Origin of the sequence: Streptomyces lancefieldiae, assembly GCF_031845825.1 — a bacterium.
Lineage (GTDB): Bacteria > Actinomycetota > Actinomycetes > Streptomycetales > Streptomycetaceae > Streptomyces > Streptomyces lancefieldiae.
The window spans coordinates 1-228,614 of record NZ_JAVRFH010000004.1; the positions used below are offsets into that span (position 1 = coordinate 1).

Here is a 228,614-nt window from a genome sequence, read left to right on the forward strand (position 1 = left end):
CCCCAAACCCGCCACCCCCGCGGCGCGAATCCGCAGTCGCGCCCCCGGCCTCACCACCGCCTACAAGGCCGCCGCCACCGCCCTCAAGAAGCACCACCTCACCGGCACCCGCGCCAAGGTCCACCTCGTCCTCGACCGCTCCGCCTCCATGCGCCCGTACTACAAGGACGGCTCCGCCCAGGCCCTCGCCGAGCAGACCCTCGCCCTCGCCGCGCACCTCGACCCGGAGGCCAAGGTCCACGTCACGTTCTTCTCCACGGAAGTGGACGGCACCGGCGAGCTCACCCTCACCGACCACGAGAACAAGATCGACGAGCTGCACAGCACGCTCGGCCGCATGGGCCGTACCAGCTACCACGCCGCCGTCGAGACAGTCCTCGCCCGCCACGAGGAGGTCGCCGGACCGGGCACCCCCGCCCTGGTGGTCTTCCAGACCGACGGCGCCCCGGACGCCAAGACCCCCGCCACCCAGTCCCTCACCGACGCGGCGGCGAACCACCCGAACGTCCACTTCGCCTTCGTCGCCTTCGGCGACCCGGAGAACAAGGCCTTCGACTACCTCCGCAAGCTCAAGGCGGACAACGCGTCCCACTTCCTCGCCGGCGAGACCCCCAGGGAGCTCACCGACAAGGAGCTCTACGAGGGCGTACTGGCCACCTGGCGCCCGTAGCGGACCCTCAGGGCACCACAGGACACCCGCAGGACACCCGCAGGACAAAGAGCGCAACGCATCGGATCCACCCGCCGGGGGGCGGACAGGGAGCTTCACCCCTGTCCGCCCCCCGAAACGCGTGTGAGCCGATCTCCGTCGGGCCAGTAGGATTTCGACCATGGCGGCCACTGGAACCGAGAAGCAGGGTGGCAAGGCGTTCTACGTCAGCACCCCCATCTACTACGTCAACGACGCTCCTCACCTGGGCCACGCCTATACGACCGTCGCAGGCGACGTGCTCACCCGCTGGCACCGCCAGCGCGGCGAGAAGGTGTGGTACCTCACCGGCACGGACGAGCACGGTCAGAAGATCATGCGCACGGCCGAGGCCAACGGGGTCACCCCCCAGGCCTGGGCCGACAAGCTCGTCACCGAGGCCTGGAAGCCCCTGTGGGAGCACCTGGAGATCGCGAACGACGACTTCATCCGCACCACGCAGAAGCGGCACACCGACCGCGTCCAGGAGTTCGTGCAGGACCTGTACGACAAGGGCGAGATCTACAAGGGCGGCTACGAGGGCCCGTACTGCGTGGGCTGCGAGGAGTACAAGCTCCCCGGCGAGCTGCTCGACGGCGAGGGCGAGTACGCGGGTCAGAAGCTGTGCCCGATCCACAAGAAGCCGGTCGAGATCCTCAGTGAGGAGAACTACTTCTTCAAGCTGAGCGCGTACAGCGAGAAGCTGCTCGCCCACTACGAGGCCAACCCGGGCTTCATCCAGCCCGAGTCCGCGCGCAACGAGGTCGTGAACTTCGTCCGCCAGGGCCTGCAGGACCTCTCCATCTCCCGCTCGACGTTCGACTGGGGCATCCCGATCCCGTGGGACGAGAAGCACGTCATCTACGTGTGGGTCGACGCCCTGCTGAACTACGCGACGGCGGTCGGCTACAACGAGAACCCGGAGAAGTTCGAGGACACCTTCCCCGCCGACGTCCACCTGGTCGGCAAGGACATCCTCCGCTTCCACGCGATCATCTGGCCGGCGATGCTGATGGCGCAGGGTCTCCCGCTGCCCGGAAAGGTCGCCGCGAACGGCTGGCTGATGGTCGGCGGCGAGAAGATGAGCAAGTCCAACCTGACCGGCATCAAGCCGCAGGACCTGACCTCGCACTTCGGTGTGGACGCGTACCGCTGGTACTTCCTGCGGGCCATCGCCTTCGGCCAGGACGGCTCCTTCTCCTGGGAGGACTTCTCCGCCCGCTACACCAGCGAGCTCGCCAACGACTACGGCAATCTCGCCTCCCGCGTCGCCGCCATGGTCGGCAAGTACTTCGGCGGCGCGCTGCCGGCCTCGACGGCCGACGGGGACGCCGAGAAGGCGATCCACGACGGTCTGGCCAAGGCCGTCGCGGAGGCCGACCGGAAGATCGGCGAGGAGCTGGACTTCCAGGGCGGCATCCTGGCGGTGTTCGACTTCGTGAAGCAGGTCAACGGCTACATCACCGAGCAGGAACCCTGGAAGGTCGCCAAGGACGATTCGCCGGAGGGCAAGGCCCGCCTGGCGACGATCCTCTACACGGCCGCGGAGTCCCTCCGCGCCGTGGCGGTCCTGCTGAACCCGGTCATGCCGGACACCTCCCAGAAGCTCTGGGACTCCCTCGGTGCCGAGGCCTCCCTCGGCGCGCTCGCCGAGCAGCGGGTCCAGGACGCGGCCGACTGGGGCCGGCTGCCCGCCGGTGCGACGGTCACCAAGGGCGCGGTGCTCTTCCCGCGTCTCGAGGAGAAGCCGACCGCGTAACACGCCGGCTACAGCAGGGGCCCGGGGAAGGCGAGACCTTCTCCCGGGCCCCTGCTTTTGCGAAGATCGGATTCGTGCGGCCGTACGGTCGCCGTAGCTCACGTGGGGGGTTCAACCATGGCACTGTTCGGCAACGCGCACAGCATCGACCCGGCCCAGGCGCAGCAGGAGTACGCGCGTCTGCTCGGTCACGGCGAGCAGGTCCACGCCGCGTACCTGCTGATCCGCGACACCATCCTGTTCACCGACCGGCGCCTGATCCTGGTCGACAAGCAGGGCATCACCGGCAAGAAGACCGAGTACCACTCGATCCCGTACCGCAGCATCACCCACTTCGCGGTGGAGACGGCCGGCACCTTCGACCTCGACGCCGAGCTGAAGATCTGGCTCTCCGGCAGCGCGGCCCCGATCCAGAAGACCTTCACCAAGGGCGTCGACATCTACGAGGTCCAGGCGATCCTGACCCAGTTCGTGGCGCGCTGACCAGGACACGGGCCGGAGCAAGCGTTTCTCCCTCACTGGAACGGGTGAACACCTCGGCATATGCCAGCCGGTCATGCCGTGAGTCCGCTTGATTACTCCTCATGGTCACATCGACACACGAGGCCTCCCACCGGCTGTTCCAGGAGCATCCGGAGGCCCTCGCACCCGTCTTCGAGGCACTGGGGCTTCCGCCACCCTCGAAACAGGACTTCGACGAGCTCTCCCCCGACGCCACCGAGATCCGGCCCATGGAACGCCGCGTGGACTCGGTGTTCAGGTACGCACCCGACATGGGGGAGAACTTCCTGCTGGCCGTCGAGTCACAGACCAAGAAAGACCCCGACAAAGCAAGAAGCTGGGCGTACTACGTCGCGTACCTGTGTGCGAAGCACGACCTGCCGGTCGTCCTGGTGGCGGTGTGCCGGGACCGTGCCACGGCAAAGTGGGCCGTGGGCCCCTTCGAATGCGCCGTGGCCTCCTGGCCGACCCAGACCACCCGGCCGATCGTCCTGGGACCCCAGACCGTCCCCGCGGTGACCGACGAGGCGACCGTGGCCCGGCGCCCCGCCCTGGCGGTGCTCTCCGCAATCGTCCACAGCGAGAACCGCCGCGCACCCGACATACTGGAAGTCATTGCCCGCGGGCTGTTGTCCTTCGAACCGGACATCACGAAGTACTGGTTCGAGATGGTGGAAATCGGTCTGGAATCCACTCCGACCAGGGAGAACTGGAGAAAGCTGATGCAGGACGTCGTCACCCACTCCCCGCGGCACCGGACGCTGTTCGAGGAGAAGTATCTCGAGGGAAAGGCCGAAGGCAAGGCCGAAGGCGAGGCCCGCGGTGAGGCCAAGGGCGTGCTGCGGGTGCTGGAGGTGCGAGGCTTCGTGATCACCGACGCCGTACGCGAGCGCATCACCACGTGCACCGACCTCGCCCTCCTCAACGACTGGCTCGACCGCGCCGGGACGGTGGAGCGGGCGGAGGATCTGTTCGCCCCGGGCACGGGTCCGGCGGAACTCTCGGAAGAAGCTCCGTGAACCGAGAACCATCGGACCGCCGACCACGACAAAGGGGCCCGGAAACCGATCACATCGGTTCCCGGGCCCCTCGCGTGCGGACGCTTACTCCGGCTGCGGCTTGCGCACCGTCAGGTGCAGTTCCCTCAGCCGGGTCTCGTCCAGCTCGGTCGGCGCGCCCATCATCAGGTCCTGCGCGTTGCCGTTGAGCGGGAAGGCGATCGTCTCGCGGATGTTGGGCTCGTCGGCCAGCAGCATCACGATGCGGTCGACGCCGGGGGCGATGCCGCCGTGCGGCGGGGCGCCGAAACGGAAGGCGCGCAGCATGCCGGCGAACTCGCGCTCGACGGTCTCGGCGTCGTAGCCGGCGATCTCGAAGGCCTTGAGCATGATGTCCGGCTCGTGGTTCCGGATCGCGCCGGAGGACAGCTCCACACCGTTGCAGACGATGTCGTACTGCCAGGCCAGGATGTCCAGCGGGTCCTGGTTCTCCAGGGCCTCCATGCCGCCCTGCGGCATCGAGAAGGGGTTGTGGGAGAAGTCGATCTTCCCCGTGTCCTCGTCCTTCTCATACATCGGGAAGTCGACGATCCAGCAGAACCGGAAGACGTTCTCCTCGAAGTGCCCGGCGCGCCGGGCGGCCTCGACCCGCACCGCGCCCATGATCTTCGAGACCTCGTCGAACTCACCCGCGCCGAAGAAGACCGCGTGGCCGGGGGCCAGCGAGAGGCGCTTGGTCAGCTCCGCGACGTTCTCCTCGGTGAGGAACTTCGCGATCGGCCCGGTCAGCGAGCCGTCCTCACCGACGCGGACCCAGGCCAGGCCCTTGGCGCCCTGCGAGACGGCGTAGTCACCGAGCTGGTCGAAGAACTTCCGGGGCTGGGACGAGACGTCCGGGACGGGCAGCGCGCGCACGTGCTTGCCGGCGAAGGCCTTGAACTCCGAGCCCTCGAAGATGTCGGTGATGTCGACGAGCTCCAGCTTGGCCCGCAGGTCCGGCTTGTCGGAGCCGTACTTCAGCATCGCCTCGCGGAACGGGATGCGCGGGAAGGGCGAGGTCACGTGGCGGCCGTTGCCGAACTCCTCGAACAGCTCGGTCATCAGCTGCTCGATCGGGCGGAAGACGTCCTCCTGCTCGACGAAGCTCATCTCGACGTCGAGCTGGTAGAACTCGCCCGGCGAGCGGTCGGCGCGGGCGTCCTCGTCGCGGAAACAGGGCGCGATCTGGAAGTACCGGTCGAAGCCGGAGATCATCAGCAGCTGCTTGAACTGCTGCGGCGCCTGCGGGAGGGCGTAGAACCGGCCCGCGTGCAGGCGGGAGGGCACGACGAAGTCGCGGGCGCCCTCCGGGGAGGTGGCCGTGAGGATGGGCGTCGCCATCTCGTTGAAGCCGAGGGCCACCATCTTGCTGCGGATCGAGGAGATGACCGCCGTGCGCAGCATGATGTTGCGGTGCATGCGCTCGCGGCGCAGGTCCAGGAAGCGGTACTCCAGGCGCCGCTCCTCGTTGACCCCGTCCTCGGTGTTGATGGTGAAGGGCAGCGGCTGGGCGGCGCCGAGCAGCTCGACCTCGCCCACCTCGACCTCGACCTCACCGGTGGGCAGGTCGGGGTTGATGTTCTCGGCGCCCCGGGAGACGACCCGGCCGTCGACACGGACCGTCGACTCCTTGGTCAGCTTGTCCAGCGCCTCGTAGGCCTCGGTGCCCGGACGGGCGACGAGCTGCGTGATGCCGTAGTGATCGCGCAGATCGATGAAGAGGATGCCGCCCAGGTCGCGCCGATTGTGCAGCCAGCCACTCAGCCGGACGTCGGTGCCGACGTCAGAGGAGCGGAGCTCGCCGCAGGTGTGGGACCTGTACCGATGCATCGTCGTTCATCCAGCCTTCGCGGATCGGGGATGGCGTTTCGCGTTTCACGTGAAACAACCCCAGCGTACCGGGCACCCACAGCTGCATCCTCCCCATTGACGGGCGGGCGGCGCGAGGGCGAGCGGTGGCAGCGTGCGATCACCTCTTCCTACAGTGGAGAAATGCGCACCGATGAGCCCCTGCCGGAGGTGGGGGACATCCTTGCCGCTCTCGCGACCGGCTTGTGGCACTGGGACACCGCCACCGGAGAGGTCGCGGTCGATGCGGAGGCCGCCCGCCTGCTCGGGCTGCCCGCACGGGAGGCGAACCTCACCGAGGCGCAGGTCCGGTCCCGGCTGCATCCGGTGGACTGGAACGAGATCGCCGGGGTGGTCCGGCTCGCCGCCGCCGAGGGCACGCTCGCCGAGGTGCGGATCCGGGTCATGGACGAGCGGGGTCACATCGTCCGGGTCGTGCGCAGCCGTTCCAAGCCGTCGTTCGACCCCGTGCACAAGACGTACGAGCTGGTCGGCACCCTCCAGGAGGTCACCGACCCGTCGCCCGGTACGCCGGCCGGGCGCAGCACGGTCACCGGCGACTGGCGCCGCTCGCGGGAGGCGTTCCTGCTGGACGCGGGCCGGGCACTGGCCGAGGCGCGGTCCACCGAGGAGGTGATGCGGGTCGCGGCGGGGCTGTCGATGCCGGGGTTCTCCCCGGACGCACTCGCGGTGTTCGGGGTCTCGGGCGACCGCCTGACGGTCGTCGGCCATCGCGGGCAGCCGCAGAACGAGGCGAACCCGTTCGTGGACATGCCCCTGGACGCCGACTATCCGGCCGCCGAGGTGATCCGCACGGGCCGTGCCGTCTACCTCTCCTCCCCCGAGGAGTACCGGTCCCGCTTTCCCACGACCTGGCCGCTCGCCGAACGCTTCCATCGCCGTTCCTGGGCCTTCCTGCCGCTGATCGCCGGGGGTCGCACCATGGGCACGTGGCTCGCGGCCTTCACCCACCCGGTCGCCTTCACCCCGGACGAGCGGTCCGTGCTGACCACGGTGGCGCGGATGCTGGCCCAGGCCCTGTCCCGGGCGGGCGCCGCCGAGACCCAACGGGAGCTGACCGACGGGCTCCAGCGCTCCATGCTGCCCGTGCTCGGCCCGGAGATACCCGGCATGGGCATCGCCGCCCGCTACGTACCCACCGGCGGCGGCCTCCAGGTGGGCGGCGACTGGTACGACATGATCCCGCTGCCCGGGGGCCGCTTCGCCCTGGTCATCGGCGACGTCCAGGGTCACGACGTACGGGCGGCCGGGCTGATGGGCCAGCTGCGCATCGCCTTGCGCGCGTACGCGGCGGAGGGCCACCGCCCCGACGCGGTGCTCGCCCGCGCCTCCCACTTCTTCCACAGCCTCAGCCAGTCCGACGACGACCCCGGTGACCTTCGCTTCGCGACCTGCTACTACGCCGAGGTCGATCCAACGACCGGCACCGTGGAGAGCGCCCGCGCCGGACATCTGGACCCGGTCGTGCGCATGGCGGACGGGACCGCGCTGATCCTCGCCACGGCGGGCGGACTGCCCCTCGGCATCGACCCGGACACCGACTACCCGACCACGCGGTTCGCGCTGGAGCGCGGGGACACCCTGATGCTGTGCACGGACGGTCTGGTCGAGACCGGCGGCCACGACCTGCAGACCGGCTGGCACCGCCTCCGCGTGGTCCTGGAGGAGCACGCGGGCGGCCTGGAGGAGCTGGCCGACGCGCTGGTCCAGGCCGTGCACGGGCCCTCCTCGCACTACACCGTCGGCCCGCTGGCCGACCGGCGGGAGGACGACATCGCGCTGTTGCTGCTGTGCCGGCAGAGCGAGGAGTGCGGCTGCGGCGAGAGCACGGTGGCCCAGCCCCCGGTGCGCCGCACGATGCTGACGGTCGCGCAGTGCGAGCCCGCGCGGATCGCAGCCGCCCGCAGGCATCTGCGTGACCTGCTGCACGACTGGCCCAGCGAGGAACAGCAGGACGCGGCGGTGCTCCTGCTCTCCGAGATGCTGACGAACGTCCTGGTGCACACGGACACCGATGCCCTGCTGGTCGCCGAGGTCAGCGGGGAGCCGGGCGAGCGACGGATCCGGGTGGAGGTCACCGACAACGGCGACGACCTTCCGCACCGGCGCCGACCGGGGGAGATGGCGTCCTCCGGTCGCGGCCTGATGCTGATCGAGCTGCTGGCGGACGCGTGGGGCGTCGCCCCGCGTGGTGAGGGCAAGAGCATCTGGTACGAACTCTACGAGTACCCGGATCCCGGGGACGGCCCCGCGGACGGCGGCCGTCCGGGCGGCCCGGTGGACGGCTCACCGGCCGCGTAGCGCCCCTGGAGCTCGTGCACGATCCCGAACGCGGCGGCGGTGAGCGGAACGGCGAGCAGCATCCCCAGGATGCCCGCCACCGAAGCCCCCGCGGTGAGCGCCAGCAGCACGACCGCCGGATGCATCTGCACGGTCCGGCTCTGGACCATCGGCTGGAGCACGTGCCCCTCCAGCACCTGCACGGCCAGGACGACCCCGAGGGCCCACAGCGCGATGACGAACCCGCGGTCGGCGAGCGCGACCAGCACCGCGACGGCTCCGGAGATGAAGGCGCCGAGGTAGGGGATGTACGCGCCGACGAAGACCAGCGCGCCGAGCCCGACCGCGCCGGGGACGCGCAGGACGAGCAGACCGACGGTGATGCAGACCGCGTCGATGAGGGCGATGAGGGTGGTGCCCCGCATGAAGCCCTCGACGGCCTTGAAGGCCCGCCGGGCCATCGCCTCCACCATGTCGGCGCCGCCGGGCGGGGCGATCGCGCGCACCGTGCCGACGGCCCGGTCGGAGTCGCGCAGGAAGAAGAAGACGAGCAGCAGGGCGAGCACGGCCATGGCCAGCATCTCGCCGACCACACTCACCCCGGCGATCACCCCGGAGGCGGCCGTCCCGCCGAACTTGCCGAGCAGCTCGCGCGCGTTCGAGGCGACGTCGTCCAGCGAGGTACCGGCCGCCCCGAAGTGGTCGGCGACCCCCTGTGCCGCGTCCCGGAGCGAGGCGATGATCTGGTCGCCGGTGTCGATGAGCGCGGCGACCACGATGTACACGGCCCCGCCCACCACGGCCACGACGGCGACACAGGTGAGCCCGGCGGCCAGCGACCGCTGCACACGGGCCCGCACCAGCCGCCGGAACAGCGGCCTGAGCAGGGCGGTGCCGAGCAGCGCGAGCAGCGCCGGCGTGACCGCGGTGCGGAACTCGACGCAGAGCCGGATCGCGACATAGACGACCCCGCTGGCGAGCAGGATGACGGCACACCAGGCGGCGAAACGGCGGACCGGGCCGGGAAGCAGCTGCACGGTCCCAGCCGATCACGCCCCGGGCGGGCTGTCCTGCGCGCACAGCCCACCCGGGTGACACGGCGTCAGCGTGACGCGGCGTCAGGCGGCACCGCCCTCAGGCGTCCGGCCCCGCCGACGACATGCCGTGCACCGCAGGGACGGTGCCGAGCCGGCCCTTCTGGAAGTCCTCGAAGGCCTGCTGGAGCTCGTCGCGGGTGTTCATCACGAACGGGCCGTAGTGGGCCATCGGCTCGCGGATGGGCTGCCCGCCGAGCAGGACGACCTCCAGGTCGGGGGTGTGCGAGTCCTGCTTCTCGTCCGCGCGCACGGTCAGCGAGCCACCGGCGCCGAAGACCGCCGTCTGGCCCAGGTGGACCGGACGGCGCTCGGCACCGACCGAGCCCTTGCCCGCCAGCACGTACGCCAGGCCGTTGAAATCCTCGCGCCAGGGCAGGGTGACCTCCGCGCCCGGCGCGAGCGTCGCGTGGACCATCGTGATCGGCGTGTGCGTGATGCCGGGACCCTCGTGGCCGTCCAGCTCACCGGCGATGACGCGCAGCAGCGCGCCGCCGTCGGGGGAGGTGAGCAGCTGGACGGAGCGGCTGCGGATGTCCTGGTAGCGCGGGGCCATCATCTTGTCCTTGGCCGGGAGGTTCACCCACAGCTGGAGCCCGTGGAAGAGGCCGCCGGACATGACCAGCTGCTCCGGCGGCGCCTCGATGTGCAGCAGACCGGAGCCCGCCGTCATCCACTGGGTGTCGCCGTTGGTGATCGTGCCGCCACCCCCGTTGGAGTCCTGGTGGTCGAAGATCCCGTCGATGATGTACGTGACGGTCTCGAAGCCGCGGTGCGGGTGCCAGGGCGTCCCCTTCGGCTCCCCTGGCTGGTACTCCACCTCGCCCATCTGGTCCATCATGATGAACGGGTCGAGGTAGCGGTAGTTGATCCCGGCGAACGCGCGGCGAACCGGGAAGCCCTCGCCCTCGAAACCGCTGGGTGCGGTCGTGACGGTGAGCACGGGACGTGCGACGGCGTCGGCGGGTGCGGATACGCGGGGCAGCGTCAACGGGTTCTCGACGGTCACTGCAGGCATGTCGGTACCTCCTCGGGTACGCCCACTTTAGTTGAGCGTTGAACTTCTTGCCACCTCAAACGAAAAGGGTCCGGAGGGCATTCCCTCCGGACCCGAGGCGACGACAACCGGTCGGCCACCCGTGAAGCGACGACGTCTGGCCGTACGCCTAGCCGTACATGCGACGCATCGCGAAATCGACCATCTGTTCGACAGCCTTCGCGTCGAACACCATTCGGTGATCACCTTCCATGTCCAGCACGAAGCCGTAGCCGGTCGGCAGGAGGTCGATCACCTCCGCGCCGGTGATCACGAAGTACTTGGACTCCTTGCCCGCGTACCGGCGCAGTTCCTTGAGGGAGGTGAACATCGGGATCACCGGCTGCTGGGTGTTGTGCAGGGCGAGGAAGCCGGGGTTGTCGCCACGGGGGCAGTAGACCTTCGAGGTCGCGAAGATCTGCTGGAAGTCCTCGGCGGACATCTGCCCGGAGGTGAAGGCGCGCACCGCGTCCGCGAGCGAGGGCGGGGACGGCTCGGGGTACAGCGGCGGCTGCTGCTGCCCGTAGCCGCCCTGCATCTGCTGCTGCGGCGGGACGTAGCCCTGCTGTGCCCCTACGTTCTGGTCGTAGCCGTACATGCCGCAAAGACTACTGACCCCTCACGAGGGGTGGGTCACAGATGTCCCGATCGGGGTTGCTTCTTATTACCGACGGGTAGCATCATCGTAGCTACTTGTTGGTACGTGAACTAGCGCGAGGAGTCAGTGCCTCGCCGATCTCTCTCTACGGAGCCGTCGCCATGGGGCACTACAAGCCGAATCTCCGGGACATCGAGTTCAACCTCTTCGAGGTGCTCGGCCGTGACAAGGTGTACGGCACGGGCCCGTTCGCGGAGATGGACACCGACACCGCCAAGAGCGTCCTGGAAGAGCTGACCCGCCTCTCCGAGAACGAGCTGGCCGAGTCCTTCACCGACGCCGACCGCAACCCGCCGGTCTTCGACCCGGAGACCAGCACCGCACCGGTCCCCGCGTCCTTCAAGAAGAGCTACCAGGCCTTCATGGACTCCGAGTACTGGCGCCTCGGCCTGCCCGAGGAGATCGGCGGCACCACCTCGCCCCGCTCCCTGATCTGGGCCTACGCGGAGCTGATCCTCGGCGCCAACCCGGCCGTGTGGATGTACTCCTCGGGCCCGGCGTTCGCCGGCATCCTCTTCGAGGAGGGCAACGAGGTCCAGAAGCACATCGCGAAGATCGCCGTCGAGAAGCAGTGGGGCTCCACCATGGTCCTCACCGAGCCGGACGCCGGCTCGGACGTCGGCGCCGGCCGCACCAAGGCGGTCCAGCAGGAGGACGGCTCCTGGCACATCGAGGGCGTCAAGCGCTTCATCACGTCCGGCGAGCACGACATGTCGGAGAACATCCTCCACTACGTCCTCGCCCGCCCCGAGGGCGCCGGCCCCGGCACCAAGGGCCTGTCCCTCTTCCTCGTCCCGAAGTACGAGTTCGACTTCGAGACCGGCGAGCTGGGCGAGCGCAACGGCGTCTACGCCACCAACGTCGAGCACAAGATGGGCCTGAAGGCCTCCAACACCTGCGAGATGACCTTCGGCGACCGCCACCCCGCCAAGGGCTGGCTGATCGGCGACAAGCACGACGGCATCCGCCAGATGTTCCGCATCATCGAGTTCGCCCGCATGATGGTCGGCACGAAGGCGATCTCCACCCTCTCCACGGGCTACCTCAACGCCCTGGAGTACGCCAAGGAGCGCGTCCAGGGCCCCGACCTGGCCAACTTCATGGACAAGACGGCCCCCAAGGTCACCATCACGCACCATCCGGACGTGCGCCGCTCCCTGATGACGCAGAAGGCGTACGCCGAGGGCATGCGCGCGCTGGTGATGTACACGGCCTCCGTCCAGGACGAGATCCAGGTCAAGGAGGCGAACGGCGAGGACGCCGCCACCGAGCACGCCCTCAACGACCTCCTCCTGCCGATCGTCAAGGGCTACGGCTCGGAGAAGGCCTACGAGCAGCTCGCCCAGTCGCTCCAGACCTTCGGCGGCTCCGGGTTCCTCCAGGAGTACCCGATCGAGCAGTACATCCGCGACGCCAAGATCGACACCCTGTACGAGGGCACCACGGCGATCCAGGGCCAGGACTACTTCTTCCGGAAGATCGTACGCAACCAGGGCGCCGCGCTGAACTCGCTCGCCGAGGACATCAAGAAGTTCCTGGCGCTCGGCACCGGCGGCGAGGAGCTGTCCGGCGCCCGCGAGCACCTCGCCAAGGCCGCCGTCGAGCTGGAGGCCATCGTCGGCGTCATGCTCACCGACCTCGCCGCCACCGAGCAGGACGTCAAGAACATCTACAAGGTGGGCCTGAACACCACCCGCCTGCTGCTCGCCTCCGGCGACGTCATCGTCGGCTACCTGCTCCTCAAGGGCGCCGCGATCGCCGCCGAGAAGCTGCCGACCGCGTCCGCCAAGGACAAGCCGTTCTACACCGGCAAGATCGCCGCCGCGAAGTTCTTCGCCGCCAACGTCCTGCCGGGCGTCACCCTGGCCCGCAAGGTCGCCCAGGGCGTCGAGCTGGACCTGATGGAGCTGGACGAGGCGGCGTTCTAGTCCGGTCTCCACACTCCCCACACACCCTCACGAGGGCCCGCTCCCGGCAGACGGGAAGCGGGCCCTCGCACGTCGTTAAGGTGAACTCATGAGCGCACCCCTCCGCTTCGACCGCGGCCACACCGACGACCTGATGACCTTCCTGGCGGCGAGCCCGACGCCGTACCACGCCGTGGCGAACGCCGCCGAGCGGCTGGAGAAGGCGGGCTTCCGGCAGGTCTCGGAGACGGACGCCTGGGAGGGGACGAGCGGCGGCAAGTACGTGCTGCGCGGCGGCGCGATCGTGGCCTGGTACGTCCCCGAGGGCGCCGATCCGCACACCCCCTTCCGCATCGTCGGCGCCCACACCGACTCCCCCAACCTGCGGGTGAAGCCGCGCCCCGACACCGGGGCGCACGGCTGGCGCCAGGTCGCCGTGGAGATCTACGGCGGCCCGCTGATGAACTCCTGGCTGGACCGCGACCTGGGCCTGGCCGGCCGCCTCTCGCTGCGCGACGGCTCGACCCGCCTGGTGAACGTCGACCGCCCGCTGCTCCGCGTCCCGCAGCTCGCCATCCACATGGACCGCAACGTGTCCGCGGAGGGCCTCAAGCTCGACAAGCAGCGCCACCTCCAGCCCGTCTGGGGCCTGGCGGACACCGTGCGCGACGGCGACCTGATCGCCTTCCTGGAGGAGGAGGCGGGTCTCGGCCGCGGCGAGGTCACCGGCTGGGACCTGATGACCCACTCCGTGGAGCCCCCGGCGTACCTGGGCCGCGACAAGGAACTCGTGGCCGGCCCGCGCATGGACAACCTCCTGTCCGTGCACGCCGGCGTGGCCGCCCTGGCCGCGGTCGCGACCTCCGGCGCGGACCTTCCGTACCTCCCCGTCCTGGCCGCCTTCGACCACGAGGAGACCGGCTCCCAGTCGGACACGGGCGCCGACGGCCCGCTCCTCGGCAGCGTGCTGGAACGCTCGGTGTTCGCGCGCGGCGGCTCGTACGAGGACCGGGCCAGGGCGTTCGCCGGCACGGTGTGCCTGTCGTCGGACACGGGCCACGCCGTCCACCCCAACTACGCCGAGCGGCACGACCCGACGCACCACCCGCGCGTCAACGGCGGACCGCTCCTCAAGGTCAACGTCAACAACCGCTACGCCACGGACGGTTCGGGGCGGGCGGTGTTCGCCGCCGCCTGCGAGAAGGCGAACGTCCCCTTCCAGACCTTCGTCTCCAACAACTCCATGCCCTGCGGCACCACCATCGGCCCCATCACCGCGGCCCGGCACGGCATCAGCACCGTCGACATCGGCGCGGCCATCCTGTCGATGCACAGCGCCCGGGAGTTGTGCGGCGCCGACGACCCGCACCTGCTGGCGAACGCGCTGGTGGCGTTCCTGGGGGGTTAGAACGACCCGCCGCAGCATGGGGGTTGACACCCGGGGTACCCGCACGGAACCGGATCGGCCGGAAACCCGGAACCGACCGGCTCTGACAGGGAGGCAACACTCATGGGCCTCGGCGGGTGCATCATCCTCATCGCCGTGGGAGCCATCCTCACGTTCGCCACCGACTGGGACATGCAGGGCGTCAACCTCGACCTGGTCGGTGTCATCTTCATGATCGTCGGCCTGATCGGTGTCGCGACCTTCAGCAGCATCGCCCGGCGCCGGCGCGTCGTGATGCCGCCGACCACCCCGGTCGTCGAGGAACGGCCCCACCACCACACGCGGGACGGGTACAGCGACGGCTACGGCGCCTGACGGCTGAACCCGCCTGCTGTCAGGTGGGTTCAGCCGTTTCCCATACAACTCGCCTACTAACTCAGTAATCTACTGAGTTATGGACTTCACAATTATCAAGCACGCCGTCGAAGTCGACCACGGCATCAAGCGGCTGTCCATGCGCTTCATCAAAAAGCACGCCGCGCCGGAACGTGCCCGACTGAGCACGGAGTTGTGTGCGGAGATCGGCGAGGAGTTCGAGCGCATCGGGCTCACCACTCTGCCGCGGACGCTCCCGACGTCCGAGAACGAGTTCGTCTGGGTCATACAGCGCGACAGCGCCCTCGGCGAGGTCGCCGCCGTCGCGGCGGCGCTGGCCGACCTGGAGAAGCTGAAGATGAACCCATTGCCTCAGGTCTTCACCAACTACCCCCTTGCCCAGCGGTACTTGACCTAGATCGCCTACGGCATCCGGCGTACCTGAATTGGCAGGCACCCCCTGGGCTAAAAGTGGTGCGGTGGGCCATGGCGCGTGCGTAGCGTTGATCCCAACAGAGGGCGACCGTCTCAGGACTGACAGTCGCCACCTCGGCATCAACGGCAACCGCACCGTCCAGGAGCCCCCATGAGCAGCGCCGAAGAGATACCCGCCCCACACGATGACCCCCTCTTCGTCATCGGCGCCTCGGGGCGATTGCCGGTTCGCGCGATCAGCGCACTGGAACTGAGACGCACGGAGGTCCAGGGACATCTGCACAAGTGGCGAGCCCTGCTTGGCGATCGGCTGCACACCACCAAAAAGGGGCTGTTACCACACCCCAGCAGACTCGTCAAGGGTGAATATGACGCTCGCATGGCGACCACCAGTGCGGCGACCGCACGCGCCCTGGGCCACCGGTGCGGCAGACGGCTGGCCGAGTCGCTCGCCGAGTCCCCCAGACTGCACGTCTCCCGCCTGACCAAGCGGCACGCTCGGCAGGCCGAACGGGACATTCTCGAGTGGCTGTGCACGCTCCTTGACGGACGGCCCTCCGGCCTCGCCCTCATCCACACCAGCCGCGGAGTTCTCTGGTACCGCCTCACCGCGGAGGGTCCGGACCTCGAACCCCTTGCACCGGACTCTGCCGTCCGGCAGGCCCTTTCCGCCAGTCCGGCCGAGATCGAGCTGCTCCTGACCCCCGCAAAACTCGCTGCCTACGCTGCTTACCAGCACTGGTGCTACCCGGACCCTCACTGCAGGCCCGCCTGGCTCCCGTCGGAGCTGCCTTGGGCAGACAAGTACCTCACCCTCGACATCACCGCATAACGCTCCGCCCGGGCGGCGAGTTCACCGACTCGCCGCCCTTCAGGCGTTTCGCTCCAGACCACCTCAGGAGGCTCACACCCATGACCACCGGCACACCCGCCGCCCTTTCCCTCGACGTCGAGTGGGGGAAGGACTCCCTCCGGGTCACCAACATCTCGGCCCAGCTGCCCCCGGATCCCACGGACAGCCAGATCGCCACAGTCGTGGAAGCGGGCCGGGCCAACCCGAGCACCTGGCTGCCGGACCCGTCCTGGGAGGCCATCGCGCGGGCCACACCTCGCCCCGAACCACTGGCGGTTCAGCTTCACCCGACTGCGGACGACCCTTCGGGTCTCCTGATGGTCGAGAACGTCGAAGGCGCGACCCTGCGTTCCGTCGTCACCCGGATCCTGCTGAGCGAGCTGTTCCCGGGCCCTCAGCCGCGTACGGGCATGGAAGTGTCCGAGGTGGCCGACCCACACGTACTCGGTATCACGCACGAGGGCCGTCCCGCCGCGCTCGTGGAGTACCGCTACGAGAACCTCGCTCACCTGCGCAACCACGTGTGGCAGACCATCTACGCGACCCTCTCGCTCAACAGCTATGCCACCTCCATCCTCACGCGTTCCGTCACCAGGAACCTGATCACCCACCCCGTGAGGATCGGCTTCGAGGACGGCACCGAGCCGCTCCACGTGCTCGTCGTCCGCGACGGCATCACCCGGCTCGCCAGCGCCTGGGCGGTCCAGGCCGGTCACGGCGCCGACCCCGCGGAGGTCGCCGAACTGGCGACGGACGCACTGCTCGGCAGGGCCACCGCGATGACGGCCGCGGGTCCCGGTCTCGGGCCTCGGCTGGCAGCCGCCCGGGCGCGGTGGCGGCAGGGGCTGCGTGAGGAGTTCGACCAGGAGATGAAGGGCGCGGCACCGGGACTCCGAGCCGCCCAGATCGCCCAGTCCTATGTCGTCCCGGCCCAGATCGCCATCGGCGTCGAGAGCCACGACGGCCGGGTGCTGTCCGCCGAGGACGTCTTCGACGACGCCATCCGGTCCGTACTGGCCTCCGTGCACGTCGAGTTCAAGCAGTGGGACGCAGCCGCCCAGAACGTGGAGGTCATCACCCGAGCCCTGAAGCGGATCATCCAGCAGGGCGATCCGCGCTGGAACACGGCCGAACTCCAGGCGGTGTACGGCCTCGCCGTCGGCCGGATCCCCGTGGCCGACCTTCCGCAGGTCTTCGGAGGCAACCCGGCTCCGCCCGGCACCGCGCTGTGGCGCGCCGTCTACCTGGTCAGCGCCATGACCCAGCCGGACCTCCTGGAGCTGCTCAAGGACCAGGCCAAGGCCATCAAGGGCGGCAAGCGGATGAGCATGAAGGGGTTCGGCGAGTTGCTGGGCCCGATCATCGACCTGCCCTGGCGTGCGCAGAAGAAGCTCGTGACCAAGCAGGCCCGCAACGCGTGGAACAACGGCGGTGTGCTGTCCAACGACGTCGCCAGGGACTGGACACCAGTGCCCACCGACGACTTCACGACGCTGATCGAACCGGCGATGGAGGGCGACTATGACGCCCGCCGCACCCTGGCCGTGGCCGGCGGGGTGGCACTGATCGCCGACAAGCTTCTGACCAGGAACGTCGGCTCCTCCCTCGGCGTAAAGCGGGAGAAGGGCGGGGTGCCTTTCCGGTCCGACGTCAACAAGGTCGTCGAGGGACTTTCCCGCCAGACGAACGAACTCGGGCTGTGGACGCTCGCGCTGGCCGCCAACAGCTTCCGCAGCGACGACCTGCCGCAGAACTCCGTGCCGAAGCAGAGCCTCACCGGCAAGGGGACGACCACATCCGACGAGCGGCCCTACGTCTACTTCAAGGTGGACCTCGCCGCCGAGGACCGCATCGCCCGGGACGCCGCGGGCGTGCCCGTGCCGCTGTACGAGTGGGATGTCGTGGCGGCCTCGGACCCGGGCCGGGCGACACCGCTCGTGGTGCCGTCGTCGCCCGCCTCCCCGGCGTCGGCCCACGTGCCGCCGCCGACCGCGGTGGGCGGCGAGCCGGAGCCGGCTGAGGGGGACGAGCCCACCGACGCCGCGCCCGGCGCCCCGGCCCCCGGGGCGGACCCCGTGACCGCCCTGTTCCATTACGGCGTCGTACCCGACCCCCGGAGCCAGGACCCATCGGTTCCGCCCAGCCGGCGTGCCGCCGCTCATCGCAAGGCCCTCCACCTCGGCGTACTGGGGGCCAGGGACGCCCTTGACCATCTGCACGTCCTGGACCCCGAGGTCGGGGGGCACACCCCGATCGTCCCTGTGGAACAGCTTGACGAGTTGCACGACCTCCTGGTCGGCATCCTGACGGACGTGGAGAACCTTCGGCGCAGGACCGGGGCTGACCATGCGGACCATGCACCGGAGGACGGTGACCCGGAGCCGGAGGAAGTCCTGGAACTCGCCCAGGACGGATGACTCTCGGCCTTCTCCGGGGGCGGTCTCGTCCATCCCGGCCAGGACGAGCGGAAGGCGGTCCGCCCCGCCCTCGGTGAGGCCGAGGCGGGGAAGGATGAGCGCCCCGGCTAGCGTCGCGGTGTCTCCAGCCCCAGCACCCGGTCCTTCAGGGCCGGGAACTGCTCGCGGGTCCGTGCCACCTTCGCCGGGTCGAACTCCACCGTGAGGACCTCCTCGTCCGCGCCGGCCTCCGCCAGCACCTCCCCCCAGGGATCGACCACGATCGAGTGACCGGCCTGCGGAACTCCGGCGTGCGTCCCGGCCGTTCCACACGCGAGGACGAACGCCTGGTTCTCCACCGCACGGGCCTGTGCCAGGAGCGTCCAGTGGGACCGGCGGCGCTCCGGCCAGCCCGCCGGGACGACGAGGGTCTCGGCGCCGGCGTCGACGAGAGAGCGGAAGAGTTCGGGGAAACGGAGGTCGTAGCAGGTCGCCACACCCAGGGTCGTCCCGGGCAGACGGACCGTCACCAGTTCGTGCCCGGCGCCCATCAGCACGGCCTCGCCCTTGTCGAAGCCGAAGCGGTGGATCTTGCGGTAGGCGGCGGCCAGATCGCCGGAGGGGGAGAAGACGAGGGAGGTGTTGTAGAGCTGTCCGTCAGCGGCCCGTTCCGGGATCGATCCCGCGTGCAGCCACACGCCCGCGTCGCCCGCCGCCTTCGCCATCGCCTCGTATGTCGGGCCTTCCAGCGGCTCGGCCCCGTCGCCGAACGCCTCGAAGGCGAACGCGCCCGTGGTCCACAGCTCCGGCAGCACGACGAGATCGGCGCCCGCCTGTTCCCGCACCAGGGACGCCGCTCGCAGGCGGCGCGCTTCGGTCGTTTCGCCCTCATCCACGGCGATTTGGATCAAAGAGGCGCGCACACTACCACCGTCCTGGCATTCGGGCCGTCCACACGGGCCTACGATCGTCACACGAAAGCACTGCCGGGGTGCCGCACAGCAGCGTAACTTAGCGTCCCAAGACGCCCGCCGACCGCAGCCACCTCCCACTGGCACCGCCGTCACAACCCGCCCGTGTACCGACCGCCGAGGGGTCCCGTTCCGTGAGTCTGCATCCCACCCTCCAGCCCTACGCCGACGCCTGGACTCACTCCATCGAGGCGATATCCGAGCTGGTCCAGCCGCTTGTGGAAGCAGAGTGGAACCGCCGCACCCCCTGCCCGGCCTGGTCGGTGCGCGACATCGTCTCCCACGTGATGGGCCTGGACTCCGAGATGCTGGGCGACCCGCGCCCCATCCACACCCTCCCGCGCGACCTGTTCCACGTCACCACCGACCACCAGCGCTACATGGAGATGCAGGTCGACGTCCGCCGCCACCACACGGCGCCGGAGATGACGTCCGAGCTGGAGTACATGATCATCCGGCGCAACCGCCAGCTGCGGAACGAGTCGCGGGACCCCGGCACGAAGGTGCGCGGCCCGCTCGGGACCGAGCTGACCCTGGAGGAGGCCATGCGCCGGCACGCCTTCGACGTGTGGGCGCACGAGCAGGACCTGCGCACGGCCCTCGGCCGCCCCGGCAACCTCGACTCCCCCGGCGCCCATGTCGCCCGTGACGTGCTCCTCGCCGAGCTGCCGGGTGTCGTCGCCGAGCGCGCGGACGCGCCGCGCAGCTCGGCCGTCGTCTTCGACGTCCACGGCCCGGTGGAGTTCCTGCGCACCATCCGCGTCGACATCCAGGGCCGCGGCACCCTGGAAACGGCCCCCGCCCTCGGACCCGCCGCCACCCTCGCCCTCGACTGGGAGACGTACGTCCGCCTGGCCTGCGGCCGCGTGTCCCCGGATGCGGCGGCGGACCGGATCAAGGCGGAGGGTGACCCGGACCTGACAGCGGCGATCCTCCGGAACTTCACGGTGACGCAGTAGCGCCGGGGACCATCAGCCCGTCCTGGGGGCATTCCCTCCGGGGGGAGTGCGAGGATGAGGCCGTTCAGGCCGAAGCGGGGCCCTGGGGGCGGCAGCCCCCAGCACGGCCCGCACCCACGCCGGGTGCTTACACAGGTACGTGCACCGTCTCCACCCGACTGGCGACCAAACGCTCCCGCTCCCTGCGTGCCGCCCGCTTGCGCAACCGCAGAATCTGCGTCACCCCGAGCGCCTGCAGAACGAACACCGACGAGAAGGCCACCCCGTAGTCGTCCCCGGTCGCGTCCAGCAGCACCCCGACCGCGAACAGCGTGGTCATCGACGCGACGAAGCCACCCATGTTCGTGATCCCGGACGCCGTCCCCTGCCGCTCCGGCGGATTCGCCGGCCGCGCGAAGTCGAAGCCGATCATCGACGCCGGCCCGCACGCACCGAGCACCGCGCACAGCACGACCAGCAGCCACATCGGCGCGTGATCGGCCGGATAGGCCAGCGTCGCCGCCCACAGGGTCGCCGTCGCGCCCACGGTGCCGAGCGCCAGCGGCAGCCGCGCCGCGTGGTGCCGGGCGATGATCTGGCCGTAGACCAGGCCGACCGTCATGTTGGACAGCACGACCAGGGTGAGCAGTCCGCCGGCCGTGCCCCGGGTCAGCCCCTGCGCCTCCACCAGGAACGGCATACCCCACAGCAGCAGGAACACCATCGCCGGGAACTGGGTGGTGAAGTGCACCCACAGTCCGAGCCGCGTCCCGGGCTCCCGCCAGGAGGTGGCGATCTGCCGCCGTACGTACGCGGCTCCCTGGTGCGGCAGCGGCTCCGGTTCGTGCCCCTCGGGGTGGTCCTTGAGGAACAGCAGCAGCAGGACGAAGACGACCACACCCGCCAGCGCGCTGCCCGCGAACGCCGCCGTCCAGCCGATGCCGTGCAGCAACCGGGCCAGGACCAGGGTGGAGACCAGGTTGCCCGCCATGCCGACCAGTCCGGCGAGCTGGGCGACCATCGGCCCGCGCCGGGCCGGGAACCAGCGGGTGCCGAGCCGCAGCACGCTGATGAACGTCATCGCGTCACCGCAGCCGAGCAGCGCCCGCGAGGCGAGCGCCGTGCCGTACGACGGCGAGAAGGCGAAGCCGAGTTGCCCCACCGTGAACAGGACGACGCCGATCCCCAGCACCTTCTTCGTGCCGAGCCGGTCGACCAGCAGGCCGACGGGTATCTGCATGCCGGCGTAGACCAGCAGCTGGAGGATGGAGAACGTGGACAGGGCCGAGGCGCCCACATGGAAGCGGTCGGCGGCGTCGAGGCCGGCCACCCCCAGGGACGTACGGAAGATGACGGCGACGAAGTAGACGGCGACGCCGATGCCCCAGACGGCGACCGCGCGCCGGCCGCCCGGCGGATCACCGGGCAGGGTGTTCTTTCCCGGCGTGGCCGGACTCATCGGACCTCCCCCCGGGCCAGGTGCGAGAACCAGCCCACGTGCCGGTGGACCACGCCGACGGCCGCCTCCGCGTCCCCGGCACGCAGCGCGTCCAGGATCTCCTCGTGCTCGGCGAGGGTCTTGGCGATCCGGTCGGGGTGGGAGTGCATGACGGCGACGCCCATACGGAGCTGGCGGTCGCGGAGCTGGTCGTAGAGGCGGGAGAGGATCTCGTTGCCGCCACTGCGGACGATCTCGGCGTGGAAGCAGCGGTCGGTGACGGAGGCGGCGGCGAAGTCGCCGGCGGCGGCCTGCTCCTTCTGCCGGGCGAGCAGCTCCGTGAGCCGCTCCACGAGGACGGGCGGGGCGGGTACGGCCTTGCGCGCCGCGTGCTCCTCGACCAGCAGCCGGGTCTCCACCACGTCCGCGATCTCCTGCGCGGAGACGGGCAGGACCAGGGCGCCCTTCTTCGGGTAGAGCCGGATCAGTCCTTCGACCTCCAGCCGGAGCAGCGCCTCGCGCACCGGTGTGCGCGACACGCCCACGGCCTCGGCGAGCTCTCCCTCGGTGAGCAGGGTCCCGCCCTCGTAACGGCGCTCCAGGACACCTTGCTTGACGTGGGTGTAGACGCGGTCCGCCGCGGGGGGTTGCTTCACTGCCGTGGTCATGTCGACAGGATAGATACAACAGGGACACAAGAAGAGCCCGGTCCACCATACGGACGCCTGGCCACTCGTCGGAGGGATCCGACGAGTGGCTCCGACCGCCGCGCAACCACCCGTGCTATGCACGTGTCGCACAGGCGCGACCCCCACCGCACTGACCGCAACCGGGCCGCGCTCCAGGGGAATTCTTCACCATCGGGGTACTCGACTTGATAAACAGCATTCAGGGCATCCGCCTTCGCGGAGCCGTCGCCGTCGCCCTGACCAGCGGCGCCGTACTCGCGACCGGAGCCCTCTCCACCGCGCCCGCGCAGGCCTCCGCCGCGCCCGCGCGGACCGCCACGTCCGTGAAGGCGGCCGCGCCCGCCCCGCCCGCCGCGGCCCCGAGGGCCGCCACCGTGCCCTCGATCGTCGCCAAGGGCGGCTTCGTGATGAACGACGCGACCGGCAGGGTGCTCTACACCAAGGCCGCGGACACCAGACGCTCCACCGGCTCCACGACCAAGATCATGACCGCCGGGGTCGTGCTCTCGCAGCCCAAGCTGAACCTGGACGCCAAGGTCACCATCCAGATGGCGTACAGCGACTACATCGTGTCGAAGAACGCCTCCTCCGCACGCCTGATCGTGGGCGACAAGGTGACGGTCCGGCAGTTGCTGTACGGGCTGATGCTGCCGTCCGGCTGCGACGCCGCGTACGCGCTCGCCGACACGTTCGGTACCGGCAGGACGCGGGCGGCCCGGGTGAAGTCGTTCATCGGCAAGATGAACTCCACCGCCAAGAGCCTCGGCCTGAAGAACACGCACTTCGACTCGTTCGACGGCATCGGCAACGGCAAGAACTACTCCACGCCGCGCGACCTGACGAAACTCGCGAGCAGCGCGATGAAGAACTCGACCTTCCGCACGATCGTCAAGACGAAGAAGTACACGGCGAGGACGACGACCAAGAAGGGCGGCACCCGCACGATGGCGCCCTGGACCAACACCAACACGCTGCTCGGCACTTACAGCGGCGCGATCGGTGTGAAGACCGGGTCGGGCCCGGAGGCCAAGTACTGCCTGGTCTTCGCCGCGACCCGCAAGGGCAGGACCGTCATCGGCACCGTGCTGGCCTCCTCGTCGTCCTCGCAGCGCGCCACGGACGCCACGAAGCTCATGAACCACGGCTTCACCAAGTAGGGCCGACGCCCGCCGCGAACGACGGAGCCGCGCGCCCCGGGACGGGAAGCGCGGCTCCGTTCCCTGTCCGCGCCGGCTGGGCGGACGTGGGGCGGGGATCAGTCGCTGTCGAGGCCGTCGATCAGGCGATTGAGGAAACGGTTGAAGGTGGCCTCGGGGGCGAGGGGGCGTCCGGGGGCGGAGAGGGCTTCGGCGAGTTCGGGATGGTGGCCGTCCGTGGCGACGGCGGCGAGATAGCGGGCTTCGGCTGCGGCTCGGTCGGGGGACCGGGAGGCCGTGGCCTGGGTCAGCTCGTGGGCTACGTGTCCGGCCACGAACGCCGTGAGCTGGGCGAAGATCTCCAGCTTGGCGGCACCGTCCAGTCCGGCGGGCCGCAGGGCGACGAGCACGTGCTCCAGGAAGGCCAGGGTGCGGGGGCCGGGGACGCGGTGCGTGGACAGAGCGGCCGGCAGCCAGGGGTGCCGCAGCATCTGGGCGCGCTGGAGGTGGGCGATGGCCTTCAGGTCGCCGCGCCAGTCGCCGGTGGGCGTGTTCCCCGTCGGCAGTTCGCCGCTGACGTGGTCGACCATCAGGTGCAGCAGCGTCTCCTTGTCGGGGGCGTAGCTGTAGAGCGACATGACGCCGGCTCCGACCTGTGCGGCCACTCTCCGCATGGTGACCGCTTCGAGCCCCTCCGCGTCCGCCAGTTCGACGGCCGCCGCGGTGATCACCTCACGGCTGTAGGCGGGCTTGCGACCGCGGCGGGGCCGGTCGGGGCGCAGCCAGAGCTCCTGGGGGTCGACGCCCGGGGCACCGGCCTCTCCGTCACGGGGCATGCTTCCCCTCCTTCCCCGGAACGCGGTGGCACTTGCGGGTACCAGTCAAGCACCCCCTATTCTCGTACACTGTACGGGAAACAAGGAGGGGAACGATGACGTCACGCGTGCACGACCCTGCACCGAAGCCGACCTGGGCACCGCCTTCCGGGAAGCCGCCACTGACCTCACGGATGATGAGGGCGACGTGGCGACGCCTCCCGGCCCCACTGCACGAGGTCGGATGGGAACCGGGGCTGACGGTGCCCGCCGCCGACGGCAGTCCGCTGGTCACGGACCACTACTTCCCGCGCGCGGAGGGCGACTTCCCCACGCTCCTGGTGCGCTCGCCCTACGGCAGGGGCCTGCCGTGGTCGCCCCAGTACGGCCTGCTCTTCGCCGAGCAGGGGTTCCACGTGGTGCTGCAGAGCTGCCGCGGCACCGGCGGTTCGGGGGGCACGTTCGATCTGTGGCGCCACGAGGCCGCCGACGGTCTGGCCACGGTGTCCTGGCTGCGTCAGCAACCCTGGTTCGAGGGAACCCTGGGCACCGTCGGCCCCAGCTACCTGGGCTACGTGCAATGGGCCCTGGCCCTGGACCCGCCGCCGGAACTGAAGGCGATGGTGGTGCAGGTGGGGCTGCACGACCCCCACGCCCTGTTCCACTCGGGCGGTGCGCCGCGCCTGGAGAACGCCCTCGCCGTCGGCATGGGTATGACCTACCAGCACCAGGGCATGGGGCCGTTCCTGAGAGCGACGCTGCGCCTGCAGCGCCGCCTGCGCGAGGTCATCACCGCACGGCCACTGCGCGCGGCGTACGCGTCGGCGCTGGGGGGCGAGGTGCCCTGGCTGGACGACGTGATGACACACCCGGACGCCGAGGACCCGTACTGGCGCGGCGCGTCGGCGGCAGGGGCCGCGGAGCGGCTCGGTGTGCCCACGAGCCTGATCACCGGATGGCACGACGCGCTGGTCGACCAGACGTTCGAACAGTACGACCGGCTGCGTCGGGCCGAGTGCGAGACCGCACTGCTCGTCGGCCCGTGGACCCACACGTCCGCCCTGCAACAGGGATGGCCCGAGGTGTTCGCCGAGAGCCTCGCCTGGCTGCGCGCCCACCTCCTCGGCGATCGCTCCGGCCTCCGTCCCACCAGGGTGCGCGTGCACGTCGGCGGCGAGAACGCCTGGCGGGACCTCGACGACTGGCCGCCGGCCACGGCCGTCGGCCCATGGTTTCCCACCGCGCAAGGGCATCTCACCCAGCAGGCTCCCACGGGCTCCGCGCCGTTGACGTCCTTCTGCTACGACCCCGAGGACCCCACCCCGTCCCTCGGCGGCCCGCTGCTCTCCCGTACCGCCGGCCCTCGCGACAACAGCGGTCTGGAGGCGCGGGAAGACGTACTGACGTTCACCGGTCCCCCGCTGACCGAGCCCGTGGACGTCCTCGGGCCGGTATCGGCCCGGTTGAACGTCTCCACGGACACCGGCCATGCCGACGTCTTCACCCGCCTGTGCGACGTGGACGCACAGGGCCGCTCCGTCAACATCTGCGACGGGCTGGGCAGGCTGCAGACGGACGGGCGGGAGCCGTCGCGGATCACCGTGCCGATGAGCTCCACCGCCCACCGCTTCGCCGTCGGTCACCGCATCCGCTGGCAGATCAGTGGAGGCGCCCATCCGCGTTACGCCCGCAATCCCGGCACCGGGGAGTCGTCGCTGGACGCCACCACCTTCACACCGGTGCGCGTCACGCTCCACACGGACTCGGCGTTGACACTTGCGACGCCGGCCGACGGTCCCGGGCTGGGCCCGGCGGGGAACGGCTGACCGGCGGGACCGCCGGCCGGTTCGCTCCCGACCGCCGAAGCCGGTGGGGACGAGGGCGAGTTCCGGAAACGGGGAGCCGCGCGCCCCGGGACGGGACGCGCGGCTCTGTTTCCGGCGTCTAGGCCCAGGTGAGCAGGCGCTTGGGCTGTTCCAGGATCGCCGCCACGTCGGCGAGGACCTTGGAGCCCAGTTCGCCGTCGACCAGGCGGTGGTCGAAGCTCAGCGCCAGGGTGGTCACCTGACGCGGCTTCACCTTGCCCTTGTGCACCCACGGCTGGAGCTTGATCGCGCCGACCGCGAGGATCGCGGACTCGCCCGGGTTGAGGATCGGCGTACCGGTGTCGACGCCGAAGACCCCGACGTTGGTGATGGTCACCGTGCCGCCCTGCATCGCGCCGGGGGACGTCCTGCCCTCCCGCGCCGTGGACACCAGCTCGCCGAGCGACTCCGCCAGCCCCGGCAGCGTCTTGGCGTGGGCGTCCTTGATGTTCGGGACGATCAGGCCCCGCGGGGTCGCGGCGGCGATGCCCAGGTTGACGTAGTGCTTGACCACGATCTCCTGGTTCGCCTCGTCCCAGGAGGCGTTGATGTCCGGATTGCGCTTGATCGCGACCAGCAGGGCCTTGGCGATCAGCAGGAGCGGGTTCACCCGCAGGCCCGTGAACTCCTTGTCCTGCTTGAGCTCCTCGACCAGCTTCATCGTGCGCGTCACGTCGACCGTCACGAACTCGGTGACGTGCGGCGCCGTGAACGCCGAGCCGACCATCGCCGCCGCGGTCGCCTTGCGGACGCCCTTGACGGGGATGCGGGTCTCCCGCGCCGTGTCGTACGGCACCGACGCCGGCGCCGGGACGGGGGCGACGGGGGCCGGGGCGGTCGGCGCCGCCTCCGGCTCCGGGGCCCGCGCGGGCGCCACCGCCGCGTGCACGTCCTCGCGCGTGATGACGCCGTCCGGGCCGGTCGGGGTGATCGTGGCCAGGTCCACACCGAGGTCCTTGGCCAGCTTGCGCACCGGGGGCTTGGCCAACGGCCGGTCCCTCAGGGCCACCGGGCCGGTGCCGTGCCCGTTCATCTCCGCCTGGATCGCGGCCGAGGCGGCCGACACCTCCGGGGCCGGTGCCTGCGCGGCCGGTGCCTGCGGAGCCGGGGTCGGCGGGCCCTTGCGGGGGCGGCGGCGGGTCGAGGAGGTGGCTACGCCGTAGCCGACCAGGACCGGCTGGCGGCCCTCCGGCTTCGGCTCCTCCGCCTCGGCCGGGGCCGGCGCGCCCGCCGTGTCCTCGGCGGGCGCCTGCGCCGCTTCCCGCGCGGGCGCCGGTGCCGCCGCCGCGTCACCGACGGCCACCGCGATGATCGACGTGCCCACGTCGACCGTGGCGCCCTCGGGGAAGTGCAGCTCGCGGACCACGCCGTCGTAGGGGATGGGCAGCTCGACGGCGGCCTTCGCCGTCTCGACCTCGCACACCACCTGGCCGTCGGTGACCGTGTCACCGGGCTGGACGTACCACTTGAGGATCTCGGCCTCGGTGAGTCCCTCGCCCACGTCGGGCATCTTGAACTCGCGTACGGACCCTTCGGTCATCGTCGTCACGACCCTCTCCTCAGTACGCCAGCGAGCGGTCGACGGCATCCAGCACCCGGTCCAGGTCGGGCAGGTACTCCTCCTCCAGACGCGCCGGCGGGTACGGGGCGTGGTAGCCGCCGACCCGGAGCACCGGGGCCTCCAGGTGGTAGAAGCAGCGCTCCGTGATCCGGGCGGCGATCTCCGCGCCCGAGCCCAGGAACACCGGCGCCTCGTGGACCACGACCAGGCGGCGGGTCTTCTCCACCGACGCCTGGATCGTGTCGAAGTCGACCGGCGAGATCGAGCGCAGGTCGACGACCTCCAGGGAGCGGCCCTCCTCGGCCGCCGCGTCGGCGACCTCCTGGCAGAGCTTCACCATCGGACCGTAGGCGACCAGCGTGAGGTCGGTGCCCTCGCGCGCCACACGCGCGGTGTGCAGCGGGCCCGGGATCGCCTCCGTGTTCACCTCGCCCTTGTCCCAGTAGCGTCGCTTGGGCTCGAAGTAGATCACCGGGTCGTCGCTCTGGGTGGCCTGCTGCATCATCCAGTACGCGTCCGCCGAATTCGACGGGGAGACCACCTTCAGGCCCGCCACGTGGGCGAACAACGCCTCCGGGGACTCGGAGTGGTGCTCGACCGCGCCGATGCCGCCGCCGTAGGGGATGCGGATGACCACCGGCATCTTGACCTTGCCCAGCGAGCGGGCGTGCATCTTCGCCAGCTGGGTGACGATCTGGTCGTAGGCCGGGAAGACGAAACCGTCGAACTGGATCTCCACCACCGGGCGGTAGCCGCGCAGGGCCAGGCCGATGGCGGTGCCGACGATGCCGGACTCGGCCAGCGGGGTGTCGATCACCCGGTCCTCGCCGAAGTCCTTCTGCAGACCGTCGGTGACCCGGAAGACGCCGCCGAGCTTGCCGACGTCCTCGCCCATGATCAGGACCTTGGGATCCGCATCCAGCGCGCGGCGCAGCGACTCGTTGATCGCCTTGGCCAGCGCCATCTTCTCCGCTGCCATCTCAGACCCCCTCCGCATCCGAGAACGACGCCTGGTAGGCGGCGAACTGGGCTCGCTCCTCGTCGACGAGCGCGTGCCCGTCCGCGTACACGTGCTCGAAGATGGCGAACCGGTCCGGGTCCGGCATGGCACGGACCACTTCGCGCACTCGCCTGCCCAACGCCTCGCTCTCCGCCTCCAGTTCCCCGAAGAATCCCTCGTCCGCGTGGTTTGCGGACTCCAGCAACCGGCGAAGGCGCAGGATCGGATCCTTCGCCTCCCAGGCGGCGCGCTCGTCGTCGTGCCGGTAGCGGGAAGGGTCGTCGGAGGTGGTGTGGGCGCCCATGCGGTACGTGTACGCCTCGATCAGCGCCGGGCCCTCACCGCGCCGCGCCCGCTCCAGGGCCCACCGGGTGACCGCGAGGACGGCCAGCGCGTCGTTGCCGTCGACGCGGACGCCGGGGAAGCCGAAGCCCTGGGCGCGCTGGTAGAGCGGCACGCGGGTCTGCTTCTCGTTGGACTCGGAGATCGCCCACTGGTTGTTCTGGCAGAAGAACACCACGGGGGCGTTGTAGACGGCGGCGAAGTTGAACGCCTCGTTCACGTCGCCCTGGCTGGAGGCGCCGTCTCCGAAGTAGGCGATCACGGCGGAGTCCGCGCCGTCCTTGGCGACACCCATCGCGTAGCCCGTGGCGTGCAGCGCCTGGGAGCCGATGACGATGGTGTAGAGGTGGAAGTTGTTGCTGTTGGGGTCCCAGCCGCCGTTGTTCACGCCGCGGAACATGCCGAGCAGGTTGGTCGGGTCCACCCCGCGGCACCAGGCGACGCCGTGCTCGCGGTAGGTCGGGAAGACGTAGTCGTCCTCGCGGGTGGCCCTGCCGGAGCCGATCTGGGCGGCCTCCTGGCCCAGCAGCGACGCCCACAGGCCCAGCTCCCCCTGCCGCTGCAGGGCGGTGGCCTCGGCGTCGAAGCGCCGGGTGAGCACCATGTCGCGGTACAGGCCGCGCAGCTCGTCGGGGGTGATGCCGGCGACGAACTCCGCGTACTCGGCGTATGCGGGGTCCTCGACGCGCTCGCCCTCCGGCGTCAGGAGCTGCACGAGCTCCGTCTCGGAGCCTTTCTTGGCGGTACGGGTGGTGCGCCTCGGGCCGGTGCCGGCACCGCTACCGGTGCTCCCGGCCTTCTTGGTGCCGGTGGTGCCGGCCGCCTTGCTTCCGGCGCTGCGTCGCGGCTTGCGCGCGGCAGTGCTCTCGGTCACGTGTGCTCCTCCGTCGGTCCGGCCCCCGGGTTCGCCGGAAGCCAGTGCGGCTCACCTGCGGCCCGAGGGACGCACAGGGTGGGTGCGCCGCGATCGGGACCAGGCGTGACAGGTGCCCCGGCGAGCGCCCTGCGAACAGCACGTTACCCAGTGCTCCACATTTCTGTGAAACCCCTCCTGACCTGCGTTTTTACTCGGATTTCCAAGTAAATCGGCAAAGTCGGGAAGTTCTCCTGGTCACAGCCTTGCAGGGGGCCGGAACAACGGCACGTTATCCCGGCCACCTCGGGCACGGGAAGAGCCGGTGTGTGACACTGACCGCGTGCGCGAAGAGGGAAAAATCCGGGTATTCCTCCTTGACGACCATGAGGTCGTCCGCCGGGGAGTGCACGACCTGCTGGCGGGCGAGCCCGACATCGAGGTGGTGGGCGAGGCCGGCACGGCGGCCGACGCGCTGGCCCGTGTCCCGGCCACCCGTCCGGACGTCGCGGTGCTGGACGTCCGGCTCCCGGACGGCAGCGGCGTCGAGGTGTGCCGCGAGCTCCGCTCCCGCGACGAGTCCGTACGGTGCCTCATGCTGACCTCCTTCGCCGACGACGAGGCCCTCTTCGACGCGATCATGGCGGGCGCCTCCGGCTACGTCCTCAAGGACATCCGGGGCGCCGAGCTGCTGAACGCCGTACGGGACGTGGCCGGCGGGCGGTCCCTGCTCGATCCGGCGGCCACCGCGCGCGTGCTGGAGCGGCTGCGCGCCGGCGCGCCGAAGGCCGACGACCGGCTCGCCCGGCTGACCGAGCAGGAGCGCCGGATCCTGGAGCTGATCGGCGAGGGCCTGACCAACCGCGCGATCGGCGAGCGGCTGCACCTGGCGGAGAAGACGATCAAGAACTACGTGTCGAGTCTGCTGGCCAAACTCGGCATGCAGCGGCGTTCGCAGGCGGCCGCCTTCGTGGCACGGACGCAGGCCGAGAACCGTTGAGGGACGGCGGGGAGCAGGCATCAAGGGGGAGCGGGCTCATTCGGGACCTACGTCCCCTCCTGCCGGGGCGGGCGACTCTGTCACCGCTCTCTTCCCTCCCGCACAGTGAGTCCATGCCCTCCGACGAACAGCTCGCCGTCGGCCTGCTCGGCCGCACCGCCCACGGCCGGGCGGCCACCAGCATGCGTGCCCTGCCCTTCCTCGCCTTCGCCCGGCACATCGTGGCCGACGGCCGGGTCCTGCTGCGCATGCCCAGGAGCTGCGGGTACCACCGGGTGTGCGCCGGGAGCGTCGTGGCGTACGGCGCCGACAACCTGGGCTCCGCACGGCCCGGCGAGAGCCTGTGGACCGTGCAGGTCGTGGGCCGGTGCGAGGATCATGAGCCGAGCGCCGCCGAGCTCGAGCGGTTCGGTCCCGCGCCCCGCCTGGTGGACGGTGAGCCGTTCGACCCGGTCTACCTGCGGATCGAGCCGCGGTTCGGCACGGTGCACTTCACGGACGGGGCCGCCGGCTCGCTGTGACGTCCGTGAACGCGACGCGCGCGTGGAGCCCGTTTCCGGGTCGCACGCGCGCGTGGGGAGGGTGTTCGACTCAGCCTTCGTCGCCCGGGTCGCCGCCCGGGGCGCCGGTCTCGCCGCCACCGGCGCCGCCCGTCGGGCCTCCGGTCGGGCCGCCGGTCGCGCCGCCGTCGGTGTCGCCCGTCGGGTCACCGCTCGGACCGCCCGTCGGGTCACCGGTCGGGTCGCCCGTCGGGTCACCCGTGGGGTCGCCGCTCGGCTCCTGGGTCGCGCTCTGCGAGGGCGAGTACGAGGGCGAGTACGACTGCGACCAGCCCCCGTCTCCCCAGCCTCCATTGCCGTTGTCCTGGTCCGTGTCCGGGCTGGTGGTCTCCTCCGTCGCCTCGTCGCTGGGCGACGGGCTGGGCGACTCGGGCCCGGTGCTCTGCGAGGTGGTCGCCGACGGGCTCTTGTCCGTCTCACCGCCGCCCTTGCCGCCACCGTCGTTGTTCAGGGCCAGCGCGACGCCCGCGGCGATGGCGATCACCGCGAGGACGGCCAGGATCCACAGCTTGCCCCGGCCGTTGCCCCTGTTGCCGCCGCCCTCGAAGCCGCCGTCGTCGCCTCCGCGGTAGCTGTTCGGCAGGATCGGCTGCGGGATCTGCTGGGTGCCCGACGCGCCGTAGTCCGCCTGCGGCAGCACCGTCGTGCCCGCCATCCCGGCCGCCGGAGTGTGCCGGCCGTCGTGCGCGGCGACCGGGCCGGTGTTCCAGGTGCCGGTGTGGCCGCCCTGCTCGTACAGCATCTGCAGCCCGTACTGCACCAGGCCGCGCATCTCCTCGGCGGTCTGGAAGCGGTCGTCGGGCTCCTTGGCCAGCGAGCGCATGACGAGGCCGTCCAGTTCCGGCGGGACCGCGTCGGAGACCTCGGACGGGGGCGTCGGGATGTCCTGGACGTGCTGGTAGACCACCGACAGCGGGGTCTCGCCGGTGAACGGCGGACGCAGCGCGAGCAGTTCGTAGAGCAGGCAGCCCGTCGCGTACAGGTCGGAACGGTGGTCGACGGCCTTGCCGAGGGCCTGCTCCGGGGAGAGGTACTGCGGGGTGCCCATGACCATGCCGGTCTGCGTCATCGTCGTGGACGCACCGTGCAGGGCGCGGGCGATGCCGAAGTCCATCACCTTCACGGCGCCGTTGTGCGTGATGATGACGTTGGCCGGCTTGATGTCACGGTGCACGATGCCGTGCTGGTGCGAGTAGGCGAGCGCCTCCAGGACACCGGAGACGATGATCAGGGCCTGCTCGGGGCCGGGCGCCTCCGCGTTGAGGAGGAGGTCGCGGATGGTGCGGCCCTCGACGATCTCCATCACGATGTACGGCACGGACTGACCGCCGACGAAGTCCTCGCCGGAGTCGTACACGGCCACGATGGCATGGTGGTTGAGGCCGGCCACCGACTGCGCCTCGCGCGTGAAGCGGGCCTTGGAGACCGGGTCCTCGGCGAGATCGGCGCGCAGCAGCTTCACCGCCACGGTGCGTCCGAGGCGGACGTCCTCGGCGGCGAACACCTCGGCCATGCCGCCCCGCCCGAGCCTGCGGGTCAGCCGGTACCGGCCGTCGCCGACCAGCCCGCCGTTCCCCCAGGTCTCCGGCGCGTCAGCCATACCGCCGCCAGTCGCCTCGGGTTCGGACGGGCCCTGGGCGCGCTGCTGCTGTGCCATCAGTCCTCGCCGTCGTTTCTGCCCGCGGTGCGCGCGGTGTTGTTACGGTCTCCGTCGGCCACGCTACAGCCTTCGCGGGGGCCTCCGGTCCGAGATGGGCGCCGGGACCGGCAACAGACGGACCGGTCATGAAACCCTGGTTCCGTCCTGTCGTGCAAATTCTGTGCACCGGGCGTACGTCCCCTGTAACGCTTCCGCGACGCTTCCTTCGCGTACGGTCACGGAACGGGCACCGCGCTTGACGTGTCAGTGCCCTCGGGCAGACTTGGCCGGGAATAGCACTTCGATCACGATCACAAACGCGAGCGCGCGTGCCGCTGCCACCGGCGCCGCGGCGCCTACGGGGGACGCAGAGACATGAGCCAGGACGCCGGACAGGGCCGGTACGCGGGGCGGGCGCTCGCCGGCGGCCGCTACCAGCTGCGTGACTTGCTCGGCGAGGGCGGCATGGCCTCGGTGCACCTGGCGTACGACTCGGTGCTGGACCGCCAGGTCGCGATCAAGACACTGCACACCGAGTTGGGCCGGGAGCAGGCCTTCCGTGAGCGCTTCCGCCGTGAGGCCCAGGCGGTGGCCAAGCTCTCGCACACCAACATCGTCTCGGTCTTCGACACCGGCGAGGACACGCTGGGGGACGGCATGCCGACCCCGTACATCGTCATGGAGTACGTCGAGGGCCGGCCGCTCGGCTCGGTGCTCGACGAGGACGTCCGGCAGCAGGGCGCGATGCCCGCCGACAAGGCGCTGAAGGTCACCGCGGACGTGCTGGCGGCCCTGGAGATCAGCCACGAGATGGGCCTGGTCCACCGGGACATCAAGCCGGGCAACGTGATGATGACCAAGCGCGGCGTGGTCAAGGTGATGGACTTCGGCATCGCCCGCGCCATGCAGTCCGGCGTGACGTCGATGACGCAGACCGGCATGGTCGTCGGCACCCCGCAGTACCTCTCGCCGGAGCAGGCCCTCGGGCGCGGTGTGGACGCCCGCTCCGACCTGTACTCGGTCGGCATCATGCTCTTCCAGCTGGTCACCGGACGGCTGCCGTTCGACGCGGACTCGCCGCTGGCCATCGCGTACGCGCACGTGCAGGAGGAGCCGGTCGCGCCGTCGAGCGTCAACCGTTCCCTGCCGCCGGCCGTGGACGCGCTGGTGGCCCGCGCGCTGAAGAAGAACCCGAACGAGCGCTTCCCGAGCGCCGAGGCCATGCGGGACGAGTGCCTGCGCGTGGCGGCCTCCTTCCACGCCGCCCCGCCGAGCATCGTGCCCGGCGCGAACACGCCGAGCGGCGCGGGCGTCGGCTCCGCGGTGTTCCCGCCGGTCGACCAGGCCGCCCCAGGACCCACGGGCCCGGTCCAGACGCCGTACCAGCCGACGCCGGCCCCGGGCCCGAACCCCTACGGCACCCCGGCGCCCGCCGCACCCTCCCCCGCGTACGGCTATCCGCACCAGGGCGGCTACCAGACACCGGCCGCGTACGCCCCGCAGAACCCGTCGACCCCGCCGCCGTACAACCTCACGCCGGCGGCCCCGGCGTCCGGTTCCTCGGGCGGCGGCAGGTCCAGCAAGCCGGTGATCATCGGTGCGATCGCGGTCGCCGTCGTGGTGATCGGCGGCCTGATCGGCGCGCTGACGCTGAACGACGGCGGTGACGACGAGGCCAAGGGCGGGGACAGCACCGCCTCCGCGTCGGCGTCCAAGGCGGAGGGCTACCGCGGACCGGACACGACGAAGACGATCGAGAAGGACAAGTGCACCGAGCCGCAGGAGTCGTACAACGACCCTGACAAGATCCAGGTGCCGGACTTCACGTTCAAGTACATCGGCTCGGTCAAGGAGTGCTTCAACGCCGCCGGCTGGACGATGAAGGTCGTCCCGGTCGACGAGAACACCTACGGCGAGGGCTCGATCCGGGAGCAGTTCCCCACGGCCGGTACGGACGTCGACCCCGAGAACATGCCGCAGATCCAGCTCAAGGTCTCGACGGGCAATCCCGCCTCGTCCTGACCCGCGCACCGAGGGACGACGAGGGCCCGGCAGCCGGTGCTGCCGGGCCCTCGGCCACGTCGGAGGGGGAGTGCCCCGTTCCTACAGGTAGGGGCCGCCCGTACGGGGGCCCGGGTGCGGCTCCTCGCCGTCCTGGCCGACGCCCGGCGGCAGGGCGCGGCGCATCTGCTCCAGCTGCGCCCGCGCGGCCATCTGCTGCGCGAACAGCGTGGTCTGGATGCCGTGGAACAGGCCCTCCAGCCAGCCCACCAGCTGGGCCTGGGCGATCCGCAGTTCGGCGTCGGTCGGCGTCACGTCGTCCGTGAAGGGCAGGGAGAGCCGCTCCAGCTCCTCGACCAGCTCCGGGGCCAGCCCGTCCTCCAGCTCCTTCACCGAGCTGGCGTGGATCTCCTTCAGCCGGGCGCGGCTCGCCTCGTCCAGGGGCGCGACACGCACCTCCTCCAGCAGCTGCTTGATCATGCTGCCGATCCGCATGACCTTGGCAGGCTGCTCCACCTGCTCGGTCACCGGGGTTTCGCGGGAGTCGTCGTCTCCGCCGCCGCTGAGCGCCATTCCGTCCTGGCCGACGACCAGGATCTGGGGGTTCTCCGGCGACCTGTCGTTCCTCGGCATCTCCATGCCGACCATTCTCTCGTACCGCTGTGCCCCGCCGGGGTGGCGCCCCCGAAGAAAGGCCGTCCACCCCGTACGGCCGAGTCCGGAATGCCCGGATCGCCAGCGGATGTGAGGCTTGTTCCGTCGATTTCGGCGGCTGGTTATCACCGGGAGGGGGTCACGGGCGTGACTCCATGGCTGCGCGCACTGCGAGCGACGGGAGTGGTGGGGGTTCTGGGCGCGGGCGCGCTGGGGGTGCCGTGCGCGGTGGGGGTGGCGCACGGTGCCGGTTCCGCGTCGGCCGGGGCCGTGGTGTCCCCTTCTCCTCCGGTGTCGGCTTCCTCTCCGGTGTCGGCCACGGCCCCCGGGCGAGGAAGGGCCTCCGCCCCGGCCGGCCACACCGGCGGCGACCGGCCGAACGGTCATGAGCGGCCCCCTGGACACGCCGGCCACGCCGACAGTCACGACGGCCCTGGCGTCGGCCCCACCGACCGGTCCACGGCGAAAGCCGGCCCGCCCCGGCGGCCGGCCCGGCGGCCGACGCCGGCCCCGGCGGGCAGCGCGCCGCGCGGCGCCGCGACGCCCACATCGCCCGCCCCCTCGGCGTCCGGCTCCTTCGCGAGGGGCCCGAGGCCCTCCCGCGGCGCGGATCCGGCGGCCTCCCGGCCGGGAAGCAGGCCGGACGAGGGGCGGCCGCGGCACGGGCGGCCCGCGGCACGGGATCGGTACGAGCAGGGCCCGGCGGAGAAACCCGGTCACGCGGCGGTCGGCGACGGCGGCGCGCGCCTCCTGGACGGCTCGGGCACCGCCGTACCGCTCGAGGAGGCCGCTCCGGTGCCCTCCGCGCTCCCGTCCGACACCCGGCCGCAGGTCGGCTCCCACGCCGAGGGGTCCGCCGGGCCCTTGCTGCGCATCCTGCCGCTCGGCAGCGGCCTGGTCCTCGTCGGTCTCGGCCTGGCCCTGGCCTTCGTCGGCCTCCGGCTGCGGCGGGGCTGACGCAGACCCGCCGCAGCCGGAGGCCGGGCTGAACCAGACCCACCGCAGCCGAAGGCCGGGCTGAACCAGACCCACCAACGGCGGCCCGGACTGAAGCAGCCCTACGCCTGGGCGATCAGCAGCACCTTCCCGATGTGACCGCTCTCCTCCACGATCCGGTGCGCGGCGGGCGCCTCGCTCATCGGCAGTTCGCGGTCGACGATCGGGCGGACGTGGCCCCCGGCGAGCAGCGGCCAGACGTGCTCGCGTACGGCCGCCACGATCGCCGCCTTCTCCGCCGGCGGGCGGGCGCGCAGCGAGGTCGCGCTGACCGCGGCGCGCTTGGCGAGGAGCATGCCGATGTTCAGCTCGCCCTTCCGGCCGCCCTGCATGCCGATGATCGCGAGCCGGCCGTTGACGGCGAGGGCCTGGACGTTGCGGTCCAGGTACTGGGCGCCCATGTTGTCGAGGATGACGTCGGCGCCCGCGCCGTCCGTCGCCTCCTTCACCTCGGCGACGAAGTCCTGCTCCCGGTAGTTGATCAGGATGTCGGCGCCCAGCTCGGCGCAACGCTCCAGCTTCTCCTTGGTGCCCGCCGTCACGGCCACCTTCGCGCCGACGGCCTTGGCGAGCTGGATCGCCATGGTGCCGATGCCGCTGGAGCCGCCGTGCACGAGCAGCGTCTCGCCGGGGCGCAGGTGGGCGACCATGAAGACGTTCGACCAGACCGTGCAGACCACTTCGGGCAGCGCCGCCGCCTGCTTCAGGTCGACGCCCTCGGGCACCGGCAGCAGCTGCCCGGCCGGTACGGCGACCTTGTCGGCGTAGCCGCCGCCCGCGAGCAGCGCGCACACCTCGTCGCCGACGGACCAGCCGGACACGCCCGCTCCGATCGCGGTGACGCGCCCGGAGCACTCCAGGCCGGGGTAGGGGGAGGCGCCGGGCGGGGGATCGTAGAAGCCCTGGCGCTGCATGATGTCGGCGCGGTTGACGGCGCTGGCCGTCACCTCGACCAGGACCTCGCCCTCGCCGGGCACGGGGTCGGGGACCTCGGCCCGGACCAGCGCCTCGGGGCCTCCGGGTTCGGGAATCGTGATCGCATGCATGGAGGCGACGCTACTCCTTGGCCCCCGGTCGGGCCCCTCGACCCGGGTCCCGGGTCGGAGGGCCCTCCGACTCAGGGACCGCCCGCCGGGAAATCCCTGTGCGCCACCGATGAGTTTGCGCGACGGTAAAGGTCTTCCCATGCGTACGCCATGAACGCGGAAGGACCACAGCATGAGCATGCACTCGTCCGGACTCGCGATCGAGACCGCGGGGCTGGTGAAGACGTTCGGCGAGACCCGGGCCGTGGACGGCGTGGACCTCGCGGTGCCCGCCGGCACGGTCTACGGCGTCCTCGGCCCGAACGGCGCCGGCAAGACCACCACGGTGAAGATGCTCGCCACCCTGCTGCGGCCGGACGGCGGCCAGGCCCACGTCTTCGGCCACGACGTCGTGCGCGAGGCCGACGAGGTGCGCGGCCGGGTGAGCCTCACCGGGCAGTACGCCTCCGTGGACGAGGACCTCACCGGCAGCGAGAACCTGATCCTGCTGGGCCGGCTCCTCGGACACGGCAAGAGGGCCGCCCGGGAGCGGGGTGCACAGCTGCTGGAGGCCTTCGGGCTGACGGAGGCCTCGGAGAAACAGGTCAAGCACTACTCCGGCGGCATGCGGCGGCGCATCGACATCGCCGCGTCCATCCTCAACACCCCCGACCTGCTCTTCCTCGACGAGCCGACCACCGGCCTCGACCCGCGCAGCCGCAACCAGGTGTGGGACATCGTGCGCGCGGTCGTCGCCCAGGGCACGACCGTGCTGCTGACCACGCAGTACCTGGACGAGGCCGACCAGCTGGCGTCCCGGATCGCCGTCATCGACAGGGGCAGGGTGATCGCCGAGGGCACGAAGGGCGAGCTGAAGGCGTCCGTCGGGGCCGGCTCCGTCCACCTGCGGCTGCGGGACGCCGACCAGCGGCCACAGGCCGAGCGGGTGCTTCGGGACCTGCTCGTCGCCGAGGTGCAGCTGGAGCCCGACCCGGTGGCGCTGACCGCCCGCCTGCGAGCTGCGGCGAGCGACACGGCCGCCGACCAGGCCGCCAAGGCGCTCGGCGAGCTGTCCCGGGCCGGCATCACCGTCGACAACTTCTCCCTCGGACAGCCCAGCCTCGACGAGGTCTTCCTGGCGCTGACCGGGCACGACACCGGCCAGGGCACCGGCAACACCGGCACTGACACGAAGGGCGAGGTGGCGGCATGAGCACGGCCACGGGCACCGAGAACAAGGAACTCTCCGCGGTCAGCACCGAGTCGCTGGCGGCCCTGCTGGTCACCAGGGAGCGCCCGCCGCGGCCCAGCTCCCTGTCCACGTCGCTGACCTTCGGGTGGCGCGCGATCCTCAAGATCAAGCACGTGCCCGAGCAGCTCTTCGACGTCACCGCTTTCCCGATCATGAACCTGCTGATGTTCACGTACCTCTTCGGCGGTGCGCTGGCGGGTTCGCCCAGCGACTACATCCAGTTCGTACTGCCGGGCATCCTCGTGATGTCGGTCGTGATGATCACGATGTACACCGGGGTCTCGGTGAACATCGACATCGAGAAGGGCGTCTTCGACCGCTTCCGCTCGCTGCCGATCTGGCGCCCGTCGGCGATGGTCGGCTATCTGCTCGGCGACGCGCTGCGCTACACGATCGCGTCGGTCGTGATGCTCGCCGTGGGTCTGCTGCTCGGCTACCGGCCCGACGGAGGGTTCGGCGGTGTGGTCGCCGGGATCGTGCTACTGCTGGTGTTCTCGTTCGCCTTCTCGTGGATCTGGACGATGTTCGGGCTGATGCTGCGCACCGAGAAGTCGGTGATGAGCGTCAGCATGATGGTGATCTTCCCGCTCACCTTCCTGTCCAACGTCTTCGTCGACCCGAGGACCATGCCGGGCTGGCTGCAGGCCTTCGTCAACAACAGTCCGATCACGCATCTGGCGTCCGCGGTGCGCGGACTGATGGCGGGCGACTGGCCCGGCGCCGAGATCGCCTGGACGCTGGGCTGGGCGGCCCTGTTCCTGCTGGTCTTCGGACCGGTCACGATGCGGCTGTACAGCCGCAAGTAGCCCGCGCGACACGGAACCGGCGGCGGCGTCAGTCGCGGGGCAGCGGGCGGGCGTCGGGTGCCACGTGAGTGGCCGGCGTCGCCCGCACGATCGTGATCAGTCGGTCCGTCAGCTCCAGCCCGCCGACAGTCGGATCGTCGTAGCCGAGCACCCGGTGCCCGCGCACCACGCTCACCACCAGGTCGTCCGTCTCGCGCGGCGTCTTGCCCACCTCGGCCTTTATGACCGGCCGCTCGACGATGTCGAGGCCGCTGCCCTGGCTGATGAGGTCCTCCATGACCATGCCGGCGGCCGGGCTGAGCACGGACAGGCCGAGCAGACGGCCCGCGGCGCTGGCGCTGGTGATCACGGCGTCGGCGCCGGACTGCTTCAGCAGCGGCGCGTTCTCCTCCTCGCGGACCGCGACCACGATCTTCGCGCCGCGGTTGAGCTGCCGGGCCGTCAGCGTCACCAGCACGGCCGTGTCGTCGCGCTGGGTGGCGATGATGATCTGCTTCGCCCGGAACACCTCGGCCCGGTTCAGCACGTCACTGCGCGTCGCGTCACCCACCACCCCCGCGTAACCGTGGGCGGTCGCGGCCTCGATGGCCTTGCCACTGGGGTCGACCACGACCACCTGTTCCTTCCGCAGCCCGGTCGCGCAGACGGTCTGGACCGCCGAGCGCCCTTTCGTACCGAAGCCGACGACGACGGTGTGATCGCGCAAGGCGGACCTCCAGCGGTTCAGGCGCCACTCCTCCCGAGTGCGCTCGGTGAGGGCTTCCAGCGTGGTGCCGACCAGGATGATCAGGAACAGCACGCGCAGGGGCGTGATGACGAAGATGTTGGTCAGCCGGGCGGCGTCACTGACGGGCGTGATGTCGCCGTAGCCGGTGGTGGAGAGGGTGACGGTGGCGTAGTAGAAGGCGTCGAGGAGGTCGACGGAGCCGTCGGAGTTGTCGTTGTACCCGTCGTGGTCGGCATAGACGATGAAGGCGGTCGCCAGAAGGACCACCAGGGCCATCGAGAGCCGTTTGCCGACCTGACGGATCGGGTGTTCCACCAGCTTCCTCGGAAGTTTCACCCGATGGGTCACGAGGTGTTCGTCCGCCTGGCGGGCGATCGCGTCCTGGCCCGGAAGTTTCACGTGAAACACACTCCGATTCCGCCGGTGGCCCACGGCAGGTCGAGCAGTTCGGCCTCCTGGCCCGATCGTGCGCCGCCCGGTGGAACGACGGCCAGGGCGTCGGCCGCCGCGACCCCGCGCAGCATGGCCGGACCGTTGTAGTGCAGCGGTACGGCGGTGTCGCCGCGCAGGACCACGGGAACGAGCCGGGTGTCGTGCGGGTGCCCGTGCACCGCGTCCCGCAGCGGCATGGTGTACGGCTCCGGCGCCGGGCGGGCGGCGAGGGTGCGCAGCAGCGGCTCGGCGAGGGTGAGCAGGCCGGAGACGGCGGCGAGGGGATTGCCGGGCAGGCCGACGAGGTGCTGGTCGTCCTTGAGGCGGGCCAGCAGCATGGGGTGGCCCGGGCGTACCTGGACGCCGTCCACGAGGAGTTCGGCGCCGATGCGGTCCAGGATCGGGTGGACGTGGTCGACGGGGCCCGCGGCGGTGCCGCCGGTCGTCACGATCAGGTCGGCGTCACAGGAGGTGACGGCGCGGTGCAGGGCCTCGGCGTCGTCGCCGATCCGGCGGACCGCGCGGACCTCTGCGCCCAGGGCCCGCAGCCAGGGCGGCAGCATCGGGCCGAGCGCGTCCCGGATCAGGCCGTCGTGCGGGAGGCCCTCGGTGAGCAGTTCGTCGCCGAGGACGAGGACGTCGACGCGGGGGCGGGGGACCGCGGTGAGCGTGTCGTACCCGGCGGCTGCCGCGAGGCCCAGGACGGCCGGGGTGACGAGGGTGCCGACGGGCAGCAGTTGGTCGCCGCTGCGGCACTCCTGGCCGCGCGGGCGGATGTCCTGACCGTGGACGACGTCACGGGTGGGGTGCAGGCGGTCCTTGCCGTCGGTGCGACCGTGCTCGGTGCGCAGTACCGCGGTGGTGTCCAGGGGAATGCGGGCGCCGGTGGCGATGCGGGCGGCCTCGCCGTCGGTGAGGCGCGCGGGCTCCGCGTGTCCGGCCAGGACGCCCTTGTCGCGCACGGTCCAGGGGCCCGGCCCGGCGACGGCCCAGCCGTCCATCGCGGAGGTGTCGAAGGAGGGCAGGTCCGTGAGGGCGGGCAGCGGCACGGCCAGCGTGAGGCCGAGGGCCCTCTCGAGGGGGACGGAGACCGGGGGGCGGCGGGTGCCACGGACGGCGGACCGTGCGGCGCGCCCGGCGATCGCCCGTGCTTGTGGCCAGGGGGTGGCGCGGTGGTGGAGCTCCGCCGTCCGGGTCGGGGCGCCGCGGTCACCGTGGTGCGGGGCGGACACGGGCGCCGGCGCGTGCTCGTGGCGGCCGTGCGCAGGGCCGGGGTTCTCGTTCACGAGCGCGAGCGCCTCCTCGACGTCGAGGTCCTCCGCTTCCTCGCCGGCCCGGATGCCGGGGGAGGTCATCAGGCGTCCGGGCGGGTGTCGGGAGTGGCGTCGGGGGCCATGTCGGGCTTGCCCCTGGCGGGGGTCCCGGTCTCGGCGGCCTCCTCCGCCCAGCGCTGGGCGAGGGCGGCGGCCTTGCGGGCGGCCTCGGCGACGGCCTCGGGGCCTCCCCCGGCCCGCCCGGCCGCGTAGCCGACGAGGAAGGTGGTCAGGGGCGCCGCGGGCCTGGCCACACCGTGGGCGGCGTCACGGGCGAGGTCGAGCAGGAGGCCGGTGTCGACGTCGAGGTCGATGCCCAACTCGTCCTTGGCTGCGGAAATCCATTCATCCAACACGTGACCATGCTCCCTGATGCGTGCCCTAGCGGTGGCGATGTCGTCCCAGGTGTCGCAGTCGAAGGACGCGACGGCGTCGGTGACGCGAGTGAGCTGGAGGGCGCCGGTCAGTCGGCGCAGGGGCAGACCGGCGAGGCCGGCCCGGTCCTCGGTGAGCGTCGCCAGCCCGCGGCGGAGGGCGGATGCGCGGTACGCGGCGACGAGGGGCTGGTCGCGGCCGTCGGCGTCGCTGAGCAGCACGCCGTCGGCGTCGCTCGCGGCGAGGGCCGACAGCAGTGCGCCGACGGTCCGCCCGGCGAGGAACGGCAGGTCGGCCGAGAGCACGACGACGTGCTCCGCCGTGGTCTGCCTCAGTCCGGCGGCGAGGGCGGCGAGCGGTCCCCCGCCGGGCGGATCCTCCCGCGCCCAGGTCACCGTGCGTACGGTGGGCCGGTGGTCGGCGACGACGACGGTGGTCCGCGCTCCGGCGCAGGCGGCGAGCACCCGGTCCAGCAGCGCGCGCCCGCCCACGCGCACACCGGGCTTGTCCGCGCCGCCGAGCCGTCGGGCGGCCCCGCCGGCGAGCACGACGGCGTCGTACGCGGCGGGGGCCGCACCCGGCGCGGGGACGGTGCCGGCGCCGGGGTCACCGAGGGGCTCGTACGCGGTCACCCCCTGAGTATGCGTCCCTGCGCGATCACAGGGAACGCGGGGAGCCCACACGATCGGAGTGCGCGGGCGTGCACTCTCGTCACAGGGTGCGCAGCAGCACCGCCGGCTGTTCCACACAGTCCGCCACGTACCGCAGGAAACCGCCCGCCGTGCCGCCGTCGCACACCCGGTGGTCGAAGGTGAGCGACAGCTGGACGACCTGCCGCACCGCCAACTCGCCCTCGTGAACCCATGGTTTGGGGACGATGCGGCCGACGCCGAGCATGGCCGCCTCGGGGTGGTTGATGATCGGCGTGGAGCCGTCGACACCGAACACGCCGTAGTTGTTCAACGTGAAGGTGCCTCCGGTCAGTTCGCCGGGGGTCAGCCGTCCCGCCCGGGCGGCCTCGGTCAGCCGGGCGAACTGGGCGGTGAGCCCTTCGGCGTCCCGGGCGTGGGCGTCCCGGACGACTGGCACGACCAGTCCCCGGTCGGTCTGGGCGGCGAAACCGAGGTGGACCCGGTCGAGTTGGACGACCTCCCGGGCCTCGGTGTCGACCGTGGAGTTCAGCTCCGGGAAACGGGCCAGTGCGGCGGTGCAGATCCGGGCCAGCAGGGCGAGCAGCGAGATCCTGGGCCCGGCGGCGGCGTTCATGGCGGTGCGGGCCCGCATCAGCTCGGTCGCGTCGGCGTCCACCCAGCAGGTCGCGTCCGGGATCTCGCGCCGGCTCCGGGAGAGCTTGTCGGCGACGGCGCCGCGGACGCCCTTGAGGGGGGTGCGGAGACCGCCGGACGTCCGTCCCGCGGGCGCGGCCGGTGCCTGGGCCGCGACCGCCTGCGGTTCCGGCGCGGGGCCCGCCGTGCGAGCGCCCTGCGCGGCGGTGGCACGCAGGGCGTACTCCACGTCCGCCCGCAGGATCAGCCCGTCCGGGCCGGAGCCGGTCAGCTCGCGCAGGTCCAGGTCGTTCTGCCGGGCCAGCCTGCGCACCAGCGGGGAGATGACGGGGACGGGCCCGTCGGCCGCGTCGGCGTCGCGCGCCCGGCCGTTCGCCCACCCGGACGGCGCGGCGGCGGACGCCGACTGCGCCGGCCGCACCCTGCGCCGCCGCGCGGGCGCCTCGGAGGTGCCGTACCCGACCAGGACGTTGCCCGAACCCCCGGCCTTCGTCTCCCCGGCCTTCGTCTCCCCGGACTTGGTCTCCCCGGCCTTCGTCTCCTCGACCGGTGTGCTCCCGGCCGCCGCCCCGCCGGTGCCCGAGTCCCGCGCCGGGCGGTCGGCGGCGCTCTCGCCCACCGCCACCGTCAGCAGCGGGGCCCCGACGGGCAGCTCCGTGCCCTCCGCGCCGAAGCGCGCGGTGACCACGCCGCCGTACGGGCAGGGCACCTCGACCATCGCCTTGGCCGTCTCGACCTCGACGACCGGCTGGTCGACGGCGACCACGTCACCGACCTCGACCATCCAGCGCACGATCTCCGCCTCGGTGAGCCCTTCACCGAGGTCGGGGAGCTTGAACTCCAGGCTGCGCCCATCAGAAGCATGTGCCATCAGCTTTCGGCCTCCCACTGCAGGCGCCCCACGGCGTCCAGGATCCGGTCCACACCGGGCAGGTGGTGGCGCTCCAGCATCGGTGGCGGATACGGGACGTCGAACCCGGCCACACGCAACACCGGCGCCTCCAGGTGGTGGAAGCAGCGCTCCGTGACCCGGGCCGCGATCTCCCCGCCCGGGCCCCCGAAGGAACCCGACTCGTGGACGACCACCGCGCGCCCCGTCCGCCGCACCGAGGCGCACACCGTCTCGTCGTCGAACGGCACCAGGGAGCGCAGATCGACGACTTCGAGGTCCCAGCCCTCGGCCCGGGCCGCCTCGGCCGCCTCCATGCAGGCGACCAGCGACGGCCCGTACGTGATGAGTGTGGCGCTCCGGCCGGGGCGCCGCACCACCGCGCGGCCTGTCGGTTCAACGGGCGTGGGCTCCTCGGGGTTCCAGGTGTCCCTCGACCAGTACAGCCGCTTGGGTTCGAGGAAGACCACCGGGTCGTCGGAGGCGATGGCCTGGCGCAGCAGCCCGTAGGCGTCGGCGACGGTCGCGGGCGTGACGACATGGAGCCCCGGAGTCGCCATGTAGTACGCCTCGGACGAGTCGCTGTGGTGCTCGACGCCACCGATGCCGCCGCCGTAGGGGACACGGATCGTCAGGGGCAGGGGCATCCTCCCGCGCGTGCGGTTGCGCATCTTGGCGACATGGCTGACGACCTGCTCGAACGCCGGGTAGGCGAAGGCGTCGAACTGCATCTCCACGACCGGGCGCAGCCCGTACATCGCCATGCCGACGGCCGTGCCGAGGATGCCCGCCTCGGCGAGCGGGGTGTCCGTGCAGCGGTCCTCGCCGAACTCCTTGGCGAGTCCGTCGGTGACCCTGAAGACGCCGCCGAGGGTGCCCACGTCCTCGCCCATGACGTGCACGCTCGGGTCGGCGGCCATGGCGTCGCGCAGCGCGCGCGTGAGGGCCTGCGCCATGGTGGCCGGCTTGACGGCGACAGTGGTCATCGGTGCGTCCCTTCCACCCCGGCCGCGGCCTCCGCCTCCAGCTCCGCGCGCAGCTGGGCCCGCTGCTCGCGCAGCTGCGGCGTGGGCTCGGCGTAGACGTGGGCGAACAGGTCCATGGGGTCGAGCTCCGGATCCTGGTTCATGCGCGCGCGCAGGTCGGCGGCCATGGTCTCGGCGTCCTCGCGGGCGGCCCGGACGCCGTCCTCGTCGAGCAGGCCGCGCTCGGTCAGCTCCCGTTCCAGCAGGTCGATCGGATCGTGCCGGCGCCACGCCTCGACCTCGGCGTCGCCCCGGTAGCGGGTCGCGTCGTCGGCGTTGGTGTGGGCCTCGACGCGGTACGTCACCGCCTCCACCAGCGTGGGACCGCCGCCCGCGCGGGCGTGCCGTACGGCGTCGGTCAGGACCTCGTGCACGGCGGCGGCGTCGTTGCCGTCGACCAGGCGGCCGGGCATCCCGTAGCCGATGGCCTTGTGGGCCAGCGACGGGGCGGCGGTCTGCTTGGCGAGCGGGACGGAGATCGCGAAGCCGTTGTTCTGCACGAGGAAGACGACCGGCGCCCGCCAGACGGCGGCGAAGTTCAGCGCCTCGTGGAAGTCGCCCTCGCTGGTGCCGCCGTCGCCGACCATCGCCAGTGCGACCACGTCGTCGCCCTTGAGCCGGGCGGCGTGCGCGAGACCGACGGCGTGCGGCAACTGGGTGGCAAGCGGCGTGGACAGGGGGGCGACCCGGTGCTCGTAGGGGTCGTAACCGGTGTGCCAGTCGCCGCGCAGCAGGGTGAGCGCCTGCACGGGGTCTACTCCGCGGGCGACGACGGCGAGCGTGTCGCGGTAGCTGGGGAAGAGCCAGTCCCGCTCCTGAAGGGCCAGTGCGGCGGCGATCTCGCACGCCTCCTGGCCGGTGCTGGACGGGTAGACGGCCAGCCGTCCCTGCTTGGTCAGCGCCGTGGCCTGCGCGTTGTAGCGCCTGCCGTGCACCAGGCGGGTGTACAGCGTGCGCAGCAACTCGGGGTCGGCCTGCTCGGCTGCCTTGGTGCCGAGCACGCGGTACGGCTCCGCGTCGGGCAGCGGCGGCGCGGGGTCGGTACGGGGCTGCCAGGCGGGCGGCGGTGTGGGCCGGTACGCGCCCCGCTGCTCCATGACCGTCATGACGGCACCTCCTCGTGGGAGCGGCTTTGGGCTCGCCACGAGTGTGACGGGCCTCACCTACCGATTGTTCGGTCGTCGGCACATTTTGGCTACAGGCGGCCCCAGGCTGTGGACAAACGGTTCTCCACAGCCTGAGATGGACGCAGTACGTCCATGACGGGAAGGCGGGGGGACATGGCATCTGAACAAATGGCCGAACGCCCGGCGGAGGCCAGTGTCCCGGAGGAAGCCGGCGCCCCGCCGCCCCCGCGCCCGCTGGACGCCATCGACCAGGACATCCTGCGCATGCTCCAGGCGGACGGCCGTGCCTCGATACGGTCGGTCGCCGACCGGGTGCACGTCTCGCGTGCGAACGCCTACGCGCGTATCAACCGGCTCGTCGAGGACGGCGTCATCCGCGGCTTCGGCGCCCGCGTCGACCACGAGCGCGCCGGGCACGGCACGTCGGCGTACATCACCCTGAAGATCGTCCAGAACTCCTGGCGCACGGTCCGCGCGCAGCTCCGCCGGCTCCCCGGCGCCTCGCACATCGCCCTGGTGGGAGGCGACTTCGACGTCCTGCTCCTGGTGCACACCCCCGACAACCGGGCCCTGCGCGAACTGGTGCTCACCCGTCTCCAGGCCATCCCGGAGGTGCTGAGCACGCGCACCCTGCTGGTGTTCGAGACCGAGGACCTCGAACCGCAGAGCTGACCCGCAGGGCCGACCGCCGACCGGCCGACCACCGGCGGACCGTCGCGCGGCTCAGGAGGCCCGGCGCAGCCCCCCGAACACCAGCCGCGCCACCGCGTCGACCACTTCGCGCTCGCCCGCGCCGCCCCGGCCGTCGGGACCGTCGGGGCGATACCACTCGACGATCGAGTTGATCATGCCGAAGACCAGCCGGGTCGCGAGCCGCACCTCCACGTCCGTGCGCACGTCCCCCTCGGCCGCCGCGGCCTTCAGCAACTCGGCGACCCGGTGGTCGAACTCGCGCCGCCGCTCCAGCGCCCACCGCTCGGTGCCGGTGTTGCCCCGCACCCGCAGCAGCAGCGTCACGTAGGGCAGTTCGGCCATGAGCACCTCGACCATCCGCCGCACGACGTATTCCAGCCGTTCGGCGGCGGGCCCCACGCGCGCGTGCTCCTCGTCGAGGATCCCGAAGAGCTCGTCCAGGGCCCGGCTCACGGCCCGGCGCAGCAGCTCCTCCTTGCCGGTGACGTGGTGGTATATGGACGACTTGGAGATCCCGGCCGCCTTGGACAGGTGCTCCATGGACGTGCCGTCGTAGCCGCGCTCGATGAACACCTGCACGGCGACGGACAGCAGCGTCTCCGGGGTGTACGTGTCGCGCCTGGCGGTGGTCATGAGGGGGTGCCCTCCCCTGCGTCGGAGACGTGCGCATGGTGGTGGAGCGCGAGGGACGGTGCGTAGCGTCCCGTGGGTTCGCGCAGGTGCAGCTCGCCCAGCAGGTGGTACACCCGGTCGAGGCCCAGCGCGCGGCCCCACTCGAAGGGGCCGAGCGGGTAGTTCACACCGAGGCGCATCGCGGTGTCGATGTCGTCCTCGGAGGCCACGCCCCTGGCGGCCGCGTCGTACGCCAGGTCGACGATCCGCGCGACCGTACGCGCCACGATCATGCCGGGCACGTCACCGACGACGCTGACCTTCTTGCCGAGCGCCTGGAAGAGGCCGGTGGCCTCGGTGAGGGTGCGGGGCGAGGCGGTCACCGAGGGGGCGAGGGCGATGCGTGCGGCCCGCCGGTAGTCGAGGGCGAGGTCGAAGTGGACGACGTCACCGAGTTCGGCCGAGGTCTGGCCGCCGGTGAGCAGGAGCCGGCCGCCTCCGGGCAGCACGAGCGCCCCGTGGCCGTCGTCCTCCTCGCGGACCTCGATGCCCGCCTCGCGTATCAGCTCGACCAGTTCGGCGGCCGGGCCCAGGTCGCCCTCGACGACGACGTACGCGGGCCGGTCGGCCGGTTCGGCGGTGTGCGGCTCGGGGCGCTCGGCGTCACCCCGGTGGTCGTACCAGCCGTGCCCGCTCTTGCGGCCGAGCCGGCCGGACTCGACCAGGCGGCGCTGGGCGAGCGACGGCGTGAAACGCACGTCCTGGAAGAACGCCTGCCACACGGAGTGCGTGACGGCCTCGTTGACGTCCTGCCCGATGAGGTCGGTCAGCTCGAAGGCGCCCATCCGGAAGCCGCCCGACTCGCGCAGCACGGCGTCGATGGTGGCCGGGTCGGCGCCCCGCGCCTCGTACACCGCGAACGCCTCGGCGTAGAAGGGCCGGGCGACCCGGTTGACGACGAAGCCCGGGGTGTCGGCGCAGGCCACCGGGGTCTTGCCCCAGGCGCGGGCCGTCTCGTACGCGCGCGTCGCCGACGCCGGGTCGGTCGCGAACCCGGAGACCACCTCCACCAGCGGCAGCAGCGGCGCGGGGTTGAAGAAGTGCAGGCCGACGAAGCGGCCGGGGGCACGGAGCGCGCCGCCGATGGCGGTGACGGACAGGGAGGAGGTGTTCGTGGCGAGCAGGCAGGCGTCGCCGACGACGTCCTCCAGTGCGCGGAACAGCTCCTGCTTGACCTCCAGCCGCTCCAGGACCGCCTCGACGACCAGCGCGCTGTCGGCGAGGTCGGCGAGGGACTCGGCGGGTTCCAACCGGGCCCGGGCCGCGTCCCGTTCGGCGCCGGTGAGCCGTTCCTTCTCGACGAGCCGGTCGAGTCGGGCGCCGATCGCGTCGGCCGCTTCCCGGGCCCGCCCGGGGGCGGCGTCGTACAGGCGTACGGGGTGGCCCGCGACCAGCGCCACCTGGGCGATGCCCTGGCCCATGGTGCCGGTGCCGACGACGGCCACGGGGCTGCTGAGGTCGAGTGCTGTCATGTGCGCGATCCTCCCGCACGGGGTTGTCCACAGATGCGGCGGTCCCCCTTGTCCCGACCGATCGTTCGGTTACTCTAGCCGTGTCCGCCTGTTTCTGCCCAGGTTCCCCCCAGGTCACGACTCGACGGAGAGTTCGTGAGACGAGGAGTTGGTCCCCCATGGCCGCCGAACTCACCGCGCAGCAGCTGATCGCCCAGCACCGGCCGACCCTGGACCTCGCGCTGGAGACGATCCGCACGCGCGCGTACTGGTCCCCCCACCCCGAGCACCCCAAGGCCTACGGAGACAACGGCAGCCTGGACACGGCGGCGGGCAAGGCCGCCTTCGACGCCCTGCTCGGCACCCGCCTCGACCTCGGCCAGCCCGGCACCGACGACTGGGTCGGCGGCGAGGTCTCCCCGTACGGCGTCGAGCTGGGCGTGACCTATCCGCACGCTGACCTCGACGTGCTGCTGCCCGCCATGAAGGCCGGCCAGAAGGCGTGGCGGGACGCGGGCGCGGAGCTGCGCGCGATGGTCTGCCTGGAGATCCTGGGACGGATCGCCGACCGGACGATGGAGTTCGCCCAGGCGGTCATGCACACCTCCGGGCAGGCCTTCATGATGGCCTTCCAGGCGGGCGGCCCGCACGCACAGGACCGCGGCATGGAAGCGGTGGCGTACGCCTACGCGGAACAGGCCCGCACCCCCGACACGGCGGAGTGGACCAAGCCCCAGGGCAAGCGCGACCCACTGGCGCTGACCAAGCGGTTCACGCCCGTCCCGCGCGGCATCGGCCTCGTCATCGGCTGCAACACGTTCCCGACGTGGAACGGCTACCCGGGCCTGTTCGCCTCCCTCGCCACCGGCAACGCGGTCCTGGTCAAGCCCCACCCGCGCGCGGTGCTGCCGCTCGCGCTCACCGTGCAGGCGGCCCGGGGCGTCCTGGCCGAGGCCGGCTTCGACCCGAACCTGGTCGCGCTGGCCGCCGAGCGCCCCGGCGAGGGCATCGCCAAGACCCTGGCGACCCGCCCCGAGATCCGGATCATCGACTACACCGGGTCCACCGCCTTCGGCGACTGGCTGGAGGCGAACGCCCGCCAGGCCCAGGTCTTCACCGAGAAGGCCGGCGTCAACACGGTGCTCGTGGAATCGACCGACGACTACCAGGGCATGCTGGCCAACCTGGCCTTCTCCCTGTCCCTCTACAGCGGCCAGATGTGCACCACCCCGCAGAACCTGCTGATCCCCCGCGACGGCATCCGCACCGACCAGGGCGCCAAGTCCTACGACGAGGTGACCGCCGACCTGGCGCGCGCCGTCGACGGACTCCTCGGCGACGACGCGCGCGCCAACGCCCTGCTCGGCGCGATCGTCAACCCGGACGTCAAGGCCCGCCTGGAGGCCGCCGCAGGACTCGGCGAGGTCGCCCTGGCCTCCCGCGAGGTGACCAACCCGGACTTCCCGGACGCGGTCGTGCGCACACCGGTGATCGTCAAGCTGGACGGCGCCAAGCCCGACGACGAGGCCGCCTGGACCAGCGAGTGCTTCGGCCCCGTCTCCTTCGCCGTCGCCGTCGACTCCGCCGGCCACGCCATGGACCTGCTGCGCCGCAGCATCCGGGAGAAGGGCGCGATGACCGTCGGCGCGTACACGACCGACACGGAGGTCGAGCAGGCCGTGCAGGAGGTCTGCCTGGAGGAGGCGGCCCAGCTCTCCCTCAACCTCACCGGCGGGGTGTACGTCAACCAGACGGCCGCCTTCTCCGACTTCCACGGCTCCGGTGGCAACCCGGCGGCCAACGCCGCCCTGTGCGACGGGGCGTTCGTCGCCAACCGCTTCCGGGTCGTGGAGGTGCGCCGGCCGTCCTAGGCGACGTGGCCGACGCCCCCGGTGGCGCTCCAGTGGTACAGCGTCATGGCCACACTGGTCGCGAGGTTGTAGCTGGAGACCTGGGGGCGCATCGGCAGCGCCACCAGGTGGTCGGCCCGCGCGCGCAGCTCACGCGAGAGCCCACTGCGCTCCGAGCCGAACGCGAGCAGCGCGTCGTCCGGCAGCTCCAGAGCGCGGATGTCCTCGCCCTCCGGGTCCAGGGCGAACACCGGCCCCGGCGGCAGCTCCCCGACGTCCAGCCGCTCCACGGCGGTCGCGAAGTGCAGCCCCGCCCCACCACGCACCACCGTGGGATGCCACGGGTCCAGCGTGCCCGTGGTGACCACGCCGGTCGCCCCGAAGCCGGCGGCCAGCCGGATCACCGCGCCCGCGTTGCCGAGGTTGCGCGGCTGGTCGAGGACCACGACGGGCGTACGCCGGGGCGTCCGGGCCAGCGCCCTCAGGTTGGCCGTGCGTGAAGGCCGTACGGCCAGGGCGGCCACCGCGGTGGGATGCGGCCGCGCGACGAGGGACGCGTACGTCCCGTGCGGCACCTGGTCCAGCAGACCGTCCAGGACGCCCCGCACGTCCGGCGCCAGCTCGTCGGCGAGGGCCAGGGCGCCCGCGCGGTCACTGGTGACGGCCACCGGGACCTCGGCGCCGAAACGCAGCGCGTGCTTGAGGGCGTGGAAGCCGTCGAGCAGCACGCACGGGCCGACGTGCGCACGCCAGACGGCCAGGGCCGCGGCGGCCGTGGCCGCGGCGGCGGCCACGTCCGGTTCGCCGGTGCGGCCCGGGCCGGATACGCCGGGGCCGGGGCCGCCCGGGCCGGATGCGTCGGGGCCGAGGTCGGTCATGCCCTGAAGCCTACGTGCGTACGCGCGGAGTCCCCCTCGCCCTCCCCGTGGGCCTTGCCCGCCTTGCCCTCGGGGGCGCGGGGCCCGGGCACCGTCGCCGTACCGCCGCCGTCCCCACGACCGGTCCGCGGTCGCGCCGGCAGCCCGGCCGTCAGCCGGCCACGCGCGCGTGCCACCCGGTTCCCCAGGCGGCGCAGGAACGAGGTCGGCAGGAACACCGCGTCGGCGGCGATCATCGCCAGCGAGAAGAACGGCAGCCCGAGCGACACGGCGATCACCGCGTGCTCGGTCATCATGGCGGCCAGCAGCACGTTCTTGACCCGCCGGTTGAACAGCGTGAACGGGAACGCGACCTGCACGGCGACCGTGCCGTAGGTGATGAGCATGACCATCGTGCCGCTGGCGGTCAACGCCTCGGAGAGCGCGGGCCAGGGCGAGAAGTACTCCAGGTGCAGCGGGTAGTAGGCGGCGGTGCCGTCCTGCCAGCGCGAGCCCTGGATCTTGTACCAACCGGCGGTCGCGTAGATCAGACAGGCCTCGGCCATGATCACGACCAGCGCGCCGTTGTGCACGATGTTGGTGACCACGTCGAGCAGCAGGCGCGGCTCGCCGCTCCCGGCGACTCGCCCCACGACCCACCACACGCCCTGCGCGACCCACACCGACCACAGCAGCGCCGGGACGAACCAGTCGCCGTCCAGCCCGCCCGCCAGCGTCACCGTGAACAGCCCGAAGCCCAGCAGGCACCACAGCACCGGCCCGACCCGGTCCACGACACGCTCTCCACGCGCGCGTGCCTCGTCCGCACGCCGCGCCCGGCGCGCGTCCAGCGACCAGACCTGGCCGCAGCGTGTGAGGACCAGGTAGATGCTCATCAGGTGCAGGACGTTGTCGCCACCGTCCCCCATGAAGACGCTTCGGTTCTGCAGCGAGAGCACGCCGACCATGAAGAGCACGGACATGGTCCGGGTGCGCCACCCCAGCAGGAGCAGCACGCTGCTCAGGACGGCCAGCGCGTAGACGATCTCGAACCAGGCCCGCCCGTCCGACCACATCAGCACCGTGAAGGCGCCGTTGTCCGCGATCAGCTGCTCGGCGAGGTCGTGGCTCCAGGGTCCGTCAGGGCCGTACAGCTCGTGCCGGTGGGGCAGCTCGCGCAACAGGAAGAGCAGCCAGGTGGCGCTGAAGCCGATGCGGATCACAGCGGTCTGGTACGGGCCGAGCGCGGCGCCGGTGACGCGGGCGAGACCGCGGGAGACCGAGCGGGCGAGGCCGTTCACGCGGCACCCCCTTCCGACTCACGGGCGGACACCGGCCACCAGGGCAGCTCACGGTAGGTCGGCCGGTCGGAGACCTTCTCGCCGCTCCAGGAGGGCGGCTTCACGTTGGTGGTGCGGGACCGGTACTGGACGCGCTCGACGACACCACCCGGTCCGGCGGCCTCGTTCCGGTCCAGGCGCAGGACCGCGACACGCCGCAGATAGGTCTCGGCCAGCGTGCCCCGCAGGCCCACCGCGCGGTGGTCGGAGTCGTGGGTGGCGAGGAAGAAGTCCCAGGCCCGGCGGAGTTCGTTCTGCTGGGTGTGGCTCGGCAGCGGATTGCCGTCGATGGCCCGGCCGTCCTCGGCGGACAGGTCGTACCAGCCGGTCGTCCGGATCCCGCCGTCCGCCGTGCTCACCTCGGCGCGGACCTGGACGGAGATGTTCTGCTGGAGCGGATTGGGCGCGAAGAGCTTCCAGTTCTGTTCGAACTCCGGGAAGACCCACTCGCTCACCGCGTCGCCGTGCTGCTTGGTAAGGGTGTTCGACGGGGCCACGTGCAGGAACACCAGGCCTATGTGCGCGCAGACGGCGACCGCGACGACCATGAGGGCGGCCACGGCACCCACCTGATAGCGCGTCGAGAGCGCGGCGACACCGGTACGGGGCTCGGCGGACGCCCCACCGCTCGCCGTACGGGGCTCGGCGGACGCCCCACCGCTCGCCGTACGGGGCTCGGCGGTGGCCGTACGCCCGCCGGTGCCGCCCTCCGTACCCGGCCCGGCCCCCACCTCGACGGGGGCGTCGGCCTTCTCCGGAGCCCCCGGTCCAGCAGTGCCCTCCGCCCGAGACGACCGATCCCGCCGGTCCGGCGCGTCCGGCCCATCCGGCGCGCCCGGGCTCTCCGGCCCGTCCGGCGCATCCGGCGCGCCCGGGCCCTCCCGCCCGTCCCGCCCCTTCCAGGCGTCCGAGCCTGTGTCGTACGCGTCCATTCCGCCCCGTTCCGGTCACGCTCCGCCGTTCCGTCCGCCCCGCCCCGGGACGCGTGCGCACCACCCGTGCGGCCGCTCGGCAGCGCTCGAACGCGAACGGTACTCAGAACCGTCCGCCCGCACAGCCCCGGTGTACCGAGAGACGGCCCGGAGACGGCCTAGAGGACGTGTCCCGGCTCGCCCTTCTCGTCCACCACGGGCCGGCCGGCCGCGGCCCACACCTGCATGCCGCCGTCGACGTTCACGGCGTCGATGCCCTGCTGGGCCAGGTACATGGTGACCTGGGCCGAACGACCGCCGGAACGGCAGATCACGTGGATCCGCCCGTCCTGCGGCGCGGCCTCGGTCAGCTCACCGTACCGGGCCACGAACTCGCTCAGGGGAATGTGCAGCGCCCCGGCGGCATGACCCGCCTGCCACTCGTCGTCCTCGCGGACGTCCAGCAGGAAGTCGCCGTCCTTGAGGTCCGTGACCTCCACCGTGGGCACACCAGCTCCGAAACTCATGCCCCAGACGCTACCGGAGCCACCGCCCGGCTCAGTCCCGCCCGAGCGCCTCCGCCAGTTCCGCCTCCCGCTCCCGCACCTGGGTCGCCAGCTGCTCGGCGATCTCCTCCAGGAGACGGTCGGGATCGTCCGGCGCCAGCCGGAGCATGGCGCCGATCGCGCTGTCCTCCAGCTCCTTGGCGAGCAGCGTGAGCATCTCCTTGCGCCGGTCTAGCCACTCGAGGCGGGCGTACAGCTCCTCGCCGCGGCTCGGGCGCCGCTCGGGCGCGGGTCCGGCGGCCCACTCCTCGGCCAGCTCCCGCAGCTCCGCCTCGTCGCCGCGGGCGTAGGCGGCGTTGACCCGGGTGATGAACTCCTCACGCCGGACCCGCTCGTCCTCCTCCTGCGCCAGGTCGGGGTGGGCCTTACGGGCCAGCTCGCGGTAGAGCCGACGGGCCTCCTCGCCGGGCCGCACCCGCTGCGGGGGCCGCACCGCCTGGCCCGTGAGCATCGCCGTGGCCTCGGGGAACAGCCCGTCCCCGTCCATCCAGCCGTGCAGCAGCTCCTCCACGCCGGGGATCGGCATCAGCCGGGCCCGCGCCTCGTCGGCCCGGCGCAGATCCTCGGCGTCACCGGTGCGGGCCGCCCTGGCCTCCAGGATCTGCGCCTCCAGCTCCTCGAGCCGCGCGTACACCGGGCCCAGTCGCTGCTCGTGCAGCCGCGAGAAGTTCTCGACCTCCACGCGGAAGGTCTCCAACGCGATCTCGTACTCGATGAGTGCCTGTTCGGCGGCCCGTACGGCCTGCTCCAGCCGCTCCTCGGGCCGCGGCGCACCACCCTGCTCGGGCTCAGCTTCCGGCGTCGTCACCCGACCAGCCTAGGCCACGACGGCCCCTCCCCCTCCGGCATGCCCGGCGGGCCGCGGGAGCGCCCTCACACCCCCAGTTCCGCCGCGACCCGCCCCGCCCGCACCGCGGCGACCAGCTCGGCGTGGTCGGCCTCCGTACGGTCGGCGTAGGCCACGGAGAAGGCGGCCACCGCCTCGTCCAGTTCGCCGTTCTTGCCGCAGTAGCCGGCGATGAGGCGCGGATCGGCGCTGTGCGCGTGGGCACGGGCCAGCAGCGCGCCGGTCATACGGCCGTAGTCGTCCATCTGGTCGGCGGCCAGGGCGGCGGGATCGACGCTGCCCTTGCGGTTGCGGAACTGCCGCACCTGGTACGGCCGCCCGTCGACCGAGGTCCAGCCCAGCAGGATGTCGCTGACCACCTGCATCCGCTTCTGCCCCATGACCACCCGGCGGCCCTCGTGCCCGGCCTCGGGGGCGTCGAACCCGGCGGTCGCCAGGTGGGGCAGCAGCGCGGAGGGGCGGGCCTCCTTCACCTGGAGCACGAGCGGTTCGCCGCGGTGGTCCAGGAGCAGCACGACGTAGGACCGCGTGCCCACGCTGCCGGTGCCCACGACGCGGAAGGCGACGTCGTGCACCGCGTACCGGGCCAGCAGGGGCAGCCGGTCCTCGGAGAGCGTGGCCAGGTACGGCTCGAGGGAGGCCGCGACCGCCGCCGCCTCCCCGGCCGGGACGCGCCGCAGCACCGGCGGGGCGTCGACGAAGCGCCGCCCGCCGTCCCCGGTGGCCTCGGTCGACCTGGCCGCGAAACGCCCGCTGGTGTTGGCCCGCGCCTTCTCACCCACTCGCTCCAGCGTGCCGAGCAGATCGTGGGCGTCGGTGTGGGAGACGAGCTCCTCGTCCGCGATGGCGTTCCAGGCGTCCAGCGCGGGGAGCCCGGCCAGCAGCCGCATGGTGCGCCGGTAGGCGCCCACCGCGTCGTGGGCGGCCTCGCGGCAGGTGTCCTCGTCGGCGCCGGCCTCCCGGCCCGCGAGGACGAGCGAGGCGGCGAGCCGCTTGAGGTCCCACTCCCAGGGCCCGTGGACCGTCTCGTCGAAGTCGTTGAGGTCGATGACCAGACCGCCGCGGGCGTCACCGTAGAGCCCGAAGTTGGCGGCGTGCGCGTCACCGCAGACCTGGGCGCCGATCCCCGTCGTCGGCGTGCGCGCCAGGTCGTACGCCATCAGACCCGCCGACCCGCGCAGGAAGGCGAACGGCGTGGCCGCCATCCGCCCGACCCGTATCGGGGTGAGCCCCGGTATCCGGCCCCGGTTGGACTCCTCGACCGCGCTCACCGCGCCCGGCCGGGAGCCGTCCGGGACGAGAGCGGCGTGCGCGGACCGCGGAACGCGCGTGCGCAGCGCCTTGCCCTCCGCCTTCGGCGAGCCGCCGACGGGCCACCGCGCGAACCCCGGCACGTGCGGCACCCGCACACCCCCCTCCGCGCCCACCGCCGAACGCGCCGCCCCGTCCGCACCCGCGCCCACCGCCGTACCCGCCTTCACGTCCGTACCCCCACCCGTCCCCGCCCCCGGCCCCGTCGTCGCCTCGGTCATACCGGCAGCCCTCCCCGCTCTCGTACCTGAGCCGTGCCCGCGCCCGCACCGGCCCGTCCGCCGGCGCCGGCGCGCCACGACCGTACCCCCGGGCGAACGCCCCGTACACGGCCCACCACCCCCTGCCCACGCCCACTGCCCACCGCCCCCCATAACGCCGGGAAGAGGGCGGAACAGGAGGTGCCCGTAACCCCGTCGGCCCGCTTACGGTTTCCAGCGATCACCACGGAGCGCGCCCGCCGAAGCAACGACAGCAGCCTGCCCCGCGCCGGCGGGCGCGCCCCCTGTCCGTCCCCCACGTCCCGGATGTCGCACGTCCCGTCCACCTTCCCCGGGGCCCGCCCCCACCCAGGAGACCGAGGAACCGCCATGACCTCCGACGCCCCCACCACCCCCGACGAACCCGGCACCGGTGCCGGGACCGACCGCGACGGCGACCGCGGCATCAGCCGCAAGACCCTGCTCAGGGCCGCCGTCGCCGCCGGCGCCGCCGTCCCGCTGCTCGCCACCGGAGGGATCGCGCTCGCCCGGGACGCCGCCCGCTCCACCCCGGACCGGTCGCTGCCGCCGACGCCCTTCTGCGACGACGGCGACGACCCCACGCCCGACCAGATGGAAGGCCCGTACTTCAAGCCGAACTCCCCGCTGCGCACCGACCTGGTGACCCCCGGCACCGCCGGCACCCGGCTGACCGTCAGCGGCTACGTCTTCGGCCGGAACTGCGTCCCGTTGCCCGGCGTGCTCCTCGACTTCTGGCAGGCGGACAACGCGGGCGCCTACGACATGGCCGGGTACACCTTCCGGGGCCACCAGTTCACCGACGCCGCCGGCGCGTTCACCCTGCGCACGATCGTCCCCGGCCTCTATCCGGGCCGTACCCGGCACATCCACGTCAAGGCCCAGGCCCCCGGCGAGCCCGTGCTGACCACCCAGCTGTACTTCCCCGGCGAGCCCCGCAACAGCACGGACACCCTCTTCGACCCGGCGCTGCTGATGAACGTCCGCGCCGTCGGCGGCGGCAAGGAGGGCACCTTCGACTTCGTCCTGAACGTGGACGGCGGCCCGGGCCCGGACCCCACCGACCCGCCGACCGAACCGCCGGGCGGCACCTGGGCGGCCGGCCGCTCCTACTCGGCCGGCGACCGGGTGACGTACGGCGGCGGCACCTACCGCTGCCTCCAGGCGCACACCTCGATGACGGGCTGGGAGCCGCCCCACGTGCCCGCCCTGTGGCGGCAGGAGTCCTGAGACCTTCCTCACAGCGCACCGCAGCCCCGGTCCGCGCCCGAGCATGCGAAAGCCCCCCAGGTCCGGGACCTGGGGGGCTTTCGGCTGGTGCGCGAGGGGGGAGTTGAACCCCCACGCCCTTGCGGGCACTGGAACCTGAATCCAGCGCGTCTGCCTATTCCGCCACCCGCGCATTGGGTGTGTCCTCGGGCTCCGTTCCTTGCGGCCCGGCGCCTTCCGACACGAGAACATTAGCACGCTGGAACGGGTGGATTCACATCCCTTTCCAGGCGGGGGAGGGCGGGGAGACCGGGGGAACCGGTCCGTCCACCCGCCGTCGGGCACTCGTCCGGACGCCCATCCGTTCACGTATCAACCTCGTACCGGTCCGGCCCGTCTCTCCAGGAGCCGGTACGGGCCCACAGTCCGGTGCGGGACACTGGTCTGCGGCCGCCTCTACGATCCTGGGCAGGATGTGGACACGGGAGCGCGCCCCGAAGAGCCCGCGGAGTTCGAAGGGGAGCTCCAGCGGGAACTCCGAGAGGCGTCGACACCCGTCGACCGGGCCGACAGGGGGAACCAGCCGATCGACCGGCGCGTGGATACGATCAGTAAGCAGTACCAGGTAAGCAGTGCACGGGCGGGCAGCGCCCGACCAAGCGGTGGGCAAGGCAGCAGTACGCACGGCAGCAGTACGCACGGCAGTGGACAGGACGGCAGCGACGGAGGAGGTGCCCCATGGGAGTCCTGAAGAAGTTCGAGCAGCGTCTCGAAGGTCTGGTCAACGGCACCTTCGCGAAGGTGTTCAAGTCCGAGGTGCAGCCCGTGGAGATCGCGGGAGCGCTCCAGCGCGAATGCGACAACAACGCGACCATCTGGAACCGCGACCGCACCGTCGTACCCAATGACTTCATCGTGGAGCTGAGCACGCCCGACTTCGAGCGCCTCAGCCCCTACTCCGGCCAGCTCGGCGACGAGCTCGCCGGCATGGTCCGCGACTACGCCAAGCAGCAGCGCTACACCTTCATGGGACCGATCAAGGTCCACCTGGAGAAGGCGGACGACCTCGACACCGGCCTGTACCGGGTACGCAGCCGTACGCTCGCCTCCTCCAGCAGCCACCAGGCAGGCCCCGCCGCACCCCCCGCCCCCACCGGGCGGCCCGGCGCACCCGGCGCCCCGGGCGGCGGTCACGGCTACCCGCCGGCCGCCCCTCCCGCCGGCGCCCCGCCCATGCCGGCCGCACCACCACCCGGCGGCCGCCCCGGCGGTTACGGCTACCCGCAGCCCGCGGGCGGCCAGCACCCCCCGGCCACACCCGCGGCCGGCGCACGCACCCGCCACTGGATCGAGATCAACGGCACCCGCCATCAGATCTCCCGCGCGACCCTCGTGCTCGGACGCAGCACCGAGGCCGACGTGCGGATCGACGACCCCGGCGTCTCCCGCCGGCACTGCGAGATCCGGACCGGAACGCCCTCGACGATCCAGGATCTCGGGTCCACCAACGGCATCGTGGTGGACGGGCAGCACACCACCCGCGCTACGCTCCGCGACGGCTCGCGGATCGTCGTGGGCAGCACCACCGTTATCTACAGGCAAGCCGAAGGGTGATCCGGGGGCAATGTCAGAGCTGACCCTCACGGTCATGCGGCTGGGTTTTCTCGCCGTACTGTGGCTGTTCGTGATCGTGGCCGTGCAGGTCATCCGCAGCGACCTGTTCGGTACGCGGGTCACCCAGCGCGGATCGCGGCGCGACGCCGCACGACCACAACAGGCCACGCGCCAGGGCCAGGCGCCCCCACCACAGCGCCAGCAGCCCAGCGGCGGCCGGGGCCGCCGAGGCGCCCCCACCAAACTGGTCGTCACGGAGGGCACCCTCACCGGCACCACCGTTGCCCTCCAGGGCCAGACCATCACGCTCGGCCGGGCACACGACAGCACCATCGTGCTGGACGACGACTACGCCTCCAGCCGCCATGCCAGGATCTACCCGGACCAGAACGGCCAGTGGATCGTCGAGGACCTGGGCTCCACCAACGGCACGTACCTGGACCGGTCCCGGCTGACGACCCCCACACCGATTGGCCCGGGCACGCCGATCCGCATCGGCAAGACCGTCATCGAGCTGCGGAAGTAGTGCTACACCAATGAATGAGCGCGAGCGGAGTGAGCACGCAGCGGCGGCCGGCACCCCGGGCCCCGGCGCGCTCCCGACCGGAGGGTGGGCAGTGTGGCTCGACACGACCGGCTGCAGGCGGAGCCGACGGGCGAGGTGCGCATGAGTCTGTCACTGCGCTTCGCCGCCGGATCGCACAAGGGCATGATCCGCGAGGGCAACGAGGACTCCGGTTACGCCGGTCCCCGCCTGCTCGCCATCGCCGACGGCATGGGCGGCCAGGCGGCCGGCGAGGTCGCCTCCTCCGAGGTGATCTCCACCATCGTCGCCCTCGACGACGACGTACCCGGCTCCGACATCCTCACCTCCCTCGGCACCGCCGTGCAGCGCGCCAACGACCAACTGCGGCAGATGGTCGAGGAGGACCCCGCCCTCGAAGGCATGGGCACCACCCTCACCGCCCTGCTGTGGACCGGCCAGCGCCTCGGCCTCGTCCACGTCGGCGACTCCCGCGCCTACCTCCTGCGCGACGGCGTCCTGACCCAGATCACGCAGGACCACACCTGGGTGCAGCGCCTCGTCGACGAGGGACGCATCACCGAGGAGGAGGCGGGCACCCACCCGCAGCGCTCCCTGCTGATGCGCGCCCTCGGCAGCGGCGACCACGTCGAACCCGACCTCTCCATCCGCGAGGTCCGGGCCGGCGACCGCTACCTGATCTGCTCCGACGGACTCTCCGGCGTCGTCTCCCACCAGACGATGGAGGACACCCTCGCCAGCTACCAGGGCCCCCAGGAGACCGTCCAGGAGCTGATCCAGCTCGCCCTGCGCGGCGGCGGCCCCGACAACATCACCGTCATCGTCGCCGACGTCCTCGACCTCGACACCGGCGACACCCTCGCCGGACAGCTCTCCGACACGCCCGTCGTCGTCGGCGCCGTCGCCGAGAACCAGGCCCAGTTCGGCGACAACGGCATCATGCAGACCCCGGCCGGCCGCGCCGCCGGCCTCGGCCGCCGGAGCGGCGGCGGCGAGTTCGGTCCACCCGGCAGCGGCGACACCACCGGCTACATCCCGGCCGACGGCTTCGGCGACTACGGCGACGACGACTTCGCCAAACCCCGCAAGAACCGCAAGTGGCTGAAGAGATCCCTCTACACCGCCCTCGCCCTCGCCGTCATCGGCGGCGGCACGTACGGCGGCTGGCGCTGGACCCAGACCCAGTACTACGTCGGCACCAAGGACGACCACCTCGCGCTGTACCGGGGCATCAGCCAGGACCTCGCCTGGGTCTCCCTCTCGAAGATCCAGAAGGACCACCCCGAGATCGAACTCAAGTACCTGCCGCCCTACCAGCAGAAACTGGTCGAAGCCACCATCCCCGAAGGCGACCTGAACGACGCCCGGGCGAAGATCGAGGAACTGGCGGTCCAGGCCTCCGCCTGCCAGAAGCAGGCCGAACGGCGCACCGCGGAGACCGAGAAGAACGCGAAGACGGGCGAGGGCGAAGCCGGAGGCACCACGGGAACCACCCCCGCCTCCTTCACGTCCAAGGCCTCACCGACCCCGAGCGCATCGGGATCACCGCAGGCACCCGAAACGTCCGAGTCCCCGTCCACGACCGCACCCGCTCCCGGCTCCGGACCGACCCTCTCGGAGGAAGAGCAGAAGGTCGTCTCGCTGTGCGGTAAGCAGTAGGCAAGCCGTGAGAGGCCCAGTCACACGATGAGCAGTACTTCCAACTCGCCGACGCACCACACGTCCACGATCGGCGCCATCGGTGCGCCGAGCCGGCGCAACACCGAACTGGCACTGCTCGTGTTCGCCGTCCTCATCCCGGTCTTCGCCTACGCCAACGTGGGACTGGCCATCAACGACGAGGTCCCCGCCGGCCTGCTGAGCTACGGCCTCGGCCTCGGCCTCCTGGCCGGCGTCGGCCACCTCGTCGTCCGCAAGTTCGCCCCGTACGCGGACCCGCTGCTGCTGCCCCTGGCCACCCTGCTCAACGGACTCGGACTCGTCGCCATCTGGCGCCTCGACCAGTCCGAACTCCTCCAGACCATCAAACAGGCCGGCACCGCCGCGCCCCGCCAGCTGATGTACACCGCGATGGGCATCGCCCTGTTCGTCGCCGTGATGATCTTCCTCAAGGACCACCGCGTCCTGCAGCGCTACACCTACATCTCCATGGTCGGCGCGCTGTTCCTGCTGCTGCTCCCCCTAGTGCCGGGCCTCGGCAAGAACATCTACGGCGCCAAGATCTGGATCCAGGTCGGCTCCTTCTCCATCCAGCCCGGAGAGTTCGCCAAGATCGTCCTCGCGATCTTCTTCGCCGGCTACCTGATGGTCAAACGCGACGCCCTCGCCCTCGCCAGCCGCCGCTTCATGGGCCTCTACCTGCCCCGCGGCCGCGACCTCGGCCCCATCCTCGTCGTCTGGATGGTCTCGATCCTCATCCTGATCTTCGAGACCGACCTCGGCACCTCGCTGCTCTTCTTCGGCATGTTCGTGATCATGCTGTACGTCGCCACCGAACGGACCAGCTGGATCGTCTTCGGCCTGATGATGTCCGCCGTCGGCGCCGTCGGCGTGGCCAGCTTCGAACCCCACATCCAGCAGCGCGTCGACGCCTGGCTCGACCCCATGGGCGAGTTCATGCTCTCCCGCGCCAACCAGATCGGCCACTCCGAGCAGGCCATGCAGGCCCTGTGGGCCTTCGGCTCCGGCGGCACCCTCGGCACCGGCTGGGGCCAGGGACACTCCGAGCTGATCCGCTTCGCCTCCAACTCCGACTTCATCCTCGCCACCTTCGGCGAGGAACTCGGCCTGGCCGGCCTCATGGCACTGCTCCTGCTCTACGGCCTCATCGTCGAGCGCGGCATCCGCACCGCCCTCGCCGCCCGCGACCCCTTCGGCAAGCTCCTCGCCATCGGCCTCTCCGGCGCCTTCGCCCTCCAGGTCTTCGTCGTCGCCGGCGGTGTCATGGGCCTCATCCCGCTCACCGGTATGACCATGCCCTTCCTGGCCTACGGGGGCTCCTCCGTCATCGCCAACTGGGCCCTGATCGGCATCCTGCTGCGCATCAGCGACACGGCACGCAGGCCCGCACCCGCCGCCCCCGCCAGCCCCGACGCCGAGATGACCCAGGTGGTCCGGCCGTGAACAAGCCACTGCGCCGCATCGCGGTCTTCTGCGGCCTGCTCGTCCTCACCCTGCTGATCCGCGACAACTGGCTTCAGTACGTCCAGGCCGACGAGCTCAAGGAGGACGAGCACAACCGCCGCGTCGCCATCGAGCGCTACGCCAGCCCACGCGGCGACATCATCGTCGACGGCAAGGCCATCACCGGCCACACCACCACCAACGGCGACTTCAAGTACAAGCGCACCTACAAGGACGGCGCCATGTGGGCGCCCGTCACCGGCTACGTCTCCCAGGCCTACGGCGCCACCCAGCTCGAAGCCATCGACGACGGCATCCTCACCGGCAACGACGACCGGCTCTTCTTCCGCAACACCCTCGACATGATCACGGGCAAGAAGCGGGAAGGCGGCAACGTCGTCACCACCCTCAACAGCGCCGCCCAGAAGGCCGCCTACGACGGCCTGAAGAAGCAGGGCGCCAAGGGCGCCGTCGTCGCGCTCGAGCCGTCCACCGGCAAGATCCTCTCGATGGCCTCCTACCCCTCCTACGACCCCTCCACGATCGCCGGCAGCGGCGACGCCGACGGCGAGGCCTGGAACAGGCTCCAGAAGAAGAACGACCCCGACGACCCGATGCTCAACCGCGCCCTGCGCGAGGTCTACCCGCCCGGCTCCACCTTCAAGGTGGTCACCGCGGCCGCGGCCCTGGAGAACGGGATGTACACCTCGGCGGACGAGAAGACCGAGTCCCCGCTGCCGTGGACCATGCCCGGCACCACGACCCCGCTCAACAACGAGGGCGACCTCCCCTGCGAGAACGCCACGCTCCGCGAGGCGCTGCGGGTCTCCTGCAACACCGTCTTCGGCAAGATCGGCTCCGACCTCGGCAACGAGAAGATGCTGGAGCAGGCCAAGAAGTTCGGCTTCACCGAGGAGCAGTTCGTCCCCGTCCGCTCCAGCGCCTCCGTCTTCTCCGACGACATGGCGCCCTCGGAGGTCGCGCTCTCCTCCATCGGCCAGTTCAACACCGCCGCGTCCCCCCTCCAGATGGCCATGGTCACCTCCGCCATCGCCAACAACGGCACCCTGATGAAGCCGTACATGGTCGACGAACTCCAGGCCCCCAGCCTCGACACCATCGAGAAGACGGACCCCGAGGAGATGAGCAGGCCGCTCTCCGCGGACAACGCCCAGACCCTCCAGGCCATGATGGAGACCGTCGTCGAGGACGGCACGGGAACCAACGCGCAGATCGACGGCGTCACCGTAGGCGGCAAGACCGGCACCGCGCAGCACGGAGTGGACAACAAGGAGAACCCCTACGCCTGGTTCATCTCGTACGCCAAGGGCGAGGACGGCAGCTCGCCCGTCGCCGTGGCCGTGGTGATCGAGGACGAGAACGCCGTCCGCGACGACATCTCCGGCGGCGGCCTCGCGGCGCCGATCGCGAAGAACGTGATGGAGGCCGTTCTGGAGAGCAAGAAGTGACCGCGGGTCGAACAGGACGTGACTCCGGTCACATCCCCTTCACATAGGCGCACGTTGCGAATACCGGTCCTGTATCGGCTACCGGGCTTGGCCAGGTCACACAGAGCGAGCCGGGTACCGTAGGCCGGACGGCAGCCTCCGACCGTACAAGCATGCCGGTCGGGACCGACGGAGAGGGCTGGTAGGTAGCTATGGAAGAGCCGCGTCGCCTAGGCGGCCGGTACGAGCTGGGCCCGGTGCTCGGCCGTGGTGGCATGGCGGAGGTTTACCACGCGCATGACACCCGGCTCGGACGCCAGGTGGCGGTGAAGACGCTGCGCGCGGACCTCGCGCGCGACCCGTCCTTCCAGGCCCGGTTCCGCCGGGAGGCCCAGTCGGCCGCCTCGCTCAACCATCCCGCGATCGTGGCGGTCTACGACACGGGCGAGGACTACATCGACGGGGTCTCCATCCCGTACATCGTCATGGAGTACGTCGACGGTTCCACCCTGCGTGAACTGCTCCACTCCGGCCGCAAACTGCTGCCGGAGCGCACGCTGGAGATGACCATCGGCATCCTCCAGGCCCTGGAGTACTCCCACCGCGCCGGCATCGTCCACCGCGACATCAAGCCCGCCAACGTCATGCTGACGCGAGGCGGCCAGGTCAAGGTCATGGACTTCGGCATCGCCCGCGCCATGGGCGACTCCGGCATGACGATGACCCAGACCTCCGCGGTCATCGGAACCGCCCAGTACCTCTCCCCGGAGCAGGCCAAGGGCGAGCAGGTCGACGCCCGCTCCGACCTGTACTCCACGGGCTGCCTGCTCTACGAGCTGCTGACCGTGCGTCCGCCCTTCGTCGGCGACTCCCCGGTCGCCGTCGCCTACCAGCACGTACGCGAGGAACCGCAGGCGCCGAGCGTCTTCGACCCCGAGATCACGCCCGAGATGGACGCGATCGTGCTGAAGGCCCTGGTCAAGGACCCCGACTACCGCTACCAGTCGGCCGACGAGATGCGCGCCGACATCGAGGCCTGCCTCGACGGCCAGCCCGTCGCCGCCACCGCCGCGATGGGCGCCATGGCCGCCGGCGGCTACGGCGCCTACCCCGACGACCAGCCGACCACGGCCCTGCGCTCCGACCCGGGCGCGGGCGCCACGACCATGCTGCCGCCCGTCAACCCGGACGACGGCGGCTACGGCTACGACAACCGCCCCGACCGGCGCCGCCAGCAGCCCCGCAAGAAGAACACCTCCACGATCTTCCTGGTCCTGGCCGGCATCCTCGTCCTCGTCGGCGCGATCCTGATCGGCAAGTACACGTTCAGCGGCGACGGCGGGCCGAGCAACGACAAGGTCCCCGTGCCCGGCTTCGTCGGCCTGAGCAAGGCGGACGCCCAGCAACAGGCCACCAACGCCGACCTGGAACTCGCCTTCACGGAGAAGCCCTGCGAGGACCAGAAGAAGGGCAACATCTGCGACCAGGACCCCAAGCAGGGCACCGAGGTCAAGAAGCAGACCACCGTCAACCTGACCGTCTCGACCGGCGCGCCCAAGGTCGCCGTGCCGAACGTCATCGACAAGAACATCGAAGAGGCCAGGCAGCAGCTCGAGGGCAAGGGCTTCGTGGTCGAGGAGAAGCCGACCGAGTCGTCCCAGGCCGAGGGCACGGTCCTCGACCAGGACCCCGACCCGGGCAGCGAGCTGGAGAAGGGCTCGACGGTGACCCTGGAGGTCGCCAAGGCCGAGGAGAAGGCCACGGTGCCCGACGTCGTCGGCCGCAGCTGCGACGAGGCCAAGGCCCAGGTGGAAAGCAGCGGTGATTTGGTAGCCACCTGCACCGACCAGCCGACGAACGACCCGAACCAGGTGGACAAGGTCATCTCCACCACGCCGCAGGGCGGACAGCAGGTCGACAAGGGCTCGAAGGTGACGATCTTCATCGGCAAGGCCGTGCAGAAGACGAAGGTGCCGGACATCAAGATCGGCACCCCCCTGGGGCAGGCCAAGCAGACCCTCCAGCAGGCCGGCTTCACGAACGTCCAGGTCGCGCCCAACGCGCCCGGTGACGACAACGCGACGGTCATCGCCATGACCCCCCAGGCCGGCACCGAGGTCGACGACCCGGCCGCCACGCAGATCACCCTCACCACCGTCGGCGGCAACGGCGGCGGCAACGGCAACAACGGCGGCGGCTTCATCGGCGGCCTGAACGGCCGCGGCGACGACTGACGCGTCCGCGGACACCCGAACGGCAAGAGCCCCGGCCCCCCTCCGCGGAGGGGGGCCGGGGCTCTGTCGTACACACTGCCGCGAAGCGATCGTGTCTTCATATGTCATGACTCGTTAACTCTTGGTGACCGCACCACCCAAGGGGAGGAATGACAATGATCAACGAGACGGCACTGCTGGAATCACCGACCCTGCGCAGCAGCGTCCTCGAACGCACGGACGTACTCGACCGGGTGAAAGCCCTGTCCCTGCTGCCGGACGGCATGCACGTGACGACGGCGATGGTGGCGACGTACTTCGAGGTGGCAGAAACGGTCATCAACAACCTGCTCAGTCGCCACCGACAGGAGCTCGAGTCCAACGGGCTCCGCGTGCTGCGCGGTCCTGGGCTTCGCGAGTTCAAGAAACTCAACTTGAGTTCCTATCGCAGTGGTCATCCACAGCCGCGCTCCAGCCTGGCCATCTGGTCGCGCCGAGCCGTCCTCAACGTTGCCATGCTCCTTCGGGACAGCGAAGTCGCACGTCAGGTGCGTACCTATCTCCTGGACATGGAGTACCTGGCACGCGCACAGCCTGTGGAAAACCCAGCCCCCACGGCAGCCGCCGCACTCGACGAGCACATCGACCAGCGCATCACCCACATCCTCGGCAAGACGGTCGTACCGATGTTCAACGCCCTGATCGCCACGTCCGGCGAACACCGCCGCGAGCTCATCGAACTCCGCGAGGACATCGAGAACGTCGAACGCAGACTGTGCTGGCACCACAGGCGCCTCGCCGTCCTGGAAGGGGAGACCCCCGCGGACAACGTCAGGGCCACGCTCAAGGCCATGACCTGGAAGGCCTTCGAGCACCACGTCGCCGACCTGCTGCGACGGGACGGCTGCACCGACGTCGTCGTACGGCAGGCCCGTACCGACCGCGGCATCGACATCACCGGCCGCACCGCCGACGGACGTACCGTGGCCGTCCAGTGCAAGAACCGGGCCGGCCGCTGGACCGTACCCAGCGCCGACATGCAGAAGTTCGCAGGCGCGGCACGCGCCATCGACCACGTGGACGTCGCCCTCTTCGTCGCCACCTGCAACTTCAGCCACGAATCGGAGGCGATCGCCAAACTCACCGGCGTCGTCACCGTGAACCGCGACGAGCTGGAAGCCTGGAGCGCCGGAGTGCGCCTCAAGGCACTGCGGTAGCACAAGGCAAGAGGCCCGAAGTCGCAAGATGAAGTTGCGGCTTCGGGCCTCCGTCATGTTACGGGACCGAGGCCCCCTTGGGGCCCCGGTCACCTCACCGCAACTCCACCGGCGGCGTCCGCTCGCCGTCCACCTTCTCCGTACGGACCAGCTCCCCCCACACCACGTACCGGTGCCGGCTCGTGTACACCGGCGTGCACGTCGTCAGCGTGATGTAGTGGCCGGCCTTCTTCTTGCCGGACTCCTCGGGGACGGCGTCCAGGACCCTGACGTTGAACTTCGAGGTCTCGGGAAGGACGGCGTAGGTCTTGTAGACGTACCACGTGTCCTTCGTCTCGAAGACGATCGAGTCGCCCTTCCCGATCTTGTCGATGTCGTGGAACTTCGCGCCGTGGCCGTCCCGGTGGGCCGCCAGTGAGAAGTTGCCCTTCTTGTCCGAGGTCGGCAGCGTCGCCTTGACCGGGTCGGTGTAGTAACCGGCCACGCCGTCGTTGAGGACCTTCATCGACGTGCCCTTCTCCACCAGGATGTCGTCCTCGCCCATCGCCGGTACGTGCAGGAAGCCGATGCCCGCCTTGGTGTCCAGCACCCCCGGACCGCCCGAACCGACCCTGTCCTGCGCCCAGCCGTCGCGGACCTTGTCGGCCTGCTTGTCGGCCGCGCGATCGGCGATCACGTTCGTCCACCACAGGGAGTAGACGACGAAGAGGCCGAGCACCAGGCCCGCCGTGATGAGGAGTTCACCGAGAACGCTGACCGCCTGCGCGACGATCCGCCCGGGGCCCCGCCCACGGCGGCGTGCCCCCGGCCCGGGCGGGCCCTCCTCGCCGGCGTGCTCCTCGTGCTCCGTGTCGGTGGTCGCTGCCACTGGTCATCCGCCCTTAACTGACGAGCGCATCCGGCTTGCCCTTGCTGCGCGGCCGTTCCTCGACCATCTTGCCCCAGACGATCAACCGGTACTTGCTCGTGAACTCCGGCGTGCAGGTGGTGAGGGTGATGTACCGGCCGGGGCCCGTGAACCCCGACTGCCTGGGCACCGGATCGAGCACGCTCACGTTGCTCGGCGACGTCACCGGCAGGACCGACGCCATCTTGTACACGAAGTACTCGTCCTGCGTCTCCACGACGATCGGATCGCCCGGCTCCAGCTTGTTGATGTACCGGAAGGGCTCACCGTGCGTGTTGCGGTGCCCCGCCAGCCCGAAGTTGCCCGTCTTCGCGTCCGGCATCGCCGTCTTCAGCGCGCCCTCCGCATAGTGCCCGACCATGCCGCGGTCCAGCACCTTCTTGCTGTTGATGCCCTCGGCGATCGGCACCACGACATCCAGCTTGGGAATGTGCAGCAGCGCGAAGCCCTGCCCCGGCTCGAAACTGCCCGGATTGCGCTTGCCGCTCGCCCAGTCGTCCTGCAGGTTGCTCGCCGCCTTGTCCGCCTGCGCCTGCGCACGCACGTTCGTCCACCACAACTGGTACGTCACGAACAGCAGCATCAGCACACCGGCCGTGATGAACACCTCGCCGATCGCCCGGCTCGCGATCACCGCCGCGCCCGGCTTGCGCGCACGGGCCTGCCGACGCGCCTCGACGCGCGACAGAGGGGCGTTCGGGCCCTCACCCGACTCCGACATCGACGACGATCCCCGGGAGGCCCCACGGCGCCCGTGACGCCCCTTCGCGGCCTTCCTGCGGGCCGCGCGCCCGCCCGCCACGGAAGCGCCCGCAGAAGAAGCGGGAGCCACCCGATCCGGTGACGGCGACGGCTCCGGAACCCGCAGCGCCACCGTCTCGTCATCGACGGACGCGGAGTCCTCGTACCCACCGTCCCCAAGCGGACCGGAACCCCCGTACGGCCACCCGTACGAGCCCCCCTGGTCACCGGCCGCGCCGGATTCGCGCTCGGGACGCAGCGCGGTCACGCCGTGGACCTGCCCACCACCGGGGCGAGCCCCGCCGACCTCGCCACCGCGTCCTGGTCGCCGCACTCCACCAGCCAGTTGGCCAGCATCCGGTGTCCGTGCTCGGTCAGCACCGACTCCGGATGGAACTGCACCCCCTCCACGGGCAGTTCACGGTGGCGCAGCCCCATCACTATCCCGTCCCGCGTACGAGCCGTCACCTCCAGCTCCGCCGGCACCGTGGCCGGCTCCGCCGCCAGCGAGTGGTACCGCGTCGCCGTGAAGGGGGAGGGCAGACCCGCGAAGACGCCCTTCCCCGCATGCTCCACCGGCGAGGTCTTGCCGTGCAGCAGCTCCGGCGCCCGGCCCACCACACCGCCGTACGCCACCTGCATCGACTGCATGCCGAGACAGACCCCGAAGACCGGCACGCCGGTCGCCGCGCAGTGCCGCACCATCTCGACGCACACCCCCGCCTGCTCCGGCGTACCCGGACCGGGGGAGAGCAGTACGCCGTCGAAGCCGTCCTGGGCGTGCGCCGTCGACACCTCGTCGTTGCGCAGCACCTCGCACTCGGCACCCAGCTGGTACAGGTACTGGACCAGGTTGAAGACGAAGCTGTCGTAGTTGTCGACGACGAGGATGCGCGCACTCACTGGTTGTCCACCGTCACATCGTTGAAGGGAAGCAGCGGTTCGGCCCATGGGAAGACGTACTGGAACAGGACGTAGACCACGGCCACGACCAGCACGAGCGAGAGCAACGCCCTCACCCACGCGTTCCCCGGCAGATGCCGCCAGATCCAGCCGTACATGCCGTCCCTTCCGTCGTACCACGGCACCAGACTCACGCCGTACCGCACCAGACTAGCGGCGCGGGGCCCTCCGGAACGGCGTCAATCCACAGGCTGTGCGTACTGCAGGTCCGCGGTGCCCGTGTAGCCCGGCAGCGTCACCGTCCCCTCGTCCTCGACCTTCCAGCCGAGCCCGTAGACGTTGACGTACACCATGTAGTTCTGGATCGCCGGCGACGCGGCCAGCGCCTTCTTCAGCCGCTCCGGGTCACCGACCGCCTGGATCCTGTACGGCGGCGAGTAGACGCGGCCCTGAAGGATCAGGGTGTTGCCCACGCAACGCACCGCGCTCGTGGAGATCAGCCGCTGGTCCATGACCTTGATGCCCTCGGCGCCGCCCTGCCACAGCGCGTTCACCACCGCCTGCAGGTCCTGCTGGTGGATGACCAGGTAGTCGGGCTGCGGCTCCGGATACCCGGGAAGCTTGGCGGTGGCGTCCGGCGGGGCGTCGTTGAGCGTGACCGAGATCGCCTCGCCCTTCAGCTTCTGCGTGCCCGCCTTCTCCTCAAGGCCCGCGAGCTTGTCGTCCTCCGCCTTCGTGCTCCCGTCATCCCGCTCGGCGAACGATTCGATGTCCTCGCGCAGTGCCGCGTTGGACTCCTCGCGCTCACCGTTCTCCCGGCTGCGCTCGTGGATGAGATCGGACAACTTGAGCAAAGAGGTGTCCGTGCGGATATTGGTGCCCTTTGCGGTATCGAAGCTCGTGAAGAAAATGAGCCCCGCCAGAGCGAAGACGGCCGCCGTGAGCACCCGCACGGGCCGGAAACGGCGCGTACGGGCGGGACTGGATCCCGTCCTGGGGGAGTCGGCAGAATTGCTCAACGTACCCTTATCTCCTTCGGAGCCACGGAAGCACTACGCTAACGGACGCCCGGGGAGTGCTCGGGTCCCCTCGTCCCGCAGTACGCAGCCCCCAGCCCGACCCCGTTCCCTGCGCGGCCACGCAGCGCATCGACAGGAGAGACCCTCGTGCCGAAGTCACGTATCCGCAAGAAGGCCGATTACACGCCGCCGCCCTCGAAGCAGGCGACCAGCATCAAACTGACCAGCCGCGGCTGGGTGGCGCCGGTCATGCTGGCCATGTTCGTCATCGGTCTCGCCTGGATCGTCGTCTTCTATGTCACCGACGGTTCACTTCCCGTCGACTCGCTGGGCAACTGGAACATCGTGGTGGGCTTTGGTTTCATCGCCGCCGGATTCGGTGTCTCCACGCAGTGGAAGTAGCCGGGCAGTAGCTCTGCCCAGGGCTATCCACCGAGTTATCCACAGGCTGTCCACACGGTGGGGAAAAGAAAAGACGATCTGTGGATAACCCCCTGGGCATTGACGCCCGTGTGACGGAAGTACCGGCAATCGAAAACACGTTCGCCCCCTGCCTGACCTGCGGAAACACAAGTCAGTGACAGGGGGCACACCTGTTCTCGCACGCTGTGCACAAGATCCGCCACGAGCTGTGGACAACGGGCGCTCAGGTGAGCTGCGACGTCCTCAACAGGGTCAACCCGACGACGGCCACCAGGACGAGCGCACAGGTGCCGTACTGCACGAGCGTCCGCCGGTCGCGCGGGGCGTGGAGCATGGCGTAGCCGATCGCGGCGCCGGCGACGAGGCCGCCGATGTGGGCCTGCCAGGCGATGTTGGCCCAGGTGAAGGTGAACACCAGGTTGATCGCCAGCAGGATGACGACGGGTCGCATGTCCGCGTTGAGCCGGCGGACGAGCGCGGCGGTGGCGCCGAAGAGGCCGAAGATCGCGCCGGAGGCGCCCAGCGAAGGCTGGTTGGGGGCGGCGATCAGATAGGTGAGGGCGCTGCCGGCCAGCCCGGAGCAGAAGTAGAGGGCGAGGTACCGGCCGCGGCCGAGGGCGCCCTCCAGCGGGCCGCCGAGCCACCAGAGGCTGAGCATGTTGAACAGGATGTGCACGGTGCTGCCGTGCAGGAACATCGCGGTCAGCAGCCGGTACCACTGGCCCTCCGCGACTCCCTCGACGGAGCCGAGGAGCGGGACGTAGGCCTCGCCGATCATCTCGAAGCGGTTGGTGAAGCGGTCGCCGACGGAGAGCTGGACCAGGAAGAGGACCAGGTTGGCGCCGATGAGCAGTTTGGTGACGAGCCGCGGGTCGGCGGCGATGGTGCCCCCGGCCAGCGTGCGGGGCCGCGAGGCGGCAGGGGCGGGCCCGTTGCCGGTGCGGCCTGTGGCGCAGTCGGGGCAGTGGAAGCCGACGGAGGCGTTGACCATGCAGTCCGGGCAGATGGGGCGTTCGCAGCGGGTGCAGCGGATGCCGGTCTCGCGGTCCGGGTGGCGGTAGCAGCCGGGCAGGCTCTGGGCGGCCTGTGAGTTGCCTGCCGGGTGGTCCATGGCTTCCCCTCGGTCGTCCTGTGAGCGGTGTGCGCCAATGCGCCGCCCCGCCCATCTTTACGGATGAGCGGGGCGTTTGGTTCCTGCCCTGGGGGGCGGGGGGTCAGCCCTTGCGGGTCTCGATGACGACCGACTCGATGACGACGTCGTTGACCGGGCGGTCGGTGCGGGGGTTGGTCTGTGTGGCGGCGATGGTGTCGACGGTCTTCTGGCTGGCCGCGTCGGTGACCTCGCCGAAGATCGTGTGCTTGCGGTTCAGCCAGGTCGTCGGGGAGACGGTGATGAAGAACTGCGAGCCGTTGGTGCCGGGGCCGGCGTTGGCCATGGCGAGCAGGTAGGGCTTGTCGAAGGCGAGGTCGGGGTGGAACTCGTCCTCGAACTGGTAGCCGGGGTCGCCGGTGCCGTCGCCGAGCGGGTCGCCGCCCTGGATCATGAAGCCGCTGATGACCCGGTGGAAGACCGTGCCGTCGTAGAGCTTGTCCGTGCTCTTCGCTCCGGTGGCGGGGTGGGTCCACTCCCGCTCGCCCTGGGCGAGCTCGACGAAGTTCTTGACCGTCTTGGGTGCGTGGTTCGGCAGCAGCCGGACCTCGATGTCGCCGTGGTTGGTCTTCAGGGTGGCGTAGAGCTGCTCGGCCACGATGTGCCTTCCGTCGTCCTGTGGTGCGCACCGATCCTCGCACGGCCGGGGGTGCGTACGTCGTCCTGCGGCGGTTTGCTGCTCCGATCCGGCGGAGTCGCTTGCGGAAATCGGTGTCGGATGCTCCCGGGTCGCGAGCGCGGGGCGCCGATCCGTGGCATTGTCGTCGACAGGCTCCCTTTGCCCAGTTTTCATCCGTTATTGAGGTTGATAGACCTTGTCAGCAACTTCGTCACTACTTACCCAGAAGGCCCGTAGGCATCGTCTGTGACCCGGATGCCCGCCCTCACATGCCTGGCGGCGCGTCCGCAGGCATGATCCGTAAAAGGGTGGAAAGTCGAATTACCGTACGCCACCGAGGAGGAGGAACCCGTGACCCGCATCGACAGCGTGCGCGCCGCGACCGGTTCGGCGAAGGACAGCGTGCTGCACGCCGCGGAAGTGGTGGCGCCCTACGCCGACTCGGCCATGGACAGGGCCGCTCACTACGCACAGGAGGCGCGCGTACGGCTGGCGCCCAGGGTGTCGCAGGCCGCAGACCAGGCCCGCCTCCAGTACGGCGTGCGTGTCGCGCCGCGGCTGGAGCAGGCCCGTACGCATGTGCCGCCGAAGATGGACGCGGCCGCTCAGGAGGCTGCCTGCCGTGCGCGCCTGGCCGCCCGGCAGGCGGCCGTCTATTCCCGGCCGAGGATCGAGCAGGCGGTGGCTGCGGCCGGGCCCGTCAGGGACGAGGCCGCCGCGCGGGGTGCCGCCGCGTTGGCCGCGCTCCGGGGTCAGGTCACGGCCAAGGAGATCCAGAGGCTGACGCGTAGGCATCGGCGACGGGCGAAGGCCGGGCGTTTCGCCAAGGTGGTACTGGTGGCGGGTGTGGTCGCCGGTGGTGTGTTCGCCGCTTGGAAGTGGTGGGACAAGCAGGCCAACCCGGACTGGCTGGTGGAGCCGCCCGAGGCGACGGAGGTTTCCGAGTCGGGGCGTCTGACGTCGGTGGACGGCACCGGTGAGGCGCTGCTGGACCCCGAGGTGCAGGCCAAGCAGGCGCGGGAGGAGGCGGAGGGCGACGAGCCCCGCTGATCTTCACCGGGCGAGCTTCACATCGTCGCGGGGCGGGAGGCTTCAGGGTCTCCGGTCCCGCGGCGGTGTTTCACGTGAAACTGTTGCTCAGCGGCCGTAGCGGCGTTCACGCAGGGAGTAGGAGCGCAGGGCGCGCAGGAAGTCGATCTCGCGGAAGTCCGGCCAGTAGGTCTCGCAGAAGTGGACCTCGGCATAGGCGGACTGCCAGAGGAGGAATCCGGAGAGCCGCTGTTCGCCGGAGGTGCGGATGATGAGGTCGGACTCGGACCGCGTCTTGGAGTACAGGTGCTTGGAGATGTGCTCCATGGTGAAGGTTTCGATGAACTCGTCGATGTCCCCGCCCTGGGAGCTGTGCTCGGTCAGGGCCGACCGTACGGCGTCGACGATCTCCCGTCGGCCGCCGTAGCCCACCGCGACGTCGACCTTGGTTCCGCCCTTGCGGCCCTGGGTGGCGGCGGTGGCGGTCTTGAGGCGGCTCGCGGATTCGGCCGGCAGCAGGTCCAGGGCGCCGACCACTTCGACGGTCCAGGGGTTGCCCGGGGCGGCGAGCCGTTCCACGACCTCGGCGATGATGTCGATGAGCGGGTTCAGCTGCTCTTCGGGTCGGTGGAGGTTGTCGTCGGAGAGCATGAACAGGGTGACGTGCTCGATCTGCGCGGAGTCGCACCAGCGCAGGAAGTCCAGGACCTTCGCCCCGCCGGCCCGGTATCCCTCACGGGGGTCGTCGATGCCCGACATCTTGGCCCACCGGCGGTTGCCGTCGAGCATGATGCCGATGTGCTGGGGGCGTGGGCGGCCCTCCAACTCCCTGACCAGGCGCTTCATATAGAGCGCGTCGAGAGCGGCCCGTACCTTCGCCCGCATGGTCTACCCCTTCCACCTCGTCGGAAGCGAACGGACGGCTCCGACGGCGATGAGCCACGTGGCACCGCCCCGCAGGGGTGTGGCGCTGGTGCCCTGTGGGGTGACGATATCAAGAGCAGACAGCGCCGCCCCGGTGCCGAGTGGGGCCGTCCGTGGCCCGCTTTCCGTTGTGTCTCGTGGGCCGGGCGGTGGTCTCTGAGGGCCAACTGGCCTTTCCCGCCCGGTCGTTGATCAGCGTTCACGATGAGTGACGGCGTGGACGCGAAGAGCCCGTCAGGCCTGGCGTTTCCGCAGGTCGGACGGGCTCTTCAGATGTGGAGCCTAGGGGAGTCGAACCCCTGACATCTGCCATGCAAAGACAGCGCTCTACCAACTGAGCTAAGGCCCCTTGGAAGGAGGCGTCCGGCCGGGGTACCGCGTGCCGACGGGCGCCGCAGACAAGAGTACCGGGTCGTCCCCCGTATCTCACAAATGATTGGGGCTCCCGGGGAACAACCACGCTCCGTAAGATGCTCGGCGTGGTTCGCTGGAGCGAACTGCGGTTTTTGGGGAAGCGATGGGGAGACGCAATGGACGCCGCACAGCAGGAAGCCACCGCAAGAGCGCGGGAACTGCAGCGGAACTGGTACGGGGAGCCGTTGGGGGCGCTCTTCCGTAGGCTTATCGACGATCTCGGTCTCAATCAGGCGCGTCTGGCGGGGGTGCTGGGGCTGTCCGCGCCGATGCTGTCGCAGCTGATGAGCGGCCAGCGGGCGAAGATCGGCAATCCCGCGGTGGTCCAGCGGGTGCAGCTGTTGCAGGACCTGGCGGGGCAGGTCGCGGACGGCAGCGTGAGCGCGGCCGAGGCGACCGAGCGCATGGACGAGATCAAGAGGTCGCAGGGGGGCTCGGTGCTCAGCAACACCACGCACACGACGAACAGTTCGGGAGCTCCCACGGTCAAGCGGGTGGTCCGTGAGATCCAGTCGCTGCTGCGTTCGGTGGCGGCCGCTGGGGACATCATCGACGCGGCGGACGCCCTCTCCCCGTCCCACCCGGAGCTGGCCGAGTTCCTCCGGGTGTACGGCGCGGGCCGCACTTCGGACGCGGTCGCGCATTACCAGTCCCACCAGAACTGATCCACCGGGTCCGGTCGCCGAAGGGTTCGGCGACCGGGCGCGAGGGGGAGGAGCGGCACACAGCCATGGGTGAGGTCTTCGCCGGTCGGTACGAGCTGGTCGATCCGATCGGCCGTGGAGGGGCCGGTGCCGTATGGCGTGCCTGGGATCACCGCCGGCGGCGCTATGTGGCCGCCAAGGTGTTGCAGCAGAGGGACGCGCACGCGCTGCTGCGCTTCGTCCGTGAGCAGGCGCTGCGGATCGACCATCCCCATGTCCTCGCGCCCGCCAGCTGGGCCGCCGACGACGACAAGGTCCTGTTCACCATGGACCTCGTCACGGGCGGCTCGCTCGTGCACCTGGTCGGGGACTACGGCCCCCTGCCGCCCGCCTTCGTGTGCACGCTGCTCGACCAGTTGCTGTCGGGCCTGGCGGCGGTGCACGCGGAGGGCGTGGTCCATCGCGACATCAAGCCCGCCAATCTGCTGCTCGAGGCGACCGGGACGGGCCGGCTCCGGTTACGGCTGTCCGATTTCGGCATCGCGATGCGGCTGGGCGAGCCCCGGCTGACCGAGACCAACCTCGTGGTGGGGACGCCCGGTTATCTCGCCCCGGAGCAGTTGCTGGGCTCGGAGCCGGACTTTCCGGCGGACCTGTTCGCCGTGGGCCTGGTCGCCCTGTATCTGCTGGAGGGTGCCAAGCCGGACGCCAAGGCTCTCGTGCAGTACTTCGCCGACCATGGGACGCCGCCCGCGCCGCAGGGGATTCCCGAGCCGTTGTGGCAGGTCGTGGCGACGCTGGTGCAGCCGGACCCGTCGGCGAGGTTCCGTACCGCCACGGGGGTGCGCAAGGCGCTGGCCGCGGCCAGGGAGCTGTTGCCGGAGCCCGGGCCGGACGGCGAGCTGATCGAGATCTTCGACCAAGTGGGGCCGCTGCCCCCGGGGTTCGGCCCCGACGGGCCGCTCAGGCGGGCACCGGGGGTGGACGACGTTCCGACGGACCCGCGGCGGCCGTCGAGCCCGGGCGCGTCCCGGGGCGGTACGCCGCCGCCCGAGGACCGAACCCCGCCGCCCCCGGGCGGCACGCCGCCGATCCCGGACCGATTCCCGTCCGCCCCGACCGGCACGCCGCATACCCCGAACCCCGCCCCGTTATCCCCGGGCCCCGCCCCGTCCACTCCCGCCGGCACACCGCCGACCGACTCGGACCGATTCCCGTCCGCCCCGAACGGCACGCCGCATACCCCGAACCCCGCCCCGTTATCCCCGGGCCCCGCCCCGTCCACTCCCGCCGGCACACCGCCGACCGACTCGGACCGATTCCCGGCCGCCCCGAACGGCATGCCGCGCACTCCGAACCCCATCCCGTCCACTCCCACCGGCACACCGCCGACCAACCCGGACCGATTCCCGGCCGCCCCGAACGGCGCACCGCCCGCCCAGGAACCCGCCCCGTCACCCCCGGGCCCCGCCCCGTCCGCCCCGGCGAGCACACCGCCGGTCCCGGACGGGACCCCGTCCACCGCGGTCGGCATGCCTCCGGCCTCGGTCCGGACCCCGTCCATTCCGGGCCCGCCCCCCCTCGGCACGCCGTCGGTGTCGTCGTACGGGGTGGGGCGGCCGTCCGTCATGTCGGAGACCGGCGGTTTCCCTCTGCCGCCCCCGCAGACGGTCGTCAACTCCCCGTCCACGCCCGGTCCGCAGCCGTACGCCCAGCCACCGTCCCCTCCGGGCATCCCGCGGTACCAGCCGCCGTACACGTCTCCGTCCCCGCGGCAGCCCGCCGACGTCCCCACCGCCTCGTACACCACGCCAACCCCGCAGGCCCCCGCGCCGGCCCAGGCGCGTCCGCAGCACCGCGGGGCACGGCGGCGTCGGCGCCCGGGTCCTCCGGCCCGGGTGGCGGTACCGCTCCTGCTCCTCGCCCTGGTCTGCTACGCCGTGGGCTTCTGGGCCCTGACCCGGATCTGAGTCCGGACGTCCACGGGGGAACCAGGACTAGAAGGCCCTGTCGCCCCTGCGCCGGGCCACCGCCGTCCACACGCCCAGGCCCACGAGCAGCAGGCTGCCGGTGCCGATCCCGCCCACGGCGACCGCCTTCATGGCGAGGTCGCCGCCGGCTGCTTCCCCCTGCGGCGCGGTCGCCCGGTCCGGTGCCGAGACCTCGAAGAGGCCCTTGGGCACGGACTCCCCCGCGTACTCCGGGCCGGCCTCGGCCGCTCCGGTGAGCCGCACGCGCAGCGTCAGTGCGAAGGGGCCCTCACCGAAGGCGTCGGCCACCTGTGCCGCGAGATGCACGACGAGGTAGTGGTCACCGGCGAACCGCATCCCGCTGACCTGCGTGTCGGCGGTGTACCGGTTGCGATGGGCCACCGGCGGCAGGGGAGCGAGGCCGACCGTGGTCCGGCGGCCGGTGTAGCCCTTGGCGGCGGCGTCGACCTCGCCGCGCACGGGGTTGTGGAGCGCGATGCGCAGGGCGCCGGTGGCGTAGCCGGAGGCGGCGCCGGAGCCGTCGAGTTCGGCGGTCGCGTGCAGTCGGCGGCCCCAGTCGACGGGGACCTTGTAGAAGAGGGTCTGTCCCGGCCGGATGTCTCCGCGCCAGGCTCCTTGGCCGACGGCGGTGGCGTCGGCGAATCCGCTGCCGCCGGGGCGGTGCTCCGGTTCGCCGGTGAGGGGTTCGGGTGAGGCCGAGTCCCATGACTCGGGTGCGGTGGTCGCGCCGGTCTCTCGCGGGTGCGGCTCGGTGGCGGTGGTGAGTTCCAGGTCCCAGGGCCGCGGCGGGGAGTCCTGGGGCCGGGACCGCTCGACGGTGACGTAGTAGGTGCCGGGCTCCTGGCAGCGTTTTCTGCCGGAAGCGGTCTCGTGCTGGACCCAGGCGGTGAGCGGGCGGGGGCTGTGCGCGGCGCCGAAGGCCGCGCTGTCCAGGGAGCAGGTTCCGCCGTCGTCGTCCCGCAGGCTCACCCGGATGCCGTCGACCGCGGTGACCTCGCCGTCCGTGCCGGGTACGGCGGTGACGGAGACGTAGGTGTCGGAGGCGGCGTCGAGTTCCATGCGGTAGTGGACGGTGCCGCTCCGGGGCAGGGAGCTGCGGTAGGTGGTGCCGGGTTTCAGCGGTGCGGCGCCCGCGGTGCCGTTCGCGCCCTCGATCCGCTGGGCGCCCTCGGCGAAGGTGTAGCCCCCGGCCGGCCCGGCCGCGAGGGCCGCACCGCCGGGAACGGCGGCGGTCGAGATCAGTACGGCGGTCACGACGGCCAGTCGCAGTGACGTCCCGCGCACGGGCGTGGGCCGTACGGGCGTCGGCACCGACGCCCGTGGGCGGTCACCCCCTGATCCGGCACGCCGTCGAGCCGTACACCACCGTCCCATCACCCGCCACCCCTCGCGCTCGCGCTCACCGGCGCTGTCGCCACCGTCGACACGTGGCCGACGCGTCGCCGGCCCCGTCACCCGGCCGGACCGTGGCCCATCCTGCCGCGCAGGTCCGTGCTCTCGCGCCCCCCCGGCACGGGATCCGGGCAACACAAAACCCCGACCGTATGACGGTCGGGGTCTGCTCAGGACCGGTTGTCGGTCGTCCTCACGAACCCGTGGGCACGGAGTCGGTCGCCTCCGTCCACAGATCCTGCTCGGCGCGATCCGCCTGGATCTGGCGGTACACGAGGAGCCCGCCGATGGCGGCCAGTGCGACCAGGAGAAGCTTCTTCACCGCGCGACCTCGTCTTTCCTTGACGTAGGGGACCTCTGGCGCCCGACTATACACACCGGCCGATATCGATCGGTGACCTGCGTCGGCGGCCAACTGCCGGTCCTCGGAGCCCACTCGAAGTGGACCGAGCTGTTCCGATCGGAGGGTGATCACACCTCCACGGACGGTGACTTTGTCCACCTCCCTCCCGTCTGCGCACCTTTTCGCCCCCCTTGCCGCCATCCGGGTGGTGTTCATCTGAACAACGACGCGCCACGGGCGTCGGTCCACCACTTCGCGGCCCTCATACACATCATGAGGAAAGTACGCAAATCGCCCAACCCGAAAGTGAGGGGCCATGGCCCGGAACAAGGTCCTCAGCCTGTGGACCACCATCGTCACCGCCTTCTTCGCGCTGTGCGCGGCGCTCGGACTCGTCTCGGCGACCGCCTCCGCGGCCGTTCCGCAGACCGAGACGCCCAGCAGCACGGAGTGCGCCACCCAGGAAGCGTCGCCCGCGACGGCCTCCTGGTCCTGGTCACGTTCCGGTTCACTGCCCCCCACGATGAAACAGCGCATCCACGCCGAGGCCCACGGCACGGCTCCCAGTTGCCGCCTGTGCCCGGTCGCCGACCCCGCCGCCGCGACATCCGAACCCCCGTGCGACGACACCACCGAGCCCCCGGACCAGCACTCCACCCCTCTCCAGCGCTGAGCGGACCCGGCGTCCGGCCACCACCAGCCGCGCCTGCCGCCCGACCCCGACGTCACGGCGATCCGCGTACCGCACCACACGCCAGAAACAGCCCGGCCGCTCGACAGAGCAGCCGGGCTGCCGCCGTGCAGGACCGCAGGGCCCACTCCACAAGACCTCTTTTGGAGTTGTAGGCTCTAATCGGATCCACCACCCCCACGACGGCCCGGAAACCGGTGAGTGCCAGTGCCGAAGGCATACGAAGTGATCGCGGACGACCTTCGCCGCTCGATCCGCGAGGGTGAGCGCAAGCCCGGCGACCGATTGCCGTCGGAAGCGGAACTCGCCCACCACTACGGGCGCAGCGTGCCGACGGTTCAGAACGCGCTGCGGCTGCTGAGCGACGAGGGCCTGATCGACAAGCAGCACGGCCGCGGCAACTTCGTGCGGCGCCCCCGCACACCCGCGGTCCGGGACAACAGCCGGCACCAGTGGGAGAAGGACCGGGCGCGCCGGCCGCACGCCACGCGGGCCGAGACCGGCGCCACCGAGCACGACACCGGCCTCCACGTCGACGACCTGGTCTTCCACGCGACGTACCGCGAGATCGGGGCGCCCCCCGAGCTGGCGGAGGCCCTCGGCGTCCCCGAGGGCACCACGCTCCTCCAACGCGACTACCGGACGCGGTACTCGGCCGAGGCCGCCCCCTTCAACCTCGTGACCTCCTATCTCGTCCGAGACATGATCGCCGCGAACCCGGATCTCCTGGACGAGACCAAGGAACCGTGGCCGGGCGGCACGCAGAACCAGCTCTACACCGTGGGAATCGAGCTGGACCGCGTAGAGGAACGGTTCACCGCTCGCCCGCCGACACCCGAGGAAGCCGCGGCGCTGGACCTGCCGCCGGGCACGTCGGTGATCCTGCTGCGCAAGACCTCGTACGACGTCGACGACCGCGTGGTGGACGTCTCCGACGTCACGCTTCCCGGCGACCGCACGGAGCTCCGCTTCACCACGCGTCTGGAAAGGTGGTGAGTGCCGCCGTGAACCGGCGCATCGTCATCGTCACGGCCGTCCACGGCCCCTCGGCCCCCTTGCTGCCGGAGGCCTACGCGTCCTTGTGCGAGCAGGAGTTGCCCGACGGCTGGGAGTGGCGCTGGGTGATCCAGGAGGACGGGCGGACCGACGACGTCCGGCCGTACGTGCCCGACGACCGGCGCGTCGTCTTCCGGCAGGGACGGCACGGACGGCAGGGCGGCCCCGGCGTGGCCCGCACGATCGCCCTGGCCCACGCGGACGGCGCGTACGTGAAGGTCCTGGACGCCGACGACAGGCTCCCGCCGGGAGCCCTGGCCCGCGACCTGGCCGCCCTCGAGGCCGACCCGACGATCGGGTGGGCGACGTCACGGGTCCTGGACCTGCTGCCCGACGGCTCGACGGCGGGCTTCCCGGGCGATCCGGATCACGGGCCGATCGAGCGCGGGGAAGTGCTCGCCTTCTGGAAGGCGAACGGCTTCCGTGCCCAGGTGCACCCGGCGACCCTCCTGGTGCGGCGCGATCTGCTGCTCGCCCTCGGCGGCTGGATGGCCCTGCCGGCCTCCGAGGACACCGGCCTGCTGCTGGCCCTCAACGCCGTGAGCCGGGGGTGGTTCTCCGAAGAGGTGGGCCTCCTCTACCGCAAGTGGGAGGGCCAGGTGACCGGCCAGGCCGCCCATGTGGACCCCGCCGAACGGGATGCCCGGATGGCGGTGGTGGAGGCCAGGGCGCGTGCGCTGGCGACCTCCGGATGGCACTGGCCGACCGACGCCGCCGCCGGCACAGGTCGACGCCCGTGAACCGGCCGGACCGACACCGGGGCCGGTGACCAGGCCGACCTTGGGCGGGCTCACCCGAGGTCGTCCGCCCCGACCAGAACGTACCGACGGGCCTCGACGACGGCGGTCGAGCGGGGGCCCTGCAACACGGGCGGGCCACGCGCGAGCCCGGGACACACGGGCGGCCACGCACGGGCCCTGGTCAAACGACTGGCGACCACGCGCGGGCCCTGGGCAGACGACGGCGGCCGTGCAGAGGCTCTGAAACACACGACGGCGGTCACACTGGGCCCTGCAACACGGGCGGACGCGCGCGGGCCGGGGACACACACGGGTCGGCCACGCGCAGGCCCGGCACACACACGGGCAGCCACGCGCAGGCCCGGCACACACACGGGCAGCCACGCGCAGGCCCTGGGCAGACGACGGCGGCCGTGCAGAGGCTCTGAACAGGCGCCGGCGGTCGCGCGGGCCCGGGACACCCGGGCAGTCGTCCGCGCGTCGCCCACGCCAGTCGCCCCGGCCAGTGCATCGCCCCGGGCGTGAACCGCACGGTCCAGGGGCAGCTCCTCAGCCCGTCCTCGGCATCCCCGGACGTGGCGTCCTGCCCGCGTCCGGGCCCGTACCGCGAGCTGCCCGGCGCCGCGGTGCCGGGTCCGGCCGGGACCCGCGGCCCTCCTCGCCGTAGGCCCGCGCCACGTCAGGGGAGCGTCTCCGCATCCACCCGGGAGAAGATCAGGTCGCACTCCTCGACCACGGCCTCCCGCCACCGGACCGGCACGCCGGGCTCACCGCGCAGCGCCCGCGGATAGCTGCCGGGCGCGTAGTCGTTGGGCAGCCGGTAGACGTGGAACCCGGCGTCGCGCATCACCGTCAGCAGATCGTCGACGCGGTCCCCGAGCCGCGCCATGCGCTCGGGCGCCACCTCGACACTGATCTCCGCGTCCGGCCGCAGGCTGCCCAGCATCGGCGCCATCCCCCGGACGACACTCCCTTCCGCCCCCTCGACATCGATCTTGATCACCCGGGCGTTGGCGATCTCCGCCGGCTCGAGCAGCTCCGGCAGCGGCCGGGCCTCGATGTCGAAAGTGGCTTCCGCCGGGCCGTCGTACGGGACGATGCTGTTCGCGCCCGTGTTGTGGGAGCTGGCGAGCACGAAGGTCAGGGTCTTGTGGCCGTCGGACACGGCGGCGTTGAGCGCGCGGATGTTGCGGCGGGCGTTGAGCCGTCCGTTGCCCACCAGGCGGCGATGGACGTCGGGCGAGGCCTCGATCGCCACGACCCGGCCCGCGTCACCGACGAGCTGCGAGGCGAGGACGCTGAGAACTCCGATGTTGGCCCCGACGTCCACGAAGCCGTCCCCCGGGCGCAGCCTGCGCCGCAGCCACCCGGACAGGTGCGGCTCCCACGCCCCGAACAGGTACAGGTACCGCTGGATGAGGTCCCGCGTGTCCACGGCGAACAGTCCGCCGAAGCGGGCCCGGACGACTCTGCGACGCGGGTGCTCACGCAGGTGGGGGTTGAGCCAGCGCTCGGCGAGCACCGCCTTCCCGAACGTGCCGGGGCCTCCTCGGACGTACCGGCTGCCGAGTGTGACCAGTGTTTCCCGCACGGGCGTGCTCATCCGATCCCTTCCAGCCTTCCACCGGCTCCCGCGCAACGGGGGCCTCAGTCCTCGTCCCTGACGGTGATCGCTGCGGAGGGGCACCCCTCGACCGCCTCGCGCACCCGCGGGGCGTCGACATCGTTCTCCCGGCCGGGTATCACGGCACCGAACCCGTCCACCACGGTGAAGACGGACGGGGCCCGGTGGACGCAGTCGCCGGATCCGTAGCACTGCTCGGGGTCGACGGAGATCCTCATGTGCGCACTCCCGCGTGGATGAGCACCGGCCCGCGAGCCGGTGAGCGGTCGGTGGAGGTGTGGGAACCACCACGACGTCCCTGCCCGCGGATCGACGCGCTGAATCCGCCCTGCGCGCTTGCCCGTTGACCTGGTGCTCGTAAGATCGTCCCGCATCTTCGGAAGTGGGGACTGGGGGACGGTTTTGGGCACCGGCGAGCAACTCGTGACCATCGCGGCCGTGCTGCTCGGCGCACTGACCACGCACGCCACGAACCACCTGATGGAGCGGAGCAGGAACCGCAACCAGTTGCTGACGCGGTGGGACGACAAGAAGGTCGACGCGTACGGGGAGTACGTGGACGCCGCGAAGATGAGGATCGCGTCCTCCGTCCGGCTGTACGAGGCCAGAGAGGGCCTGCGTGAGGACCACAGGCCCGAGGAGGACCTCCGCGAAGACCTGGCGGAGGCCGGCCGTCGCTGGGGTTCGGCCTTCGAGCGGGTCATGCTGCTCGGCGGTGACGACGCCGTCGAGGCCGGGCACGAACTGAACGTGCTGCTCGCCGAGATCGACTGGCAGGCGACCGGCCGCATCACCGGCAGCCTGGAGGAGTGGCGCGAGCGGCACCGGGCCGCGTTCCGGGCCATCAACACGTTCCACGAGGCCGCCCGGGCCGACCTCGGCATCCGGGGCAGCGTCACCGGCGAGAAGCACCCCGCGCGCGATCTGCTGGTCCCGCCCGCCCGTCGGCCCACCGCGAACGACTGACCGCCCCGGTCACCGCCGCCCACGCACGCACGCCGGCATGGTCCGCAGTGCCGGACAGGGTCGCGGAATGGCGGGGTCCGTGGCCGACGCGACGCGGCCGCCGCCACCGCTCGTGACACCATCGAAAGCTGACCGAGAACCTGCGGGCTCGTGGGCGGGTGGCAGGTCGCCGAGCCGCTGACCTGTCCAGGTGCCGGGCGGCCGACTCGCCTCTGTGTCGTGATCCTGCCATCCAGGACCGCCGAGGAGGAGGTTCCGGCGTCCGGACAAGGGCGTAGCCGCAGGTCAGGCATATAGAGTGAGTTTTCCGGTCCGGACGTCCAGGTGCGGGGGAAGCAAAGGAGTGGAGACCTTGAGTTTCGACTCAGGGGCACGCACGGCCTTCGCCGAACGTCTCGCGCTGCTGTACAAGGAGGCCGGCAACCCTCCCCTCAAACGGGTGTCCGAGGCCGTCGTCCGGCTGCAGCGGGTCGACGAACGGGAGCGGCCCGTACGGGTCTCCGCCCAGCGGATCAGCGACTGGCGCCGGGCCAAGAACGTACCCGCCCAGTTCCCCGCCCTCGCGGCGGTGCTGCACGTCCTGATCCCCCAGGCCCGGCGCGCGCGACCGGTACCCGTCTCCCCGGGCCTGTACGACATGGCGCAGTGGCAGCGCCTGTGGGAGCGGGCCGTCGCCGACCCGACCGGCGAGCGCCCCGCGCCACCCACCGCGGACGAACAGGGTCCTGCGACCGGGGCCCCGGCCACACCCGGCGGCATCTGCCCCTACCGCGGGCTGGCCGCCTACCGCCGGCAGGACGCCGACTGGTTCTTCGGGCGGGAACGGAGCACCGGCGCCCTCGTCGCCCAGCTCCGCGCGGCGCAGGACACGGGCGGGCTGGTCATGCTCGTGGGCGCCTCGGGAGCGGGGAAGTCGTCCCTGCTGAACGCCGGCCTGGTGCCCGTACTGCGCAAGGGCGCGCTGGACGAGGGGCCCGGCGCGCCGAGGGAGATAGTCCAGCTCGTACCGGGCAGCGATCCGCTCGCGGAGCTGATCCGCCGGATTCCCGAACTCACCCCCGCCGTCCGTGCCGCGAGGCGCCCGGCGGCGCAGGAGGCGGCCGGTGCCCCGGGCGTCACGCGGGCGGCCAGGGAGGCCGTCGGGAAGTGGGCCCGCGGCACGGTGTCGTCGCCCGCCCGTCCGGTCGTCATCGTGGACCAGTTCGAGGAACTCTTCACCCTCTGTTCCGACGAGGCGGACCGACACGCGTTCATCCAGCTCCTCCAGGCGGCCTGCACGCCCGGCGGCCCCGAGGAGCCGGCACCCGTGCTCGTGACGCTCGGCGTACGCGCCGACTTCTACGAGCAGTGCCTGCGGTATCCCGAACTGGCCGACGCGCTGCAGCACCGGCACATGGTGCTCGGGCCGCTGACCACCGCGGAGCTGCGTGAGGCGGTGACCGGCCCGGCGAAGGCCGTGGGCATGGAGCTCGAGCCGGGGCTGGCGGAGCTGATCGTCCGGGAGGTGGGCTCCGACGGCCCGCGGGGGGCGCACGACGCGGGTGTGCTGCCGCTTCTCTCCCACGCCCTGCTCGCCACCTGGCAGCGGCGCAAGGCCGGCCGGCTGACGCTGGCCGGCTACCGCGCGGCCGGCGGCATCCAGGGAGCGGTGGCGGCGACCGCCGAGCGCGCCTGGTCGGACCTCGACCCGGCGGCACGCACGGCCGCGCGGCTGCTCCTGCTCAGACTGGTCCGGCTGGGCGAGGACACCCGGGCCACCCGCAGGCGGGGCACGCGGCGCCGGCTGGCCGAGGAGTCGAGGGACCCCGACAAGACGGAGGAGTCACTCGAAGCGCTGGTCCGCGCCCGGCTGGTGACACTCGACGCGGACACCGTGGAGATCACCCACGAAGCGCTGCTGCACGCCTGGCCACGCCTGCGCGACTGGATCGACGAGGACCGGGGCGACCACCTGCTGCGCCAGCGGCTGGAGGAGGACGGCAGGGCCTGGGAGGAGTCGGACCGCGACTCCTCGCTCCTCTACCGGGGTTCCCGTCTGCAGCAGGCCCACAGCTGGGCGAAGTCGGCCGACGACACCTTCCTGACCCGCAGCGCGGTGGAGTTCCTGGCCGCCGCGGTCAGGCTGCGCAAGCGCACCGTCCTGATCAGTCGCGCCGCGGTGTCCGCGCTGCTGGTCCTGGCGATCGTGGCGGTCGGTTCGGCGGTGATCGCGTGGCAGCAGCGCAACGACGCGGTGTTCGAGCAGGTGGTCGCCGAGGCGGACCGCGTCCAGCCCACGGACCCCTCGCTGTCGGCCCAGCTCGACCTGGTGGCACACCGCCTGCGGCCGGACGACGAGGACGTGAGGAACCGGCTGATCTCCATCGTGAACGCTCCGCTGGCCACCCCGCTCCTCGGACACACGGGCGCCGTCTACCTCACCTCCTTCAGCCCGGACGGGCGGACCCTGGCGACGGCCAGCTACGACCGCACCGTCCGGCTGTGGGACGTGTCGGACCCGGCCCATCCAGAACCGCTCGGCAAGCCACTCACCGGTCACACGAGCTGGGTGAGCACCGCGGTGTTCAGCCCGGACGGCCGCACCCTGGCCAGCGCCTCGGACGACGGCACGATCCGGCTGTGGGACGTGAGCGACCCCGGCCGCCCGCGCCCGCTCGGTGCCCCGCTGCCCGGCCGCGGCGGCACGATCTACCTGCTCGCGTTCGCACCGGACGGACGCACCCTGGCCTCCGCCCACGACGACCACGCCGTCCGGCTGTGGAACGTGGCCGACCCGCAGCGGCCCGAGGCGCTCAGCACGCTCACGGGTGCCGGCGCCGCGGTGCGCTCGGTGGCGTTCGCCCCCGACGGACGGACCCTGGCGGCCGGCGGCGACGACGACACGATCAGACTGTGGAACGTGGCCGACCCGCACCGTCCCGAGCCGGTCGGCACGCCGCTGACCGGCCACACCGGCCTGGTGCACTCCGTGGCCTTCAGTCCCGACGGCCGCACCCTCGCCAGCGGCGGCGCGGACGACACCGTCCGGCTCTGGGACGTCGGCGACCCCCGCCACGCGACGCGGATCGGCTCACCGCTCACCGGCCACACCGGCCCCGTCTGGTCCGTGACCTTCAGCCCCGACGGAGACATGATCGCCGCGAGCAGCGCGGACAGCACGGCGAGCCTCTGGAACGTCAGCGACCCGGCCTACCCGTCGCAGGTCGGCGTCCCCCTCGCCGGGAGCAGCGGGGAGATGTACGCCCTCGGCTTCAGCCCGGACGGCCGCACCCTCGCCACCGGCAGCGGCGACAGCAAGGTACGTCTGTGGTCGATACCGACGTCGGACATGATCGGCCGCATCGGGGTGTTCAGCCCGGACGGGCACGTCCTGGCCACGGCGGCCCGCGACGGCAGGGTCCGGCTGTGGAACGTGACGGACCCCGCCCGGCCCGCGTCGCTGGGCGCACCGTTCCGGCCGGGACAGGGCGACGTGCGGTCAGTGGTGTTCTCCCCGGACGGCGACACGCTCGCGGTCCTGACGGGAAGCCGCGCGGTACAGCTGTGGGACGTCACCGACCCGACCCGGCCCGCCGCCCACGGCCCGCCCGTGGCGCTGCGGACGCGCTACGCGGGCCCCGGCGCACTGGCGTACAGCCCGGACGGGCACACGCTGGCCACGGCCCTCGACGACCGCACCATCCAACTGTGGAACACCGACGACCCCTCCCGCCTGCGTCCGCTCGGCGAACCGCTCACCGGGCACAGGGGATACGTCAACACCCTGGCCTTCAGCCCCGACGGCCGCACACTGGCCAGCGGCGGCGCGGACGACACCGTCCGGCTCTGGGACATCACCGACCCCCACCACGCCACCCCGCTCGGCGGGCCCCGCGAGGGCCACCTCGGGCCCGTCAACGCGCTGGCCTACAGCCCGGACGGCCACACGCTGGCCAGCGGCAGCGACGACGGGACGGTACGGCTCTGGGACGTCACCGGCGGGCACGGACCGGCCGAGCAGGTGCCCACCCTCGCCGGCCACACCGATTCGGTGGTGTCGCTGACGTTCAGCCACGACGGCGCCACCCTGGCGAGCGGCGCCAACGACAACACGGTGCGGCTCTGGGACGTCACCACCCCCGCCGAGGCCGCTCCCATCGGTCAGTCGATGAGCCCCAACGCCAAGACGGGCAACTTCCTGTCCTTCAGCCCCATCAGTCACATGCTCGGGGTGTCGAGCGGCACGGACACGGTCCGGCTGTGGAACCTGGACGTGGCCGACGCCATCGACCGTATCTGCTCGACCACCCGGGGCGTCCTGACCCGGGAGAAGTGGCACGAATACCTGTCGCGCCTCTCCTACGAGCCGCCGTGCGATCAGTGACCGCGCCCCTCCCGGCCGGGTGATACCGGTCACAGCCCGGGGGTGCGGTCGGCCGGTCGGCTCCCGCGAGGCGCGCGACCTTGTTAGCCTTGGCCACAGCCCGACCGCTGGCGCATCCCCCGTCGCCAGCGGTCGGGCGTTCTCGTCCGGTGCCGCCCGCGGACGCGGCCGTCGCAGACGTCCAAGGCCCGTCGCAGACGGCAAAGACCCCCAGTCGAATCCGACTGGGGGTCTTCTCGCTGGTGGGGCTAACAGGATTTGAACCTGTGGCCTCATCCTTATCAGGGATGCGCTCTAACCAACTGAGCTATAGCCCCGCCGCGCTGTGCGGTGTGTGTCCCGCGCGCTGACTCCTGAAGATTAGCGCACGAGAGGGGCAGTCCCAAAATCGGTGGGCACAGAGCGGCCGGAGCGCTCACTCGTCCTCGGCGAGCGTCAGCTCGACGCCGCCGACGAAGCCGGCGGAGAGGTTGTAGATGAACGCGCCGAGCGTGGCCAGGGCCGTCGCGAGGACGACGTCGATGACCGCGATGATCGTCGTGAACATCAGCACGTTGGGCAGCGACAGGAACGACTGCAGGTCGAAGCCGTTGGACTCGTTCGAACCGGTCGCCTCGGAGATCGTGCCGCCGACCGTCGAGAAGACGCCCATGGCGTCCATGACCATCCACAGCACGGCGGACGCGACGATCGTGCAGATGCCGAGCGCGATGGAGAGCAGGAAGCTGACCTTCATCACCGACCACGGGTCGGCCTTCGACACGCGCAGGCGTGCCTTGCGCACGCGGGGCGTGGTGCGCGCGCCGGTGCGCGGGCGGCGCACGGCGGCGGAGGCGTTGCCGCCCTTGGTCTGGTAGGCCTGCGGCGGGTGGTACGGCCCGCCGGGCTGCTGGGGCTGCCGTTCTCCCGGCAGCGGCGAGGCCGACTGCTGAGTCTGCTGGCCTCGGGTGTCCGTCACAGTTCCCCCCTGGGATCCATGCGTCTTGGACGAAGTCGCCGCGTGCGAATCGGCCGTGTCGTCGTCGATCCTGCGGAGTTGAGTCGTGTGCGAGTCCTTCGCACGCGCGGCGGAGCCACGGCCGCCGCCGTCCGTTTCCGTACCCGTGGAGGTACCGGCCGATCCGGCGCCCGTGGCTCCGCTCACGATGACTCTCTCCTCGTGCTACTCGGCCGAGGGCGCCTCGCCCTCGTCCGTGCCGGTGGTCGCGGCATCGTCGGCGGTCTCGTCGACGACCACATCGCCGTCGACCTCCTCCGCCTCGCGTCCCGCCTCGGCGTTGCGTGCGATGCCCACAACGGCATCGCGCTTGCCCAGATTGATCAGTTGGACGCCCATGGTGTCACGGCCCGTCTCCCTGACCTCGCTGACTCGCGTACGAATCACACCGCCCGAGAGCGTGATGGCGAGGATCTCGTCATGCTCCTCGACCACCAGCGCGCCCACGAGCGATCCCCGGTCCTCGACAATCTTGGCAGCCTTGATGCCGAGGCCGCCGCGGCCCTGGACGCGGTACTCGTCGACAGAGGTCCGCTTCGCGTACCCGCCGTCGGTGGCAGTGAACACGAACGTACCGGCTCGAACAACATTCATCGAGAGCAGCTGGTCCCCTTCGCGGAAACTCATGCCCTTGACGCCCGAGGTGGCACGGCCCATCGGCCGCAAGGTGTCGTCCGAGGCGGTGAACCTGATCGACTGTGCCTTCTTGCTGATCAACAGCAGATCGTCCTCGGCCGAGACGAGTTCGGCTCCGATCAGCTCGTCGTCGGAACCGTCCTCCTGCTCCCGCAGGTTGATGGCGATCACGCCGCCCGAGCGCGGGGAGTCGTAGTCCTTCAGCGGCGTCTTCTTCACCAGGCCGGCCTTGGTCGCCAGGACCAGGTAGGGCATCGCCTCGTAGTCGCGGATCGCGCGGATCTGGGCGATCGTCTCGTCCGGCTGGAAGGCCAGCAGGTTCGCCACGTGCTGACCGCGCGCATCCCGGCCGGCGTCCGGCAGCTCGTACGCCTTCGCCCGGTACACCCGCCCCTTGTTGGTGAAGAACAGCAGCCAGTGGTGCGTCGTGGACACGAAGAAGTGGTTGACGATGTCGTCTTCCTTGAGCTTCGTGCCGCGCACCCCCTTGCCGCCGCGCTTCTGGGCCCGGTAGTCGTCGGTCTTGGTGCGCTTGATGTAGCCGCCCCGAGTGACCGTGACGACGATGTCCTCCTCGGCGATCAGGTCCTCGATGGACATGTCGCCCTCGTACGGGATCAGCTTCGTCTTGCGGTCGTCGCCGTACTTCTCGACGAGTGCCGCGAGCTCCGAGCTGACGATCCCGCGCTGACGGACCGGCGAGGCGAGGATCTCGTTGTACTCGTTGATTTTCGCCTGGAGTTCGTCGTGCTCCTGGACGATCTTCTGGCGTTCCAGGGCCGCCAGGCGGCGCAGCTGCATCTCCAGGATCGCGTTGGCCTGGATCTCGTCGATCACCAGCAGGTCCATCAGGCCCCCGCGCGCGATCTCCACGGTGTCACTGCGCCGGATCAGCGCGATGACCTCGTCGATGGCGTCCAGGGCCTTGAGCAGGCCGCGCAGGATGTGGGCGCGCTCCTCGGCCTTGCGCAGGCGGAACTTCGTGCGCCGGACGATGACCTCGATCTGGTGGTTCACCCAGTGCCGGATGAACGCGTCCAGGGACAGGGTGCGCGGCACGCCGTCGACCAGGGCCAGCATGTTGGCGCCGAAGTTGGTCTGCAGGTCGGTGTGCTTGTAGAGGTTGTTCAGCACGACCTTGGCGACCGCGTCCCGCTTGAGCACGATGACCAGCCGCTGGCCGGTACGGGACGACGTCTCGTCACGGACGTCCGCGATGCCGCCGATCTTGCCGTCCTTCACCAGGTCGGCGATCTTCTGCGCGAGGTTGTCGGGGTTGGTCTGGTACGGCAGCTCCGTGACCACCAGGCACTGGCGGTTCTGGATCTCCTCGACCTCGACGACCGCGCGCATGGTGATCGAGCCGCGCCCGGTGCGGTAGGCCTCCTCGATGCCCCTGCGGCCCACCACCAGCGCGCCGGTCGGGAAGTCGGGGCCCTTGATGCGCTCGATGAGCGCGTCGAGCAGTTCCTCGTGCGAGGCCTCGTAGTTGTCCAGGTACCACTGGGCGCCGGCCGCGACCTCGCGCAGGTTGTGCGGCGGGATGTTGGTCGCCATGCCGACCGCGATACCGGCCGATCCGTTGATCAGCAGGTTCGGGAAGCGGGCGGGCAGGACGGTCGGCTCCTGGGAGCGGCCGTCGTAGTTGTCCGTGAAGTCGACGGTCTCCTCGTCGATGTCACGGACCATCTCCATCGACAGCGGCGCCATCTTGCACTCGGTGTACCGCATGGCCGCCGCCGGGTCGTTGCCCGGCGAGCCGAAGTTGCCGTTGGAGTCGACGAGCGGCATCCGCATCGACCACGGCTGGGCGAGGCGCACCAGGGCGTCGTAGATGGAGGAGTCGCCGTGCGGGTGGTAGTTGCCCATGACGTCGCCGACGACGCGGGCGCACTTGTAGAAGCCGCGCTCGGGGCGGTAGCCGCCGTCGTACATGGCGTACAGCACCCGGCGGTGGACGGGCTTGAGGCCGTCACGCACGTCGGGCAGCGCACGCGAGACGATGACGGACATCGCGTAGTCGAGGTACGAACGCTGCATCTCCGTCTCGAGCCCGACGGGCTCGACACGCATCGCCAGGGCTTCACCCTCGGGCGTCGTCACAGGAGTGTTCTCGTCGGTCATTGCTGGTGAAGGTCCTTCCTGGTGCGGTCAGCTGAGACCGACTCAGATGTCGAGGAAGCGGACGTCCTTGGCGTTGCGCTGGATGAACGCGCGCCGGGCCTCGACGTCCTCGCCCATCAGCACCGAGAACAGGTCGTCGGCCTGCGCGGCGTCGTCGAGCGTGACCTGGCCGAGCACGCGGTGCTCCTGGTCCATGGTCGTGATGCGCAACTCCTCGGCGTTCATCTCACCGAGACCCTTGAAGCGCTGCACGGAGTCCTCGCGGATGCGCTTGCCCGCGTTGCGGCCCATCTCGATCAGCGCGTCGCGCTCACGGTCGGAGTACGCGTACTCGAAGTCGTCCCGGCCCCACTTGATCTTGTAGAGCGGCGGACGGGAGAGGTACACGTGCCCGGCCTCGACCAGCGGCCGCATGAAACGGAACAGGAAGGTCAGCAGCAGGGTGTTGATGTGCTGGCCGTCGACGTCGGCGTCCGCCATCAGGATGATCTTGTGATAGCGGAGCTTCTCGATGTCGAAGTCCTCGTGCACACCCGTACCGAACGCGGAGATCATCGCCTGGATCTCCTGGTTCTGCAGGATCCGGTCGATGCGCGCCTTCTCGACGTTGAGGATCTTGCCGCGGATCGGGAGGATCGCCTGGTACTGCGGGTTCCGGCCGGACTTGGCCGAGCCGCCGGCGGAGTCGCCCTCGACGATGAAGATCTCGCACTTGATGGGGTCGTTCGACTGGCAGTCGGACAGCTTGCCCGGCAGCGACGCCGACTCCAGCAGACCCTTACGACGGGTCAGGTCGCGGGCCTTGCGGGCCGCCACGCGCGCGGTGGCCGCCTGGATGCCCTTGCGGATGATGTCCGCGGCCTCGTTCGGGTTGCGGTCGAGCCAGTCGGTCAGGTGCTCGTAGACGACCTTCTGGACGAAGGTCTTCACCTCGGTGTTGCCCAGCTTCGTCTTGGTCTGACCCTCGAACTGGGGCTCGCTCAGCTTCACCGAGATGATCGCGGTCAGACCCTCGCGGATGTCGTCACCCGTGAGGTTGTCGTCCTTCTCCCGCAGCAGCTTCTTGTCGCGCGCGTACTTGTTGATCAACGAGGTGAGCGCCGCGCGGAAGCCCTCTTCGTGCGTACCGCCCTCGTGCGTGTGGATGATGTTGGCGAAGGAGTACACGCCCTCGGTGTAGCCGCCGTTCCACTGCATCGCGACCTCGAGGGACAGGCTCTTGTCCTTGTCCTCGGCCTCGAGGTCGATCACCGTGGGGTGCACCAGGTCTCCCTTGCGGGAGTTGAGGTACTTCACGAAGTCGACGATGCCGCCCTCGTAGTGATACGAGACGGTCTTGACCTCGTGCTTCTCGTCCTCGCCCGCCTCGTCCGCGCCGGCCGTGGCCTTCGCCGACTCACGCTCGTCGGTGAGGTTGATCTTCAGGCCCTTGTTGAGGAAGGCCATCTCCTGGAAGCGCCGGGAGAGCGTCTCGAAGGAGTAGTCGGTGGTCTCGAAGATGTCACCGTCGGCCCAGAAGGTGACCGACGTACCGGTCTCCTCGGTGGCCTCGTGCCGGGCCAGCGGCGCAGTGGGGACGCCCAGCTTGTACTCCTGCGTCCAGCGGTAACCGTCGGTCCTGACCTCGACGGCGACCCGCGTGGAAAGGGCGTTGACCACGGAGACACCCACACCGTGCAGACCACCGGAGACCGCGTAGCCTCCGCCGCCGAACTTGCCGCCCGCGTGCAGCACGGTCAGCACGACCTCGACGGCGGGCTTGCCCTCGGAGGGGACGATGCCCACCGGGATGCCACGGCCGTTGTCCACGACCTGGACACCGCCGTCGGCGAGGATCGTGACGTCGATCGTGTCCGCGTGGCCGGCCAGCGCCTCGTCGACGGAGTTGTCCACGACCTCCTGCACCAGGTGGTGCAGACCGCGTTCACCGGTCGAGCCGATGTACATACCGGGTCGCTTGCGGACCGCGTCCAGACCCTCGAGGACGGTGATGGCACTGGCGTCGTACGAGGCGGGCGCCTCGCCGGTCGAGGTGCTCACCGCGTCGTTCACGCCGGTGTCGGTGGACGGGTTGTTCTCGTTGGGGTTGCCGGAATCGGCCACGAAGCGCCCTTTCTGGCACAGCACGAGCCGGGCTCGTCGGCGGGTTGCCGGAGCGGCTGCGGCATGTTGCGTTGGTAAGCCTTGATCAGCGTTGCTCAGCTTGTCCCGGACGGTCCCCACGTTCGGGGCGGGATTGTCTTCCATTCTACCGGTAGCACTGACACTGATGGGGGTTTGCCGGTACCTGAGTCCGCATGTGCCGCCCTGAACCAGGCTCGTCCGACTCCCGATATGCGGATGGGGGCCTCAAGAGGCTCACGACGGCACTCAGCGCTTCGGGGCGTCAACCCTTGGCTACTTGGGAGTCAGAACACGATTCGCAACCGTGTGCGGTGGTACGACGAAGAGGGCGCCACCGGTTCACACCGCCCCTCGACGCCCACACATGTGAGGTACATCACCCAGCCCTGACGGGGCGACAGATCACCCGTAAGTGTCGCCCGGACCCCGGCTGCCAGGAGCGCGCAACGGCCCGTAGCGACGGCCCGGACCACCCGGACCACCAGGCCCCTGCACCTTGATCACCCGCACCGAACCGTGCCCGAGATCCTCGTTGAGCCGCGCCACCAGCGTCGGCGCGAGCAACCGCAGATTCGTCGCCCAGGCCGTCGAGTCACAGCGCACCACCAGCACCCGCTCGTCCTCGTCGTAGCGCTCCGGCACACAGTGCTTGGCCACGTCCTCACCGACGATCTGCGGCCAACGCCCCATCACCCCGCCCACCGCGGCCGGCGTCTCCCAGCCACGCTCGGTGATCAACCGGTTGATCGCCGAACCGAGCGCCATGGGATCACGGCCATCGGCACGCGCACCCGAGCGCAGACCACCACGCCGCGCCTGCTTCCTCTGCTGCACCGCGTCCCCACGCGCCCGTGCCGCCTCCCGCGCCGCCCTGAGCGCCACCCGCGCGAGATCGACACCCGACGGCTCGGGCGCCTCGCCGCCGCGGCCCTCCCGACCCAGCTCACCGGAAGGCCTCTCGGGGACCGGCCCGTCCGCGCTCATGCGCGCTCCACCGTTCCCCCAGCCACCGCGTACCGCGCCCCGGCCAGCACAGGCGGAACATCGTCGTCGACCGCAGCCGTCACCAGCACCTGCTCACCGGGAGCCACCAACTCGGCCAACCGCTCCCGCCGACGCGCGTCCAGCTCGGCGAAGACGTCGTCAAGGACGAGCACGGGCTCGTTGCCCTCCGCCCTGAGAAGATCGAACGACGCCAGCCGCAACGCGAGCGCGTACGACCACGACTCACCGTGCGAGGCGTACCCCTTGGCGGGCAGCTGACCGAGTTTGAGAAGCAGATCGTCCCGGTGGGGCCCCACCAGGGTGACGCCCCGCTCGATCTCCTGCTTGCGCGCCTCGGCGAGCGCGGCCATCAGCTGCTCGTAGAGATCCTCACGCGTGTGCGCCTCACCGGGCGCCGACGACTTGTACTCCAGAGCGACCGGACCACCCCCCGGCGCCAGCTGCTCGTACGCCTTGTCGGCCAGCGGCTGCACCGCCCCGATCAGATCCAGCCGCTGAGCGAGCAGCTCGGCACCCGCACGCGCCAGATGCTGGTCCCAGACATCGAGCGTGGACAGGTCCATCGTGCGGCCCCCGTGCCGACGGGCGAGCGCCGCCGACTTCAACAGCGTGTTGCGCTGCCGGAGCACCCGGTCGTAGTCGGACCGCACCCCCGCCATGCGCGGCGAACGCGCGGTGATCAGCTCGTCCAGGAAACGACGCCGCTCACCAGGGTCGCCCTTGACCAGCGCCAGATCCTCGGGCGCGAACAGGACAGTGCGCACGATGCCGAGCACGTCACGCGGTCTGACCTGCGAGGACCTGTTGATACGGGCGCGGTTGGCGCGCCCCGGGTTCAGCTCCAGCTCAACCAGCTGCTGCCGCTCCCCCTGCCTGACCTGCGCCCGGATCACCGCACGCTCGGCGCCCATACGAACCAGGGGCGCGTCGGAGGAGACCCGGTGGCTGCCGAGGGTGGCGAGGTAACCGACCGCCTCGACGAGATTCGTCTTCCCCTGCCCGTTCGGACCGACGAAGGCGGTGACGCCCGGGTCCAGCGGAACCTCGACCCGGGCGTACGAGCGGAAGTCGGCCAGCGACAGATGCGTGACGTGCATGGTCGTGCGCCGACCTCCCAACCTTCAGGGTGTTGCTTACTTCTTCTCGACCGCGTGGCCACCGAACTGGTTGCGCAGCGCGGCGATCATCTTCATCTGCGGCGAGTCGTCCTGCCGGGACGCGAACCGCGCGAACAGCGACGCCGTGATCGCCGGCAGCGGCACCGCGTTGTCGATCGCGGCCTCCACAGTCCAGCGTCCCTCACCGGAGTCCTGTGCGTAACCGCGCAGCTCGTCCAGGTGCTCGTCCTCGTCGAGCGCGTTGACGGCCAGGTCCAGCAGCCAGGAGCGGATGACCGTGCCCTCCTGCCAGGACCGGAAGACCTCGCGGACGTTCTCCACGGAGTCGACCTTCTCCAGCAGCTCCCAGCCCTCGGCGTAGGCCTGCATCATCGCGTACTCGATGCCGTTGTGGACCATCTTCGCGAAGTGACCCGCGCCCACCTTGCCGGCGTGCACGGCACCGAAGTCGCCCTCCGGCTTGAGGGCGTCGAAGACCGGCTGCACCTTGGCGACGTTCTCCGCGTCACCGCCGTACATCAGCGCATAGCCGTTCTCCAGGCCCCACACGCCACCGGAGACGCCGCAGTCGACGAACCCTATGCCCTTGGCGGCCAGCTCCTCGGCGTGCTTCTCGTCGTCCGTCCAGCGGGAGTTCCCGCCGTCCACGACGACGTCACCGGGCTCCAGCAGCTCGCCGAGCCGGTCGACGGTGGCCTGGGTGGCCTCACCGGCCGGGACCATGACCCAGACCACGCGCGGGGCGCTGAGCTTGCCCACAAGCTCTTCCAGGCTGTGGACATCGGCGAGGTCCGGATTGCGGTCGTATCCGACGACGGTGTGGCCCGCGCGGCGGATCCGCTCGCGCATGTTGCCGCCCATCTTGCCGAGGCCGACGAGACCGAGCTCCATCAGTTGCGTTCCTTAGGTGTGCGAGGGGGCGGGACGGCACCTCCGTACCCGCCGGATGCGTGCCGCGGCACTTTCGTACCCACGCCGAGCCTAAACCCGGACGGCCGTGCACAGCTGTGGGCATACGCGCTCAGACGTACGCCCTCACCTGCGGGTTTGCCCTCACCCTGTGGACAACCGACGACGGAGCCGACAGCTCAGCCGCTCAGCCGCACCGGCATGATCAGGTACTTGTAGGCCTCGTCGGCCTCGGCGTCCACCGCGGGCCTGCCGCTGAGCAGCGCCGGCTTCGTGGACGTCGTGAAAGACAGCTGGGCCACCGGCGAGTCGATCGCGCTCAGGCCGTCCAGCAGGAACGTCGGGTTGAAGGCGATCGAGATGTCGTCGCCCTCCAACTGCGCGTCCACCCTTTCCACAGCCTGTGCGTCGTCGCTGGAACCGGCCTCCAGGATCAGCACACCCTGCTCGAAGCTGAGCCGCACCGGGGTGTTGCGCTCGGCGACCAGGGCCACGCGCTTGACGGCCTCCACGAAGGGGGCGGTCTCGATCACGGCGACGCTGTTGAACTCCGTCGGGAACAGCGTCTTGTACTTCGGAAGGTCACCTTCCAGCAGACGCGTCGTCGTCCGGCGGCCCGCCCCCTCGAAGCCGATCAGGCCCTCGCCCGCACCCGAGCCGGACAGCGCCAGGATCACCTGGTCGCCGCTGGTCAGCGCCTTGGCGGTGTCCTGGAGCGTCTTCGCGGGCACCAGGGCGACCGCGGAGACCTCCGGGTTCTCCGGCTTCCACAGGAACTCGCGGACCGCGAAGCGGTAGCGGTCGGTGGAGGCCAGCGTCACCGAGTCGCCCTCGATCTCGATGCGCACACCGGTGAGGACGGGCAGCGTGTCGTCGCGGCCCGCGGCGATGGCGACCTGCTGAACGGCCGCGGCGAAGACCTCGCCCGGGACCGTGCCCGTCGCCTCCGGCATCTGCGGCAGGGCCGGGTACTCCTCCACCGGCAGGGTGTGGAGGGTGAACCGCGAGGAGCCGCAGACCACCGTCGCCCGTACACCGTCTGTGGAAATCTCCACCGGCCGGTTGGGGAGGGCGCGGGAGATGTCGGCGAGCAGACGGCCGGAGACGAGGACCGTGCCCTCCTCCTCGACCTCCGCCTCGACCGACACCCGTGCGGAGACCTCGTAGTCGAAGCTGGACAGGCTCAGCTGCCCCTCCTCGGCCTTCAGCAGCAGGCCCGCGAGGACCGGCGCCGGCGGACGGGCCGGAAGGCTGCGAGCCGCCCAGGCCACTGCCTCCGCGAGTACGTCGCGTTCCACCCGGATCTTCACTGTTGCCGCCTCCTGCTGTTGCCGGCGCTTCTCGCCCTGCCTGGCCTTCGTCGTCTGAGTCGGTGTCGTCGGTCCCCGTGAGGGGCAGAACACCGGGGACCAGTCTGACGCACCCCACTGACAGTAGGTGCCGTTCGGGGTCAAGTCGCGACGAGGGGCGGTCGGGCTCGAGAGGGCGAGTTGTGCACAGGACCCGCTTCGAAACGGATTCCGCACTCTCTCTAGTCGGGAGTAGTAGTAGGGCCTGTGGATACCGTGGATAACCGCGTTTGCCCAGGTCAGCGCAGGAATTTTGTCCACGGGGCCTGTGGGCGGAGCCGGTGGACAACCCGGCCCTTCTGTGGAGAACAGAAAGTTCTGCACACTCCGTGCACAGGGAGAGGCGACTTCTCCCCAGAGCCGTCCCCAGGTTTACCCATGTTTCCCACAGGCCAACCAGGCACCTCGATGTGACGCCTTTCACTCGAGGCGGTGAGCAGCCGCGTCGTGTTGCCGAACAGTGGACAGACATGTGGAGAAGCGGGGGATCACTGGGGACAACCGGCTCCAGCCTGTGGGTTACCCGTGGACAACTCGGTGCACAGTCTGCGGAGCACCTGGTTGTCCACAGGCTGTGGAGAACGTTCGTCCACGAATCCACAAGGGGCTGACCTGCCTTGATGGTTCCTCGACACTCTGGCCTGTGGACAGGATTGGGACAACTTCCCAGTCCCCAAGGTGTGGAAGGAAAAAAGTCGCCGAATCTGTGGAGAGTGGCCGTAACCCGGCAGGTATTCGAACAGCAGGTGACCGGGCGGGGGCGGGGCGAGGACCGGGCAGGGAAGTCCCCCCGGCGCCGAGGAGGCGGCCCCAGGGGCGCGGTGGGATGCCCGGGGGTGAGGGGAAGACGCCCCCCCCCGGGGGCGCAGGAAGACGTCTTCCGGGCGCGGGGAGACGTCCTCTGGGCGCGCGGAGCGGAGGGTCCCCAGGGCACGGAAAAGGCGCCCCGGGTCTCTCCGGGGCGCCTCGTGCGGTGGCTGTCGGCGGTCGTCGTCAGCCGTTCTTGATGCGGTTGGTCAGCTCGGTCACCTGGTTGTAGATGGAGCGCCGCTCGGCCATCAGGTTGCGGATCTTGCGGTCGGCGTGCATCACCGTGGTGTGGTCGCGGCCACCGAACAGCGCGCCGATCTTCGGCAGGGAGAGGTCGGTCAGCTCGCGGCACAGGTACATGGCGATCTGCCGGGCGGTGACGAGCTGCCGACCGCGTGAGCTGCCGCACAGGTCCTCGACCGTGAGGCCGAAGTAGTCGGCGGTCGCGCCCATGATGGCCGTCGAGGTGATCTCCGGCGTCGAGTCCTCCCCGCCGGGGATCAGGTCCTTCAGGACGATCTCCGTCAGGCCCAGGTCGACCGGCTGCCGGTTGAGGGACGCGAACGCCGTCACCCGGATCAGCGCGCCCTCCAGCTCACGGATGTTGCGCGAGATGCGGGAGGCGATGAACTCCAGCACCTCCGGCGGGGCGTTGAGCTGCTCCTGTACGGCCTTCTTGCGCAGGATGGCGATGCGGGTCTCCAGCTCGGGGGGCTGGACGTCGGTGATCAGGCCCCACTCGAAACGGTTCCGCAGCCGGTCCTCCAGCGTGACCAGCTGCTTGGGCGGCCGGTCGGAGGAGAGGACGATCTGCTTGTTGGCGTTGTGGAGGGTGTTGAAGGTGTGGAAGAACTCCTCCTGCGTCGACTCCTTGTCCGCCAGGAACTGGATGTCGTCGACGAGCAGGATGTCCATCTCGCGGTAGCGCTTGCGGAAGCTGTCGCCCTTGCCGTCGCGGATGGAGTTGATGAACTCGTTGGTGAACTCCTCCGAGCTCACGTACCGCACGCGCGTGCCGGGGTAGAGGCTGCGGGCGTAGTGCCCGATGGCGTGCAGGAGGTGCGTCTTGCCGAGTCCCGACTCCCCGTAGATGAAGAGCGGGTTGTAGGCCTTGGCGGGTGCTTCGGCGACGGCGACGGCCGCCGCGTGGGCGAAGCGGTTGGAGGCGCCGATGACGAAGGTGTCGAAGAGGTACTTGGGGTTCAGGCGTGCGGTCGGCTCGCCCGGTCCGGGGGCCGGTGCGGGCTGTGCGGCCAGGGGGCCGGGTGCGCCGGTGGCGGGGCCGGGGCCGACGGGGCCGCCGCGGTGGACGTGTCCGGAGCCGGAGGGCGGCTCGGGCAGGTCGCGGCGGGGGGTGCGCTGGTCGTAGTCGTTGCGGGACTGGTCGTAGTCCCCGCGCGGCTGGTCGTAGTCGGCGCGCTGGGAGTCGTAGGGCGGGCGCTCCGGTGACTGCGGCCGGTAGTCCTGCGGGTACGCGTCCTGGGAGGGCGGGCCGTACGAGTCCTGGGGCGGGGACGCGTAGGGGTCCCGTTCGGGGAAGCCGAGGCGCTGCTGCTGCCAGCCGTAGTCGTCCTGCTGCGCCGGGCGGGGCCAGGAGCCCGGCTCGGGGCGCTGGTACTCCTGCGGGTAGGCGGGGCGTGCGGTGGGGAACTGGTCGGCGCGGTGGCGGCCGTATCCCTCGTAGTCGTCGCGGCCGCCCTGGCCCTGGCCCTGGCCGGGGGCGGGGAGCTCGGGCTCCTCGTAGCGGGGCTGGGGCCGGGAGGGGGGTGCCGGGGCGGTGGGTTCGCCGGCGGTGTCGTCGACGGTGATCGCGATACGGATCGGGCGGCCGCATTCGCGGCTCAGCGTCTCGCTGACGACCGGGGCGAGGCGGCCCTCCAGTACGTTCTTCGCGAATTCGTTCGGTACGGCGAGCAGGGCCGTGTCGGCGACCAGCGCGAGGGGCTGGCAGCGGCGGATCCAGTGCTCGTCCTTCGACTCGACGCCCTGCCCACGGCCTTCTCCGAGCAGTTGCTCCAGTACGCGTGGCCACACTGCGGCAAGATCGGCAGGTACGTCAGCCACAGGGCACGCTCTCTCACGAGTCCCTCGAATGTGTGATTCGGGGACGGGTCGGGGTGAAACTCGGGTGGGGCAGGGATAAGGGAACGAATCGAGTCAAGCCACGGTAGTCAGCGCGACCGGTAGGGTTCAAGTCGTTGTCCCCAGCCTGTGGACAAGTGTCTCCCGGTCACCGCTGGTTTGACCGAATGGCGCAGTCCCACGTACCGTAACCAGGTCGAGTTGTCGATGGCTGCTGCCGCCTGCCTCCGATGGGCACAGGTCACGTCCAAGGTGATCGAAAAAGCGGTGCACTCGGGCGTAACGCGAGCTACTCGTGGGCGCACGGTGACAGCCAAGACGGCACCCCGCCAACCCCGATTCTTTCTGGAGCCCCCGAGTGAGCAAGCGCACCTTCCAGCCGAACAACCGTCGTCGCGCGAAGACCCACGGCTTCCGGCTGCGTATGCGCACCCGTGCCGGCCGCGCGATTCTCGCGTCCCGCCGCAGCAAGGGTCGCGCCCGTCTGTCCGCCTGATCACGGTCAGGTCATGACATCGTGCTGCCCACCGAGAACCGGCTGAGGCGGCGCGAGGATTTCGCGACCGCGGTACGACGAGGCCGCCGGGCCGGCCGCCCGGCCCTCGTCGTCCACCTTCGAAGCGGTGCCACGGACCCGCACGCGCCTGGGGAGAGCGCTCCCCCGACACGTGCGGGTTTCGTCGTGAGCAAAGCCGTGGGTGGTGCGGTGGTGCGCACCAAGGTGAAGCGCAGGCTTCGCCATCTGATGCGCGACCGGATCGACCTGTTTCCCCCCGGTAGCCTGGTAGTCGTACGAGCGCTGGCCGGTGCGGGTGACGCCGACCATGCACAGCTGGCCCGAGACCTGGACGCCGCTCTTGAGCGGCTGCTGGGAGGGGGTGCGCGATGAAGTACCCGCTGCTGGCTCTGATCAAGTTGTACCAGTGGACGATCAGTCCTTTGCTGGGGCCGGTGTGCAAGTACTACCCGTCGTGTTCCCACTACGGGTACACGGCCATCGACCGGCACGGTGCCCTCAAGGGCACGGCGCTCACCGCCTGGCGCATCCTGCGGTGCAATCCGTGGTCGCTGGGCGGTGTGGACCATGTTCCGCCGCGCAAGCGTCCGCGGTGGCACGAAATGCTGCGTGACGCCTGGCGTGCACGCAAGGGCGGGCCCTCCGCCGCCGAACCGGCCACCGAGCGACAGGCTTCTCCCACGAGTCCGTCCCGTCCCTCGAGCCCGGCCGCAGAGACCCCGCCCCATGCCCAAGGAGCATGATTAGTGGACACGATTGCCAGCCTCTTCAGCTTCATCACCTGGCCCGTCTCCTGGGTCATCGTCCAGTTCCACACGGTGTACGGGGCGATCTTCGGGCCTGACACCGGATGGGCCTGGGGCCTGTCCATCGTGTCCCTGGTGATCCTGATCCGTATCTGCCTGATCCCGCTCTTCGTGAAGCAGATCAAGGCGACGCGTGGGATGCAGACGCTCCAGCCGGAGATGAAGAAGATCCAGGAGCGCTACAAGAACGACAAACAGCGCCAGTCCGAAGAGATGATGAAGCTGTACAAGGAGACGGGTACCAACCCGCTCTCCTCGTGCCTTCCCATCCTGGCGCAGTCCCCGTTCTTCTTCGCCCTGTACCACGTCCTCAACGCCATCGCGTCGGGGGACACCATCGGCAAGATCAACAACGATCTGCTGGCGAGTGCGCAGAAGGCTCACATCTTCGGTGCCCCGCTGGCCGCGAAGTTCACCGACAGCGCCTCCAAGGTGGAATCCCTCGGCGCCTCGCTGACGGACGTCCGGGTCATCACCGCGATCATGATCGTGCTGATGTCGGCCTCGCAGTTCTTCACCCAGCGCCAGCTGATGACCAAGAACGTCGACACGACGGTCAAGACGCCGTTCATGCAGCAGCAGAAGATGCTGATGTACGTCTTCCCGGTCATGTTCGCCGTCTTCGGTATCAACTTCCCCGTCGGTGTCCTCGTCTACTGGCTGACCACCAACGTGTGGACCATGGGCCAGCAGATGTACGTCATCCGCAACAACCCGACGCCGGGTTCCAAGGCGCAGGCCGCCTACCTGGAGCGGCTGCACAAGAGCGTCACCCAGCACGGCAAGACGCGTGGTCGTGGTGAGAGGGCCATCGTGAAGGCCATCGTCGCCAAGGGACGGGACCGCAACGAGTTCGAGCGGAAGTTCATCAACGGTCTGAACAAGGCCGGGCTGGCCGCGCAGGCCGACGGCACCGTGGAGAAGAGCGACGCCGCTGTCACGGCCCAGTCCGAGGACGGCGCCACCGTGACCGCCACGCCCAAGCGCCAGCAGCCCAAGCGGCAGAGCAAGTCCCAGCGCCAGGCCGCCAAGGTGGCCGGCGAGTCCGAGCCGAAGACCTCGCTGACCAAGTCGGACGAGCCGCAGGACGGCGAGCAGGACACGAAACCTGCCGCCGCCAAGAAGCCGGCTCAGAAGTCCGGCGGCGGTGGCCGTAGCAAGGCCCAGTCCGGACAGCGCAAGGGCCCGCAGCGGCCCAAGTCCCCGTCGAAGAAGTAAGAAGGAGTCCATCCCGTGACGGAAGGCACCACCTCCGCCGCTGCCGAGGGCGCAGACACCCTGACTCGTCTCGAGCAGGAGGGCGAGATCGCCGCGGACTACCTGGAGGGTCTGCTCGACATCGCCGACCTCGACGGCGACATCGACATGGACGTCGAGGCCGACCGTGCCTCTGTCTCGATCATCAGCGACGCCCACAGCCGGGACCTGCAGAAGCTGGTCGGCCGGGACGGTGAGGTGCTCGAGGCCCTGCAGGAGCTCACGCGCCTGGCCGTGCACCGGGAGACCGGCGACCGCAGCCGGCTGATGCTCGACATCGCGGAGTACCGGGCCACGAAGCGTGCCGAGCTCTCCGAGCTGGGTGCCAAGGCCGCGGCCGAGGTCAGGAGCAGCGGCGAGTCCGTGCGGCTGAAGCCGATGACTCCGTTCGAGCGCAAGGTCGTGCACGACGCGGTCAAGGCCGCGGGGCTGCGCAGCGAGTCCGAGGGCGAGGAGCCGGAGCGCTTCGTCGTCGTCCTGCCCGCCTGATCGGTTCTCACGTTCCCGGCCCCGTCTGTTGCGCAGACGGGGCCGCATTTTGTCAGCCTGATAGTTCTGGTGGTTCTGGCAGCGGCGCCTGGCGCGCCGGTGCGGTACGGAAGGACGGTCCCCCCCGTGACGGAGGCAGCGGAGCTCCCCCCTGTGCCCGAGCAGGCACGCGAGGTGTTCGGCGATCGGTACGCGGACGCGGTCCGCTACGCGGAGCTGCTCGCCGAGGCGGGGGTGAAGCGTGGTCTGATCGGTCCGCGTGAAGTTCCCCGCCTGTGGGAACGGCATCTGCTGAACTGCGCGGTGCTCTCGGAGGTCGTGCCCGAGGGCGTGACGGTGTGCGATGTCGGTTCGGGGGCCGGCCTGCCCGGAATTCCGCTGGCCCTGGTCAGGGACGACCTGAAGATCACGCTTCTTGAGCCGCTGCTGAGGCGCACGAATTTCCTCACCGAGGTCGTGGAGCTGCTGGGGCTGGACCATGTGACCGTCGTGCGTGGCCGGGCCGAGGAGGTCATGGGCAAGATTCCGCCGGTGCATGTGGTGACGGCCCGTGCCGTTGCTCCGCTGGACCGGCTGGCCACGTGGGGGATCCCGTTGCTGCGTCCTTACGGTGAGATGCTCGCTCTCAAGGGCGACACGGCCGAGGAGGAGCTGAAGGCGGCAGCCACGGCGCTCAGCAAGCTGGGTGCGGTCGAGACATCCATCCTGCATGTCGGTGAGGGGGTTGTGGATCCCATGTCCACCGTGGTGCGGGTCGAGGTCGGGGAAAGCCCCGGTGGGGTGCGTTTTGCCGCCAAGCGGGCCAAGGCGGCCCGGACGGGGCGGACGCGTCGACGTCGCGGGTAGGCGTGCCGGTGGTTGCGGAGCGGGCACGTTGCGTAGGCGATGGGTGCGCGGGCCGCTGGGAGGGCGTCGGTAGCGCTGATCCCTCCTGATGGCCGACCGTACTCCACACAAGCTGCCCAACCTGTGCATGCCGGAGTGTCGCGACATTTCGGCACCGGCTGCTGTGCATCGTGTTTCACGTGAAACGTCGCTCACTGCTGCACGGCATCATCAGTCGGGGCCGCGCCGCGGCCGAACCCCGCGACCGGAAGCCTCTCGGGTCGCTCGGAGAGGGCATGGAGTTGTCCACAGAGGTGGATTTCTCCACAGAAGACCAGGCCTCACTGGTTCATGACCCCGAAGGCATGGGAGGCTCTGTTCATTGCGAGCCTGAAGTCGAGGAGAGTGAATCCTTGCGGTCCGACGCCAACATCGCGGGACCGATGACCGATCCGGTCCCCGGTCCCCGTACCGAGTCGACGGGGGCGGATGTTTCACGTGAAACACCGCCTCCGATGGACGACACTCCGATCGGTCGAGCTGCCCAACTGGCGGTGGAGGCGCTGGGGCGTGCCGGTGAGGCACTGCCGCGGCCCGAGCAGACCCGGGTCATGGTGGTCGCCAACCAGAAGGGTGGTGTGGGCAAGACGACGTCGACCGTCAATCTTGCCGCGTCGCTCGCGCTGCACGGTGCCCGTGTGCTGGTCGTCGACCTCGATCCTCAAGGCAATGCGTCCACCGCGCTGGGTATCGATCATCACGCCGAGGTCCCGTCCATCTATGACGTACTGGTCGAGAGCAGGCCGCTCTCGGAGGTCGTCCAGCCGGTCCCCGACGTCGAGGGCCTCTTCTGTGCGCCGGCCACGATCGATCTGGCCGGCGCCGAGATCGAGCTGGTCTCGCTGGTGGCACGGGAGAGCCGGCTTCAGCGGGCGATCCAGGCGTACGAGCAGCCGCTGGACTACATCCTCATCGACTGCCCGCCCTCCCTCGGTCTGCTGACGGTCAACGCGCTCGTCGCGGGCCAGGAGGTGCTGATCCCCATCCAGTGCGAGTATTACGCGCTGGAAGGGCTGGGGCAGCTGTTGCGCAACGTCGACCTGGTCCGGGGACACCTCAACCCCACCCTGCACGTGTCGACGATTCTGCTCACCATGTACGACGGCCGGACGCGGCTGGCGTCCCAGGTCGCGGACGAGGTACGCAGCCACTTCGGCGACGAGGTGCTGCGGACGAGCATTCCCCGATCGGTCCGTATCTCCGAGGCTCCGAGCTACGGGCAGACGGTACTGACCTACGATCCAGGATCGAGCGGTGCCCTCTCCTATCTGGAGGCGGCACGCGAAATCGCGCTGAAGGGCGTGGGCGTCAGCTACGACGCGGCCCACGCTCATATCGGCGCTCAGAATGACCCGAACATGGTGGAGGGGATCCAGTGAGTGAGCGACGGAGGGGGCTGGGCCGTGGGCTGGGCGCGCTGATCCCCAATGCCCCGACGGAGAAGTCGGTGGCTTCGGCGGCACTGGGAAATGCGGCGTCCGTGTCTCCCACAGCCATGCCGATGGTGCCGAACGACCGGGGAGTGGCTGCCGCGAAGGTGGCCACGCTGCCTTCGGCTCCTCGTGAAACGGAGGATCCGGCGGCGTTCGGCGGGACGGACATGCTCAGGTCTCCCTTGGGGGCGCATTTCGCGGAGATCCCCCTCGACGCCATCACGCCGAACCCGAAGCAACCGCGTAAGGACTTCGACGGCGACGCACTGGCCGAGCTGGTCATCTCCATCAGGGAGGTCGGTCTTCTCCAGCCGGTCGTCGTACGGCCGACGGGCCCCGGGCGCTATGAGCTCATCATGGGTGAGCGCCGCCTCCGGGCCTGCCGAGAGCTGGAACTGGACGTCATTCCGGCGATCGTGCGGGCCACGGAGGACGAGAAGCTCCTCCTGGACGCGCTGCTGGAGAACCTGCACCGCGCTCAGCTGAACCCGCTGGAGGAGGCCTTCGCCTACGACCAGCTGCTGAAGGACTTCGACTGCACGCACGACCAGCTGGCGGACCGCATCGGTCGCTCCCGTCCGCAGGTCTCCAACACGCTGCGTCTGCTGAAGCTGTCGCCGAAGGTGCAGACCCGGGTGGCCGCCGGGGTGCTCTCCGCCGGGCACGCGCGGGCGTTGCTCTCCGTCGAGGACCCGGAGGAGCAGGACCGGCTGGCCCATCGCATCGTGGCCGAGGGCCTCTCGGTGCGGTCGGTCGAGGAGATCGTGACCCTGATGGGCTCCCGACCGCAGAAGCCTCAGCGAGCCAAGGGCCCGCGGGCAGGCTCCCTGGTCTCCCCGGCGCTTTCGGACCTGGCGACGCGACTCTCGGACCGCTTCGAGACGAGGGTGAAGGTCGATCTGGGCCAGAAGAAGGGAAAGATCACCGTGGAGTTCGCCTCCATGGAAGATCTCGAACGGATCCTTGGCAGCCTCGCTCCCGGTGAAGGGCCCGTGCTGCAGAAGGGCCTTCTGGACGGGGAAGGCGAAGAGCTCGACTCCTGATGCTCGGGCGGGTGAAGCACGGGAACGGTGCTCCACCTGCCACCCGGGGCGGGTCGTTGCCGGTGTGTACCGGGACACGGCCCGCCCTTTGCTTTTCGTCAGTGTCGAGGTCAGCGCATCGTGGATACGATGCGTTCGAGATGGCGAAATCACCTGGCAGGACCTCTTGAGAGGGAGGCAGGGGCCATGCGAACGATGAGCCGCACCGGACTGGTGAGCGCGGGCTTGGGGCTGGGCGCGATGGGCGGATTCATCGGCAGCCTGCTCAGGGAACGGAGCGCTCTGACAGCTGCCCGCGATGCGGCGGGCGAAGGAAGCGAGGAACAGCCTTCATGGGGCGCCGGGTCGTACCGCTCACGCTGGACAACCTTCAGGACCTTCCCCGGCGCTGTCGCTCGTGCGTCTTCTGGGAACTGGACCCGGTCAGTGGCGAAGCCGCGGTAAAGGCCGGCACATCGGCCCTGGAGAAGGAATCCTGGATCTCGGCCGTCCTGCTGGACTGGGGATCGTGCGGCCGCGTGGTCTACGTCGACGACGTATCGGTGGGCTTCGTGCTCTACGCCCCTCCCGCCTACGTCCCTCGCTCGGCGGCCTTTCCCACCAGTCCTCTCTCGCCCGACGCGGTGCAGTTGATGACCGCCTTCGTGGTGCCGGGCTACCAGGGCCAGGGACTGGGTCGCGTCATGGTCCAGACGGTCGCGAAGGATCTCCTACGCCGGGGCTTCAAGGCCATCGAGGCGTTCGGTGATGCGCGCTGGAAGGAGCCCGCGTGCATCCTGCCGGCGGACCACCTGCTGGCTGTGGGATTCAAGACGGTCAGGGCCCATCCCAGCCACCCGCGGCTGCGGCTGGATCTCCGGTCCACGCTGTCCTGGAAAGAAGACGTGGAGATGGCGCTGGACCGTCTGCTGGGGGCGGTCCAGAAGGAGCCCGCGCTACGGCCGTTGTAGCGGAGGCGTGGTTCCAGGAAGCCCTGTCATGCGAATGGGCCGACCCGTCCGGGTCGGCCCATTCGTGTTTCACGTGAAACATCAGTCAGCGATGAAGTCCTCGAGGTCGCGAACGATCGCGGCCTTGGGCTTGGCACCGACGATGGTCTTGGCGACCTCGCCACCCTGGTAGACGTTCAGGGTCGGGATGGACATGACGCCGTACTTGGCCGCCGTACCCGGGTTCTCGTCGATGTTCAGCTTGACGACCTCGATCTTGTCGCCGTACTCGGCGGCGATCGCCTCGAGGGACGGCGCGATCTGGCGGCACGGACCGCACCAGGCGGCCCAGAAGTCCACCAGGACGGGCTTGTCGCTCTTGAGGACGTCCTCATCGAAGGAGGCGTCGGTCACCTTCTTCAGGGTTTCGGCCACAGCGGGCTCCTTAACTGGTGTGTGCGTGGGGTGGATGGAGGTCAGACAGTGGTCTTCTCGGGCTCGGCCTTGTCCTCGTCGGTGAGCGCGGCGAGGTAGCGCTCGGCGTCGAGGGCGGCGGAGCAACCGGTGCCGGCGGCGGTGATCGCCTGGCGGTAGGTGTGGTCGACCACGTCACCGGCGCCGAAGACACCGGTGAGGTTGGTGCGGGTCGACGGAGCGTCGACCTTCAGGTAGCCCTCCGGGTCCAGGTCGAGCTGGCCCTTGAAGAGCTCGGTGCGCGGGTCGTGGCCGATGGCGATGAACAGGCCGGTGACCGCCAGGTCCGAGAGCTCGCCGGTCTTGACGTTGCGCAGCTTCAGGCCCGACAGCTTCTGGTCGCCCTGGACCTCGGCGACCTCGCTGTCCCAGACGAACGTGATCTTCGGGTCGGCGAAGGCGCGCTCCTGCATCGCCTTGGAGGCGCGCAGGGTGTCCCGGCGGTGGACGATCGTCACGGACTTGGCGAAGCGGGAGAGGAACGTGGCCTCCTCCATCGCGGTGTCGCCGCCGCCGATCACGGCGATGTCCTGGTCCTTGAAGAAGAAGCCGTCACAGGTCGCGCACCAGGAGACGCCGCGGCCGGACAGAGCATCCTCGTTCGGCAGACCGAGCTTGCGGTGCTGGGAGCCGGTGGTGACGATGACGGCCTTGGCCCGGTGGACCGTGCCCGCAGTGTCGGTGACGGTCTTGATCTCACCCGTCAGGTCGACGGCGACGACATCGTCGGGGATCAGCTCGGCACCGAAGCGCTCCGCCTGTGCACGCATGTTGTCCATGAGCTCGGGGCCCATGATGCCGTCCTGGAAACCAGGGAAGTTCTCCACCTCGGTGGTGTTCATCAGCGCACCACCCGCGGTGACGGCGCCCTCGAACACCAGCGGCTTCAGCGACGCGCGCGCGGTGTAGAGCGCCGCCGTGTAGCCGGCGGGCCCGGAGCCGATGATGATCACGTTTCGGACGTCGCTCACGGCTTCATTCCTCGTCTCTGGACTGCGTCTTCAGGGCCGGGTGGAGCTTTTCTTCGGACTCTCACCCCACCCAACGGATCCTACGGGGCGCGCATTCCCGCTGTGTCCGGGCACACGGCGGGTGAGGAGACGCGTGGGTTCAGGGACGCGCGTAGGACTGCTTCAGCAGGACCTTGGCTTCACCGACGGCGGGGTGGTGTACGCAGGTCGATTCGACGATGTAGGCGGTGACCCGGGAGTCGTTGCGGGTGTCGGGCAGCACCACGAGCAGTGCTTCCTTGCCCTTGTAGACGCCTTCCTGCGCGGCGAGCGCCGGGTCGTCGCGCCCGATGGCGTTCTGGACGCATTCCGGAACCGTCGGCTGGGTGAAGACGCGGTTCTCGGTCCTGTTCTCGGACTCCATGCCAAAACTGCGTGGCGTGCGCGAGCCGCTCCCTCCCTGTCCGTCGGCGACGAGCTCGACCACCTGCTTCTTCAGCTGTCCCTCGGAGAAGGTGTCCACGGGTGCGGACCGCTGCCCTTGCGCTGTTTCGTCGGATGGCCCGTCGCCGGTCAAGGACGCCACGATCACGGAGCCGATCCCCAGGGCGGCCGCCGCGGCGACGGCGCCCAGGACAGCGACCCTGCGCCGCCCGTTTCGCCTGCGGTCCTTGCGGCCCGGACCCGTGGTGGAGGAGCGGGCGTGTCCGGAGGGACGATCTGCCGACACTGTTGTTTCACGTGAAACAGGCGGGCCGTCATGGCTCGCGTCCTCGACGGCTTCGGGCGCTTTCGCGTTCAGAAGGGCCTCGGCGGCGAGGGCGGCGTCGATACGGGTAGCCACGTCGTCCGGCATCCGCTGTGGTTCCGGCAGCGTTCCGAGAAGTCCCTGGATCTCCACCAGCGACGCGTAGACGTCCGAGCAGGGTGCGCAGGTCTCCAGGTGACCTCGAAGGTCCGTGGTCCGCGAGGGTGGGAGCAGGCCTTCGGTGAGGTCGGAGATCTCCGCGACATCCGGGTGCCCGGCCGTCTCTGTCGTTGACGACGTCACGCTCGTCCACCTCCGCCCTTCACTGCGGCTGAATCGCTCTGGCCCGCGTCCGATGGTCCGGCCCGGTGCGGCCCTGCTGCGGGTGGGACGGATGTCCCCTGCGTCCGGTTCCGCTTCTCGTCCTCACCGCTGCCGTCCGGGCGCAGGTGGGTGAGCAGCGGCAGGAGTCTGGCTCTGCCACGGGCACAGCGACTCTTGATCGTGCCGGTCGGCACGTCGAGGATCCGGGCGGCTTCGGCGACGGGGTAGCCCTGCATGTCGACGAGGACGAGGGCTGCACGCTGGTCGGTCGGCAGGGTGCCCAGGGCTTTCAGTAGCTGGCGATGCAGGTCGTTGCGCTCGGCGGGAGCCGAAGCCGACTCATGCGGTTCCAGGAGCTGTTCCAGGCGCTCGGTGTCGTCGACGGGAGCCGTCTTCCGGGAGGCGGCCTTGCGGGCGCGATCCAGGCAGGCGTTGACCGTGATCCGGTGCAGCCACGTCGTGACGGCTGCCTGGCCGCGGAAGGTGTGTGCGGCCCGGTAGGCGGAGACGAGGGCGTCCTGGACCGCGTCAGCGGCCTCCTCGCGGTCCCCCAGCGTCCGCAGGGCCACCGCCCAGAGACGGTCACGGTGGCGGCGGACGAGCTCGCCGAAGGCGTCGGGGTCGCCTTCGACGTGGCGGGCAAGGAGGTCCCGGTCACTGACAGCGCTGTTGGCGGCCCTGTCCAAAGGTCCCTCCCTCCGACCATCTCTCCGCGACGCCCGTACCCGGCGGTCGTCCTCAGACTGCCAGGAGGATGATCCCTTTATGATCCGTAGATCTTGATTTCCGAGATGCCGCCCCGGTAGTTGTTCGGTGAGGTGTCCGTTGGCAGGTCGGTGATCCGCACCAGAACGAACCGCGTCTTGACGGGTTTCTTGAGCTTCTCCGTCAGGCTGTTACCTGTGACCTTCAGGTTCGTGAGCCGTTCGGGGTAATCACCCAGGTCCGAAGTCCCGGAGCCGTCTTCTCCGCCGGCGAGGACCTCGACGGTCTGACCGCTGCGGTAGAGATCGATTCCGATCCGGGTGACCGTGCGCACCTCACCCAGGTCAATGACGATGCCGCTGCCCTCCTTACGGGGGGCAAGGTTCCCGAAGTTCGAGTAATTCTGGTACTGGGGCGTGATCCAGGCCGTCCCGGGTTTGCCGTCCACGGCGAGCGAGACCTGGTCCTCCTGTATGCCGGAACCACTGGGCGCGAACTCCGTGGCCGCCTCGATCCCGAGCAGCTTTCCCTCCGGCACCCCTGCCTTGGCACCGCCCTTGTCGTTCTCCTCCGTCGTCTGCGTCTGGTTCTGGTCGTCGGCCTTGCCGCCCCGCTCCACGAGCGCGTCCGCCAGCTGCCAGCTGCCGAGGCCGAGTGCGGCGATCAGCAGGGCGGAGACGGTCCACTTCAGAGCCTTGCCGGTACGGCTCTGCAGCGGGGGCGGTGGGGGCGGCACCGGCTGGGTGACGCCGGGGTGCGGTGCCGGGCGGCCGTACGTGCCCTTCTGGTACGACGTGCGCTGGTACGCGGGCGGTGCGGTGTACGCCGGTTCCGGCGGGCGGATGCGGGGCATCTCTCCGATCGCCTTGACCAGTTCCTCCGGCGTGGTGCACGGGGACTCGTGGCGGGATGCGGTGGCGCCGTCGTTGGCGAGTGCCCGCATGGCGAGCTCGGACAGGCCGCGGTGGACGCCCGCGCGCACCTGGTCCGGCGGGATCAGACCGAGGTCCTTGGGGAGACCGGCCAGACCGTGGGCGTCGCTCTCGTACGGCCAGCGCTGGGTGAGCGTGGCGTACAGCAGGGCGCCGATGGCCTCGGTGTCGGCACGCTGCGGAGTGTCGGAACTGATGCCGCGCAGCGCGGCGTTGACGGCGAGCCCGCGGATCCGCCACTGGCCCGTCGACGTACGCAGCACCGCGTTGGGGTTCAGGCGCAGATGGGAAAGGCCTTCGCGGTGAGCGGCGGCCATCGCGGAGGCGACCTGACTGACCATCTGGTAGGCGTCGTACACCTCCAGGGGGCCGTTGGCGAGGAGTGCGGTCAGCTCGGTGGCGTCGGGGAGCCATTCGTGCACGACGTAGACGAGGTCCTCGTCCTCGACGGCGTCGAGTACCTGGACGAAGCGGGGGTCGCCGAGAAGCGCGGAGGAACGTGCCGCGGCCAGCACGGAACGCGCCCGTGCGTGGTCCGCGGGAAGGAGGTGCACCCCGACAGCTCGGCGCAGCTTCTCGTCGACGGCCCGCCAACTGCTGAAGCCGTCCAGACGGGTGACGCACTCCTCGAGGCGGTAGCGTCTGGCGAGCTTGTGCCCGCTGTGCAGTTCGGGAGGCGAGGCCTTGTCGCTTTCCTCGCCCGTGGGGTTCCCCTGTGCCTCGTCGCTGTCCGTGTCCCGCTCCCGGTTGTTGGCCACCCCGTCGGCCGTGGACTGGTCCGCCTGTGCGGTCAGCGACTCGTCGCCGCTGTTGTCTGCCACGTCGACGGCAGCTGTGCTCCGTTCCGCCACCGTCGTCCCTGCCTCCCCTTCGATGCAAGCCGGCCGACTCCCGCTGCGCGCAGTCCGACGCCGAACCCAATTGTGCCCACAGTCCGCCGCTATGCACGACACACGGCGGCGGATGATGGTTGTGCGCCTACCCCCGGCCTCAGCGTCCCAGGCGTCCGCGCACCATGCCGACCAATGAGTTGACTTCTTCGATGCGCATCCGGCGGGCGGCGACGAAGAAGACACCGAGCAGCAGCGCCCCGCCGGCCAACAGTGCGGCGAACGACCCGATGACGCCCTGGCCGAGCGTGTGGCTGATCCCGTAGCAGGCCGCCCCGCTGAGCAGGGCGGCAGGGACGGACGCGATGCACAGTCGGGCGTATGTCCGCAGCACCCGGGCACCGTCCAGGTCCCCGCCGAGCCGCTTGCGCAGCCTGCGCCAGGCGACGCCCACGCCGATCACGTAGGCCAGGCCGTAGGAGGCGGCCATACCGACGACGGCCCAGCGGGCCGGGAGCAGGAAATAGCAGAGCCCCGAGGCGGCGGCGTTGACCACGGCCACGATGACGGTGTTGTAGAACGGCGTCCGGGTGTCCTCGTAGGCGTAGAAGGCGCGGAGGACGACGTACTGCACGGAGTACGGGATGAGACCGAGGCCGAAGGCCATCAGCATGTAGCCCATGTTGGTGGCCGCGCCGGTACCCGAGGAGCCGAAGATCAGCGTGCACATCGGGATGCCGAGCGCGACGAAGCCGAAGGAGACCGGCACGATCGCGACGGCCGTCGTGCGCAGGCCCTGCGAGATGTCGTCGCGGACCGCGCCCCCGTCCTCCTCGGCTGCCGAGCGGGAGATGCGGGGCAGCAGAGCAGCCATCAGGGAGACGGTGATGATGGCCTGCGGCAGGCCCCAGATCAGCTGGGCGTTGGCGTAGGCGCTGTACCCGGTGCCGGGAAGGTCGGTGTCCGTGACCGACGCGGTGGCCAGCTGGATGACGACGAGTGCGCCCGCCTGGTTGGCGAGGACGAACAGGATCGTCCACTTGGCGAGCATCGCGGCCTTGCCGAGGCCGTGGCCCTTCCAGTCGAACCGCAGGCGCAGCCTGAACCCCGTCTCGCGCAGGTAGGGGATCATCGCGAGGGCCTGGACCACGAGGCCGAGGAGGATTCCGACACCGAGGAGACGCACGCCCTCCGGCGGGATGCTCTGGACCGTCATACCGGAGTCGGCGGCGGTGCCGTAGACCCAGAGGAACATGCCGAGCGTGACGATGATGACGATGTTGTTCAGGACCGGGGTCCACATCATCGCGCCGAACCGGCCGCGGGCGTTGAGGACCTGCCCCATCACCACATGGACACCCATGAAGAAGATGGACGGCAGGAAGTACCGGGTGAAGGTGATGGCCGTCTCGTTGGCCGCGGGGTCCGAGGCGACGGGGTTCGACAGCGCGCGGACCAGCAGTGGAGCCGCGAGCATGCCGAGTGCGGTGAGGGCGCCGAGGGCCACCATGACCAGGGTCAGAAGCCGGTTGGCGTACGCTTCGCCGCCGTCCTGGTCCTCCTTCATGGCACGGACGAGCTGCGGCACGAACACCGAGTTGAGGCCGCCGCCGACCGTCAGGATGTAGATCATCGTCGGTAGTTGATAGGCGATCTGGAAGGACTCACCCAGCAGTGCGAGCCCCAGTGCCGAGACGATCATCGCGGAACGGATGAACCCGGTCAGCCGGGAGACCATCGTGCCCGCCGCCATCACGGCGCTCGACTTCAGCAGGCCTCCCGCACGCCCGCCCTTCTTGGACGCGGCGGCCGGTGCGGCCGCGGGAGCGGGCTCGGGCTCCTGGAGGGGGGCCTCGGCCGCTTCAGGGGTGGGCGCGACCGCGTACTGGCCGGGTGCGGGTGCCGCGTACTGGCCGGGCGTCGGAGCGGGTCCGCCGCCGTACTGGCCGGGCGCCGGAGCGTTGCCGTACGGGGCGGGTCCCTGCATGTCGCCGTACTGGCCGGGCCCTGGGGTCCCGCCGTACTGGCCGGGTGCCGGCGTCCCGCCGTACTGGCCGGACCCTGGGGTCCCGCCGTACTGCCCCGGCCCCGGTGTCCCGCCGTACTGCCCCGGTGACGGGGTGGGGGCGGGTACGGACACGTGGTCGTCGTACGAGGGGTGGCCGCCGCCCTGCTGCTGGTCCCGGAACAGGTGGGCGAAGGCGTCAGGTTCGTAGCGCTGCTCACCGGCCTGGGTGACCAGATCGTCCACGCCGACGAACTGGGTCGTCCGCGGATCGTCGCCGTACGGCAGGTACTGGGTCGGGCCCTCCGGTTCGGGCGCCGGGGGCTGGGCCCAGAGGCGCGGGTCGGGGGCGTAGGGAGACTGGGGCGGCTGGGAGTACAGCGGCTGCTGCGGCGGGTACGTGCCCGGCGGGGGCGGGGGGTGCGCGGCGCGGTCGTAGAGAGCCTCGGAGACCGGGTCCTGGGCGGAGAGGTCCTGCGCCCGGTAGGGGTCCTGGTCGTAGGCGTCCTGGAGGTACATGTCCGCGGGCGGCTCCGGCGGCGTCCGGTTGGCGTCGGGCGGCGGACCCTCGGGGTGGCCCGAGCCGTCCACGGCCTGACCGCGGTCACCGTCGTACGGCGCGTTCATGGTTACCCCACCTCATCGTCCCGGGCCGACCGGCCACGACATCTCAACGGTCCACTCTCTCACCCGTGCCGGACGGGTCGCCGTTTTCCGCTGCGGTGTCCGGCGCCGGGTCACTCGGCTGCTCCGGGTCGCCTGCCCGGGGGCGTGCCTCGGACTCCTCCTCGAGACGTTCCTCGGAACCTTCGGGGTTCTCCGGGCCGTCCTCGGGGTTTTCGGCCTCCCGAGCCTCGCCGGGCTCGCTCTTCTCGGCCTCGCGGCCGGCGGCCCGCTTGCGCTGCGTGTACATCCGGAAGCCGGCGAGCACGAGAAGCAGGACACCGCCGCCGATGACGAGCATCACGGTGGCTGTGATCTCGGTGACCTTCACGTCGAAGGTGACGGGATCGCCGTACTTCCGTCCGTCCATCGTGTACAGCTGGGCGATCACCGTCGCCCGGCCGTTGGCGTTGGCAGACGTGGTGAACTTCACCGACTGGCTGTGGCCGCCGGAGACGGAGACCGGCTGCTCCTGGTAGGCGGCGCCACCGATCTCGAGACGTGTCGGGTTGGTCGAGGTGAGCCGCAGGACCAGGGGGCCGACATCCTGCACCAGGTTGTTCTGCACCGTCACGGGAATCGTGGCGCTGCGGCCGGAGAGCTTCGTCTCCGACTTGTCGATCAGTCCGACCCGGCCGGTCAGCCCGTCGAGGTACGTCTTCACGTCGGCGCGGAACGACTCCGCTTCGGCGGCCCGGCCCCGCCACGACGCGGACATCTCGCGGTTCAGGGCGCGTCCGAAGGGGGTCACGACCCGGGACGGGTTCGACAGGACGACCTGGAACTTGGCGAGCTTGTCCTGTGTCCGCGTGGTCTGCACGAACGCCGACCGGGGCAGTTCCTTCTTGCGCAGGGCCGAGGGGTAGGAGGAGGTGCCCGGCACCTTCGTGGTGGCGTCGGGGTCCGGCTTGGCGGCGGCGGCGGCCGCCAGCTTCTGGGACTCCGACCAGGTGCCGCCTTGGAGCGCCCTCAGCGCCTCGGCCATGGCTCGTGCCTGGCTGCCGGAGGGTGTGCGTTGCGGGGCGACGACGATGCTGCGCTGCTTGCCGGTCTGCTGGCCGAGGGCCAGGCTCTGGGCGAGGAACCGCTGCACCGCGAGTGTGGACGCGGAGGCTTTCGTCAGGTCGCCCTCGAACGCCGTGGACAGCCGGGCGTCGGCGACGACGGCCGTCGTGCCGCCTCCGATGGGGCGGGCCGCGGAGGGCGTGTACGGCAGACCGTGGGTCTCCTTGAGGCTGTCGCTGCGGGCGATCACCTTGTCGGCACCGGCAGAGGTGGCGACCTTGACGATCGACCGGTCGACGGCACCGTTCACCGGCCAGGCGAAGTCGGTGCTCGGTTTCACGTGGAGGATCGGCTCGACCGTGTTGGTGATGACGTCCGTGGCGTCCTTCAGCTGGCTCAGCGAGCCGGTGACGTCCCTGCCGTTGTGGGCGAGGGACGCCAGGTCCGGGTCGGCGAAGGGAAGGGCGACGACCTCCTTGTCGGCCACCGCGTCCTGCAGTTCGGCGAGCCATTCCTTGGCGATGTCCTGGTGGGTGCCGGCGGTGGTCGTGTCCCCGTCCCGGACGCGGTAGCTGCCCGTCATCGCGTCGACGGACGCCAGGAGGTCCGGGTCGACCACCCAGGTGACGTCGAGGTCCTTGCCCAGCGTCACCATCTGGTTCAGACGGCCCCCAGGGGAGATCTCCTTGGCCAGGTCGTCGTTGAGGAAGACCGGTGTCTGCTCCTCGTTCGGTCCCGTCTCGGCGGCCATGTGCGTGGTCGAGACGAGTGGCCACAGAGCCGTGGTCTTCGTCCTGGGGTCGGCCGCCTCGGGCTGCCAGGGCAGGAAGGTGCGCTGGATGCCGAGGATCTGCTCCCACGGCTGTGCCGAGGTCTGTCCGGAGAGCGAGACGGCGAATTCGTAGACACCGTCCTCACCGAGGTCCAGGTCGTCGACCGGGACGGAGATGTTGAAGTGCTCGGCGACGCCGGGGGTGAGCTTCGAGAACTTCTCGGTGTACTTGTCGTCGATCTCCGGGGCGATGGCCTCCTGGAGATCGTCGCTGTCCTTGGCGATCTGGTCGACGGCCGAGCGGGTGTTGACCTCGGCGCCCAGGCGCAGGCCCACGTGGGCGTCGGTGACCGTGCGCTTGCCGTTGTTGGTCACGGTGCCGGACACGGTCACCGTGTCCCCGTCCGTGGGGACGGAGGGGGTGAGCGAGTCGACGGCGACGGCGACCGAGCCCGAGTCGGAGTCGGTCTTGGCGGAGGACTGCCCGTCGGCGTGTGCCGGGCCCGCCGGCAGCTGGACCAGGCCGGCCAGGAGAGGCGCCCCGGCGATCAGCGCCGTGGTGCGCCGTAGCCACCGGCGGGCAGGTGAGGGACTGGTCCCCTGGAAGTCTGCCGCCTCGGCCACGCGCTCGCCCGTCCCTCGTCGTCGTCAGTGGTCGTCGGAATGTGCGTCCACGCATGGTAACGATGCGCGCCGAGGGGAAGTGCCGCGGCGTACGCCACAAGATCCGGTGGTGAACGGCGCTGTCCCGTATGTGCCCCTATAAGGGGGCGTGGGAAAAGGAAGAGACCCGGTGCGCGATCAATGAGGGCGCCGGTGTCCGCGCGGGCCACGTACCCTGTTCTGTTGTGCCGAACGCCAACGAAGTCAACCCCAGTGCCCCGAGTCAGGCGCAGCACCGTGCGGTGAGTGAACCGCTGCGGGTGGCCCCTGTCGCCGACGACCTCGCCCGCCGCTTCCAGGAGGCCGGGTTCTCTCTTGCCCTGGTCGGCGGCTCGGTCCGGGACGCGTTGCTCGGCCGGCTCGGCAACGACCTGGACTTCACGACCGACGCCCGCCCGCAGGACGTCCTGAAGATCGTGCGGCCGTGGGCGGACGCCGTCTGGGAGGTCGGCATCGCCTTCGGCACGGTCGGGGCCCAGAAGGACGGCTACCAGATCGAGGTGACCACCTACCGGTCGGAGGCCTACGACCGCACCTCGCGTAAGCCCGAGGTCTCCTACGGCGACTCCATCGAGGAGGATCTCGTCCGGAGGGACTTCACCGTGAACGCCATGGCCGTCGCGTTGCCGGAGAAGGAGTTCATCGATCCGCACGGAGGGCTCGACGACCTCGCTGCCCGGCTGCTGCGTACTCCGGGGACTCCGGAGGAGTCCTTCTCGGACGATCCGCTCCGGATGATGCGGGCCGCTCGGTTCGCCGCGCAGCTCGACTTCGAGGTGGCTCCCGAGGTCGTCGCCGCGATGAAGGACATGGCCGGGCGGATCGACATCGTCTCGGCCGAGCGAGTCCGGGACGAGCTGAACAAGCTCATCCTCTCCGCGCACCCGCGCAAGGGGCTGACCCTGCTGGTGGACACCGGCCTCGCCGAGCGGGTTCTGCCCGAACTGCCGGCCCTGCGGCTGGAGCGTGACGAGCACCACCGGCACAAGGACGTCTACGACCACACGCTCATCGTCCTGGAGCAGGCGATGGCCCTGGAGAGCGAGGGGCCCGACCTGACCCTCCGCCTGGCTGCTCTGCTGCACGACATCGGTAAGCCGCGCACGCGTCGCTTCGAGAAGGACGGGCGGGTCTCGTTCCACCACCACGAAGTGGTCGGGGCCAAGATGACGAGGAAGCGCATGACCGCGCTGAAGTACTCCAACGACCTGGTGAAGGACGTCTCGCGCCTGGTCGAACTGCACCTGCGCTTCCACGGTTACGGCACGGGTGAGTGGACGGACTCCGCGGTCCGTCGCTACGTCCGGGACGCCGGTCCGCAGCTCGACCGGCTCCACAAGCTGACCCGCTCGGACTGCACGACCCGTAACAAGCGCAAGGCCGCGGCCCTTTCGCGGGCCTACGACGGGTTGGAGGAGCGGATCGCGCAGCTGCAGGAGCAGGAGGAGCTGGACGCGATCCGCCCGGACCTGGACGGCAACCAGATCATGGAGATCCTCGGCATTGGCCCCGGACCGGCCGTCGGCCAGGCCTACAAGCAGATGCTGGAGCTCCGTTTGGAGAACGGGCCGATGGAGTACGACGCGGCGGTGGCGGCCCTCAAGGAGTGGTGGGAGCAGCACGCAGGGGCGGCGTAGGGATGAGTGGCGTGCGGCACCCGGGTCCGCTGCCGGAACGACCTGCTGTGCTCCGCGACTCACCTTCCCCCGTCATGGCGGCGACAGCGAGGCTGCCTTCGGCCGGGATGTTTCACGTGAAACATGTCCGGGAGGGAGAGGTCGGTCGGCTCAGGCGTCGCCGAGGCAGAGCAGGAACTCTTCTCCGTCCCCGGTTTCCGCGTAGAACCCAGTGGCTCCGTCGACCTTGCGGCACTCGGTCTCGGCGGTGAGCTGCGAGTAGTGTCCCTTCACCTTCTTGAGCACCTTGCCCTCGGCCTCCGAGGAGGAGCAGTCCACGACCTCCATGCGGTCCGAGGACGATGACGCGGACTTGAGGCAGTCGCCCACGCCGGCCTGGTCGGCGTCGTCCCGGCTGGCGATGTAACCGCCGACGGCCACACCGACGACGACCACGGCGATGACGATGTTCTTGATCGTCTTGAAGCTAGGCTTGCGGCGGGCCGGCTGCGGCGGAACCGGGGCGTACGGCGCACCCTGCTGGGGGAACCCGGGCTGACCGGGCTGCTGCGGGAAGCCCGGCTGGCCCTGAGCGAAGGGGTTCTGCCCCTGTGGCTGTTGCGGAGCCTGCGGCTGGCCCTGCGCGAACGGATTGCCCTGGGGCGGCGGAGTAGTCACTGGGGGTCCCCCTCAAACATAGGTGCGTGTCGCGAACATGACGCGAGTAAGACGCACGTAAGCTATCGGGCCTCGCTGGCAACTCTGTAGTCCAGTGGGGCTCTGTGGCATTGATGTGACACTTACTGGCCCTCAAACCGGGCCATAGTCGCCGCAACTACTGCGTAGCCCACTGACATCGTTACGATCAGCGCCACGGATCGGCCGTCCGGTGGCAGCATCAGCGCGGCCACCCCGGCGGCGCCGACGAAGGCGACGTTGAAGAGCACGTCATAGACGGAAAAGATCCGGCCACGGAAGGCATCGTCGACCGTGGACTGCACGACCGTGTCGGTCGCGATCTTCGCACCCTGTGTCGTCAGGCCCAGGACGAACGCCGCGAAGAGCAGCGGCACGGTGGCGAACGGCAGGCCGAGAGCCGGCACCAGGACCGCGGCGGCCCCCGCGCACACGGCCATCCACCGGCCGGGCCCGAGCCGTCCCGCCGCCCAGGGAGTGACCACCGCAGCCGTGAAGAAGCCTGCTCCGGAGACACCCAGCGCCAGCCCCAGCAGGGCCAGCCCCTCGTCCGTGTCCGAGGTCAGGGCGTACCGGCACAGCATCAGCAGCATGACCAGCAGAGCGCCGTAGCAGAACCGCATCAGCGCCATGCCCGCGAGCGACCACGCCGCTTCCCGGCGTGCCGGGGCGGCGAGATGGCGTACTCCCGCGGCCAGGTCGCGGGCGGTGCCGGCCAGAGCCGAGGCCAGCCGGGGCGGTACGAGCGACCGGTCGGGACCCAGCAGTTCCACGGCGATGCGCAGCGACGCCAGCGCACCGCACAGATACAGGGCGGCTCCGAGCAGCACCACGGCGGCATCGGAGTCCGCGATCACGAGGCGTACGGCGAGGGCGAGGCCGCCGCCCGCCGTCGCGGCCAGGGTGCCGGCGGTCGGGGAGAGCGAGTTGGCGATCACCAGTCGCTCGGTGTCGACCACGCGCGGCAGCGCTGCGGACAGGCCCGCGAGCACGAAGCGGTTGACGGCGGTGACACAGAGAGCGGAGACGTAGAAGAGCCAGTCCGGGACGGAGGCGACCATCAGCACGGCCGTCACCGAGGCCAGCGCGGCGCGCAGCAGGTTGCCGTACAGAAAGACCTGGCGGCGGCGCCAGCGGTCCAGCAGGACGCCGGCGAAGGGCCCCACCAAGGAGTAGGGAAGCAGCAGAACCGCCATGGCCGAGGCGATCGCGGCGGGCGAGGTCTGTTTCTCCGGGGAGAAGACGACGTAGGTGGCGAGCGCGACCTGGTAGACGCCGTCGGCGCCCTGGGAGAGCAGGCGCACGGTGAGCAGGCGTCGAAACCCCTTCAGGCGCAGCAGGATGCGCAGGTCACGGACGACGGCCATGGGGCACAGCCTCACATACGGGAAAGGTCCCCGGGTCATCGACCCGGGGACCTCCGGCGGACCGAAGTCCGCGTTCGTCAGCGCTCGACCTCGCCGGCGATGAACTTCTCGACGTTGGTACGGGCCTCGTCGTCGAAGTACTGGACCGGCGGGGACTTCATGAAGTAGCTCGACGCCGACAGGATCGGACCGCCGATGCCCCGGTCCTTGGCGATCTTCGCGGCGCGCAGGGCGTCGATGATGACACCCGCGGAGTTCGGGGAGTCCCAGACCTCGAGCTTGTACTCCAGGTTCAGCGGGACGTCACCGAACGCACGGCCCTCGAGGCGGACGTAGGCCCACTTGCGGTCGTCCAGCCAGGCGACGTAGTCGGACGGGCCGATGTGGACGTTCTTCTCGCCGAGGTCCCGGTCGGGGATCTGGGAGGTGACGGCCTGCGTCTTGGAGATCTTCTTGGACTCGAGGCGGTCGCGCTCGAGCATGTTCTTGAAGTCCATGTTGCCGCCGACGTTCAGCTGCATCGTGCGGTCCAGGACGACGCCCCGGTCCTCGAACAGCTTCGCCATGACGCGGTGCGTGATGGTGGCGCCGACCTGCGACTTGATGTCGTCACCGACGATCGGCACGCCCGCCTCGGTGAACTTGTCCGCCCACTCCTTGGTGCCGGCGATGAAGACCGGGAGGGCGTTGACGAAGGCGACCTTGGCGTCGATGGCGCACTGGGCGTAGTACTTCGCCGCGTCCTCGGAACCGACGGGCAGGTAGCAGACGAGGACGTCGACCTGCTTGTCCTTGAGGATCTGGACGATGTCCACCGGCTCCTCGGCGGACTCCTCGATGGTCTCGCGGTAGTACTTGCCGAGACCGTCGAGCGTGTGGCCACGCTGGACCTGGACGCCGCTGTTCGGCACGTCGCAGATCTTGATGGTGTTGTTCTCGGAGGCGCCGATGGCGTCCGCGAGGTCCAGGCCGACCTTCTTGGCGTCCACGTCGAAGGCGGCGACGAACTCGATGTCACGGACGTGGTAGTCGCCGAACTGGACGTGCATCAGGCCCGGGACCTTGGACGCCGGGTCGGCGTCCTTGTAGTACTCGACGCCCTGCACCAGCGATGCGGCGCAGTTGCCCACACCGACGATGGCTACGCGAACCGAACCCATTCCGGTTGCTCCCTGTGTGTACGAGTGAGGCCCTGACTGGGCGCTCACGTGGCGGTGTCGCCGGGCGTATCCGGCCGGGGGTCTCCCCCGGACCGGGGCAGGCCGCCCGTCGTTCCAGATGTCGTGTCCTGTTGAGCGGTCCCCTCCGCAGCGGAACCCCGCAGGTCCCGCCCCGCCCGCTCGCTCTCGATGAGCTCGTTCAGCCAGCGCACTTCGCGCTCCACGGACTCCATTCCATGGCGCTGGAGCTCAAGCGTGTAGTCGTCGAGTCGCTCCCGGGTGCGGGCCAGAGAGGCACGCATCTTCTCCAGGCGCTCCTCCAGCCGGCTGCGCCGGCCCTCGAGTACGCGCATGCGTACGTCACGCGACGTCTGCCCGAAGAACGCGAAGCGAGCGGCGAAGGTCTCGTCCTCGTACGCGTCCGGTCCCGTCTGTGAGAGGAGCTGCTCGAAGTGTTCCTTACCGTCGGCCGTCAACCGGTAGACGATCTTGGCGCGGCGTCCCGTGAGGGATGCGGCGGCCTCGCCGACGTTCCCCGGTTCCTCGATCAACCAGCCGTTGGCGACCAGCGTCTTGAGGCAGGGGTAGAGCGTCCCGTAGCTGAACGCCCGGAACACACCCAGTGACGTGTTGAGCCGTTTGCGCAGCTCATAGCCGTGCATCGGGGATTCGCGGAGCAGGCCGAGTACGGCGAACTCGAGGATGCCGGAACGTCGGCTCATCGTCGCCTCCTCTCGTCCTTATGCCGCGCTGATGTATCGACTCGATACATCACGACGATAGAACGACCTTCCGCGTGCGACAAGAGGGGTGTGGGTGAACGGGGTCACATCGGGGTTTCATCGCGAGCAAGTTGCCTGATTTGAGGTGAACTTCGGAGCTCGGGGGTTTTTCCGGTGCGTAGTCTGTGCGCCATGCAGACCACCGGGAACCGAGTGACGCGTGGGGGCGTCCCTCTCCCCGGTGCAGTACGGGTGAATGCGGAAGGGGCCGCATCCGTACTTCGGGGGGACCGAGAACCAGCCGCCTTTTCCAGGCGCGCAAAGGTGCGCCTGCCCGAGGAGTAGTCGTTCGATGAGCGAGCACCGTCGCAAACCGCCGCCGCCGCAGGGCGGCGGACGTGTCGCGGCCCGACGCGGCCAGTCCGGCTCGTCCTCCGGCCGCCGCGCGGCACAGCGAGGCGCCACAGGGTCTCCGTCCGGCTCGTACGGTCCGGAGGACGAGGAGCGTTCGTACGGGAGCCGCGCCGAAGCACGGCGCGCGGCACAGCGGAGCGGAGGCGGTCGCCGCAGAGCGGCGGAGCCGGGCCGCGGAGGCCGGCGGGCCGCTCCCGGCGGTCCGGCAGGCGCCGGACGGGGCCGCGCGGCACCGCCCGGCAAGAAGCGGGTGATCGACTACCCGCGCCGCGACAAGGACGGGTGGCACCGCTGGGTGCCCTCGTGGAAACTCGTCTCGGGATCGTGCGTCGCCTTCTTCGGCGCCATGGTGGCCGCCGCGGGCATCGCCTACGCCATGGTGAGCGTCCCCGTCGTCAGCGAGACCGCCACGGCGCAGAACAACGTCTACTACTGGGCCGACGGCAGCCAGATGGTGGCCACGGGCGGTGAGCGCAACCGGCAGAGCGTCAATCTCGCGCAGATTCCCAAGGCGATGCGCAATGCCGTCATCTCGCAGGAGAACAAGACCTTCTACGACGACAACGGCATCGACCCCAAGGGCATCGCCCGCGCCGTGTTCAACATGGCCAGGGGCGGCGATACACAGGGTGGCTCCACCATCACCCAGCAGTACGTGAAGAACGCGATGCTGAACGACCAGTCGCAGACGATCTCCCGCAAGGTCAAGGAGATCTTCGTCTCGGTCAAGGTCGGTGCCGAGGAGCCGAAGGACAAGATCCTCGAGGGCTACCTGAACTCCGCGTACTACGGCCGCGGCGCCTACGGGATCCAGGCGGCCTCGCGGGCGTACTTCAACGTGGACGCCGTCGATCTCAACGCCGGCCAGTGTGCCTTCCTCTCGGCGATGCTCAAGGGCGCCACGTACTACGACCCGGCGGGCGCGACCTCGATCGACCCGGCGGCGACCCCGAAGGCCAACAGCGAGCGTGCCAAGAGGCAGATGCAGGACACGCTCGACAAGATGGTGGAGTACGGGCACCTCAGCCAGGAGGAACGGGCCAAGTACACCGATCTCCCCAAGTGGGAGAACCCGCGGTCGAACACCCAGCTGGGCGGCCAGATCGGCTATCTCGTGGACCTGGCCAAGGCTTCCGTGATCAAGACCGGCAAGGTCACGCAGAAGCAGCTGGAGCAGGGCGGGTACTCGATCTACACGACCTTCGAGAAGAAGAAGGTCGATGAGCTCGAAGCCGCGGTCAACAAGGTCTACAAGAAGAACATCGACCCCGAGAAGCGTCCCAAGACGGACACCCATGTGCAGTTCGGCGGGGCGTCGGTGGACCCCGAGACGGGTGCCATCAAGGCCATCTACGGTGGGCAGGACGCGACCAAGCACTTCACCAACAACGCCGACGTGACCGGTGCCCAGGTCGGTTCGACCTTCAAGCCGTTCGTGCTCGCGGCGGCGATGAAGTGGGGTGTGCGCGACCCCGAGGGCGGTGAGGTCCAGGGTCAGGACGAACGCACCATCGTCTCCCCGAAGAGCATCTACAGCGGCGAGAACGACCTCAAGATCAAGGAATACGACGGGACGATCTGGCAGAACGAGAAGGGTGAGCAGTGGCGCCAGGAGAACGACGGTGAGAAGTCGGTAGGTAAGGCGCCGGACTTCAAGATCGACCTCCGCGAGGCCATGCGGGAGTCCGTGAACTCCGCCTTCGTACAGCTCGGCATGGATGTCGGCCTGGACAAGGTGAAGGAGGCCGCCGTCGACGCGGGGCTTCTGGAAGGCAGCCTGGCGGGCTCGGGTTACCCGTCGTTCTCCATCGGCGTCTCGGACCCGAGTGCCATCCGCATGGCGGGCACGTACGCCACCTTCGCGGAGAGCGGCAAGCAGCGCGATCCGTACTCCGTCACCAAGGTGTCCAACAAGGACGGCACGGTCTACACGCACACGGTCAAGACCAAGCAGGCGTTCACCGCGAAGGTCGCGGACAACGTCACGGACGTCCTGAAGACCGTCGTCGAGGAGGGAACGGGTACCAACGCCCAGCTTCCCGGCCGTGAGGTGGCCGGTAAGACCGGTACCACGGACGGCAACAAGTCCGCCTGGTTCGTCGGCTACACCCCGCAGCTGTCGACCGCGATCAGCATGTTCCGCTACCCGGACGACGAGACCATCAAGAACCGCACGTTCCTGGAGATGTACGGAACGGGCGGCGAGAGAGAGATCCATGGTGCGTCCTTCCCGTCCCATATCTGGCGGGACTACATGGAAGACGCGCTGAAGGGCACGAAGCCGGAGACGTTCCCGAAGCCGGATCCCATCGGCGAGGTCATCAACGACACCCCGCCGCCGAGCCCGTCTCCCTCGCCCTCCAAGTCGAAGGAGGAGGAGAAGACGAGTCCGTCTCCGTCTCCGTCGCCCAGTCACAGCGAGACCGCTCCCTCACCGTCGGCGAGCAACACCTGCGGCGTCTTCGGCTGGAACTGCGAGGGCGGGCAGGAAAACGGCGGCAACGACACCGCCGGCAACGAGTCCGGTGGTTGGGAGGGCAGCCCCTCACCTTCGACGTCGCCCAGTGGGACAGGGGAAGAGGACGACGGCAAAGGCAACCAGCACGGAGGTGGCGGCTTCATCGCAGGCCCGAACGGTTAGCCGTCACAGAGTCCGACATGCGCGCGTTTCACGTGAAACACTCACAAGTTTCACGTGAAACAGGGGCCGCCGCACCCAGCGAGGGTGCGGCGGCCCCGGCTTATTCCCAGACCCGTACGGCAGGATGTGCCCCATGCCCAGTGCAGAATCGACGCCAGCAACCGTGCACGAGCCGGACCCGGTGCAGCCGACCAGGGAGGACACGGTCGCTGCGGCCGGCAGCGAGCTGATCGGCGGCCCTCTCGGCCGGCATGCCCTGCTCGGCACGTCCTGGTGGACCCCCGTGCGGGTGATCGCGCTCGTGGCGATCGGCATCTTCGCCCTCGGCCTGGTCCAGAAGGCGCCCTGCTACAACGGGGCCTGGTTCTTCGGCGCCAGTTCCCAGTACACGCATGCCTGCTACTCGGACATTCCGCACCTCTACCAGGCGCGCGGGTTCGCCGACGAGCTAGTGCCGTACTTCGACAGACTCCCCGGTGACATGGAGTACCTCGAGTACCCGGTGCTGACCGGCGTGTTCATGGAGGTCGCGTCCTGGCTCACCCCGGGCAGCGGCACGCTCCAGGACCAGGAGCAGTGGTACTGGATGGTCAACGCCGGGATGCTCATGGTGTGCGCGGCCGTCATCGCCGTCTGCGTGACCCGCACGCACACCCGGCGGCCCTGGGACGGCCTGTTGGTCGCGCTCGCGCCCGCCTTCGCGCTGACCGCCACCGTCAACTGGGACCTGCTGGCGGTGGCCCTGACGTCCGCCGCGATCCTGATGTGGTCGCGGGGACGTTCGCTGGCGTTCGGTGTTCTGCTGGGCCTGGCCACGGCCGCCAAGCTCTACCCCTTCCTGATCCTCGGTCCGCTGCTCGTGCTGTGCTGGCGTGCGGGCAAATGGCGGGAGTTCGGTAAGGCTCTGGGGGGTGCGGCCGTCGCCTGGCTCGTGGTGAACCTGCCGGTCATGCTCTTCGCCTTCGACGGATGGTCGAAGTTCTACACGTTCAGTCAGGAACGGGGCGTCGATTTCGGGTCCTTCTGGCTGATCCTGGTCCGCAACACCGACAACCCGCCCAGCACCGAGACCGTCAACACACTCGCCACGCTGCTGATGGTGCTGTGCTGCGGCGCCGTCGCGGCGCTCACGCTGACCGCGCCCCGGCGTCCGCGGTTCGCTCAGCTCGCCTTCCTGATCGTCGCGGCGTTCATCCTCACCAACAAGGTCTACTCACCGCAGTACGTGCTGTGGCTGGTGCCGCTGGCCGCACTGGCCCGGCCGAAGTGGCGGGACTTCCTGATCTGGCAGGCGTGCGAGGTGGTCTACTTCCTGGGTATCTGGATGTATCTCGCCTATACGACCAGCGGTGACGCCCACAAGGGCCTGCCGGTGGACGGTTACCACTGGGCCATCGGCGCGCACTTGGTGGGAACGCTGTTCCTGTGCGGCATGGTCGTGCGCGACATCCTGATGCCGGACCGGGACCCGGTGCGGCGGGCGGGCGACGACGACCCGTCGGGTGGTGTGCTCGATGGGTCGCAGGACGTCTTCGCCCTGGGCCCCGCGGCCCGGACCGAGCGGCCCGCGGCCCACTTCGAGGGGCCACAGGTGGAGTGGGGCACGAAAAAGCAGACAGGCGGTTCGCTCTGAGCGAACGGGCGAAGAGTCGGGGCCGTACACGGAGACATCGTGTACGGCCTTCTCGCTAGCGGTCGAGGATCCGGTCGAACTGCGTGGTGGTGTGCCGCAGATGGGCCACCAGCTCGTCACCCACCGTCGGCTCCGGCGCATCCGAGGGCACGAACAGGATCGACACCTGCATGTGCGGCGGCTCCGCGAACCAGCGCTGCTTGCCGCCCCACACGAACGGCGAGAGGTTGCGGTTGACCGTGGCGAGGCCGGCCCGGGCGACGCCCTTGGCGCGCGGCATGACGCCGTGCAACGCCTTGGGGGCCTCCAGGCCCACGCCGTGCGACGTGCCGCCCGCCACGACCACCAGGTAACCGTCGGAGGCCGCCTTCTGCTGCCGGTAGCCGAAGCGCTCGCCCTTGCTCACGCGCGTGACGTCCAGAACCGCGCCGCGGTACTCGGTGGCGTCGTGGTCCCCCAGCCACAGACGCGTTCCGATCCGGGCCCGGAAACGGGTCTGCGGGAACTGCTGCTGCAGCCGGGCCAGTTCGTCGGCCTTGAGATGACTGACGAACATCGTGTGCAGCGGCAGCCGGGCCGCGCGCAGTCGGTCCATCCAGCCGATGACCTCCTCGACGGCGTCCGAACCGTCGGTGCGGTCCAGCGGCAGATGGATGGCGAAGCCCTCCAGCCGGACGTTCTCTATGGCGGCGTGCAGCTGCGGCAGGTCCTGCTCGCTGATGCCGTGCCGCTTCATCGAGGACATCACCTCGATGACCACCCGCGCGCCCACGAGGCCGTACACGCCGTCGACGGACGACACCGAGCGCACGACCCGGTCGGGCAGCGGCACGGGCTCCTCGCCGCGCCGGTACGGAGTCAGCACCAGCAGGTCGCCGCCGAAGAAGTCCTTGATCCGGGCGGCCTCGTACGTCGTGCCGACGGCCAGCACGTCCGAGCCCAGGCGCGTGGCCTCCTCCGCCAGCCGCTCGTGGCCGAAGCCGTAGCCGTTGCCCTTGCAGACCGGGACCAGCCCGGGGAACTGCTCCTGCACGTGCTTGTGGTGCGCCCGCCAGCGCGCGGTGTCGACGTAGAGCGTGAGCGCCATGGCCGGACCTGGGACCTTTCTCGTGGCTGCGGTGTGTCAGAGGGGGAAGAGACGGTCGGAGCTGCGATGCCGCTACCGACGCTACTGGAGCCGGGGACGGGAATCAGCGGCGCGACATGTAGATGTCGAGCGCCTTGTGGAGGAGCTTGTTCAGCGGGAAGTCCCACTCACCGAGGTACTCGGCCGCCTGCCCGCCCGTGCCGACCTTGAACTGGATCAGACCGAAGAGGTGGTCGCTCTCGTCCAGGGAGTCGGAGATGCCGCGCAGGTCGTAGACGGTGGCGCCCAGGGCATAGGCATCGCGCAGCATGGCCCACTGCATCGCGTTCGAGGGGCGGACCTCGCGACCGATGTTGTCGGAGGCACCGTACGAGTACCAGACGTGTCCGCCGACCACCAGCATGGTCGCCGCCGAAAGGTTCACCCCGTTGTGCCGGGCGAAGTACAGCCGCATGCGGTTGGGGTCCTCGTTGTTGAGCGCGGCCCACATGCGCTGGAAGTACGACAGCGGACGCGGCCGGAAGCGATCGCGCACGGCCGTGATCTCGTACAGGCGCTGCCACTCCTCGAGGTCGTAGTAGCCGCCCTGGACGACCTCGACACCGGCCTTCTCGGCCTTCTTGATGTTGCGGCGCCACAGCTGGTTGAAGTTCTTGTGCACCTCTTCCAGGGAGCGGTTGGCCAGCGGAACCTGGAAGACGTAGCGAGGCTGTACGTCACCGAAGCCGGCGCCGCCGTCCTCGCCCTGCTGCCAACCCATGCGGCGCAGCTTGTCGGCCACCTCGAAGGCACGCGGCTCGATGTGGTCGGCCTCTATGTCACGCAGGCGCTTGACGTCGGGGTCCTGGATGCCCTTTTTGATGGACGCGGCATCCCAGCGCCGGATGATCACCGGCGGGCCCATCTTCACCGAGAAGGCGCCCTGCTGCTTGAGGTGCGCCAGCATCGGCTCCATCCAGTCCTGGAGATTCGGCGCGAACCAGTTGATGACCGGGCCCTCGGGGAGGTAGGCGAGGTAGCGCTTGATCTTGGGCAGCTGCCGGTAGAGCACGAGGCCCGCACCGACCAGCTCACCGGTCCGGTCGTCGAACCAGCCGAGGTTCTCCGAGCGCCATTCCGCCTTCACGTCCGCCCAGGCCGGGACCTGCATGTGACTCGCCGCCGGCAGGCTCTGGATGTAGGCCAGATGCTGCTCGCGACTGATGGTCCTCAGGGTCAGGGTCATTCGGGGCGCTCCTCGGGCTGGTGTGTCCCCATGGGTACAGGGGCTCCGGCTCTCGCGCGAAGCCTACTGCGCCCTGTGAGCGCCCCGTCCGGCGTACGGGTGGGGGGAGGACGGCGGCCGGGGCTCAGCCGAACAGCCCGCCGTGGTAGATGCCGAAGTACAGGCCGAGCGCGGAGGCTCCGAGACCCAGCACCAGGCCGAAGCGCTGACGCGTCGTCTCGGAGATGAACTGACCGTATCCGCCGGCCAGGACTCCCAGCAGCCCGGCCCACGAGGTCAGGATGTGGAGCCCTCCGAAACCGGCGGTGACGAGGGCGAGCACTCCGAGCACCAGCGACACGGCGAGCAGCGTGTCCTGGACGGGGTGCGGCTTTCCGTCGGTGGCCAGCAAGCCGGTCCTGGGCTTGGCGGGTCGCATGATCTGCGCCATGGGGAACCTCCTGCCGAAGGCAGTGCGTCTTGGCCCTTCACATCCGCTGAGTACCGATTGTGTCCCCTCACCGGCGGATTTCAACCGCAAGGGGCCAGGCGGGTACTCTGTACCTTCTGCACTGGTGTCTGCTGCCTCCACGGCCGGGCCACCTCCTCGGAGGCCCGATTGTCAGTGGGGCCTGGTTTACTCACAGATGCCGGTGCCAACGCATCGCAACCCTCCTGCCACGGAACGACCGTGGCCGCTGAGTCCAAAGGAGGTGGGTTCCACATGCGTCACTACGAGGTGATGGTCATCCTCGACCCCGATCTCGAGGAGCGCGCTGTCTCCCCGCTGATCGAGAACTTCCTCTCCGTCGTCCGTGATGGCGGCGGGAAGGTCGAGAAGGTCGACACCTGGGGCCGTCGTCGTCTCTCGTACGAGATCAAGAAGAAGCCCGAGGGCATCTACTCGGTCATCGACCTGCAGGCCGAGCCTGCGGTCGTCAAGGAGCTCGACCGCCAGATGAACCTGAACGAGTCGGTCCTCCGGACCAAGGTCCTCCGTCCCGAGACCCACTGAGCTCTTCCGCTCAGCTGATCTCGGGATTCGAGTAGCAGCACAAGCAGCCAGCAGCAAACCCGCCGAGAGGTTCCCCCATGGCAGGCGAGACCGTCATCACGGTCATCGGCAATCTTGTCGACGACCCCGAGCTGCGCTTCACCCCGTCCGGTGCGGCCGTCGCGAAGTTCCGTGTCGCGTCCACTCCCCGCACCTTCGACCGCCAGACGAACGAGTGGAAGGACGGCGAAAGCCTCTTCCTGACCTGCTCGGTCTGGCGCCAGGCGGCGGAGAACGTCGCCGAGTCGCTCCAGCGAGGCATGCGCGTCATCGTGCAGGGCCGGCTGAAGCAGCGGTCCTACGAGGACCGTGAGGGCGTCAAGCGCACGGTCTACGAGCTGGACGTCGACGAGGTCGGCGCCAGCCTGCGCAGTGCCACGGCCAAGGTCACCAAGACCTCGGGCCAGGGCCGCGGTGGCCAGGGCGGTTACGGCAGTGGCGGCGGCCAGGGTGGCGGCGGCTGGGGCGGCGGCCCCGGCGGCGGCCAGCAGGGCGGCGGCGCTCCGGCCGACGACCCCTGGGCGACCGGCGCTCCCGCCGGTGGCAACCAGGGCGGTGGCGGCCAGGGTGGCGGCGGCTGGGGCGGTGGCTCCGGCAGCGGCGGCGGCTACTCGGACGAGCCCCCCTTCTAGGCGGGCCGTACCCACACTTCTTGATCACACAGGAGAAACATCATGGCGAAGCCGCCTGTGCGCAAGCCGAAGAAGAAGGTCTGCGCATTCTGCAAGGACAAGGTCACGTACGTGGACTACAAGGACACGAACATGCTGCGGAAGTTCATTTCCGACCGCGGCAAGATCCGTGCCCGCCGCGTGACCGGCAACTGCACGCAGCACCAGCGTGACGTCGCCACGGCCGTGAAGAACAGCCGTGAGATGGCGCTGCTGCCCTACACCTCCACCGCGCGATAAGGGAAGGGTGACCGAAACATGAAGATCATCCTCACCCACGAGGTCTCCGGCCTCGGTGCCGCGGGCGACGTCGTCGATGTCAAGGACGGCTACGCTCGTAACTACCTGATCCCGCGGAAGTTCGCGATCCGCTGGACCAAGGGCGGCGAGAAGGACGTCGAGCAGATCCGTCGTGCTCGCAAGATCCACGAGATCCAGACCATCGAGCAGGCCAACCAGGTGAAGGCCCAGCTCGAGGGTGTGAAGGTCCGCCTGGCCGTCCGCTCGGGCGACGCCGGTCGTCTCTTCGGCTCCGTCACCCCGGCCGACATCGCTTCGGCGATCAAGGCTGCCGGTGGCCCCGAGGTCGACAAGCGCCGTATCGAGCTCGGTTCGCCGATCAAGACCCTGGGCGCCCACGAGACGTCCGTGCGACTGCACCCCGAGGTTGACGCCAAGGTCAGCATCGAGGTCGTCGCGGCCTGAGCCTTGCTCTCGCCGAAGCGCTGAGAGGGGGCCGCACCTTCCGACGGGGAGGTGCGGCCCCCTCTTTGTGGGCTTTTTCGGAGCCTCGTTTCCACGTGGTGCTCGCGTTTCACGTGAAACGGTCAGCGTGTCGCGCCCGTGACGATCCAGCGCCCCGATCGAGTACGCAGCCACAGGGTCGCCATGCGCATCGCCATCATCAGTGTCATGGCCGCCCACAGGGCGGTGAGTCCACCGCCGAGCGTAGGGACCAGTAGCGCCGCGGGAGTGAAGACCGCCAGGGTGAGCAGCATCGCCCAGGCGAGATACGGACCGTCGCCCGCACCCATGAGGACGCCGTCCAGGACGAAGACCACTCCGCAGATCGGCTGTGACACGGCCACGATCATTAGGGCGGGCAGAGCGGCGTCCTTGACCGTGGCGTCGCCGGTGAACAGGGGCAGAAACGCCGGGCGGGACAGCACCACGAGCAGACCGAGTACGACACCGACCGCGATGCCCCACTCCACCATTCTGCGGCAGGCATCGCGGGCGCCCTGCGCGTCACCGGCTCCGAGGTAGCGCCCGATGATGGCTTGCCCCGCGATGGCGATGGCATCGAGGGCGAAGGCAAGCAGACTCCACAGAGACAGAATGATCTGGTGGGCCGCGATGTCGGCGTCACCGAGTCGAGCGGCCACGGCCGTGGCGATCATGAGGATCGCCCGGAGTGACAGAGTGCGCACCAGCAGTGGCACCCCGGCCTGAGCGGAAGCCCTGATCCCGGCGATGTCGGGACGCAGGGAAGCACGGTGTCGTCGAGCTCCGCGGACAACCACCCAGAGGTACACCGCGGCCATGCCGCACTGGGCGATGACCGTGCCCCAGGCGGAGCCCGCGATACCGAGGTCGGCGCCGTAGACGAGACCGACATTGAGGACGGCGTTGGCGACGAAGCCGGCGATGGCCACGTAGAGCGGGGTCCGGGTGTTCTGCAGCCCGCGCAGTACACCGGTGGAGGCGAGCACAACGAGCATGGCAGGGATACCGAGCGAGGAGATCCGCAGATACGTGACGGCGTAGGGGGCCGCGGTGTCGGAGGCGCCGAAGAGATCCACGAGGGACGGGGCCGTCGGGAGGACAAGGGCTATGACGGCGGCGCCGAGCAGGAGCGCCAGCCAGATGCCGTCCATGCCCTGTCGGATGGCGGACGGCAGATCGCCCGCCCCGACACGTCGTGCGACGGCCGCCGTGGTGGCGTAGGCGAGGAAGACGAAGACGCTGACGGCCGTGGTGAGCAGGGCCGACGCGATGCCGAGGCCGGCGAGTTGTGCGGTGCCGAGATGCCCGACGATCGCACTGTCGGCCATGACGAAGAGTGGCTCGGCGACGAGCGCGCCGAAGGCCGGGACGGCCAGCGCGATGATCTCTCGGTCGTGCTGGCGCCGGACGGTCCGGGAGCGCGCGGGGGCCTGTGTCATGGGCACCAATCTAATCGTCCACAGGTAAGTGATGCAATGCTCAGCTGACCCTTACCTGTCGTCCTGACGCGTGCAGTTTCGGGTCCGGTTCGAAGCGATCTTGGTCCGCCGGGGAAAGTTTTTCTTCTGCACAGCCGGTGGATGGTAAAGGTGCAGCTCACAGAGGTTTCTCTGAGTGTGACGAGGGCTTGTTCACAGGGCTGTCCACCGGGTCGTGCACAGGTTTCGAGGAGTTCTCCACAGCATCTGGCCGGTCGTCCACATGGCCTGTGGATAACCAGATTGGCTGACGGTGCCCGCGGGCCTACGGTGGTCCGGCGCCTGCTCCGTACGTCGGCATGTGAACCCTTACAAAACCGACGCGTCAGAACCGGAGTTGGGCGTCTTATTTGTCAGTGCCGTGCCGTAGAAATGACGAGCACGGCGAGGTCCGCTCGGCGGACGGGAGGAGGTGGCTCGGTGAGCATTTCCGAGCCCTTGGACGACCCGTGGGCCGACAGCGGTCCCAGTGATCGTCTCCCTGCTTCCCGCCGCCGTGGTGACGTGGGCCGCAGCCGCGACGAGCAGCACGAGCGCGGCCCGGACACCGGTGCGTGGGACGGTGGCGGACCGTCGTTCGAGCGGGTGCCGCCACAGGACCTGGATGCCGAGCAGTCCGTTCTCGGCGGCATGCTCCTGTCCAAGGACGCCATCGCCGACGTCGTCGAGATCCTCAAGGGACACGACTTCTACAAGCCGGCCCACGAGACCGTCTACCAGGCCATCCTCGACGTCTACGCCAAGGGTGAGCCGGCCGACCCCATCACGATCGCCGCCGAGCTCACCAAGCGCGGCGAGATCAACAAGATCGGCGGGGCCTCGTATCTGCACACCCTCGTCCAGACCGTGCCGACGGCCGCGAACGCCGCCTACTACGCGGAGATCGTGCACGAGCGTGCCGTCCTGCGCCGCCTGGTGGAGGCGGGCACGCGGATCACGCAGATGGGATACGCGGCCGACGACGACGTCGACGAGATCGTCAACCGCGCCCAGGCCGAGATCTACGCCGTCACCGAGCAGCGCACCAGTGAGGACTATCTGCCGCTCGGCGACATCATGGAGGGCGCGCTCGACGAGATCGAAGCGATCGGGTCGCGCAGCGGCGAGATGACCGGTGTCCCCACGGGGTTCACGGACTTCGACTCGCTGACCAACGGGCTGCACCCCGGCCAGATGATCGTCATCGCCGCGCGTCCCGCCATGGGCAAGTCGACGCTCGCGCTGGACTTCGCGCGGGCCGCCTCGATCAAGAACAACCTGCCGAGCGTCATCTTCTCGCTCGAAATGGGGCGCAACGAGATCGCGATGCGCCTGTTGTCCGCCGAGGCCCGCGTCGCGCTGCACCACATGCGGTCCGGCACGATGACGGACGACGACTGGACCCGTCTGGCCCGCCGGATGCCGGACGTCTCGGCTGCCCCGCTCTACATCGACGACTCCCCGAACCTGTCGATGATGGAGATCCGCGCCAAGTGCCGACGGCTCAAGCAGCGCAACGACCTCAAGCTGGTCGTCATCGACTACCTTCAGCTGATGCAGTCCGGCGGCTCCAAACGGGCCGAGAGCCGTCAGCAGGAGGTCTCGGACATGTCCCGCAACCTCAAGCTCCTGGCCAAGGAACTGGAGATCCCGGTCATCGCGCTCTCCCAGCTGAACCGTGGCCCCGAGCAGCGCACCGACAAGAAACCGATGGTGTCCGACCTGCGTGAGTCCGGATCGATCGAGCAGGACGCCGACATGGTCATCCTGCTGCACCGCGAGGACGCCTACGAGAAGGAGTCGCCGCGCGCGGGCGAGGCCGACCTGATCGTGGCCAAGCACCGTAACGGCCCGACGGCGACGATCACCGTCGCCTTCCAGGGCCACTACTCACGATTCGTGGACATGGCGCAGACCTGACCGGACCTGACCCGGCACCTGCGAAATCGGCTCGACGCGGGACGCCCGGCCCGGTGGACTGGGGGCATGACGACACCTCAGGAAGAGCTGCTCCCCGCCACCCGCCGAGCGCTGCTGCACCGGATCGCCGTGGCCCAGGCCGAAGGGCGTACGCCGTCGCTCGTCGCCGCGGTCGTCCGGGACGGGCGGACCGTGTGGCACGGTGCGCGGACCTCGGTCGATGGTCATGGCCCCGACGAGAACGTGCAGTACCGGATCGGCTCGATCACCAAGACGTTCACCGCCGTCCTTGTCCTGCGGCTGCGCGACGAGGGCGTGCTCGACCTCGGGGACCCGCTGGAGAAGCACCTGCCGGGTACTGGGGCGGGGGAGGCCACTATCGCCGAGCTGCTGGCACACTCGGGCGGACTGGCCGCCGAGTCGCCGGCGCCGTGGTGGGAGCGGACACCGGGCTCCCTGCGGCCCGAGCTCGCCGATGTGCTGGGCGAGCAGCCCCTTCTGCACCCGGTGGGCCGTCGGCACCACTACTCGAACCCCGGTTACACCCTGCTCGGCGCGCTGGTCGAGAAGCTGCGCGGCGCTCCGTGGGAGGACGTGCTGCGGCGGGAGGTGCTCGAACCGCTGGGTCTGGACCGCACGACCACGCGACCGCGGGCGCCCCACGCCGGGGGCTGGGCGGTTCATCCATGGGCCGATGTGATGCTGGCCGAGCCCGCCGAAGACCTGGGACGCATGGCCCCGGCCGGCCAGCTCTGGTCCACCACGGGAGATCTGGCGCGGTTCGCTGTCTTCCTGGTGAGGGGCGACGACAAGGTACTGAGTGCGGAGAGCGTGCGGGAGATGCGGGCACCCGCGGCGCCGGTGGAGGCCTCGGATGTCGTGGACGGTGCGGCGTACGGCCTCGGCCTGCAGATCCAGCACCGGGACGGGCGACTGCTGGTGGGGCACTCCGGCTCCCTGCCGGGATTCCTGGCCAACCTCACCATCAGTGTCGAGGACGACGTGGCCGCGGTGGCTCTGACCAATTGCACCTCTGGCCCGCTGTTGGCCGGGGTGGGCGCCGATCTCGTCCGCATCGTGGCCGAGGCGGAACCGCGGATCCCGGAACCGTGGCGTCCGCTGTCGGCAGTCGACCCCTCCGTGCTGGAGTTGGCCGGGCAGTGGTACTGGGGGACACATGCCTTTGCCCTGCGGCTGACGTCCGACGGGGGCGTCTCGCTGGAACCGTTGTCGGGCCCTGGCCGCCGTTCCTGCTTCCGGGCGAATGGAGACGGTACCTGGACGGGGATGGAGGGCTACTACGCCGGGGAGCTGCTGCGTGCCGTGCGGCGACCGGAGGGGAACGTGAGCCACTTGGACCTCGGGTCGTTCGTGTTCACACGCCAGCCGTACGACGAAGGTGCCCCTGTGCCGGGTGGAGTGGACCCGAAGGGGTGGCGAGGGATCGGCTGAGTGTCGTCCAGCGCCGCATGCTGTCCCGTTTCACGTGAAACGGGACAGCATGCGGAGGGGGCCTTCACGGCCGGAAACGGCGTCAGAGCTGAAGCTTGAACCCTGTGTGCGAGGCCGAGAAGCCGAGGCGCTCGTAGAAGCGGTGGGCGTCGGTGCGGGTCTTGTCCGAGGTGAGCTGCACCAGCTGACATCCCTGCCGCCGGGATTCGTCGATCGCCCACTCGATCAGCTGTGTGCCCAGTCCGCTGCCGCGTTCGTCGGCGTGGACGCGTACCCCTTCGATGATCGACCGGGTGGAACCGCGCCGGGACAGGCCGGGGACGATCGTCAGCTGGAGTGTGCCGACGACACGGTCGTCGCGGACGGCGACGACCAGGTGCTGGTTCGGATCGGCAGTGAGCCGTTCGAACGCGGTCAGGTAGGGGCTCATGTCGTCCGGTGACTCGCGCTGGGCGCCCAGCGGGTCGTCGGCGAGCATGGCGACGAGCGCGGGGATGTCGTCCTCGGCACTGGGTCGTATTGCAAGATCTCCCATGACCCGCACCCTACGCAGGGCGATCGTCGTGAGGACGGGCCTCGACGGGACCGGCCTCAGGCGGGCACCGGTGTCTTGAGCGTCTCGACGACCCTGACCAGCGGGGCCAGTTCCGGGTTCCGGGCCGCCTCGTCGAGAGCCTCCCGCAGAGCGGCGTCATTGGTGGGCCGTGCCTGGTCCAGCAAGGTCAGGCCGGCCGCGGTGACGTTGGTGTAGATGCCGCGACGGTCCGTGGGGCACAGGTAGCGCTCGAGCAGTCCCCGGTCCTCGAGCCGGCTGACCAGGCGTGTGGTGGCGCTCTGGCTGAGGACGACGGCGTCGGCGACCTGCTTCATCTGCAGATGCCCCCCGTCGCCGTCGTGCTGTCGGCTGAGCACGTCGAGCAGGGAGTACTCGCGCACGCTCAGATCATGGCCGGCCTGAAGGGCGCGCTCGATGTGGGCCTCGATCCTCCCGTGCAACAGGGAGAGGGCGCACCAGCCCTGGGAGAGAGCGGTGAGCGCGGGGTCCGTCGCTGTCATGTCTTTCCTCCGTCCCGGAGTGGCTGAGACCAGGGTAGACCACTGCCGCAATTGCCTGCGGTTGCACATAGCCCGCGTCTGCAACTATTGTGTACGCACGCAAAGCGCTCCTGCAATCGTCTGGAAGGTGTATCCCTCATGCCTCTCGCGCTTCTGGCCCTCGCGATCGGGGCCTTCGGAATCGGGACGACCGAGTTCGTGATCATGGGTCTGCTGCCCGAGGTCGCGAGTGACTACGGGGTCTCCATCCCCACCGCCGGCTTGCTGGTGACCGGTTACGCGCTCGGCGTGATGTTCGGTGCCCCGCTGATGACCGTGCTCGGCTCAAAGATCCGGCGCAAGCGGATGCTGATGCTGCTGATGGTCCTGTTCATCGCGGGCAATCTGCTCTCCGCCCTCGCTCCGACCTTCTCCGTCATGCTGATCGGCCGTGTGGTCGCCTCACTCGCCCACGGTGCCTTCTTCGGTATCGGGTCGGTCGTCGCGGCCGACCTGGTCAGCCCTGACAAGAAGGCCGGCGCGATCGCGATGATGTTCACCGGACTGACCGTCGCCAACGTCGTCGGCGTCCCGCTCGGAACGCTCATCGGGCAGTCCGCCGGCTGGCGCGTCACCTTCGCCGTCGTCGCCGCGCTCGGTGTCGTCGGCCTGGCCGGTGTCGCCAAGCTGGTCCCCGACGTGCCCAGGGCTGAAGGCGTGCGACTGCGCCAGGAACTGGCGGCGTTCAAGAATGTCCAGGTCCTGCTCGCGATGGCCATGACGGTCCTCGGTTTCGGTGGCGTTTTCGCGGCCATCACCTACATCGCGCCGATGATGACCCATGTCGCGGGCTTCGCGAACGGTTCGGTCACCTGGCTGCTGGTCCTCTTCGGCCTTGGCATGGTCGGCGGCAACCTGATCGGTGGCAGGTCTGCCGACCGCGCCCTGATGCCCATGCTGTACGTCTCGCTGGGTGCCCTGGCCGTCGTGCTCGCCCTCTTCACGCTCACTGCGCACAACAAGATCGCGGCTGCCGTGACCATCGTCCTGATCGGCGCCCTGGGCTTCGCCACCGTCCCGCCGCTGCAGAAGCGCGTCCTGGACCACGCGCACGGCGCCCCGACGCTGGCCTCGGCCGTCAACATCGGCGCCTTCAACCTCGGAAACGCGCTCTCCGCCTGGCTGGGAGGCGTCGTCATCGCCGCCGGGCTCGGTTACACCGCCCCGAACTGGGTTGGTGCCGCGCTGGCCGCCGCCGCCCTGGTCCTCGCCGTCCTCTCGGCCGCCATCGAACGGCGGGACGGTGTTCCCAGCTCGGTCGTCGCGGGTTCCGTGCCCGCCGAGCAGCGGGCCGCCGTCCACCACTGAACGACCCCGACCGCAGGGGTGCGGGGCCAGGGCCGTCCCCGCACCGCGGCGGCTCAACCCGCCTCAGGAGCACCGAGGCACCGCATCACTCGACACCCACCAAGGAGAACCCGCCCCATGAGCACCACCGCTGTCGCCCCGCTGACCATCCAGGACGCCGAAGCCCTCGTCACCGTGGCCCACCGTGCCGCCGAGGCGGCCCAGGTCACCGTCAGCGTCACCGTTCTCGATGCCGGTGGTCACCTGCTCGCATTTCGGCGTGACGACCGGGCCGTACTGATCTCCGGAGAGACCAGTACGCGCAAGGCCTACACCGCGCTTCAGCTCGAAACCCCCACCGCCGACCTCGTCGAGGCCGTTCAGCCCGGAGGCCTCTTCCACACCCTGCCCACCGCGCTCGACCGGCCGCTGCTGTTCATCGCCGGCGGTGTGCCGGTGCACCGCGACGGCCGACTGATCGGAGCGGTCGGTGTCGGCGGCGGAGCGCCGGAGCAGGACCACGCGTTCGCCACGGCCGCGGTGGAGGCCCTCGCCTGAAGGCAGCCACCGTCCGTACGAAGCCGGTTCCCGGCACACCATCGGGAACCGGCTTCGTCGTACCGGACGCCGGGGAACCGCGAGGGTCAGCCGGCCGCCACCGTCAGCGGGGCGAAACGCCGGTTCCAGTCCCCGGGCAGCTCCGTGATGCCGTACGTCATGACGGCGTTGTGGGAGACGGACGCGAGACCGTGTTCCTTCACCCAGGCCAGCAGCTCTTCGTGCCGGACGTCGATGTCGGTGCGCAGCGGTCGGTCGGTGCGGGCGGCGAGGGAGGCGATCAGCGCCTGGGCAGTCTCGGTGTCGCGGGAGATGAGGGGGCCCACGACGTGGGTGTCCATGTTGGGCCAGGCCGCGGCGTACCCGATGAGCCGGCCGTTCTCCTCGGCGACGCGCAGCTGATCGGTGAATGCGGGCAGCCGGGTGATGACGTGGGTGCGGTCGGCGCCGAACACCTCCTCGTCCAGCCGGAGGATCGCGGCGAGGTCCTCGGCCGTGGCCGCACGCGTGGCGATCCGGGGCTCGGGCCCGCCCGGAGTGAAGCGCCCGCGCACCATCTCGGCCCGGCCGGTGGTCTTGAACCCCAGCTCCTCGTAGAGCGGCCGACCGTACGGGGTCGCGTGCAGGGTCAGGGGCGTGGTCCCCAGCGCCGAGACGATGTGCCGCATCAGCCGGCGTCCGACGCCCTGGCGTGCATACCGCTCGGCGACCAGCACCATGCCGATGGCGGCGAGGGCGGGACGGTCGTGCGGTCCGTACTCGGTGATGGTGCAGGCACTGACCAGGCCACCGTCGGCGGCATCGATGCCGTACCCCTTCCCGGCTGTGAGGAGGAACCCCCACTTGTGCTCCTCGCGTGGCCACCCCCGGTCCTCGGACAGGTCGGCGCAGGCGGTGAGGTCACGGAGCGTCAGACGGCGGATCGGCAGTGAGGCTGGGGAAGGTGTCGGCACGCAGGTCAGGCTGTCCGACAGTAGCCGTCCGCGTCCACCTCTTTCCGGTGGAACACGCGAGCTTTTGGCCATGTTGTGTCCGAGTGCACAGCGGCCGGACATCTACTGGCCGCCACATCGACCGACCGGCCGGGCCGGTGCCGTCGGTGTCAGCCGAGGTCGGGGGCGTGCATGGCCCGCACACCCTCGATGTTGCCGTCCAGATAGTGCCGCAGCGACAGCGGTACGAGGTGGACGGAGGCGATCCCGACCCGGGTGAACGGTACCCGGACGATCTCGTACTCGCCGGCGGGCTCCTCGACCTCGGGACCGTGGCGCAGGGCCGGGTCCATGGACTCCAGGCGGCAGACGAAGAAGTGCTGCACCTTCACGCCGGTCGCGCCGCCGTCCTCACCGATGTGTTCCACGGTGTCCACGAAGCAGGGGACCACGTCGGTGATCTTTGCGCCGAGTTCCTCGTGCACCTCGCGGTGCAGGGCGTCCACGACGGTGGCGTCGCCGGGCTCGACCCCGCCTCCGGGAGTGACCCAGTAGGGATCGACGCCGGGTCTGGTGCGCTTGATCAGGATCAGGTGGTCGCCGTCCAGGAGGACGGCGCGGGCGGTGCGCTTGACCACGGGTCGGACGGTCATGGGAGAAATGTGGCCCGGCTGGTTCCACGTGAAACCTCGCGGAGCGCCCACCGCGCGAGCCCGTCGGCTCAGTTCCAGTCGGCGGCCGCCCTCAGCAGCCACTCATGGGCCCGGGCGATGTGCGGCATCGCCAACGTGCCGGTACGGACCACCAGGAAGTACGTCCGCAGCGGAGGGACCGCCGGATCATGCAGGGCGACGACGTCACCGCGTTCCAGCGCCTCGGCGCACAGATAGCGGGGCAGCACGGCGAGCCCCGCGCCCGCGACCGCGCAGGCGAGTACCGCACGCAGGTCGGGGACGACGACCGCACCCGGAGCGGCCGGGCAGGTGTCGAAGACCGAGGCCCAGTAACGGGCGACAAAGGGCAGCGACTCGTGCACCTCGACCACGGGGACGTGCTCCAGTGCGGGTGCAGTGGTGCGGCGGAGTGCGCCGGTACCGGTGCGCACGGCCCAGCGAGGCGCGGCGATCAGGACGTGCTCCTCGTCGCAGAGCGCAGTCGCCGTGAGCAGCGCGCCGCGCGGGCGGGCCGTGCCGATGGCCAGGTCGTGGTGACCGGCGGCCAGCCCCTCCAGGGTCTCCTCGGCGTTTCCGAACGAGGCGCGCAGCGCGAAGCCCTGTCCGTCCTCGCCGGTGAGCTCGGTGAGCGCGGGCAGCGCCCGCTCGGCGGTGAACTCGGGCGGTCCGGCGAGGTGCAGTGTCCGCAGCGAGGAGTCGTCGTCCAGCCCGGCCTCGGTGATCTCCACCAGGGCGTCGAGGTGGGGTGCGGCCTTGTGGGCGAGCTCGTCGCCGATGGTGGTGGGGGTTACGCCACGGGCCTGCCTCAGGAACAGGGGTCGGCCGAGCTGGCGCTCCAGTGTGCGTATCTGGGAGGTGACCGCGGGTTGGGAGAGGCCGAGCAGGGCTGCCGCGCGAGTGAAGGAACCGGCCCGGTGCACAGTCACGAAGGTGCGCAGCAAGGCCAGATCCACAGGAATCCCTTCCCCCTCTTCTGTTCTGCTTCAGCCTCCGGCCGCGGCCAACTATAAATATGTCGATAGGTCGCTGTCGCTACTGTGATTGGACACTGACGTAGAGTCAACTAGCCTTAACCACGCGGTTCTTCGCGCGCAGGAACCGGAGGACGGTCCGAGCCACGAGGGGGGAGGCTCGGACCGTCCGTCGTACCTGGCCCGGAAACGTCCGACGGCCGTGCGGCGGTGCTCAGTCCGCCGATTCCTCCAGTGCGCGCAGCAGATCCGCCACCAGGTCCTCCGGATCCTCCGCGCCGACCGAGAGCCTGATGAAGCCCTCCGGCACCGCGTCACCGCCCCAGCGCCCGCGCCGCTCGGCCGTGGACCGCACCCCGCCGAAGCTCGTCGCGTCGTCCACGAGCCGCAGGGCGTCGAGAAAACGATCGGCACGTGCGCGCGTGGGCAGCGTGAACGAGACGACACACCCGAAGCGCAGCATCTGCTGCGAGGCGATCCTGTACGAGGGGTCGTCGGGCAGCCCCGGGTACCGCAGTCCGGTGACCTCGGGTCGCGCAGAGAGGGCCTCGGCGACCTTGAGCGCGGTGGCGTTCTGCCGGTCCACCCGCAGCTGGAGGGTGGCGATCGAACGGTGGGCGAGCCAGGCCTCCATGGGCCCGGGGATCGCGCCGACGATCTTGCGCCAGCGCCGTACGGCGGTCATGGCCCCGGTGTCGCGGCCGGCCACGTAGCCCAGGAGGATGTCGCCGTGGCCGGTGAGCTGCTTGGTGCCGCTGGCCACCGAGAAGTCGGCGCCGAGCTCCAGCGGGCGCTGCCCCAGTGGGGTGGCGAGCGTGTTGTCCACGGCGACCAGGGCGCCCCGCGCGTGTGCCGCGTCGACGAGTCGCCGGACGTCGCACACGTCGAGCCCGGGGTTGGAGGGCGTCTCGATCCACAGCAGCTTCGCCCCGTCCAGGACGTCGAGCTGGGAGTCCCCGCCGGTCGGCGCGGTGCGCACCTCGATGCCGTACGCCTCCAGCTGGGCGCGGACCAGCGGCAGCACCTGATAGCCGTCGTCGGGCAGGACGGCCGTGTCACCGGCGCGCAGCTGCGAGAAGAGCACCGACGAGATCGCGGCCATCCCTGACGCGAACACGAGCGTCTCGACGTCGTCCCGCGCCGGGGCCTCCAGCTCGCCGATGGCGCGCTCGAGATGGGTCCAGGTCGGGTTCTCGTCCCGGCCGTAGGTGTACGGTCCGGTGGGCTCACCCGGCAGATGGAAGTGCGCGGCGAACACCGGGCCGGGCAGGGTCGGCTCGTGCTTGACGGGCTCGGGAAGCCCTGCCCGCACGGCGCGGGTGCCGTCACCGGTGCCGACAGGCGACCCCTCCGCGCCCGTACCGTCCGCGTTGTTCCTAGCGGAATCGTTCATGCCGCCCGTCCTTCCACCTGCTCGCGTACCGCGGCGAGCAGTCCGTCGCTCGCCGCCTCCACCATCTCAAGGCACTCCTCGAAGCCGTCCACGCCCCCGTAATAGGGGTCCGGCACGTCGAGGTCGCCGCTGTCCGCGGCGGGGTCGTACGACCGCAGCAGCCGCACCTTGGCCGCGTCCTGCTCCGTCGGAGCGAGACGGCGCAGCGCACGGAGGTGGCCGGCGTCGAGGGCGACGACGAGGTCGAGGCGGGAAAACCAGGACGGCTCGAACCTGCGGGCCGTGTGGTCGAGGCCGTAGCCGTTCTTCTCCAGGACGGCCAGGGAGCGCGGGTCGGCGCCCTCGCCCTCGTGCCAGCCGTCCGTGCCGGCGCTGTCGGTCTCGACCAGGCCGTCCAGCCCGGCGTCTTCCACGCGCGCGTGGAAGACGGCCTCGGCCATGGGGGAGCGGCAGATGTTGCCCGTGCACACGAAGCAGACGCGGTAGGTCATCGTTTTTCAGTCCTTGTCGGGCAGGAACGCGTTGAGGGCCCAGGAGACGATCGAAATGATCAGACCGCCCAGGACCGCGGTCCAGAACCCGTCGACGTGGAAGCTCAGATCGAGCTTGTCGGCCAGCCATGACGTGAGCAACAGCATGAGCGCGTTGACCACCAGCGTGAAGAGGCCGAGGGTCAGGATGAACAGCGGGAAGGTCAGCACCTTCACGATCGGTTTCACCAGCAGGTTCACCAGACCGAAAACCAGGGCGACGACAATCAGCGTGCCGGCCTTCTCGCCGGTGCTTCCCCCGGTCAGGGTGATCTTGTCGAGCAGCCACACGGCGACTGCCAGGGCGCCCGCGTTGGCGATCGTCTTGACTAGGAAATTCTTCATGTGTCTGATCGTGACAGACGCGATCGGAAACGAACGGTGAGGCAGGGGCGGACGAGGCGATGAAGGCATTCCGGCTGGACGAACTGGAGGCGGAGCGCGCCGCCAACGACGGGGCCTACCTGCAGTTCCTGCGTGAGCGGAACATGTCGGTGGGGCTTTACGCCCTGGACGCGGGAACGGCCGACCCGCAGAAGCCGCACGCGCAGGACGAGGTGTACTTCGTGGTGAGCGGGCGGGCCGCGATCACCGTGGGCATGGAGACCACCCAGGTCGCCCGCGGCAGCGTGGTGTACGTGCCGGCCGGGGTCGCCCACAAGTTCCACCACATCAGCGAGGATCTCCGGGTCCTTGTCGTGTTCTCTCCGCCCGAGAGCTGAGCCGCGGCCCCAGGGTTCCCTAGGGGATCGGTCAGGGGGAGACGGGGGTGCGGAGGGCCCTGCCGGGGCCCTCGCGGCCCTAGCATCGAGTGCAGGACATCAGGAGATCCCCAGAGGGATCCGGGACCACCGCGGGACCCGGCATTCGAGGGCGGAAGGTAAGGACGAGGGCGATGCGAGAGATCTTCACGGGACTGCCGTGGTGGGTGAAGTGGGTCGCGGTGCCGGTCATCGCCCTGGTCGTGTTCGGCGGGCTGATCGCCAGCGTGGTCGGATTCGTGATCGGACTGCTGTTCAAGCTGCTGGTCTTCGTCGCGCTCGTCGGCGGACTGATCTACGTCGTACGCAAGTTCATGTCCAGCTCGTCGTCGCGCAGCGACTGGTGAGAGCAGTGGGACATCGGTGGCGGTAACAGAAATCACCGGGTCCCTCGCGCGGGGGAAGTTTTCCGGACGGGCCGTCGGCTGGCGGTGACAGACGGTTAGAGTCCGGAAATCCACGCGGGGGCGACCCCGCGAGCGGCGTACGTCCCCACCCGTGTTTCCCGCACGGACTGCCTCCTCGCGTTACGGAAGTGACCCTTGGCCACGGCTGACACCGCATTCGTACCGCTGCACGCACTGCCCGTGCAGCCCCACTCGACGCCTCGGACACCCCCCACGGCTCCCTCCGCCGAGACGCCCGGCGTGACTCTCATCGGCTCCGTGCAGCGGGCGATGCGCCTCCTGGAATGCGTCGCCGAGCACGAGTACGGAGCCCCCGCCAAGCAACTGGCACGTGAGACCCGGCTTGCCCTGCCCACGGCCTACCACCTGCTGCGCACTCTTGTGCACGAGGGTTATCTGCGCCGCGAGAAGGGTCTGTTCTTCCTCAGTGAGGCCGCCGAGCGGCTGAGCAGCAGCGGGGCCGAGCAGAAACGTCGCAGCACGGTGGTCGACGCGCTCGCGCGCTGGCGCGACGCGATCGGCGTTCCCGTGTACTACGCCATGTACCGCGACGGCGAGATCGAGATCATGTGCGTCTCCGACTCGCCCAGCACTCCCGCCGTCGAGGAGTGGGCGGACTTCCGCGAGACAGGGCACGCGCACGCCATCGGGCAGTGCCTGTTGTCGCAGCTGGACGAGGACGCCCGCCGCGACCATCTGGACCGATACCCGGTACAGCCCGTCACGCCGTACACGGTGCGTGACGACAGCAGTCTGCTGAAACGACTGGAACGGATGCGGCGGATGACGCCGGTGACCGAGCGCCAGGAGTACGCCCTGGGGACGGTCTGTGCGGCGGTCCCGATCACCGTCGGCACCACGGCCGTGACATTGGCCCTTTCTCTGCCCTCCCATCAGGCCGACCGGTTGTTGCCCGCGGCGCAGCGTTTGCAGGACGAGGTGGGACGCCTTCTGGGGTCACTCGCGATCTCTATCAGTATCTGAAAACTCACTCCTTGTGATCTGGTGTGTACGTTGAGCAAGATGCCACCAGTGTAAGAGGTTTGATTCCCGGCCAGTCGACGGCGAATGACGGGGTAGGCGATGGGCGAGTCCGTGCAGGCAGAGGTCTTGATGAGTTTTCTCGTGTCCGAGGAGCTCTCCTTCCGCATTCCGGTGGAGCTGCGCTACGAAACCTGTGATCCCTATGCCGTGCGACTGACCTTCCATCTGCCCGGAGACGCCCCGGTGACCTGGGCGTTCGGCCGCGAGTTGCTGGTCGACGGGGTGGGCCGACCGTGCGGTGACGGTGATGTGCGCATCGCCCCCGTCGACCCCGAGCCGCTGGCAGAGGTGCTGATCCGCCTCCAGGTCGGCAGTGACCAGGCACTGTTCCGTTCGTCGGCGGCGCCTCTCCTCGCCTTTCTCGACCGGACCGACAAGCTGGTGCCGCTGGGGCAGGAGGGTGCACTCGCCGACTTCGATGCCCACCTCGACGACGCCCTGGACCGCATTCTGGCGGAGGAGCCGAGCGCGGGCTGAACCGTTACGGCAGTCATACGGCGGCGGCGTAACGCTTCGCCGCGGCTGCCGGGCACCTGCGGAGGGCTCTGTCGGCCGGCCCTGCGGACGAAGGGGACAGGTGTGTCAGCGCTTACGGCGACGGCCCCGCCCGCCGCGTACCAGAGCCGCACCGGCACCCGGCACCGCTCCGGCGGCCTGCGTCGCCGGCCGGTCGGCCGATACGACGAGGGCCGCGAGTGCCGTGGTGACCGGCACCGACGCCACCAGGCCGATCGAGCCGACCAGCGTGCGCACGATCTCCTCCGCGACCAGTTCGCTGTTGGCGACCGTCCCCACACTGCTCTGAGCGATCGAGAACAGCAGCAGCAGCGGCAGCGCGGCGCCCGCGTAGGCGAGGACGAGCGTGTTGACGACCGAGGCGATGTGGTCGCGGCCGATACGGATGCCCGCGCGATACAGCCCGCGCCAGCCCATCGACGGGTTGGCCTCGTGGAGTTCCCACACCGCGGACGTCTGCGTGACCGTCACGTCGTCGAGGACGCCGAGCGAACCGATGATGACACCGGCGAGCAGCAGACCGCTCATGTCGATCGACGGATAAAGGCCGTGGATCAGGCCGGTGTTGTCGTCCGTGTTGCCGGTGAGCGCGGCCCAGCCGATGAACAGCGATCCGAGGACACCGATCAGCAGCAACGAGATCAGGGTGCCGAGTACCGCCACGGAAGTGCGGGCGGACAGGCCGTGACACAGATACAGCGCGATCAGCATGATCGCGCTCGACCCGATCACCGCAACGACCAGCGGGTTCGAGCCCTGCAGGATCGCGGGCAGGACGAAGAAGTTCAGCACCAGGAAGCTGATGGCCAGCGAGACCAGCGCCATCAGACCCCGCAGCCGACCGACCACCACCACGGCGAGCGCGAAGATGCCGGCGAGCAGAGCCAACGGGAGCCGGCGGTTGATGTCGGTCACCGAGTACTGCAGGTCCTTCGGCGCGGAGGGCTCGTAGGCGACCACGACCTCCTGGCCCTCGTGCAACTGCCGTGTCTGATCCGGCTGCACGATCTCGGAGAACGTACGCCCCTTGTCCTTTCCGGTGTCGACGCGGATCGTCGCCCGCTTGCAGTCGCCCGTCGCCTGCTGCACCGCGGCGGATCCCTCGGCGGTGGACGTGTCGCCGGTCGGGGTGCCCCCCGAGGCGTTGACGGACTGGCAGCTCAGCTCGACCACCTTGGTGACGGTGGCCTGCTGCGTCTGCCGGTCGAAACCGACTCCGGTGCGTTCGTGCGACGGCGCACCGCCCGGCCAGAGCACCGCGAGCCCGACCAACACCGCGGCGGTGAAAGGAATGAGGATCGCGGCGATGACCTTCCGCAGGTGCCGGGACACGGGCGCCGCCGGCCCGTGACTGTGCACGTGGGAGTGCCCGTGGCCGCCACCGTGTTCGCTTGAGCCGCCGTGGCCGCCCACGCCGCCCGCGCCACCCGGGCTGCCAGGCCCGTCGGTGCCGTGATGCCCGTCTCCGCGGCCGGTGCCGTCTTCGGCGTCCGGTTCACGGCGGGAATCGTGTGGCGGGAAGGGGGGATGCTGCGGTGTCGTCACCGACCGATCATCGCAAGAAGCACGGGGGCCCTCTGTTCACCGCGCCCGAATTGACGCTAGCGTGGGGGCACCTTTGTACACGCGGGAGCTCGGAGCACCGGGCTGAGAGGGCGCTGACCTCCGTCCCAGCGATGTTTCACGGGAAACGTCACCGAAGCCGAGTGATGTTTCCCACGGAGCGTCGGCAGACGGAAGCCGCTGCGTCGACCGCCGAACCTGTTACCGGGTAATGCCGGCGTAGGGAGTAGGTCTCATGACCATCAAGGACGCACGCACGCCTGCCGTCACGCAGAACTCCGCCGACGAGGAGACCTCCGTGGCGGCCGGGAAGTCCATCGGCTGGCACAAGGCGTACATCGAGGGCTCACGCCCCGATCTGCGGGTGCCGGTCCGTCAGGTGCACCTCACCAACGGCCAGTCGGTCACCCTCTACGACACCTCGGGCCCGTACACCGATCCACTCGTCGACACCGACGTCCGCCGAGGACTGCCGCCACTGCGGGTGAATTGGATCACCGCTCGGGGCGACACCGAAGAGTACGCGGGTCGTCCCGTTCGTCCCGAGGACGACGGAATCAAGCACACCGCTCCGCGTGGCGGACTGCGGAACCTCGACGCGGTCTTCCCCGGGCGGCCGCGCCAGCCGCGCCGGGGCCGGGACTCCAAGGCGGTGACGCAGCTCGCGTATGCGCGACGGGGCGAGATCACCCCGGAGATGGAGTACGTGGCCCTCCGGGAGAACATCTCGCCGGAAGTGGTCCGTGAGGAGATCGCGGCGGGCCGTGCCGTGCTGCCCGCCAACGTCAATCACCCGGAGATCGAGCCGATGATCATCGGCAAGCGGTTCCTGGTGAAGGTCAACGCCAATATCGGCAACTCGGCGGTGACGTCCTCCATCGAGGAGGAGGTCGAGAAGATGACCTGGGCGACCCGCTGGGGCGCCGACACGGTCATGGACCTGTCCACCGGGCGCAACATCCACACCACCCGGGAATGGGTCCTGCGCAACTCCCCCGTCCCCATCGGGACGGTGCCGCTCTACCAGGCTCTGGAGAAGGTCGATGGCCGGGCCGAGGAGCTGACCTGGGAGATCTACAAGGACACGGTCATCGAGCAGGCCGAGCAGGGCGTGGACTACATGACGGTCCACGCCGGTGTGCGCCTGGCGTACGTGCCGCTCACCGCGAACCGCAAGACCGGCATCGTCTCGCGCGGTGGTTCGATCATGGCGGCGTGGTGCCTGGCGCACCACAAGGAGTCGTTCCTGTACGAGAACTTCGAGGAACTCTGCGAGATCCTCGCCGCCTATGACGTCACGTACTCCCTCGGCGACGGTCTGCGGCCGGGGTCGATCGCGGACGCCAATGACGCCGCCCAGTTCGCGGAGTTGCGCACGCTCGGGGAACTCAACTCGATCGCGAAGCGTTTCAACGTACAGACCATGATCGAGGGCCCGGGGCATGTCCCGATGCACAAGATCAAGGAGAACATCGACCTTCAGCAGGAGATCTGCGATGAAGCTCCGTTCTATACGCTCGGTCCGCTGACGACGGACGTCGCGCCCGCGTACGACCACATCACCTCCGGCATCGGTGCCGCGATGATCGCCTGGTGGGGCACGGCCATGCTCTGCTATGTCACGCCCAAGGAGCATCTGGGCCTGCCCAACCGTGACGATGTCAAGACCGGCGTCATTACCTACAAGATCGCCGCCCATGCCGCCGACCTCGCCAAGGGGCACCCAGGTGCGCAGGAGTGGGACGACGCGCTGTCGGACGCCCGCTTCGAGTTCCGGTGGGAGGACCAGTTCAATCTGGCTCTCGACCCGGACACGGCACGGGAGTTCCACGACGAGACGCTGCCGGCCGAGCCCGCGAAGACGGCGCACTTCTGCTCGATGTGCGGGCCGAAGTTCTGCTCGATGAAGATCAGCCACAGCATCACGGAACGGTTCGGTGGTGCGGCCGCCGAGGGGGCGTCTGCCGAGGAGGTCGCCGAGGGAATGCTGCAGAAGTCCAAGGAGTTCGCCGCCGGCGGGAACCGGGTGTATCTCCCGCTGGCCGACTGAGTCCCCCGCTCCCGACGTCACGCTGAGCCCCGCCCCGCAGCCGGTTGGGGGTGCTCGGCGTGCGTCGGGGCGCGATGCCGGTTCTGAAGGGGATGACGCCACTCCGAACGGGTTGTCGATCACATAACGCCAGTATCCGGCCGGTCCACGGCGGGCCACGTCCGTCGCGGTGCCCTCGATGCGGACGGGTCAAGCCCTGTGCAGCGATTCCGTCGATGACGAAGTCGACGATCAGGAGAGCCGGGTCACGGACGACATCGGTGTGCCGTGGTGTCCCTCGGATCGGGACGCGCAGGCTGAGGAAGTCGTCGTTGGCCCGGAACCGGCCGGACCTGGTGACCCATGGGCCGGGGGTGGGCACGAAGCCGGCGTCAGGCTCATGGACCCGGTCGGGACGCGCGGCATCGGGCTTGGGCGATCCGACTACAGGGCGTTGGAGCGTTTCGCCACCCTGCCGGGCCGCCGCGTCGACAACATCGGGACCTTCGCCGTGGACGACGTCAGCACCGTCCCGGACTCGGAGTTGTACGACCGGCTGCCGGTTGGGGTTCTCGTCCTGGATCACTGCCGTCGGCCGGGCGGGCATCCTCTGATCCGTTGCCCGCCCAGGCCGGTGACTATTCGGGGCGGTGTTCCGGGCCACCGAAGTCCGGGCTGCTGTAGTCCGGGCTCGAGTAGCTCGGGCGGGACCCGGCGTTCGGGCCCTCGCCGGGGCTCGTGAACCCCGGGCGGGCGTAACCGAGGTGCGGCATCCGGCTGCTCGGCGCCGCCGGCTTCGACGGATGCAGGGCGGCCGTCGTGCCAGGGTCCGCGAGTGCCTCCCGCAGGAAGGGCATGATCCCGCGTTCCAGCAGGGCCTCGTGCCAGGCGTCCCTGGCCCGGGCCACCTCCTCGCCGAGGTCGCCGTAGCGGCCGGACTCGGCGGAGGGGCGGTTGCGCAGCGCGGTGAGCAGCAGCCCCACGGCGGCGACGAGGATCGCCACCGCGGTCACGGCGCCGAACATCCAGCCGGTGGTGAGCATGGTCTGCGCGAACGTCTGCCCCGGGTCCAGCACCTTCAGGATGTAACCGACGAGCAGGAAGATCGCCGCGGCCGTGCCGGCCAGGACGGGTGCCAGGACAGCGACGACGGCGACGGCGCCCGCGCCGGTCGCCTCGGCGACCTCCCCCACCGTGGCGGCGAGCCGTACCGTGCCCGTGCCCGGTTGCTCGGAGTCGGTATCGGGCGGGGTGGACGCTGCCGGGTGGCGCAGTTCCTCGCGCACCTTCACGTAGTGCTGGTACTCGTTCGTGGCCGCCGCCGTGATGAGGGCGGTGGCGTTGAGTGCCATGGTGCGCAGTTGTTCGGCGTTCAGCCGCTCTCCTGCAGCGGCCAGTTCCGGACGGTGTGGTGCGGAGCGCAGCGCCTCTTCGAGGACCCGCTCGTACTCTTGGCGATCCTCGTGCGACAGGTACTGCGGAACGCTGTTCATGTGCATCCCCCGATGCTCCGTAGGGCTTGGGGCTCGCATGCCAACGAGCCGTCGGGCAGAAACGGAGGGGAGCCTGCTACGGATAGACCGATGGTAGAGCGGTGACGGCGTGCGGTGACAGGGGGTTTCCGGAAATTGGGTGCTGCCCGTAGGCACGCCGCCGGGGAACAGGCCGTCCGGTGAACGGTCAGTCGTCGAGCGGCAGTTGCTGGACCAGCAGTTTTCCGGCCATGGTCACGCCGCCGTCCATCGCGATGGCCAGACCGTCCGCGTAGACGTGCGGTCCCTCGACCGCGGTGCGGGTGTCGTCCTCGCCGTCCTCGGAGCCGACCTCGCCCAGCAGATACGGGATGGGGCTGTGGCCGTGAACGATCCGGGTGCCGCCGTACGTGTCCAGCAGCGAGCGCACGGCGTCGGCGCCGCCCTCGTCGCGGAAGGAGAAGCGCTTGGTGAACTTGCGGAACAGGTCCCACACCTCCTCCGCGTCGTTGCGCGTGAGCGTCTCGCGGACGGTGTCGTTGACCTCCTCGATGGAGCGGCCGTAGTCGAGGTAGGTCGTGGTGTCGGAGTGGACCAGGAGGTGGTCGTCGACCTCTTCGAGGGCGTCGAGGCGGGCCATCCACTGCAGGTGGTGGTCCTGGAGGCGGTCCATGTCGGTCTTCTGGCCGCCGTTCAGCAGCCAGGCCGCCTGGAAGGTGGCGGTGCCCGCACCGGAGTTGACGGGCGTGTCGCCGAACCGCTTGGCGCCGAGCAGCAGCAGCTCGTGGTTGCCCATCAGCGCCTTGCAGTAGCCGCCGGCCGCTGCCGCCTCGGCGGACAGTCGCATCACCAGGTCGATGACGCCGATGCCGTCCGGGCCGCGGTCCGTGAAGTCGCCGAGGAACCACAGGCGGGAGGTGCCCGCGCACCACTGGCCGGCGTCGTCGATGAGGCCCTTCTCCTGGAGGGCGGCCACCAACTGGTCGAGATAGCCGTGCACGTCGCCGACGACGAACAGCGGCCCTTGGCCCGTGGCGGGCTGCGCTACCGGGGCCGGCTCGGGGTCGACGGTCACCTGGACCGTGTCACCCCGACGGATGACGGGCAGATCGCGCTGGGTGGGTGTGTAACCCTCCGGATAGGTCTCCTCGGAGGGCGGCGCGGCCTCGCCCGCATGCGTGCCGGGGGCGGCGTACGGAGCGGTCTCGTGGACATACGCGGGCACCCGGAAGTCGCGCACCGTCGCCGTGCGCTCCACCTCGGGTCCCTGACCGGCCCCCTGAGTCATCGACCCCTCCACCATCGCGCCGCATCTGCACCGCTTCGGACTGCCTGGTCGCAGCGGCCCGCGGTGTGTGGGCCCATCATAGGAATGCGGATCGCGCTGTGTGATGACCCAGGGGTGGTGAATCAGAACATGACTCCGCTTCACCGCGGCTTTCGCCCCGATTGGGCCGGTCTTCGTCCGTCCGGACGGTGACGTGATCACGCTTCGGTCGTGCCGGTGTCCCCTCGGCCACTCCGGCCGCCGCCCCCGGCTGCCATCCCCGGTCGCCGCTCCTGCGGCACGTAGGCCGGGCCTTGCGTACCGCGCGTTCGGGGACGCCCTACGCGTCCTCGGGCGACCGGGGCGGGCTGACCGTCGTACGGGGCGGGCGACGCTGTGACGACGTACGCACGATCAACTCGGTCGGTATCACCTGCTCGACCGGCCGGTCCGCCTCGAGCCCCTCGATGGCGTCGATGAGGACCTGGATCACCGCCGTGCCGATGCGGCGGGGCTTCAGCGACAACGTTGTGATGGGCGGCTCTGTACTGGCGTACACGGTGGACTCGCTGCAGCAGACCAGCAGCAGGTCCTCCGGGACGCGCAGCCCGTAGCGGCGGGCGGCGGCGAGCAGGTCGGTGCCGTTCGGGTCGAACAGGCCGTAGACGGCGTCGGGCCGGTCGGGGCGGGCGAGCAACCGGTCGGCGGCCACCGCGCCCGCGCAGGGATCGTGCGCCGGGTAGGCCTCGTAGACCGGGTCCTGGCCGACGCGCTCGCACCAGCGCAGGTACGCGGTGGTCGACAGGTGGGTGTACGTGTCGGTCGTGGTACCGGTGAGCAGGCCGATCCGGCGGGCACCGGCGGCGGCGAGGTGGTCGAGGATGCCGAGTACGGCGGCCTCGTGGTCGTTGTCCACCCAAGCGGTGACGGGCAGCGAGCCGGCCGGGCGGCCGTCCGACACGACCGGTAACCCCTGGCGGACCAGCTCGCTGACGACCGGGTCCTGGTCGGAGGGGTCGATGACGACCGTGCCGTCGAGCGCGACGTTGGACCACACGTCGTGACGGGAGGTCGCCGGGAGGATGACGAGGGCGTAGCCGCGGGCGAGCGCGGCGGAGGTGGCGGCGCGCGCCATCTCGGCGAAGTACGCGAACTCCGTGAAGGTGAAAGGTTCATCCCCGTATGTCGTCACGGTCAGGCCGATGAGCCCCGACTTGCCGGTGCGGAGCGTGCGGGCGGCGGCCGAGGGGCGGTAGCCCAGTCGGTCGGCGACCTCGCGCACATGGCGCCGGGTGGCATCCGGGAGTCGGCCTTTGCCGTTGAGGGCATCGGAGACGGTCGTGATGGATACTCCGGCGGCGGCGGCCACGTCCCTGATACCCGCCCGGCCCGGCCGACTGCCTCGACGTGAGGTTTCCGCGCGGCTCACCTGGTGCTTCCCTGCTGCTGTCATGGCGAGCCGATAGTAGGGCTCATGAGGTGGGGTAGGGCGGACGCATATGCGCCCTTTGACAGTCACGTTTCTGCATGATCATTAAGACCTAAGGCCCTTGGAAAGCAAGGCACTTGAGCGCCTGTGGGTCAGTACCTGGCGTGTCAACCAGGGAGGACCTGCCAAGTGGTCGATGTTGCGAAGAGGTCTCAACTCACCTGCACGGGGGATGCGCGCCACGGCGCAAGCTACCGGCGCATAGATATATGTTCGGCGCGCCCCCCGAATCGTGCACCTTCATGTACTGATGCCCTTGATGCCGGAGTGACGGATGAGGTCTGGTCCCACCTATACGCAGCGACGCCGAATCCTCATAAGGTGAGAAGTATTCGATGCCGGTGGTGGTCACGAGGAGGACTGCGGTGAGCGAGACGAGCCCCAAGCTGCGCGCCGAGCTGGAGGGTATTCCCACCTACAAGCCGGGCAAGCCCGCCGCGGCCGACGGTCCGGTGGCCTACAAGCTGTCCTCCAACGAGAACCCCTACCCGCCCCTGCCGGGTGTGATGGAGACGGTGACGGCCGCGGCCTCGTCCTTCAACCGCTACCCGGACATGGCCTGTACGTCGTTGATGAACGAGCTGTCGGACCGGTTCGGCGTGCCCCTCTCCCACCTGGCCACCGGCACCGGATCGGTCGGGGTGGCCCAGCAACTGATCCAGGCGACATCGGGCCCCGGCGACGAGGTGATCTACGCCTGGCGCTCCTTCGAGGCGTACCCGATCATCACGCAGATCAGTGGCGCGACGTCGGTGCGGGTACCGCTGACGCCGGGCGATGTGCACGACCTGGACGCGATGGCGGCAGCGGTCACCGACCGGACCCGGCTGATCTTCGTCTGCAACCCCAACAATCCGACGGGGACGGTTGTGCGTCGGGCCGAGCTGGAGCGGTTCCTCGACCGGGTGCCGAGCGACGTCCTCGTGGTCCTCGACGAGGCCTACCGCGAGTTCATCCGCGACCCCGAGGTGCCGGACGGCGTGGAGATCTACCGGGAGCGGCCCAACGTCTGCGTCCTGCGGACCTTCTCCAAGGCGTACGGTCTCGCCGGCCTGAGGGTCGGGTTCGCGATCGCCCACGACCTCGTGGCGGCGGCGCTGCGCAAGACGGCGGTGCCCTTCGGAGTGAGCCAGATCGCACAGGAGGCGGCGATCGCCTCCCTGCGGGCCGAGGACGAGCTGATCGGGCGGGTCGGTTCGCTGGTGTGCGAGCGCACGCGCGTGGTCGACGGGCTGCGCGCGCAGGGCTGGACGGTGCCGGAGACCCAGGCCAACTTCGTGTGGCTGCGGCTGGGGGAGCGCACGGTCGCCTTCGCGGAAGAGTGTGAGCAGGCCGGCGTGGTCGTTCGGCCGTTCCCGGGTGAGGGCGTGCGGGTGACGGTCGGGGAGAGCGAGGCGAACGACATCTTCCTGAAGGTGTCGGGAGAGTTCCGCGAGGGGCTGTAAGCACCGAAGGGTTCGCCGAGGACCGGCCGGTCAGCACCAGTGTGTCGCTGTCCGGCCCGGCAGGCGGGCCCTTCCTTTTTGGTCACCGTTCAACAGTTCGTTGAATTTACTCGCCAAGGGGTTGACGTCACAGGGGACCCCCCTTCCGGCGTCGAAAAGCTGTACGTCATAATTGCTTGTGAATGTGAACGCGTTCACAAGCGTGTCCCGGTTGCGCCCGAGATAGGTGTGACATACACGCTCAAACTGCCGCTGACCACGGCGATGTGGCGATGTAAGGAGAGTGACCGTGGACCTGGCTCTGGCGCCGGAGACGCTGGCGCGATGGCAGTTCGGCATCACGACCGTCTACCACTTCCTGTTCGTCCCCCTGACGATTTCACTGGCCGCCCTGACGGCCGGGCTGCAGACCGCATGGGTCCGCACAGAGAAGGAGAAGTACCTCAGGGCGACCAAGTTCTGGGGCAAGCTCTTCCTGATCAACATCGCCATGGGTGTCGTCACCGGCATCGTGCAGGAGTTCCAGTTCGGCATGAACTGGTCCGACTACTCCCGCTTCGTCGGAGACGTCTTCGGTGCGCCGCTCGCCTTCGAGGCGCTGATCGCCTTCTTCTTCGAGTCGACCTTCATCGGTCTGTGGATCTTCGGTTGGGACAAACTGCCCAAGAAGATCCACCTGGCCTGCATATGGATGGTCTCGATCGGCACCCTGCTGTCGGCGTACTTCATCCTCGCGGCCAACTCCTGGATGCAGCACCCCGTCGGCTACCGGATCAACGAGGAGAAGGGCCGCGCCGAGCTCACCGACTTCTGGCAGGTCCTCACCCAGAACACCACGCTCAACCAGGTCTTCCACAGCTTCTCGGCGGCCTTCCTGACGGGCGGCGCCTTCATGGTCGGCATCGCCGCCTTCCACCTGATGCGCAAGAAGCACATCCCGGTGATGCGGACGTCCCTGCGACTCGGCCTGGTGACCTTGGCGGTCGGCGGCATGCTCACCGCGGTCAGCGGCGACACCCTCGGCAAGGTCATGTACGAGCAGCAGCCCATGAAGATGGCCGCCGCCGAGGCCCTGTGGGACGGCGAGGAACCGGCACCGTTCTCCGTGTTCGCCTACGGGGACGTCGACAAGGGGCACAACAAGGTCGCCCTGGAGATCCCCGGGTTGCTGTCCTTCCTCGCCCACAGCGACTTCGACTCGTACGTGCCCGGTATCAACGACACCAACAAGGCCCTGCAGGAGCAGTTCGGCCCCGGTGACTACAAGCCCATCGTCCCCGTCGCCTACTGGGGATTCCGTTGGATGATCGGCTTCGGCATGGCGTCCTTCTCCCTCGGCCTGCTGGGCCTGTGGCTGACACGGAAGAAGTTCCTGCTGCCGACCGCTCTGCGGACCGGCGAGGACGAGGTGCCGCACCTGGTACTGCTGCGCAAGCCGCTCGGTACGCGACTCACCCGCCTGTACTGGCTACTGGCGGTCTGGTCGATGGCGTTCCCGCTGATCGCCAACTCCTGGGGCTGGATCTTCACCGAGATGGGCCGGCAGCCCTGGGTCGTCTACGGCGTGATGCAGACCCGAGACGCGGTCTCCCCCGGTGTATCCACGGCCGAGGTCATCATCTCGATGTCCGTCTTCACCCTGCTCTACGCCGTCCTGGCCGTCATCGAGGTCAGGCTGCTCGCCAAGTACGTCAAGGCGGGCCCGCCCGAGCTCACCGAGGCCGACCTCACCCCGCCCACGAAGATCGGCGGCGACCTCCGTGACGCCGACAAGCCGATGGCCTTCTCGTACTAGGCCGAGGGAGCTGCACAGTCATGGAACTGCACGACGTCTGGTTCGTCCTGATCGCCGTCCTGTGGACCGGCTACTTCTTCCTGGAGGGCTTCGACTTCGGGGTCGGCGTCCTCACCAAACTGCTCGCCCGGAACCGGGCCGAGAAGCGGGTGCTGATCAACACCATCGGCCCCGTCTGGGACGGCAACGAGGTGTGGCTGCTCACGGCCGGTGGTGCGACGTTCGCCGCCTTCCCCGAGTGGTACGCCACGCTCTTCTCCGGCTTCTACTTGCCCCTCCTGGTCATCCTGATCTGCCTGATCGTGCGGGGAGTCGCGTTCGAGTACCGGGTGAAGCGGCCCGAGGAGCGCTGGCAGCGCAACTGGGAGACCGCGATCTTCTGGACCTCGCTCATTCCGGCGTTCCTGTGGGGCGTGGCGTTCGGCAACATCGCCCATGGCGTGAAGATCGACCAGGACCTGGAGTACGTCGGCTCCGTCTGGGACCTGCTGAACCCGTATGCCCTTCTCGGCGGCCTGGTCACGCTGTCGCTGTTCACCTTCCACGGGACGGTGTTCACGGCGCTCAAGACCGTCGGTGAGATCCGCGAACGAGCCCGGAACCTGGCACAGCGCGTCGGCCTTGTCGCCGCCGTGCTGGCCGTGGCCTTCCTCCTGTGGACCCAGCTCGACCGCGGTGACGGCAAGAGCCTGGTCGCGCTGTTGGTGGCTGTCGCAGCGCTGGCCGTCGCCCTGGTGGCGAACCAGGCCGGCCGCGAGGGTTGGTCGTTCGCACTGTCCGGCGTCACCATCGTGGCCGCCGTGGCGATGCTCTTCCTGACGCTCTTCCCGAACGTCATGCCGTCCACGCTCGATCCGGACTGGAGCCTCACCGTCACCAACGCCTCGTCCAGCCCCTACACGCTGAAGATCATGACCTGGCTGGCCGCGGTCGCCACACCGGTCGTACTGCTGTACCAGGGGTGGACGTACTGGGTGTTCCGCAAGCGGATCGGTACCCAGCACATCGCCGAAGCCGCGCACTGAGTCCGGGCTGGGGTGTGTTTCACGGCGCGCGCTTCGCGCCGCGTGTTTCACGTGAAACACACCCTCTGGACGGAAGGGCATGTTTCACGTGAAACCCATCGATCCACGTCTTCTGCGGTACGCCCGAGCCACCCGGTTCTTCCTGGCCGCGGTCGTCGTTCTGGGCGCCGTCGGGGCCGGGTTGCTCGTCGCGCAGGCGATGCTCATCGCCGAGGTGGTCGTGGGCGCCTTCCAGCAGGGCATGGGGGTCGCCGAACTCGGCACTCCGCTCTTGCTGTTGGCGGCCGTCGCCTGCGGTCGCGCACTGGTCGGCTGGCTCACCGAGCTGGCCTCTCACCGTGCGAGCGCGGCAGTGAAGTCGGAGCTGCGAGGCCGGCTGCTGGATCGGGCCACCGCGCTCGGCCCCGGCTGGCTGAGCGGACAGCGGACCGGGTCGCTGGTTGCCCTGGCCACCCGAGGAGTCGACGCCCTCGACGACTACTTCTCGCGCTACCTGCCTCAGTTGGGGCTCGCGGTGGTCGTACCCGTGGCGGTGCTGGCGCGCATCGTCACCGAGGACTGGGTCTCGGCGGCCATCATCGTCGGCACCCTGCCGCTCATCCCGATCTTCATGATGCTGATCGGATGGGCCACGCAGTCCCGGATGGACCGCCAGTGGCGGCTGCTGTCCCGACTGTCCGGGCATTTCCTGGACGTGGTCGCGGGGCTGCCGACGCTGAAGGTCTTCGGGCGGGCGAAGGCGCAGGCCGACTCGATCAAGCGCATCACCGGCGAGTACCGGCAGGCGACCATGCGGACGTTGCGGATCGCGTTCCTGTCGTCCTTCGCCCTGGAACTGCTCGCCACGCTGTCGGTGGCGCTCGTCGCCGTCACGATCGGCATGCGGCTCGTCCACGGTGACATGGCCCTGTACGACGGCCTGGTCGTGCTCGTTCTCGCGCCCGAGGCGTATCTGCCGCTGCGGCAGGTGGGCGCTCAGTACCACGCGGCGGCCGAAGGGCTCGCCGCCGCCGAGGAGATCTTCTCGGTACTGGAGCGGCCCGCCCCGGCGTCGGGGGCCGACCCGGTGCCGGCCCACGGCGCCCTGTCCTTCGAGGACGTGACGGTCCGCTACCCCGGACGTGCCGCGGACGCCGTGACGGACACCACCTTCACCGTCGAACCCGGGGAGACGGTCGCCCTCACCGGACCCAGCGGGGCGGGCAAGTCGACGCTGCTCAACGCCCTCCTCGGCTTCGTACGCCCCACCGGGGGACGAATCAGGATCGGGGGAGCCGACCTCACCTCCCTCGACCTGGCGCAGTGGCACGCCCGTGTCGCCTGGGTGCCGCAGCACCCGCACCTGTACGCCGGCACCATCGCCGAGAACGTGCGGCTGGCCCGGCCCGACGCCGACGACACCGCCGTTCGGCGGGCACTGCGGGACGCGGGCGCGCTGACGTTCGTGGACGCGCTGCCCGAGGGAGCGGGTACCCAGCTGGGGGAGGACGGAGCCGGGCTGTCCGCCGGGCAACGGCAGCGGCTCGCGCTGGCCCGGGCGTTCCTCGCGGACCGGCCGGTGCTGTTGCTGGACGAGCCGACGGCCGCACTCGACGGGGCCACCGAGGCCGAGGTCGTGGCCGCGGTGCGCAGGCTGGCGGAGGGGCGGACGGTGCTGCTGGTGGTGCACCGGCCGGCACTGCTGGAGGTGGCCGACCGGGTGGTGCGGCTGGAGGAGCCGGTGCCCGCCGCCGCGACCGACCGCTCCCACGGGCCGTCGGCCGCCCCTACCGTCGAGGAGACCCCGGGCACCCCTGCTCCGGCTCCCACGGACAACCCTGCCCTCACGACGGAGCCCCAGGGCGGCGTTCTCGCCAGGGTCCGTGCGATGTCCGCGGCCCGGCGCGGGCGGCTCGGCCTCGCGCTACTGCTCAGCAGCCTGGCGCTCGGCAGTGCCGTCGGCCTGATGGCCACCTCCGGGTACCTCATCTCGCGGGCCTCGCAGCAGCCGCCGGTGCTGTATCTGATGGTGGCGGTCACGGCGACGCGTGCCTTCGGGATCGGACGGGCCGTGTTCCGCTACGCCGAGCGGCTCGTGTCGCACGACGCCGTACTGCGGATGCTCGCCGACACCCGGGTCGCCGTGTACCGGCGACTGGAGCGGCTGGCGCCCTCGGGGCTGCGCCGTAGCCGCCGGGGCGACCTGCTCTCCCGGCTCGTCGCCGACGTCGACGCCCTGCAGGACTACTGGCTCCGCTGGCTGCTGCCCGCCGCCACCGCGGTGGTCGTCTCGGCCGCCTCGGTCGTTTTCACGGCCTGGCTGCTCCCGGAGGCCGGCGCCGTGCTCGCGGTCGGTCTGCTGGCGGCCGGAGCCGGGGTCCCCCTGGTCACCGGCGCCGTCGCACGGCGGGCCGAGCGCAGGCTGGCGCCCGCCCGTGGCGTGCTCGCGACCCGGGTGACCGACCTGCTCACCGGCACCGCCGAGCTGACCGTCACCGGTGCCCTGCCCGCGCGGGCCGCCGAGGTGCGCCGGGCCGACGGCACGCTCACCCGGATCGCCTCGCGTGCCGCCACCGCCACCGCGCTGGGCGACGGGCTCACCGCGCTGTTCTCGGGCCTGACGGTCGCGGGCGCCGCCCTCGTGGCGATCCAGGCGGTCGCCGACGGCAGGCTCACCGGCGTGGCCGTGGCCGTCGTCGTCCTCACCCCCCTGGCCGCCTTCGAGGCCGTACTCGGGCTGCCTCTTGCCGTGCAGTACCGGCAACGCGTGCGCAGGAGTGCCGAGCGCGTGTACGAGGTACTCGACGCCCCTGAGCCCGTACGGGAGCCGGAGACGCCCCGGCAGGCGCCCGCGTCGCCGTTCCCGGTCGTCCTCGCGGGACTGGCCGCGCACCACCCCGGTCAGGACAGGGACGCCCTGGCGGGGCTGGACCTGACCCTGTCGGAGGGCCGCCGCGTCGCCGTGGTCGGAGCGTCCGGGGCGGGCAAGACGACGCTGGCCCAAGTGCTGCTGCGGTTCCTCGACTCGGACGCCGGCTCCTACACGCTGGCCGGCGTGGACGCCTACGCCCTGGCCGGCGACGACGTACGGCGGCTCGTCGGGCTGTGTGCTCAGGACGCGCACCTCTTCGACAGCTCGGTGCGCGAGAATCTGCTCCTGGCCAGGAAGGACGCCACCGAGGCCGAGCTGCGCGACGTGCTGGCGCGGGCCCGGCTGCTGGAGTGGGCCGACGACCTGCCGGACGGCCTGGACACGCTGGTCGGTGAGCACGGCGCCCGGCTGTCCGGCGGCCAGCGGCAGCGGCTGGCCCTCGCCCGGGCGCTGCTCGCCGACTTCCCGGTCCTCGTGCTCGACGAGCCCGCCGAGCACCTCGACCTGCCGACCGCCGACGCGCTCACCGCCGACCTGCTGGCCGCCACCGAGGGCCGTACCACCTTGCTGATCACGCACCGGCTGGCGGGTCTGGGGGCCGTGGACGAGGTGGTCGTGCTGGACGAGGGCAGGGTCGTGCAGCGCGGGACGTACGCGGAGCTGTCCGCCGCGCCGGGGCCGCTTCGGGCGATGGCCGAGCGGGAGGCGGCGTCGGAGCTGCTGGTCGGAGCACCGTGATCCCCGGAGACGCAGGGGTGGACGCTCTGAATGATTCACGGACGCGCAGGGGTGAGGTTCTGAACGACGTCCGAAGAATCCGACTTTCCTGAACAAAAGGGCATTATTAGGCTCGTTCCATGGTCCCAGCACCGTTCCCCGGCCCTCCGCCACCCCGCGAGAAAGTCCCGGCCGAGTTCCTGGCACGGGTGCCGAAACTGCTCGAGGCGATGCGATCGGTCGGGAGCGGGCTGGAGCTGCACGCCACGCTGAACCGCATCTGCGAGACCGCGGCCGACCTGGCCAACGCCCGGTACGCGGCCATCGGCGTCGTCGGCGAGGACGGCGACGGTCTCATCGACTTCGTCCACCACGGCGTCGACGAGGCGACCGTCCGACGGATCGGTCACCTGCCCGACGGCCGCGCAGGTCTGTTGGGCGCTCTCCTCCGCGACCCGGAGCCGGTCCGGCTCACGGACCTCACCGAGGATCCACGCTCGTGCGGTGTTCCCGAGCACCACCCGGCGATGCACGGCTTCCTCGGAGTCCCCATCCGCGTACAGGGTGAGATCTTCGGCAATCTCTACCTGACCGGCAAGCGTGCCGGGGAGCCGTTCGACGACTACGACCTCGCCATGGTCCGGGTCCTGGCCACCGAGGCCGGCATCGCCATCGGCAACGCGCGCGTGTACGAAGCCGCCCAGCAGCGGGAGCGCTGGATCGACGGGTCGGTCGCCGTCACGACCGCTCTGCTCTCCGGCGGCGACACCGACGACGCACTCCAGGTCGTCGCCGAACAGGCCCAGCGGCTCTCCGGATCGGCGGCCGGCATCGTGCTGCTGCCGGCCGCCGGGGGCGGTCTGGAGATCGTGGCTGTCGCCGCGCAACGCCCCACGGACGCCCTGGGCGTGGTCATCCCGCCCGAGAACGGCATCGTCGCCGAACTTCTGGCCGGCCGGCCCGTTTTCGTGGACGACGCCGCGACCGATCCGCGCCTGGAGGCCGGACCGGTGCGGGCCTATGGACCGATCATGCTGCTGCCGCTGTGCAGGGACGGGCGGGTCCTCGGCAGTCTCGTCATGCCCCGCGCCCGGGGGGAGCCGCCGTTCACCCGGGCGGAACGCGCGCTCGGCGACCGGTTCGCCTCACAGGCCGCACTGGCGCTGATGACGGCCGATGCCCAGCGCATCCGGGAACGGCTGGCGGTGTACGAGGACCGTGACCGCATCGCCCGGGACCTGCACGACCTCGTCATCCAGCGGCTGTTCGCCACGGGGATGATGCTGGAGAGCGCCCAGCGCGGTTCGGTCGTGCCCGAGGTGCGCGACGGAGTGGGCGGAGCCGTCCACGAACTCGACCTCACCATCCAGGAGATCCGCTCGGCGGTCTTCGCGCTGCGGCAGCCCGCTGCGACCCCCGCCGGGCTGAGCACGCGCGTCCTGCGCGAGATCACCATGGCCGCCGTACCGCTCGGCTTCACGCCCTCGTACCGTTTCGTCGGTCCGGTCGACACCGCCGTCGGTGAGCTGACCGGCAAGAACCTCGTCGCCGCGCTGCGGGAGACCTTGTCCAACGCCTTCCGCCACGCCCACGCCACCCGGATCGAGGTCGTCGTCGATGCGACGGCGACCCTGCCGGACGGCCGGTCGGGTGTGCGGCTGACCGTCGCGGACGACGGGGTAGGCATCCCCGAGGGCGGCCGGCGCAGCGGCCTGCGCAACCTCGAGCGCCGTGCCGAGAGCGTCGGCGGCGTCAGCCGGGCCGGTCCCGGCATCGGGGCGCACGGCGGCGGCACGACAGTGCTGTGGGAGGCACCGTACTAGCACACCGCGGTGAGCGCTGCCCCAAGCCCGCCCCTCTTTGGGGTCCGTGCCCGGGCGTTGCCCCATGTGCAGCAGCCGTACTGGGCCGTGTGCAGCAACGGGTCCCCCGCTCGTAGGACTCGGACGTGACCGTGCGCCCGTTTCCGGGCAGCGATCGCTGACATGCGCTCATCTCGTCGACGTTCATTGCTCGTTCCAGTGCTGCTGTGCGCGCTTGCCGCGCTCGCGGCCCGCCCCGCCGACAGCCCGGACAAGGGCGGCGGCACCGGCCTCGGTGCGAAGGTGCTGCGGCTGTACGAGGACGCGGCCAGGGCCGCCCAGCGGTACGAGGACGGGCGGCGCGAGGCCGAGGCACGACGGTCGAAGGCCCTGGAGTACCGGAAGCTGCTCGACCGCCAGCGGCAGAAGACCGACTCCCTGCACGAGGAACTGGGCCGCGTCGCCCGCGCCCAGTACCGCGGCGACGGCGAACCCCCGCTGACCGAGCGGTTGGTCCTCGCGGACGACTCCCAAGAGCTGATGCGCGGTCCGGAAGCCGCGGCGCCCGTGGATCCGGCCGTCAAGAAGGCCATCGGTGAGAGTCTGCGGGCCGAGGCACGGCTCGCCGCCGAAGAGGCCGAGGCGCAGGCGGCCTGGCAGGCACTGGAGGAACGCAACGCCGGTCTGGCGGAGCGGAAGAAGAAGATCGAGGGCAAGCTGCACGCCGCCCGGTCGAGGCTGGAGGAAAAGGCGGAGGCGTCGGTCGCGGCGGGCTCGTGTCCCGTCGCGGACCGCCTCGACCAGCCGGACGTGCGCGCCGGTCGGTCCTGGGTCGCACCGGTGGAGACGTACAAGCTGTCGGCACCCTTCGGCAGAGCTGGGACGCGGTGGGCGAACCGGCACACCGGGCAGGACTTCGCGGTGCCGGTCGGGACTCCCGTGCGGTCGGTCGGCACGGGCCGGGTGGTCAAGGTGGCGTGCGGCGGCGCCTTCGGCATCCAGGTCGTGGTGCGGCACGCGGGCGGTTACTACACGCAGTACGCCCATCTCGCCGCCCTCGCCGTCGGCCAGGGAGACCGGGTCGGCGCCGGGCAGTGGATCGGACAGTCGGGCAGCACTGGCAACTCCACCGGCCCTCACCTGCACTTCGAGGTACGGACCACACCACAGACGGGCTCGGCGCTGGACCCGGTGCCGTGGCTGTCGCAGCGCGGGGTGCCGCTCTGAGCGGGCCGGCCCGACTGCGGAGAGGCCGCTACGACAGGTCCGCCAGCATCCGCTCGATCACGACCGCCACCCCGTCGTCGTTGTTGGCGACCGTCCGTCCCGACGCTGCGGCGATCACGTCGGGGTGCGCGTTGCCCATCGCGTACGACTGTCCCGCCCAGGTGAGCATCTCGACGTCGTTCGGCATGTCACCGAAGGCGACGACCTCCTCGTGCGAGATGCCGCGCTCGGCGCAGCACAGGGCGAGCGTGCTGGCCTTGGAGACATCCGGCCCACTGATCTCCAGCAGGGCGCTGGGACTGGACCGGGTCACGTTGGCGCGGTCGCCGATGGCGAGGCGGGCCAGTGCGAGGAAGCCGTCGGGGTCCAGCTCGGGGTGGAAGGCCAGGATCTTGAGAACCGGCGCGGTGCCGGCGCGACCGTCCGGCGCCAGGAGCTCCTCCGCGGGCGCGAGGCCGTCGGGGACCTCCATGTGCAGCTTCGGGTACCCCGGCTCCTGGTGGAAGCCGTATGTCTGCTCGACCGCGTACACCGTGCCCGGGGCAGCCTCGCGCAGCAGCCGTACGGCGTCCAGCGCGTTCTGCCGGGCCAGCTCGCGGACCTTGACGAACCGGTGGGCACCCGGGCCGCCGTGCAGGTCGACCACCGCGGCACCGTTGCCGCAGATGGCGAGGCCGTGACCGTGGACGTGGGCACTGACGACGTCCATCCAGCGGGCGGGACGGCCGGTGACGAAGAAGACCTCGATGCCCTCCTTCTCGGCGGCGGCCAGCGCGGCGACCGTGCGCGGGGAGACCGACTTGTCATCGCGCAGCAGTGTGCCGTCGAGGTCGGTGGCGATGAGCCGCGGGCGGAGGGCGGCGGCCGGGGTCACGGGCTGTCGGGTCGCTGAGGTCACCCGGTCATTGTCACGCATATGCCCGCACGCCCGTGCGATACTCCGCACATCTGTGAGCTACGGCTCTCATCCGCGCCGTTCCGTTTCTCTCGTCGGCATCAGCGGTCCCGCGGTTCACCTCAACTGCGGCAGCGCCTCCATGGCGATCCGCTCGAAGATCTTCTCGTCCGCGGTGAAGTCCGAGTCGGGGATCGGCCAGTGGACGACAAGTTCGGTGAAGCCCAGGTCGCGGTGTCGGCCCGCGAAGTCCACGAACGCGTCCACGGACTCCAGCGGCCGGCTGCGGTCCGGGGTGAAACCGGTGAGCAGGACCTTGTCGAGGACGCTCACGTCGCGGCCGATCGCGGCGCAGGCGTCGGCCAGCTTGTCGGCCTGCCCCCGCAGCGCCCGGTCCGACTGCTCGGGGGTGCCGCTCTCGTACAGCTTCGGGTCGCCGGTGGTCACCCACGCCTGGCCGTAGCGCGCGGTGAGCCGCAGGCCGCGGGGGCCGGTCGCGGCCACCGCGAACGGCAGCCGGGGCCGCTGCAGACAGCCGGGGATGTTGCGCGCCTCGTGAGCCGAGTAGAAGTCACCCTCGTACGACACGGCGTCCTCGGTCAGCAGCCGGTCGAGCAGGGGGAGGAACTCGGCGAACCGGTCGGCCCGCTCCCGCGGCGTCCACGGTTCCTGGCCGAGCGCCGTGGCGTCGAAGCCGGTGCCGCCCGCTCCTATGCCGAGCGTGACCCGGCCGCCCGAGATGTCGTCGAGGGAGATCAGCTCCTTGGCGAGCGTCACCGGGTGCCTGAAGTTGGGCGAGGTCACCAGCGTGCCCAGGCGCAGCCGATCGGTGACGGCCGCGGCAGCGGTGAGCGTCGGCACGGCACCGAACCACGGCCCGTCCCGGAAGCTGCGCCAGGACAGGTGGTCGTAGGTGTACGCGGTGTGGAATCCGAGCTGCTCGGCACGCGTCCAGGCCGAGCGACCGCCTTCATGCCAGCGGCGGTACGGGAGGATCGCGGTGCTCAGGCGCAGGCTCATGCCACCGAGCCTATGCGGTCGGTCCTGTTTCACGTGAAACATCCGCCCCGACGTCACCGTACGCGGCTGCTCAGCCATGGCGTGAGGAGGAACATCGGCACGTGCTCCCTGTGCGTACGGTCACCCGGCAGCGGCACGATCAGGCGGTAGCCGGGTGGGAAGCGGCGCCCCTTGACGTGGGCGAGACCACCGAAGACAGAGCGCAGGAACTCGGGGACATCGTCGCGCGGGATGTCGGGGCACTCCACGTTCTCGACGGTGATCAGGGCATCCCCCTCGGGGAAGAGCCGGACGCTCACGCGGGGCACTCCGCCGAACTCGACGAAGGCCTCGTGGGGGAGGGAGCCGTCGGCGTCGGTGATCACCCCCACGCCCGCTGCGCTGCGGCGGGAGGTCTGATCGGCGCCGATGTCGTCGGTGACCTCGATCTCGCGCGCATACTCCGTGGCGATGGCGCGCAGGGCGGCGACGGCGGCTTCGGTGGTGGGCAGCTGCTTCATGTCACCGATCATGAGGGATCAGTGCTGAGTGGGAAGGCGCAGGTACTGCGGGGGGACGGCCTGCGTCAGCCACACTCCGTTCGCGCTGACGCGGAAGACATGACCGTCTCGGTGCATCGCGGCGGCGTCCACCGACAGCACGACCGGTCGCCCGCGGCGGGCACCGACCCGGGTCGCGGTCTCGCGGTCCGCCGAGAGGTGCACGTCGTGCCGGTGCATCGGCCTCAGGCCCTCGGACCGGATCGACTCCAGGTTGCGGGCCACGGTCCCGTGGTAGAGGTACGGCGGCGGGGTCGCCGCGGGCAGCCCCAGGTTCACGTCGATGCTGTGGCCCTGGCTGGCACGGATACGGGTGCCCTCGATCGCGAAGCGCCGTTTGTCGTTGGTGGCGACCACATGATCGAGTTCTTCCCGAGTGAACCGGAAGCCGTGTGCCGCGGCCGCGGCGATCAGCGTGTCGATCTCGACCCACCCGGCCTCGTCGAGCGTGAGCCCGATCCTCTCCGGCTGGTGGCGCAGATGCTTCGACAGATACTTGGACACCTTCACGGTGCGTCTGTCGTCCATGTGTTCCTGATGCATGACACCAGCGTGCCGAGAGAGACACGCATCACGCGATCGATTTTGCCGACGAGGTTTGATCCACAGTCAAGTGCAGTTATCCACAGGATGATTGGGTGTTCCTGTGGAAACTACAGCGGCGGCTTCACCCGTGCGATCCGCCTCACCGCCCGAGGCATGAAACGGGAAAGGAGATGCGCGGTGCGCGCCTCCGGAGTCACCGGGACCACCGCCCTGTCGTGCACGACCGCCTCCAGAACCGCGTCGGCGACCTTCTCCGGCGGGTAGTTGCGCAACCCGTACAGCCGGGCGGAGCGCTGCCGGCGCCGCTTCTCCTCGGTGGCGTCAACCCCCGTGAAGTGCGCCGTCGACGTGATGTCGGTGTTGACGAAGCCGGGGCAGATCGCCGTGACGCCGATCCCCTGCCCGGCCAGCTCGGCGCGCAGGCACTCACTCAGCATCAGCACGGCCGCCTTGGAGGTGCCGTAGGCGGGAAGCGCCCGGGAGGGCTGGAAGGCCGCCGCCGACGCGGTGTTGACGATGTGGCCACCCTGTCCACGCTCGGCCATCTGCCTGCCGAACAGCCGGCATCCGTGGATCACACCCCACAGATTGACATCGAGGACCTTCTTCCAGTCCTCCGGCGTGGTGTCGAAGAAGGAGCCTGCCAGACCGATCCCGGCATTGTTCACGAGGACGTCCACCACGCCGTACTCCGCGGCGACCTTGGCCGCGAGTTTCTCCATGGCCGGCCCGTCGGAGACGTCCACGACCTCCGCCGAGGCACCCGGTGCACCCGCCAGCCGGGACAGCTCCGCGGTGCGCGCGGCGGACTCGGCGTCGCGGTCGACGGCCACCACGCGCGCGCCGGCCTCGGCGAACGCGAGCGCTGTCGCCCGCCCGATGCCACTGCCCGCTCCGGTGACCAGCACCAGCTGCCCGCCGAAGCGGTCGGCGTGCCTGCCGCTCGCCGTCACCCCGGGCCGCCCGCCGTCGACGGCGGTGACGAATTCCGTGATCCAGCCCGCCAGCCGGTCCGGCCGGGTGCGCGGCACCCAGTGCCCCGCGGGCAGCGTGCGACGGCTCAGCCGCGGCGCCCACAGCTCCAGCTCGTCATAGAGCCGTTCCGACAGGAACACGTCGCCGAGAGGTGTGATGAGCTGCACGGGCGCGTGCGCGTAGGCGTCGTCGCGCGGGCTGCGCAGCCGGTGCCGGACGTTGTCCCGGTACAGCCACGCCCCGTGCGCCGCGTCCGACGGCAGGGACGCGGTCGGGTAGTCGCCGCCCGGCACTTTCTCGACGCGCCGCAGGATGCCCGGCCAGCGTTTGCCGAGGGGGCCGCGCCAGGCCAGTTCGGGCAGGGCGGGCGTGTGCAGCAGATACACGTACCAGGACCTGGCGCCCTGGCCGAGGAGCTGGCCGACCCGGCGGGGGGTGGGGCGCTTGAGACGGCTGTTGAGCCAGTGCCCGAAGTGGTCGAGGGACGGGCCGGACAGGGAGGTGAAGGAGGCGATGCGGCCCTCGGTGCGCCTGACTGTGACGAACTCCCAGGACTGCACCGAGCCCCAGTCGTGGCCCACCAGGTGCACGGGCCGATCGGGACTGACCGCGTCCACCACGGCCAGGAAGTCGTCCGTCAGTTTCTCCAGTGTGAACCCGCCGCGCAGCGGGGTCGGCGCGGTGGACCGGCCGTGCCCCCGTACGTCGTAGAGGACCACGTGGAAGCGGTCGGCGAGACGGGCGGCCACCTCGGACCAGACCTCCTTGCTGTCCGGGTAACCGTGCACCAGGACGACCGTGGGCCGCCCCGGGTCGCCCAGTTCGGCCACGCACAGCTCGACCCCGCCCGTGCGCACCCAGCGCTCCCGAGCACCGTCCAGCACCGTCATCTCCCCTCCGCCCAGCGCCGCAGTCCCCACGCTCGACGGAACGAGTGCGGGGGACCCCCTGGCAGGTCGCCGTCCGGCCCGAAGGAGCTCTCTCCCGGCCTCGTGAGCCGGTGACGACGAGGATCGTGCCGCCGAATCTCCCAGTTGTTAGATCTGACGTCAATAGGGCGGGCCTGCGGCCCGGAACACCGCTCCGTAGCTCTCAGGCACGGGATCCCCTACGGGCCCGTACTACTCGAGTCTGACGCCAAGACGGCTCTCCGGTCTGACGACCTGAGTGGCGGGCGTCACTACTGTCGTGGGTGTGACTGTGATCGCGACCGAAAGCCTGAGCAAGCGGTTCCCCCGGGTGACCGCGCTCGACCGGCTCTCCGTGGACGTCGGACCCGGTGTGACCGGACTCGTCGGAGCCAACGGCGCCGGCAAGTCCACCCTGATCAAGATCCTGCTGGGTCTGTCTCCCGCCACCGAGGGCCGAGCCGAAGTGCTCGGGCTCGATGTCGCCACCAAGGGCGCCGACATCCGCGAGCGGGTCGGCTACATGCCGGAACACGACTGCCTGCCGCCCGACGTCTCGGCCACCGAGTTCGTCGTCCACATGGCACGCATGTCCGGCCTGCCGCCCACCGCCGCCCGCGAACGCACGGCCGACACCCTGCGCCACGTCGGCCTGTACGAGGAGCGCTACCGGCCCATCGGCGGCTACTCCACCGGCATGAAGCAGCGCGTCAAACTCGCGCAGGCCCTCGTCCACGACCCCCAGCTGGTCTTCCTCGACGAGCCGACCAACGGCCTCGACCCTGTCGGCCGGGACGAGATGCTCGGCCTCATCCGCCGCATCCACACCGACTTCGGCATCTCCGTCCTGGTCACCTCGCACCTGCTGGGCGAGCTGGAACGCACCTGCGACCACGTCGTCGTCGTCGACGGCGGCAAACTCCTGCGCTCCAGCTCCACCACGGACTTCACCCAGACCACGACGACGCTCGCGATCGAGGTCACCGACACCGACGACCACCCTGACGGCACCCGCGCGGTGCGCGACGCGCTCCACGCGCGCGGGGTGACCGTCCAGGACGGCAGCGGCCTGCCCGGCGCCGGCCACGTCCTGCTGCTCACCGCGGCGGGCGAAGAGACCTACGACCTCGTCCGGGACGTCATCGCCGACCTCGGCCTCGGCCTGGTGCGCATGGAACAGCGTCGGCACCACATCTCGGAGGTCTTCCAGGACAGTGACACAGAACGGAAGGAGGCGGCCGGCCATGGCAACTGAGCAGCCCGTAGTCCTCGCGGGTGACCAGACCCGCATCCACAACATCGGCTACCGCAGCTACGACGGCCCCCGCCTCGGCCGCGCCTACGCCCGCCGCTCGTTGTACTCGCAGTCCCTGCGCGGCGCATACGGCCTCGGCCGCTCGGCCAAGTCCAAGGTCCTGCCGATGCTGCTCTTCGTGGTGATGTGCCTGCCCGCGGCCATCATGGTCACCGTCGCCGTCGCCGCCAAGGCCGACGACCTGCCCCTGGACTACACGCGCTACGCGATCGTCCTGCAGGCCGTCATCAGCCTCTACGTCGCCTCGCAGGCCCCCCAGTCCGTCTCGCGCGACCTGCGCTTCAAGACCGTCCCGCTGTACTTCTCACGGCCCATCGAGACCGCCGACTACGTCCGTGCCAAGTACGCGTCGCTGGCCTCGGCCCTGTTCATACTCACCGCCGCTCCCCTGCTGGTGCTGTACGTGGGCGCACTGCTCGCCAAACTCGACTTCGCGGACCAGACCAAGGGATTCGCACAGGGACTCGTCTCCGTGGCACTGCTCTCGCTGCTCTTCGCCGGCCTCGGCCTCGTCGTCGCGTCGGTCACCCCGCGACGCGGTTTCGGCATCGCGGCCGTCATCGCCGTACTGACCATCACCTACGGCGCGGTCTCCACCCTCCAGGCCATCGCGGACGTCCAGGGCAGCTCCGGAGCCGTCACCTGGATCGGCCTGTTCTCGCCGATCACGCTCATCGACGGCGTGCAGTCCGCCTTCCTGGGTGCCGCCTCGGCCTTCCCCGGCGGGGTCGGCCCGAGCAACGCAGAGGGCGCGGTCTACGTCCTCGTCACCCTGGGGCTGATCGCCGGCGCCTACGGTCTGCTGATGCGCCGCTACAAGAAGGTGGGCCTGTGACCACGCTGAACATCGACCACGTCTCCCGCTGGTTCGGCAACGTGGTCGCCGTCAACGACATCACCATGACGATCGGCCCCGGCGTCACCGGCCTCCTCGGGCCCAACGGCGCCGGAAAGTCCACCCTCATCAACATGATGGGCGGCTTCCTCGCCCCCTCCACCGGCAGCGTCACCCTCGACGGTCAGCCGGTCTGGCGCAACGAGGCCATCTACAAGCACATCGGCATCGTCCCCGAGCGGGAGGCGATGTACGACTTCCTCACCGGCCGCGAGTTCGTTCTCGCCAACGCCGAACTGCACGGCCTCGGAGCCAAGGCGGCCCACGAAGCACTCGCCACCGTCGAGATGGAGTACGCGCAGGACCGGAAGATCGCCACGTACTCCAAGGGCATGCGGCAGCGCGTGAAGATGGCCTCCGCCCTCGTCCACCAGCCCTCCCTGCTCCTGCTCGACGAGCCGTTCAACGGCATGGACCCGCGCCAGCGCATGCAGCTGATGGACCTGCTGCGTCGCATGGGCGACGAGGGCCGCACGGTGCTGTTCTCCTCGCACATCCTCGAAGAGGTCGAACAGCTCGCCTGGCACATCGAGGTCATCGTCGCCGGACGGCACGCGGCCAGCGGTGACTTCCGCAAGATCCGCCGCCTGATGACCGACCGGCCGCACCGCTACCTGGTGCGCTCCAGCGACGACCGGGCCCTCGCCGCGGCACTGATCGCCGACCCGTCGACGTCCGGCATCGAGGTCGACCTCGCCGAGGGCGCACTGCGCATCCAGGCCGTCGACTTCGGCCGGTTCACGGCCCTGTTGCCGAAGGTCGCCCGCGACCACGGCATCCGGCTGCTCACGGTCTCGCCGTCCGACGAGTCCCTCGAGTCCGTCTTCTCGTATCTCGTCGCGGCGTAGGAGGCCGAAGAATGTACGACCCCACAGTCGCCAGGCTCACCTACCGAGCCCTGCTCGGCCGCCGCCGGGCCCTCATCCTGGGCGCGCTGCCCGTGCTGCTGCTCGTCATCGCCGTGGCGGTGCGCGCCCTCGCCGGAGCCGACGACCAGACGACGGCGGACGTGCTGGGCGGATTCGCCCTGGCCACCATGGTCCCGATCATCGGTGTCATCGCCGGCACCGGCGCCATCGGCCCCGAGATCGACGACGGATCGGTGGTGTACCTGCTGTCCAAGCCGATCAAACGGCCGACGATCATATTCACCAAGCTGATCGTCGCCGTCGCCGTGACGATGGTCTTCTCCGCCGTGCCCACCCTGCTCGCCGGTCTGATCCTCAACGGCAACGGCCAGCAGGTCGCCGTCGCCTACACGATCGCCGCGCTGGTCGCCTCCATCGCCTACGCCGCGTTGTTCCTGCTGCTGGGCACGGTGTCCCGGCACGCGGTGGTCTTCGGGCTCGTCTACGCCCTCGTCTGGGAGGCCCTGTTCGGATCCCTGGTGCCCGGCGCCCGCACGCTGAGCGTTCAGCAGTGGTCGCTGGCGGTGGCCCAGAAGGTCGCCGACGGAAACCTGATCACCTCCGACGTTGGCCTGCCGACCGCGACGGTGCTGCTGGTCGCCGTCACCGTGCTCGCGACCTGGTACGCCGGGCAGAAGCTGCGGTCGCTCACGCTCGCCGGAGAGGAGTGACGGGCCCCCGGCCCTGACGGTGCCTTCACCCCGGCCCGGATCACACTGGGCCGGGACCCCACGGGGGAACGGGTGTACGGGGAACGGGCGTGTGGGGGGTACGGGGTCGCTGGGGGACACGGGGACGCAGCACCGGGAAGAACCGGATGGCACCGGTGACAACGCGGCGTACGTCCGCTTTTAATCGGTGGCGCCCGGCTTTCCGTACCGGCACTGTGGTGCCTGCACGAGGCAGGACTGCGTCGGCGCATCGGACGGCCGCTTCGAGCACGCGAGATGCCTCGCGTGGGCCGACCGACGGGGACGCCGACGCAGTCCGGACCGTGCGATCAGGCCGACAAACGCTCCAGCACCACCGCGATGCCGTCCTCGTCGTTCGAAGACGTCACCTCGTCGGCCACCGCCTTGAGCTCCTCGTGGGCGTTGGCCATCGCCACGCCCCGGGCGGCCCAGCCGAACATCGGTATGTCGTTGGGCATGTCGCCGAAGGCGATCGTGTCCGCGGCCTTCAGGCCGAGCCGACGCGCCGCCAGCGACAGACCGGTTGCCTTGGACAGTCCGAGGGGAAGCAGCTCGACGATGCCCGCGCCGGCCATGGTGACCGTCACGAATCCGCCCGCGGTGCGCCGGGCGGCCTCGGCCAGCTCGTCGTCCGACAGGGTCGGGTGCTGGATGTAGATCTTGTTCAGCGGCGCCGACCACAGGTCCGACGCGTCGGTGAACGGCACCGCCGGAAGGTGGCCCGCGACCTCGTAGCCCGGGCCGACCAGGACGTCGCCGTCCAGGCCGTCGCGGCTCGCCGCCAGGTACAGCGGACCGGTCTCCGCCTCGATCTTGGCCAGCGCCACGCCGGCCAGCTGGCGGTCCAGCGTGACCGAGGTCAGCAGCCGGTGCTCCCCGGCGTGGTAGACCTGCGCGCCCTGACCGCAGACGGCCAGTCCCTCATAACCCAAATCGTCGAGTATGTGCCGGGTCCAGGGGACCGCTCGGCCGGTGACCACGATATGGGCCGCGCCCGCAGCGGTGACTGCGGCGAGCGCCTCACGGGTGCGCGGCGAGATCGTGTCGTCGCTGCGCAGCAGCGTGCCGTCGAGATCCGTCGCGACCAGGCGGTACGGGAAGCCCCCGGGACCACCGGCGTCGGACCCCGCAGCGGTACCGGGGACACTCACTTGGCCACCGGTTCCAGGATCTCCCGGCCGCCCAGGTACGGGCGCAGCACCTCGGGCACGCGCACCGAGCCGTCGGCCTGCTGGTGGTTCTCCAGGATCGCCACGATCGTGCGCGGCACCGCGCACAGCGTGCCGTTGAGGGTGGCCAGCGGACGCACCTTCTTGTCCTCGCGGACCCGGATCGACAGCCGGCGGGACTGGAACTCGGTGCAGTCCGACGTCGAGGTCAGCTCGCGGTACTTGCCCTGGGTCGGGATCCACGCCTCGCAGTCGTACTTGCGCGCGGCCGAGGAGCCCAGGTCCGCCGAGGCGACGTCGATGACCCGGAACGGCAGCTCCAGCGACGTCAGCCACTGCTTCTCCCACTCCAGCAGGCGCTGGTGCTCGGCCTGCGAGTCCTCGGGGAGGACGTAGGAGAACATCTCGACCTTGTCGAACTGGTGCACGCGGAAGATGCCCCGGGTGTCCTTGCCGTGCGAGCCCGCCTCGCGGCGGAAGCAGGGCGAGAAGCCGGCGTAGCGCAGCGGCAGGCGGTCGGCGTCGAGGATCTCGTCCATGTGGTACGCGGCGAGCGCCACCTCGGACGTCCCGACCAGGTACAGGTCGTCATTGTCGAGGTGGTAGACGTCCTGGGCGGCCTGGCCGAGGAAGCCGGTGCCGGCCATCGACTGCGGGCGGACCAGCGCCGGGGTCAGCATCGGGGTGAAGCCGGCCGCCGTGGCCTGGGCGATCGCCGCGTTGACCAGGGCGAGCTCCAGGAGCGCGCCGACGCCGGTCAGGAAGTAGAAGCGCGAACCGGAGACCTTGGCGCCCCGCTCGACGTCGATGGCGCCGAGCAGCTGGCCCAGCTCCAGGTGGTCCCGGGGCTCGAAGCCCTCGGCGGCGAAGTCGCGGTGTGTGCCGTGCGTCTCCAGCGTGACGAAGTCCTCCTCGCCGCCGACGGGCACGTCGGGGTGGACGAGGTTGCCGAGGCGCTGGAGCAGCTCCTGGGTTTCGGCGTCGGCCGCGTCGCGCTCGGCGTCGGCTGCCTTGACCTCGGTCTTCAGCTGTTCGGCACGCTTGAGCAGCTCGGCCTTCTCGTCTCCGGCGGCCTTGCCGATGAGCTTGCCGAGGCCCTTCTGCTCGGCGCGCAGCTCGTCGAAGCGGACGCCGGACGACCTGCGCCGCTCGTCGGCAGACAGGAGGGAGTCGACGAGGGCGACGTCCTCTCCACGGGCACGCTGCGACGCGCGCACACGGTCGGGGTCCTCACGGAGCAGGCGAAGGTCAATCACGCGGTCAAGGCTACCGGTGTGCGGTCTCGGCTCTCGACCGGCTTATGCCGATCGCGGGCCCCGCAATCCGCCGTGCGCGCCTTGCGGGGCGTCCCCCTGGTGTTTCGGGTGGTGTTTCCGGTGGTCAATCAACATCCGTCCCGGTCCCTGGAACGAGGCAGCGGGCGGGTGGCAGGTTGACTGGATTTCGTTGTGGGGAACGGGACTTGAGCGCACTGCTGTCCGCCGAGATCCACAGCCCGGGAAAGTTATCCACAGGCTGTGCGAAAAATCTGTGGACTTCGATGGGCCTCGGGCGTGCGCATTCCTCATTCGGCGTTCAAACCCTCCACGTCCTCCCTTTCGAGTGGAAACGTTGCACTCGCGTCACTCTGGAGGATGGAGGGGTGAGAAACAGGTGAACGAAGGGTGACCTGGGGTTCTGTGGGCGAAGTGAGGGCCTGTGGGCTGGTTTGTCGACTGAATGGTGCTTCGTTGTCGACTTGTCCCCAGGTCGAGAAGCGGACCTGTGGATAACTCGGACCATGCCTGTGGACAACAGGACAGCAAAAATCAGCAGGCACGACTGGCCGATTCCGGCCGTTGGCAGGCTTCCAGAAGCCGGCCGCCAGCCGCCCGTCAGAACCGGCCGTCCTGGCAGCGCGCCACCCAGTCCGCCGCCGCCGCGAACTCCTCGTCCGAGGTGCCCGGCCGTAGTGCGCCCACGTCCGCCGGTTCGACCTCGGCGCGCGGGTACGACCCGAGGTACCGCACCTGGAGGCACGACCGTTTCAGGCCCATCAGGGCATCGGCGACCCGGCGGTCGGAGATGTGTCCCTCCGCGTCGATGCAGAAGCAGTAGTTGCCGATGCCGGCACCGGTGGGCCGGGACTGCAGCAGCATCAGGTTGATGCCCCGGGTGGCGAACTCGCCCAGCAGGTCACGCAGGCCGCCGGGGTGGTCGTCGCGCTGCCAGAGCACGACGGACGTCTTGTCCGCGCCGGTCGGTGCGGCGGGCCGGGCGGGGCGGCCCACCAACACGAAGCGCGTCTGGGCGTTCGCCGCGTCGTGGATGTCGGCCTCCAGGACCTCCAGTCCGTAGCGGGCGGCGGCGAACTCGCCGGCGAAGGCCGCGTCGTACCGGCCCTCCTGCACCAGGCGGGCGCCGTCCGCGTTGGAGGCCGCCGACTCCCAGGCGGCCTCCGGAAGGTGCGCCTTGAGCCAGTTGCGCACCTGGGGCTGGGCCGCCGGGTGGGCGGTGACCGTCTTGATGTCCGCCAGCCTGGTGCCGGGGCGCGCCAGCAGCGCGAAGGTGATGGAGAGCAGCACCTCGCGGTAGATCATCAGTGGCTGACCGGCGACCAGCTCGTCGAGGGTGGTGGTGATGCCGCCCTCGACCGAGTTCTCGATCGGCACGAACGCGGCCTCGGCCTCGCCGGTGCGCACCGCGTCGAGCGCGGACTGGACGGAGACGTACGGGACCAGCTCCCGGGTCGCCGTCTCCGGAAGCGTGCGCAGGGCGACTTCGGTGAAGGTGCCCTCAGGGCCGAGATACGCGTAACTGGCTGGCATGAGCTCACCCTAATGGCCTTCTCGCAGGCCGTGCCGAACGTGGCGCATGCGTGCACGGCCCACTACTTCCACAGGGCGACGAGTCACCCCTCCAGCAGTCGCTGCCCCACGTACTCCCCTTCCGCCGCCCCGCCCGGCACCGCGAACAGACCGCTGGCCTCGTGCCGGACGAACGGGGACAGCGCGTCGCCCCGGTCCAGCTTGCGCTGCACCGGCACGAAGCCGCGCAGCGGGTCGGCCTGCCAGCAGATGAAGAGCAGGCCCGCGTCCGGAACACCGTCCTCGTCGAAGCCGTCGTGGTACGAGAAGGGTCGGCGGAGCATGGCCGCGCCGCCGTTCTGGTCGGGCCGGGTGATCCGGGCGTGGGCGTTGATCGGGACGACCAGGTTCCCGGACGCGTCCGTCTTCTCCAGGTCCATCTCGGTCGTCTCGGTGCCCCCGGACAACGGGGCGCCGTCGGACTTGCGGCGTCCGATGACGTCCTCCTGGGCCTTGGCCGAGAGCTGCTCCCAGTCGTCGAGGAGCATGCGGATGCGGCGTACGACGACGTACGAACCGTTCGCCATCCACGCGGGGTCCTTCGTCACCGATGTGGGCACGAAGATCCGCTTGTCGAAGTCGGCGTCGGCGGGCTTCGGGTTGCGGGTGCCGTCGACCTGGCCCATGAGGTTGCGGGCCGTCATGGGCTGGGCGGTGGCGCCCGGCGAGCGGTTGAAGCCGTTCATCTGCCAGCGGACGCGGGCGGCCGATCCGGCGTCCTGCTGGATCGCGCGCAGGGCATGGAAGGCCACCAGGGCGTCGTCGGCGCCGATCTGCACCCACAGGTCGCCGTTGCTGCGGTTCTTGTCGAGGTGGTCGGAAGAGAAGTCGGGCAGCGGGTCCAGTGCCACCGGGCGCTGCTTGTCCAGGCCGGTGCGGGTGAAGAAGCTGTGCCCGAAGCCGAAGGTGACGGTCAGGGACGACGGCCCCGCGTCCCGGGCCACGCCCGTGTCACGGGATCCGGCCGGCTCGCCCGCCATCAGCCGCCGGGCGGTGTCGGACCAGCGGCGCAGCAGCGCGGCGGCCTCCTTGCGGCCGGCGCCCGCCGTGAGGTCGAAGGCGACGAGGTGGCCACGGGCCTGCATCGGCGTGGTGATGCCGGGCTGATGTTTCCCGTGAAACATTGCCTGCCCGCTGCCCAGCGAGGTGAGGGGTGTGGCCGCGGAGGAGGGAGCGGCGGCATACCCCGCGGCGCCGCCCGCGGCACCGAGCACGAGCCCCGTGGCACCGGCGGTGCCTATCAGCCGCCGCCGCGAGATGCCTTCGCGTGCGGCGGTGCCCTCGGAGTCGAGCGGGCCGGGCCCGGGGGGCGTCCCGTGGGGCGCCTTGAGGGCGTCGGCCTTCGGGAGGGACTGTTCAGCCATGGTGCGGTTCAGCCGATCTGCGCGTTCTTGGAGACGGTCACCTGGTCGATGTCGGAGGTCCGTACGGTTACGGCGACCTCCCAGTCGCCGGCCATCGGGATCTGTACTCCGCCCGCGGACCAGTGCCCGGTGGTGATGTGGTCGGGGACGACGGGCAGCGGCCCGATGTCCTTGGCCTTGAGGGTGAAGGCGACCTTCACCTCGGGGATGTCGAGGGCGTTGCCGTCCGGGCTCTCGATGTAGAGGTGCAGGTCGTTGGCGCCCACTCGCGCGGGGTCGAGCTCCACCCGTACGAGGCCCTTGCCGTTCTGGCTGCCGGTGTCGAACGGGATGTCCAGGGTCACCGTCCCGGAGGACGGTGTGGCCGAGGCGGCGGAGGGCGGGGTGGCGTTCTTGGCCTCCTCCTCGGTGCGGCCGGGCTCGGTCTGGGTGAGGAGGGTGGTGATGACGAGGAGGACGACGGCGACGCTCGCCTCCGCGAGCACGGAGCGGCGCAGTCCGAAGCGGTGGGGGTCGGCGTCCCGCTGTCGCTTCTGCCGGGCCGCGTCCACGGCCGCGCGCTGCCGGGCGAGCTGGGCGGCACGCCGGGTGTCCCCGGAGCCGCCCTTCGCCGTACCGGTCGGCTTGGCGGAGGCCTTCGCCTTACCGGCCGCCGCTTCAGACCTCTCGGCCCTCTCGGCCCCCTCGGCCCCCTCAGACCCCTCGGAGCCCTTGGTCCCCTTCATCGTCTCGGGCTGTCGGCCGGTGGACGCGCCGACCGGCTCCTTCTCGTGCTGACGGACCACGGTGCGCCCCGTCTCCGCCAGCTGTGCCGTCCATCGTCGCGAGAAGTAGGCGATGCCGACCAGTACCACCACGAGCCCGATCTTGAGGAGCAGCAGCTGTCCGTACCGGGTGTCGGTGAACGCCGTCCAGGAGCCGAGCTGGCGCCAGGACTGGTAGGTGCCGGTCACGACCAGCGTGACGACGCTGCCGAAGGCGACGCGTGAGAACCGGCGTGCGGCGGTGGCGGGGACCGGTGTGTCCGCGGGCGCCCGGTACAGGGCGACGACCAGGGCCGTGAGCCCCCCGAGCCAGGACGCGACGGCGAGCAGGTGGACGACGTCGACCGGCATGGCGAGGCCGGCCTGGAGGCCTACGGAGGCGTGCTCGGACATCGCCCAGGTCGCGGCGAGGCCCGCCGCCACGACAGTTCCGCCGATCGCGAGCCCGAAGGTGAGGTCCCGCTTCTCCTCGTCCTCCCGTTTGTCGTAGGCGCCGAAGAGCACGGCGATGAACAGCGCGGCCGCCGCGAGCAGCAGCAGCCGGGAGACCAGCGACGCGCCCGGCTTGGTCTGCAGCACCTCCCCGAGCAGGTTCAGGTCGAAGACGTCGCCGAGCTTCCCGGACCCGGTGTAGGAGCCGCGCAGCAGAAGCAGCAGGAGGGTGGCGGCGGTGAGTGCGAGCCATCCGGAGACGACGAGCCGTTGCACCGCCCGTACCCCGGAGCCGCGCGGCCAGCAGGCGAGGACGAAGGCGGCGCCGCCGACCAGCACGATGAACCCGGCGTACGACACGTACCGCCCGGCACCGTAGAGCCAGCCGACGACTCCGCCACCCGCCTCCTGGCCGTCGACGGAGACGGAGGTGTCGGAAGGGGCGCCGATGGAGAAGGTGTAGGCGCCGGCGACGGGATGGCTGTCGGCGGACACGACCTGGTAGGTCACCGTGTACGTGCCGTCGGGCAGCCCCGCGTGCAGTTTCACGGCGTAGGTCGTGCCGCCCGTGCCGGACGGCTTGCCGTCGTCGACGCGCTTGCCCTTGGGGTCGAGGACGCGCAGCGAGTCGTCGTCCAGGGAGACCGACTCGGAGAAGGTGAGCGACACCTGGGCCGGAGCCTTGTCGACCACCGCCCCCTGCTGGGGGTCGCTGCCGGTCAGCGCGGCGTGCGCGGAGGCCGGCCCGGCGCCGGCGAGCAGTGCGCAGGCCGCGGCCAGGAGCAGCAGCACCAGGGTCCGGACGCGTGGAGCGGTGGTCTGCGTCAAGGTGGTCCCTCCCTCAGTGTCCGGAGTGTTCGGTGGTGGGCCGGTAGGTGGCCGCCTTCACGGGCATGTCGACCGTGACGGGGTCGGAGTGCGCGAAGTGCAGTGCGACGGAGACCGTCTGTCCTTGCTCGGGCCGCTGCTTCAGCTTCTCGAACATCAGGTGGTTGCCGCCGCTTTTGAACACGAGTTGACCGTGGGCGGGGACGGGGAGGCGGTCGACCTCCTTCATCGTTCCGTCGACGGTCTCGTGGACGGTGACGTCACCGGCTTCGCTCGTGACGGAGGTCAGTTCGTCCTTGGCGTCGCCGTTGTTGGTGATGGTGAGGAATCCGGCCGCCATCGCGGCGGAGACCGGCTGCGGTATGTAGGCGGCGTCGACGGTGAGTTCGGCGGTCGAGGAGGCCGGGTCGGAGTCGCCACAGCCCGCGACGGCCAGGGCGCCGACCACCGTCAGGGCGGCGAGAGCGGGGCGGCCTCTCACGGGTTCTCCCCCTTGACGAGCTTGGGGAGGTCCTTGGTGTAGTCGTCGACGGTGGTCTCCTCGTTGTAGAGGACGTAACCCGCGTCGGTCTTCGGGGAGAAGGCCACGACCTGGGTGCCGTGGTTCGAGACGATCTTGCCGTTCTTGTCCTTGGTCGACGGCTCGATGGAGATGCCGAGGGTGCGGGCGCCGGCCTGGACGGTGTCGAAGTCACCGGTCAGGCCGACGATCTGCGGGTCGATGCCCTTGAGCCACGTGCTGAGCGCGGCCGGGGTGTCGCGTTCCGGGTCCGTGGTGACGAACACGACGCGCAGCTTGTCCTGGTCGGCCTGGGGCAGCTGCTTCTTGGCCACGGCGATGTTGTTCATGGTCAGTGGGCAGACGTCGGGGCAGTGCGTGTAGCCGAAGTAGATCAGGGTGGGCTTGCCGGCGGTCTGCTCGCGGAGGTCGTACTCCTTGCCCTGGGCGTCGGTGAGGACCAGGTCCGGCTTCTCGAAGGGCTTGTCGAGGACGGTGGCGGCCTGTCGGCTGGTGTCCTCGGAGACGATGGTGACGGGCTTGTCGCTGTCGGCGCCGCTGCCACAGGCGGACAGGGTGAGGGAGGCGGCGGCGAGCAGTGCGGCCGCGGCGAACGTCTTCTTGCGCATAGAAAAATGTCCCAGATGTGAGGTGCTGTGGTGCGCACCGGGGTCCGTCGGGAGGACGGGGTGCCCGGTGCGCACCGATGGGCGGGTGCGTCGCCGTCGCTTCGACGACGCACCCGCGCGGTGGTGGTTACGCCGCCGCCCCGGAGCCGCGGCGGCGGCCGGCCAGTACGCCGTACGCGACGCCAGCGGCGCCGACGACGATGCCGACGATGCCGAGGACACGGGCGGTGGTGTCGCTGCTGTCGCCGGAGCCGGAGCCGGAGCCGGAGCCGGAGCCGGAGTCGGCGGAGGCGTCGGCGGCGGTGTTCTGGGCGGCCGATTCGGCGTCGCCCCCGGCCTTCGCGTCCGACGAGCCGTGGGAGTCGCCCTCGGCGGTTGCCAGTTCCAGTACGGGTGCCGGGTTCTCGGGCTCCTCCTGGCCCTCCTGCGGCACCTCGATCCAGCGCACGACCTCCTTGTTGTCGTACGTCTGGATCGCCTTGAACACCAGCTCGTCGGCGTCCTCGGGCAGAGCGCCGACGGAGACCGGGAACTTCTGGAAGAAGCCGGGCTTGACGCCCTCGCCGTCGGCGGTCCAGGTCACCTTGCTGACGACCTCGGTGAGCTGCTTGCCGTGCGACTCCAGCGGCTTGTCCAGCGTGGACTTGGTGACCACTGCCTTCCAGCCGGGGACCGGCTGCGGCAGCACGGACGCCAGCGGGTGGTCGGCGGGGAAGTTGACCTCCAGCTTGGTGGTGGAGGCGTTGTCGCGTTCGTTGGGGACCTTGAAGTCGACGACCGCGTAGCCGCCCTTGGTGGCCGTGCCCTCCGGTTGCACGCTGACGTGCGCGAAGGCGGGGGCGGACAGGGTGAGGACGGCGATGCCGGAGACGGCGCCGACGGCGGCGATACGAGAAGCCTTCATGACAGAGCACTCCGCTTCGAGTGGGTGACCGGTGCGAGCCGGTGATGAGTGGGAGGAGGGATGCGCACGCGCGCGTGCCGCCGGACAGCGGCCCCTCCGGACTCCGGCCGATGGGTCGGAAGCGGGGTGGTGGTCCGTCGTGTCAGGCGGCGAGGGCGAACGCGTCGTTCGGTGGGCCGCGTCTGATCACCGTGTGCTGGAGTTCGGTGGTGCGGGGCCGCGACGGCACCCGAAGGGCGGTGTGCGGCAGGCGCGGTCCCGTTCCTGGTGCGCCGGCGAGCCCGGCGTGCAGGGCGTGGACCAGGGAGAGCGCGGCGCGCAGGGCGCGGACGAGGGCTCCCTCGGCCACCGCGTGGGCGGAGTGCGCCGAGAGTTCGACGAGCCGGGCCAGGGCCAGGTCCCCGCGTCGCAGCAGCCAGCCGGCGGCGAGGGCGGCGAGGACGTGGCCGAGCAGCATCGACAGGGACGGCAGCAGTGAGGCCGAGGAACCGGCGGCGGTGGAGAGGGCGTCGGCGGGGTGGTGTGTCGCGCCGGAGTGGCCGCCGGCGGCCGGGGCGATCCGCGCGTCGGTGAGGATGCGCTGGGCCTGGGCCGGGCTGATCGCCGCCGCGGTGGTGCCGCACACCAGCCGTGCGGCCTGCTGGACCAGTGAGGCGTCGGACAGCGGCCCCGTCCCGCCGGTGGACGTGACGGCCGTACCGGGCGACGTGACCGCCGTGGCGCCGTGCTGCCCGAGCCCGAAGAGCGTGTGCAGCGCGGTCTGGCCGACGGTGAGCAGCACCGCGATGCCGGGCAGTGAACGCTCGCGTCCGGCGAGGGGCGCGGCGACCACGACCGCCCCGAGGAATCCCGCGCCCAGCGACCACAGCGGAATGGTGGCGCAGGAGGCGAGCGTGTGCCCCGCCGCGGCCAGCACGACGCAGACCGCGGCGAACACCGCGGCCCGCAGGATCCGGAGGTCGTTCCCGGAGCGCGCCGTAGGCAGGTGGGGGGCAGTCATGGCGGGCTCATCATCGCACTGGCGTCCCCCACCGCGTACGGCAGGTCCGCAACATGCCGTACGACCGGTTGAGGGCCGTAAAGTCACTGTCTGGTGCGAGTTGTCCCACATACATCGTTCGGCGGGACGGACGCATCCGCCGTATGGGCAGTCTCACGCGGACGCCGCGCTTACGGACGGATACCGGGGGCAATACGTAACGGTATGTCGAGCCGCGGCCGGGAGGCTGGAGCATGAGCATCTGGTGGTCACTCCATTTGCGGCGCGAGGCTGCGAGCGTGCACCTGGCCCGCCGCCTGCTGATCGGCACCATGGAGACCGCGGGCGTCGACCCGGAGATCTCCTTCGACCTGTCCGTCGCGCTGAGCGAGGCGTGTGCCAACGCCGTGGAGCACGGCGGGGAGGACGAACCCGGCAACGCCTCCCAGGCGTACCGCGTCACGGCCTACCTCGACGGTGAGCGCTGCCGTATCGAGGTAGCCGACACGGGGCCCGGGTTTCCGGTGGCCGCTCCCGGCCGGCCGGGAGGCACGGTGGGCCCGGTGGCCGCCGACGCAGAGCACGGCCGCGGCCTGTGCCTCATCCGGGAACTCGCCGACCACGTCCACATCGGCAGTACGCCGGGCCGTGCGGGTGCCGTGGTGAGCTTCGACAAGATCCTCAAGTGGCGTGAGGACGCTCCGCTGGTGGCGGTCTGACGGCGGCTTGTTCCTCGACCCGTGTCCCCCCCCCCGCGTCCTCGTGGGCCACTCGGCCGGCCCCGGACACGTCGACGGCCGGGTACCCCGTCGTGCGGTACCCGGCCGTCGAGCCGAAGGTCAGGTCAGTCCTTCAGCGCGGCCATCCACTCCTCGACCTCGTCCGACCGGCGCGGCAGTCCGGCGGAGAGGTTCCGGTTGCCGTCGTCGGTGACGAGGATGTCGTCCTCGATGCGGACGCCGATGCCCCGGTACTCCTCGGGCACGGTCAGGTCGTCGGCCTGGAAGTACAGGCCGGGCTCGACGGTGAGCACCATGCCGGGCTCCAGCGTCCCGTCGACGTAGGACTCCACGCGCGCGGCGGCGCAGTCGTGGACGTCCATGCCGAGCATGTGCCCGGTGCCGTGCAGCGTCCAGCGGCGCTGCAGGCCCAGCTCCAGCACCCGCTCCACGGGGCCCTCGACCAGGCCCCACTCGACGAGCCGCTCGGCCAGCACGCGCTGGGACGCGTCGTGGAAGTCGCGGTACTTGGCGCCCGGCTTCACCGCCGCGATGCCGGCCTCCTGGGCCTCGTAGACGGCGTCGTAGATCTTCTTCTGGAGCTCGCTGTAGCGGCCGTTGATCGGCAGCGTGCGCGTGACGTCCGCCGTGTAGTAGGTGTGCGTCTCCACGCCCGCGTCGAGCAGCAGCAGGTCGCCGGAGCGGACCGGGCCGTCGTTGCGCACCCAGTGCAGGGTGCAGGCGTGCGGGCCGGCGGCGCAGATGGAGCCGTAGCCGACGTCGTTGCCCTCCACGCGCGCGCGGAGGAAGAACGTGCCCTCGATGTAGCGCTCGCTGGTCGCCTCGGCCTTGTCGAGGACCTTCACGACGTCCTCGAAGCCGCGCACGGTGGAGTCGACGGCCTTCTGCAGCTCGCCGATCTCGAAGTCGTCCTTGACCAGACGGGCCTCGGACAGGAAGACGCGCAGCTCCTCGTCACGCTCGGCGGTGACCTTGTCGGTCAGCGCCGCCTCGATGCCGGCGTCGTAGCCGCGCACGACGCGCACCGGGCCGGTGGCCTCGCGCAGCGCGTCGGGCAGCTTGCGCACGTCGGAGGCGGGGATGCCGTACAGCTTCTCGGCCTCGGTGAGGGAGTGGCGGCGGCCGACCCACAGCTCGCCCTGGCCGTTGAGCCAGAACTCGCCGTTCTCGCGGTCGGAGCGCGGCAGGAGGTAGATGGTGGCCTGGTGGCCGTCGGCGGTGGGCTCCAGGACCAGGACGCCGTCCTCGGTCTGGTTACCGGTGAGGTACGCGTACTCGACCGACGAGCGGAAGGCGTACTCCGTGTCGTTGGAGCGGGTCTTCAGGTTGCCCGAGGGGATGACGAGGCGCTCGCCCGGGAAGCGGGCGGACAGCGCGGCGCGACGGGCGGCGGTCTCCGCGGCCTGGGGGATCGGCTCCAGGTCGCGCAGCTCCGTGTCGGCCCAGCCCGACTTCATGTTCTCGGCCAGCTCGTCGGACACGCCCGGGTACAGGCCGTTCTTGCGCTGCTTGACCGGCTCCTCGGTCTCCTCCGGGTCCGCTGCGTCAGCAGCAGGGTCGGATACTGCCGGGTTGAGCTCCTCCGCCACGGTCATCCTCCTAGATACGGCACTGGACCACCCCCCATCGTACGGTCGTACGGAAGGGGGCCCAGGGGCGAAGGGCCTGTTACATGGGAGTACTACCGTCCGTTATTCGTGACACCCCGGACGTAACTGTCCGTTATTCGAACCGGACCGCCAGCAGAACCACGTCGTCCTCGGAGTCCGCCTCCGCCTTTCCGTCCGGCAGTACGGTGCGCAGGACGTGGTCCGCGACGGCGTCCGGGTCGTGGCGAACCGCCCGGGGCACCCCGGCCGCCGCCGCGTGCAGCCGGGCGAAGGCGCGGTCGGCCGGGTCGCCGGTGCGCTGCAGCAGCCCGTCGGTGTACAGCAGAACCGTCTCTCCGGGTTCTGCCTGGAGCTCCACGCTCGGCGCCTCCCAGCAGGCGAGCATGCCGAGCGGCGCGGAGACGGACGTCTCGACGAACTCCGTGCGCCGCTCCCCGATCAGCAGCGGCGGACTGTGCCCGGCACCGGCCAGCGTGATCCGGCGCAGCGCGGGTTCGCAGTAGCCGAACAGGGCGGTGGCCGAGCGGGCGGGCTCGGTGAGCCGCAGCAGCAGCTCCAGGTCGGACAGGACGGCGACCGGGTCCTCGCCCTCCATCACGGCGTACGCCCGCAGGGACGCGCGCAGTCGTCCCATCGCGGCGACCGCGCCGGGCCCGGACCCGGTGACGGATCCGACGGCGAGGCCGAGCGCGGCGTCCGGCAGAGGCAGCGCGTCGTACCAGTCGCCGCCGCCACGCGGACCGCTCCGGTGCCGGGAGGCGAGCTGCACGCCGGGCACCCGTGGCAGACGGGAGGGCAGCAGTTCCTCGGCCATCGTCGCCATGCACGCGCGCGTGCGATCGGCTTCCAGGAGCCGGGCCAGGTGCGCGGCGGCGTACCGGAGGTACAGCCCGGCGAGGTGGCGCTGCCGCTCACCCGGTTCGGCGGGCTCGTCGTAGAGCCATGCGGCGGCTCCCAGCCGGCCGGTGCCCTCGGCGGACAGGGGGAGCGTGTAGCTGGCGGCGTAGCCGAGGCGGGCGGCGACCTCGCGGTGGCGGGGGTCGAGCCCCTTCTCGGCGAGCAGGTCGGGTTCGGCGATCCCGCCGTCGCCGACCGGGAGTCCGTCCAGAATCCGCCCGTACGACAGGGAGCTGCGGGGCACGGTCTCGATGTGGCCGAGGTCGGCACGGGCCAGCCCGAGGCCGATGGTGGTGTCCGGGCCGAGTCCGTCGGCCGGTTCCAGCACGACGAGTCCGCGCCGGGCGCCCACCAGGGCGGCTCCGGCGCGCAGCAGTTCCTGGAGTCCTTCGGCCAGCGAGTCCGTATGGACCAGGCGCTCGGTCAGTTCGTGCAGGGTCGTGAGGTCCGACACCCAGCCGGCGAGCCGGTCCTGGAGCAGGGTGCCGGGGGCGCCGGGTGCGGGCGGGGCGTCCGTGGCCTGCGGTGCGGTGACCGGGGAGGTACCCGGGGCGGCGGACGCGACAGTGTGTGCGGGAGACGGAACCGTTGAATCGATTCCGGCCACTTTCGCAGGGTGCGGGGCGTTCATGGCGTCCGGCTTTCCGACCGGCGCTTACTGCTCAAAAGCATCGCAAACCCCCATGTCATTCTGCGCCGCTAGCAGTGTCTCCACATGTACACGCACTCGTAAGGAGATGTCCAGCATTGTCCTGCGGGGATTCCTGGTGTCTGTGAGGCCTGAGTGATCTCCTTCCCGACCCCTTGCGGAAAAGTAAAATTGGCTTGAAACTGCCCTGGAGGACGCCTTGTTGCGGTCGACTGGGGGTGCTTTACGGAGCGTCACAGCGGTCGTGATGGGTACGTACTCGGTGAAGACCAGGGGTGGTTGGGGGCCGCCCGGAACCTGGCGGCGGACCCGGGCGTCCTATCCACCGACGACCGTGCCCCATCCTCCCGTGGCGGAGGCGGACAGAAATACGCGGGACGGCAAAACGCCAGACTTCGCCACCCCCGCGCCACGCCCATGCTGGTGAGGGAAGCAGTGTGGACGGAACCGCCGCGGACGCAGTCAGTGCTCGACCCACAGGGGTCAGCCCTGCCCTCGGCGGGTGGCCCCTGGCAGGGGTGTGATGCGCCACCAGCTACGCACAGCGAAGAGATTGCCACATGGTGTGATGTGACCACGGTGTTGCCAGGCGTGCAACGGAAAGGAACGAGCGCTCATGCGCGAGATCCTCGGAAGGCGACGCAGGCTCTTGTCCCAGCACGACGACGGGCGGCCTGAGCTGATCGGCGCGGCCCTGACCTACGCGACGCGATGGCAGTGGCCCGTACTCCCGGGCGCGGCGGCGGATCCGCGGGCGCGGTCGCGCTGCGGCTGCCCGGACCCGGAGTGCACGGTGCCCGGCGCGCACCCCTTCGACCCCGGCCTCCTCGCGGCCACCACCGACGCCCGCATGGTGCGCTGGTGGTGGACCAACCGGCCCACCGCCCCCATCGTTCTGGCCACCGGGGGCAGCGCCCCGTGCGCCGTATCCCTGCCCGCCCTGCCGGCCGCCCGCGCCCTGACCGCGCTCGACCGCGCCGGTCTGCGGCTCGGCCCCGTCGTCGCCTCGCCCACCCGCTGGTCGCTGCTGGTCAAGCCGTACTCCATGGAGCAACTGGGCGAGCTTCTCTACGCCAAGGACTTCGTCCCCGGCTCCCTGCGCTTCCACGGCGAGGGCGGCTATCTCGCGTTGCCCCCGTCCGAGACCGGCCGGGGCGCCGTCCGTTGGGAGCGGGCACCGCTGCCCGGCTCCGCCTCGCCCTGGGTACCCGACGTGGAGGCCGTGGTGGACGCGGTGGTCGACGCCCTCACTCGTACAGGTGTGAGCGCACCCGAGTTGTAGGAGCGCGCGAGGCGCGCGCGGAAGTCCGCGGCCGCCCGGGTCGTTGTCGTCCGCCCATGCCGCTTCATGCTGGGGAGAGCCGTGCCGCGGGGCCGCACCGTGTCGCGGGGCCGCACCGTGCCGCGCGGCGGTACTCCGCAGGGTCGCGCCGCGGCGGGTCGGATCGTCGGCGGGTCCGTTCGTACGGGTTCGTCGGCGTCGTGGTGTGCGCGGTCCTGCTGCCGTTCGCCGGGGCGTCCGCCGGGCCCCCGTGGGCCGGGCAGCCGGACGCCCGGGCCGTGCGCCTCCCCTCGCGGGACGGTGACGGCAAGGCGCCGGAAGGGGCGACCGCCCCCCGGCCGCAGCCGCGCCGGTCCGTTCCCCGCTGCCCGCCGGCGCGGCCACCGCCGTGCGCTGCGGTCCCGCGCTCACCTCGCCCGGGGGCATCGAGGCGCGGACCTGTGTCCTGGCCCAGGGGGCGGAGAGCTGGGCGCGGACCTACTATCGCGACGCGACCGGCCACCCACTGGAATCCGTGTCGAGCCTCAGGGGGCCCGACGGGCGCACCGTGCGGATGCGCTGCGCCGTGGGCGCCCGAGGACGCGCCGGACACCTGCGAGACACCCCGGGGGACACCCTTGGCGAATCGGTGGCCCACACCGCGGTCGCGGAGTTCGCGCGCCCGGGCCGGGCACGGGCCGCTGCTGCTGCGAACCGGAAGCGAGACGGGCCGACAGGAGCGACGCGGGCGACGGGAGGGGCGAGAACGACCGGAGCAGCGGGGGCAGAGCACGGAACAACGGCGACATCGGACGCAACTCACCTGCGGAAACAGGCAGTTGACGGGCGACTGCGGTGCGTGTGCGGCCGGGCGCATGGAAAGGCCCGGTTGCTGGCGACGGGGGATGCACCAGCAACCGGGCTACTCGAACGGTAACAAGAGATCGGCGGTTAGCAAATTCGATCTCCTGTTTTCCGGTCATCGACTGGCTTGTCCTTGCCGGGAGTTGTGACCGGAGTCACCCGCTTCCTGACCGGGGGTCCGGCTGCCGGGTCGGTCGGCCGGGCCGGGTCCCGGGGATGTGCGTCAGCTGAGCGTCACCTGTCGGTTGGTCAGGCCACCGCGTGCCCGGCGCTCGTCCGGCGTGAGCGGAGCGTCCGAGGCCAGGGCCTCGGCGAGGCGCTCGGCGAACTCGGCCGCCGGCTTCTCGACGTCCTGCGCGGTGACCGCGCTCGGCAGGTCCCACACCGGGACGGTGAGTCCGTGAGCGCGGAAGGAGCCGACGAGGCGGGTGCCCTCGCCGAGGCTCGACCGGCCCGCCGCGTGCAGCCGCGCGAGAGCGTCCAGAAGCCGCTCCTCCTCGTGCGGCATGACCCAGCGCAGGTGGTTCTTCTCCGGCGTCTCGCACCAGTAGGCGGCGTCCAGGCCCTGCAGTCGGACGGTCGGGATGGCCGCGGCGTTGGCCCGCTCCAGGGAGGCGGTCACCTCCGGCGTGGCGTTCTCCGGGTCCGGGACCCAGAACTCGAAGCCCGCGTGCACCACCGGCTCGAACGCCCCGTCGGGGGCGAGCAGGTCCTGCAGGCGCAGTCCGTCGGCCGGCGCGCGGCGGCCCTGCACCGGGGTGCCCGGCGAGGCGGTCAGGGCCCGCTGGAGGGTGTCCGCGAGGTCGCGGCTGATGTCGCCCGACGCCGTGTCGTTCTGCAGGCCGAGGAGGACCGAGCCGTCGTCGCGGCGCAGCGCCGGCCAGGCCATCGGCAGCACCGTGGCCAGCGTGACCGAGGGGACGCCCTCGGGCAGGCCGTCCTTCAGGGTCAGCTCGACCGTGGCCGCCGGCACCAGCTCGCGCAGGGCCACCCAGTCGCATTCGCCGGGCAGCCCCTCGAACGGGCGCTGCACCAGCGCGGTCGTGGCCTGCGCGGCGGCCCGGCCGTGGCAGGCCTTGTACCGGCGGCCGCTGCCACAGGGGCAGGGTTCGCGGGCGCCGACGACCGGAAAGTGCCCGTCAGCGCCTGCGGCGCGGGCACCATCGGTGGGCTGCGGCCGCTTGGCCTTCGTCTGGGGTCGCTTCTTGGCCATCGTGGGTGTCTCCCGGTTGCGGCTCATTTCGTACGGCGCGAGCCTAGCCGTTCACGCGCCGCCCGACGGGATCCTGTGGACGGCGGGGCGCCTGTGGACACGGGCGGTCTGTGGACGACCGGCCGCCCGTGGACAACGTGCCCCGCTTCCCCGTGCGAGGACCGCCGGTCAGCCCAGTTCGTCGAACGCGTCCGCGAAGTCCAGGCCGGGGATCTCCGACACCGCGGGCGCCGCGATCCGGGCGGCGAAGTCGTCGCGCCGGTGCCCTGCGGCCGCGTCGTGCACGTCGTCGTGGACGACGGCCCAGACCGTGACCTCACCGCACGCGTCGTCCCGTACGCCCCAGTCGTCGGAGAGGGCGGTGATGATGTTCAGCCCGCGGCCGCCGCGCGCGGTGACCGAAGGGGTCGCCGGGGACGGGCGGGTCGGGCCGCCGCCGTCCGTGACCTCCACGACGAGCCGGCCACCCGCGTCCACCTCCCACGCGGCGCGGACGTCGCCGTCGCCGGCCAGGGCGTCGCCCAGCGGACGGCCGTGCTTGCACGCATTGCTCAAGAGTTCCGAAAGGACCAGTACGGCGTCGTCGATGACCGATTCCGCCACACCGCCCCGGCGCAACTGCTCCCGCATCCGGTGCCTTGCTTCCCCCACGCCCGCAGGGCCATGAGGAACGGCCATGCTCGACGACGTGGGCACCTCCTGTGCCACCACCAACGCCACCCCCGAGACCTCCTTCGCCCCACGCCACGGAGTGGATGCCCCTCTGACCTGAGCCGGAAACCGGCCGGTACCCGCCCAGTGACGCATTCGACACGACCGGACACACCGTGAACGCGCCGGAGCACTCCCCGTAATCGTGTGGCTGGATCTCACCGGTGTGGTCGTGACCGGAAGGGGCCGTACATGGGCCGCCCATGGGCCGCCGGGACGAGATGTGCGGACGAATCAGCGGCCAAGGTGGTCCAGTACCGCACGCGGCCGGTTGGTGATGACGGCGTCGACACCCAGATCGGCGCAGAGATCCACGTCGGCGGTCTCGTTCACCGTCCACACGTGCACCTGGTGACCGGCCCGCTTGAGGCGTTCGATGTAGGCGGGGTGGTTCCGCACGATCCGGATCGAGGGGCCCGCGATCCGGACACCGGCGGGCAGCCGCCCGTCACGCAGCCGGGGCGAGACGAACTGCATCAGATAGACCGTCGGCAGGGTCGGCGACGCGGCCCGCACCCGGTGCAGCGAGCGGGCCGAGAAGCTCATCACACGCACCGGGGACTCGGCGGCCGAGGCCGGGGCGTCGAGGCCGAACCGCTTCAGCAGCACCAGCAGCCGCTCCTCCACCTGCCCCGCCCAGCGCGTGGGGTGCTTGGTCTCGATGGCCAGCTCCACCCGCCGCCCCGCGTCGGACACCAGCTGGAGCAGTCGCTCCAGGGTCAGGACGGAGGTCTCCTCCCGGTCCTCGGGCCGATGCTCCCAGTCGGGCTGCTCGTCGCGCGTGCGCCAGAACTCCCGGGTCCTCCGGGCGCCGAAGTCCAGCGCGGCCAGGTCGGCGAGCTCCAGCGCCGAGACCGCGCCGCGGCCGTTGGACGTACGGTTGACGCGCCAGTCGTGAACGCAGACGAGGTGGCCGTCGGCGGTCAGGCGGACATCGCACTCGAGGGCGTCCGCCCCGTCCTCGATCGCCTTCCGATACGCGGCCAGGGTGTGCTCGGGAGCCTCTTCCGAGGCACCGCGGTGGGCGACGACCTGGATCCGGTGCTGTCGTGCGTGGGTCACCGCGTCATGGTGCCACCGCGGGCGGGTGGATGTGCCGGCGGAGTCATCGACGGACGTCCGTTTAGTCTTGGATGACCCATGTAAAGGCCGATCGTGAACCCACAGCAACCGCTTATGGTGCTCTGACGGCCCGTGGGAAAAGCTGATGGCATACGAGAACACATGCACCTGCATCGCGCCGGACCGTGGAGCAGCGCGCGTGAGCGTGACTGAGCGCGACCAGTGTGACCGAGAAACAGCTGTGGAACGAGGAGAGAAGTCGTGAGCACCGAGAACGAGGGCACCGCGGTACCCCCGGCCCCGTCCGCACCTCCCGTGCCGGTGGAATCTCCCGCAGCCTCCGCCCAGTCGGCCGCGCCGCACCCGGACCAGCCGCCGTCCCCCGCCCCGGCCGACCAGCCGCCGTCTTCCGGGCAGGCCGGCCAGACCCCGTCCGCCGCACCGGCCGACCAGTCGTCGTCCTCCGCGCCCGTCGGCCCGGAGGCGCACGACGGTTTCCGGCCACCTGCCCACAGCCCCCACCCGGTCCCCCAGTACGGAACGGCCGCCCCCGACGCCTCCTGGCCGCCACCGCCCCCGCCGGCGACTCCCTCGTACGGCGGAGGTGGAGGCGGAGACGGGGACGGCTCCGGCGGCTGGGGCTCCTCGTACCAGCAGCCCGCTCCGAAGCCGGGCCGGGGCCGCGGCGGTGTGGTCGCCGGGCTCCTGATCGCCGCGCTGGTCGCGGGCGGTCTGGGCGGCGGCCTCGGCTACACCCTGGCCAAGAACAACGACGAGACCGGCTCCACGACGGTCTCCGCCTCGGACACCGGCGGCTCCGTCAAGCGGGTCGCGGGCACGGTCGCCGGTGTGGCCGCCAAGGCGCTGCCCAGCACGGTCACCATCCAGGCGGAGGGCAGCAACGGCGAGGGCGGCACCGGCACCGGATTCGTCTTCGACAAGCAGGGCCACATCGTCACCAACAACCACGTGGTGGCGGAGGCGGTCGACGGCGGCAAGCTCAGCGCGACCTTCCCCGACGGCAAGAAGTACGACGCCGAGGTGGTGGGCCACGCCCAGGGCTACGACGTCGCGGTCATCAAACTCGAGAACGCCCCGTCGGACCTGAACCCGCTGCCCCTCGGCGACTCCGACAAGGTGGTGGTCGGCGACTCCACGATCGCCATCGGCGCCCCCTTCGGTCTGTCCAACACGGTGACCACGGGAATCATCAGCGCCAAGAACCGCCCCGTGGCCTCCAGCGACGGCAGCGCGACCAGCAAGGCGTCCTACATGAGCGCCCTGCAGACCGACGCGTCGATCAACCCGGGCAACTCCGGCGGCCCGCTGCTGGACGCCCAGGGCAACGTCATCGGGATCAACTCCGCGATCCAGTCCACGAGCAACGGCGGCTTCGGCGGCGAGGCCGGTCAGGCGGGCTCGATCGGCCTGGGCTTCGCCATCCCGATCAACCAGGCCGAGTTCGTCGCCCAGCAGCTGATCAAGGACGGCAAGCCGGTGTACGCCAAGATCGGTGCCTCCGTGTCGCTCGAGGAGACGACGAACGGCGCCAAGATCACCGAGCAGGGCGTCAGCGGTTCCGAGCCCGTCGAGCCGGGCGGCCCCGCGGCCGACGCGGGCCTCAAGCCCGGCGACCTCATCACCAAGCTCGACGACCGCGTGATCGACAGCGGCCCCACCCTGATCGGCGAGATCTGGACCCACAAGCCCGGCGACAAGGTCACGGTCACCTACGAGCGCGGCGGCAAGGACCACACGGCCGAGCTCACCCTGGGCTCCAAGACCGGCGACGACTGACCCGGGGCGGGACATGAGTCCGCGTTCCATCTTCGACACCCAGCCCTGCGTCTTGCCCAGGGCCGCAGCGAGGTCGGCCTGAGTCTTGCCCAGGCGGAGCCGGGCGCGACGTACGCGGTTGCCGATCTCTTCGGCTTCTTCCAGCATCAGCGCGCCCCCCTGTTGTGAGGCGTCGGCGGTCCAGGTCAGGAAGTGTCGACGCCGAGTGCCTCGTCGGCGCTGCGCGGCTCTGTGCGCGGTTGCTCGTTGAGTTTGTGGCGTTGGATGGAGGAGCGCCGGTAGACCTCTTTGCGGGCCCGCATGATGTTGCCGAGGGGGGCGTGCTGGGCGGTGACCCGCCAAGGGGTGAAGGACAGTGAGTCCATCTTCGCGAGGTTCTCCGGGCCGGAGATGTCCTGCCGGGGGAGCCGCAGCTTGGCCACGGTGACGGACGGTGAGAGTTGCTCGGGCCACTCCACGGTGGTGTCCTCCACCGGCATGCGTTTCAGGTCGGTGCAGAGCTGGATCTGGATGTCGAAGGTGTAGGGCCGCTCCTGCAACTCGGCCTGGAGAGCTGGTCGGAAGACCTCCTGCGCGGAGGACGGGTCGATGGCGCGGCGGACCACCGCGGCGGCACAGTCCGCGGCGGGGGTGATGCGCACCTTGGCGATGTAGTCGCCGTGCCGGACTGCGCCCATGGTCCAGTAGCTCGACAGCAGCAGGTTCGCGGGAGGGGTCTTCGACAAGCGGAGGAAGGCCAGGAACTCGTCCCACGCCCAGTCGTCCTGGTCCAGTGTCCCCTTGCCCGTCACGAACTCGGTGAAGAAGCGATGTGCGCCGGGTCGTCCCTGGGAGAAGTAGGCAGGCGCGTTCAGGAACAGTTCCTGGATGAAGAGGTAGTGCTCGACCGTGTTGCAGAAGAAGATCGGTCCGTTGATGTTGGCGTAGTCGAACGTACCGGTGTCCGGTTCGTCTTCCAGCAGGGTCGGGCCGGGGATGTCGAACATCTTCAGCGCCAGCCCGGTGGCGGCGCCCAGCCGCGCGTCGGCTCCGGCGTGCGGCGAGCCGTTGGAGAAGCGGATGAGCGCCTCGTGAGTGCCCGGCGTCGCGTAGATGCCCTGGGCGTACTCGGGGGGCAGCCTGTCCAGGATCTCCACTTCCCCGCGGATCAGTCCGTATCCTTTGGCGTGGGCATCGCGCAGGGCCTGCCCGGTGCCACCGGCTTCAACGGACTCGTTGATGTAGTTCTCGGTCTTCTCGATCACCGTCTGCACGTGCTGGTCGAAGTCCGGATCGTCGTCTTCGACGTCCGGCGTGTAGCGGACGAACTGTGCTGCCATGACGTCGACCTCTTCTCGAAGACCGTGCTGGGGCTGAGCGGGTCGGAATGACCGTCAGGCCTCCAGTTCGGTGAGCCAGCGCAGGGCCCGCAGACCCGGCACGAAGCAGTACTCGCCGCCGCGGGTGACCACGAAGCTGGGCAGGTTGCGCAGGCGGCGCCGGACCGGCTTGTCGGGGATGGTGACGCTGCCGGTTCCGTCGTGATGTCCGGCCACCGGGTCCTGCTCACCGGGATAGCCGATGAAATTGCCGTCGTTGACCCATTCGGACTTGATGAACTCAAACTGCCGTTCCAAATGGGCCCCGATGAAGACTCCCACCAATCCCCGGTCGGCACCATCGTCCTCCAACACGCCCTCGGGCAACGGCGGACCGTAGGTGGTGCCACGGCGGATGATCCGGTGCATCCGTGCGTCGCCGACGATGGTGGCGTCGCGCGGGTTGTTCCGGCGGATGTGCGCGCCGGCGGGGCAGCGCAGGCCGCGGTCGTCGTGCTCCCGGTACAGGAAGTTGTTGACGCGCTGCGGGTCCGCCGCCAGCTCCGGGTCGTCGTGCTCCGGCGTCAGCGTCAGCGGCGCCCCGCTGGGCCAGCGTCCGACCATCTTGGCCGCCAGCAGTGCTTCCTCCTCGGCGTTGGAGCTGTTGGCGCGCAGGTACCGGCGCCAGGCCGCCACGTTGGTGTGGATCTTGCGGACGGCCACGTAGGTCCCGTTGCGTCCCAGCGCATCGGGGCTGGGCATGGGCGGCAGATTGCCAGTCTCGTCGGGGTAGCCGAGGATGAACTCGCCAGCCTTGATGGGGGCTTCCTGCGGATTGGAGCCGGGCAGTCCGACGCCCTCGATGTTCGGATGGCTGATGCCGTCCCGGAAGCCGAAGGTGGTGCGCCCGGTCGGAAGCTGGTGGACGTCCTGCTGCCAGATCACCCGGACACCCGGGGTTTCCTCGAAGGCGACACGGGCCCGTTCCAGCTCCTGGGCCAGTTGCGCCGTATCTGAGGAGAGGGCGCTCAGCGCGATGTGGACGTCGCCCGTCCCGAATGGTGCCTCCCAGTGGGCTGGGGCGTTTTCGCCCACATCACCGATCAGCTCCGCCCGAGCGGCCATGCCCTCACGGAACGCCCGCGGAAAGCTGTCCAGCGACTCCTGGGGCACCCCCAGGGCCCGCAGCCCCTGATAGGTGAACGCCACGGCCACCCAGGCATCCCCGCTCCGGTCTGCGCTCGGCAGGCCGCCGGAGGTCAGCGGGAGCAGCCGCCGCAGCAGGGCACGTCCCGCCTGGCGGTCGTCGACGCGCAGGAAGACGAACTTCCCCTCGTAGGGCACGGGCCGCGGGCGCAGCGCCCCGCTCTGGACGTCCTCGATTTCTACGCGTATACCGGTCGCGCTGCCGCTGTCTGCCGTGCTCATGCTTCTTTGTGCCTCCACGTCGGGCTCTGTCCGGGCAAGCCCCCAGTGCCCGAAGTGGGCCGGGTTTGAGGGACAGCGGCGGCCGGGACTTAGGCCTAGGCCGAGGCTTCTTCCAGCAGCTTCTGGAAGGCGGGCGTGGCCATCAACTTCGCGTTGGCCGGGTTCTCCAGGGCGGCGCGGAACTCGGGGGTGTCCAGCACCTCCTGGAACGCCTCGCTTACGCGCTGGTCCTTCCAGACCTGCTGGACGGTTAGCTCGGGATAGGAACTGACGAATACGCGCGCGGGCTCCTGGTGGGCGACAAACCAGTCCTTCACCCCCGGATCTTTGATGCCGGGGAACCCTTCGGTGTGTGAGAAGACCTTGTCGAAGCGGTCCCCGACTTCCGTCTTGGCGAAGTCGTCGATGTAGGCGTCCCAGGAGCCGTCGAAGACGCTGGCGAACATGTGCCGGGTGTCGTGATCGAAGATCACGTGCCTTGCGTCGTGCAGGGTGCCGATCTGGCGCAAGGCCGCGTGGACCCTCACATCATTCGACGCGTCGGCGAGCATGGCGAGATCATCACGCATGGCATCCGCATGGCCCGACTTGATCTTGGTGAAGACGGTGAACTCATTGCTCACCCCGTCCGACCTGCCCGGACGCTCGGGGTGAGCCGACTGGGATGGTTGTGCCGTTGCAGTCATGGCGAGTACTCCCCTGCCACGGATCGGCGCGAGGGACACCAAACACCCAAAGCACGGGGCGCCATCACCCTCACCACTCCATCCTCACCACGGATGTGCAGCCCCCGCATCTTGGGTCTGGGAGCAACGCGGGTGCACCAGGCGGTGCCCCCATCCAATGCCCCCGAGGACAGATCGAACCAGGTGCATGAAGATGGAGCTGAGGCGTGTGTGCTGGGCACGGGGGCGTCACCTTTTCGGTCAGCCACTCCGCTGTAGCCGCGGGCGGAGGGATCGCTTGAGAACCCCCGACACGCAGCTCGTACGGTTGGGGCGCCTGCCTCCGCCGGACCTCTGCTCGACCGGACCGCCACCCTGACCCCAGCTGGAGGCATCATGGGCGCAGTTCTCGGTGACGTGCTGGGTTTCGCGGCCGGCGTCGCGGTCAGCCCTCTCCCGATCATCGCCGTCATCCTCATCCTCGCCACCCCTCGGGGGCGTCTCAACGGCGTCCTCTTCACGGTCGGCTGGGTCCTGGGACTCGCGGTACTGGGTGCGGTGATGCTGGCGATAGCTTCCCCGGCAGGTGCCTCCACACACAAGCACCCGGCCACCTGGGTGGGAGCGCTCAAGCTCGCTCTGGGCGTGCTCCTCGTCCTCTTCGGTGCCCGTCAGTGGCGTCGGCGCCCGAAGGATCCCTTGCAGGCGAAACTGCCGAAGTGGATGGGCGCGATCGACCGCCTCTCACCGGTCAAGGTCCTCGGACTCGGGACGGCCCTGGCTGCCCTCAACGCCAAGAACGCCCCACTGACCATCGCCGCGGGCGCCGCGATCGGCTCGGCCGGCCTTCCGGGTGGGCAGCAGATCGCATCGCTGGCGATCTTCGTCGTGATCGCCACGCTCGGGCTGCTGGTCCCGCTCGGTGTATTCCTCCTCGGGGGAGAGCGAGCCAGGGCCACGCTCGGGAACTGGAAGGACTGGGCGGCTCAGCACAATGTCGCTGTGATGGCCGTCCTGTTCTTCGTCCTCGGGCTGAAACTGCTCGGAGACGGCATCTCCATCCTCACCTCCTGACAGGTCGGCGTGCGGTGGTGCGGTGCTGATCCGTGAGGCGCAGGGCGAGCAGTCAGTGGACCCCGTGTGGACCACGAGCCCCGCGCGGGACCCGCGCCCGGTACGCTGTACCCGCTCCGCCCCAGGTGGGCCGGGGCAGAGGTGGGTTGCCCGAGCGGCCTAAGGGAACGGTCTTGAAAACCGTCGTGGCGCAAGTCACCGTGGGTTCAAATCCCACACCCACCGCAGTGTTACGGCCCCTGACCAGGATTTACGGTTGGGGGCCGTTGCCGTGCGCGCTAGCCGCCGAGCACCGCTGTTCCCCGCGGTTTCCCGGCCGATCGGGCACGGAAGGGGCACGGCTGGGGGCATGACCTGAAGGGCCCTGCTGCCTGGTCGCCAAGGCCGTCTCGCGTCTGGATCATCGGACTCTGGCCCTGTGCTGTAATCCTCCGAACGACATCGAGCTGGGCCGATGGGATATGGGGGACGGGGTGTGGCTGCTCGGATCCGGCGTGCTGCCGGGATGTGTTTGGTGGCGGCGGTCCTGCCGTTGTCTGGTTGCGATGACACGGACGGCATAGACGCTAAGGATCGGGCAGCTGCGATAGAGGCTGCCCGATCGTATGAACAAGCCCAGGCGGATCGAGATTGGGAGGCCGCCTGCGAAGCCGGGACCAAGCGCCTGCTGCACAGCCTGGGGGCAGACACCGTAGCCGAGTGCATCGAGATCTACGATGTGCCCCCGCTTCGTACTTACTCGGACGTCCGGGTGAGTATTGGTGAGGCAGTCGAGGTTCCATCGTTCGGCCCCCACCCTGCCGGAATCGGACTGCGGGCGACCATAAAGCGAGGCCAGCCAGACCCCTTCAGCTCTCACACCGCGCTGCGGCTGGTTCCTGGGGACAAGGGCACGTGGCTCGTCGATCAGGCAGCCCACCTCATCGCCGTCGAGGACAGCGACGCCGAGGGCACGGATGCTGAGCGCCCCACGTTGGCTGAACGTACGGACACCGAGGCCGTGCGAGCCGCACTTGAGCGCAAGTGACTTACGCCCGGCTGATCGGAATCTCGTACACGATCTCGCAGTGTGCGGCGGGCACCACGATGTCCGCAGTCTCGACCGGCCGTCCCTGGTCGCTGTAGTACGTCCGCCGGATGTGCGTGACGAGCGCGGCCTTCTGAATGCCGAGGAGTGACGCCTCCTCGGCGGTCGCCTGCCTGGGCTCGGGCTGCTCGACGGCATGGCTGACGGTGATCCCGATGGCGGCCATCCGATTCACGACGCCTGCCCCGGCGTGCGGCCCTCCCTCGGGGAGGACGACGAGACTGCCGGCGGTGAGGTCGTACGGCTCCCAACTGGTCGAGAGCTGCACGGGCCTGCCGTCGGCCAGGAACTCGTACGCGGTCCGGACGCACAGCTCGCCCTCGGCGATCCCGAGCCGGGCGGCGATTTCCGCCGGGGCCGGCACCTTGGCGTCCGTCCTGCTCTCCCAGTCGCCCTGCTTGCCGACGGCCTTCATGTCCGCCCGGAACGGAGATCCTTCGGGCTGCTCGCGCGCCGACGACCGCACGACGCGCACGCGTTGCCGGGGCTCGGCGACGTAGGTGCCCGAACCGGCTCGACCTTCCAGCACGCCTTGGGAGATCAGCAGCTCTTGAGCCCTACGGACGACGTTCTCGCCTACGCCGCACTCCTGGCCGATCTGCGCGCGGGAGGGAAGCCGGTCCCCCGGTTCCCACACGTGCTCCGCGATCCGCTGCCGTAGCTCGTCGGCGATGCGGAGATAGGGCGGCTGCTCAGGCATATGGAAAATCTAGTCCACTAGCTCTAATCTAGTTAACTAGCTTCACTCAAAGTGATCGCCGAGTGACGGAGGCTTCCCTGTGCCCGCTTCGCGAGTGAGCGCGGAGGCCATCGCTGCCCGGTTATCGGCGGTCGGGCTCACCACACGCGTGGAAGAGCGCGACCGGTGCACGTCGGTCGAGGCGGAGGTACCGGAATCGCTCTCCGCCGAGTCATGGCGGGAGGTCCTGGAAGTCCTGGCGGAGGCCGATCGATTCGGGCTTCACGCCACCAGCTTGAACGGCCGCACCCTTTGGGCGGTCGTACGCAAAGCGGCCCCCACGACGGGCGATGTCGGGGGACCGAGCTATCAGCGATAGGAGCTGAGCAGCGTGCTCAACCGTATCCGCCGTGCCGTCACGCTCGCCAGAGCGCGGTACCTTCCCAAGGGCAGGCACCGCCGAGCCTTAACGCCGTCCCGGACGGCTGTAGCGACGCCTCCCGCGCTCGCCGTAGAACCGCTGGCCGTCCCCGATTGGATGCCGGACACCGCCGACCGCCTTCACCTGCTCCTGGGCGAGGACAACGCGCTCGTCCGCCCGTACGTGCTGGCCTGGGAGCAGGTGAAGCGTGCACGCCAACGCTCGGTGATCGTGGCGCCGCGACTGTCGGCTGAGGCGTTCTCGGCTCTGGCAGGTGTTCGCTGATGCCTCCACGTCAACGGCTCCGCATTTCGGAAACCGCGGCTGTTGCCTACCTGTCGACCGCATGCCGGGTCGGCACCCACACAGCCTGTGCGGAAGCGTCGCCATCCGTGCCACCGGTCGACCTGCCGGTGATCTACGAGGCTTGCGTCTGCTCCTGTCACTCTGCGCCGGACCATTGCACGCGACCGGCGGTGAAGCGGTGAGCAACTGGGCCCCTGGGGGTGCGCTGGCATCCAACGTCGAGATCACGGCGGCCACGGTTCTGCGCGGCGACATCATCCAAGTCGGTGGTAGGGCATGCCGGGTGAGCGACCTCTTCCAGCTTCCCCAGGGCGCAAAGCAACTCCTGTTCGAGTCAGGAGAGCTTCTGACCATAAACGGGCGGACCCGGCTCGTCGCCGTGCGGATGACGAGAAGGCGGTGACGCAGTCCATGACGTCTCTCCGCCTCGTCGTCGCTGACGACCTGAGACGCCAGATCACGACCGGCCGCATTGGGCCCGGTGATCGGCTCCCGTCTGAGTCCGCCCTGGCCGACCGGTACAAGGTCAGCACGGCGACACTGCGAAGCGCCCTCGCCGTGCTCCAGGGCGAGGGCCTGGTCGAGAAGATCCACGGCAAGGGCAACTTCGTCCGCCGTCCGCTGCGCAAGATCACGTACGTCGGTGGGTGGGGCACGCTAGACCCTCGGACTGCCGCAGACGTGAACCTGCGCGTCACAGTCCGCACTACGGCACTGCCCGCGCGGGGGCACCTCACAGCGCTTCTGAAGGTGGATGACGGAAGCCCACTGACCGAATTCCTCCGACTCAGCTACGAGGGAGAGTCCCCACACAGCCTGGCCCGCGTCTACGTACCGCGAGACCTGACACCGACCAAGACGCTCGGCGACCGGTCCTCAAGGGCGTGGGCGGAGGCCAGTTTCGCTGTGCCGGACCCACCGCCGGCCGAGGTCCACGAGACGGTGTCCGCCCGACTCCCAACGTCGGATGAGGCGTCAACCCTGCGGATCAGCGCGGCCTTGGCCGTCCTGGCAATCACTCGCGTTGCGGCAGACAACACCGGGCGAGTCGTTGAAGCGGCTCTGCTCGTGTTCCCTGGGGACCGCGTCGACGCCGTCTTCAGCACCCACCACGTGATCGAAGAAAGGCAGGCGCACAGATGACGCCGCAGAACGAACTGCGACTCCTCCCGTGGTCGGGCCCGGACGGCAAGCCCTGCTACCTGAGCACCGATGACAGGAGCGGCTACGTCTCCCGCCTGGCGGACAACATCGAGGCTGTACAGCTCGGGATGGCGGCTGACCTCGTGGAACAGGTTTCGGCGGCACTCGGCGACCAGGATGCTGACCCGGAGGACCTGCGTGGCATGCTGACCGAACTGACCAGAGCCCTTCGAGACGTGCTCCGGGTCGCGACCAGCCGCGGGCACCTCCTGACTGCGAGCGAATAAGAGCTCCCGGAAACACGGCCGTCGGGACTCGGAAGCCCGTCTATTGATCAATCTGCCCGCTAACCATCGGTCTCGATGAAGCCCACGGCTCTGAAGTAGGTGAACGCCGTGGGCTTCGGCCTTTACTGGTCAACATGGCGCGGCTCACGCCGCCCGGAGACGGCCCAGCTCTCGTGCCAGACAGCACGACCTCTTCGTCCCGAAGCAACTTGGGTGTGGGTGCGGCCTTGGGCTGGCGCGACACCCACCTGCGGTGATGGTCCGCACGCGTCCGCGCTTGTTCGCCGCTGTTCGTCGGCGTTGTCACGCAGTTAGACACTCACCCTCAGCTCTCAGGGATGCTGCTACGCAGGGTCGCCACTGTGCCCGAAGGCGATGGCTGCGCGACACGTGTCCAGATGCTCAGGGCAGCCGAAGTACTGCTTCGGCCGCTTGAAGAGCCCTTGGCGCTTGGTCACCCGGTACTCCGGCAATTCATCACATGCCTGCACGTCGCAGGACGGGGCACGGTCCACGTGCGGGATGCGGTAAAAGTCCATAGCGACCGTGTCGCGCGTGCTGATGCCGGCAGCAGCAAGCTCGGCATCACTGCCGTAGAGGATCTGTTGCGTGCGGATCCACTGGCCGTTGATGAGTTCTGAGTGCTGCTCCATGCCGGGACCTTACTGAAGGTGAACCCGTGCCTGGGTCTTCTTGGCGTAACTGGCCGAATGAACCGGGCGGAAAGAAGCGACCCATCCTGCCTGACCGCCACCCCTGGAGAAACGGTGAGGTCAGGGGATCTGATCTGGGGGTTCCTTGGTGGCGGCTACGGCTCGACTGTCACTGTCGGTCGCCGCTGGGTGACGTCGGCGGGCCTCGGATGGCCCAGGAGCGATCGAGGGTGTGGGCGGTTCGACCAACAGTACGCAGCCATTTCAGGGCCCGTCGGTTCACACGTGCCGCCCTCCCCCACCACCAGCCTCAGTCAAGCTGCCGTTTCCTGACCCATGGAGGCGGCAGTAGCCATGCCTGACGCCCACAACATACTCTTGATTTCACTTTCCGCTCACATACTCCAAGCTCGCATGCCATGATGCCGCACATGGACTGGAAGCTGGTACTAGAATACATTAAAACCCTGATATGGCCCACCATAACACTAATCCTGGGATTCGCTTTCAGGAAACAGTTAAGTGGGCTTTTCGGTAAAATTGACTCACTGGAAACTCCGATAGGTGGAATCACTTTCCAAAGGCAAGTGGAGGCAGTTGCGCAAGAGGCGGCGGAGATTGAAGGCGAGATTGCCGCCGAAGTCAGCGAGCCATCCCGCCAGACTGATCCAGTGATGGAAGACAGTAGTGCTTCAGGTGAGGGCATCCGAAGCCTTCCAGAGATGCGCCCCGATCGATATGAACGGGAAATGGCAAATCTTCTTCGGGCTGCTGATTCGGACCCAACTGCGGCCGTGCTGGGAGCGTGGAGGGAACTTGAGAGTGCGCTCACAGACGTAATCCCTCCCTCGTCCATCCGCCACACCCCGGGAGCTATGATTCGGAGGGCCGAGCTGCAGGGCGTCCTACCTAACAACCTCGCCCGCGTAGCATTTGACTTGAAAGTCCTGCGCGATCGCGTTGTACATGAGGGTGACGTGAGCCTCACCAGGGAAGGCGCAGCCTCGTATATCGCTGCAACTCAGAGCGTCCTGGACGCCCTCTCGCTGGCAAGGACTCCGATCGCGCGTGGAATTAGGTACGAGCAGGCGGTGCTACGCACAATCATTGAACTTGGATTCAATATTCAGCAAGCCACACAGGACGGCAGTCACGACTTCTTCGTGAGCATCGACGACAAGAGGGTCGGCATAGTTGTACGGCATCGCACGCGGAGCCCCTTCATGAGGTTGGATATTAAGAAGACTGCCGAGAAAATTCCCGCCTCCATCACCCCTACATTGATAGTGACAAATGCGGCTCTGAGTCCATCGGCTATAGAGGCCATTCCAGAAATTGCGAATCCCGCGGATACGGCACTGCGTGAAGTAGTGCAATGGCGGGATGGGCAAGATGACAGTTCTCTAGTAGATGCTTTGCAGCGCATAGCCGCAACCTGAAAGGAAATCGCAAGGTCGGTGGAGCGGCTTTGGGCTGGAGCTGCTTTGGGGCGAGTGATCTTGGCCCCGTAAGCTGATGGCGAGTCGGGCAGTCTGTGGACCTGCCCGTTAAAGCACGACGTTGGGGCCAAGATCTTAGAGGCTCGCCCCAAAGTGGCTGCCTAAAGCCGTGGAGCCGACCGCCCTAGCCACAGAGGGTGTCTCCCCACTTCATGCCCGCAGCCGCCGAGCGCGCCGCCGGGCGCGGCCAGCCGGGGCGAAGACAGGAGGCGGGCCGCGCCGTAGAGGCGGCGCGCGCCCGCGCCGTGCGCGGGCCTTGATGAAGTAGGGAAAGTCTTATCCCGCTGGGATGAGGTGCTTGCCGTCGTGGCTTCGCACGTGGGGGCCAGCCCCGTCTAGGGCGTCCAGGAGTCTGATCGCGTAGACCTCGGCCATGCGGTCGCTGACCTCGTCGGGTGTGAGCCAGGAGACGGCTGTGGACTCGCTTGAGGTGCGTTCGGTGCCGCCGGAGGGCTTGCAGCGGAAGACCAGGGCGACGATGCCTCGGGTGGTGTTCTTGTAGACGCCGGTGAGTTCGTCGACCTCGACGTGGATGCCTGTCTCTTCCCAGACTTCGCGGGCTACGCCGGCCTCTGGGGTCTCGTTGAGTTCGAGTACGCCGCCGGGGAGTTCCCAGGTGCCGTTGTCGGCTCGGCGGATCGCCAGGAGGCGGCCGTCTTCGCGCACGACGACTCCGGCTACGGATACGGAGTGCAGGGGCGTCGACGTTGCTTCCTGTGGTTGACTCATGTACAGGAGCATAGGAGGCGTAGAAGGACTATGGGAACTGCGGTAGAGGGGGGCAGGTCCGGGCCTCGGTACGTGCAGATCGCGGACGAGATCGTGCAGCAGATCCGGGCGGGTGTGCTCAAGCCCGGTGACATGGTGCCGAGCGAATCGGAGCTAGTGGATCGCTATGGCGTGTCCGGTGGCACGATCCGCAAGGCCATGGTCGAGGTGCGGGCGAGCGGGCTCGTCGAGACCCGGCACGGCAAGGGCTCGATCGTGAAGGACCGGCCGCCGGTGCGGCACCGCTCGTCCGACCGCTTCCGGCGCTCGCTCCGTCGGGGCGGCAAGGCCGCTTACCTCGCGGAGTCCGCGCAGTCCGGCGCCACGGCCAAGGTGAGCGTCCTCTATATCGGCCCCATGGAGGCTCCCGCGGATGCCGCCCGGCGGCTCGGTGTCCCCGCCGGCACTCAGGTGCTTGCCCGGCGGCGCCTCTACTTCCGTAACGGCACCCCGGTCGAGACCGCCTCCTCCTACCTTCCGTGGGACGTCGTCAAGGACATCCCCGAGCTGTTCGCCGAGAACCCCGGCGGTGGTGGCATCTACGCCCGACTCGAAGACCACGGGCATGAGTTCGCGGAGTTCGTTGAGACGCTGCAAGCGCGGCCGGCCTCGAAGGCGGAGGCCTCCGAGCTGGCGCTGAGTCCGGGCGCGCCGGTGGTTCATCTGATCCGGGAGGCCCGTACGACGGCCGGGGTCGTGGTGGAGGTCTGCGACACGCTCATGGCTGCTGACCAGTTCGTTTTCGAGTACCGGATCCCAGCCGACGACTGACGCTCGCTCAACTTCCTGCAACCCGTCGTGACTTCGATGTCGCGGCGGGTTGACTCATGTACAGGAGTGATGCACTCTTCTTTATGTCACTCATGTACATGAGTGGCGGAGTTCAGCATATGTAGAGGAGAGTTCCGCTGTGCGTCAGATCCCCGTCGACACCTCCGCCGCGACCGTGATGGTCGCCAAGACCCCGCAGCCCAAGGTGCGTGACCGCCGTACCGGCGAGATCGCCACCGACGCCGAGACCGGCGCGAAGCTGATGACCGTGGACGTGATGTTCGCGGCCAACGACGAAGTCGAGATCCTGTCCGTCACCGTCCCGGAGACCGGCATCTCCGGTGACCTGACCATGGGCACCCCGGCCGCGCTCACAGGGCTGGTCGCCCGGCCGTGGGAGAACGAGTTCAACGGCCAGAAGCGGCACGGCATCGCCTTCCGCGCGGTCGCCGTCACCTCGCTGGCCACCACGGGCACGGGCTCGAAGGCGGCCTGAGCCATGACGTGGCCGACGGTCTTACTGCTGGTGGTCGTCGCCGTCGCGGGTCTCCTGCGGTGGCGGCGTCCCGCCTGGTACTGGATGACCTTCGGGGTCACCTTCGCTGTCGTGCGCGTCCTGGTCCGCTACGCCTCCGTCATGGAGGCCTGCGGGCTGACGGTCCCGCCCTCGCGCTGGCGCCTCATGCTGGCCCGGATGGCCAACCGTCCGGCGCCGGAATCCCGCGCGCCGCGCATCCTGCGGCTGCGGCCCACCCACACCGGCCTGGTCCTGCGGCTCAAACTCCGCCCGGGACAGGACGCCTTCGACGTCGCCGCCGCCTCGGACCGGCTGCGCCACTCCTTCGGTATGTACGGCGTCACCTCCCGTGAGCTGCGCTCCGGCGTGGTCGAGATCCGCATGACCGGCTACGACGTGCTCAAGCGGGTGCAGATGCCGGCCAACACCGACACCCGGCCGATGCGTGTTCCGGTCGCGCTGCGGGAGGACGGCTCGGTGCACTACCGCGACTACCGTGCCGTCCCGCACGGCCTGACCCTCGGGGCCACGGAGTCCGGCAAGTCCGTCTATCAGCGCAACCTCGTGGCCGGGCTCGCCCCGCACCACGTTGCGCTGGTCGGCATCGACTGCAAGCAAGGGGTCGAGCTGTTCCCGCTGGCCCGCCGGTTCTCCGCGCTCGCCGACAACCCGGATACCGCGTTGGAACTGCTGGAGGCGCTGGTGTCCCACATGCAGGACGTGTATCAGCTCATCCGCGCCGAGCAGCGGATCAGTGTTGCCGTGCCGGATGCGGAGATCGCCGCCGACATCTGGGACCTGCCCGAGGACCTGCGGCCTGTGCCGGTCGTCGTCCTGGTCGACGAGGTCGCCGAACTCGCGCTCTTCGCCAGCAAGGAGGAGGAGAAGCGGCGGGATCGGATCATCACCGCCCTGGTCCGTCTCGCCCAGCTCGGCCGCGCGGCCGGCGTCTACCTGGAGATCTGCGGGCAGCGCTTCGGTTCCGAACTCGGCAAGGGCATCACCATGCTCCGCGCCCAGCTCACCGGCCGCACCGCCCACCGCGTCAACGACGAAACCTCGGCGAACATGGCCTTCGGCGACATCGCCCCGGACGCCGTCCTCGCCGCCATCCAGATTCCCGCCGAGACACGCGGCATCGCCATCGCCGGGGACTCCACCGGCGGCTGGCACCGCATCCGCGCCCCGCACACCACGCTGCGCCAGGCCGTGAACGTCTGCAACAAGCACGCCGACCGCACCCCCGAGCTGCCCGCCCTCGCGCCTTTCCGGCCCGCCGTCGCTGCGCTGCCCTCGGCCCGCGTGCCGCTGTCCCAAACAGCGCCCGCCACCGCCTGAAACCTTCCCCCTCCCACGGTCGGCGCGACCGTCCTTCGCGCCAGGTCCCTACCCCCGCCATGCCTAATCACAGGAAGGAGCCCTGATGGCCCGCCCCGCTCTCCGTATCGACGCCGTACTCGTTCAGGCCGTCATTGCCGGGGCGCTGTCCTTCGCCCACCTGCACGACCTCGCCGCCGCTGCTGGACAGAGCGGTTGGAAAGCCTGGGCCTATCCCGTCTCGGTCGATCTGCTCCTGGTCGCCGCCTGGCGAAGGCTGCGTACCGACGGACCGTCCCGGCTGGCCTGGTGCTGGTTCCTCATCGCCCTGGTCACCTCGCTCGGCGCCAACGTCGCCACCGCCGGGCTCCTCGACCTGGGCGACGTCCCGCCTTGGCTGCGCATCCTCGTCGCCGCCTGGCCTGCCCTGGCCTTCATGGGCGGCACCCTCCTCGCCCACTCACCCGCAGAACCTTCCCTGGCTCCGCCGGCATCCTCCGCCCCGGCTCCGGCTCCCGCGCCCGAAACGGCCGCCGCTGAGCCGGACCCGGAGCCCGAACCTCCAGCCGTCCCGCAGATCGAGGAGCCCCCCACCCTGCCCACGGCTGTGCCGGTCCCGGCCGCGCTCGTCGACCACGCCCGCAAAGTCGCCGACGACCACCACGTCCGTACCGGCGCCCGGATCGACACCGACACCCTCCGCGCCCGCCTCGGCGTCCCGCCCCACCTCGCCGACGCCATCGCCGCCCAACTCACCTGACCCGACCGAACCCGAGAGGAGACCGGCTGACATGCCCGCCCGCGACTTCTTCCACTCCGTCATACGGATCGGCCCCGTGCAGATCGGCACCCACCGCGACCGGCGAGGCCAGACCAAGCACGCCGCCGTGTGCACCAACGACCGCTGCGGCTGGTCCGCCGACTACTCCAGCCAGTCCGCCGCACAGCTCGCCGCCCGCACCCACCGCTGCCGCGTCAGCTAGGAGGCCACCCGATGGACGTCCCGCTCTGGCTCGCGCTCCTCGCTGTCGGCTACCTCGGCGTCAAGCTCATCCGCCCGCCCTGGTGGCTCATCGCCGTACTGCTCCTCGGCGGCTTCCTCATCGCCGACAGCGTGCTGGCCCCCGTCGTCAACGGCTTCGTCAAGTAGCACGACCCGAAGGGAGAACACCGATGCTCCGCCCGAAGATCCCGACCAACCCCACGCCCGCCGGCCACCTCACGCCGCTCGTGGTCGTCGAGCCGACCGCCGTCGTACCGAGTGCGCAGGTTCCGCCTCCTGCTCCGGTCGCTCCTGCGCCTTCCCGGCCCACGGTGCAGCTCACCCCCGGCACCGCTCTCGCCCTCGTTGGCGGCGGAACGGCCGTCGTCCTGGTCGTCGGCGCCGTTCTTGTCTCGATGCTTCTGGCCGTGGCCATCACCGGCGCCTCGGTCGCCGTCTGTGCCCTGGTGATCCGCTCCCTCGTCCACGCCGACGCCAAGCGACGCTGACCGGCCCCCGGGCGGCCTCGATACCGCCAAGCATCCGCCGCCCGGGCGCCGTCTCCAACCGCTCTCACAACCGGAAGGAAGCACCCAGCATGGCGCACCGCGCCCCGACCGCGCATGCCCCGCTGCTCGACCCGACCACCCTCGGCGACCTCCTCCGCGTCGCCTCCGCCTCCGACTACACCCGCTGGGAAGACCAGATCCGCCGCACCGGCGGCTGCTCCGATCCCATCCACCTCACCGGCTGGACCCTCCACAAGGACAAGACCACCGGCGAAACCCTGCACCACTACACGACCGCCGTAGAGCCCGGCGGACGCCTCCGCCTCGCCTGCGGCAACCGCCGAGCCTCCCGCTGCCCCTCCTGCGCCTGGACCTACGCGGGCGACACCTACCACCTCATCCGCGCGGGCCTGGCCGGAGACGAGCGCCGAGACGTCCCCACCACGGTCCGGGATCACCCGCGCGTGTTCGCCACGCTCACCGCTCCCTCCTTCGGCCCGGTCCACAACCGGCCCGACCACGGCACCTGCCGCTGCGGCGCCCAGCACGCCCCGGACGCCCCGGAACTGGGTACCGCCCTCGACCCGGCGACGTACGACTATGCGGGCGCTGTCCTGTTCAACAACCACGCCGGGCAGCTCTGGCAGCGCTTCACCACTCGCCTGCGTCGCGAACTCGCCGCCCGCGCCGGCCTCACCCGCCGAGAACTCGCCGACCGCCTCCGCCTCTCATACGGCAAGGTCGCCGAATTCCAGAAGCGCGGCGCCCTCCACTTCCACGCGGTGATCCGGCTCGACGGACCGGACGGACCAGGAACGCCCCCGCCCGCCTGGGCGACGGTCGGCCTCCTGGCCGACGCCATCAATGCTGCTGCGGCGCACTCCTACACGTCCGTCTCCGTCCCGGCCGCAGGGGACCAACCTGCCCGGTCTTTCCGCTGGGGCACACAGCTCGACGTGCGCCCGGTGAAGGCCTTCGGCGACGGCTCCGACATCACCGAACAGGCCGTCGCCTCCTACGTCGCCAAGTACTCCACCAAATCCGCCGAGAACACCGGCACTCTCGACCGCCGTATCGGTGAACTCGCGGAACTCGATCGCCACCAGGTCCCGGACCACACCCGCCGACTCATCACCGCATGCCGGGACCTGGACCGCCTCTACCCGGACCGGCGCCTCTGGGCCTGGGCTCACATGCTCGGCTTCCGCGGCCACTTCTCCTCCAAGTCCCGCCGCTACTCGACCACCCTGGGCGCCCTCCGCCAGGCACGTGCCGACTATCGGGCTGCGCAGGAACACGCCGTCCTCGCCCTGGACGACCGCGAGTCGGACACCGTCCTCGTCCTCACCGATTGGCAGTACGCCGGACACGGTCACAGCCCTGGTGAATCCGTCCTCGCTGGCACCATCGCGCGCGGGCTCCAGACCAATCGTGAAACTGCCCGCGACGCGTTGGCCGGACTGGCCGCAGACGAGGGGGAGTGGTGACTGTGGACCGGCTCCTCACCGTGGACCAGGTCGCCGAACGTCTTGGCACGGGGGTCCGTTTTCCTCGACGCCTCATCGAGGAGCGCCGCATCACCTTCGTGAAGGTCGGCCGACATGTCCGTATCCCTGAAACCGCCGTAGAGGCGTACGTGAGCGCCAATACCGTGGAACCGATCCTTCTGCGGCCCACGGGACTCAGGAGGGCTGCCTGATGGCTGGCAAGCGCAAGTCCCGCCGGGGCTTCGGCCGTGTCCGCAAGCTGCCGTCCGGCCGGTTCCAAGCCCGCTACCCGGGGCCTGACGGGGTTCTGCGCCCTGCGGATCGGACGTTCGCCACGACCACGGACGCGGACCGCTGGCTCATGCGGAAGCGCATCGAGATCGAAGAGGGGCGCTGGCTCGACCCGGCCGAGGGACAGACGACCGTTCGCGACTGGGCGGCTCGCTGGCTCGCTGCCGTATCGCCTCAGCTCAAGCACAAGACTCAGGCGTCGTACCGGTCCCTGATCAATCCGGCACTTGGTGATCGTGAACTCTCCAGCCTTCGGCCCATCACGATCACCGAGTGGGTGGGTGCGATGCGGACCAAGGGGATCAGCGCCTCGCGCATCCGGCAGGCGTACCGGGTGCTGTCGCAGATCATGCGCTCTGCCGTCGACAACGACATGATCCCGCAGACACCGTGCAGGGGCGTGAGGCTGCCTCGGATGCCGCAGACCGAGCCGCACATCCTCACGCCGCTGGAAGCGTCGCGGATCGTCAAGGGCGCGACCAAGCCGCATGACCTGCTGATCGCCCTCCTTGCGTACGCGGGTCTGCGGGTGGGCGAGGCGTTTGCCCTGCGGCGCGTGGACATTGATGTGTCCGGGGGCTTCGTCCTGGTCGACGAGAACCTGGCTGAAGCGAATGGCGCCCTGGTCTTTGACACTCCCAAGTCGCATCAGAAGCGACTGCTCCGAGTCGGTCCGTCCCTCGCCAAGCGGCTCGGCCGGCACCTGGAGACTCTGCCCGGTGGGGATGACGCGCTCCTTTTCACGACCCCTGGCGGCAAGCCGCTGCGCTACAACCAGTGGCGTAAGGCGTTCTTCGACCCCGCCGTGGCTGCCGCTGGACTGACTGACGTCACTCCACACGATCTGCGTGCCTCGCACGGCACGTGGGTCGCGGACCGGTACGGCGTGATGACGGCTGCCCACCGGCTCGGTCACTCGAATGCGAGCGTCACCACTCGGCACTACGCCCGGCCGGTCGCCGGTCGCGATGACCAAGTGGCAGCCGCTGCGGATGAATGGCTCGACGAACCCTGACATTCAACGATCAAGGGGGTGCCTCCCTCGGGAGGCACCCCCTTGCGGTCGTTCACCCCACAGGGTGCCAAGAAGATGATCAGTATCGGGTTCTGATCCACAGTGCGATCAAACTGACAACAGTGGTTCCGGCACCGTATGACGCGCCTCGGAGGACTTGCAGAGCAGCGGTCCTGCGATGCTGCGTGATCCAGTGAAGTGCTCGTCTTGCGGATTCGGTTACACGGCTATGCGGGCCCTGCATCGGCTGCCTATCATTCACGAGTCGTGACTTCTCCGTTCTCAGATCGACGGATGGGTGAAGCACGCGCAGAGAGCCCCCACTGACCTGTGGTTTGGACGCCCGAGGTCGATGCCGGGGCTCTCTTCGCAGTTCGCGACGTGACGCCTCAGCCCGCTGGCAGGTCAACTAGCCATCAGCGGTGCACTGTTGAGCGGCGTCGCAAGGAGAAGTAGACCGCGTCGGGCAGACGGATACAATCCCTTCCGGAAAGTTTTTTTTGGATTCACGGGGTCAAGCGCCTCAGAATCATTGTTCGCCAGGCCTGATCGCCTTTGAGCCTTGCTTTCGATGGCGTTTGTAGGTCTCGCGCCTTCGCATGCCTGTATGGGGTGCCATGCACCTTCTGGGTAGTGCGTTGATCGCCTCATATTGCCAGGGGTTCTAGGGTGACGCGCCGTCTGGACCAAGCTTTTGAAGGGACTCCACATCTCTGCGAGTGGCTGCGTCGCAGCTCCGCTAGGCCGCGTGGCGACATGGGATGCAGGTTCCAAGGCACATCATCCTGCTCTTGCACAGGTCTGCTCCATGGGGCACGAAGGGGGCACAAAGAGCCGGGCTGCGTCTATGTCGACGCGGTTTCGCCCGTCTGACCTGCGTGGGAGCAGGGACTCCGTCAGGCCCCCGAAAGGTCTTGAAAACCGTCGTGGCGCAAGTCACCGTGGGTTCAAATCCCACACCCACCGCGGTGATTGGCGGCCCCTGACCAGGTTTTCTGTCTTCTGGTCGGGGGCCGTCGCGTTGTGCCTCGGTGGGTGTCGGCGCGGCCGTGTACTCGGGTCGGAGCTGAGTACGCGCGCTCTGGCCGGCCGGTTGTCGGAGTCGGAACGCTTGGCGTATGGAACAACGACAGGCGAAGGTTTCCCACCGGTTGGTGTCGGGCGTCGTGGCGGCTGTGGCGGCGTCGGCGTTGTGGGCCGCCTGGCTGGGGTGGGACCAGCAGCGGGACGTGCAGCCCGACGGTTCGACGACCGGGCCGTACGAGGTGTGGCAGGTGGTCGGGCTCGTGCTGACGCTGCTGGTGCCGGTGTGCTGGGCGGCATACCGGCGCCATGCCGTGGGCGCTGTGCTCGGTGTCACGGCCGGTCTGACCGCGGCCGCCTTCTACGACTGGTCGGATGATTCCAGCGGCCTCTTCGTGGTCGGCGTGGGGATGGTCATGGTGGGGGCCCTCGCCGTGACCACGGGGGTGACCGCGGCTGTGACCGGCCTGATCGCCGCTGTTGGGCGAAAGGGTGGAGCTGTGACAGGGCTGTGACCGGGAGTGTGACGTCCGACACGGTCGGGATGGGGGCGGGCTGGTGAGGTGGGGCGATGCGTATCCCCCAGCTCCGCACGGCACTCGCGGTTCCCGGTGCTCTCGTCGTCTCCCTCCTGCTCGGTGCCTGTGGTACCCAGAGCGCCGCGTCGGGGGCGGGGGGAGAGGGGGAGCGGGAGGACCGGTGCGGGACGGGGGCGTCCGCGTCCGGTGATGCCGGTGCCGGTGGGTCCGGCCAGGGTCGGGACGGGGTGCGGATCGTCGGGATGGTCGAGCGGGCCGACGGTGCCGGGGCGAGTGCCTCACCCGGTGTTCGGGCGGGCGAACGGCCCGATGTGTCGGTCACGGCGGACAGTCTTCCGGGGCTGCCGGGGAGGGGCGAGTCCCCCGGCGCGGGTGGCGCGTCCTCGTGTGTGGTCGCGTACTCCGTGACCAATCAGGAGGCCGAGCCCTTCACCTACACCATCGTCTTCTCCCTGTTGGACGACCAGGGGAGGGCGATGTCGAACGCCGAGGAGACGGTGGCGTCCGTGGGGGCGGGGCGGACCGTGCAGCGCACGCTCGAGAACGGCGGGCTGCTGGGCAGTCCCCGTCTTGACGCGGAGCGCGTGCGGATCCTCGATGTGAAGCGGGTGCCCTCCGACGAGGCACCCGCCCCCGCGGGCTCCTGCCCGCCGTCGGGGCTGCGGCTCACCGCCGACAAGGGGGACGCCGCCATGGGACTGCGTGTCGTGGGGCTGCACCTGGAGAACTGTGGCAGTCGGCCGTACTCCCTGGAGGGCTACCCGGTGCTTCAGTTGCTCGACGAGGAACTGGAGCCGGTCGACGGGATCGACGTCCTGCGCGGCACCGATGACATCCCCATGGCGGGCGGTGACGGGCCGCCCCGGCCGGTGACCCTGCGGCCGGGTGAGTCCGCCGTGTCGGGGCTGGCGTGGCGCAACACCACGCAGGCCGGTGCGGCGGTGACCGTGCCCTACGTCAGGGTCCGGGCCGAGTCCGGCTCCGACCCCGTGATCGTCACACCGAACCTCGACCTCGGCACCACGGGCAAGCTGGGCGTCCGGGCCTGGCAGAAGGACGAGACGGAGCCCGGGACCGGGACGGTGACGGAGGACGGCCGACCGCGGTCCTAGGGTTCGGCCTCCTCGGACCGAGGGTGGCGGAGGAGACGAGGACCGGCCCGCTTTCGTGCCGCGGAGCCGGGCCGTCTTCGGCCCGGTCGCGGGGACCGGGCCGGAGATTCGACGGGCCGACGGGCCTACGGCCGTCGGTCGGCGGGTCAGGGCGGTCGGCGGGTCACGGGTGGTGGCCCGTCATGCGGGCCGCGGACGCGATTGTCGCGCGGGCCTCGCGTTCGGTCAGGCCCGTGGTGAGCGCGGCGTCGACCAAGGGGTCCACGAGAGCCGCGCCGATGCCACCCTCGTAGGCGCGGCAGGCCGCCCAGAACAGGCGGGTGTTGCGCTGCCCCTCGTGGGCGGCGAGGACGAACTGGACGAGTCCCCGGCCGTGTGCGTCGGTCGTGGCGGGGACGGGCCGGTGTGCGCGGGGCGGCGGGAGCAGGAGGCGCAGGAGCGCGGGCGGGCAGAGCGCGGGCGCCAGGTGGGAGGTGCCGGGGGCGGTGGTGTAGGCGCCGTGGCGGGTGAGGGAGCCGGGGCCGACCAGGTAGCCGCCGGCGCCCCGGATGTCGATGCCGGGGGCGAGGCGGCCGGCCGAGTTGGGGACGACCGCGTCGGGCGGACCGCTGAGCCAGAGGTGGCGGCCTCCGCCGGGGGTCAGGACGACGACCGTGGGCGGGATCGTGAACAGGTGGCGCCGGCCCAGTTCGCGCAGGGCGGCCGAGGAGTCCGTCTCCGACTTCGTGTCCAGGTCCACACCGATGAGGTGGTGCGGTGGCAGGCCGCAGGCGATGCCGTAACCCGTGGCCCAGGGGGCTGCGGCGAACATCTCGCGGAGGCGGGCCGGGTCGGTGGAGGCGTCGTGGACGCCGTGGCCGAAGCGTCCGCACTCGCCGTGGCAGGGGGCCGGCGACGGGTCGTCGCGGTGGGGGGAGCGCAGCGCCGGGAGCTTCGTCCGGGCCAGGGGGATGACGGCCAGTCCGCGTTCGGCGGCTGACAGGGCGTGTGCGAGGGCCAGCGTCGTGGCCTGCCGGTCGGTGGTGGCCATGCTTCATTTTCGTACTTACGTTCGAAAAAGGGAAGGGTGGGCGCGCGCGACGCGCCGGGGTGGCGGGGGGAGTCGGAAAAGCGCCGGAACGCTTCACCTCTTGCGGCGCTTGGGACGTAGCTGTCCGTACTGCCCTGGGATGAGGTGGAAGTGAAGCAAAGGGGTTTATCGACATGTCCTCACGCTTGAGGGCGAATCAGGGCTTCCCAGGTGGTTCACCGGTGATCGGTGGGCAACTCTGATCACGCGACGTCGTGCACAGCGTCGAGGCGGCCGGCCAACTGCCTTGGCAAGAACCATGGTTCACAGAGCTCCACACAACTTCTCACTTCACGCAGTTCCCATACTTATCGCGTTGTCGGCTGCAAGCCGGTGCGCACTTGTTCTGGAGGAACACATGGCAAGCATCCGTACCGCCCGCGTCATCGCCGCCGTCGCCGCCCTTCCGCTCGCCGTCGCCCTCTTCGGCGGCGTGGCGTCGGCGGACAACGGCGCCTTCGCGGACGACGGATCGAACGCGACCGCCGCCGACGCCTCCGCGGGCATCATCGGCAGCGGCGTCGGCGACGACAACAACGGCAACTCGTCCACCACGCAGCAGCAGGCGGTCGGCTCGGGCGCCTCGAACCAGAGCAACACCGCGCAGGTCGACGGTTCCGCGTTCACGGTCATCAACCAGGGCAACGAGAACGTCGCCGTCGGCTTCTCCCCCCTGTGGTGAGGAGCTGAGGGGCCGGTGCGGGTGCGCTCCGGCGCCGGTCCCTCGGTCTCCGGGCGGTGTGCTTCAGGGGGTCGCAAGGCGTCTGGGTGGCGGTGCTTCGGTACCGCCGCCCAGGCGTTTCCGCGTCCGGACGTGCCGAGCCGTGCGCTGCCTCCGCGCACGGTCCGGTGGCCGCCCCCAGGGGTGAACCCGCAGTACCCCTGCTCCCCTCGTCCACCTACAGGAGGTGGGGCCAGCACCACCCCTACAACCTGAGGCGGACTCTGCTTCGGGACCTGCGGCCGATCCGCCGGGCATCCCCGCGCTCGTAGCGTTGAGGCATGACCGCACCCGTCTGCACCAGCGCTTCGAACGCCGCCACAGCCAAGGCCCCGGCCAGGGCCGCAGCAAGGACGCAGACCTTCCCGTACCCGTCGTTCTCGTCGTACGTGAAGGCCCGCCAGCCGGTGCTGCTGCGTACCGCCCGGTCGCTGACCGCGAACCCGAGCGACGCGGAGGACCTGCTGCAGACCGCGCTCACCAAGACGTACGTGGCCTGGGAGCGCATCGAGGACCATCGCGCGGTGGACGGCTATGTGCGCCGGGCGCTGCTGAACACCAGGACGTCGCAGTGGCGCAAGCGCAAGGTCGACGAGTTCGCCTGCGACGAGCTGCCGGAGCCGGAGCTCGTCCCCGGCGGCGACGACCCGGCGGAGCGGCAGGCCCTGCACGACGCGATGTGGCGGGCGATCATGAAGCTCCCCGCCCGGCAGCGTGCGATGGTCGTCCTCAGGTACTACGAGGACCTCAGCGAGGCGCAGACGGCCGAAGTGCTCGGCGTTTCCGTGGGCACGGTGAAGTCGGCGGTCTCCCGGGCGCTGGGCAAGCTGCGCGAAGACCCTGAGCTGGTGTTCGTCCGGTAGTAACCCCCTACGGGAGACGTCGGTGAGTGACCCCGCGGGGCGCCACCCACTGATCGATCGCCCGGGAGTAGTGACATACCGCGCGGTATGTGCGCAGAATCAGCGCATCCCTTACCGCCGCGTAGGCAATGTCGCCCCGGGAGGACACCGTGCTGAGCACGATGCAGGACGTACCGCTGCTGATCTCGAGGATCCTCACCCACGGGTCGACGATCCACGGCAGCTCGCAGGTGACCACCTGGACCGGTGAGGGCGAGCCGCACCGCCGTTCCTTCGCCGAGATCGGCGCCCGCGCCGCCCAACTGGCGCACGCCCTGCGCGAGGACCTCGCGGTCCGGGGCGACGAACGGGTGGCGACTCTCGCCTGGAACAACGCGGAACACGTCGAGGCCTACTTCGCGATCCCCTCCATGGGCGCGGTCCTCCACACCCTCAACCTCCGTCTCCCGCCCGAGCAGCTGGCCTGGATCGTGAACCACGCGGCCGACCGGGTGGTGATCGCCAACGGCTCGCTGCTGCCGCTGCTCGCCCCGCTGCTGCCGCACCTGAAGACGGTCGAGCACGTCGTCGTCACCGGCCCGGGCGACCGCTCCCTGCTGGACGGTGCGTCCGTCCGGGTGCACGAGTACGAGGACCTGATCGCCGGGAAGCCGACCACGTACGACTGGCCCGAGCTGGACGAGCGCGCCGCCGCCGCCATGTGCTACACCTCCGGCACCACCGGCGACCCCAAGGGCGTGGTCTACAGCCACCGCTCCGTCTACCTGCACTCGATGCAGGTCAACATGGCCCAGTCGATGGGGCTGACCGACCAGGACACCTCGCTGGTCGTGGTCCCGCAGTTCCACGTCAACGCCTGGGGCCTGCCGCACGCCACCTTCATGACCGGCGTCAACATGCTGATGCCGGACCGCTTCCTGCAGCCCGCGCCGCTCGCCGCGATGATCGAGAGCGAGCGGCCCACGCACGCCGCCGCCGTCCCCACCATCTGGCAGGGCCTGCTCGCCGAGCTGACCGCGCGGTCCCGGGACGTCTCCTCGCTCACCCAGGTCACCATCGGCGGCTCCGCGTGCCCGCCGTCCCTGATGGTGGCCTTCGACAAGCTGGGCATGCGGGTCTGCCACGCCTGGGGCATGACGGAGACCTCGCCGCTCGGCACGGTCGCCCGGCCGCCGGCCCACGCGGTCGGCTCGCCGGAGGAGTTCGCGTACCGGCTCACCCAGGGCCGTTTCCCGGCCGGCGTCGAGGCCCGCCTCACCGGTCCCGGCGGCGAGCGCCTCCCCTGGGACGGCGAGTCCGCCGGTGAGCTGGAGGTCCGCGGCAACTGGATCGCCGGCGCCTACTACAACGGCCCCGGCGCCGAGCCGCTGCGCCCCGCCGACAAGTTCAGCGAGGACGGCTGGCTGAAGACGGGAGACGTCGGCACCATCTCCGCCGACGGCTTCCTCACCCTCACCGACCGGGCCAAGGACGTCATCAAGTCCGGCGGCGAGTGGATCTCCTCCGTCGAGCTGGAGAACGCGCTCATGTCCCACCCGGACGTCGCCGAGGCCGCGGTCGTCGCCGTCCCCGACGACAAGTGGGGCGAGCGCCCGCTGGCCACCGTCGTCCTCAAGGAGGGCGCGAGCGCCGACTTCGCCGCCCTGCGCGCCTTCCTCGCCGAGGACGGCAAGATCGCCAAGTGGCAGCTTCCGGAGCGCTGGACGATCATCGACGCCGTGCCGAAGACGAGCGTCGGCAAGTTCGACAAGAAGGTGCTGCGCAGGCGGTACGCCGACGGCGGGCTGGACGTCACCCGGCTCTGACCGACGCGCCGGTGCCGGGCGGCACCCACCGCCCGGCATCCGCGTGCTCACCGCTCCTGTACGGGGCGTCGGTCTCCGCTCCCTGCACGGGCGTCGCTCACCGCTTCCGTACGGCCGTCGCCGTCCACCCCAGGACCAGCCACGCCGCCGCCACCGCGCACACCCCGCCCCAGCCCCAGTGGCTGAACGCGGGCCCCGCGAGGGCCGAGGCCAGGGCGCCGCCCGCGAAGCCCGCCACCACGTACGCCGTGTTGGCGGTGGCCGGGGCGGAGGTGGTCGTCAGGGCGAGGGTCTGGTTGGCGACGTGGGAGGCGACCAGCGCGGCGTGCACCAGGACCGCCGCCGCGCACAGGGCCGCCATCGTCCGCCCGCCCAGCCAGAACAGCGGCACGGACACGGCGGCGAGCAGATACGCGGACCGTACGACCTTGGCGGCGCCGAACCGGTCGACCAGGCCGCCCGCGAGCGGCGCGACGACACTCGCCGCGAGCCCGAACAGGCCGAACAGCCCGGCCGCGGCGGTGGTCATGCCGTACCCGCCGTCCTCTGTCAGGAGCAGTGCCAGCGACGTCCACAGGGCGCTCCAGGCGCCGTACATCCCCGCCTGCCGCACGCACGCGCGCCACAGGTCCGGCGAGTGGCGCACCACACCGGGCAGCGCGGCGAGGCCGGCGAACAGCGGGCCCTGCCGCTGCCGCCGCTCCGCGGGGAGTATGTACGCGGTGGCCAGGCCCAGCGCGGCGGTCAGCACGGCCGCGCCCACGAACACCACGCGCCAGCCGAAGGCCTGCCCGACCAGCCCGCCCAGCACCCGTGCCGCCACGACGCCGGTGAACAGGCCCGCGATGACGGCCGCGACATGACGGCCCCGGCGCTCGGCGGGGGCGCGCTCGGCGACCAGCGGAACGAGCAGCTGCGGTACGACGGTCGCGGCGGAGGCGACCAGCACGGCGCCGGCGAGCGCGCCGGTCCCGGCCGTCGCGGCGCCGGCGACCAGGGCCGCCGCGGCGACCAGGGAGAGGACGGCGACGAGGCGGCGCCGGTTCACGCCGGCCCCGAGCGGGGCGAAGAAGAGCAGGCCGGCCGCGTACCCGAACTGCGCGACCGAGGCGAGCCAGGCCACCGCCGAGGGGGTGGAGCCGAAGTCGTGGGCGATGAGGGGCAGCAGTGGCACCGCGACGTAGATGTTGGCGGCCGTCACGGCGGTGCAGAGGGCGATCAGCGGGAGGAAGAGCCGGGACGTGGTCGGGGCCGGCTTGGCGGACGGTCGCGTCCGGTCTGTTCCGGTTCCGGTCCGAGCGGCTGCGGACGATGATGACGGCATGAGCGGAGCGACTCCTTCGAGCGCACTGAACGGCTGACTGCGCACTGACAACCAGGGTCAGCAACTAACTGGTTGGTTGGAAGTAACTCCGGGAGTCTGGCCCGCATTCCCCGACTGTGTCAACCAAACGGTTGGTTATCCGGCCCGCCCCGCTACCCTGTCCCCATGGCAGCAAGGGACCCCGAGGCCACCAAAGCCCGCATCTTCGAGGCGGCGGTCGCCGAGTTCGCCCGGTACGGCATCGCCGGTGCCCGCATCGACCGCATCGCGACCGAGGCCAAGGCCAACAAGCAGCTGATCTACGCCTACTACGGCAACAAGAGCGAGCTGTTCGCCACCGTCCTCGAGAACAAGATGCTCGACCTCGCGATCTCCGTCCCCGTCGACCCGGACGACGTCGAGGGCTGGATCGACCGCCTGCTGGACTACCACGGCGCCCACCCCGAGCTGCTGCGCCTCCTCTTCTGGGAGGGCATGGAGTACGGCACCGCCGAGCTGCCGCACGAGGCCGAACGCCAGGCGCACTACGCCCGCAAGGTCGCCGCCGTCCGGGACGGCCAGGAGCGTGGCGTGATCACCGACGCCATCCCCGCGCCCGACCTCCTCTTCCTGCTGGTCGCCATGGCCAACTGGGCGGTCGTCGTGCCCCAGATGAAGCGCATCCTGGTCGGCGGCGAGGACACGGACGCGGACCGCCTGCGCGCCTCGATCAAGAAGGCGGCGCGCAGCATCTTCTCCGCCTAGACGCGCGGCATCGTCTCCGGTCGGACGTGCGGCAGCCTCTCCGGCCAGGCCCGCGCGTCGTCTCCGCCCGGAGCGGCGTCAGTTGGTCCCGATCCGCGCCAGCAGCTCGACGATCCCGGACTGCACCTCGCCGCTGGTGGAACGCTCCGCCAGGAACAGCACGGTCTCGCCCGAGGCCAGCCGCGGCAGGTCGGCCTGGTCGACGGCGGCGGTGTAGACGACGAGCGGGGTGCGGTTGAGCCGGCCGTTCGCACGCAGCCAGTCGACGATCCCGGCGAAGCCCTCCTGGCGCCGGTGCACCTGCATCAGGTCCATCACGACCAGGTTCGGCCGGAACTGCCCCGCCAGCGTCACCGCGTCGGCGTCACTCGCCGCGCGCGCCACCTGCATCCCCCGCCGCTCCAGCGTCGTGGTCAGGGCCAGCGCGATCTCCGCGTGCTCCTCGATCAGCAGCACGCGCGGCGGGTGCTGCTCGCTGTCGCGCGGCGCGAGCGCCTTCAGCAGGACGGCGGGATCGGCGCCGTAGGCCGCGTCGCGCGAGGCCTGCCCGAGCCCGGCCGTGACCAGTACCGGTACCTCGGCCGCAACCGCCGCCTGCCGCAGCGACTGGAGCGCCGTACGGGTGATCGGCCCGGTCAGCGGGTCCACGAACAGCGCGGCGGGGAACGCCGCGATCTGTGCGTCGACCTCTTCGCGCGAGTGCACGATCACCGGCCGGTAGCCGCGGTCGCTGAGCGCCTGCTGCGTGGAGACGTCCGGTGCGGGCCACACCAGCAGCCGGCGCGGGTTGTCCAGCGGCTCCGGCGGCAGCTCGTCGTCCATCGGCTGCGGACGCGGCGGGTCGGCCACCTCCACGGCACCGCCGGGACCGTCCAGCGGCTCGGGCCCCTCGGCGGCGTTCTTGTCCGGTGCCCCTATGGCGTACGACCGTCCGACGCCCTCGGTCCCCGGTGCGCGCCGGGGCTGACCGCCGGCCAGGGACGGCTGCCCCTGGCCCTGTCCCTGGCCCGGCGGTTGA

At 70.2% G+C, this 228,614-nt stretch carries 204 protein-coding genes, 4 tRNA genes and 2 pseudogenes (1 of these 210 running past the window's edge); 103 read left to right on the forward strand and 107 right to left on the reverse strand.

Features of this window, described 5'->3' with window-relative positions; genetic code table 11:
* The 4 genes from RM812_RS05065 to RM812_RS05080 form a co-directional block, all read left to right on the forward strand.
* On the forward strand, positions 1–670 hold a 670-nt coding region (locus tag RM812_RS05065), incomplete at its 5' end, for a VWA domain-containing protein (RefSeq protein WP_311571176.1).
* A gap of 160 nt (positions 671–830) precedes the next feature.
* A complete protein-coding gene (metG, locus tag RM812_RS05070; protein ID WP_311571177.1) occupies positions 831–2,447 on the forward strand; it encodes a methionine--tRNA ligase in 1,617 nt (538 codons plus the stop codon).
* A 117-nt stretch (positions 2,448–2,564) separates the two neighbouring features.
* A complete protein-coding gene (locus RM812_RS05075; RefSeq protein WP_217140449.1) occupies positions 2,565–2,930 on the forward strand; it encodes a PH domain-containing protein in 366 nt (121 codons plus the stop codon).
* Positions 2,931–3,031: 101 nt separating this feature from the next.
* Entirely contained in the window at positions 3,032–3,967 is a 936-nt protein-coding gene (locus tag RM812_RS05080; protein WP_311571178.1) for a hypothetical protein, read from the forward strand.
* Positions 3,968–4,051: 84 nt separating this feature from the next.
* Here the strand turns inward: RM812_RS05080 and aspS are convergent, their stop codons facing one another.
* A complete protein-coding gene (aspS, locus tag RM812_RS05085; protein WP_311571179.1) occupies positions 4,052–5,815 on the reverse strand; it encodes an aspartate--tRNA ligase in 1,764 nt (587 codons plus the stop codon).
* 162 nt (positions 5,816–5,977) lie between these two features.
* Between aspS and RM812_RS05090 the strand changes: the two genes are divergently transcribed.
* Positions 5,978–8,155, forward strand: a complete 2,178-nt coding sequence (locus tag RM812_RS05090) for a SpoIIE family protein phosphatase (protein ID WP_311571180.1) — start codon at positions 5,978–5,980, stop codon at positions 8,153–8,155.
* Here the strand turns inward: RM812_RS05090 and RM812_RS05095 are convergent.
* The 3 genes from RM812_RS05095 to RM812_RS05105 all read right to left on the reverse strand — a co-directional run bounded on the left by RM812_RS05095 (position 8,074) and on the right by RM812_RS05105 (position 10,862).
* Positions 8,074–9,171, reverse strand: a complete 1,098-nt coding sequence (locus RM812_RS05095; RefSeq protein WP_311571181.1) for an AI-2E family transporter — start codon at positions 9,169–9,171, stop codon at positions 8,074–8,076. The two genes, RM812_RS05090 and RM812_RS05095, sit on opposite strands and share 82 nt — an antisense overlap.
* 97 nt (positions 9,172–9,268) lie before the next feature.
* Positions 9,269–10,246 carry a pirin family protein gene (locus RM812_RS05100; RefSeq protein WP_311571182.1) on the reverse strand — a complete coding sequence of 326 codons (978 nt, stop codon included), beginning with the start codon at positions 10,244–10,246 and terminating at the stop codon, positions 9,269–9,271.
* A 148-nt stretch (positions 10,247–10,394) separates the two neighbouring features.
* The gene (locus tag RM812_RS05105) at positions 10,395–10,862 is read right to left on the reverse strand and encodes an SseB family protein (RefSeq protein WP_217140430.1); all 468 of its coding nucleotides are present in this window, start codon (positions 10,860–10,862) and stop codon (positions 10,395–10,397) included.
* 161 nt (positions 10,863–11,023) lie between these two features.
* On the opposite strand from RM812_RS05105, the gene RM812_RS05110 reads away from it, so the two are divergent.
* The 6 genes from RM812_RS05110 to RM812_RS05135 all read left to right on the forward strand — a co-directional run bounded on the left by RM812_RS05110 (position 11,024) and on the right by RM812_RS05135 (position 18,296).
* Positions 11,024–12,850 carry an acyl-CoA dehydrogenase gene (locus tag RM812_RS05110; protein ID WP_311571183.1) on the forward strand — a complete coding sequence of 609 codons (1,827 nt, stop codon included), beginning with the start codon at positions 11,024–11,026 and terminating at the stop codon, positions 12,848–12,850.
* An 88-nt stretch (positions 12,851–12,938) separates the two neighbouring features.
* Positions 12,939–14,237 carry a M18 family aminopeptidase gene (locus RM812_RS05115; protein WP_311571184.1) on the forward strand — a complete coding sequence of 433 codons (1,299 nt, stop codon included), beginning with the start codon at positions 12,939–12,941 and terminating at the stop codon, positions 14,235–14,237.
* 102 nt (positions 14,238–14,339) lie between these two features.
* Complete coding sequence (locus tag RM812_RS05120; protein WP_217140427.1) at positions 14,340–14,591, forward strand: DUF6458 family protein; 252 nt, start codon at positions 14,340–14,342, stop codon at positions 14,589–14,591.
* A gap of 79 nt (positions 14,592–14,670) precedes the next feature.
* Entirely contained in the window at positions 14,671–15,009 is a 339-nt protein-coding gene (locus tag RM812_RS05125; RefSeq protein WP_311571185.1) for a hypothetical protein, read from the forward strand.
* 396 nt (positions 15,010–15,405) lie between these two features.
* Positions 15,406–15,858, forward strand: coding sequence for a hypothetical protein (locus RM812_RS05130; protein ID WP_311571186.1), 453 nt, complete (start codon positions 15,406–15,408; stop codon positions 15,856–15,858).
* An 80-nt stretch (positions 15,859–15,938) separates the two neighbouring features.
* Positions 15,939–18,296: a hypothetical protein gene (locus RM812_RS05135; RefSeq protein WP_311571187.1), complete on the forward strand. Its 2,358-nt coding sequence runs from the start codon at positions 15,939–15,941 to the stop codon at positions 18,294–18,296.
* A gap of 107 nt (positions 18,297–18,403) precedes the next feature.
* Here RM812_RS05135 and RM812_RS05140 read toward each other — a convergent pair whose 3' ends face one another.
* Entirely contained in the window at positions 18,404–19,198 is a 795-nt protein-coding gene (locus RM812_RS05140; protein ID WP_311571188.1) for a carbon-nitrogen family hydrolase, read from the reverse strand.
* 182 nt (positions 19,199–19,380) lie between these two features.
* On the opposite strand from RM812_RS05140, the gene RM812_RS05145 reads away from it, so the two are divergent.
* Positions 19,381–20,205, forward strand: coding sequence for a maleylpyruvate isomerase family mycothiol-dependent enzyme (locus RM812_RS05145; RefSeq protein WP_311571189.1), 825 nt, complete (start codon positions 19,381–19,383; stop codon positions 20,203–20,205).
* A 127-nt stretch (positions 20,206–20,332) separates the two neighbouring features.
* Here the strand turns inward: RM812_RS05145 and RM812_RS05150 are convergent, their stop codons facing one another.
* Together RM812_RS05150 and RM812_RS05155 are read right to left on the reverse strand one after the other, a co-directional pair.
* Complete coding sequence (locus RM812_RS05150) at positions 20,333–21,643, reverse strand: MFS transporter (RefSeq protein ID WP_311571190.1); 1,311 nt, start codon at positions 21,641–21,643, stop codon at positions 20,333–20,335.
* Positions 21,640–22,290 carry a GntR family transcriptional regulator gene (locus RM812_RS05155; protein WP_311571191.1) on the reverse strand — a complete coding sequence of 217 codons (651 nt, stop codon included), beginning with the start codon at positions 22,288–22,290 and terminating at the stop codon, positions 21,640–21,642. Before RM812_RS05155 ends, RM812_RS05150 begins: the two co-directional genes overlap by 4 nt.
* Positions 22,291–22,496: 206 nt before the next feature.
* Between RM812_RS05155 and RM812_RS05160 the strand changes: the two genes are divergently transcribed.
* The gene (locus RM812_RS05160) at positions 22,497–23,468 is read left to right on the forward strand and encodes a D-alanyl-D-alanine carboxypeptidase family protein (protein WP_311571192.1); all 972 of its coding nucleotides are present in this window, start codon (positions 22,497–22,499) and stop codon (positions 23,466–23,468) included.
* 98 nt (positions 23,469–23,566) lie between these two features.
* Here RM812_RS05160 and RM812_RS05165 read toward each other — a convergent pair whose 3' ends face one another.
* Positions 23,567–24,283, reverse strand: coding sequence for a TetR/AcrR family transcriptional regulator (locus tag RM812_RS05165; RefSeq protein WP_311571193.1), 717 nt, complete (start codon positions 24,281–24,283; stop codon positions 23,567–23,569).
* A gap of 176 nt (positions 24,284–24,459) precedes the next feature.
* On the opposite strand from RM812_RS05165, the gene RM812_RS05170 reads away from it, so the two are divergent.
* Positions 24,460–26,088 carry a CocE/NonD family hydrolase gene (locus RM812_RS05170; RefSeq protein WP_311571401.1) on the forward strand — a complete coding sequence of 543 codons (1,629 nt, stop codon included), beginning with the start codon at positions 24,460–24,462 and terminating at the stop codon, positions 26,086–26,088.
* A 118-nt stretch (positions 26,089–26,206) separates the two neighbouring features.
* On the opposite strand, the gene RM812_RS05175 is transcribed toward RM812_RS05170, so the two are convergent.
* Genes RM812_RS05175 through pdhA (RM812_RS05185) form a run of 3 tightly spaced genes read right to left on the reverse strand, consistent with a single transcriptional unit; the run spans position 26,207 to position 29,904 of the window.
* Entirely contained in the window at positions 26,207–27,676 is a 1,470-nt protein-coding gene (locus RM812_RS05175) for a dihydrolipoamide acetyltransferase family protein (RefSeq protein WP_311571194.1), read from the reverse strand.
* A gap of 10 nt (positions 27,677–27,686) precedes the next feature.
* On the reverse strand, positions 27,687–28,667 hold the full coding sequence (locus RM812_RS05180; RefSeq protein WP_311571195.1) for an alpha-ketoacid dehydrogenase subunit beta: 981 nt from the start codon (positions 28,665–28,667) through the stop codon (positions 27,687–27,689).
* A gap of 1 nt (position 28,668) precedes the next feature.
* Positions 28,669–29,904 carry a pyruvate dehydrogenase (acetyl-transferring) E1 component subunit alpha gene (gene pdhA / locus RM812_RS05185; RefSeq protein ID WP_311571196.1) on the reverse strand — a complete coding sequence of 412 codons (1,236 nt, stop codon included), beginning with the start codon at positions 29,902–29,904 and terminating at the stop codon, positions 28,669–28,671.
* 322 nt (positions 29,905–30,226) lie between these two features.
* Between pdhA (RM812_RS05185) and RM812_RS05190 the strand changes: the two genes are divergently transcribed.
* Together RM812_RS05190 and RM812_RS05195 are read left to right on the forward strand one after the other, a co-directional pair.
* Positions 30,227–30,883, forward strand: coding sequence for a response regulator transcription factor (locus RM812_RS05190; RefSeq protein ID WP_311571197.1), 657 nt, complete (start codon positions 30,227–30,229; stop codon positions 30,881–30,883).
* A gap of 113 nt (positions 30,884–30,996) precedes the next feature.
* A complete protein-coding gene (locus RM812_RS05195; protein WP_311571198.1) occupies positions 30,997–31,404 on the forward strand; it encodes a pyridoxamine 5'-phosphate oxidase family protein in 408 nt (135 codons plus the stop codon).
* Between the two features lie 70 nt (positions 31,405–31,474).
* On the opposite strand, the gene RM812_RS05200 is transcribed toward RM812_RS05195, so the two are convergent.
* Positions 31,475–33,100: a protein kinase domain-containing protein gene (locus RM812_RS05200; RefSeq protein WP_311571199.1), complete on the reverse strand. Its 1,626-nt coding sequence runs from the start codon at positions 33,098–33,100 to the stop codon at positions 31,475–31,477.
* Between the two features lie 357 nt (positions 33,101–33,457).
* Between RM812_RS05200 and RM812_RS05205 the strand changes: the two genes are divergently transcribed.
* A complete protein-coding gene (locus tag RM812_RS05205) occupies positions 33,458–35,104 on the forward strand; it encodes a protein kinase domain-containing protein (RefSeq protein ID WP_311571200.1) in 1,647 nt (548 codons plus the stop codon).
* An 81-nt stretch (positions 35,105–35,185) separates the two neighbouring features.
* Here RM812_RS05205 and RM812_RS05210 read toward each other — a convergent pair whose 3' ends face one another.
* Positions 35,186–35,722 carry a bacterial proteasome activator family protein gene (locus RM812_RS05210; protein WP_311571201.1) on the reverse strand — a complete coding sequence of 179 codons (537 nt, stop codon included), beginning with the start codon at positions 35,720–35,722 and terminating at the stop codon, positions 35,186–35,188.
* Between the two features lie 810 nt (positions 35,723–36,532).
* Here RM812_RS05210 and RM812_RS05215 point away from each other — a divergent pair.
* Positions 36,533–36,694, forward strand: coding sequence for a hypothetical protein (locus tag RM812_RS05215; RefSeq protein WP_311571202.1), 162 nt, complete (start codon positions 36,533–36,535; stop codon positions 36,692–36,694).
* 101 nt (positions 36,695–36,795) lie between these two features.
* Here RM812_RS05215 and RM812_RS05220 read toward each other — a convergent pair whose 3' ends face one another.
* Positions 36,796–37,779 (reverse strand): NAD(P)H-quinone oxidoreductase, encoded by a 984-nt coding sequence (locus tag RM812_RS05220; protein ID WP_311571203.1) that lies wholly within the window; start codon positions 37,777–37,779, stop codon positions 36,796–36,798.
* A gap of 172 nt (positions 37,780–37,951) precedes the next feature.
* On the opposite strand from RM812_RS05220, the gene RM812_RS05225 reads away from it, so the two are divergent.
* Positions 37,952–38,971, forward strand: coding sequence for an ATP-binding cassette domain-containing protein (locus RM812_RS05225; RefSeq protein WP_311571204.1), 1,020 nt, complete (start codon positions 37,952–37,954; stop codon positions 38,969–38,971).
* Complete coding sequence (locus RM812_RS05230) at positions 38,968–39,816, forward strand: ABC transporter permease (protein WP_311571205.1); 849 nt, start codon at positions 38,968–38,970, stop codon at positions 39,814–39,816. Before RM812_RS05225 ends, RM812_RS05230 begins: the two co-directional genes overlap by 4 nt.
* A gap of 28 nt (positions 39,817–39,844) precedes the next feature.
* Here the strand turns inward: RM812_RS05230 and RM812_RS05235 are convergent, their stop codons facing one another.
* The 6 genes from RM812_RS05235 to pdhA (RM812_RS05260) form a co-directional block, all read right to left on the reverse strand.
* Positions 39,845–40,942: a potassium channel family protein gene (locus RM812_RS05235; RefSeq protein ID WP_311571206.1), complete on the reverse strand. Its 1,098-nt coding sequence runs from the start codon at positions 40,940–40,942 to the stop codon at positions 39,845–39,847.
* Positions 40,939–42,330, reverse strand: a complete 1,392-nt coding sequence (locus tag RM812_RS05240) for a molybdopterin molybdotransferase MoeA (protein WP_311571207.1) — start codon at positions 42,328–42,330, stop codon at positions 40,939–40,941. The genes RM812_RS05235 and RM812_RS05240 overlap by 4 nt, the downstream gene beginning before the upstream one ends.
* Complete coding sequence (locus RM812_RS05245; protein WP_311571208.1) at positions 42,330–43,295, reverse strand: NTP transferase domain-containing protein; 966 nt, start codon at positions 43,293–43,295, stop codon at positions 42,330–42,332. The genes RM812_RS05240 and RM812_RS05245 overlap by 1 nt, the downstream gene beginning before the upstream one ends.
* Before the next feature lie 79 nt (positions 43,296–43,374).
* Complete coding sequence (locus RM812_RS05250) at positions 43,375–44,820, reverse strand: dihydrolipoamide acetyltransferase family protein (protein WP_311571209.1); 1,446 nt, start codon at positions 44,818–44,820, stop codon at positions 43,375–43,377.
* A complete protein-coding gene (locus RM812_RS05255; RefSeq protein ID WP_311571210.1) occupies positions 44,820–45,824 on the reverse strand; it encodes an alpha-ketoacid dehydrogenase subunit beta in 1,005 nt (334 codons plus the stop codon). Before RM812_RS05255 ends, RM812_RS05250 begins: the two co-directional genes overlap by 1 nt.
* A complete protein-coding gene (pdhA, locus tag RM812_RS05260; protein WP_311571211.1) occupies positions 45,821–46,969 on the reverse strand; it encodes a pyruvate dehydrogenase (acetyl-transferring) E1 component subunit alpha in 1,149 nt (382 codons plus the stop codon). Before pdhA (RM812_RS05260) ends, RM812_RS05255 begins: the two co-directional genes overlap by 4 nt.
* A 189-nt stretch (positions 46,970–47,158) precedes the next feature.
* Between pdhA (RM812_RS05260) and RM812_RS05265 the strand changes: the two genes are divergently transcribed.
* Entirely contained in the window at positions 47,159–47,662 is a 504-nt protein-coding gene (locus RM812_RS05265) for an Lrp/AsnC family transcriptional regulator (RefSeq protein ID WP_394816424.1), read from the forward strand.
* Positions 47,663–47,713: 51 nt separating this feature from the next.
* On the opposite strand, the gene RM812_RS05270 is transcribed toward RM812_RS05265, so the two are convergent.
* The gene (locus RM812_RS05270; protein ID WP_311571213.1) at positions 47,714–48,316 is read right to left on the reverse strand and encodes a TetR/AcrR family transcriptional regulator; all 603 of its coding nucleotides are present in this window, start codon (positions 48,314–48,316) and stop codon (positions 47,714–47,716) included.
* Entirely contained in the window at positions 48,313–49,827 is a 1,515-nt protein-coding gene (locus RM812_RS05275; protein WP_311571214.1) for a 3-hydroxyacyl-CoA dehydrogenase, read from the reverse strand. Before RM812_RS05275 ends, RM812_RS05270 begins: the two co-directional genes overlap by 4 nt.
* Before the next feature lie 158 nt (positions 49,828–49,985).
* Between RM812_RS05275 and paaN the strand changes: the two genes are divergently transcribed.
* Positions 49,986–51,677, forward strand: coding sequence for a phenylacetic acid degradation protein PaaN (paaN, locus tag RM812_RS05280; RefSeq protein WP_311571215.1), 1,692 nt, complete (start codon positions 49,986–49,988; stop codon positions 51,675–51,677).
* On the opposite strand, the gene RM812_RS05285 is transcribed toward paaN, so the two are convergent.
* From RM812_RS05285 to RM812_RS05310, 6 genes are all read right to left on the reverse strand, one after another.
* Positions 51,674–52,534: a TrmH family RNA methyltransferase gene (locus RM812_RS05285; protein WP_311571216.1), complete on the reverse strand. Its 861-nt coding sequence runs from the start codon at positions 52,532–52,534 to the stop codon at positions 51,674–51,676. The two genes, paaN and RM812_RS05285, sit on opposite strands and share 4 nt — an antisense overlap.
* Entirely contained in the window at positions 52,531–53,814 is a 1,284-nt protein-coding gene (locus RM812_RS05290) for an HTTM domain-containing protein (protein WP_311571217.1), read from the reverse strand. Before RM812_RS05290 ends, RM812_RS05285 begins: the two co-directional genes overlap by 4 nt.
* A complete protein-coding gene (locus RM812_RS05295) occupies positions 53,811–54,785 on the reverse strand; it encodes a DUF5819 family protein (protein WP_311571218.1) in 975 nt (324 codons plus the stop codon). Before RM812_RS05295 ends, RM812_RS05290 begins: the two co-directional genes overlap by 4 nt.
* 158 nt (positions 54,786–54,943) lie before the next feature.
* Positions 54,944–55,273, reverse strand: a complete 330-nt coding sequence (locus RM812_RS05300) for a rhodanese-like domain-containing protein (RefSeq protein ID WP_311571402.1) — start codon at positions 55,271–55,273, stop codon at positions 54,944–54,946.
* Between the two features lie 49 nt (positions 55,274–55,322).
* The gene (locus tag RM812_RS05305; RefSeq protein WP_311571219.1) at positions 55,323–56,138 is read right to left on the reverse strand and encodes a hypothetical protein; all 816 of its coding nucleotides are present in this window, start codon (positions 56,136–56,138) and stop codon (positions 55,323–55,325) included.
* A gap of 65 nt (positions 56,139–56,203) precedes the next feature.
* A complete protein-coding gene (locus tag RM812_RS05310) occupies positions 56,204–57,709 on the reverse strand; it encodes a DUF2252 domain-containing protein (protein ID WP_311571220.1) in 1,506 nt (501 codons plus the stop codon).
* A gap of 369 nt (positions 57,710–58,078) precedes the next feature.
* Here RM812_RS05310 and RM812_RS05315 point away from each other — a divergent pair, with 369 nt between their 5' ends.
* Positions 58,079–58,957, forward strand: coding sequence for a dioxygenase family protein (locus RM812_RS05315; protein ID WP_311571221.1), 879 nt, complete (start codon positions 58,079–58,081; stop codon positions 58,955–58,957).
* 85 nt (positions 58,958–59,042) lie between these two features.
* On the opposite strand, the gene RM812_RS05320 is transcribed toward RM812_RS05315, so the two are convergent.
* Positions 59,043–59,129: transfer RNA gene (locus RM812_RS05320), tRNA-Leu, on the reverse strand.
* A 545-nt stretch (positions 59,130–59,674) separates the two neighbouring features.
* Between RM812_RS05320 and RM812_RS05325 the strand changes: the two genes are divergently transcribed.
* The 7 genes from RM812_RS05325 (at position 59,675) to RM812_RS05355 (ending at position 69,095) form a co-directional block, all read left to right on the forward strand.
* Entirely contained in the window at positions 59,675–60,550 is an 876-nt protein-coding gene (locus RM812_RS05325) for a DUF3662 and FHA domain-containing protein (RefSeq protein WP_311571222.1), read from the forward strand.
* Positions 60,551–60,560: 10 nt separating this feature from the next.
* Complete coding sequence (gene fhaB, locus RM812_RS05330) at positions 60,561–61,076, forward strand: antibiotic biosynthesis regulator FhaB (RefSeq protein WP_311571223.1); 516 nt, start codon at positions 60,561–60,563, stop codon at positions 61,074–61,076.
* A 141-nt stretch (positions 61,077–61,217) separates the two neighbouring features.
* Positions 61,218–62,753, forward strand: a complete 1,536-nt coding sequence (locus RM812_RS05335; RefSeq protein WP_311571403.1) for a Stp1/IreP family PP2C-type Ser/Thr phosphatase — start codon at positions 61,218–61,220, stop codon at positions 62,751–62,753.
* Between the two features lie 27 nt (positions 62,754–62,780).
* Complete coding sequence (locus RM812_RS05340; protein ID WP_311571224.1) at positions 62,781–64,217, forward strand: FtsW/RodA/SpoVE family cell cycle protein; 1,437 nt, start codon at positions 62,781–62,783, stop codon at positions 64,215–64,217.
* The gene (locus tag RM812_RS05345; protein ID WP_311571225.1) at positions 64,214–65,686 is read left to right on the forward strand and encodes a peptidoglycan D,D-transpeptidase FtsI family protein; all 1,473 of its coding nucleotides are present in this window, start codon (positions 64,214–64,216) and stop codon (positions 65,684–65,686) included. The genes RM812_RS05340 and RM812_RS05345 overlap by 4 nt, the downstream gene beginning before the upstream one ends.
* Before the next feature lie 191 nt (positions 65,687–65,877).
* Positions 65,878–67,899, forward strand: coding sequence for a Stk1 family PASTA domain-containing Ser/Thr kinase (gene pknB / locus RM812_RS05350; RefSeq protein ID WP_311571226.1), 2,022 nt, complete (start codon positions 65,878–65,880; stop codon positions 67,897–67,899).
* A gap of 155 nt (positions 67,900–68,054) precedes the next feature.
* Complete coding sequence (locus RM812_RS05355) at positions 68,055–69,095, forward strand: restriction endonuclease (protein WP_311571227.1); 1,041 nt, start codon at positions 68,055–68,057, stop codon at positions 69,093–69,095.
* A 94-nt stretch (positions 69,096–69,189) separates the two neighbouring features.
* Here the strand turns inward: RM812_RS05355 and RM812_RS05360 are convergent, their stop codons facing one another.
* From RM812_RS05360 to RM812_RS05380, 5 genes are read right to left on the reverse strand one after another with little or no spacing between them, the layout of a single operon-like run.
* Positions 69,190–69,963 carry a class E sortase gene (locus RM812_RS05360; protein WP_311571228.1) on the reverse strand — a complete coding sequence of 258 codons (774 nt, stop codon included), beginning with the start codon at positions 69,961–69,963 and terminating at the stop codon, positions 69,190–69,192.
* 13 nt (positions 69,964–69,976) lie between these two features.
* On the reverse strand, positions 69,977–71,011 hold the full coding sequence (locus RM812_RS05365; protein ID WP_311571229.1) for a class E sortase: 1,035 nt from the start codon (positions 71,009–71,011) through the stop codon (positions 69,977–69,979).
* Positions 71,008–71,646: an aminodeoxychorismate/anthranilate synthase component II gene (locus tag RM812_RS05370; RefSeq protein WP_311571230.1), complete on the reverse strand. Its 639-nt coding sequence runs from the start codon at positions 71,644–71,646 to the stop codon at positions 71,008–71,010. Before RM812_RS05370 ends, RM812_RS05365 begins: the two co-directional genes overlap by 4 nt.
* Positions 71,643–71,840 (reverse strand): hypothetical protein, encoded by a 198-nt coding sequence (locus tag RM812_RS05375; protein ID WP_311571231.1) that lies wholly within the window; start codon positions 71,838–71,840, stop codon positions 71,643–71,645. The genes RM812_RS05370 and RM812_RS05375 overlap by 4 nt, the downstream gene beginning before the upstream one ends.
* Before the next feature lie 45 nt (positions 71,841–71,885).
* On the reverse strand, positions 71,886–72,665 hold the full coding sequence (locus RM812_RS05380) for a DUF881 domain-containing protein (RefSeq protein WP_311571232.1): 780 nt from the start codon (positions 72,663–72,665) through the stop codon (positions 71,886–71,888).
* A gap of 147 nt (positions 72,666–72,812) precedes the next feature.
* Here RM812_RS05380 and crgA point away from each other — a divergent pair, with 147 nt between their 5' ends.
* Positions 72,813–73,067 (forward strand): cell division protein CrgA, encoded by a 255-nt coding sequence (gene crgA, locus RM812_RS05385; protein ID WP_217141395.1) that lies wholly within the window; start codon positions 72,813–72,815, stop codon positions 73,065–73,067.
* 244 nt (positions 73,068–73,311) lie between these two features.
* Here crgA and RM812_RS05390 read toward each other — a convergent pair whose 3' ends face one another.
* Positions 73,312–74,199 (reverse strand): rhomboid family intramembrane serine protease, encoded by an 888-nt coding sequence (locus RM812_RS05390; protein ID WP_311571233.1) that lies wholly within the window; start codon positions 74,197–74,199, stop codon positions 73,312–73,314.
* A 103-nt stretch (positions 74,200–74,302) separates the two neighbouring features.
* Positions 74,303–74,836: a peptidylprolyl isomerase gene (locus RM812_RS05395; protein WP_311571234.1), complete on the reverse strand. Its 534-nt coding sequence runs from the start codon at positions 74,834–74,836 to the stop codon at positions 74,303–74,305.
* Between the two features lie 372 nt (positions 74,837–75,208).
* Between RM812_RS05395 and RM812_RS05400 the strand changes: the two genes are divergently transcribed.
* Positions 75,209–75,907 (forward strand): DUF5324 family protein, encoded by a 699-nt coding sequence (locus RM812_RS05400; RefSeq protein WP_311571235.1) that lies wholly within the window; start codon positions 75,209–75,211, stop codon positions 75,905–75,907.
* Between the two features lie 87 nt (positions 75,908–75,994).
* Here RM812_RS05400 and RM812_RS05405 read toward each other — a convergent pair whose 3' ends face one another.
* Positions 75,995–76,771 carry an isoprenyl transferase gene (locus tag RM812_RS05405; protein WP_311571236.1) on the reverse strand — a complete coding sequence of 259 codons (777 nt, stop codon included), beginning with the start codon at positions 76,769–76,771 and terminating at the stop codon, positions 75,995–75,997.
* A 315-nt stretch (positions 76,772–77,086) separates the two neighbouring features.
* A tRNA-Ala gene (locus RM812_RS05410) sits at positions 77,087–77,159 on the reverse strand.
* A 181-nt stretch (positions 77,160–77,340) separates the two neighbouring features.
* Here RM812_RS05410 and RM812_RS05415 point away from each other — a divergent pair.
* Positions 77,341–77,889, forward strand: coding sequence for a helix-turn-helix domain-containing protein (locus RM812_RS05415; protein ID WP_311571237.1), 549 nt, complete (start codon positions 77,341–77,343; stop codon positions 77,887–77,889).
* A 65-nt stretch (positions 77,890–77,954) separates the two neighbouring features.
* Positions 77,955–79,838 (forward strand): serine/threonine-protein kinase, encoded by a 1,884-nt coding sequence (locus RM812_RS05420; RefSeq protein WP_311571238.1) that lies wholly within the window; start codon positions 77,955–77,957, stop codon positions 79,836–79,838.
* A gap of 27 nt (positions 79,839–79,865) precedes the next feature.
* On the opposite strand, the gene RM812_RS05425 is transcribed toward RM812_RS05420, so the two are convergent.
* Together RM812_RS05425 and RM812_RS05430 are read right to left on the reverse strand one after the other, a co-directional pair.
* Positions 79,866–81,233 carry a hypothetical protein gene (locus RM812_RS05425; RefSeq protein ID WP_311571239.1) on the reverse strand — a complete coding sequence of 456 codons (1,368 nt, stop codon included), beginning with the start codon at positions 81,231–81,233 and terminating at the stop codon, positions 79,866–79,868.
* A 211-nt stretch (positions 81,234–81,444) separates the two neighbouring features.
* Positions 81,445–81,573 (reverse strand): DLW-39 family protein, encoded by a 129-nt coding sequence (locus tag RM812_RS05430; RefSeq protein WP_003999697.1) that lies wholly within the window; start codon positions 81,571–81,573, stop codon positions 81,445–81,447.
* Positions 81,574–81,910: 337 nt separating this feature from the next.
* Here RM812_RS05430 and RM812_RS05435 point away from each other — a divergent pair, with 337 nt between their 5' ends.
* From RM812_RS05435 to RM812_RS05445, 3 genes are all read left to right on the forward strand, one after another.
* Positions 81,911–82,267 carry a DUF6344 domain-containing protein gene (locus RM812_RS05435; protein ID WP_311571240.1) on the forward strand — a complete coding sequence of 119 codons (357 nt, stop codon included), beginning with the start codon at positions 81,911–81,913 and terminating at the stop codon, positions 82,265–82,267.
* A 225-nt stretch (positions 82,268–82,492) separates the two neighbouring features.
* On the forward strand, positions 82,493–83,281 hold the full coding sequence (locus RM812_RS05440) for a GntR family transcriptional regulator (RefSeq protein WP_311571241.1): 789 nt from the start codon (positions 82,493–82,495) through the stop codon (positions 83,279–83,281).
* A gap of 8 nt (positions 83,282–83,289) precedes the next feature.
* Positions 83,290–84,081, forward strand: a complete 792-nt coding sequence (locus RM812_RS05445) for a glycosyltransferase family 2 protein (RefSeq protein WP_311571242.1) — start codon at positions 83,290–83,292, stop codon at positions 84,079–84,081.
* Between the two features lie 679 nt (positions 84,082–84,760).
* Here the strand turns inward: RM812_RS05445 and RM812_RS05450 are convergent.
* Both RM812_RS05450 and RM812_RS05455 read right to left on the reverse strand, forming a co-directional pair.
* Complete coding sequence (locus RM812_RS05450; RefSeq protein ID WP_311571243.1) at positions 84,761–85,684, reverse strand: FkbM family methyltransferase; 924 nt, start codon at positions 85,682–85,684, stop codon at positions 84,761–84,763.
* A gap of 44 nt (positions 85,685–85,728) precedes the next feature.
* Entirely contained in the window at positions 85,729–85,923 is a 195-nt protein-coding gene (locus RM812_RS05455; protein WP_311571244.1) for a ferredoxin, read from the reverse strand.
* A gap of 205 nt (positions 85,924–86,128) precedes the next feature.
* Between RM812_RS05455 and RM812_RS05460 the strand changes: the two genes are divergently transcribed.
* Positions 86,129–86,671, forward strand: a complete 543-nt coding sequence (locus RM812_RS05460; RefSeq protein WP_311571245.1) for a hypothetical protein — start codon at positions 86,129–86,131, stop codon at positions 86,669–86,671.
* A gap of 343 nt (positions 86,672–87,014) precedes the next feature.
* A complete protein-coding gene (locus RM812_RS05465) occupies positions 87,015–91,034 on the forward strand; it encodes an nSTAND1 domain-containing NTPase (RefSeq protein WP_311571246.1) in 4,020 nt (1,339 codons plus the stop codon).
* A 240-nt stretch (positions 91,035–91,274) separates the two neighbouring features.
* Here the strand turns inward: RM812_RS05465 and RM812_RS05470 are convergent.
* The 9 genes from RM812_RS05470 to dnaA all read right to left on the reverse strand — a co-directional run bounded on the left by RM812_RS05470 (position 91,275) and on the right by dnaA (position 104,170).
* Positions 91,275–91,351: transfer RNA gene (locus RM812_RS05470), tRNA-Ile, on the reverse strand.
* Between the two features lie 98 nt (positions 91,352–91,449).
* A complete protein-coding gene (locus RM812_RS05475; RefSeq protein ID WP_311571247.1) occupies positions 91,450–92,178 on the reverse strand; it encodes a DUF3566 domain-containing protein in 729 nt (242 codons plus the stop codon).
* Between the two features lie 18 nt (positions 92,179–92,196).
* Positions 92,197–94,791: a DNA gyrase subunit A gene (gene gyrA, locus RM812_RS05480; protein WP_311571248.1), complete on the reverse strand. Its 2,595-nt coding sequence runs from the start codon at positions 94,789–94,791 to the stop codon at positions 92,197–92,199.
* A gap of 42 nt (positions 94,792–94,833) precedes the next feature.
* The gene (gene gyrB / locus RM812_RS05485) at positions 94,834–96,894 is read right to left on the reverse strand and encodes a DNA topoisomerase (ATP-hydrolyzing) subunit B (protein ID WP_311571249.1); all 2,061 of its coding nucleotides are present in this window, start codon (positions 96,892–96,894) and stop codon (positions 94,834–94,836) included.
* 423 nt (positions 96,895–97,317) lie between these two features.
* Positions 97,318–97,899 (reverse strand): DUF721 domain-containing protein, encoded by a 582-nt coding sequence (locus RM812_RS05490; protein ID WP_311571250.1) that lies wholly within the window; start codon positions 97,897–97,899, stop codon positions 97,318–97,320.
* Positions 97,896–99,017 (reverse strand): DNA replication/repair protein RecF, encoded by a 1,122-nt coding sequence (gene recF, locus RM812_RS05495; protein WP_311571251.1) that lies wholly within the window; start codon positions 99,015–99,017, stop codon positions 97,896–97,898. The genes RM812_RS05490 and recF overlap by 4 nt, the downstream gene beginning before the upstream one ends.
* A 36-nt stretch (positions 99,018–99,053) precedes the next feature.
* On the reverse strand, positions 99,054–99,929 hold the full coding sequence (gnd, locus tag RM812_RS05500; RefSeq protein ID WP_311571252.1) for a phosphogluconate dehydrogenase (NAD(+)-dependent, decarboxylating): 876 nt from the start codon (positions 99,927–99,929) through the stop codon (positions 99,054–99,056).
* Between the two features lie 197 nt (positions 99,930–100,126).
* Positions 100,127–101,257, reverse strand: a complete 1,131-nt coding sequence (gene dnaN / locus RM812_RS05505; protein ID WP_311571253.1) for a DNA polymerase III subunit beta — start codon at positions 101,255–101,257, stop codon at positions 100,127–100,129.
* Between the two features lie 1,032 nt (positions 101,258–102,289).
* Positions 102,290–104,170 (reverse strand): chromosomal replication initiator protein DnaA, encoded by a 1,881-nt coding sequence (gene dnaA, locus RM812_RS05510; RefSeq protein ID WP_311571254.1) that lies wholly within the window; start codon positions 104,168–104,170, stop codon positions 102,290–102,292.
* A 376-nt stretch (positions 104,171–104,546) separates the two neighbouring features.
* Between dnaA and rpmH the strand changes: the two genes are divergently transcribed.
* From rpmH to RM812_RS05555, 9 genes are all read left to right on the forward strand, one after another.
* Complete coding sequence (gene rpmH, locus RM812_RS05515) at positions 104,547–104,684, forward strand: 50S ribosomal protein L34 (RefSeq protein WP_003956500.1); 138 nt, start codon at positions 104,547–104,549, stop codon at positions 104,682–104,684.
* Between the two features lie 21 nt (positions 104,685–104,705).
* Positions 104,706–105,077 (forward strand): ribonuclease P protein component, encoded by a 372-nt coding sequence (gene rnpA, locus RM812_RS05520; protein ID WP_217142150.1) that lies wholly within the window; start codon positions 104,706–104,708, stop codon positions 105,075–105,077.
* Entirely contained in the window at positions 105,074–105,448 is a 375-nt protein-coding gene (gene yidD, locus RM812_RS05525; RefSeq protein ID WP_311571255.1) for a membrane protein insertion efficiency factor YidD, read from the forward strand. Before rnpA ends, yidD begins: the two co-directional genes overlap by 4 nt.
* A gap of 3 nt (positions 105,449–105,451) precedes the next feature.
* On the forward strand, positions 105,452–106,729 hold the full coding sequence (yidC, locus tag RM812_RS05530) for a membrane protein insertase YidC (RefSeq protein WP_311571256.1): 1,278 nt from the start codon (positions 105,452–105,454) through the stop codon (positions 106,727–106,729).
* A 15-nt stretch (positions 106,730–106,744) separates the two neighbouring features.
* Complete coding sequence (locus RM812_RS05535) at positions 106,745–107,257, forward strand: Jag family protein (RefSeq protein WP_311571257.1); 513 nt, start codon at positions 106,745–106,747, stop codon at positions 107,255–107,257.
* A 126-nt stretch (positions 107,258–107,383) separates the two neighbouring features.
* Positions 107,384–108,103: a 16S rRNA (guanine(527)-N(7))-methyltransferase RsmG gene (rsmG, locus tag RM812_RS05540; protein ID WP_311571258.1), complete on the forward strand. Its 720-nt coding sequence runs from the start codon at positions 107,384–107,386 to the stop codon at positions 108,101–108,103.
* A gap of 344 nt (positions 108,104–108,447) precedes the next feature.
* Positions 108,448–109,521, forward strand: a complete 1,074-nt coding sequence (locus RM812_RS05545; protein WP_311571404.1) for a ParA family protein — start codon at positions 108,448–108,450, stop codon at positions 109,519–109,521.
* The gene (locus RM812_RS05550; protein WP_311571259.1) at positions 109,518–110,618 is read left to right on the forward strand and encodes a ParB/RepB/Spo0J family partition protein; all 1,101 of its coding nucleotides are present in this window, start codon (positions 109,518–109,520) and stop codon (positions 110,616–110,618) included. The genes RM812_RS05545 and RM812_RS05550 overlap by 4 nt, the downstream gene beginning before the upstream one ends.
* A gap of 332 nt (positions 110,619–110,950) precedes the next feature.
* Positions 110,951–111,568 carry a GNAT family N-acetyltransferase gene (locus RM812_RS05555; RefSeq protein ID WP_311571260.1) on the forward strand — a complete coding sequence of 206 codons (618 nt, stop codon included), beginning with the start codon at positions 110,951–110,953 and terminating at the stop codon, positions 111,566–111,568.
* 81 nt (positions 111,569–111,649) lie between these two features.
* Here RM812_RS05555 and trxA read toward each other — a convergent pair whose 3' ends face one another.
* From trxA to RM812_RS05590, 7 genes are all read right to left on the reverse strand, one after another.
* Entirely contained in the window at positions 111,650–111,982 is a 333-nt protein-coding gene (gene trxA, locus RM812_RS05560) for a thioredoxin (RefSeq protein WP_311571261.1), read from the reverse strand.
* 41 nt (positions 111,983–112,023) lie between these two features.
* Positions 112,024–112,992 carry a thioredoxin-disulfide reductase gene (trxB, locus tag RM812_RS05565; protein ID WP_311571262.1) on the reverse strand — a complete coding sequence of 323 codons (969 nt, stop codon included), beginning with the start codon at positions 112,990–112,992 and terminating at the stop codon, positions 112,024–112,026.
* Between the two features lie 139 nt (positions 112,993–113,131).
* The gene (locus RM812_RS05570; RefSeq protein WP_311571263.1) at positions 113,132–114,022 is read right to left on the reverse strand and encodes an anti-sigma factor; all 891 of its coding nucleotides are present in this window, start codon (positions 114,020–114,022) and stop codon (positions 113,132–113,134) included.
* Entirely contained in the window at positions 114,019–114,729 is a 711-nt protein-coding gene (gene sigM / locus RM812_RS05575; protein WP_311571264.1) for an RNA polymerase sigma factor SigM, read from the reverse strand. Before sigM ends, RM812_RS05570 begins: the two co-directional genes overlap by 4 nt.
* 77 nt (positions 114,730–114,806) lie before the next feature.
* The gene (locus tag RM812_RS05580; RefSeq protein ID WP_311571265.1) at positions 114,807–116,531 is read right to left on the reverse strand and encodes a protein kinase family protein; all 1,725 of its coding nucleotides are present in this window, start codon (positions 116,529–116,531) and stop codon (positions 114,807–114,809) included.
* Between the two features lie 139 nt (positions 116,532–116,670).
* Positions 116,671–119,142, reverse strand: a complete 2,472-nt coding sequence (gene murJ / locus RM812_RS05585; protein WP_311571266.1) for a murein biosynthesis integral membrane protein MurJ — start codon at positions 119,140–119,142, stop codon at positions 116,671–116,673.
* Between the two features lie 43 nt (positions 119,143–119,185).
* Complete coding sequence (locus RM812_RS05590) at positions 119,186–121,579, reverse strand: DUF6049 family protein (protein WP_311571267.1); 2,394 nt, start codon at positions 121,577–121,579, stop codon at positions 119,186–119,188.
* Between the two features lie 224 nt (positions 121,580–121,803).
* On the opposite strand from RM812_RS05590, the gene RM812_RS05595 reads away from it, so the two are divergent.
* The gene (locus tag RM812_RS05595; RefSeq protein WP_311571268.1) at positions 121,804–123,255 is read left to right on the forward strand and encodes a CCA tRNA nucleotidyltransferase; all 1,452 of its coding nucleotides are present in this window, start codon (positions 121,804–121,806) and stop codon (positions 123,253–123,255) included.
* Positions 123,256–123,405: 150 nt separating this feature from the next.
* On the opposite strand, the gene RM812_RS05600 is transcribed toward RM812_RS05595, so the two are convergent.
* The 4 genes from RM812_RS05600 to RM812_RS05615 form a co-directional block, all read right to left on the reverse strand.
* On the reverse strand, positions 123,406–123,912 hold the full coding sequence (locus tag RM812_RS05600) for an LppU/SCO3897 family protein (RefSeq protein WP_311571269.1): 507 nt from the start codon (positions 123,910–123,912) through the stop codon (positions 123,406–123,408).
* Between the two features lie 122 nt (positions 123,913–124,034).
* A complete protein-coding gene (locus RM812_RS05605; protein WP_311571270.1) occupies positions 124,035–125,297 on the reverse strand; it encodes an MFS transporter in 1,263 nt (420 codons plus the stop codon).
* 77 nt (positions 125,298–125,374) lie between these two features.
* Complete coding sequence (locus RM812_RS05610; RefSeq protein WP_311571271.1) at positions 125,375–126,457, reverse strand: inositol-3-phosphate synthase; 1,083 nt, start codon at positions 126,455–126,457, stop codon at positions 125,375–125,377.
* A 44-nt stretch (positions 126,458–126,501) separates the two neighbouring features.
* Positions 126,502–127,179, reverse strand: coding sequence for a PadR family transcriptional regulator (locus RM812_RS05615; RefSeq protein WP_311571272.1), 678 nt, complete (start codon positions 127,177–127,179; stop codon positions 126,502–126,504).
* A 352-nt stretch (positions 127,180–127,531) separates the two neighbouring features.
* On the opposite strand from RM812_RS05615, the gene RM812_RS05620 reads away from it, so the two are divergent.
* Together RM812_RS05620 and RM812_RS05625 are read left to right on the forward strand one after the other, a co-directional pair.
* The gene (locus RM812_RS05620; RefSeq protein ID WP_311571273.1) at positions 127,532–130,234 is read left to right on the forward strand and encodes a transglycosylase domain-containing protein; all 2,703 of its coding nucleotides are present in this window, start codon (positions 127,532–127,534) and stop codon (positions 130,232–130,234) included.
* 124 nt (positions 130,235–130,358) lie between these two features.
* Positions 130,359–131,867, forward strand: coding sequence for a glycosyltransferase family 87 protein (locus tag RM812_RS05625; protein ID WP_311571274.1), 1,509 nt, complete (start codon positions 130,359–130,361; stop codon positions 131,865–131,867).
* A gap of 55 nt (positions 131,868–131,922) precedes the next feature.
* Here the strand turns inward: RM812_RS05625 and RM812_RS05630 are convergent, their stop codons facing one another.
* The 3 genes from RM812_RS05630 to RM812_RS05640 all read right to left on the reverse strand — a co-directional run bounded on the left by RM812_RS05630 (position 131,923) and on the right by RM812_RS05640 (position 134,609).
* Positions 131,923–132,954, reverse strand: a complete 1,032-nt coding sequence (locus RM812_RS05630; protein ID WP_311571275.1) for an alanine racemase — start codon at positions 132,952–132,954, stop codon at positions 131,923–131,925.
* Positions 132,955–133,057: 103 nt separating this feature from the next.
* Positions 133,058–134,179, reverse strand: coding sequence for a peptidoglycan bridge formation glycyltransferase FemX (femX, locus tag RM812_RS05635; RefSeq protein ID WP_311571276.1), 1,122 nt, complete (start codon positions 134,177–134,179; stop codon positions 133,058–133,060).
* Between the two features lie 124 nt (positions 134,180–134,303).
* Positions 134,304–134,609 carry a hypothetical protein gene (locus RM812_RS05640; RefSeq protein ID WP_311571277.1) on the reverse strand — a complete coding sequence of 102 codons (306 nt, stop codon included), beginning with the start codon at positions 134,607–134,609 and terminating at the stop codon, positions 134,304–134,306.
* 273 nt (positions 134,610–134,882) lie between these two features.
* Between RM812_RS05640 and rpsF the strand changes: the two genes are divergently transcribed.
* The 4 genes from rpsF to rplI all read left to right on the forward strand — a co-directional run bounded on the left by rpsF (position 134,883) and on the right by rplI (position 136,588).
* The gene (gene rpsF, locus RM812_RS05645) at positions 134,883–135,173 is read left to right on the forward strand and encodes a 30S ribosomal protein S6 (RefSeq protein ID WP_004985983.1); all 291 of its coding nucleotides are present in this window, start codon (positions 134,883–134,885) and stop codon (positions 135,171–135,173) included.
* A gap of 77 nt (positions 135,174–135,250) precedes the next feature.
* Entirely contained in the window at positions 135,251–135,844 is a 594-nt protein-coding gene (locus tag RM812_RS05650; protein ID WP_311571278.1) for a single-stranded DNA-binding protein, read from the forward strand.
* A gap of 42 nt (positions 135,845–135,886) precedes the next feature.
* Positions 135,887–136,123, forward strand: a complete 237-nt coding sequence (gene rpsR / locus RM812_RS05655) for a 30S ribosomal protein S18 (protein ID WP_003949403.1) — start codon at positions 135,887–135,889, stop codon at positions 136,121–136,123.
* 18 nt (positions 136,124–136,141) lie between these two features.
* Entirely contained in the window at positions 136,142–136,588 is a 447-nt protein-coding gene (gene rplI / locus RM812_RS05660; protein WP_217142174.1) for a 50S ribosomal protein L9, read from the forward strand.
* A 122-nt stretch (positions 136,589–136,710) separates the two neighbouring features.
* Here rplI and RM812_RS05665 read toward each other — a convergent pair whose 3' ends face one another.
* Positions 136,711–138,048, reverse strand: coding sequence for an MATE family efflux transporter (locus tag RM812_RS05665; RefSeq protein WP_311571279.1), 1,338 nt, complete (start codon positions 138,046–138,048; stop codon positions 136,711–136,713).
* Between the two features lie 459 nt (positions 138,049–138,507).
* Here RM812_RS05665 and dnaB point away from each other — a divergent pair, with 459 nt between their 5' ends.
* Positions 138,508–139,986 carry a replicative DNA helicase gene (gene dnaB / locus RM812_RS05670; protein WP_311571280.1) on the forward strand — a complete coding sequence of 493 codons (1,479 nt, stop codon included), beginning with the start codon at positions 138,508–138,510 and terminating at the stop codon, positions 139,984–139,986.
* A gap of 66 nt (positions 139,987–140,052) precedes the next feature.
* Complete coding sequence (locus RM812_RS05675) at positions 140,053–141,438, forward strand: serine hydrolase domain-containing protein (RefSeq protein ID WP_311571281.1); 1,386 nt, start codon at positions 140,053–140,055, stop codon at positions 141,436–141,438.
* 82 nt (positions 141,439–141,520) lie between these two features.
* Here RM812_RS05675 and RM812_RS05680 read toward each other — a convergent pair whose 3' ends face one another.
* Together RM812_RS05680 and RM812_RS05685 are read right to left on the reverse strand one after the other, a co-directional pair.
* Entirely contained in the window at positions 141,521–141,973 is a 453-nt protein-coding gene (locus RM812_RS05680) for a GNAT family N-acetyltransferase (protein ID WP_311571282.1), read from the reverse strand.
* Positions 141,974–142,029: 56 nt separating this feature from the next.
* The gene (locus RM812_RS05685) at positions 142,030–142,494 is read right to left on the reverse strand and encodes a MarR family winged helix-turn-helix transcriptional regulator (RefSeq protein WP_311571283.1); all 465 of its coding nucleotides are present in this window, start codon (positions 142,492–142,494) and stop codon (positions 142,030–142,032) included.
* A gap of 138 nt (positions 142,495–142,632) precedes the next feature.
* On the opposite strand from RM812_RS05685, the gene RM812_RS05690 reads away from it, so the two are divergent.
* On the forward strand, positions 142,633–143,841 hold the full coding sequence (locus RM812_RS05690; protein ID WP_311571284.1) for an MFS transporter: 1,209 nt from the start codon (positions 142,633–142,635) through the stop codon (positions 143,839–143,841).
* Between the two features lie 117 nt (positions 143,842–143,958).
* Positions 143,959–144,378: a GlcG/HbpS family heme-binding protein gene (locus tag RM812_RS05695; RefSeq protein ID WP_311571285.1), complete on the forward strand. Its 420-nt coding sequence runs from the start codon at positions 143,959–143,961 to the stop codon at positions 144,376–144,378.
* A gap of 86 nt (positions 144,379–144,464) precedes the next feature.
* Here the strand turns inward: RM812_RS05695 and RM812_RS05700 are convergent, their stop codons facing one another.
* From RM812_RS05700 to RM812_RS05725, 6 genes are all read right to left on the reverse strand, one after another.
* Complete coding sequence (locus RM812_RS05700) at positions 144,465–145,331, reverse strand: GNAT family N-acetyltransferase (RefSeq protein ID WP_311571286.1); 867 nt, start codon at positions 145,329–145,331, stop codon at positions 144,465–144,467.
* A 149-nt stretch (positions 145,332–145,480) separates the two neighbouring features.
* Positions 145,481–145,963: an NUDIX hydrolase gene (locus RM812_RS05705; protein WP_311571287.1), complete on the reverse strand. Its 483-nt coding sequence runs from the start codon at positions 145,961–145,963 to the stop codon at positions 145,481–145,483.
* Positions 145,964–146,031: 68 nt separating this feature from the next.
* Positions 146,032–146,937, reverse strand: coding sequence for a LysR family transcriptional regulator (locus RM812_RS05710; protein ID WP_311571288.1), 906 nt, complete (start codon positions 146,935–146,937; stop codon positions 146,032–146,034).
* 232 nt (positions 146,938–147,169) lie between these two features.
* Positions 147,170–148,348 (reverse strand): cystathionine gamma-lyase, encoded by a 1,179-nt coding sequence (locus RM812_RS05715; protein ID WP_311571289.1) that lies wholly within the window; start codon positions 148,346–148,348, stop codon positions 147,170–147,172.
* A complete protein-coding gene (locus tag RM812_RS05720; protein ID WP_311571290.1) occupies positions 148,345–148,839 on the reverse strand; it encodes a low molecular weight protein-tyrosine-phosphatase in 495 nt (164 codons plus the stop codon). Before RM812_RS05720 ends, RM812_RS05715 begins: the two co-directional genes overlap by 4 nt.
* 6 nt (positions 148,840–148,845) lie before the next feature.
* On the reverse strand, positions 148,846–149,223 hold the full coding sequence (locus tag RM812_RS05725) for a phage holin family protein (RefSeq protein ID WP_311571291.1): 378 nt from the start codon (positions 149,221–149,223) through the stop codon (positions 148,846–148,848).
* A 59-nt stretch (positions 149,224–149,282) separates the two neighbouring features.
* Here RM812_RS05725 and RM812_RS05730 point away from each other — a divergent pair, with 59 nt between their 5' ends.
* From RM812_RS05730 to RM812_RS05745, 4 genes are all read left to right on the forward strand, one after another.
* The gene (locus tag RM812_RS05730) at positions 149,283–149,600 is read left to right on the forward strand and encodes a cupin domain-containing protein (protein ID WP_053133839.1); all 318 of its coding nucleotides are present in this window, start codon (positions 149,283–149,285) and stop codon (positions 149,598–149,600) included.
* Positions 149,601–149,773: 173 nt separating this feature from the next.
* Positions 149,774–149,986, forward strand: a complete 213-nt coding sequence (locus RM812_RS05735; protein WP_030042262.1) for a DUF5326 family protein — start codon at positions 149,774–149,776, stop codon at positions 149,984–149,986.
* 318 nt (positions 149,987–150,304) lie between these two features.
* Positions 150,305–151,030 carry an IclR family transcriptional regulator gene (locus RM812_RS05740; RefSeq protein ID WP_311571405.1) on the forward strand — a complete coding sequence of 242 codons (726 nt, stop codon included), beginning with the start codon at positions 150,305–150,307 and terminating at the stop codon, positions 151,028–151,030.
* Positions 151,031–151,129: 99 nt separating this feature from the next.
* On the forward strand, positions 151,130–151,567 hold the full coding sequence (locus RM812_RS05745) for an SsgA family sporulation/cell division regulator (RefSeq protein ID WP_311571292.1): 438 nt from the start codon (positions 151,130–151,132) through the stop codon (positions 151,565–151,567).
* Between the two features lie 105 nt (positions 151,568–151,672).
* Here the strand turns inward: RM812_RS05745 and RM812_RS05750 are convergent, their stop codons facing one another.
* Complete coding sequence (locus tag RM812_RS05750; RefSeq protein ID WP_311571293.1) at positions 151,673–153,151, reverse strand: YibE/F family protein; 1,479 nt, start codon at positions 153,149–153,151, stop codon at positions 151,673–151,675.
* Between the two features lie 253 nt (positions 153,152–153,404).
* Here RM812_RS05750 and thiC point away from each other — a divergent pair, with 253 nt between their 5' ends.
* Both thiC and RM812_RS05760 read left to right on the forward strand, forming a co-directional pair.
* Positions 153,405–155,219: a phosphomethylpyrimidine synthase ThiC gene (gene thiC / locus RM812_RS05755; protein ID WP_311571294.1), complete on the forward strand. Its 1,815-nt coding sequence runs from the start codon at positions 153,405–153,407 to the stop codon at positions 155,217–155,219.
* Positions 155,220–155,622: 403 nt separating this feature from the next.
* A pseudogene (locus RM812_RS05760) lies at positions 155,623–155,812 on the forward strand (VWA domain-containing protein); the annotation flags it as partial.
* Between the two features lie 24 nt (positions 155,813–155,836).
* On the opposite strand, the gene RM812_RS05765 reads toward RM812_RS05760, so the two are convergent.
* From RM812_RS05765 to RM812_RS05775, 3 genes are all read right to left on the reverse strand, one after another.
* The gene (locus RM812_RS05765; RefSeq protein ID WP_311571295.1) at positions 155,837–156,697 is read right to left on the reverse strand and encodes a hypothetical protein; all 861 of its coding nucleotides are present in this window, start codon (positions 156,695–156,697) and stop codon (positions 155,837–155,839) included.
* A 181-nt stretch (positions 156,698–156,878) separates the two neighbouring features.
* A complete protein-coding gene (sppA, locus tag RM812_RS05770; RefSeq protein ID WP_311571296.1) occupies positions 156,879–157,973 on the reverse strand; it encodes a Ser/Thr/Tyr protein phosphatase SppA in 1,095 nt (364 codons plus the stop codon).
* Between the two features lie 304 nt (positions 157,974–158,277).
* On the reverse strand, positions 158,278–159,390 hold the full coding sequence (locus tag RM812_RS05775) for a LacI family DNA-binding transcriptional regulator (protein WP_311571297.1): 1,113 nt from the start codon (positions 159,388–159,390) through the stop codon (positions 158,278–158,280).
* A 401-nt stretch (positions 159,391–159,791) separates the two neighbouring features.
* On the opposite strand from RM812_RS05775, the gene hisC reads away from it, so the two are divergent.
* From hisC to RM812_RS05805, 6 genes are all read left to right on the forward strand, one after another.
* Positions 159,792–160,871, forward strand: coding sequence for a histidinol-phosphate transaminase (hisC, locus tag RM812_RS05780; RefSeq protein ID WP_311571298.1), 1,080 nt, complete (start codon positions 159,792–159,794; stop codon positions 160,869–160,871).
* A 289-nt stretch (positions 160,872–161,160) separates the two neighbouring features.
* Positions 161,161–162,666, forward strand: a complete 1,506-nt coding sequence (locus RM812_RS05785) for a cytochrome ubiquinol oxidase subunit I (RefSeq protein WP_311571299.1) — start codon at positions 161,161–161,163, stop codon at positions 162,664–162,666.
* 20 nt (positions 162,667–162,686) lie between these two features.
* A complete protein-coding gene (gene cydB, locus RM812_RS05790) occupies positions 162,687–163,691 on the forward strand; it encodes a cytochrome d ubiquinol oxidase subunit II (RefSeq protein WP_311571300.1) in 1,005 nt (334 codons plus the stop codon).
* A gap of 79 nt (positions 163,692–163,770) precedes the next feature.
* Positions 163,771–167,280, forward strand: coding sequence for a thiol reductant ABC exporter subunit CydD (gene cydD / locus RM812_RS05795; RefSeq protein ID WP_311571301.1), 3,510 nt, complete (start codon positions 163,771–163,773; stop codon positions 167,278–167,280).
* A 119-nt stretch (positions 167,281–167,399) separates the two neighbouring features.
* Positions 167,400–169,082, forward strand: a complete 1,683-nt coding sequence (locus tag RM812_RS05800; RefSeq protein WP_311571302.1) for a GAF domain-containing sensor histidine kinase — start codon at positions 167,400–167,402, stop codon at positions 169,080–169,082.
* 162 nt (positions 169,083–169,244) lie between these two features.
* Complete coding sequence (locus tag RM812_RS05805) at positions 169,245–170,288, forward strand: M23 family metallopeptidase (RefSeq protein WP_311571303.1); 1,044 nt, start codon at positions 169,245–169,247, stop codon at positions 170,286–170,288.
* A gap of 28 nt (positions 170,289–170,316) precedes the next feature.
* Here the strand turns inward: RM812_RS05805 and RM812_RS05810 are convergent, their stop codons facing one another.
* The 5 genes from RM812_RS05810 to RM812_RS05830 form a co-directional block, all read right to left on the reverse strand.
* Positions 170,317–171,204: a Cof-type HAD-IIB family hydrolase gene (locus RM812_RS05810; RefSeq protein ID WP_311571304.1), complete on the reverse strand. Its 888-nt coding sequence runs from the start codon at positions 171,202–171,204 to the stop codon at positions 170,317–170,319.
* A gap of 96 nt (positions 171,205–171,300) precedes the next feature.
* Positions 171,301–172,203 carry an LLM class flavin-dependent oxidoreductase gene (locus RM812_RS05815; RefSeq protein ID WP_311571305.1) on the reverse strand — a complete coding sequence of 301 codons (903 nt, stop codon included), beginning with the start codon at positions 172,201–172,203 and terminating at the stop codon, positions 171,301–171,303.
* 53 nt (positions 172,204–172,256) lie between these two features.
* Positions 172,257–172,715, reverse strand: coding sequence for a hypothetical protein (locus RM812_RS05820; RefSeq protein ID WP_311571306.1), 459 nt, complete (start codon positions 172,713–172,715; stop codon positions 172,257–172,259).
* 6 nt (positions 172,716–172,721) lie between these two features.
* Positions 172,722–173,270 (reverse strand): RNA 2'-phosphotransferase, encoded by a 549-nt coding sequence (locus RM812_RS05825; protein ID WP_311571406.1) that lies wholly within the window; start codon positions 173,268–173,270, stop codon positions 172,722–172,724.
* Positions 173,271–173,395: 125 nt separating this feature from the next.
* The gene (locus RM812_RS05830) at positions 173,396–175,153 is read right to left on the reverse strand and encodes an SDR family oxidoreductase (protein ID WP_311571307.1); all 1,758 of its coding nucleotides are present in this window, start codon (positions 175,151–175,153) and stop codon (positions 173,396–173,398) included.
* A gap of 310 nt (positions 175,154–175,463) precedes the next feature.
* Between RM812_RS05830 and RM812_RS05835 the strand changes: the two genes are divergently transcribed.
* From RM812_RS05835 to RM812_RS05850, 4 genes are read left to right on the forward strand one after another with little or no spacing between them, the layout of a single operon-like run.
* On the forward strand, positions 175,464–176,426 hold the full coding sequence (locus tag RM812_RS05835; protein ID WP_311571407.1) for an ABC transporter ATP-binding protein: 963 nt from the start codon (positions 175,464–175,466) through the stop codon (positions 176,424–176,426).
* Positions 176,416–177,321, forward strand: a complete 906-nt coding sequence (locus RM812_RS05840; protein WP_311571308.1) for an ABC transporter permease — start codon at positions 176,416–176,418, stop codon at positions 177,319–177,321. Before RM812_RS05835 ends, RM812_RS05840 begins: the two co-directional genes overlap by 11 nt.
* Positions 177,318–178,229: an ABC transporter ATP-binding protein gene (locus RM812_RS05845; RefSeq protein WP_311571309.1), complete on the forward strand. Its 912-nt coding sequence runs from the start codon at positions 177,318–177,320 to the stop codon at positions 178,227–178,229. The genes RM812_RS05840 and RM812_RS05845 overlap by 4 nt, the downstream gene beginning before the upstream one ends.
* An 11-nt stretch (positions 178,230–178,240) precedes the next feature.
* Positions 178,241–178,960 (forward strand): ABC transporter permease, encoded by a 720-nt coding sequence (locus RM812_RS05850; protein WP_311571310.1) that lies wholly within the window; start codon positions 178,241–178,243, stop codon positions 178,958–178,960.
* Positions 178,961–179,289: 329 nt separating this feature from the next.
* On the opposite strand, the gene RM812_RS05855 is transcribed toward RM812_RS05850, so the two are convergent.
* From RM812_RS05855 to RM812_RS05895, 9 genes are all read right to left on the reverse strand, one after another.
* Entirely contained in the window at positions 179,290–180,132 is an 843-nt protein-coding gene (locus tag RM812_RS05855; RefSeq protein ID WP_311571311.1) for an HAD family hydrolase, read from the reverse strand.
* Complete coding sequence (serS, locus tag RM812_RS05860) at positions 180,129–181,406, reverse strand: serine--tRNA ligase (protein WP_311571312.1); 1,278 nt, start codon at positions 181,404–181,406, stop codon at positions 180,129–180,131. Before serS ends, RM812_RS05855 begins: the two co-directional genes overlap by 4 nt.
* A gap of 618 nt (positions 181,407–182,024) precedes the next feature.
* A complete protein-coding gene (gene pheA, locus RM812_RS05865; protein ID WP_311571313.1) occupies positions 182,025–182,957 on the reverse strand; it encodes a prephenate dehydratase in 933 nt (310 codons plus the stop codon).
* A gap of 83 nt (positions 182,958–183,040) precedes the next feature.
* Positions 183,041–184,360, reverse strand: coding sequence for an iron uptake transporter deferrochelatase/peroxidase subunit (gene efeB / locus RM812_RS05870; protein ID WP_311571314.1), 1,320 nt, complete (start codon positions 184,358–184,360; stop codon positions 183,041–183,043).
* Between the two features lie 8 nt (positions 184,361–184,368).
* A complete protein-coding gene (locus RM812_RS05875) occupies positions 184,369–186,384 on the reverse strand; it encodes a copper resistance CopC/CopD family protein (RefSeq protein WP_311571315.1) in 2,016 nt (671 codons plus the stop codon).
* A gap of 13 nt (positions 186,385–186,397) precedes the next feature.
* A complete protein-coding gene (locus RM812_RS05880) occupies positions 186,398–186,865 on the reverse strand; it encodes a copper chaperone PCu(A)C (protein ID WP_311571316.1) in 468 nt (155 codons plus the stop codon).
* The gene (locus RM812_RS05885; RefSeq protein WP_311571317.1) at positions 186,862–187,512 is read right to left on the reverse strand and encodes an SCO family protein; all 651 of its coding nucleotides are present in this window, start codon (positions 187,510–187,512) and stop codon (positions 186,862–186,864) included. The genes RM812_RS05880 and RM812_RS05885 overlap by 4 nt, the downstream gene beginning before the upstream one ends.
* Before the next feature lie 127 nt (positions 187,513–187,639).
* Positions 187,640–188,416 (reverse strand): YcnI family copper-binding membrane protein, encoded by a 777-nt coding sequence (locus RM812_RS05890; RefSeq protein ID WP_311571318.1) that lies wholly within the window; start codon positions 188,414–188,416, stop codon positions 187,640–187,642.
* 142 nt (positions 188,417–188,558) lie between these two features.
* Complete coding sequence (locus tag RM812_RS05895) at positions 188,559–189,416, reverse strand: hypothetical protein (protein ID WP_311571319.1); 858 nt, start codon at positions 189,414–189,416, stop codon at positions 188,559–188,561.
* A 233-nt stretch (positions 189,417–189,649) separates the two neighbouring features.
* Here RM812_RS05895 and RM812_RS05900 point away from each other — a divergent pair, with 233 nt between their 5' ends.
* Positions 189,650–190,114 (forward strand): ATP-binding protein, encoded by a 465-nt coding sequence (locus tag RM812_RS05900; protein WP_311571320.1) that lies wholly within the window; start codon positions 189,650–189,652, stop codon positions 190,112–190,114.
* Positions 190,115–190,239: 125 nt separating this feature from the next.
* Here the strand turns inward: RM812_RS05900 and RM812_RS05905 are convergent, their stop codons facing one another.
* Both RM812_RS05905 and RM812_RS05910 read right to left on the reverse strand, forming a co-directional pair.
* Positions 190,240–191,724 (reverse strand): aminopeptidase P family protein, encoded by a 1,485-nt coding sequence (locus RM812_RS05905; RefSeq protein WP_311571321.1) that lies wholly within the window; start codon positions 191,722–191,724, stop codon positions 190,240–190,242.
* Positions 191,725–191,857: 133 nt separating this feature from the next.
* Positions 191,858–193,273, reverse strand: a complete 1,416-nt coding sequence (locus RM812_RS05910; protein ID WP_311571322.1) for a PP2C family protein-serine/threonine phosphatase — start codon at positions 193,271–193,273, stop codon at positions 191,858–191,860.
* Between the two features lie 634 nt (positions 193,274–193,907).
* Between RM812_RS05910 and RM812_RS05915 the strand changes: the two genes are divergently transcribed.
* Positions 193,908–194,573, forward strand: a complete 666-nt coding sequence (locus RM812_RS05915) for a bifunctional DNA primase/polymerase (RefSeq protein WP_311571323.1) — start codon at positions 193,908–193,910, stop codon at positions 194,571–194,573.
* A 1,066-nt stretch (positions 194,574–195,639) separates the two neighbouring features.
* Here the strand turns inward: RM812_RS05915 and RM812_RS05920 are convergent.
* From RM812_RS05920 to RM812_RS05930, 3 genes are all read right to left on the reverse strand, one after another.
* Positions 195,640–196,629, reverse strand: a complete 990-nt coding sequence (locus tag RM812_RS05920; protein ID WP_311571324.1) for a DUF5926 family protein — start codon at positions 196,627–196,629, stop codon at positions 195,640–195,642.
* A 168-nt stretch (positions 196,630–196,797) separates the two neighbouring features.
* Entirely contained in the window at positions 196,798–197,349 is a 552-nt protein-coding gene (locus tag RM812_RS05925; protein WP_311571325.1) for an ATP-binding protein, read from the reverse strand.
* A gap of 225 nt (positions 197,350–197,574) precedes the next feature.
* The gene (locus tag RM812_RS05930) at positions 197,575–198,402 is read right to left on the reverse strand and encodes a glycerophosphodiester phosphodiesterase (RefSeq protein WP_311571326.1); all 828 of its coding nucleotides are present in this window, start codon (positions 198,400–198,402) and stop codon (positions 197,575–197,577) included.
* A gap of 261 nt (positions 198,403–198,663) precedes the next feature.
* Between RM812_RS05930 and RM812_RS05935 the strand changes: the two genes are divergently transcribed.
* The gene (locus tag RM812_RS05935; RefSeq protein WP_311571327.1) at positions 198,664–200,199 is read left to right on the forward strand and encodes a S1C family serine protease; all 1,536 of its coding nucleotides are present in this window, start codon (positions 198,664–198,666) and stop codon (positions 200,197–200,199) included.
* Positions 200,200–200,214: 15 nt separating this feature from the next.
* On the opposite strand, the pseudogene RM812_RS43015 reads toward RM812_RS05935, so the two are convergent.
* The 4 genes and pseudogenes from RM812_RS43015 to RM812_RS05950 all read right to left on the reverse strand — a co-directional run.
* Positions 200,215–200,346 (reverse strand): annotated as a pseudogene (locus RM812_RS43015) (helix-turn-helix domain-containing protein); the annotation flags it as partial.
* Between the two features lie 38 nt (positions 200,347–200,384).
* Positions 200,385–201,518 (reverse strand): catalase family protein, encoded by a 1,134-nt coding sequence (locus tag RM812_RS05940; RefSeq protein ID WP_311571328.1) that lies wholly within the window; start codon positions 201,516–201,518, stop codon positions 200,385–200,387.
* A 54-nt stretch (positions 201,519–201,572) separates the two neighbouring features.
* Positions 201,573–202,925, reverse strand: a complete 1,353-nt coding sequence (locus tag RM812_RS05945) for a Dyp-type peroxidase (protein WP_311571329.1) — start codon at positions 202,923–202,925, stop codon at positions 201,573–201,575.
* A 95-nt stretch (positions 202,926–203,020) separates the two neighbouring features.
* A complete protein-coding gene (locus RM812_RS05950) occupies positions 203,021–203,548 on the reverse strand; it encodes a hypothetical protein (RefSeq protein ID WP_311571330.1) in 528 nt (175 codons plus the stop codon).
* Between the two features lie 438 nt (positions 203,549–203,986).
* Between RM812_RS05950 and RM812_RS05955 the strand changes: the two genes are divergently transcribed.
* The 3 genes from RM812_RS05955 to RM812_RS05965 all read left to right on the forward strand — a co-directional run bounded on the left by RM812_RS05955 (position 203,987) and on the right by RM812_RS05965 (position 205,691).
* Positions 203,987–204,664 carry a GAP family protein gene (locus RM812_RS05955; RefSeq protein WP_311571331.1) on the forward strand — a complete coding sequence of 226 codons (678 nt, stop codon included), beginning with the start codon at positions 203,987–203,989 and terminating at the stop codon, positions 204,662–204,664.
* A 140-nt stretch (positions 204,665–204,804) separates the two neighbouring features.
* A tRNA-Ser gene (locus RM812_RS05960) sits at positions 204,805–204,889 on the forward strand.
* Between the two features lie 289 nt (positions 204,890–205,178).
* On the forward strand, positions 205,179–205,691 hold the full coding sequence (locus RM812_RS05965) for a hypothetical protein (RefSeq protein ID WP_311571332.1): 513 nt from the start codon (positions 205,179–205,181) through the stop codon (positions 205,689–205,691).
* 1 nt (position 205,692) lies between these two features.
* Here the strand turns inward: RM812_RS05965 and RM812_RS05970 are convergent, their stop codons facing one another.
* Positions 205,693–206,451, reverse strand: a complete 759-nt coding sequence (locus RM812_RS05970; RefSeq protein ID WP_311571333.1) for a GntR family transcriptional regulator — start codon at positions 206,449–206,451, stop codon at positions 205,693–205,695.
* A 79-nt stretch (positions 206,452–206,530) separates the two neighbouring features.
* Here RM812_RS05970 and RM812_RS05975 point away from each other — a divergent pair, with 79 nt between their 5' ends.
* From RM812_RS05975 to RM812_RS05995, 5 genes are all read left to right on the forward strand, one after another.
* A complete protein-coding gene (locus RM812_RS05975; protein ID WP_121712652.1) occupies positions 206,531–206,809 on the forward strand; it encodes a hypothetical protein in 279 nt (92 codons plus the stop codon).
* A gap of 12 nt (positions 206,810–206,821) precedes the next feature.
* Positions 206,822–207,136, forward strand: a complete 315-nt coding sequence (locus RM812_RS05980; protein ID WP_311571334.1) for a hypothetical protein — start codon at positions 206,822–206,824, stop codon at positions 207,134–207,136.
* 199 nt (positions 207,137–207,335) lie between these two features.
* Entirely contained in the window at positions 207,336–207,560 is a 225-nt protein-coding gene (locus tag RM812_RS05985) for a hypothetical protein (protein WP_053637609.1), read from the forward strand.
* Between the two features lie 8 nt (positions 207,561–207,568).
* Positions 207,569–208,300 carry a GntR family transcriptional regulator gene (locus RM812_RS05990; protein WP_311571335.1) on the forward strand — a complete coding sequence of 244 codons (732 nt, stop codon included), beginning with the start codon at positions 207,569–207,571 and terminating at the stop codon, positions 208,298–208,300.
* On the forward strand, positions 208,297–208,587 hold the full coding sequence (locus RM812_RS05995) for a hypothetical protein (RefSeq protein WP_311571336.1): 291 nt from the start codon (positions 208,297–208,299) through the stop codon (positions 208,585–208,587). The genes RM812_RS05990 and RM812_RS05995 overlap by 4 nt, the downstream gene beginning before the upstream one ends.
* 344 nt (positions 208,588–208,931) lie before the next feature.
* Here RM812_RS05995 and RM812_RS06000 read toward each other — a convergent pair whose 3' ends face one another.
* Entirely contained in the window at positions 208,932–209,240 is a 309-nt protein-coding gene (locus RM812_RS06000) for a hypothetical protein (protein ID WP_311571337.1), read from the reverse strand.
* Positions 209,241–209,671: 431 nt separating this feature from the next.
* Here RM812_RS06000 and RM812_RS06005 point away from each other — a divergent pair, with 431 nt between their 5' ends.
* Positions 209,672–210,679: a hypothetical protein gene (locus RM812_RS06005; RefSeq protein ID WP_311571338.1), complete on the forward strand. Its 1,008-nt coding sequence runs from the start codon at positions 209,672–209,674 to the stop codon at positions 210,677–210,679.
* A 336-nt stretch (positions 210,680–211,015) separates the two neighbouring features.
* Here RM812_RS06005 and RM812_RS06010 read toward each other — a convergent pair whose 3' ends face one another.
* Positions 211,016–211,480 (reverse strand): NUDIX hydrolase, encoded by a 465-nt coding sequence (locus RM812_RS06010; protein ID WP_031186072.1) that lies wholly within the window; start codon positions 211,478–211,480, stop codon positions 211,016–211,018.
* 18 nt (positions 211,481–211,498) lie between these two features.
* Between RM812_RS06010 and RM812_RS06015 the strand changes: the two genes are divergently transcribed.
* The 12 genes from RM812_RS06015 to RM812_RS06070 all read left to right on the forward strand — a co-directional run bounded on the left by RM812_RS06015 (position 211,499) and on the right by RM812_RS06070 (position 221,070).
* On the forward strand, positions 211,499–212,278 hold the full coding sequence (locus tag RM812_RS06015; protein WP_311571339.1) for a GntR family transcriptional regulator: 780 nt from the start codon (positions 211,499–211,501) through the stop codon (positions 212,276–212,278).
* 139 nt (positions 212,279–212,417) lie between these two features.
* Entirely contained in the window at positions 212,418–212,774 is a 357-nt protein-coding gene (locus RM812_RS06020) for an SCO3933 family regulatory protein (RefSeq protein WP_003950171.1), read from the forward strand.
* Positions 212,775–212,777: 3 nt separating this feature from the next.
* Positions 212,778–214,133 carry an FtsK/SpoIIIE domain-containing protein gene (locus RM812_RS06025; protein WP_311571340.1) on the forward strand — a complete coding sequence of 452 codons (1,356 nt, stop codon included), beginning with the start codon at positions 212,778–212,780 and terminating at the stop codon, positions 214,131–214,133.
* A gap of 85 nt (positions 214,134–214,218) precedes the next feature.
* The gene (locus RM812_RS06030; protein WP_311571341.1) at positions 214,219–214,872 is read left to right on the forward strand and encodes a DUF2637 domain-containing protein; all 654 of its coding nucleotides are present in this window, start codon (positions 214,219–214,221) and stop codon (positions 214,870–214,872) included.
* A 31-nt stretch (positions 214,873–214,903) separates the two neighbouring features.
* Entirely contained in the window at positions 214,904–215,095 is a 192-nt protein-coding gene (locus RM812_RS06035) for a mobile element transfer protein (protein WP_311571342.1), read from the forward strand.
* An 11-nt stretch (positions 215,096–215,106) separates the two neighbouring features.
* A complete protein-coding gene (locus tag RM812_RS06040) occupies positions 215,107–215,262 on the forward strand; it encodes a hypothetical protein (protein ID WP_003950175.1) in 156 nt (51 codons plus the stop codon).
* A 23-nt stretch (positions 215,263–215,285) separates the two neighbouring features.
* Positions 215,286–215,603 (forward strand): SpdD-like protein, encoded by a 318-nt coding sequence (locus RM812_RS06045; RefSeq protein WP_311571343.1) that lies wholly within the window; start codon positions 215,286–215,288, stop codon positions 215,601–215,603.
* A gap of 89 nt (positions 215,604–215,692) precedes the next feature.
* On the forward strand, positions 215,693–217,090 hold the full coding sequence (gene repSA / locus RM812_RS06050; protein ID WP_311571344.1) for a replication initiator protein RepSA: 1,398 nt from the start codon (positions 215,693–215,695) through the stop codon (positions 217,088–217,090).
* Positions 217,084–217,302 carry a helix-turn-helix domain-containing protein gene (locus tag RM812_RS06055; RefSeq protein ID WP_030403155.1) on the forward strand — a complete coding sequence of 73 codons (219 nt, stop codon included), beginning with the start codon at positions 217,084–217,086 and terminating at the stop codon, positions 217,300–217,302. Before repSA ends, RM812_RS06055 begins: the two co-directional genes overlap by 7 nt.
* On the forward strand, positions 217,302–218,396 hold the full coding sequence (locus tag RM812_RS06060; protein WP_311571345.1) for a tyrosine-type recombinase/integrase: 1,095 nt from the start codon (positions 217,302–217,304) through the stop codon (positions 218,394–218,396). Before RM812_RS06055 ends, RM812_RS06060 begins: the two co-directional genes overlap by 1 nt.
* Before the next feature lie 1,118 nt (positions 218,397–219,514).
* Positions 219,515–219,934 carry a hypothetical protein gene (locus tag RM812_RS06065; protein WP_311571346.1) on the forward strand — a complete coding sequence of 140 codons (420 nt, stop codon included), beginning with the start codon at positions 219,515–219,517 and terminating at the stop codon, positions 219,932–219,934.
* Between the two features lie 56 nt (positions 219,935–219,990).
* On the forward strand, positions 219,991–221,070 hold the full coding sequence (locus tag RM812_RS06070) for a DUF4232 domain-containing protein (protein WP_311571347.1): 1,080 nt from the start codon (positions 219,991–219,993) through the stop codon (positions 221,068–221,070).
* 163 nt (positions 221,071–221,233) lie between these two features.
* On the opposite strand, the gene RM812_RS06075 is transcribed toward RM812_RS06070, so the two are convergent.
* Positions 221,234–222,100 (reverse strand): bifunctional DNA primase/polymerase, encoded by an 867-nt coding sequence (locus RM812_RS06075; RefSeq protein ID WP_311571348.1) that lies wholly within the window; start codon positions 222,098–222,100, stop codon positions 221,234–221,236.
* 397 nt (positions 222,101–222,497) lie between these two features.
* On the opposite strand from RM812_RS06075, the gene RM812_RS06080 reads away from it, so the two are divergent.
* From RM812_RS06080 to RM812_RS06090, 3 genes are all read left to right on the forward strand, one after another.
* Positions 222,498–222,821: a hypothetical protein gene (locus RM812_RS06080; RefSeq protein ID WP_311571349.1), complete on the forward strand. Its 324-nt coding sequence runs from the start codon at positions 222,498–222,500 to the stop codon at positions 222,819–222,821.
* A gap of 320 nt (positions 222,822–223,141) precedes the next feature.
* Entirely contained in the window at positions 223,142–223,723 is a 582-nt protein-coding gene (locus tag RM812_RS06085) for a SigE family RNA polymerase sigma factor (protein WP_311571350.1), read from the forward strand.
* A 128-nt stretch (positions 223,724–223,851) separates the two neighbouring features.
* Positions 223,852–225,528 carry a long-chain fatty acid--CoA ligase gene (locus RM812_RS06090; RefSeq protein WP_311571351.1) on the forward strand — a complete coding sequence of 559 codons (1,677 nt, stop codon included), beginning with the start codon at positions 223,852–223,854 and terminating at the stop codon, positions 225,526–225,528.
* 97 nt (positions 225,529–225,625) lie between these two features.
* Here the strand turns inward: RM812_RS06090 and RM812_RS06095 are convergent, their stop codons facing one another.
* A complete protein-coding gene (locus RM812_RS06095) occupies positions 225,626–226,852 on the reverse strand; it encodes an MFS transporter (protein WP_311571352.1) in 1,227 nt (408 codons plus the stop codon).
* 165 nt (positions 226,853–227,017) lie between these two features.
* Here RM812_RS06095 and RM812_RS06100 point away from each other — a divergent pair, with 165 nt between their 5' ends.
* On the forward strand, positions 227,018–227,596 hold the full coding sequence (locus RM812_RS06100; RefSeq protein WP_311571353.1) for a TetR family transcriptional regulator: 579 nt from the start codon (positions 227,018–227,020) through the stop codon (positions 227,594–227,596).
* Positions 227,597–227,674: 78 nt separating this feature from the next.
* Here RM812_RS06100 and RM812_RS06105 read toward each other — a convergent pair whose 3' ends face one another.
* Positions 227,675–228,614: the 3' end of a hybrid sensor histidine kinase/response regulator gene (locus tag RM812_RS06105; protein ID WP_311571354.1), read on the reverse strand. Its footprint extends 3,545 nt past the window's final position; only the last 940 of its 4,485 coding nucleotides appear in the window; the start codon falls outside the window, past its right edge; it ends in the stop codon at positions 227,675–227,677.

What these genes read in the sequence shown, in the direction of transcription:
- RM812_RS05805 (WP_311571303.1), top strand. Translation starts at nt 169,245, where the DNA reads ATGCGCTCATCTCGTCGACGTTCATTGCTCGTTCCAGTGCTGCTGTGC.
- rpsF (WP_004985983.1), top strand. Translation starts at nt 134,883, where the DNA reads ATGCGTCACTACGAGGTGATGGTCATCCTCGACCCCGATCTCGAGGAG.
- RM812_RS06090 (WP_311571351.1), top strand. Translation starts at nt 223,852, where the DNA reads ATGTCGCCCCGGGAGGACACCGTGCTGAGCACGATGCAGGACGTACCG.
- RM812_RS05255 (WP_311571210.1), bottom strand. Translation starts at nt 45,824, where the DNA reads ATGACCACTGTCGCCGTCAAGCCGGCCACCATGGCGCAGGCCCTCACG.
- RM812_RS05920 (WP_311571324.1), bottom strand. Translation starts at nt 196,629, where the DNA reads ATGGCCAAGAAGCGACCCCAGACGAAGGCCAAGCGGCCGCAGCCCACC.
- RM812_RS05890 (WP_311571318.1), bottom strand. Translation starts at nt 188,416, where the DNA reads ATGAAGGCTTCTCGTATCGCCGCCGTCGGCGCCGTCTCCGGCATCGCC.
- efeB (WP_311571314.1), bottom strand. Translation starts at nt 184,360, where the DNA reads ATGGCTGAACAGTCCCTCCCGAAGGCCGACGCCCTCAAGGCGCCCCAC.
- RM812_RS05220 (WP_311571203.1), bottom strand. Translation starts at nt 37,779, where the DNA reads ATGCATGCGATCACGATTCCCGAACCCGGAGGCCCCGAGGCGCTGGTC.
- RM812_RS05680 (WP_311571282.1), bottom strand. Translation starts at nt 141,973, where the DNA reads ATGGGAGATCTTGCAATACGACCCAGTGCCGAGGACGACATCCCCGCG.
- RM812_RS05210 (WP_311571201.1), bottom strand. Translation starts at nt 35,722, where the DNA reads ATGGAGATGCCGAGGAACGACAGGTCGCCGGAGAACCCCCAGATCCTG.
- RM812_RS05815 (WP_311571305.1), bottom strand. Translation starts at nt 172,203, where the DNA reads ATGAGCCTGCGCCTGAGCACCGCGATCCTCCCGTACCGCCGCTGGCAT.
- RM812_RS05100 (WP_311571182.1), bottom strand. Translation starts at nt 10,246, where the DNA reads ATGCCTGCAGTGACCGTCGAGAACCCGTTGACGCTGCCCCGCGTATCC.
- RM812_RS05195 (WP_311571198.1), top strand. Translation starts at nt 30,997, where the DNA reads ATGCCCTCCGACGAACAGCTCGCCGTCGGCCTGCTCGGCCGCACCGCC.
- RM812_RS05720 (WP_311571290.1), bottom strand. Translation starts at nt 148,839, where the DNA reads ATGACCTACCGCGTCTGCTTCGTGTGCACGGGCAACATCTGCCGCTCC.
- RM812_RS05555 (WP_311571260.1), top strand. Translation starts at nt 110,951, where the DNA reads ATGGGGCGCCGGGTCGTACCGCTCACGCTGGACAACCTTCAGGACCTT.
- RM812_RS05630 (WP_311571275.1), bottom strand. Translation starts at nt 132,954, where the DNA reads ATGGCGCTCACGCTCTACGTCGACACCGCGCGCTGGCGGGCGCACCAC.
- recF (WP_311571251.1), bottom strand. Translation starts at nt 99,017, where the DNA reads ATGCACGTCACGCATCTGTCGCTGGCCGACTTCCGCTCGTACGCCCGG.
- RM812_RS05895 (WP_311571319.1), bottom strand. Translation starts at nt 189,416, where the DNA reads ATGACTGCCCCCCACCTGCCTACGGCGCGCTCCGGGAACGACCTCCGG.
- RM812_RS05545 (WP_311571404.1), top strand. Translation starts at nt 108,448, where the DNA reads ATGGGAGGCTCTGTTCATTGCGAGCCTGAAGTCGAGGAGAGTGAATCC.
- RM812_RS05990 (WP_311571335.1), top strand. Translation starts at nt 207,569, where the DNA reads ATGACGTCTCTCCGCCTCGTCGTCGCTGACGACCTGAGACGCCAGATC.
- RM812_RS05995 (WP_311571336.1), top strand. Translation starts at nt 208,297, where the DNA reads ATGACGCCGCAGAACGAACTGCGACTCCTCCCGTGGTCGGGCCCGGAC.
- yidD (WP_311571255.1), top strand. Translation starts at nt 105,074, where the DNA reads ATGAAGTACCCGCTGCTGGCTCTGATCAAGTTGTACCAGTGGACGATC.
- RM812_RS05265 (WP_394816424.1), top strand. Translation starts at nt 47,159, where the DNA reads ATGGCCGAACGCCCGGCGGAGGCCAGTGTCCCGGAGGAAGCCGGCGCC.
- RM812_RS05830 (WP_311571307.1), bottom strand. Translation starts at nt 175,153, where the DNA reads ATGACGGTGCTGGACGGTGCTCGGGAGCGCTGGGTGCGCACGGGCGGG.
- RM812_RS05390 (WP_311571233.1), bottom strand. Translation starts at nt 74,199, where the DNA reads ATGGACCACCCGGCAGGCAACTCACAGGCCGCCCAGAGCCTGCCCGGC.
- fhaB (WP_311571223.1), top strand. Translation starts at nt 60,561, where the DNA reads ATGTCAGAGCTGACCCTCACGGTCATGCGGCTGGGTTTTCTCGCCGTA.
- RM812_RS05170 (WP_311571401.1), top strand. Translation starts at nt 24,460, where the DNA reads ATGAGGGCGACGTGGCGACGCCTCCCGGCCCCACTGCACGAGGTCGGA.
- RM812_RS05610 (WP_311571271.1), bottom strand. Translation starts at nt 126,457, where the DNA reads ATGGGTTCGGTTCGCGTAGCCATCGTCGGTGTGGGCAACTGCGCCGCA.
- gyrA (WP_311571248.1), bottom strand. Translation starts at nt 94,791, where the DNA reads ATGACCGACGAGAACACTCCTGTGACGACGCCCGAGGGTGAAGCCCTG.
- RM812_RS06035 (WP_311571342.1), top strand. Translation starts at nt 214,904, where the DNA reads ATGCCCGCCCGCGACTTCTTCCACTCCGTCATACGGATCGGCCCCGTG.
- RM812_RS05735 (WP_030042262.1), top strand. Translation starts at nt 149,774, where the DNA reads ATGCGAGAGATCTTCACGGGACTGCCGTGGTGGGTGAAGTGGGTCGCG.
- RM812_RS06010 (WP_031186072.1), bottom strand. Translation starts at nt 211,480, where the DNA reads ATGCTCCTGTACATGAGTCAACCACAGGAAGCAACGTCGACGCCCCTG.
- RM812_RS05690 (WP_311571284.1), top strand. Translation starts at nt 142,633, where the DNA reads ATGCCTCTCGCGCTTCTGGCCCTCGCGATCGGGGCCTTCGGAATCGGG.
- RM812_RS05455 (WP_311571244.1), bottom strand. Translation starts at nt 85,923, where the DNA reads ATGAGGATCTCCGTCGACCCCGAGCAGTGCTACGGATCCGGCGACTGC.
- RM812_RS05945 (WP_311571329.1), bottom strand. Translation starts at nt 202,925, where the DNA reads ATGAGCACGGCAGACAGCGGCAGCGCGACCGGTATACGCGTAGAAATC.
- RM812_RS05640 (WP_311571277.1), bottom strand. Translation starts at nt 134,609, where the DNA reads ATGGCGCAGATCATGCGACCCGCCAAGCCCAGGACCGGCTTGCTGGCC.
- RM812_RS06065 (WP_311571346.1), top strand. Translation starts at nt 219,515, where the DNA reads ATGGAACAACGACAGGCGAAGGTTTCCCACCGGTTGGTGTCGGGCGTC.
- RM812_RS05425 (WP_311571239.1), bottom strand. Translation starts at nt 81,233, where the DNA reads ATGGGACGGTGGTGTACGGCTCGACGGCGTGCCGGATCAGGGGGTGAC.
- RM812_RS05205 (WP_311571200.1), top strand. Translation starts at nt 33,458, where the DNA reads ATGAGCCAGGACGCCGGACAGGGCCGGTACGCGGGGCGGGCGCTCGCC.
- sppA (WP_311571296.1), bottom strand. Translation starts at nt 157,973, where the DNA reads ATGGTGGAGGGGTCGATGACTCAGGGGGCCGGTCAGGGACCCGAGGTG.
- RM812_RS06060 (WP_311571345.1), top strand. Translation starts at nt 217,302, where the DNA reads ATGGCTGGCAAGCGCAAGTCCCGCCGGGGCTTCGGCCGTGTCCGCAAG.
- RM812_RS05730 (WP_053133839.1), top strand. Translation starts at nt 149,283, where the DNA reads ATGAAGGCATTCCGGCTGGACGAACTGGAGGCGGAGCGCGCCGCCAAC.
- RM812_RS05270 (WP_311571213.1), bottom strand. Translation starts at nt 48,316, where the DNA reads ATGACCACCGCCAGGCGCGACACGTACACCCCGGAGACGCTGCTGTCC.
- RM812_RS05230 (WP_311571205.1), top strand. Translation starts at nt 38,968, where the DNA reads ATGAGCACGGCCACGGGCACCGAGAACAAGGAACTCTCCGCGGTCAGC.
- RM812_RS05910 (WP_311571322.1), bottom strand. Translation starts at nt 193,273, where the DNA reads ATGAACGCCCCGCACCCTGCGAAAGTGGCCGGAATCGATTCAACGGTT.
- RM812_RS05240 (WP_311571207.1), bottom strand. Translation starts at nt 42,330, where the DNA reads ATGACCTCCCCCGGCATCCGGGCCGGCGAGGAAGCGGAGGACCTCGAC.
- RM812_RS06025 (WP_311571340.1), top strand. Translation starts at nt 212,778, where the DNA reads ATGACGTGGCCGACGGTCTTACTGCTGGTGGTCGTCGCCGTCGCGGGT.
- aspS (WP_311571179.1), bottom strand. Translation starts at nt 5,815, where the DNA reads ATGCATCGGTACAGGTCCCACACCTGCGGCGAGCTCCGCTCCTCTGAC.
- RM812_RS05775 (WP_311571297.1), bottom strand. Translation starts at nt 159,390, where the DNA reads ATGACAGCAGCAGGGAAGCACCAGGTGAGCCGCGCGGAAACCTCACGT.
- RM812_RS06015 (WP_311571339.1), top strand. Translation starts at nt 211,499, where the DNA reads ATGGGAACTGCGGTAGAGGGGGGCAGGTCCGGGCCTCGGTACGTGCAG.
- RM812_RS06085 (WP_311571350.1), top strand. Translation starts at nt 223,142, where the DNA reads ATGACCGCACCCGTCTGCACCAGCGCTTCGAACGCCGCCACAGCCAAG.
- RM812_RS05130 (WP_311571186.1), top strand. Translation starts at nt 15,406, where the DNA reads ATGGCGACCACCAGTGCGGCGACCGCACGCGCCCTGGGCCACCGGTGC.
- RM812_RS05620 (WP_311571273.1), top strand. Translation starts at nt 127,532, where the DNA reads ATGAGCGAGCACCGTCGCAAACCGCCGCCGCCGCAGGGCGGCGGACGT.
- RM812_RS05745 (WP_311571292.1), top strand. Translation starts at nt 151,130, where the DNA reads ATGGGCGAGTCCGTGCAGGCAGAGGTCTTGATGAGTTTTCTCGTGTCC.
- RM812_RS05275 (WP_311571214.1), bottom strand. Translation starts at nt 49,827, where the DNA reads ATGACAGCACTCGACCTCAGCAGCCCCGTGGCCGTCGTCGGCACCGGC.
- metG (WP_311571177.1), top strand. Translation starts at nt 831, where the DNA reads ATGGCGGCCACTGGAACCGAGAAGCAGGGTGGCAAGGCGTTCTACGTC.
- RM812_RS05715 (WP_311571289.1), bottom strand. Translation starts at nt 148,348, where the DNA reads ATGAACGATTCCGCTAGGAACAACGCGGACGGTACGGGCGCGGAGGGG.
- femX (WP_311571276.1), bottom strand. Translation starts at nt 134,179, where the DNA reads ATGACCCTGACCCTGAGGACCATCAGTCGCGAGCAGCATCTGGCCTAC.
- RM812_RS05355 (WP_311571227.1), top strand. Translation starts at nt 68,055, where the DNA reads ATGATCAACGAGACGGCACTGCTGGAATCACCGACCCTGCGCAGCAGC.
- RM812_RS05080 (WP_311571178.1), top strand. Translation starts at nt 3,032, where the DNA reads ATGGTCACATCGACACACGAGGCCTCCCACCGGCTGTTCCAGGAGCAT.
- RM812_RS05885 (WP_311571317.1), bottom strand. Translation starts at nt 187,512, where the DNA reads ATGCGCAAGAAGACGTTCGCCGCGGCCGCACTGCTCGCCGCCGCCTCC.
- rpsR (WP_003949403.1), top strand. Translation starts at nt 135,887, where the DNA reads ATGGCGAAGCCGCCTGTGCGCAAGCCGAAGAAGAAGGTCTGCGCATTC.
- pdhA (WP_311571211.1), bottom strand. Translation starts at nt 46,969, where the DNA reads ATGACGGTCATGGAGCAGCGGGGCGCGTACCGGCCCACACCGCCGCCC.
- RM812_RS05435 (WP_311571240.1), top strand. Translation starts at nt 81,911, where the DNA reads ATGGCCCGGAACAAGGTCCTCAGCCTGTGGACCACCATCGTCACCGCC.
- RM812_RS05110 (WP_311571183.1), top strand. Translation starts at nt 11,024, where the DNA reads ATGGGGCACTACAAGCCGAATCTCCGGGACATCGAGTTCAACCTCTTC.
- RM812_RS05840 (WP_311571308.1), top strand. Translation starts at nt 176,416, where the DNA reads ATGGCAACTGAGCAGCCCGTAGTCCTCGCGGGTGACCAGACCCGCATC.
- RM812_RS05955 (WP_311571331.1), top strand. Translation starts at nt 203,987, where the DNA reads ATGGGCGCAGTTCTCGGTGACGTGCTGGGTTTCGCGGCCGGCGTCGCG.
- RM812_RS05490 (WP_311571250.1), bottom strand. Translation starts at nt 97,899, where the DNA reads ATGAGCGCGGACGGGCCGGTCCCCGAGAGGCCTTCCGGTGAGCTGGGT.
- RM812_RS05250 (WP_311571209.1), bottom strand. Translation starts at nt 44,820, where the DNA reads ATGGCACATGCTTCTGATGGGCGCAGCCTGGAGTTCAAGCTCCCCGAC.
- RM812_RS05150 (WP_311571190.1), bottom strand. Translation starts at nt 21,643, where the DNA reads ATGAGTCCGGCCACGCCGGGAAAGAACACCCTGCCCGGTGATCCGCCG.
- RM812_RS06075 (WP_311571348.1), bottom strand. Translation starts at nt 222,100, where the DNA reads ATGGCCACCACCGACCGGCAGGCCACGACGCTGGCCCTCGCACACGCC.
- RM812_RS05225 (WP_311571204.1), top strand. Translation starts at nt 37,952, where the DNA reads ATGAGCATGCACTCGTCCGGACTCGCGATCGAGACCGCGGGGCTGGTG.
- pknB (WP_311571226.1), top strand. Translation starts at nt 65,878, where the DNA reads ATGGAAGAGCCGCGTCGCCTAGGCGGCCGGTACGAGCTGGGCCCGGTG.
- RM812_RS05825 (WP_311571406.1), bottom strand. Translation starts at nt 173,270, where the DNA reads ATGGACGACAGACGCACCGTGAAGGTGTCCAAGTATCTGTCGAAGCAT.
- RM812_RS05665 (WP_311571279.1), bottom strand. Translation starts at nt 138,048, where the DNA reads ATGACACAGGCCCCCGCGCGCTCCCGGACCGTCCGGCGCCAGCACGAC.
- cydB (WP_311571300.1), top strand. Translation starts at nt 162,687, where the DNA reads ATGGAACTGCACGACGTCTGGTTCGTCCTGATCGCCGTCCTGTGGACC.
- RM812_RS05625 (WP_311571274.1), top strand. Translation starts at nt 130,359, where the DNA reads ATGTGCCCCATGCCCAGTGCAGAATCGACGCCAGCAACCGTGCACGAG.
- RM812_RS05335 (WP_311571403.1), top strand. Translation starts at nt 61,218, where the DNA reads ATGAGTCTGTCACTGCGCTTCGCCGCCGGATCGCACAAGGGCATGATC.
- RM812_RS05075 (WP_217140449.1), top strand. Translation starts at nt 2,565, where the DNA reads ATGGCACTGTTCGGCAACGCGCACAGCATCGACCCGGCCCAGGCGCAG.
- RM812_RS05120 (WP_217140427.1), top strand. Translation starts at nt 14,340, where the DNA reads ATGGGCCTCGGCGGGTGCATCATCCTCATCGCCGTGGGAGCCATCCTC.
- RM812_RS05800 (WP_311571302.1), top strand. Translation starts at nt 167,400, where the DNA reads ATGGTCCCAGCACCGTTCCCCGGCCCTCCGCCACCCCGCGAGAAAGTC.
- RM812_RS05340 (WP_311571224.1), top strand. Translation starts at nt 62,781, where the DNA reads ATGAGCAGTACTTCCAACTCGCCGACGCACCACACGTCCACGATCGGC.
- RM812_RS05810 (WP_311571304.1), bottom strand. Translation starts at nt 171,204, where the DNA reads ATGCGTGACAATGACCGGGTGACCTCAGCGACCCGACAGCCCGTGACC.
- RM812_RS06080 (WP_311571349.1), top strand. Translation starts at nt 222,498, where the DNA reads ATGGCAAGCATCCGTACCGCCCGCGTCATCGCCGCCGTCGCCGCCCTT.
- RM812_RS05970 (WP_311571333.1), bottom strand. Translation starts at nt 206,451, where the DNA reads ATGCCTGAGCAGCCGCCCTATCTCCGCATCGCCGACGAGCTACGGCAG.
- RM812_RS05695 (WP_311571285.1), top strand. Translation starts at nt 143,959, where the DNA reads ATGAGCACCACCGCTGTCGCCCCGCTGACCATCCAGGACGCCGAAGCC.
- RM812_RS05315 (WP_311571221.1), top strand. Translation starts at nt 58,079, where the DNA reads ATGACCTCCGACGCCCCCACCACCCCCGACGAACCCGGCACCGGTGCC.
- RM812_RS05450 (WP_311571243.1), bottom strand. Translation starts at nt 85,684, where the DNA reads ATGAGCACGCCCGTGCGGGAAACACTGGTCACACTCGGCAGCCGGTAC.
- RM812_RS05405 (WP_311571236.1), bottom strand. Translation starts at nt 76,771, where the DNA reads ATGCGGGCGAAGGTACGGGCCGCTCTCGACGCGCTCTATATGAAGCGC.
- RM812_RS05675 (WP_311571281.1), top strand. Translation starts at nt 140,053, where the DNA reads ATGACGACACCTCAGGAAGAGCTGCTCCCCGCCACCCGCCGAGCGCTG.
- RM812_RS06045 (WP_311571343.1), top strand. Translation starts at nt 215,286, where the DNA reads ATGCTCCGCCCGAAGATCCCGACCAACCCCACGCCCGCCGGCCACCTC.
- RM812_RS05115 (WP_311571184.1), top strand. Translation starts at nt 12,939, where the DNA reads ATGAGCGCACCCCTCCGCTTCGACCGCGGCCACACCGACGACCTGATG.
- cydD (WP_311571301.1), top strand. Translation starts at nt 163,771, where the DNA reads ATGTTTCACGTGAAACCCATCGATCCACGTCTTCTGCGGTACGCCCGA.
- repSA (WP_311571344.1), top strand. Translation starts at nt 215,693, where the DNA reads ATGGCGCACCGCGCCCCGACCGCGCATGCCCCGCTGCTCGACCCGACC.
- RM812_RS05765 (WP_311571295.1), bottom strand. Translation starts at nt 156,697, where the DNA reads ATGCACATGAACAGCGTTCCGCAGTACCTGTCGCACGAGGATCGCCAA.
- RM812_RS05155 (WP_311571191.1), bottom strand. Translation starts at nt 22,290, where the DNA reads ATGACCACGGCAGTGAAGCAACCCCCCGCGGCGGACCGCGTCTACACC.
- RM812_RS05295 (WP_311571218.1), bottom strand. Translation starts at nt 54,785, where the DNA reads ATGGACGCGTACGACACAGGCTCGGACGCCTGGAAGGGGCGGGACGGG.
- RM812_RS05325 (WP_311571222.1), top strand. Translation starts at nt 59,675, where the DNA reads ATGGGAGTCCTGAAGAAGTTCGAGCAGCGTCTCGAAGGTCTGGTCAAC.
- RM812_RS05415 (WP_311571237.1), top strand. Translation starts at nt 77,341, where the DNA reads ATGGACGCCGCACAGCAGGAAGCCACCGCAAGAGCGCGGGAACTGCAG.
- RM812_RS05090 (WP_311571180.1), top strand. Translation starts at nt 5,978, where the DNA reads ATGCGCACCGATGAGCCCCTGCCGGAGGTGGGGGACATCCTTGCCGCT.
- RM812_RS05180 (WP_311571195.1), bottom strand. Translation starts at nt 28,667, where the DNA reads ATGGCAGCGGAGAAGATGGCGCTGGCCAAGGCGATCAACGAGTCGCTG.
- RM812_RS05615 (WP_311571272.1), bottom strand. Translation starts at nt 127,179, where the DNA reads ATGAGCCGACGTTCCGGCATCCTCGAGTTCGCCGTACTCGGCCTGCTC.
- RM812_RS05940 (WP_311571328.1), bottom strand. Translation starts at nt 201,518, where the DNA reads ATGGCAGCACAGTTCGTCCGCTACACGCCGGACGTCGAAGACGACGAT.
- paaN (WP_311571215.1), top strand. Translation starts at nt 49,986, where the DNA reads ATGGCCGCCGAACTCACCGCGCAGCAGCTGATCGCCCAGCACCGGCCG.
- RM812_RS05420 (WP_311571238.1), top strand. Translation starts at nt 77,955, where the DNA reads ATGGGTGAGGTCTTCGCCGGTCGGTACGAGCTGGTCGATCCGATCGGC.
- RM812_RS06040 (WP_003950175.1), top strand. Translation starts at nt 215,107, where the DNA reads ATGGACGTCCCGCTCTGGCTCGCGCTCCTCGCTGTCGGCTACCTCGGC.
- RM812_RS05285 (WP_311571216.1), bottom strand. Translation starts at nt 52,534, where the DNA reads ATGACCGACCTCGGCCCCGACGCATCCGGCCCGGGCGGCCCCGGCCCC.
- RM812_RS05850 (WP_311571310.1), top strand. Translation starts at nt 178,241, where the DNA reads ATGTACGACCCCACAGTCGCCAGGCTCACCTACCGAGCCCTGCTCGGC.
- RM812_RS06095 (WP_311571352.1), bottom strand. Translation starts at nt 226,852, where the DNA reads ATGCCGTCATCATCGTCCGCAGCCGCTCGGACCGGAACCGGAACAGAC.
- RM812_RS05705 (WP_311571287.1), bottom strand. Translation starts at nt 145,963, where the DNA reads ATGACCGTCCGACCCGTGGTCAAGCGCACCGCCCGCGCCGTCCTCCTG.
- RM812_RS05820 (WP_311571306.1), bottom strand. Translation starts at nt 172,715, where the DNA reads ATGATCGGTGACATGAAGCAGCTGCCCACCACCGAAGCCGCCGTCGCC.
- RM812_RS06070 (WP_311571347.1), top strand. Translation starts at nt 219,991, where the DNA reads ATGCGTATCCCCCAGCTCCGCACGGCACTCGCGGTTCCCGGTGCTCTC.
- RM812_RS05725 (WP_311571291.1), bottom strand. Translation starts at nt 149,223, where the DNA reads ATGAAGAATTTCCTAGTCAAGACGATCGCCAACGCGGGCGCCCTGGCA.
- RM812_RS05900 (WP_311571320.1), top strand. Translation starts at nt 189,650, where the DNA reads ATGAGCATCTGGTGGTCACTCCATTTGCGGCGCGAGGCTGCGAGCGTG.
- pheA (WP_311571313.1), bottom strand. Translation starts at nt 182,957, where the DNA reads ATGCCAGCCAGTTACGCGTATCTCGGCCCTGAGGGCACCTTCACCGAA.
- RM812_RS05105 (WP_217140430.1), bottom strand. Translation starts at nt 10,862, where the DNA reads ATGTACGGCTACGACCAGAACGTAGGGGCACAGCAGGGCTACGTCCCG.
- RM812_RS05310 (WP_311571220.1), bottom strand. Translation starts at nt 57,709, where the DNA reads ATGACCGAGGCGACGACGGGGCCGGGGGCGGGGACGGGTGGGGGTACG.
- thiC (WP_311571294.1), top strand. Translation starts at nt 153,405, where the DNA reads ATGACCATCAAGGACGCACGCACGCCTGCCGTCACGCAGAACTCCGCC.
- RM812_RS06000 (WP_311571337.1), bottom strand. Translation starts at nt 209,240, where the DNA reads ATGGAGCAGCACTCAGAACTCATCAACGGCCAGTGGATCCGCACGCAA.
- RM812_RS06030 (WP_311571341.1), top strand. Translation starts at nt 214,219, where the DNA reads ATGGCCCGCCCCGCTCTCCGTATCGACGCCGTACTCGTTCAGGCCGTC.
- RM812_RS06100 (WP_311571353.1), top strand. Translation starts at nt 227,018, where the DNA reads ATGGCAGCAAGGGACCCCGAGGCCACCAAAGCCCGCATCTTCGAGGCG.
- gnd (WP_311571252.1), bottom strand. Translation starts at nt 99,929, where the DNA reads ATGGAGCTCGGTCTCGTCGGCCTCGGCAAGATGGGCGGCAACATGCGC.
- RM812_RS05165 (WP_311571193.1), bottom strand. Translation starts at nt 24,283, where the DNA reads ATGCCCCGTGACGGAGAGGCCGGTGCCCCGGGCGTCGACCCCCAGGAG.
- RM812_RS05605 (WP_311571270.1), bottom strand. Translation starts at nt 125,297, where the DNA reads ATGGCCGTCGTCCGTGACCTGCGCATCCTGCTGCGCCTGAAGGGGTTT.
- RM812_RS05200 (WP_311571199.1), bottom strand. Translation starts at nt 33,100, where the DNA reads ATGGCACAGCAGCAGCGCGCCCAGGGCCCGTCCGAACCCGAGGCGACT.
- RM812_RS05685 (WP_311571283.1), bottom strand. Translation starts at nt 142,494, where the DNA reads ATGACAGCGACGGACCCCGCGCTCACCGCTCTCTCCCAGGGCTGGTGC.
- RM812_RS05915 (WP_311571323.1), top strand. Translation starts at nt 193,908, where the DNA reads ATGCGCGAGATCCTCGGAAGGCGACGCAGGCTCTTGTCCCAGCACGAC.
- RM812_RS05650 (WP_311571278.1), top strand. Translation starts at nt 135,251, where the DNA reads ATGGCAGGCGAGACCGTCATCACGGTCATCGGCAATCTTGTCGACGAC.
- RM812_RS05135 (WP_311571187.1), top strand. Translation starts at nt 15,939, where the DNA reads ATGACCACCGGCACACCCGCCGCCCTTTCCCTCGACGTCGAGTGGGGG.
- RM812_RS05125 (WP_311571185.1), top strand. Translation starts at nt 14,671, where the DNA reads ATGGACTTCACAATTATCAAGCACGCCGTCGAAGTCGACCACGGCATC.
- rplI (WP_217142174.1), top strand. Translation starts at nt 136,142, where the DNA reads ATGAAGATCATCCTCACCCACGAGGTCTCCGGCCTCGGTGCCGCGGGC.
- murJ (WP_311571266.1), bottom strand. Translation starts at nt 119,142, where the DNA reads ATGAACGCGCCGTACGACGGTGACCGCGGTCAGGCCGTGGACGGCTCG.
- RM812_RS06005 (WP_311571338.1), top strand. Translation starts at nt 209,672, where the DNA reads ATGGACTGGAAGCTGGTACTAGAATACATTAAAACCCTGATATGGCCC.